Origin of the sequence: Paenibacillus taichungensis (genome assembly GCF_050994985.1) — a bacterium.
GTDB lineage: Bacteria > Bacillota > Bacilli > Paenibacillales > Paenibacillaceae > Paenibacillus > Paenibacillus taichungensis.
This window is the reverse complement of record NZ_CP194720.1, coordinates 1325909-1556594: the sequence shown is the minus strand read 5'-3', so window position 1 is coordinate 1556594 and position 230686 is coordinate 1325909. Positions and strand designations below refer to the sequence as shown.

Below are 230686 nucleotides of genomic sequence, written 5' to 3'. Positions count from 1 at the left end.
AAATTCTTGAGGTTCATTCGTAATTTTGCTGATTTCCGCTACTTTGACAGAGGTGCCTTCTCCCTTGTGCTGCAAAATCGGGTCCACCGCAAAACGGACCATGGGGAGTATTGCACCGGCGGCCATGTAGGCTGTAGCTCCACCAAGCGTGTACGTCAAAAACTGCCTGCGTGACATTTCCATGCGGCTTGGCAATTTCATCGAAGCTTCGTGCTGGTCATGCTCACTGCTCATACTGTCTCCAACCCCCTTTTTCAGCCAACTTTCTCAATCGTTTTCATTATCAGAAATTCCACGACTTACTAGAACATACATAATCATATAGTAGCCCTAGAACACCGTCAAGAATTTGTCACACATTTTTAAGGTTCATTTGTAAGCGTTATTAAAAAAATGTTGGTAAATTGTCACATTTGTCACAGGTAGGTCATCTTTTCCATAACTCACGGATTTTTTCCCCGACAAAACGCGAAATCCCTTCTTCTCCAACCTCTTGAATTAAAGTAGAACGACTTAATACCAAATCTGCAGAGGTAATTTGGGTATGTTCCAACTCGCCATCAGATGACATTATAACCACATATTTGAAACCGGAGGATTTGAGCTGTTCGGATAAGGTATTTAATGCCATTGACATATCTGGACACGCATAATGGAATGCAGGGTAAGTCATGATACGTCCTTTAAAAGGAATCTCCACCAGATCCAAAAAATCTCTAAGTCGCTCTAACGCCTCAGTTGCTTCAACCGGGGACTGCTTGCCCGTCAGGGCTGTATATGGAATAAGGCATGTATCCAGATAGAGTTGCAGTTCCGCCCAGCTGTCTTGAGTCATCTCACTGAATTTCAATTCCCTAATTCCCCTCTCTATCCATTTTATTCCCATATTATATATGAGCGTATATTATAAATCCAGAGATTCATACTTTTTCCGCATAAGAATGATGAAGAACACAAAAAAGAAATGCGTGTTTCACGCATTTCCTGTCGTATATATTATTTTACATGCTCATCAGTTTATGGCCTTTAGTTCATCCGTCAGATTCCGGAAAGCTACTTCGTCTCCGGTAGCCAATGCCTTATCGATTTCCATATACAGCTTCTCGCTGCGCTGTTTACGAAGCGCGTCGTCCCACACCATCTCAGCAGCCAGCCCCAACATGACTTCATACGTAACTTTCATTTTATCCAATAGGATGCACCTCCAAAACGGATTTAAGAGCTCCTATATTCCTTTCCTTTGGCAACATAACCTAGTGTAGTTCTGGACATCCGCTCAAGATCTGCGTCAGTCAACTCACGTATCACTTTGGCTGGTGTGCCCAAAGCAAGGGTATAGGGCGGTATTTTAGTATTTTCAGTTACAACAGAACCGGCCCCGATCAGCGTATATTCACCAATTTCGGCTCCATTGAGAAGGATAGCGCCCATACCAATCAGCGAACCTGTTCCGATACGACATCCATGGATAATCGCAGAATGCCCTACCGATACATCGTCGTCCAAAATCAAAGGTTGATCCGTGTTGACGTGCCCAACAGCATTATCCTGTATATTACAGCGCCGTCCAATCACAATGGGTGCCAGATCGGCGCGCAGCACAGCATTGAACCAGATCGTAGATTCTTCACCCATTGTCAGATCACCTATAAGTTTGGCGCCTTCAGCCATATAGACCGAAGGGTGTAACTGGGGTTGCATACCTTTGTATGGAATTATCATAAGTATCACTCCTTAATTTGGGAGTGATTTTAGCAACTTGTCCTTCACTTGTCAAACATAACGGGACTAATATCCCCGGACAGCGAGCGACAGGATGACGCAAGCCGTGAACCCCATGCTGTCATTTGTACTGTTCGCCCATCTGCATGTTCTCCAATGCGAAGCATGCCTAGGTGCAGCATCATTTTGAGTATCCTGTTGTCATAAATCGTCTCGGCAGTGTCATAATAGAACGGCTGAATGTAGGGACCAATCTGGCGGAACAAAGACTCTGCTGTGGACCAGCCAGCTGCACATTCCCCTGTCCAGTACACTATGGAGGACAGATTGGGAATAGCACCTTTATAAAGTCTTAACCAAAACCGAAATAGCTGTATCATCTCGGCTGTTTTCTCCGCACCCAGCTTGTCTTCACCAGAAGGTGACAATTTCAGCGTGCCCTGCTCCTCACGGACCAGACGATGATGAAAAGCATAGTCGTAGATGAACGCAAATCGGTCGGGGTAGTCTTTGAACGAACGACCATAACCGAATCTCCATCCTGCCTTACCCACCAGCGCCTCGCTCACATGCAAATGCTCCATGATCTGCTGTTGAGAACGACGATACATCATGCCTTCTGCGTTCAGTGCTATTTCATGCTGTTGGACAAATTGCAGAAACAGTTTCAGATCATCTGCGAGTAGATGGTATTCATCCCTGTAAACGGGCGGCTCGCTCGTCTGTGCAATGCCTGCTTTCAGGTGAGTGGATAACACATCACGAAATCTCATTTGCAAATCCTTAGGTACCTGATACAGGTATCTGGTCTGCTGAGTTGTGCCATTGAATAACCATCCACTCTTCGTGAAGCGTACGATAAGATCACGTGGACTGGCTCCAGCCTCGCTATCTTTTTTATCCATCGATTGACGAGCAATGGCGACAAGTTCCTCCATACCGAAGTATTGGCGGGTATCAAACAGCAAGTTGTTCAAAAACCGTAGATCTACCTGGTTTAGTTCCCTAACCTGCTGCTCAAAAAAAGGTCTGCTGCCCAATGTAGTGAGAATACTCTGGATGAGTTCATGTTTGGAATTGGGCTTACACTCGCACTGGTAATAGTCTGCTATTCGATTAAGCTGGCCGATATCGGCAAAAGTAAGCATATCCGCTAGATTCATGGGTCCATCGCCTCGCCCTTGACTACTTTTTGGCTGTTGATTCGGGGCCTGGAGTAGTTTGGTTTTGTAAACATCGTTGACGGAATTCCCATGATCTAAACCTCTTTTTTGCAAATCTTTTATGTTTTAACCATACTATGCCCGAAGTTGCCTGCTCAGAAGAAGAATGAGAGGTTCAAAATCATATAGAAATTGAACTAGAGAATATTTACACTTGCCACTCCAATGACAGAACAACCTTCTGATCGCTGTTATCCCCAATTTTTTTGGATTCCCTTTTTTCGAAGGGGAAAATCTGGGGATAAAGGCGAAGCGTATGCTTCCGACGCAGCTTTCTTTCAGAAAGCTTTTAACTCCGCTTCCTCAGGTTATTTCTGTCCTCTCCGTTCTTGTGTAAATGCTTATTTCAATCTCTATAGAATGCCAGTTACACATTGCTATAACGCAAAAAAAACAACCTGAGTTAATTACTCAGGTTGTTTTGCCAGATCTAATGAAAGGTGTCGTGTACAGTTATAAAGCAATGGACTCCAATCGTCACGTTCCTTCTCCAGGATCGTAAGCGATAGGTTTCCAATTCGTTCCGTATAGCGGTCTTTATACAAAGCTGATAGCAAACTGGCTAAAAAAGCGCCATGGGAGACAATCAGCACATTTTGGTCCTGATGAGCCTCCCATAAATCCTCCAGAAAGCCCAATGCACGTGTCTGAATATCAGCAATCTGTTCCTGTCCCAAATCAAGCGTCTCCCAGGAAGCGCCCCAGCGAGCCACACGCTCTTCGGATGTCAGACCTTCAATTTGACCAAAGGCACGCTCTTTCAAGCGTGCATCCGGCTCAAGCAAAGGAACATTCAATAGCCCGGAGATAATCTCTCCCGTCTCCTGAGCTCTGGACAGCCCGCTCGTAATGATATGGTCCCAGCGATACTCTTCGGTAAGCAAACGTCTACCCAGACGCTCAGCTTGCTCACGACCTTCCGCATTCAGAGGTATGTCTGTCTGTCCCTGAATACGCCCTGCTGCATTCCAGTCGGTTAGACCGTGACGAATAAGCCCAATGCGCATCTCATCCCTCATTTCTCTATACGGTGAACGAAAGCTTTACCTAAGCACGTGCACCTTGTTTGCGTTTGTTTGTTGAACGATGCATCCGCCCAAGAGAGAACAGAGCCATACCTATTGCAAGCAGCGACAACGCCATCCAGTACTGTGGATACGCTGGGCCCATGCTCACAACGAAGGGCTCAATAATACTCCCTCTATCTGCTCCCGTCATGTTGTACTTGTACAATCCGGAGGAAGAAGGCTCACTGCCCGCTACCCCTGTCTCCAAAATACCCGTAGAGACCACGCTGGTCTGCTCAGCTTCTGATACGTCCGGCTTAAACATCGCCATGTACAGAAAGCTGCATAAGAAAATTGCCAGGAACGCAGCAATCCACAAAGACATATGCTTGCGGATCACAGCAGAGAAACGATTAACCTTTGCCTCTTCCGGCAGTAGCCATGGAGACTCCGCATAGATCCGGTCCATAACATTACGGTTCACTTTCTCTGCTTGTTGTTCTGTCACTGGGACCGGTATGCTGTGCAGCAGAATTTGAGCTTCTTCCCAAACCTCAAATTGCTGCGAGCAATCTTCACAACCAGCGAGATGAGCATGAAATGCAATTCGCTGAGGATGAGCTTCCGGCAAGTCCCAGACCAGTGCAAACAGTTCCTGGGCTTCATTGCAATTCATCTGTTCTTCATCCCTTCATATGGCTCGTAGACCGGTTCGAAGAAATAAGGTTCCAATTGAGTTTTTACGCTTGACCTTGCTCTGAACAATAACGATTTTACAGAACTGACGCTCTGCCCAAGAATATTTGCAATCTCCTGGTAATCTAGTTGATCATACTCACGGAGTATAATGGCAGAACGCTGCTTCTCCGGTAAATTGTTAATTGCATCCCTAACCAGCATCACCCGCTCACTGCGCAATACAGCATGCTCTGGCGCATTCTCAGAAGGAGCAACAGGTACAATACCGCTCTCTTCAAGTGGAACACTCCCACTACGCTGTTTGCGAAGCTCACTCAGTACCGTATTTCTCGCAATGGTATATAACCAGGTTGAGAATGAGGCATCCACCTCTCGGAATGAGTGCAGACTGCGGAACGCCTTATAGAAAGTCTCAGAACAGAGATCTTCCGCAAGCAGCTCCATATTAGAACTTTTCAACATATGATATACGAAAGCCAGTATTTTACGCTGATAACGACTCATCAGCTCGGAATATAACTCCAGGTTACCTTCCTTGATCTCTCGAATCAACTGGGAATCCGTCATTTGAGTGCGACCCCTCCTCGCCCATCCATGTGCTTCTCCCCGTTCGACTCTATCCATGTATTACCGAACAGGCACAAAAAAGTTGCGGTTTTCACCGCATAAAACAGCGTTCAGCGCCAAAACAGGCCTTCCCGCCAAATTCCCCTATGTAATGGCAATTTCCCCAACGTTTCTACATTAACAGTATTTATTGTACAACGGTCTGCATCATCCTGGCAAATCCATGGCTTCCGTTGAAGCCCGACCAGTCATTATTATGCAGCCATTTTCTCGTCCATGACTTCAATTTGATCCCTTTTCTGAAGCCACTCATATATTGGACGAACGAAGGCCTCAAAAAGTTTGTGTGAATTAAGAAATAATTTTAAAATTTCAGCAGAATTTCGTCATAACATATTTTTAGCAATTGCACCATTAAACCTTATTTCCGATCATCAAGCAATAGACAAAATGCATTTCCAACTCACTTTATGCAAGGATTATATTTCCTTAATTTACGAATGTTATAATTAACTTAAACAATTTTACTCAAAGTGTTGACAAAATGAAAACGGATACATATAATAAAAGTACAGTATGGTTTCTCTCCACTCCTATCCAATAACTGTATTGCTCCACGTGAGCAATGGCCGCTTATGTAAGCGGTCTTTTTTTTGTCCTTTTTTAGAACATGTCCTGTAACAGCTGATTATCAACATAAAAAAGAGGGCTTTCGCCCCCTTCCTATAACCTAAACCCACACTTGATACCCCAGGGAATCCAGCAACGTTTTGGCACGTTCCATTTCTTCTTCCTGCCGGAACGACAAACGCATAATGCCCGGCACATCGACCCGGTTCTCAATAATCTCCATGTTGCTTAAGTTAATATCATTCGCCCCAAGCTCGGTGGCAATCTTGCCGATCATCCCCGGTGCATCCTGTACATCCGTATATAGATCAAACAACGACGAGATCATGCCTTTCCGTCGTTCTGGCAGCACACTGCGGAACTCGCGTGCCTGACGAAACGCCTCCTCAATGCCCTCACCATTTTGTTGCTCCAGCATTTCGGTGAAAGCCGTCATTTGGCCGTTCCAGTCCTTCAACAAGCCCAGCAGCACCTCACGGTTGCTCAGCAGAATATCTCTCCATACAATGGCATCACTGGAGGCAATCCGAGTAATATCACGGAAACCGCCTGCAGCCAGCATTTTATACAAAGGGTTCGACTCATTATATTCACGCACCTGGTTCACCAGCGCAACTGCAATAACATGTGGCAAATGACTGATCGCTCCAACTATGTCATCGTGCAGCAGCGGTTCTACACGAACAATCTGTGCACGTGTGTACGCAAGAAGATCAGATAATCTGTCATAAGCTTCCTCAGGTACTTGTTCTGAAGGGGTCAAGACATAGTATGCATTCTCAAATAATACAGACGAGGCTGCATCCACACCTGCACGCTCAGATCCAGCCATCGGATGGCCGCCAATAAAGTATGCATCACTCATGCGGACATGCTCAGCACAAGCTGCGATGGACGCCTTTGTGCTTCCTACGTCCGTAATGATACATCCCTTTTTCAAGGGAAGCTTGGCCAATTGTCCAAAATAGGATTCGAGCAGCCCAACAGGTACGCACAAAAAAATAAAGTCGGCATCCTGTACCGCTTCCTCCAGAGAGAGCGTAGCATCATCCACTACACCACTCGCTATGTACTTGTCTTTCAGTTCAGGCAGGTGGGCATAGCCCATCACCGTTACACCAGGCTTGCCTTTGAAGCAAAGCGCCAGTGAACCGCCGATGAGCCCTACACCGATCATTGCAATTTTTAGTTTCATGGGTCCTCACTCTTTTCATCGCCAGATTTAAGGGCGTGCTACCGCCTTCTCAGCCAGCGTGTTCTTCAGTGCCGTGACAAACGCACGGTTCTGTTCTGATGTTCCGACGGACACACGAATGTATGTTGGATATACATGGAATCCAGGACGAACGATAATGCCTTGTTTCAAAAGCGACTGGAACGCCGTTGCAGATGGCATGTCCAGATCAACCATGATGAAGTTACCCTGCGAAGGGAAAAACGGCAGTTCTAACTGTGTGAATTCATTTTGCAAATACGCTCGTTCTACTGCATTACGCTCCGCACATTCTTGGACAAAAGCCTGATCCTCAAGTGCAGCTTTCGCCGCAGCCTGACCGAATCGTGAAGTATTAAACGGTTCACGCACACGGTTGATCAGATCGATTACTTCTGGGCGTGCAATACCGTATCCAATACGCAATGAAGCTAATCCATAGATTTTGGAGAATGTCCGCAAAATAACCAGGTTAGGATAACGCTCAATCATAGGCACACTTTGTGGATACGCCTCATCCGTTACAAATTCATAGTAAGCTTCATCCAGCACAACCATCACATGAGAAGGTACACGATCCATAAATGCCGTCAATTCCTGCTCAGAGATAATTGTACCGGTTGGATTATTGGGGTTACACACCCAGACTGCTTTCGTCTTATCATTGATTTGCGCCAGCATGGAAGTCAGGTCATGAGTTCCATCTTTGAGCGGTACTTCAATGCTGATAGCACCTTCGATGTCAGCGTTACTTTTGTATACAGAGAACGTCTGGTCAGCCATGATGTTCTCGTCTCCCGGGAGGAAGAATGCACGAGTGATCAACGCAATGATCTCATCCGATCCACAACCAAAGATTAGATTATCCCGTTCCACTCCCAGATGCTTCGCCAGCACTTCAGTCAGTTCCGTGGAACTTCCATCCGGATATATGCTTACATTGACTAGCTCTCTAGTGATTGCTTCAAGCGCAGCAGGCGAACTTCCATATGGATTTTCGTTGGAGGCCAGCTTGATCACTTGCTCCAAACCCAGTTCACGTTTCACTTCTTCAATCGGTTTGCCCGGTTTATATACAGGCAGATTGACAATCTGGGACTTCGGTTTCAACCCGACCGCCTCCTGTTATTGAAATAGTTATGGACATGCCTCAGCCTGTGCTGAGCATGCCCTGGGGATGTAACATCATTGAATCCCTATCCTTTTAATTGTGCCACAAAGTTGCGAATTTGCAACAGCCCCGCCTGACGCGTATCCGGATTTCCAAGAAGAGGTATAGCTTCTTCCACCTGACGAACGATAGCACTACCAACAACAACACCATCACAGATGCGGGAGAAACGAGCTACCTGCTCGTGACTGGAAATGCCGAAGCCAACAGCGACCGGAAGATCTGTCAGGCTCTTTACAGTTTCAATAAAGCTTTCTACCCCATCGAAAAAGGAAGCTCTCTCTCCCGTGACACCCAGAGAAGAGACACAATAGATGAAACCACGTGCTCCCGTAACAATACGCTCGATTCTCGCGTTGGACGTAGGGGCTACGAGCGGAACCAAATGCACACCTGCAGCATCCGCACGGCGTCGCATGTCCTCCGCTTCCTCAATCGGAAGATCCGGGATGATCATGCCACTGATCTCATGTTTGATCAACTCGTCAAAAAATACATCCAGTCCCGTCTGTAACACCGGATTATAGTAGGTAAACAGTACAAAAGGTAGTTTCACACCCGCAGCACGTGCTCTTGCTGCTGTCTCCATACAAGTCCGAATTGTGATCTGACTTTTCAATGCACGCTCGGAAGCACGCTGGATTACCGGTCCATCTGCGAGCGGATCAGAATAGGGAACACCGAGTTCCAAAATGTCCGCTCCTGCCTGTTCCAGTTCCTTAATGATCTCCACCGTGGTGTCCACATCTGGATCTCCAACCGTAAGAAATGGAATAAGTGCTGTCCGGTTCTGTTCTTTCAATTGTTGGAAGGTCTGGTCCATCAGGTTCATGCCAAGTCCCCTCCTGTGTATTTCATAATGGATTCAACGTCTTTGTCACCACGACCGGAAAGACAGATCACAACGATATCATCAGCGCTGAGTTCAGGCGCAAGCTTGACGACCTGCGCAACAGCATGGGCTGACTCCAATGCCGGAATAATGCCTTCTGTTCGGCTCAGCAACTGCAAGGCATCTAATGCCTCCTGGTCCGTAATCGGAACATATTGGGCACGTTTAATATCTTTGAGATAGGAATGCTCAGGACCAACACCCGGATAATCAAGTCCCGCTGAAATAGAATGGGCTGGCTGAACCTGTCCATATTCATCTTGCAGCAGATAACTCATCGAACCCTGGAATACACCATGTGTCCCTTTGCTCATCGTAGCCGCATGGAACTCGGTGTCCACCCCTTTACCTGCGGCTTCAACTCCAACAAGCTTTACATCCTGATCGCCAATAAACGGATAGAACATACCGATTGCATTACTTCCGCCGCCAACAGCTGCAACAATCACATCCGGCAACCGTCCTTCAATCTCCTGAATCTGGCGCCGTGTCTCATCACCGATCACTCGCTGGAAGTTACGTACCATCATTGGGTACGGATGAGGACCGACTACGGATCCAAGCACGTAGAAGGTATCTTCCACATTACTAACCCAGTAGCGAAGCGCCTCATTCCCCGCATCTTTCAATGTACGCGTGCCAGATGTCACCGGAATGACTTCTGCTCCAAGCAGCTTCATCCGAAATACGTTCAATTGTTGTCGCTGCGTATCTTCTTCACCCATAAACACTTTACATTCTAGCCCCAGCAATGCAGCAACTGTTGCCGTGGCAACGCCATGCTGTCCTGCACCTGTTTCGGCAATGACTTTCTTTTTCCCCATCCGTTTAGCCAGCAATCCCTGTCCAATAGCGTTATTGATCTTATGCGCTCCTGTATGGTTCAGGTCTTCACGTTTCAGATAAATTTTGGGTCCGCCCAAGCGTCGGGACAATTGCTCTGCATGGTATAAAGGCGTTTCCCGTCCAGAATACTCGCTTAACAGATAATTCAGTTCCTTGTTGAATTCCTCATCTTCGGAGAAGTGGCTATACGCTTCCTCCAGTTCGATCAGAGCGTTCATTAGTGTCTCAGGTACAAAGCGGCCTCCGAAGGGACCGAAACGCCCGTGTTGATCCGGCAATTGATGTGTCATGCCTGCTTCACCCTTTCTACAAATGCTGTTATTTTCGCAATATCCTTCACACCTTCGGACTCTACGCCGCTGGATACATCGACGCCGTCCGGTGCATATGTCTGTATCAGTTGTTGCACATTATCCGGCTGTAAACCTCCTGCCACGAACAACGCGATTCCATGTTTTCTTGCCCACTCGGCGTAGAATGGAATTCGTTCCCAGGCAAAGGTTTTACCGGAACCCCCTCCATAGAGCGGGTCAAACGTATCGAGCAATATGGCGTCCACCACATTTTTATATGGATCAAGTGCCAGTAAGGCGGTATCGTCAGCTAATGAACCTGTTTCATCTTTTGGAAAAGAGAAAGCCTTGAACACTTCGATACCGAAGCGCTGTTTCACCTGTTCACAAAATTCCGGCGATTCCTGTCCGTGCAGCTGAATGACATCCAGGCGTGAAATCTGCATGATGCTTTCCAGCTCTTCGAGCGTGGGATTCACGAAAACACCCGCCAGCTTCGGCCGATCGAACATCGTCCAGTCCAAGAGAACCGTTCTTAGCTCCGCACCCTGTTCAGGTGTAATACGGCGACGGGATGGGGCAAAAACAACACCAACGTAATCCACAGGCAAGTTTATCATCGATTTTAGCACTTCAACGTCCTGAAGTCCACATATTTTTACAGCCGCTGCCGGCTGGTTTCGCAGATCCACGTCTCTGCTGCTTGTGCCGTCATGATTGAATGCATTCATGCTTTTGGTCCCATCAGTTCATATACCGCAGCCTCAACATTGTCTTTGCGCATCAGATGCTCCCCAACAAGGATACCATGCACACCTGCCTCAATAAGAGATTCCAATGGCTGAGGACCGTCAATTCCACTTTCACTGATTAATGTTACACCCTCCGGAATCAAATTCATCAAATCCAATGTGGTGTTCAGACTCGTTTCGAACGTTTTCAGATTGCGGTTGTTGATGCCCACAAGTGTTGCCTGAGGAATATCAAGTACTTGCTCCAGTTCAGCATGATCATGGACTTCAATTAATGCATCAAGACCCAGACTTTTGGCAAATGTCAGATATTGACGCATTTGTTCGGGTGTCAGAATGCTCGCAATCAGCAAAACGGCATCCGCGCCAAGCAGCCTTGCCTCGGCAATCTGTCGTTCATCTATAATAAAATCCTTGCGCAGTAACGGTATGTTCACAGCTTCATGAATGGCCTGCAAGTATTCGCTATTTCCCTGGAAATAAGAAACGTCGGTCAATACGGATATACAATCTGCTCCAGCCCGTTCGTATGCGGAAGCAATTTCTACTGGATGGAAATCAGGACGAATCAGTCCTTTGGATGGAGAAGCTTTCTTCACTTCGGCGATGAGACCCAGCTTACGGTTACGTCTCTCTGATAAAGCACGTTCGAATCCACGAGTATTGGGTAATGCCTCTATCTTTTTCAGCGCATCGTCCATCTGAAATGTTTGTGCGAGTACTTCAACTTCTTTATGTTTGGTTGCTACGATTCGATCAAGATACATGACTGTACGCCTCCGTTGTATGAATTAACTGTTCCAGCTTCCCGGCAGCCTTGCCCGAGTCTACAGCTTCTTTCGCCATCAACACACCTTCTGCAATGGTATTCGCTAGACCGGATACATAGATGCACGCCCCGGCATTCAACAGAACGACATCACGGTATGCGCTCCGTTCTCCCTGGAAGATCCTTTTAATAATTTCGGCGTTCTGAGCCGCATCTCCTCCAAGAACCGATTCCAGCGGATGTAACGATAATCCCATATCACGTGGATCAATGTCATACGTATGCACTGCACCATTACGCAGTTCGGATACTTGTGTAGGTGCAGAGATGCTGATTTCATCCAGTCCATCATGACTCGCTACGACCAAAGCTCTTTTCAGCCCTAGACGATTCAGCACTTCAGCGATCATCGGTGTCCGGCTGCGGTCGTATAAACCAAGCAATTGTCGATCCGCTCCCGCAGGATTGGTTAGAGGTCCGAGCATGTTAAAGATCGTACGCACACCCAGCTCTTTTCTTGGCGCAGCAGCATGTTTCATAGAAGGGTGGTACACCTGAGCAAAACAAAAACAGATTCCGATCTCATCGAGACATTGTCTAGCCTGCTCTCCGTCCAGATGAATATTCACGCCCAATGCTTCAAGTACATCCGCACTGCCCGCTTTACCTGAGGCAGAGCGATTACCATGCTTCGCCACCCGGACAGAAACTGCTGAAGCAATGATGGCCGATGCCGTTGAAATGTTGAACTTATGAATACCTGAACCACCTGTTCCACAGGTGTCCAGCAGTCCATTGCCGTCGGTTAGGATCCGTCCGCCCTGTCCACGCATGGCTTCGGCAAACCCCGTGATTTCATCCACCGTTTCCCCCTTCATCCGCAAGCCCATAAGCAAACCTCCGATTTGAGCCGGAGTGGCCTCACCTCTCATGATGGAGTACATTAAGTCGCGCGCTTCTGCCTGCTCCAGATGGCTTCCCTCCAAAATTTTGGCAAGGCCATTCTTCATCCCTTCCGCATGACTATCTTTAGTTACAAATCGCTCTGATTCTTCATTCATGACTGGGTTCATATTCATTTCCGGTCTCTCCTCTCTCAGTTTTGTGCAGCCGTGGCTGGGTTAACAAAATAATCGGCGTTGGCAAGTTTCAAGGTGTGATCCTTCTCTTTGGCAGGAAACATCGCTTCTGCTGTGCGAATCGCTTTCAGCAGCGCTTTGGCTTTATTTACTGTTTCTTCATATTCATTCTCAGGCACCGAATCCCATACGATTCCGGCTCCAGCCTGCACATAAGCTTTTCCTTTTTTGAAAATAATCGTTCGAATTGTAATACAGGAGTCCATGTTTCCTGAGAAACCAAGATAACCGATAGCACCTGCATAAGCACCCCGCGCTTCTTTTTCCAGTTCCGCGATAATCTCCATCGCACGCAGCTTCGGCGCACCGGATACCGTCCCCGCTGGCAAACATGAAAGAAATGCATCAAAGAAATCCTTGTCTTCTCTAAGCTCACCTGTAACGTTGGACACCATGTGCATGACGTGGGAATATCGTTCAATCTCCATGAACATGTCACATTTCACACTTCCGAAGTTAGACACACGTCCCAGATCATTACGCCCCAGATCGACAAGCATCAGATGTTCCGCACGTTCCTTCTCATCCTGCAACAGATCTGCCGCTAATGCACGATCTTCTGCTTCCGTAGCTCCTCTTGGACGAGTCCCAGCAATCGGCCGTGTCTCTACGCGGTTTCCATCCACTTTTACCAACGCTTCCGGTGAAGTCCCTACAATAATTTCATCGTCCATCTTCAGATAATACATGTAGGGTGATGGATTCAACGTCCGAAGCACGCGATATACATGCAGCGGAGAAACTTCGGTATCAATGTGGAAACGTTGGGATAATACCACTTGAAAAATATCTCCTGCCCGAATGTACTCTTTGGCTTGCTCTACATTTCCGATAAACTGTTCCTTCGTGAGATTGGATCGAATATCCCCCAGTTCCACGTCTCCTGGAATGGAACGCGGATTCAGGTTTTCCCCTGGTCCTTGCTGCTGCAAGCGTTCAGCCGCCTTTTCCAGCTTCTCAGAAGTTAAAGCATAAGCTTGACGGATATCATCATCCGTTGCACCGTCTTTCACATGTACATTGCCCACAAGCAGCATCTGCTGCTTCACATGGTCAAACACAATAATCTGGTCACAGAACATGAAGCGAATATCATCCATTTTCAAATCATCCAGCGCGTGGGCCGGAAGCTTCTCATAATATTGCAGCAGATCGTATCCAAAGAAACCGATGGCCCCGCCTGTAAATGGGGGCAGTTCATCATCTTTTGGACTACGATACTTACGCAGCAGTGCTTTGAGCTCTTCAATCGGCTTGCCTGGCAGTTCTCGAATCTGTCCCGCTTCTTCTACCACGATCCGCCCTTTTTTGGCCGAGATCATCAGGAACGGATCTGTACCGATGAAGGAATATCTCGCCCATTGAATTCCCCCCTCCACACTTTCCAGCAGAAATGCCCGGTCGTTGTCAGCATAACGGCGGAAAATCCGAATCGGGGTCTCCATGTCTGCCAGAATCCGTTTGACTACCGGAATCAGATTATATTCATTCGACATTTTCAGTACTTGATTAACGTTTGGCGTTATCATCAGATCACGTCCTTTCAGATTTATATAAGTTCAACTAAAGAGGTTTACACTGAGCACTCCGATGACAGAACACCCTTCCGATTGCTGTTATCCCCAGATTTTTTGATTCCCTTTCTAAAGAAAAATCCGGTGATAAAGGCGAACGCTCCGCTTCTTCAGGTTATTTCTGTCCTCTCCGTTTTTGTGTAAAAAGTTTAGTTGAACCTATAAGGGTAGAAGAAAAAGTAATATATACAACAAAAAAACCTCTACCATCAGGTAGAGGTTTGGTTATAAGCTGTTTCAACAGGTTGGTGCTTCATAAATAACAAGTCCCTATACATGCATCCTTACCGAATTATCACACAGGCTGTTGTATGGATGTAATATCAATCCATCAAATACAAGGAAATGTACCGGCATACACTAATTCTCACCCATAGCACTCAATCTTTCATGAAATGCAAGAGGATATCGGTCGTGTTATACCTAAACAAAACGATGTCGCTAGACACGTTTACATTCCTTCATCCTGTTTCTAATAATTCCGTAGCTCGACGTACCGCGAATCAGTTGACCGGCTTCTGTTGCTCCGGTTACCACCCGCTGGACTCTGCTATATACTCCACTCATCTCAGCTGCTCTCAGCTCAATCTCTACTCTACTCAACTGGTTCTCACTATACATCATTCCGAATGATTTGACAACCACTCTAATCTTACGAATTGGAAGGTGCCGCCAAATCAGGACGCAGAGACTGTGCACCGTTAAGATACACATGGTTGATTTCATTCTGACCTTTTGCAGTGTTAACATGTACCATAAAACGGATGCACTGTGGCAAGGCGCCTGCAACCGGAACTTCTAATGCACACATCAAAGGTACAAGCTCCCAGCCATCCAACTGGCGAATTGCCTTTGCTGGGAAAGCTGCATCCAGATCTCCAGTCATCGTAATCCAGACACTGCAAATATCTTCGGGTTGGATCTCGTTACGATCCACGATTTCCTGCAAAAGTACAGCCGTTTCTTTCAAAATATGTTCTTCGTTATTATGCGTGACCGTAGTAGCCCCGCGAATTCCCCGAGTAACCATCGCTTTTAATCTCCCTTCTTGAGCATTTCAATGACTTCGCGTACTGCCGTAACCGGTACATCCTTTACAATTCTGGCAGCGCCGATCCGGTCAGGAATAATGAAGACCATATGGCCCTCACGGAACTTTTTGTCGTGCATCATTGCATCCATTAATGCATCTGTATCCAAATGTTTTGGCATCGTCACCGGAAGGCGCAATGAACGCAACATGCGAACTGTGTCGTCATAGAGTCCTGCTGGAGCTCCCAACTTCTCGCCGAGCAATGCGGAGCCCGCCATACCAATCGAGATGGCTTCACCATGCAGAAATTCGCCGTAACCGGCAATCGCTTCAATAGCATGACCAATCGTATGACCCAGGTTTAACAATGCACGTTCTCCATTTTCACGTTCGTCACGTGACACAATCTCTGCTTTAATACCACAGCCTCGTTCCAAGCCATATCCCAGAGCCTCTGGATCAAGAGCAAGCAGCTCATCTGCATGTTCCTCACACCAGTATGCAAAAGCTTCATCCCGAATCAGTCCGTGCTTCAGCATCTCTGACAAACCAGCCGAGACATCGCGTGGCGGTATGGTTTGAAGAGTATCCACATCATAGAGTACCAGCTCTGGCTGATGAAATGCACCGATCATATTTTTAGCCAGCGGATGATTGACAGCTACCTTGCCGCCAACACTGCTGTCATGCGCAAGGATCGTCGTAGGCACCTGTACAAACTTGATTCCACGCATATATGTAGCAGCAACAAAACCAGCCAGATCCCCTACTACACCCCCGCCTAGAGCAACAATCGCCGAACTGCGATCCAGTTTGCCTTCGATGGCGACAGTCATCATATCCTGATATACCGAAAGGGATTTCGATGTTTCACCCGATGGAACAACTGCGGAGACGACTGTAAAACCAGCCGTACGCAGCGTTTGTTCCAGATTGGACAAGTACTTGGGTGCCACATGCTCATCAGTAATAATGAGTAAGTGGCTTTTTTTGGTTAAGCCATATTGCTCAAAATATTGAGGTGCTTGAGCCAACAGGCCGCTGCCAATTAGGATTGGATAAGAGCGTTCCTCCAACTGCACCGTCAGCTGGCGCATCTTAGTAATTCTCCAGTTGATTATTGTAGTTAGCAAAGTTAGCGCGAATTTCCTCCATGGAGTCTCCGCCAAATTTCTCAAGGAAAGCTTTTGCAATTTCCCAGGCTACCACATGCTCCATAACGACGCTAGCTGCGGGAACAGCACATGCATCAGAACGCTCAACCTGGGCTGTAAATGCTTCTTTTGTATCGATATCCACACTTTGAAGCGGTTTGTACAACGTAGGAATAGGTTTCATAACCCCACGTACCACAACTGGCATACCGTTAGTCATTCCGCCCTCGAATCCGCCCAAACGGTTGGTAGCTCGGTGATAACCACGCTCTTCACTATGCACGATTTCATCATGCACCTGAGAACCACGAATCGTTCCAGCTTCGAACCCAATACCAATTTCCACACCCTTGAATGCGTTAATGGACATTACACCCTGAGCAATCCGTGCATCCAGTTTACGGTCATACTGCACGTGACTACCAAGCCCTACAGGTACACCTTCAACGATACATTCCACGATTCCACCGATGGAGTCGCCTTCCTGCTTGATCTGATCAATGTAGGCTTCCATCTTTTTCTCGGTTTCAGCATCGGTTACACGTACGGAAGAAGCTTCTGTCACTTCGATCAGTTCATCGATCGGCAGATCTTGATAAGGAGCTTCAATTTCTCCGATACGCAACACACGTCCAGCTACTTTGATTCCGAATTCAGCAAGGAATTGACGTGCAATAGCACCACATGCTACACGCACCGTTGTTTCACGGGCACTGGAACGCTCCAGTACATTACGCAAATCTTTCAGGTTATATTTGAGCCCACCATTCAAATCAGCATGTCCCGGACGTGGACGATGAACGCGACGTTTCTCTTCGTCAATGCCTTCAATCGGCTCAATATTCATAATATTCTGCCAGTGTTTCCAGTCATTATTTTGAACAACCAATGCTACAGGAGCACCTGTTGTATATCCGTGACGGATACCACCAACGAAATTGGCCTGATCCTTCTCAATTTGCATGCGACGTCCACGGCCATATCCTTTCTGGCGGCGGTGAAGCTGAAAATTCAGTTCTTCAAAGTCAATATTCAGATTGCTTGGCAATCCTTCAATAATTGCGGTTAATTGGGGTCCGTGCGTCTCCCCTGCGGTTAAATAGCGTAAACTCATAATACGTTCCCCCTTTAAACTGTTAAACTTCACATTGCTAAAATCCCATAATTTCTTTGCTTATTATAGTATAGCTGACCGGCTTTGACAAGAAAACTGGTCGTTTCTTGTCCTAAACTGGATTGGACTCGAATGGTGATTGATTGAGATGTCGACGACTGTGAGAAGTATCCATTCATTCATTATGCAAATAACCGCCTGGACACATATACATGTGCACGCCAGACGGTTATGAAATAATTAAAATTATTTTTTGCGATAAAAGAATGTTTCCGCTGTCTCCAGACCATATTGTCCCGGGGAAAAAATCTGTTCCGTACTGCCCACGAACAAAATACCACCTGGACGCAAACTTGTTGCAAACTTGTGATACAACAGGTTTTTGGCTTCTTCGGTAAAATAGATCATGACATTACGGCATACAATCAGATCATATCCTTCGTCAAAACGATCCAGTAACAGATTTTGCTTCATGAACTTAACTGAACTTTTCAGTTGTTCATCAATACGGTACACCAAGCCATCCTGCTTGAAGTATCGATTGGCTGTTTCCTTCGGAACATCTTTAAGCGAGCGTTCCATATAACGCCCTTCCTTGGCTTTAGCGAGAGCACCTTCATCCAAGTCACTTGCCGTAATGGAGCTTCCCTTAAGAATGCCCATCGTGTCCAGAATCATCGCTAGCGTGTACGGTTCTTCGCCTGTAGAACAAGCGGCACTCCACACTTTAACGCCACGCTTCGGACCTAGTAACTCAGGCAGGATTTCATCCCGCAGTACTTCCCAGCGATTAGGGTTACGCCAAAATTCCGAGACGTTAATGGTCATGCGATCCAGAAACTCATAAAACAAGGACTTGTCCTTTTGCATGGCATCAAAAAAGATAGAAAACGTATGAAATCCGTTTTTGTTACGAAGTGTGGTCAGCCGTCTTTTCATCTGGCCTTCCTTGTATTGAGCAAGATCAATGCCTGTGCTCTCTTTGATTTTCCGAATAAATCCGGCGTAATCCGGGTCTAGTAGTTGTTCCTGCTCCAGCATCGTATCACCCTTCTGGCTAAAAAATTACAACCAGGCTGCGATGCTCTTGTCGTACGTTACCAGCTCATCCGGAGTAAAGAAGTTTGCTGCTTCACGAGTGGCGCTTTCCGGTGAATCCGCCCCATGAATCAGATTATGCGGTGTGTGGCTGGCGAAATCTCCGCGAATTGTACCCGGAGCAGCTTCCTTCACATTGGTTTTCCCGATTACGATGCGCGCAAGTGCCACGATGTCGTCACCTTCCCAGACCATAGCAAATACAGGTCCAGATGTGATAAAACGAACCAGATCATCGAAGAACGGTTTCCCCTCATGTTCAGCATAATGGCGTTTGGCCTGATCTTCAGACATCTGCACCAGCTTGCCTGCCACCAACTTAAATCCTTTGTCTTCCAGACGGCTAACGATACGCCCTATCAATCCACGCTGCACACCATCCGGCTTCACCATCAAAAATGTACGATCCATAGGCTCACTCCTCACTCACGGTTCAAAGTTATTTCATTATGTAAACGCAATCCCTTTGATTGTAACATACATGTCCAAATCCTCCCAATGAGGAATATCACATGAATGTTATTTTTGAGTAAGAGACAGCTACACGAGGAACTGCATTCATGAAAAGGTGCCCGTCCATAGCAGTCTAATGTTCAAACATATTAATGCGTACGTTTGACCACAAAATGAGCGATATCACGCAAGTTTTTGGTGGTCTTGATGTTAGGCAGTTGATCCAGAGCATCGAGCGCTTTCTTCATATATCGGTCAGCCAGGGCTTCTGCTTTAGCAATTCCTTGACTTTGGTGAATCATGCCAATTGCATCGGATGCACTCGCCCGTCCCTCCTCGTGCTGAACGCGGGTTATCTCCTCCAGCAATGGTTCACGCAAATTAGGTTCCTGCAATGCATAAAGTACAGGCAGCGTGATATTTCCCTGCTTCATATCACTCCCTGGAGGCTTGCCCAATTGCTTCTCGGTACCAACCAGATCAAGTACATCATCTTGTATCTGGAACGCCATACCCACGTTGTAACCATAGGTGTACAGCAACGAAGATACATGTTCCGGCGCACGAGTAGCAAGCGCCCCCAGCTGGCAGCTGACAGCAATAAGAAGCGCCGTTTTGCGACGAATTCGTAAGAGATAGTTACGTACACTTTGTCCCGTATTGAAAAAGTCCCGAATTTGCTCCATTTCACCAATTGACATCTGCACCATCGCTTTGGCCAGAATACGGTGTATCGCCGGATCGGATAGGCCCGCAGTCATCTCAAGCGCCTTGCCGTAAATGTAATCTCCGGTGTACATGGCAATCCGATTATCCCATTTGGACTTCACCGTTGGTTTACCTCTTCGTGTCGCGGCATTATCAATAACATCATCGTGAACCAGTGAAGCCGAATGAATTAGTTCCAACGGAACCGCTACCAGCTTCAGACGTTCAATATCGTATGTACCAAATTTCCCACCGAGTAACACAAATACCGGACGCAAACGCTTACCCCCTGCCTTGAGCAGGTGAAGTGACGTTTCACTTAGCAGCTTCTGTTCTCCCTGAACACTGCGATACAACTCTTTTTCAATGTAGTCCATGTCTTTTTTTAACAACCCGAAAATATCCAATAGTTTCATTCGTTCACCCGTGTCAGCGTATTGTCAGTCCATAAATCCATGCTTACCTTCCCCTCCAGCAAGTCGGGCCTGCAGGCATAACGAAAAACCAGGGCTTGCCTTTCCTGCTTGTGTTCTTCTGAGACGTACTACTCTTCTTCGAATGTCAAGGCCGACATCCGGGAATTAAACTCTGCGACTTGTTCTGAAACATAAGTACAGAAGTTGCCGGAGCATGGGTCAAGGCTGTGGTTCCATCCAAAGGTCACCATCAGCGCTCACCAATACCCCGGGATTGGGGGACAACAAATTGCCCCTGCAATTCGGTCAGCAGATTCTAAATTGCAGGGAGCTAAGAAGTTATCCCCGTTCATCCGGTTCTCCCCATCTGGTAAACAGTTGATGCGGGATGCGCAGACTATCAAGCACTTTACCCACCAGAAATAGAATCAACTCGTCCATCGTTTGGGGTTTGTAATAAAAAGCAGGCATGGCTGGTATCATTCGGACACCAAGCCGTGAGAGCTTCAGCATGTTTTCCAGATGGATTGCATGCAGTGGCGTCTCACGTGGCACCAAAATCAGCGTTCTTCCCTCTTTCATCATGACATCTGCAGCCCGGGACATTAGATTGTCCGACGAACCTTGTGCAATGGATGAAAGAGTACCCATGGAGCACGGCATTATAATCATGCCTTCTGCCAAGAAAGAACCACTTGCGATGGAGGCACCAATATCACTAACGGGATGATAGATCAGGGAACCCGCACGGCCGCCGAATTTTTCTTCCAGCACACGGTCCCGATTCGTAACATCCCAGTCCATTTCTTCTTTTAATACACGCCACCCGGCATTGGAGATCACCAGATGCACGGTGTATTCAAGATCAAGCAGCGTTTCAATTAATCTGATGCCATATATACTTCCACTGGCCCCGGTAATTCCGACAACTAGTCGTTTATTGTCCGGCTGCTGCATCTTTATTTCACCGCCAGATCAATTAAAGTAAATGTAAATACAACCAGACTTAGCACACTGTTCATTGTAAAGAATGCGGTTTGCACGCGGCTCATGTCATTTGGCGATACAATATAGTGTTCATAGAAGAGGATACCATAAGTAATCAGCATTCCGGCACCATACCACCAGCTCAGATCAGTCAACAATAACAAAGCAAGAAAACCGATTGCGGTAATCACGTGGAAGAACTTTGCGATCTGCAATGATTTGTTAAGACCAAAACGGGAAGGTATGGAATGAAGACCCTCGCCCTGATCAAAATCCAGATCCTGACATGCATAGATGATATCGAACCCTGCAGTCCAGAACACAATCGTAACGTACAGTACAATCGCTGTCCAATCCATCGTACCCGTTACCGCTACCCAGCCCCCCAGTGGAGCCAGACCAATGGTCATACCGAGCACTACGTGGCACAACCAGGTGAAACGTTTGGTGTATGAATACAATACCAGCATAAATACAGCTATCGGCAACAGCTGCATGGATAACACGTTAAGGTTGGATGAAGCCCAGAACAAGAGCACAAATGATACTATGATAAAAATAACGACCTCACCGTTTTTCAACAAACCGGCAGGAATTGCTCTCATTGCGGTACGTGGATTTTTCTTGTCTATGGCTTGGTCAATCATGCGGTTTAAGCCAAAAGCAGCACTTCTTGCACCAATCATAGCCAGTAATACCCACATTATCTGCATCCAGGTCGGGAATGTATCATTCACTACCATGGAACCGAGAATGGCCCCCATAAATGCAAAAGGTAACGCGAAAAGCGTATGTTCAATCTTAATCATTTCTAAAAAGATGCGAATTTTCCTAAACATGCTGATTCTCCTTGGTTCCAATATGCAATGCCGCAATACCTCCGGTCAGAGGATAGGCCTGCACTTGCTTTAATCCGGTTTCTGCAAAAATGTCGGCCAGTTCCTTCCTCCCTGGAAAAAGTGCCAGTGAGTCCGGCAGCCATTTATACTGCTCATAACGTTTGGCAAACAATTTGGCAATGTTCGGTAATAGTTGTTCGAAATAAAAATAATAAATAGCTTTAAATGGTTGCCATGTCGGCTTAGACAACTCCAGACAAACTACCATGCCTCCCGGTTTCACTACACGCTTCATCTCTGACAGAACCTGTCTGAGATCCGGTACATTGCGAAGTCCAAATCCAATGGTGACATAATCAAATGAATTGTCTTCAAAGGGAAGTGACATCGCATTGCCTTGAACCAGCGTGATCTGTTTCTGACGGTTTACAGCATCAACTTTGGTCTGTCCAACTTCCAGCATATTGCTGCTAAAATCAAGTCCATGCATGTGACCCGTTTCACTTGCTTGGGCCATGGCAAGTGTCCAGTCACACGTGCCGCAGCACAAATCGAGACCGGTATCGCCTTTGGACATATTCATTTTCTTCATGGTAAATTTACGCCAAGCTTTGTGCCTGCGGAAACTCAGAATATCATTCATGACGTCATATTTACCAGCTATACTCTGAAAAACAGAATGGACAAATTCTTCTTTAGGTTTGGTCTCTCCGCTCCCCATTCGTCTGTCTCCCCCTCAATCTTCCCTAACTGCCGCATGTGAAGGCTGCAAATACGTCAGGTAAGGCTCCAGGATTGCATTGATCTCATGCAGGCCCAGTTGATCTTCCTCGTCTTGCAGCAACAGTTGTATACGGTGTGTACACTCACGAAGCTTGTCCAGCAAAAACTCGCCGATCCGATACTTCAGCACCATACCGCTCCATGCTCTTGTATCCGGCTCGGGCTGACGCAGCATTTTTCGCTCATCGTCATTACCGTACTCGTAAATATGCCAGAAAGCATAACTGTGATAAAATCTCTGTTCGTCATTCATCCGACGCAGCTCTTCCATAATTGCCTCGCAGTAGCTGAATTCGGCCAACAGGTCGTTCCATAGCGATGCTTCGTTATCACGGATCATGCCTGTAAAAGAAAGAAACAGCTGCATCTTCAGCTGTACTGTTTCACGCAAGTATTCTTCAGCCGAAACGAGAAGCTTTTTCATCCGTTCATACAGCGTCATCTTGCGTGCATTCACTTCGGATACAGCACCACTAAGTTTACCGATCATTTCAATTTTACCTGCATGGGCAAGTAACTGATAGAAACGACTACTGAAATAATCTCCGGCAAGCACGTTCAGCTGGCGTGAACGCATCTCCAGTTCTCTACGCTCTCCGGATATCGTATCGATTCGATCATGCGTATCCATGGCCAACTGAACGAGCGAGGTTGCGAGAGCGTATAGCTCATCATGCACCTTTTCGTCTGTGCGGCCCACAAATACCTGCAGCAGACGAGCCCGGCTATCCGGAAATGATGGGATTTCCGTATGTTGTCGAATCATGTCGTAATCCGTATATTTCTTTGCTAGTTGGGGTACGCGATATGAATTCATTCTCAGCCTCCGAGCCTTTACATTGTTAAACCATTTCTGCACTACAATCTTATATATTATAGCATATGTTTATCGGGCACGCACTGAATCATGCTATTCTATTACCCCTGACTTGACATTTCGAATTGCTTCTTCCAAAGTTCGGTCTCCATCATGTGAAACCAGTCCTTTAATTCGTCCGAGAGGATCGGACTTTTCCAGTCTCGAAGCGTTTCGATTGCATACATTGGCCATTCCCCACGCCGAAAATCGGCAGCGAGCAACAAATGTCTTTTATGAAGCCATTCATCTTCTGCCATAACACGCAGCATCACCTGTTCCACGTTATCCAGACTTCGAAATCCTAAATCTGCCACAGCAGCCATATTACCATAGATTTCGGTGTAACTTGTGCTGGTTCCGGTAACCTTTAGATCAAGTGTCAAAATGGATTGTTTCCACTCCACCCTGGCAATGGGTGTCGATAATTTCATGGTGCTCAGCACGTCCACCAGATTGTCTTCTGTTAGCTGGACGGGATGCTGCGCCGCAGAAACGGGTTGTACGTTTTCACCGCCCAAGGTACGCATATGTAAGGTTTGTATGGCAACAAGCAGAAGGACCGCCGCAACCGTTGCCAGCAGTGAAGCAGTCACGATCATCCGCGGTTTCATAAATGCCTCCCTGCCCTTACCTATTAGTGTAGTCTGTCCGGTAAAGGCTCATACCTCATTGTACAATGAAAAAAAGCAGGCTATGCCTGCAATTTTCATTATTCCGACTGAATCTGTCCATGCTTCGTAATCAGCGTGGCTTTTCCACGGATTTTAATGGCGGAAGTATGATTGGTAAACTGGGCAAACATGACTTCTCCCTTATCCAGCTTCTCCGTATGGTGGAAGCGGGTATCCTGACCTCGGGTTAAGCCGATCACCTGAACACCGTTCTCCTCCGCCTTAATTACGATATAATCACTGCCGGTTGGATGATCCATCACGCACATCCCCTCTCCTTGTTCAATAGCGTTAATGATGATAAATATTGTTTCATTTGTCAACCAGCCCTTATGTGGATGGAGCGCAATAATCTTTTACTCCCAGGTCATACTACAAGTGATCCTGCCACAGAAAGGAGAGTTTATATGAAGTACATTCCCGCAGCACTAACAGACGAGCATATTCACCAGTTAAAAGAAACCGAACAGCATATGTCCGCAGCAGCTGGAGAAGAGCTTATTCTGATTGCCTATGCACAGCAACCGGATGATCCGGAATCGCAAGATGGCAGGAAGAAAAATAATTAAAGGACAAAAGAAAAGGCCGTGAACAAGTCACGGTCTTTTTGTCGACATATGGAATATGTAGAAATCTTATTTAATTCCGTCTTTGAGCGCTTTACCTGGTTTGAATGCAGGAATTTTGCTCGCAGGAATTTCGATTTCTTCACCTGTTTGCGGGTTGCGTCCTTTACGTGCAGAGCGCTCGCGAACTTCGAAGTTCCCAAAACCAACCAATTGTACTTTGTCTCCGCTTTGAAGAGCCTCAGAGATTGCTTCGAATACGGCATCAACCGCTTTCGTTACATCCTTTTTGGACAATTCAGTAGCTTCGGACACGTGTGTAATCAAGTCTGATTTGTTCATTTGTTTTTTCACCTCCTGAATCAATGTCCTGAATGTTATACTGTGTTTCCGTTTTATAGCGAAATATACGTTCATACACAAAAAATCTACGTACATCTTGAGCGTGATGAACAGAAATCTCGGCCTGCGGTCAACAGTCATTTCTGGCAGAATGTCGCCTGAAACAAAGGTTGTTTCAGACGCCGAACAAATTTTATACTAATACAGACAGCACACAATTTCAAGTGCGGTTGCGGTTTAACACGTAAAATGTAACCGCCAGGGCAAGCACGAGCACCCCACCTTTTACAATATCATGCGTGAAATATTGAACATTCATCATAGTCAAACCGTTCACCAGAACACCAATCAGAACCGAACCGATGAATGTTCCGATCACGTTTGGTTTACCTGCACCAAATACGGAGAATCCGACAAACACAGCAGCCACGGATTCCATTAACAACGGAGAACCTGCATCTATTTGCCCTGAACCTACTTTGGATGCATAGATAATACCGCCGATTGCAGCAAACACTCCAGCAGCTACATAAGCGAGTGTACGCACCTTTTTCACCTTGATACCGGATAGGCGTGCCGCTTCTTCATTGCCCCCCGTAACGTACATCTGGCGCCCATACTTCGTATAGGTCAAAAAGATATGCACACCGATAACCGCAATGAGCAGCAGGATGACCGAAATCGGCATTCCCAGCCATTTTCCCTGCCCAAGCTGCAGAAATGTGGGGTCCATCTCTCCGGCAGCCTTGCTTCCGTCAGGAAACTGCATATGGTTATAGATCGTGTATCCTTGAGCATACGTTTTATGAATTCCACCGATAATGTACATCGTGGCAAGTGTAGCGAGCAGATCCGGGATACGCAGTTTCACAATAAGCAAGGAATTAAGCCAACCAATCACAGCCCCAATAATTAGTGGGACGATAATGACAACTGCCAGCGGCTGCTGATACCAAATCATCAATGAAGCAGTAACGACAGTAGTTAACGAGACGGTAGCCCCCACCGAGAGGTCAAATCCATCAACAATGAGAGATAAGGTAACACCAATCGCCACAAATGTCACGATAGAGATTGAACCCAAAATATCGGTCAAGTTACTATATGTGAAGAAATAAGGCAATTTAATACCGAAAAATGCTATAACACCAATAATAACGATAATTGCGCCATAACGGAACGCAAAATCCAATGATTTATCTTTCATGCTCCCACCTCTTGTCCACCGCTTGCATAGTATAGCAGCTGTTCTTGGTTAGTCTCGCCCCGTTTGAATTCCTTTACGATAGTTCCTTCACACATGACTGCAATTCGATCACCAATGCCCAATCCTTCATCCAGTTCACACGTGAAATAGATAACAGCTTTACCCGCCAAAGCCAGTTCGTTAATGATGCGAAAGATGTCACTTTTGGCGCCGATATCCACACCTTTTGTCGGCTCATCAAAGATAAAGACGTCTGCGTCCGCATTCAGCCATTTGCCAATGGCCACCTTTTGCTGATTGCCACCGCTTAAATACTTCACTTCCTGCCGCACTGACGATGTTTTGATACCGAGCTGCTGCACCAAAGATTCCGCATTCTCACGTTCTCGCTTTCGACTTACAAAACCTAATCTACTAAGACGTGCAAGCAAAGGCAGGCTCAAATTCCGTTCTACGTTTTCCTCAATTAAAATCCCCTGTTTCCGCCGTTCCTCAGGCACGGAGACAATGCCCTGAGCCGCAGCATCAGCTGGTTGGGAAAGACGAAGTTCACGATTGTTAAGCCGAATCTCTCCACTCTCCAGCCGATCTGCACCAATCAACAAGCGGGAACATTCCGTTTTCCCCGCACCTACAAGCCCTACCACAGCAAGCACTTCGCCTCGACGAACAGACAGGTCCACGCCCTTGACCCGGACTCCACGCCGAAGTCCTCTTGCTTCCAGCAACACTTCACCTACCGGAGCTTCTGTTTTGGGAAACTCTTCCTCAAATGGTTTTCCGAGCATCTGCGTCACCAGATCATTGATCGTAAGCTCTTTTGCCGCACCCGTGAACACATGTTGTCCATCTCTCATCACGGTGACGCGGTCACAGTGACTTGTAACTTCAGGAAGACGGTGCGTAATAAAAATACATGCCACTCCGCGTTCTTTCAATAAATGAACGATTCGAAAAAAAGCATCCGTTTCTTCCTGGCTCAGCGGTGCAGTTGGTTCATCAAAAATAATGACCTTGGCATCCTGAATCAGGATACGTGCGAGCAGAATCATCTGCTTCTCCGCGAGTGTCAGGTCGGCTACTTTTTTGTGAACCGATATAGCCGCTCCTAATTGCTGCAAAGCTTCAGCCGCACGCTGTTGCAGTTTCCGCGGGCTTTTCCACCAACCTCCACTCGGCGACGCCAATTGATCCAGCATAATGTTCTCGGCAGCTGTCAATTGTGGAACTAGCGCAGCATCCACTTCCTGGTACACACAGTGAATTCCACTCGCTTTAGCATCTCCTGGTGAATTCAGATGAATTGTTTGCCCACTTAATTGAATGGTGCCCTGATCCAGTTGATAGGCACCAGATAGAATTTTCATCAATGTGCTCTTGCCGGCACCATTCGCACCAAGCAGCGCATGAATTTCCCCGCCTTTCACGGAGAACTCCACGTCTTTCAGTGCAGGAATACCTGCAAACTGCTTGTGGATATGTTTCATTTGAAGCAGAATCGGTGCAGTACTCATGACGCCAACCTCCAATCGCTCCCTACGGGAGTATCACTTTTCTCATGTAGTTTTTTCATCATGGTTGGAAAAAGCGCGCCTTGTGGCGCGCCTCAGTTACGCTGTTTTATTTAGCAGTAACTCCGTATTCCGACATCCAATCCTTGATTCCCTGTGTACTTCCTCCCCAGCCCTCAACATACTCGGACAGCTCTGAAGTGGAGATTTGTTTGTCTGGCAGCGCATCGCGCTGTACATAAACCGGGTTGAGAACCACTTGATCCTCTGTCTCATCCCCATTCAGCTTCTGGTACGCATAACGAACCTGAACACGTCCAATGTCTGTTGGATCAACCGCTGCGGAAGCTACCCAAGGATTTTTCGGATCCTGGATCATCTGCAAATCTTCATCACTCATGTCAATACCATATACCTTGATCTCATCACGTCCTGCTTGCTGAATGGCACGTGCTGCACCTTTAGCGAACTCATCCCAAGCAGTCCATACCGCCGTGATTTCACCTTTTGGATATTGTTTCAGAATCGCTTCCATTTTGGCTTGCGTATCCAGCGCTGGATTCTGTGCTGAACCAAACGTTGCAATCTCCTTAATGTCCGGGTTCTCTTTCAGGAACTTGCCATAAGCAATTTGACGACGTTCCATTGGTGCAAAACCGGCTACCCATACTTTTACGATATTGCCTTGTCCGTTAATATCTTTTTTCATTTGCTCCAGCGTAAGCTCAGCCATCTTCTGATCATCCTGGGACAACACTGTTGCTCCCGGAACGCTAATGTCTGCATCGAACACAACAACCGGAATGTTTTGTTCTACTGCCTTTTTCACGCCCGGCGTCAGCAAGGAATCCCCATGATCCGTTAGAATGGCATCGAATTTCTGGTTAATTGCGCTATCGAGCAACGATACCATTTTGGCTTTATCATTATCGGCGACAAACGTAGTCAGTTGTCCACCGAATTTTTCGATTTCTTCTTTAACCCCTTGCACATATTGCTGCGAGAACGTACCTGTGTTAAATTCCATAATCAGTGCAATTCGTTTTCCACTGAGTGGGCCTGTTACTGCTTCGGTTTGAGGCTTGTCCTCTGCTGCGCCGGAAGCTGTAGTTGAAGCAGGTTCTTTTTTAATTCCGCAAGCGGACAGCGCCAATGTAAATACAAGCAGCACACTCAACCATACCCATTTTGTGTTTTTCCCTCTCATCTCTTTCTCCCCCTGTTCACACTCTCTGTGATCTCGATCACAATAGTTGAATATTAATATAACGGCTAATCCCTAGTATGTAAATGGGTTTTAGTAATTTAAAGCTAAAACTCGCTAAGTTTTTATCCGGAACTAAAGTATATTATCCAGTTCATCCAGAATCATGTAAATTAAACAAGAAAAAGACCGCGAGGGGTACCCCTACGGCCTTTTGGACTTACAGAATTATAGCGATTAATCCACCGGAACCTTCGTTAATAATACGTCCCAGCGTCTCTTGCAATTTATATCGTGCGTTGTCTGGCATCATCGCAATTTTACCCTGAATGCCTTCTCTCACGATGGAATGCAGTGAACGACCGAACATATCTGAATCCCATACCTTGATCGGATCGTTCTCGAAGTCCTGCATCAAGTATCTCACCAGTTCCTCACTCTGTTTTTCCGTTCCGATAATCGGTGCAAACTCCGATTCCACATCGACCCGGATCATGTGAATGGATGGTGCGGTTGCTTTCAGGCGGACGCCGAATTTGGTACCCTGCCGGATGAGTTCTGGTTCATCCAATGCCATTTCGGCGAGGGATGGAGCCGCGATGCCGTAGCCAGTCGTTTTGACCATCTCCAGCGCCTCAGCGAAGCGATCATACTCCCTCTTCGCATGGGAGAATTCCTGCATCAATTGCAGCAGATGATCTTTACCTCGAATTTCAATACCAACAACTTCCACGAGGATCTGATCATATAGTTCATCCGGTGCATACAGATCGATTTCTGCCACACCTTGCCCCATGTTCATACCACTCAGACCGGCTCGGTCGATGAATTCGTATTCCATGAACTGAGCAACTACCCGATCCACGTCACGCAATCTGCGGATATCCTTAACCGTATCGCGAACGGAATTTTCATAGTTGCTGCGCAGCCAGTGATTTTCATTCAGCACCATCACCCAGCTCGGCAAATTCACATTCACTTCATGTACAGGGAACTCATACAGCACTTCGCGAAGTACACCTGTCACATCATCTTCAGTCATTGTAGCTGCACTGAGTGTCATAACCGGAATGTCATACTTGGCAGCAAGCTCACTTCGCAACTGCAGCGCTTCTTCACTGCGAGGGCGAGTGGAGTTGATCACCAGTACAAACGGTTTGCCTACTTCCTTCAGTTCGGCTATAACGCGTTCCTCTGATTCCACATAGGAACTCCGGGCAATCTCAGCGATTGTGCCATCTGTTGTGACCACCACACCCAATGTGGAATGCTCCTGAATGACTTTGCGTGTACCAATTTCGGCAGCTTCCTGGAAAGGAATCGGTTCTTCAAACCAAGGCGTGGAGATCATGCGTGGTCCATTCTCATCCTCGTATCCCTTGGCTCCTTCCACTGCGTAGCCTACACAATCCACAAGGCGCACATTGACATCAAGTCCCTCGGCGACCTTGATTTGAACCGCGTTATTCGGTACGAATTTTGGCTCCGTAGTCATGATTGTTTTGCCAGCTGCGCTCTGTGGCAGTTCATCCACTGCCCTCCCGCGGTCTGCCTCGTTTGTGATGTTTGGCAGTACAATCGTTTCCATGAAACGTTTGATAAATGTTGATTTACCTGTCCGGACTGCGCCGACAACCCCGAGATAGATATCCCCTCCGGTCCGCTCGGCAATGTCCTTAAAAATGTCCACTTTCTCCAATGAAATCCCCTCCCTAAATTACTCCGAAGGAAAAATGCTAAAGAGCATCCGCTTCGTTTTTTCAATCAGAAGACTGAAATCCCTGCAACGGTAGAGCCGCCTTTGTGAGTGCCCGGAAGTCGTCCGCCGCCGAACGTTGCATTCTGATGAAACCGGCGAAAGCGGCGTTAACTCGTACATGCAATTGGACTAGTATCATCTTATGTATCCGTATGCAGCATTATGACGCGTATTTTTTGTTTTTTTCTCAAGGTAGTTGCCTTAAGAGAATCGCCCCGCTCTCGGACTGCGCGTCTTTATTTCAATCTACTTTATGAGCGTGCCGAAGCTTTTATGCCGGTTCGTTGATTTCGTTTTCGTGGTACCGTTCAAGCCGTGCAGAAGGTATACTGTGAGGGTAAGGCATTTTTTAGCAGAGAAGAGCAGAGATAATGAGATGAGAAAGGTGAGATGAGCATGGCACAGATCAAAGTATATGGACTAGGTGAGCACCTGAACCCATTGAAAGCGCAGCTTTCACAAGTTATACACTCCGTTATGGTGGATGTTGTGGGATTACCGGAGAACAAGAAGTTTCAACGTTACTTTCCCATGGAAACGGATGATTTTCTTTTTCCCTCTGATCGTTCAGCAGCATATACCATTATTGAAATCAGCATGTTCGAAGGCCGCACAGATCAAGTCAAGAAAGAACTCATTCAGCAATTATTCACACGAATGAATGAACAGTTGAAGTTATCACCTAATGATGTGGAGATCACCATATTTGAAACACCGCGTATTCATTGGGGTATTCGGGGGTTACCCGGCGATGAACTTGACTTGAGTTATAAAGTGGAGGTCTGAACAACGTAATCTGAATATAGTTTATGGTCCTTATGATGTGAACTATAAACCAACATACAAGAAAGAGATATTCCGTGATGCGGAATATCTCTTTTTTTACCTTAAGGATAATCATTGATTGCATGCATTCGAATCGAATTAACGTTCATTATTACTTTTTTGCAACCGGGGTATTATTCTGCCAGGTATAGGCGACCGATTTTACAGGGACAAAGTAAGAATGCTCCAGCAAGAATTCACGCATATCTTCCACTTTTGTTGGAGCATTATCTGACTTCTCTACAGCCTGCATAATGTCAAAAGCATAATCCACATAGACATTGCCCTCGTCATCCATCATGAAAGGCAGTTCCTGACCCGAATATACACTATTCAGTGTAACCGCTGGGGCACCTGCCTGTGCGGCTTGTTCCATATCTACAGCGTATAGATTCGGATACAATTCTTCCCCACTTGGCAGTTGATTGTTATGTACGGACTTGTACTGGTTGACCATTCGCTGAACATCATTTACTTTCTGTACGGTTTGAAGATCCATGACTTTGACTGTCGGGTTCACTTCTTCATCCTGAATGAGAAAGTAAGCGCTCCCACCACTTTCAAACGCAGTGCCGGGTATTTCATCCAGATACCCCTGCTGTTTCAGCTTGGACAGATCTACTCTGAATTTTTCATATTTCGGTGTTTCTATATCTGCATTGACCATGGGCAAAATCCCCTGATCCTGTTGGAATGCTTCTACCGCAGTTTGAATACGGCTTACGCTTTCCCTATAAGCTATTTTGGGATCAGGATTACTCTGGGATTGATACATACACCCCGTTGCTGTAAAAGCAAACAATAGGAACAAGAGTAGACAGGACATCTTCTGCAAATGACGCCTCTGCCCTCTTGGTTTCGCGACCTTCGCCATATTCTCGTTCATCCGTATCCTCCTTGAAATCGTTCCACTCAGGTATTCTTAGAACCAATCGTCCTCTTCCTGCTGTTGACGCTCCAATTGTTTACGAATCGCTGCCTTCAGCGGGTCCTCCGGAACATGAACCATCACCGATCCCCGCACCTTTGCCTGACATGACAACCGAGTACCTGCATCCAGCAGCGAACCTAGCTTACGCTTCTCCGCATCTGTTGGTGGATGAAGCGCTGCAAGATGTTCCGAATCTACTTTCACCTTACACATGAGACAGGCTGCCTTTCCATCGCATCGCGTTGCAATTTTCACCCCTGCACGACGTGCAGCATTTAGCAGTGTTACACCCGGCTTTAGCCGAATCGTTTTATTTTGCGGTAAAAATGTAATATTGTAATCCATCATTCTTCCTCCCAACCTATTGAGGCCATTCGAAGCCAACAAGCTCTTCCACTTCTGCTCTGAATCGGCTTGTCCATATATTTTGCTTCCCCAATAAAGTCATTAGAGGTTGATGTGATTCGGGCATCTGCTGGATCTGTCTTGCAATGGGTTCATAACGATCAGCACGGCCTCTCATTAGATTGAACAACAGTTCATGAGCAAGCGGCATTAAACGCAATGTGTAAGAACCCACTTTGGCTTCAGGTGCATACTTGGCCAATATATGCTCAATTTCAATGCGGTACCAACTTTTACGTGACCACACTTCGAAACCACCAACCAGTTCCAACGCACAAGTCCCTACCTGATAATGACTGAGCAGCGAGGCATAAGGTCCAGTTTTATCTACGACAGGCTCGTCCAGCACCATTCCAGGCGCAGATTTATGAAGCAACTTCGCGGCGGTGATGTCAGCGTAAACATCAATATCTCTGGGAGCCTGCTGTAATTCCACCTGTTGGAGCAACAACCCACAGCTTCCCCCAAGCAGCCACGTATAAGGCTCTGCATCCCAAGCTTTCGCCGTTTCCAGCAAAGCCGCTTGTAATTCTGGATAGCGCTCTATCCGATCCTCCGTTTCATGCGACCTCATCGGCTCACCTTCCCTTCATCCGTTTTCGTTGTGTCAGTTCTTATGATGTGTTTATGCGGATGTTATCTCTCAGGCGAGAAAGATCAGGTCAGAGAAGCTATTCCGCCGAAGAAGCCAATCAGCATAATGAGAAAAGCAATTAAAGAAAGAATCCCCCGTACAATACCTTTCGTTTTGGATCGAGCAAACGTAATCAGGAATACAGATAGTCCCATAATAAGGATTGCGACCAATGAAAGCCACATCTTGTCCATCGCGTTCATAATCCAGAGTTCTCCCCTTCAGTCCGTTATTCATCACTGACACTGTGACAATTGCAACTATTATAACACGAAACATTGCTCAGCTTTCCAAAAAAAAAGACAAAAAGCAAGCCGGCAGATGCCGACTCGTCTTTTTGTCTTGCCTGATCGCCTGCACGCAGGCGCGATCTATTATTTTTTCATCATCATTTTCATTAATGATTCCATACTGTTTGGGTTTAATCCGCTTTTTTTGACGGCACTCACGATATCCTGAACTGTATCTTCAGATACTGGCACTTTTGCCATGGCGGATACTTGCTTGATCAGTTGGCGCAATTGAGCTTCATTCTGCATGGTGGACGGTTTTACTGTACTCGCCAATTTCTTGACGGCACCTTCCGTAATCGATTTCCCTGTTTTTTTGTTGATCGCTTTCAGCGCTTCCTTGGAAATGTTGTTAGCCATTCGTCTCCCCTCCTCCGGCAATACTCATGTGTATAATATGAGTGCACCGCAAAAAAGGTGAAGAAGCTTCTCATTTCGGGAAAGCTGCCTACGCTACCATCAGGAATGCCACTGCTCCCATGTTTCAAGCGTCATGACTTCCATTTCGGTCTTGGGATCACGTCCCATCAAAGCTTCAACCGCATCCCGCGGCTGTCTCTCTTGAAAAAGAACGTGATAAAGCTGATCTGCAATCGGCATTTGCACACCGTATTTCTGAGAAATAAAGTGGGCGGCCTGCGTGGTCCGAATACCCTCCACAACCATGCCCATGGAATTCAAAACATCGTCCAGCTTCTGTCCTTTGCCCAGCAAGGAGCCAGCTCTCCAATTACGGCTGTGCTGACTGGTCGCAGTCACGACCAAATCACCGATCCCTGCGAGTCCAGAGAACGTGAGCGGATTCGCTCCCATCTCCACACCGATGCGTGTGATTTCAGCAAGCCCGCGTGTTAACAACGCTGCTTTGGCATTGTCACCAAAGTTAAGCCCGTCTGACATACCAGCTCCCAGCGCGATAATATTTTTGAACGCTCCCGCCAGTTCTACACCGATCATATCTCGATTCGTGTATACACGGAAATAAGCATTCATAAATAAACCTTGAGCCGCCTCGGCAGAAGCTTTATCCAGTGATGCCACAACAACCGTCGTTGGGCAACGCTTAACCACTTCTTCCGCATGGCTTGGACCAGAAAGTACAACGACACGGCCTTCTTCACATTCGAGTTCTTCCGAAATGACCGTGGACATACGTTTCAGACTTTCTGTCTCAAAACCCTTGGTTGCATGAATGACTAACATTTCCGGTTTGTAATAGGCCTTAAGCTGATGTGCAACCGAACGCATCGCCGATGATGGAGCAACAATTAACACAGCAGAAGCCCCTTCAACTGCCGTCGCCATATCCGTGGTTGCCTGAATACGAGGTGACAGCTCTGCATCGGGAAGGAAGCGTTGGTTTGTATGTTTATTATTGATCTCTGCGGCCTGGTCTTCACCACGTGTCCACATGATCACATCCAGTGTATTGGCAGCCAATACACTGGCAAGTGCAGTACCCCAACTGCCAGCAACCAGAACAGCAACTTTTTTAGACAACGCGTTTTCCCCCTCCAGGGTTTTTCGATCCCAATTTATTTTCCTGTCCTTTGGCGAGCTTCGCAATATTGGTACGATGTCTCCAGAACGCAAACAGACAAATAATCAGACTTCCCCAGAAGATACTCATCGAATATCCGGGTAACACAAGGATGAAGAGCGGTGTCAAAGCTACAAAAATAAGGGAACCCAATGAAACATATCGTGTCAATACGATGGACAGGATCGCAAATACCCCGGCGCATAGCGCAGGAATAAGTGCAAGAGTCACGAGTACACCAATCGCTGTCGCAATTCCTTTTCCTCCACGGAAACGGAAGTACAGCGGCCAGTTATGTCCTGCAATGGCAGCTATACCACTAAGTGCAGGAATCCAATCGGAACCATTGCTGAACCAAACCCCAATCCAAACGGCCGCAATACCTTTGAGTACATCCAACAGCAGTACCAGAATTGCTGGTCCTTTACCCAATATCCGCAAAGTATTGGTAGCCCCTGCATTTCCGCTTCCGTGTTGACGGATATCGATCCCCCGTAGTGCTTTTGCAAGGAGGACACTAAAGCTGATTGAACCGAGCAGATAGCTCAGTACAATCGCTGCGATTTGTAAAATCACAAACTTCTCCCCTAACCTTCGTCGGACTTCCTCCGAGTAAATATGCGAATTGGCGTCCCTTCAAAATCAAACGCTGCACGAATTTTATTCTCCAGGTAACGTTCATAAGAAAAGTGCATCAATTCCGGATCGTTCACAAAAATAACCATGGTCGGAGGTTTAACTGCAACCTGAGTCACATAGTTGATTCTCATTCTGCGTCCTTTATCTGTTGGTGGCGGATTAATCGCCACTGCATCAGACACTACATCGTTAAGCAGATGCGTCTGAACACGCATCGAGTGTTGCTGGGCCACACGCTGCACCACAGGCAACAATTTTTGTAAGCGTTGTTTTGTCTTGGCTGACAAAAATACAACCGGAGCGTAAGTCATAAACAGGAAATGATCCCGAATTTTTTTCTCAAACTCATTCATTGTTTTATCAGACTTCTCTACAACGTCCCATTTGTTCACAACAAACATGGAGGCTTTGCCTGCTTCAAATGCATAACCTGCAATATGCTTGTCCTGCTCGATAATGCCTTCTTCACCATTAATTACAATCAGAACAACATCTGCACGCTCAATGGCACGCATCGCACGCATCACACTGTATTTCTCCGTGGTCTCATAGACTTTACCACGTTTACGCATACCTGCTGTATCAATCAGCACATAGCGCTGACCGTCTTTTTCAAACGGTGTATCGATCGCATCCCGCGTCGTACCAGCAACATCACTGACAATAACACGTTCTTCGCCCAAAATGGCATTCACCAATGAAGATTTACCCACGTTAGGACGTCCGATCAGAGCTACACGAATGACATCGTCATCGTAAGTCTCTTCCTCAAGTTCAGGCAATTTCTCAACGATGGCATCCAGCAAATCACCTACACCTGTACCATGACTTCCCGATACTCCGATTGGATCACCAAATCCAAATCCATAAAACTCATAAATGAGCTCACTGCGCCCGATATTATCCACTTTGTTAACGGCTACAACGATAGGCTTACCTGAGCGGTACAACATCTCTGCGACTTCTTCATCAGATTGCGTAATCCCTGCTTTTGCATCACACATGAATACAATAACATCCGCTTCTTCAATGGCGAGCTCTGCCTGCATCCGGATTGATTTTAAAATGACGTCCTCGCCGTCGATTTCGATACCACCTGTATCGATAATGCTAAATGGTTTACCGTTCCATTCGCCGATTCCGTAGATACGGTCACGGGTAATGCCCGGCTTGTCTTCCACAATGGCCAATCTGTCGCCGATGATCCGATTAAAAATGGTGGATTTGCCCACATTCGGTCGCCCGACAATTGCCACAACGGGTCTTGCCATACATTCCACTCCTCCTGTCCATACTTACGATAATCATCATAGCAAAAAACGCCTGTCTTGGCTAACGTTTCATGCCGTTATACTCGCAATAAAAACAATCGGCGAACCCGCTGGGGCTCGCCGATCTTGCTTTTATTGTTCAGCAAAATATGCAGTATATAACTAAGAACCATGCATGTATAACTTATTTGAATTTGCTGAGTTTGTCACCGAAGCGCTCGCCGAGCGTGATGCTCAGACCTTGATTGCTCAAGGAAACGTTCGGGTTGTTGATTTCTTCACGTGGAGCATTGTTTCTTGCAGGTCTTTCTGATTTTGGCGCTTGAGCAGGAGCTTCTTCAGTTTCCTTGATGCTCAGGCTTACACGTTGCTCAGAAGGATTCATGTCCAAGATTTTAACTTGAACTTCTTGTCCTTCTTTCAACACTTCGTGCGGAGTGCCAATATGTTTGTGTGAGATTTGCGAGATATGCACAAGTCCCTCAACACCAGGAGCGATTTCAACAAAAGCACCGAAGTCAACCAGACGTTTTACAACACCTGTTACGATTTCGCTAGAGTTGAATTTGTCGCCAGCTGTTTCCCAAGGACCTGGTTGAACAGCTTTCATGCTCAGGCTGATTTTACCTTTTTCAGGATCAACTTTCAGCACTTTTACGTTTACTTTATCGCCTTCGGACAGAACGTCCGATGGTTTGTCAACGTGTGTCCAAGCCAGCTCGGATACGTGAACCAATCCGTCTACTCCGCCAACATCAACGAAAGCACCGAATTGAGTCAAACGTTGTACCGTACCTTCGATAACTTGACCTTCTTGCAAACCAGCCATAACCGTAGCTTTGTTTGCTTCGAATTCTTGCTCAAGTACGTCTTTTTGGGAAAGGATCACTTTGTTATTCTCACGGTCGATCTCTTTCACTTTAACACGCAATGTGCGTCCTTTGTAATCGCTGAAATCTTCAACGAAATGGCGCTCTACCATGGAAGCCGGGATAAATCCGCGTACGCCCACGTCTGCTACCAGACCGCCTTTAACAACGTCAGCTACAACAACTTCGAATACGTCTTGGTCTTCAAAATGCTTTTGCAATTGATCCCAAGCGTTTTCGCTGTCGATTGCACGTTTGGACAGAACGAGTTTTTCTTTCTCGTCGTCGATGCTAAGTACTTTAGCTTCAACTTCTTGTCCAACTTCAACTGCATCAGACGCGCTGTCTACGTGTAGGGAAGACAGTTCACGAATTGGAATTACACCGTCATATTTATATCCAATGCTCACATAGGCTTGGTTATCTTCCAATTTGACGATGGTTCCTTTTACGGTATCTCCTTTTTTCAAGGAAACGAATTGATCCAACTCATCTTGGGTTGCTTCTTGATTTTTCATTTCTTCCGACATGTCAAATACCCTCCTCAATTCAAAAACCCCATTATATTCAAACCTGCCTGTAGCAGAGTTCAAAACACTTTCAGAACTAAATGCATAGCTTAGCTTCCCACAAAAAAATGGAAACATGCACTCAGTTGTTCGACGTCACCTTACTCACTTGCTCGGTACGCCCGTTTGCACCATTTCATTAATTTTGGACATAATCTTCTCAGTCGCTCTTTCCAGCGCATCGCCGGAAGGATCTTCCTTGAACTCGTCCAAATTCACCGGTGCTCCATAAACAACTTTCATCTTACGAAAAACCTTGTAGTTACCGATAATAGCAGTAGGAATAACAGTAGCACCACTTCGGAGAGCGAAGCTCGCTGCCCCTTTTTTGCCGATGCCTCCATCATTGTGTCGGCTTCCCGAAGGGAAAATGCCCAGCACTTCACCACCACGCAAAATGTTGAGTGAGGTCTTGATGGATTCCTTGCTGACGCCTCCACGTTTAACAGGGAAAGCGCCTACGGCTTTGATAATTCGGCCAAAGACCGGAATATCAAACAATTCGCTTTTGGCCATGAAGCGCACCTGACGACGAATCTTGATACCAACCGTTGGAGGATCAAAGTTACTGATATGATTGGAACATAAAAGTACGCCGCCTTCTTTCGGGATGTTCTCCCGTCCAACTGCCTCCAGGCGGAAAAGAATGGTGTAAATGATCCGCAGTAATGTGCTGCAAAATGTGTAAATCATAGACCGATCTCTCCTCTGACCATTGTGCAATAAGACACGATTTTGTCAACCACTTCATGGATGCTCATCTCGGTTGTATCGAGCACTGTAGCGTCCTCAGCACAACGAAGCGGGGAAATTTCCCGACTTTCATCCAGTTTGTCACGGGTGGCAATGTCTCGCTCAAGTTGCTGCAACGTCAGTCCTTCTGAGGGGTCCAGTTCTTTGAAGCGGCGAAGTGCACGCTCTTCCACACTGGCAGTCATGAAGATTTTCACTTCCGCGTCGGGCAGTACTGTCGTTCCGATATCGCGTCCATCCATGACGACGCCCTTGCGCAAAGCCATTTGCCGCTGTGTATCCACCAATTGCGTACGCAGCCCCTCGATTTGCGCATATCGGGACACGATTCCCGTCACTTCACGGGAGCGGATTTCCGAGGTTACATCTTCCCCATTACAGAACACTTTCTGTCCGTCGGGATCCGGTTGTAAATCAATGACCAGCTTTTGGGTTTCCTGAAGCACCTCTGGCACATCTTCCGGTGAAATACCTTTTCGAAGCATATGCAAGGTTACCGCACGGTACATCGCGCCAGTATCGACGTATATATACGCGAGCGCCTCTGCAACCAATCGGGCCACCGTGCTTTTCCCGGCACCGGCAGGTCCGTCAATTGCGACGTTCATTTTCCCGTTCTCTGATGTGTTCTGGCTTGCCAACGGGGCATTCCTCCTCAAACGATAAGCCTCAATAAAAAAACAGGCATTGCCTGCATCGTCAAAATTATACCACACTATACACATGGATGCAAAAACAGACAAATCCTTAATGCTATTGTTCGTGTACCGTTTGCATCTGAATTGGTGTTCCTTCCAGACGATCAATGGAGGTCATATTCTTTTTTATATTAGGCACAAGAAGTAATAATTGATAAAACACAAGCAGAATAAGAAGAGCTGTAATCAGCTTCAGAGCCCTTCTTTCCATTCGCTTGGATAAAACATAATATAGGCGCTCGTATCTGCGGGATGCATGGCGATTGTTCACAAGCAGAACCTCCGTTTTTCCATTACAGTGCCCAGCATTGTCCATTGCTATACCAGACAATTATCCTCTTTATTTCGATCGATAATCCAATTGCCGTTCAAAACAAAACTTGATGATCTTCTGCCTTTCCGAATCCGTAATCTGCACAAACTTTAACATGCATAGCTGTCTGCCTGTTTCCAGTGTTTTGATACGTACCACTTCAGCTTCAAAATTAGCATGTTCAATTGCTGCATTCCGATAAGGAATAAGCAACCAGCATTTCAGCTTCTGCCCTTCCGCAATAGCAAAATTGGGTTCTCCATAAATGGACAATCCCCCGCCGCCAATATCTTCAGTCAAGCCCACTGCACGGGTCAAATCTTCACCCTGGATGGCCATTTCAAGGTTTGCATGAACACGAAGAAAACTGCGACGCTGGATTTTGGTAATGTCGTCCGGCAACGGCTTGCGAATTCGTACTAGCCGTACTACATCTTCCTCAAATCCGGTCACATACGTGTTGAAATAATGACGAACCCCGTCTTCCGTAATATAAGAAATGGACAATTCTTCACCAAAAAACAACCGTTTCAACCGGCTGCTTCCCTGCTGCATCGGAACTTCGATCAGAAAACTATTGTCATCCACATCAGCTATACGTGATTTATATTCTTTGCTTTCCTCTTTTTCATCTGCAGAGGCAATCTGGATGTATAAAACTTCATTTATTTTGGGAAACAAGCTGTTCACCGCCACCTTAGCTTTTTATCTTCGTAATCGTATGTACAAGGACTATTATACCATGACCTTTCTCATAGTGGACAACAAAAAACAGACCACTGCGTGGCCTGTTCAGTTATCTATTTGCAATTTAACAGCCTACCGGTTTCTTGATGTTATGTGGTCTCATTCACCGGTTTGATTTCCTCAACGGCTTCTTCCATACCTGTATCAGCGTTGATGTAAATTTTATATTTTGCACCATTGATGCGTCCACCGAATTCGTAACACAGAACTTCTTTGCTGTAATCATTCTTAATGAGTGATTTGCGAGCATAGCTCTCCTTGAATTCCGGATTCAGTTTTTTGCGGGCCTGTTCAACCGTGAGTGTGGCTTTTGGAATCTCCCGCTTTTTCTGATGTTCATATACAAAATCACTTGCCTGGAAGCCTGTAACATCCCCATTATCAAGGCCAACCCTAACAGACATTTTTTCAGGATAAATCAGTGTATCGCCTTGTTTGCGAACATAGGTCAGATTACCGAGATTGCCAAACTCGTCATAATTGACTGCCTTCATATCTTTGTAACCCTTATTGGAAAGGAAATGATCTGCTTTGGCCATAGCTTCCTTACGTGTGACTTTCTTTGTTCCGATTGGACGAGTGTCACTGTAAGAGATGAGCAGACCGCCATTACGCGTGAAGTCCATACTCAATTTACTGTCTTTGGATTGATCAATCGTAGCTGTGTACGATTCCCAGTCTGTACCCTTACCATTCTCCTGTATTTGAATCTTGCCGTGTTCGGCATTGGAGAACTTTGCAGCTTTAGTTTGGATCTGCTCTTTGGTCATCGGTAAGCCATCCAGCTTTTTCACCGAACGTTTGGCATAAATGCTGGAGACTGAAGGACCCCAGTCAAGTTCAGGGTATTCCTGTACCTTTTTGTTGACTGTCCGGAATCCATCCACGATGGTGTTGTCCATCGTTTGCTCTTCGGTTGCCATAGCCGACTCGGCATCCATCCAGCGTAAACGGTCAGAAATGACTTTTTGCTGTACATCCTGCAGATTTTTAGTGATCTCGGATGAATTCGCATACAGCTTTTTCAAGTTGCCCATTTCTTTTTCACTTAAAGGTTCATTGGTCAGATCACGCATGGACGCCTGATAAGCAAAGTTAGAGATGCGGGAGAGAAACTCCTCCGTCTCACTGAATGGCAACATTGTAAGCGGCAATTGGTTAATCTCATTCTGCGCTTCACTGGTGAGTCGCCATACGTTCATCAGACCTTTACGATGCATCCCTTGGGACGTAGCATGAACTGCCAGTGTATTCCCAATCTCGGAGTGCAATTTGTCCATATGAAAAGATAAATCGTGAAAGGCACGCTGATATTGATTTTCTGCCTTGATCAGTATGGCATTTTTCTCCTGGTTCTCTTGGTAACCCCATACGAGAGCACCGATTAACAGAACTGCAAATATCGGAAACATAACTGAACTTAAACGTTTATACATCGGTAGAGTCTCCTTTCTTCTAAGCCACTACCTCTATTGTGGATCGAAGAAAGACCTCTTATGCATGCGATTTCCAGTCTGTCCAATGACGGGCTTATCACGCGTGGTCTCAAACGTTCTGTTTAATTCAATTGTACCCAGGTTGTGCCGCCATCTTCCTCAATTTCGAACTGATCGCGATTATCACACAAACACTGTTTAAAACCAGTCTCAATTCTTCCTCGTTCCTTCTTGCCTCGCAGCGTAAAACGTTCTCCACATTGCTTGCATCTGATTTTAATTTTGATTCTCATCACGCTTATCCCCGTTTCTATTTGTCTTTCCCCGGGAATTTTTATTTTATTGCAACAAAAAACACACCGGGGCATCAGGCGCAGGTTGCGCTCCATGTCCACCAGTGTGTCCGTATTTTTATAATTTAATCTCTTCCTCACGCTTCACAAAACGAAAAGGAGAACGATTGTTGGCCCTTGTAATCTTGCCCATCGCACCGTACCATAGACCCGCCATCAGTGGCGCAATGAACCATAACCAATGATTCACCATCGTATTCATAATGACATCGTAAAGCGCATGCCAGAAGAACGGTAAAACGAGTGAGAGCATAAGAAACCAACGTTTTTTCTTACCATCCGAGAACTTGGCCCGCCCCATGTAATACCCCATAATTACTGCAAACATGGCGTGACCCGATACAGGAAGCAATGCACGAATGAACATAGCTGAGACGGAAGCATTCCCCGCAAAGGCATACAACACATTCTCAACTGTAGCAAATCCGAGTGAAACAGCAACGGAGTATAGAATCCCATCATAAGGCTCGTCAAATTCGGTATGGTTATAAATAATATGGTATATCACAAACCATTTGACGAACTCTTCAACACCACCTGAAATCAGGATAGCTTCAACATAAGGATTATCTCCAAGCCAGATCATCATGCCACGCTGAATAATCATCACAGGCAATACCATCAGAATCCCCATGAGAAAGACTCGAAATACCATGTGAAGAGGTTCTGAGTCATAACGGTCTTTCAGATAAAAGTATGTTAACAAGGCGAGACCCGGAGCTACTGCTGCCGCTAAAACCGAAAACAAAAGCACCGAAATTCCCTCCTCTGACTAAAGACGCGATTACAACGAGAGCTTACTCCTGACGCTTGAAGTGGGTGCAAATAACCTCAACCGCTTGTTCAGGCATAACAACCTTTCCGTACTCTTCCATGACGGCAGGGGTAACGGAAGATCCTTCACCGAATTCAGCAAGCAAGGCAATCAATGCTGCATGTTTAGTGGAATCCAAGTCATCCGGTTCAAAATGCAAAAACCATTTGTCTTTATAAGAATAAAGTCTTCCAGCATCCGTTACGTGCTGATGCAACATATGTGCAGCCTCAATCAGCACTTCAAAATCTTTGAATGCATAGACGATGGAATCGCTCTGCTCAAGTGTAACTTCCATCTCATATACTTCTTCAGGCAAATCATCCTCATTACCTGAACCATATTGTTGCGGATCATATTTCCCCCGGGTGACAATGACAACCATCCCTTGAGCGGGAAGTGCGAATACTTCGACAGCAAGTGGACCTGTAGCATCAAATCCAAGTTCGGAATAGGCCTGGTCCATCATTTCAGTGAACAGTTCATGAACTTTAGGTATTTCCTGCCACATATCTTCTTTTTGTATTCCGCGCTCGCTCAGATCGTCAAAGGTCAGGAAAATCCGTATCTTATCGTGACTTAATCGTTCTATTTTCATACAGGATCTCCCCTTTATAAGCAAGTCTTATAACAGATTATGAAGCACAAAACAATATGTGCTGAAAATAAATCTATGTAGTTATGTTATCATTTTATACCTGCAAATGCACGAAGTAAAATCGACAAAAAAAGAATCATTCCACATCAAAACAGGACTGTGGATGATTCTAATGGGAGGTTTGTGTTTATAAACCCGGTACTGTTGTGTTTGTTTGAGTTAAAATTTGCTCAACTTCTTGTTTAACATCCGGATTGGTGCGAATAAAATCTTTTAGCATGCTCATGTTCTCTTCTTTTTCTTGCGGAGTTATCGGATTTGCACTTTTTTTATGCGTGCTTTTGTGGGCATCTCCGCTCTGTTCGTTTGGCTTGGAGCTGAAACCGTCCATGCCCGGGAATGTCATCTCCATCATTTTGTGTTTGGCCTGATTCATCATGTTGCGGGATGAACCGGAAGACAGCATTGACATTTTACCTTTGGACAGCCAAGAACTGGCTGCTACGCCAATTACAACACCCCAGAAAAAGGATGACGCCTTCATTACACCAACCTCCTTTTAATGTTAAAATCACAACTAGTGTTTGCGGGAGTGCCTCATCTCATTCCGCATAAATACAGGAAAGCGAGTTGAAAGCATGATTAGACACACCATCGCCTTAATTATGATCGCATGCATGCTGTTGTCAGCTTGTGGAACCAAAGTCGAAACAACACCTGAATCCACGAAGCCCAATGATGATTCGGTTACTTCAACGCAGGAGCAGCAGAATGAGCCAACTTCCACTGGCACAAGCGAAAAGCAAACCACGGATTCCCCGTCCTCAACGGACTCGGACTCGAATACGGATCAAGCATCACCAAGTAATGACGAAACATCTTTGACAGAAAAAGAAGGAACTGATAATGCTCCCGATTCACAAGTAGCCGAAGTTAATATTGAAAAAACGTATCACATGAACGCCAATTACTACATCAAACCCAACGATAAGACGAGCGAAAGCAAGGTTGTATTATTGACATTTGATGATGGGCCCAAAGAAGAAAAAATGATTAATGGATTAATCGACACATTGGATAAACATAATGCGAAAGCAATATTTTTTGTTAACGGATACCGAGTGAAAAGTCATCCCGAGTTGCTCGAGATCATTCATAAACGTGGGCAAATAATAGGAAATCATGCGTGGGATCATGAAGACCTGAAAAAAATGTCCACCACAGCAGCAGCCAAACAGGTAACCGATGTGCAAAAGATTGTGAAAGATACGATTGGCGTGGAACCTCAGTTTTTCCGCCCGCCGTTCGGTTCTGGAAATGATGCACTAAAGGCCACAGTCAAGAAAAACGGCATGTTATACATGACATGGTCCAATGGTTCACTGGATTGGGATAAGAGCACCAAAAACAAACCGGAGAAAGTTATCCAGAATGTACTGGATCAATTAAATCCCGGCAGTAATATATTGATGCATGAGTTGCCATGGACGGTTGAAGCGTTGGATGAGTTGTTAACCAAACTTGAACAGAAAGGCTACACTTTTGTCGACCCTCGCTCCATCGAACTCGAAGCCCGCTGAGCTTCGATTATTTGCCCAGCATTCGGCTTAATGTCATTAATTGATGAATCAAAACTCACACGAAGGAACTGAAAAGTTATAACAAACAGCCTTGGTCCTATCCGGATCAAGGCTGTTTGTTTGATAGCATTCGCAAAGTAATAATATGCATTTCTGCGGGACAACAAAGTCTGAACGGCAAATGATTGGTTCCGTATCCTTTGCTAACCAGCAATTTGCCTTCTTGCTCGGTGTCATTACCATCCTTTTTTAGAGAGAACCACCCACTAGATACGGAGCGGTATGCTTTGTTAAGAAAGACGGGGCCAAAGCCTGGAAATACTAATTGCCCACCGTGAGTGTGACCACTCAATATCAGATCAACAGGTCCATTCAAGTGAAGAGCCTCTAAGGGATCATGCACGATGGCAATCTTGCAATCTTTGGTGTCCAATTCTGCAAGCAGCGAATCGCCTCGCCGTGAACGATAATCAACTCCGACCAGGCAGAGTTTGCTTTTGCCTTTACGAAGGTAAGTGGTAGAATCCTGTAAGAGTTGAACACCCGTATCTCGGAATATACGTTCGAGATGCACAGTTCCTGCTCTTTTGTCATGGTTCCCATACACTGTAAAAACAGGGGCAATATAAGATAACAAGCTCATATTATGTCTGACGAGTGGCCATGAAATTCCTTTTTCCGCCACATCTCCCCCAATGATAACCCAGTCCACCTGATTGCGAAGATGTTCCAGATCATTCTTTTTCAGCTTGCGTTTATGGATATCAGATAAATACAGGATTTTGCTGCCATCAAAAGAAGAGGGCAAATTCGGAACTTCAACCTCTTCTGAAACGATGTGATGAAGATGCGCCTCACGCCACATATGAACCAGCAAAGCAATCCCGGCCAAAATAACGGCAACGAACCAGGCCAGTATTACCATGGCCATGGAAGGAAAGTATCCAATGAAGGCGCTCCTTTTATCCCCCACCAAACCAGACTGATTGTAAGCAAAACAAATATAAAAATGAGCGAATTAACAAATCGTTTACTGAGGCGCAAACGACGAGACGGATGAAGTTCAGTCCGCGTAGGAAGTGTGCCCGCTTCGGAAACGGATTCTTCTGATGGTTTTTCTGCTTTGTTGGCACGCGCTGGCGCCCGCCGGGGAAGTACTGGACTTTCCAGTGATGATGTATAAGACTTACGTTGTGATCTTGGTATGGAGACTGAGGTAATTGGTGTGAGTCCTCCCACCTCTGAGGCAGCAGCTGGTTCAACAACCAGATTAACTTGAGAAACTTCAGGACGCTCAGATGTCTCTGTCTTATCCGAGTGACGATGGCGCTGACTGCCGTATGTCTTCATTCTACTTAATTGCTGATTCATGATTCCCCCCGAAAACGTATCGCTAATCCAGACACCAAATCAATAATAAAATGACATAATATAGGCGCCCATAATGTGCCGGATTGCATATAAATCCAACCCAATCCATAGCTCGAAACAAATACCCAACCAGTCGGAATCCAGTGCCGCAAATAGCGTATATGGATGACCGCAAATAAAATACTTGTCCAGTAAGGACCTATCGCATGTTGAATGGCTCCACGAAATAATAATTCCTCACAAACAGCAACGATAGCTGCTATGCATACAATGTGCCAGATTGGACGCTTGCGAAACAACATCTCGTTAATTCCACCATCGTCCATGCTTTCTTGAGGAATAACATAAGAAAGAACCAAGTCCATAACAAGCATAATGCCAGCAAGACCAAGTCCCCACCATATAAACTGGTAACTGTCTGGCCACGCAAGCACATCAAAAAGATTTCTCTTCTGCAATAAAATCCATACAACCCCAATGATCAAAGTTAACCCTTGTGTAAAGTATAGATTGATCAGAAGCAAACGCTCGGTAAGCTGCTGTGGTTCAGCTTTCTGAATCTTGAACTTGGGAAACTTTAATTTTTTCATCGCCTATGTCTGTCCTCTTGACTTATATTTGATGGATAACAATTTCGTTGTCCAATCAGATAGTATACTAAATGATAGCCAAAAAACCAAATAGGTTCAAGGCCTGCCCCAAGTCCCGGTTTTTCAACAGAGTTTTATCCAATGAATTAGTTCATTAATGTGTTAAAATCCGATTCACTAAACAGCTTGTAGTCGAGCTATATCAATCGATTAATGAGATCAATTTTTATCATCTGTACGCCTTCTCCCCCACTGAAGAAAATTACATTAGCAAATCGAATTAAAACATTTAAGCCTATTGACATGCTCATGTCAGCCATGATACATTATGAAAAAATTAGTCACGTTAAACACGATGATGGAAAAAAGACGTTGCTTTGTCTTACAGAGAGCCGATGGATGGTGTAAATCGGTGGCAGGCAGATGATCTTGAGCGCTCCTGAGTTATTGCATTGAAATTGGAGTAGGTGCAATCGGTTTAGACCCGTTATCCTCTTCGGTCTTCATTGACCGCTAAGACTGTCGTTGCGAAACGGCGGTGAATTAGGGTGGTACCACGACAACTCTCGTCCCTTATTGCGCAAGCAGTATGTGGATTGAGAGTTTTTTGATTTATTTTAGAGTACAGACGTGGGAATCGCCCTATTTGCTACACCCTCCCCCTCTACTGCGACACCGCGTTGTTGGAAGGAAGAGTTTCAATGGTTTTAAGGAATGCCTCTTTCGTGAGGTGAGACCTTGACGATATAGATACACATACCTAAGGAGGAAGAAACCATGTACAAAGTGTTAGTGTCGGACCCCATTAGTGATCTGGGTATCCAGCAACTGGTGGATGCAAATGATGTTGTAGTTGAGAAGAAAACAGGTCTTAGCGAAGATGAGCTTGTTGCAATTATCGGCGATTATGATGCCCTTCTAGTTCGAAGTCAGACTCGTGTAACGGATCGTATTATGACGGCTGGTACAAACCTTAAAGTCATCGGACGTGCTGGCGTAGGTGTAGATAACATTGATTTGGAAGCTGCTACCCAACGCGGTATCATTGTTATTAACGCCCCTGACGGTAACACGATTACGACATGTGAGCATACATTTGCCATGATGATGGCACTGGCACGACATATTCCTCAGGCATATGCCAAAACCATTCAAGGTACTTGGGATCGTAAAACCTTCCTGGGTGTGGAGTTAAGAAATAAAACGCTGGGTGTGCTCGGTATGGGACGAATCGGTAGCGAAGTAGCTAAACGTGCAAAAGCATTCGGAATGGATATTCTGGCTTACGACCCGTTCCTCACTCAAGATCGCGCAGAGAAACTTCAGGTTAAGCTGGCTAGTGTAGATGACATCATTCGCAATGCCGACTTCATGACCGTTCACACACCATTAACACCTGAGACACGCCATATGATTTCCCGCCCTCAATTCGAAGTGATGAAAAAAGGGATGCGTATTATCAACTGTGCCCGTGGCGGAGTTGTTGATGAAATGGCACTTGTAGAAGCAATTGATGAAGGTATCGTTGCTGGTGCAGCATTCGACGTATTCGAGAGCGAACCACCAGCTGCTGACCATCCGTTCCTGAATCATCCTAGCATTATTGTGACGCCTCATCTTGGTGCATCGACAGTCGAAGCACAAGAAAATGTAGCGATCGACGTATCCGAGCAAGTCCTGCATATTCTGCGCAATGAACCGTTCAAAAACGCAGTTAACATGCCTGCTGTAGCTCCAACTGTAATGAACAAACTGCAGCCGTACTTTAAACTTGGTGAAACACTGGGCAGCTTTGCAGCTCAGATCACTCAAAATGCAGTTCAGGAAATCCGCATTGACTACGCTGGAGATCTGTCGGAAGTGGATACTTCGCCTTTGACTCGTTACATTGTAAAAGGTATTCTCGCAAGGCATTTAGGCGGAGAAGCCAATATTGTCAACTCCATGCATTTGGCTAAAGTGCGGGATCTCAATGTAGTGGTTAGCCAAACTTCGGCGACGAAAGGATTTACTAATCTGATTACCGTCACACTTGTGACGAATCAGGATGCTGAGGAGCGTCGTGTTGCGGGCACACTGCTTGCAGGTTATGGAGAGCGTATCGTGCGTCTGGACAAATTCCCAGTGGATATTGCTCCAGAAAGTCACCAAGTTCTGATTTCTCATAATGATAAACCGGGTATTATCGGACGTGTTGGAACTTTGCTTGGAGAGAACGAAGTTAACATCGCCTCCATGCAGGTCGGACGTAAAATCATCGGTGGGGCGGCAATCATGATTCTTACTGTTGATAAAGAAGTTCCAAAAGATGTACTTGTGCAACTTGCAGCTCTTCAGGAAATCAATACTGCCGTTGAAATCGTTCTGAATTAATTATTGTCGGACTATTCACTTATAAGATAAAAAAAGAGGCGAACCCTTATTGGGTTCGCCTCTTTTTTTAAACTCAAACTTCTTTTTTTAAAGCGTAATTCATGCATTAACTTAATTGAATAATGTTTAATGTAGCTCCTGGTGGAGAGAGGACAGCGGTACCAACAAGACCAAATAGTTGGAACTGTATTGTAGATCCGGCAGTTACCGTCACAATAAAGTCAGACTGTAACTGACTCAGGGAAAGCAATGGTGAAACTACACTCGCTGGAATTGCTGCCCCGTTAAGTAATATACGGGATTGAATAGCAAGTGCGGCTGTCAGATTTATTTTGTAAGAGATATAGTAACGCCCTGCATTGGCAAGAGTGAAAGTATCATTCGCTCCATTGATGGTTATACCAGTGCCTATATTTTGGTTGTTTGGTAATGGTATTAGTGTTCCACCCAAAATGACAACGATGGTTCCATTTGTGTTTTCACCAAAAGCTGAATTAGATGTTACAGAGGTTCCTGTGGCTCCGGTTGCACCCGTCGCTCCTGTACCCCCGGTGGCCCCAGTTGCTCCTGTGACGCTCACTCCAGTAGCACCTGTTATTCCAGTCGATCCAGTAGCACCCGTAACGCCTGTAGCTCCTGTGCTTCCAGTTACACTGGCTCCTGTGGCTCCGCTAGCCCCTGTTGCCCCAGTAACTCCGGTGACTCCAGAAGCGCCCGTGCCTCCGGTTACACTAGCCCCTGTTGCTCCGGTAACCCCAGTTGTTCCACTTGCTCCTGTTGTGCCAGTGACACCAATACCTGTTGCACCCGTTAAGCCTGTAACCCCGGTGGCCCCGGTTATTCCCGTCTCTCCGGTTGCTCCTGTCGATCCAGTGACACCGACTCCCGTGGCTCCGGTTACTCCTATAGCCCCAGTGGTTCCGGTTGTCCCTGTCTCTCCAGTGACTCCTGTTATTCCGGTTGCTCCTGTCGATCCAGTGACACCGACTCCTGTCTCTCCGGTTATTCCTGTAGCCCCAGTGGTTCCGGTTATCCCTGTCTCTCCTGTTGCACCAGTGATTCCGATTCCTGTTGCACCCGTTAAGCCTGTAACCCCGGTGGCCCCGGTTAATCCCGTTGCTCCGGTGACTCCCGTTACACTAACACCGGTAGCACCCGTTACCCCCGCAGCCCCTGTATTGCCGGTAACCCCAGTCGCTCCGGTTACTCCCGTATCTCCCGTGGCTCCAGTACTTCCCGTTACGCTGACACCTGTAGCTCCAGTTACTCCCGCAGCCCCTGTATCGCCGGTAACCCCAGTCGCCCCGGTTACACCTGTATCTCCCGTGGCTCCAGTACTTCCCGTTACACTAACACCGGTAGCACCCGTTACCCCCGCAGCCCCTGTATTGCCGGTAACCCCAGTCGCTCCGGTTACTCCCGTATCTCCCGTGGCTCCAGTACTTCCCGTTACGCTGACACCTGTAGCTCCAGTTACTCCCGCAGCCCCTGTATCGCCGGTAACTCCAGTCGCCCCGGTTACTCCCGTATCTCCCGTGGCTCCAGTACTTCCCGTTACGCTGACACCTGTAGCTCCAGTTACTCCCGCAGCCCCTGTATCGCCGGTAACTCCAGTCGCCCCGGTTACTCCCGTATCTCCCGTGGCTCCAGTACTTCCCGTTACGCTGACACCTGTAGCTCCAGTTACTCCCGCAGCCCCTGTATCGCCGGTAACTCCAGTCGCCCCGGTTACACCTGTATCTCCCGTGGCTCCAGTACCTCCCGTTACACTGACACCTGTAGCTCCAGTTACTCCCGCAGCCCCTGTATCGCCGGTAACTCCAGTCGCCCCGGTTACACCCGTATCTCCCGTGGCTCCAGTACTTCCCGTTACACTGACACCTGTGGCTCCAGTTACTCCCGCAGCCCCTGTATTGCCGGTAACCCCAGTCGCTCCGGTTACTCCCGTATCTCCCGTGACTCCAGTACTTCCCGTTACACTGACACCTGTAGCTCCAGTTACTCCCGCAGCCCCTGTATCGCCGGTAACTCCAGTCGCTCCGGTGACTCCTGTATCTCCTGTGGCTCCAGTACTTCCCGTTACACTGACACCTGTGGCTCCAGTTACTCCCGCAGCCCCTGTATCGCCGGTAACTCCAGTCGCCCCGGTTACACCTGTATCTCCCGTGGATCCAGTACTTCCCGTTACACCTACTCCAGTTGCACCTGTCGCACCAGTTGCCCCAGCACCAGCCAGCAACGTATAATCCGGGGACGTTCCTGGTGTTCCAGTTGGCGATGCCACATTTGCAATATATGTGCTGCCATCAAACGTTACAACTTGACCCGCTGGATACGTTGGTGCTACTGCTGGGTCGAATGGAACGACGCCTGTCAGACCTGCACCGGTGGCTCCCGTTACACCCGTATCTCCGGTTGCGCCCGATACACCGACGCCGGTTGCCCCTGTCGCACCCGTGGCTCCCGCACCAGCCAGCAACGTGTAATCCAGGGACGTTCCTGGGGTGCCTGTTGGCGATGCGACATTCGCAATATACGTGCTGCCATCAAACGTTACGACTTGACCCGCTGGATACGTTGGTGCAACTGCTGGGTCGAATGGGACTACGCCTGTCAGACCTGCACCGGTGGCTCCCGTTACACCCGTATCTCCGGTTGCGCCCGATACACCGACGCCGGTTGCCCCTGTCGCACCTGTGGCTCCCGCACCAGCCAGCAACGTGTAATCCGGGGACGTTCCTGGGGTGCCTGTTGGCGATGCGACATTCGCAATATACGTGCTGCCATCAAACGTTACGACTTGACCCGCTGGATACGTTGGTGCTACTGCTGGGTCGAATGGAACGACGCCTGTCAGACCTGCACCGGTGGCTCCCGTCACACCCGTATCTCCGGTTGCGCCCGGTACACCGACGCCGGTTGCCCCTGTCGCACCCGTGGCTCCCGCACCAGCCAGCAACGTGTAATCCGGGGACGTTCCTGGGGTGCCTGATGGCGATGCGACATTCGCAATATACGTGCTGCCATCAAACGTTACGACTTGACCCGCTGGATACGTTGGTGCTACTGCTGGATCAAACGGTACAATCCCGTTCAGACCTACTCCAGTCGCTCCTGTTACACCCGTGGGCCCCGTTGGTCCTGCGCCTGCAAGCAATGTATAATCCGGGGATGTTCCCGGCGTTCCCGTTGGCGATGCCACATTTGCAATATACGTGCTGCCGTTAAATGTTACGACCTGACCCGCTGGATACGTTGGTGCTACTGCTGGATCAAACGGAACTACTCCATTCAAGCCCACGCCTGTTGCTCCCGTTGCACCAGTAACACCCGCACCTGCAAGCAAAGTGTAGTCTGGTGATGTGCCCGGCGTCCCGGTTGGCGATGCAACATTGGCAATGTACGTACTGCCGTCAAACGTAACCACCTGTCCTGCCGGATACGTTGGCGCTACCGCCGGATCAAACGGTACAATCCCACTCAATCCTACTCCAGTCGCTCCAGTCGCTCCCGTTACACCCGTAGCCCCTGTTGGTCCTGCGCCTGCAATCAACGTATAATCCGGTGATGTTCCCGGCGTTCCCGTTGGCGATGCGACATTTGTAATATACGTACTGCCGTCGAAAGTTACAACTTGACCCGCTGGATACGTTGGTGCTACTGCTGGGTCAAACGGAACTGCTCCATTCAAGCCCACTCCTGTTGCTCCGGTTGCACCGGTGGCTCCTGCGCCAGCAAGCAATGTGTAGTCTGGTGATGTACCTGGAGTTCCAGTTGGTGAAGCTACATTAGTAATATAGGTACTACCGTCAAACGTCACTATTTGACCTGCTGGATACGTTGGTGCTACCGCCGGATCAAACGGTAATATTCCACTTAAACCTAAGCCAGTGGCTCCCGTTGCCCCTGTAGGTCCTGCTCCCGCCAAGAGTGTATAGTCCGGTGAAGTACCGGGAGTTCCTGTTGGCGATGCCACATTTGTAATGTAGGTGCTGCCCTCAAATGTTACGACCTGACCCGCTGGATACGTTGGTGCTACCGCTGGATCAAATGGAACAGAACCACCGAGTCCCACACCCGTTGCCCCGGTGGCTCCAGTAGCTCCGGCCGCTGCTAGCAAAGTATAATCCGGTGAACTACCCGGTGTTCCCGTTGGCGATGCCACATTAGTAATATAGGTACTACCGCCAAATGTTACAATTTGTCCTGCCGGATAACCTGGTGCTACCGCTGGATCAAATGGAACAGAGCCCGTTAAACCTGCCCCTGTTGCTCCAGTCATTCCTCCTGACAAAAACAACGTGTAGTCTGGAGAACTTCCAGGTATACCGGTAGGACCATTCACGTTAACTACATAAAGACTACCGTTATACGAAACTACTTGACCTTGCACATAGCCAGGTGCCTGAGCTGGGTCAAAAACGGATATATCATCCAGTCCAACTCCAGGCGCCCCCTGCGGACCTGGTACGCCTTGAGGCCCTAGAGGCCCTAGAGGACCTACCGGACCTACTGGTCCAACTGTTCCTCCTGACCCGGTCGGACCTGGCAGTCCAGGAACACCCGGAACCCCTGGAACTCCCGGAACTCCCGGGGGACCTGGAGGACCTGGAGTTCCTGATGTTCCAAATGAACTGGTAGCACGAGTCAATGATACGGATATGGAACGAATCAAACCAACCAATTTATCTTTTTCCGCAGGCGGAACTTCCAGAAGCAACGTTACACTTAATACATCATCGAGTATATTTTGCAAGTTTCCAGCTAGATTAATAACGGCTACAGGCACAACTTCAGAGCCTGCAATGGTTAGTTCCAGAACTGATTGTAACTCCGCTTTCACCCCAGCTCGAAAACCAGAGGTATTAACAAAGTTGAGCAAACTCCGTAAACTGTTTTGCAACGCGAGAATATTAGACGCTGTAGGCTGACTGACAGCTGCAGGAATAGTCACTGCTAGTGCTTTCAAAATGGACTCAAACTGCTCCACTTCACTCGATGTTATTGGAATAAACGGTGATCCCGCTCGAAACGATCTTCCTTCTAAGAAAGCTTTAATATTCACCCTTTTTCTTTCATCAGACATGCCTATTCTACTCCTCCTTTAACTTCTTCGCTTTTCAAGCTTATGTTTCATAAGAGGCAAAATTATCTTGGACACTTTTTTCGATGCAAAAAAAGTGAACATACTGTTCCACGTTGAACAAGATTAAACGGTACTGTTCAACAAAAAAAGCACCCTCAGCATGAGGGTGCTTCCGCACTTTTTGTATGAAATCGGGCTATTTCGATGAATCCACCGGAAATTGTAAAATAAACTCTGTACCTTCGCCAAGTACGCTATTAACGATAATGGTACCGTGATGCGCATCTACGATGTTTTTTACAATTGCGAGCCCCAGTCCTGTACCGACACTTTCACCCCGAACACGAGCCTTATCTGCTTTGTAGAATCGTTCAAAGATGAATGGCAGATCGGAAGACGGAATGCCTACACCTTCATCTTTTACAGTCACTTTAGCTACAGGTATCCGGACATCAGTTAACAGCTCTGCCGATATGACAACATTTTTGCCTGAGGGAGTATGCCGAAACGCATTATCCAGCAAATTGGTAAATACCTGTTCAAGTCGATCCTCATCCGCCTGATGAAGTTCAATGGAAGACTGTTTGCACTCAAACCTAAGATGGATATCCTGTTCTTTGGAACGTACCGAGAACTTTCTGTATACTCGTTCCAATAGTTCAACCAAATCCACTTCCTTCACGGCCATATCCGTATGACCCGCTTCCATTCGCGCAAGATCAAGCAGATCCTTAACCAACCTGCCCATACGCAAAGACTCATCATGAATCACTTGAATTAATTCTTCACTTTCTTCTGGGGAAGCCGCCATCCCATCCAAAAGAGCTTCACTGTACCCTTGCATCATGGATAGCGGAGTACGTATTTCGTGAGAGACGTTGGCGACAAAATCACGACGCATCTTCTCCAGTCGTACTTCCTCCGTCACGTCACGAAGCACAGCTACTGCGCCTCGAACGACACTATCCGCGTACAAAGGTGCCATCTGAACAGACCAGACTCCCTGCTGCACATGCACGTTAGAGTTCTGATCGCCGCCCTGCTCCATCACCTTTTTGAACAAAGGAACGAGTGGTTCCGGTACCTCTCGCGAAGAACTCACAGCATTCTCCGAATCCTGTCTCTCGCCCATCTGTGCCCAGTCCAAATCACACCAAGCCTGCATGATTTTCTCGCCGGGGGGGTTTGTCAAAATAACCTTTCCCTCACCATCGAATGTCACTACGGCATCGGTCATGCTTCGGAGCACGCTCGCCAGATGTTCTTTCTCATGGTTAAGGTTGCGAATGTTATCTTCCAGCTGTGCAGCCATATGATTAAATGTATTACCCAATTCTCCAATCTCATCGCTCGTTACAAGGGAGAGACGTGTACCGTAGTTTCCTTTTCGAATCGCATTGGCTGCTTGAATTAACTGCTGCATCGGCTGCGTAATTTTCGTAAAAAGAAACAGCGCAAAAAAGGTCGTCAAACTGAAACCGATAATACAAACATATGTGAACAAACGTTTGATATCTCTCGACTCAGACTCCGCAAAATTCGTATCAATATACGGCAGCAAAAAAAGACCCAATGCTATGAGTACACAGCCCACAAGGCAAATAATCGTAATCCATAACTTCCCGACCAGCGATCTCCAGAAACTAAAACTACTTCGGTACTTCCAGTTTATAACCCACACCCCACACCGTCGTAATCATCGCCGCTGACTCTGGCGAAACCTTGTTTAACTTCTCGCGAAGACGCTTCACATGCGTATCCACAGTACGAAGATCACCAAAGAATTCATAATTCCATACATCCTTCAGCAGCTCTTCTCTGGAGAAAACTTTATCTGGAGATGTCGCGAGATAATGCAACAGTTCATATTCTTTCGGTGTTAGACTGATCTCTTCCCCACCTGCGGTTACGCGGTGAGCATCATGTTCGATGACCAAATGAGGAAATACGATATTGTTGCTTGAGTTACTTTCCTTAGACAGATAAGCTGTCGCAGAAGAACGACGCAAAATCGCCTTCACCCGGTAAATCACTTCACGTGGACTGAACGGCTTAACGACATAATCATCTGCTCCAACTTCAAAGCCCTGAACGCGGTTAATTTCTTCGCCTTTTGCAGTAAGCATCAAAACAGGGGTTGATTTTACCTGACGCAAACGGGTACATACTTCAACGCCGTCCATGCCCGGTAACATCACATCAAGCAAAATCAGACCATAGTCACCTGCAGTTGCTTTTCGCAACGCAGTTTCCCCATCCTCTGCTTCATCGATTTCATAACCTTCTTTTTCGAGATACATTTTCAAAAGCCGTCGGATTCTTTCCTCGTCATCCACGACTAGTATACGGTTCTCATGTTCAGCCATTCCACTCCAGCCCCTTTGCAATAACTCCTCATCACTTCTATTATGTTCGATCTGGCGAACAATATTTGAATGCCCCATTGAACGTAGGGGCTTACGTATGTGTTTCATGGATTTCTCTCGGGAACTTTACGAAACTACCTCTCCTAGTCTGCCCCAGCGTATGAATGCAACCCGGCGATGATCAAATTCACACCAACGAGCGTAAACATAACGACCAAAAATCCAAGTACTGCAAGCCAGGCAGACTTGCGGCCCTGCCAGCCTCTGGACAAACGCAAATGCAGGTACACACTATAATATAACCATGTTATCAGTGCCCACACCTCTTTGGGGTCCCATCCCCAGAAACGGCTCCAGGCAATCTGAGCCCAGATCATAGCAAAAATTAATGCTCCCAATGTAAATATCGGGAATCCGATAGCAATTGCGCGGTAACTAATCTCATCAAGATCGTCGGCATCAATGCCATCCAGCATTGGTTGCAGAGCTTGTCCAAGCGGTCTTCTTACAATTAAACGAATAAGTCCATATAAGATCAGCCCTACAATCAAAGACCAGACTACCGTATTCAGTTTACGTCCAGCATTAACTCCGTTCATCCAGGAAGGTGTCTCAAGCAAAGGTTCCTTCATGCCAAGAAACGGTTTTATGCTCTCCACTTCGCTATTATAAGGTGCAAATATAGGAGGCATGCGATAAATCACTTTCTCTATTGTACTATTTTCCTGTACCTCTGTGTCAATGCTCGTGGTTTTCTGAACAAAAACCGCTTCATATCCGGATGCACGGAAAGCAAATACCGACCCGATAAACCCAACCACAACGACGATAGTGATTAATGTAAACTCAACCCATCCTCGCTGGCGTCTGGATGACTTATCCTTGCCACTGAAATCCACTGTGCGTAACAAGTACATGAATCCTGCGGCAAAGCCTACGGCGAAGAATGCCTCGCCAAGTGCAGCCAACGTTACGTGGATCTTGAGCCATATCGATTGCAAAGCAGGGATCAGCGGCTGTACTTCCTGAGGAAATACGGCTGCATATGCCATAATAATGATGGTTAGTGGCAATGCAAATAGTCCTAGCAACGATTTTCGATAAATTGCGTAAACTACAATAAATGCCACCATAATCATCATGGATAGAAAACTCATAAACTCATACATATTACTTACGGGTATATGGCCTGCTCCAGCCCATCGTGTACCAAAGAAGATGAGATGTGCAGCTAGTGCAACCGTTGATGCAATAAAGGCTCGCTTGCCCCATCGTTCTACATGAGCTTGCGGGTCACGATTACTCCATTTCTTGCCCATGACGGCAACGCCATATAACATAAATGCAGCACAATATAGAAAAAAAGATACGATAAATGCGTCGCTGCTGAAATCCAATAAACTCATGTTTGGTTCCCCCCGTTATCCAACGACTTCTCATCCACTTCCACATTCATATGTTTTAACACAGCTGCAACCTCGCGCCTAAATCCAAACCAGTTTTTGTTCGTGTGGCCGCCTAGGGTGAGTTGTCCATCATCAATCCGAATCCAAATACGTCGGTGGTGCCAGTAAAAGCCCATAACCAGACCCAACATAACGATTCCTGCCCCAATCCATACGAAAGGCATGGCCTTATCAATACGGATATTGAGGTAACTCACGGACTGAATGATGTCCACCTTATCCATGCTATCGACCTCTAGCTGCAAAGGAATTTCTCCTCCATTCAGCTGTTTGTTAATTGCGTCCTGTTGAAAACGCTGTTTATCGATCTGCTTCGCAAAATACAAGTACTGCATGCCCTCTGCAGGTAAATCGGGTCCCTTGATGTTAAATAGAAAGGCAGGCGCATTAGGTGAAGGGGACTTTGATTTGGGCTCTCCATTTTCATCCAGCCCAAAATCCATATATTTTTCTTTCACATTCAGACTATAGGGTCCAGCTTCAAACGTTCGCTGCGTATCCACCATAGCAATTTGGATTGCTCCGTACTTCTCACCCGTCTGGGCATTGACCAGATCAGGCGTTACCGAACGAATCGTTGGTGTCAAATCATAATCAAACTGATATGCTTTCAATCCGTGGTAATTCAGTGGATGGTTCACTCGAACATCATGTCGATCCACCTCGGTCAATTGAGGTTTTTTCGAAGGATCCGAGCAATCTGCCGTACATTCGTACAACACCACTTTGGTTTCAAACAGTTTTGGAACGGTTTTGTTCAAATTTTTGAACTGTTCTGGAACCTCATCTTCACTGTAAAACTCAACATTAAACTGTTCATTCTTCAAATACATGGAGGTATTCGGTATTTTCTTGATCTCACCTTCGGGAAAAGCAACATGCTCATCCAGATTCAGCCCGGGAAGCCCTCGGGCAAGTACTGCCAGTAGAAAGATAATCAAGCCGATGTGGATAACATAAGGTCCCCAGCGACTGAATCGCTGTTTCTCAGCCAGCAGTGCACTACCCTCGGTATGCACACGATAACCTTTCTTTTTAAGCGGCGTAACCGCTTTCTTAATCCAGTCTTCTGATGCCTCTTCTATGGAGCCTTGGTACACCAGTCGCTGGCGTGTAAGAAACTGCATGTGTTTGCGTATTTTCTGTTTATTCAGCGCTTTGTATAGTGGAAGTACCCGGTCTAGACTGCATATGACCAATGAAGCACCGATCAGCACCAGTAGCAAAATAAACCACCAGGATTCGTATGTATGGGACAGACCCAGCAGATAATAGATATGACCCAACTGACCGTATGTGTCCTTGTAATATACGGATGGATCAATATTCAGAAATGTACTTTCTTGTGGATAGATCGTGCCTAGCATGGAACCTACAAGTGTAAACACAATCATGTAAACAGCAATTTTGACCGATGAGAAAAAGTTCCATATGCGGTCAATAATTTTGGGATTCGTACGCTGCGAACGACGCGCCATGCCATCATAACGCATTTCCAATACTTCATCCGATTTGACCTCGGCCTCCAGCAGCGGCTTGCCGCATGCTTCACACAGCACAGTGCCCACCGGATTCTGGTGTCCGCACTCACACTTCGTATTTTGGAACACGACTAGACCTCCTGTCAGGGCTGTTTCGCCAGTTGTGAAATTTGAGCGTCAAGTGTGTTCAAATCAAGTTGACCGATATGAATGGTGGAGATTTTACCCGTGTCGGAGACAAAAAATGTCGTTGGCATCGGAGATATACCGAAATCCCGGATCGAGTTTTTGTCACGGTCGAGCATAATCGGAAACGTAACGCCCACCTGCCGAACAAAATTTTCCACGGTCATCTGGTCTTCCCCAACATTGATTCCAACAAATTGGACACCCTGGTCCTTCCATTTGTCTGCTTGCGCTTGTAGCGCAGGCATCTCTTTGACACAAGGCTCACACCAAGTCCCCCAGAAGTTGATCACCATGGCTTTGCCTTTGTATTCCTCAGACGTATGAACTTGTCCATCCAGGCCCAGCAATTCAAAAGAAGGAGCTTTATCTCCTTCTTTTGGCTTGCCATTCGAGCCGGATACCGATGTAGTAATCGCATATCCGCCCAACACCAGGATCAATAACAAAATGACGATTTGCACCGCTCTTCTTGATTTCCCCATGTGCTGCTCCCCTTTTAAGTCAGCTTTTTGCATAATTTGATTCTAAACGCTCCCGGGTACAAGAATTAGACGAATAACACCATTTCGATCTAACTCTTGCTGATTGAAAGTCGCTCCAGGGATTTATGCAAAAAGCTTGAGTGACTAGCATTCGCATATAACGGTCTTGGACACCTGTGAACATCCTATGAACAATTATAGCGAATTTCGTCACAAATCTGCGGCGCTTTTATGAAAATTATGTGTCCTCACATTACCTTTTTTTCATTTTTTTGGCGGGTTCTGATTTTGCGAGCGTAATCAGGTTGTTGACTTCTTCTTTGGTTAGATTACGTGTGAGTCCGCGTTTCAGGTTTTGAAGCAAAATACCACCAAACGAAATCCGTTTCAGACGTGTTACCGGATGGTTAATCGCTTCGAACATACGTCTAACCTGACGGTTACGCCCTTCGTAAATCGTAATAGAGATAACAGATTCATTTGCTGCGGTATCCACATCTTTGTACTCAATCTCTGCCGGAGCTGTCATACCGTCGTCCAGCATAATGCCTGTCTTTAATTTCTCCAGAGCCGAACCATGTGGAACACCTTTAACGGTTGCATGATACGTTTTGGGTACGTGATGCTTCGGATGCGTCAACAAATGCGCAAACTCGCCGTCATTGGTCAGAATGAGCAATCCTTCTGTGTCATAATCCAGACGACCCACTGGGTATACCCGTTCCTTGACACCTTTAAGATAGTCGGATACAATTTTCCGACCTTCAGGGTCTGAAGCACTTGTGATAACACCCTTCGGTTTGTTCAACATCATGTACACTTTCTTTTCACTGCGGATCGGTTTACCATTAACCGTAATCATATCCTCTTCGGGGTTCGCTTTCGTACCCAGTTCGGTTACGACCTCCCCGTTAACTTCTACTTTGCCGGACAGGATCAGTTCCTCGCTCTTGCGGCGGGATGCAATACCTGCCTGTGCGATAATTTTTTGTAATCTTTCCATGTTTGTCATGTCACCTCACACTAATGATACCCATCAAGGCCGGAAATCACAAGGATAATCCATCGATTTTGTTAACGCAGGGGTTGTAAACACCTTTAGAGCTGCATTTAGCTATGTATTTAGACCAAAAAAGCTCACCCTCTCACTGCCTGTATGCGACAGGAGCGTTAAGGTGAGCCGTTCACTTTTAATCGTATGTAACCACTGCAATAAGCATAAGGTTAATTGGCTACTTTACCTGCAACAACGACCTGTTTTTTCGCAGGGGTTGCACTTTCTTTAATAAAGGATTGCAACGTTTTGGAAGTAATATAATAAGTACGTCCTCCGTATACAAAGGTCATCATGCCAATAACCCGATTGTTCTGGTCCAGAACAGGCCCACCTGAATTGCCTTGTGCCACAGATTTTACGATACTGCCAATGCCCTTCTTGCCTGGAACGTCCGAATCTTGTGAATTAAATACTCGGCTCTTGGCAATTGTATTATAAGTTGAAGGGAAATCTTCGTCCAACAGCACAAGTTCCCCGGCAGAATTTTTAGGAAATCCGATGGTATAGACAATTTGATTATCTTTGGCATTTGCAAACGTCACCGGTTGTGCGTCGATTTCTTTGTCCAGCTTCAGCAATGCCATATCTGTCACCGGATCTGTTTTAATGATTTTGGCTTTAACCGGCTTGTCCAGATGACCTGGGCTTGCTACAGTAAGTGTGCCTTCGTCCCCATCAGACAGTTCAGCATAATCCTGAACGACATGATAGTTGGTTAGCACCTCATCCTTGGAGATCAGTATAGATGTGCCTACATCATAATATACTGAATCGGGTTCATCCTGCTTGACCAGACGTACGTTCACAACTGGAAAAGAATCCGCTGTAACGGCCAACTGAGCACGTAGTTGTTTATCGAAGTAACCCGTAAAATGAATCGTATTAACGGCTTGAGCCGCAGCCAACCCCGTCTGTCCTGCAAGCAACGCAATGGCAAGCATGCCTGACATTCCAAAGCGGAGCATTCGTTTCCAACTCTTTTGCATGATTCTCACTCTCCTCCGCTATCATTCTAGCATAATTCGTATATCGGAAGGAGAGGGCATATTTTTAACCAAATACAATCAAACAAATGACCAAGGCTGCAATGAAACCAACTACATCGGAAAACAACCCAACTTTGAGCGCATAGCGACCATTACGTATGCCTACCGCTCCAAAATAAACAGTCAATACATATAGGGTTGTATCCGTACTGCCTTGAATCGTGGAAGCCATGCGGCCAATCATCGAGTCGGGGCCATAGGTTTTAATTAGGTCAGTTGTAAAGGCAAGCGAGCCTGTCCCAGTCAAAGGACGCAAAATACCGAGTGGCAATACTTCTCCCGGAACCCCCATCCAGGACACAAGTGGTGCGAATAGGCTGATCACATAATCCAATGCACCAGAAGCACGGAATACACTGATCGCTACCATCATACCTACCAGATGGGGAATAATGCTAATTGCCGTAGAGAAGCCGTCTTTGGCCCCATCAACAAAGGATTCGTAGACCGGGACCTTTTTGGTAAACGCATATAATGGAACAAACGCGATGATAACCGGAATGGCCCAGACGGAAATCCAGTTGATGAAGGTTAACAACGTTGCTCATCCTTTCATACCGGGATTGTCACTTTTATGTACACGCGGCGGCCTGTGAAGTGCCCTGTTTCGGTACCAGCGATCGGCTACGATGGCTGCAAATGTCGCAATAATGGTTGCCATTAGCGTGGTGCCTACAATTTCCGTGGCATTCGCAGAATGATAATTAAGCCGAATGGCTATCAGGGTTGTTGGAATAATGGTGATACTCGCTGTATTCAGAGCCAGCAGCGTGCACATGGCAGGGGAAGCCGTTTGTTTATCCGGATTCAGCTCTTGCAGTTGCTGCATGGCTTTAATCCCCATTGGGGTTGCCGCATTGCCTAGGCCGAGTAGATTGGCACTCATGTTAGATAAAATATAGCCCATGGCTGGATGATTCCGCGGAACATCCGGGAACAAGAAGCCAACAACCGGACCCAGCAGCTTTGCGATTCGTCCCAAGAGCCCTGCATCCTCAGCCATTTTCATCATCCCCATCCAGAACACGAGCACACTGATCAGCCCAAAGCATACCGTGACTCCGGTTGCTGCTCCATCAAAAGCCGCCTGCGTAACGACTTCAATTTTGCCCTGTGCGGCTGCAAAAGCAAATCCGGTTACGATCATGAGAAGCCAGATTAAATTGATCAAAAGATAACCCTCCCCTCCTTATGGAGATAACAAATGACTTAATACTGCACGCCATGCGGAAGCCCAGGTAGAAATTTCATCGATCCCCCCCAGAGTTGCATCCTCTGTCTTTGGCTCTGGCGGAATATAACTTCCTTTGCGATACACAGGAATTGAACCCACAAGTTTCCCGTCAAGCTGCATATCAATTCGGCCGGCCAGTCCAAAAGTGGGATCAGTCGTTTTTGCATCTCCCTCTGTACTCTCTTGGACACGGTTTTCGAGTAAAATCAGCTTTTTCGTCAATGAAGATGTCTCACTCTTCGCCAGAGGATAGGTGAACCCGCGGCCTGTGACCACATCCGTGTTTTGTACAGGCTGTTCTTTTTTTGCAATTTCCACCAAAGGGAAGTTTTCAAAACCGAAATCCAGCATACGTGCATGGTCATTCCAGTCGTCACCATCGTTCAGGGTTACCGCAGCAAGTTGTTGTCCATTGCGAGTAGCAGAGCTGACCAGACAACGGAATGCTTTTTTGGTATATCCGGTCTTTACGCCATCGGCTCCTTCGTACAATCGCAGCATTTTATTTTTGTTTTGCCAGGAATACTCCCAGCTCTCATTCGGATTTGGGGCCGATTTGTTCTCCGTAGCTACAATTTGTTTGAATACCGGATTCTTGAGCGCATACGCGGTTAGGCGTGCCAGATCATTGGCGGTGGAGTAATGACCATCTGCGTCAAGTCCATGGGGATTCATAAAATGGGAATGGGTTAGACCAATTTGCTCTGCCTTTTTGTTCATTAAAAGAACGAAACCTTCTTCAGATCCACCGACATGTTCAGCAATCGCCGAGGCCGCATCGTTGCCCGATCGAAGCATCAGCCCATACAGCATGTTTTCCAGTGTCATTTCTTCACCCAGCTTGAGATAGATGGATGACCCTTCTTTGGCAAAAGCCGAAGAAGTTACCTTTACTTTGTCATCCAGTTTACCGTGTTCAATCGCAACAATTGCTGTCATGATTTTGGTCAAGCTGGCAATTCTGAGTTCCTTATCCCCGTCCTTGCTGTACAATATTCGGCCCGACGTCACATCAATGAGAGCAGCGCTTTGCGCATGATTTGAGGGGCCAGGTATGGTTCCCTGGGCTTCAGCAAGTCCAATTGAGGGAAACAGAAACAAGGGTACAAGCATGCATGCCATAAATTTCATTAATTTTCGCATCGATTCATTCCTCCGGGTCACTTGGAATCTTGTACTAGCTTATGACAGGACAACCCGAAGTATGTCCCAGTGTTAGCAAACAGCAAAAATCCCTCTCGCACATGCTGCGGAAGGGATCTCAACCGAATCATTAATTAGCTGTACGTAGAAGGATCAGGTGTGACAGGAATGCCAGACGCTGTCGGTTGTGTTGTATTACGATTGCGGAACATGTCCTGAATTCTATCCATCACATACGGTGTGGAATCAATCAATTTCTCAAACAGATGTGTTGAGTTATCAAGCGGAACGATGTGAACGCCTTGTTTGCCAACTACCAGGAAGGCGATTGGACGAATGGATACGCCGCCCCCGCTTCCGCCTCCAAATGGTGAGGCAACCGATGCGGAGCTGGCATGTTCAGTCGTACTACCGCTGCTTCCGCCACTTCCACCTTTGCTGCTTCCATCACTTACATGAAAATCACTGCCACCCGCAGCGAATCCGAATCCTACTTTACTGATCGGCAAAATCACAGTACCATCAGGTGTTTCGACCGCATCGCCCACGATTGTATTGACATCCACCATGGCCTTGATATTTTCCATTGCGGTTTCCATTAAGCCTTGAATTGGATGATCTGACATTTAAATTCCCTCCAGTTTCAATTTAAGCTAGGTTTGATCTAACCATATCATCCCCAAACTTGAAGGGACTTATGTAAGCCAGCCTTTTAACTAAACCTCAATACTTCAAACCGCTGACTCGGCAAAATATAACCCCGGCAAGTTGCAATTAAACTGTGGAAAATTTCAGCATAATCGATTACTTCTTTACTAACGAAATGATCTAGCCAAGGAGCATAATTTCGTTCCACCCGCCACCCGCAGTCACCTTCATGAAATCTATATAACACGGGGACAATACATACACTCATATTTGCGATTTACTGTTTTGTTTCTTCATCTTGCGTCTGCGTCGTTGCTCTTTTAAGAGTCTGAACCACATCCGCCATCCTCCCTCTACTTGAAGCACTCGGGTTAACAATGTAAGTCCTGCGATCATGACTGCTGTAATCCGGATCTTTAGTTTCCAATCCAGCTCGGTTTGGAACTCCATCTCGTCTTCCCACACCGGCACAACTTGTAACTGTGGCGTTTGTTCAAAACGAATTTGATAAGAGAGGTATCCAATGATGATCGACTTGATGCTCCACACCCAACCTATGAGAACAGCCGTATATGCTGCATCGCCAACGCCAATGCAAGTGGACCAGGACAAATGAGTCATATGTACACGAGTGAGCGTTTGCTTGATCCAGAGCTTTAATGCTTCCGTTGCCCTGAGCATGATTTTTACGTCCTTAGCCCATTTTTTGACTTTACGTTTGTTAACACGCTCGCTGCTCTGGGCTTCTCCCCTTGAATGATTCATTCGCTGCTCCGTTTTCACCAGAAAACCTTCCTTCATATTACGAAAGACAATACTAGGAATTTCATAGTTAATACGCACAATGCCATATAGCAGACGAACCGTAATCTTGGCATAATCATCGTGATTGTGTTTCCTAAATGTAAAATGCACATGAACATACGAGATGAGGACTGCGACAAGAAGCAGTGCGATCAACAAGCCGATTCCTCCAAGCCAAATCCACACAGGCCTTACCTCCAAGCCCTCAATTCTTTTCACGTCTAGTATGACACTCTATATAGGAAAAAATTCACGTCTGACCTGAAAATTCCATTTAATCTTTGAACGCTACCTTACACTCCATTCCACGTACCACGCCAAAAAAACCGGCAACCCGAAAGGGCACCGGTTTTGAATCGATCCAGACTGCAAAGTTATGAATTTAAAGGATCATCTTCGTTATTAATATCGTTTGAATTTGCATCATCTTCGAGATTTGTACTATCCAGGTCCAGGTCCACATGCTGCACATCCAATTTTTCAAAAAGCAGCTGTGTTTCTTCCTCCAGGTTCTCGGAATCTTCAAACAACCCTGGCTCCGGCAGATCTTTGAGCGAAGCCAAACCAAAGTAGTCCAGGAAGGACTTGGTAGTGCCATATAAAATTGGGCGTCCAATGGCCTCAGCCCGTCCCACTTCCTGAATGAGATCCTTGTTCACAAGTGTATGGATAGCACGTTCGGATTTTACGCCACGGATCTCCTCAATCTCTACCCGCGTGATAGGCTGACGGTACGCCACAATAGCGAGCGTCTCCAAAGCTGCCTGGGATAGAGACGTACGTGCAGGTGAATAAGCCAATTTCTCAAAATAAGCCGCATGTTCCGGTAATGTACCCAGTTGGACTACCCCTGCAATTTTAAGAATTTGTACGCCTCGTCCCTGCTTGGCAAATTCAGCGATCATTTCCTCAATCGCATCCGACACCAGTTCGGTTCGCTGATCCACGATTTCGGCGATTTGTTTGATGCTCAGACCTTCTTCTCCGGACAAAAACAGCAGGCCTTCAATAATCGATTTCAATTTCGGAAAATCCATGATTCTTTGTTTCCCCTCTCCACTCCATAACGATATCCTCAAACATCCGTTCCTGATAACAGACAATCTGCTTCATCTTCATCAGCTCCAGCACCGCCAAAAAAGTTACGACAATCTCATGCCTGTAAATTTGATTATCCAGCAGCTTGGAGAATAACAGTCTGCCTCCCGGTCCCATACTTTCCAAAGCCCCGATGACATCCCGAATACGATCCTTAACCGAGATTTCATCCCGCTGGATCCGAGTTACGGTTGTCCGCTTCTCCGCCTTGCGTAGCGCCTTCTGAAAGGCTGCAATCAGATCCGAGGTATGCAAACCCTCGACCGGATTCGATTGTGCTTCTACAGGCATATAAGGCCGCAAATCCTCGGGTTCTTTGGAGAAAATAAGGCTGCGTTCCCACTCCCGTTCGTGCAAGTGACGCGCAATCCCCTTGTATTTGCGATATTCAATCAGACGCGCAATCAGTTCTGCACGTGGATCATAATCTTCATCTTCCATATATGCATAATCCTCAAAGTCCTCGATTACCGGTGGTTTGGGCAGTAATAGTTTGCTCTTGATCGACAGAAGTGTTGCCGCCATTACCAGAAATTCACTCGTAATATCCAGCTCCAGCTCCTGCATCGAATGCAGATACGCCATATATTGATCGGTAATATCGCTGATGGGAATATCCTGGATATGAATCTCTGCCTTATCGATCAGATGAAGCAGCAGATCCAAAGGCCCTTCAAAAGTCTCCAGTTTGTATGTAACTACCGTCACTAGACGAATCCTCCCGCCAGAAAAATAAAAACCCCCGCTAAGCCGCCGAATCCGGTCTCCCGTTTTCGTCTGCGCAGAGCAGGGCACTATATTAAATAAGCACTATTTTAGCTGTTTCGTCAAGTTCGCCATTTCAATAGCTGCAGTAGCTGAATCCCAGCCTTTGTTTCCTGCCTTTGTTCCAGCGCGCTCAATGGCTTGTTCAATATTCTCTGTTGTAACCAGGCCGAAGATTGTAGGTACGCCTGTTTTCAGGTTAATTGCGGCTACACCCTTAGCCATCTCATTGCACACATAATCATAATGTGTTGTTGAACCACGGATAACCGTCCCCAACGTAATGACAGCGTCGTATTTGCCACTTTCAGCCATTTTTTGTGCAATCAACGGGATTTCAAAGGCTCCTGGAACCCACGCTACATCCACTTCATCATCTTGTACACCGTGACGTTTGAAAGCATCCAGTGCTCCGCTGAGCAATTTGCTTGTAATGAACTCGTTAAAACGTCCTACGACTACTCCATATTTTAATCCTTCTGATACCAAATGTCCTTCAAAAAAGTGTGGCATTCAAGTCATCTCCCTAATTGTATTATATCATGTACTCAGCTGATTTTTGGAAACTAGTTCACCCTGTTTAACCTCAGAAAAGCTACTCAGTTTTTTTCTTCATTCTGCTCGATATCGTCGAACTTTAGCATATGGCCGAGTTTCGCCTGCTTCGTGTGCAAGTAGACCGTATTATCCTCGTTTTCTTCCATCTGAATGGCAACTCGTTCCACCACTTCAAGTCCGTACCCTTCAAGCCCTTTAATTTTGCGTGGATTGTTGGTTAACAAGCGAATTTGACGAACACCAAGATCCTTAAGAATTTGGGCACCAATACCGTAATCTCGAAGATCGGCAGCAAACCCAAGCTTCAGATTGGCATCCACGGTGTCCAGACCTTCCTCTTGCAGTTTGTAGGCTTTGAGTTTGTTGATCAGTCCAATGCCTCGTCCTTCCTGTCTCATATAGAGCAGAACGCCATTGCCTTCGTCATGAATTTGTTTCAATGCTGCATCGAATTGTGGACCACAGTCGCATCGATGAGAATGGAATACATCCCCTGTGAGACATTCGGAGTGTACGCGAACCAATACAGGTTTCGATCCGTCAATTTCACCTTTAACTAAGGCGACGTGCTCCTTGTTGTCCACCGCATTGGTGTAGGCCACCGCCTGGAATTCACCAAAGTCTGTTGGCATACGTACAGCTACTTCACGTTTAACCAACTGTTCCTTTTCATTCCGGTACCGAATCATGTCCTGAATGCTGATCAGCTTCAGATCATGCTTGCGGGCTATCTCCTGCAGATCCGGAAGTCTGGCCATAGTGCCATCTTCCTTGATCACTTCACAGATTACACCTGCCGGATAGGAACCGCACATAATGGCGAGGTCTACAGCCGCTTCCGTATGTCCCGCGCGTCTTAGCACTCCGCCGTCTTTGGCGATGAGTGGGAACATATGGCCCGGCTTGCGGAAATCTCCGCTTTTCGCTTCGGGATTAATCAGCCCCTTGACTGTAATGGAGCGTTCATGAGCCGAGATGCCCGTTGTGGTATCTTTATGATCTACAGAGACGGTAAAAGCCGTCCCATGAAAGTCCGTATTTTGCTGGACCATAGGTTTCAGGTTGAGTTCATCGGCACGTTGCTGCGTAATGGGAACACACACCAGACCTCTGCCTTCGGTAATCATGAAATTGATTACTTCAGGTGTAGCCTTTTCCGCCAAAGCGATAAAGTCGCCTTCATTCTCCCGATCCTCATCATCCACCACAATAACCGGTTTACCCTGCATGAGATCGTAGATGGCTTCCTCAATAGAATTCAAAATGGATTTCTCTGACATAGGTCCCCCTCCAGTTTCTATTTCAATTTATATTTGTAGTTAATCAATTACGATTTGTTAAGCAAATCCGTGATTAGCGAGGAAATCCTCACTGATACTTCTCGGCTTACCCGCACCTGTCTCCTGATGTCCCTTACCATAGTGCAGTAGATGATCCACATATTTGCCCAAAATATCACATTCAATATTGATGGTATCACCCGTCTTTTTCACATTTAATACGGTCTCACCAATGGTGTGTGGAATAATGGATACAGTGAATGCACTCTGTGAAGTATGCACAACGGTCAGACTAATTCCGTCCAGGGTTACAGACCCTTTGGGTATCAGATATTTGAACAGCTGCGTATCATCAGGTTTGATCTCGAAAACAATTGCATTCTGGTCACGTGTAATGCTTCCAATGACCCCAGTGCCATCGACATGGCCCTGAACGATATGCCCGCCAAAACGACCACCTGACAGCATGGCTCGTTCCAGATTAACTTTGCTCCCTGATTGCAATTGACTAAGATTGGTATGTCGATATGTCTCGGGCATCACATCGGCAGTAAATCCGCCACCCTCCAGGGTTGTCGCAGTTAAGCATACCCCGTTCACAGCTACACTATCGCCAATCTTCAAGTCGTTCATGATGACGGAAGCTCCGATATTCAGGACCATCGCTTCGCCTTTCCGACCTATACGCCGGATCTGACCGACTTCTTCCACCAAACCGGTAAACATGCTACCGCCTCCTTTATTTATTTCGTTATCGTTAATTCATTTATTCAGGCCAAACCGGAATTCCGCCAATGCTAATATTATCTCCAACTTGTTCAATTTCCAGCTGATGCAATTGAATTGCCTGACTCATGCGCTCTACACCCTCGAAGCGGAAACTGCCTGGTGTTTCGTATCCTCCAACAATTTTCGGAGCAATGAACATGAGCAGTCGATCTACCAACCGTGCTTCCAGCATGGCACCATTCAGAGTGCCCCCGCCTTCAAGCAGAATCGAACCAATTTCACGCTCACCAAGCTTGCTGAGTGCACTCAACAGATCAACACGTGGTCCTGGACCACAACGTATAATCTCCACCCCATAGGCTTCCAGCCGCTCAGCCGCTTCAGGGCTCGCCTCATCCGTTGTAAGCACCCAAGTTGGTGCAAGGCCATCCTTGACCATTTTGGCTCCTACAGGCAGACGCAGCTTGGAATCGACCACAATTCGTACCGGGCTAATCCCTTCCACTTGCAAGCGAGTCGTGAGTTCGGGATTGTCTGCAATGACCGTTTCCACACCAACCATAATCCCTTGATGGCGATGACGAAGCGCGTGAACAATCTCGCGAGCTGACTCGTTAGAGATCCATTTGCTGTCACCGCTACGCGTAGCGATTTTGCCATCCAGAGTAGAGGCCGTCTTCAAAGTTACAAAGGGGAGACCTGTTGTAATGTATTTGATGAATTTCTCGTTCATCCGTCTTCCGCGCTCACGCAGCACTCCAACTTCAACTTCGATCCCTTGTTGACGCAGCATGCTGATCCCTCTGCCGGAGACTTGCGGATTCGGATCTTCGCAGCATACGACGACACGTTTCACTTTCTCATGAATGAGACGTTCACTGCATGGTGGAGTCTTGCCATAATGGCTACAGGGTTCAAGCGTAACGTATACTGTACTGCCTTCAGCATCACTGCCCGCCATGTTCAGCGCATGAACCTCTGCATGACCCGTTCCCCGTTTGAGATGACTTCCGAGGCCCACGATACGTCCTTCTTTTACAACGACACAACCGACTACCGGATTGATTCCGGTCTGTCCTTGTGCCCGTTCTGCCATATCCAGTGCCAGCGCCATATAAAATTCATCATTAATCATTTCCAAGTCCGTTCACCCCACGGTTAAAATCTTAAGTTATAGACCTCCCTTCCAACAGAGAGGCATGTTCCATATCCAATAAAAAATCCCCGTCGAACAAACCGTTCGATGGGGATGATGAGAGACATGTGTCACCAGCAGTACTATTGATACATCGCCAACAACACATCGCCCAAAACTTCATTTCAGGCAAGTGAAAGCAGACACATACCTTAATGAACTTCAATTACAGGTAAAGAGCTTCTATGTGTGGCATATGTATGAAGATTTCCGGAAGTAACCGGATTTCTCCCTGCACAGGAAATGAATTCGTCAAAAACTGTACAGCAACACTCCTGCGGAATGCGGCCCCTAAAGACTGCACCCTCTCCTTCTCCCATCCAGACTATACTGTCGGTTCTGGAATTACACCAGATCAGCCATCTGCCACAGGCAGACGGGTCACGGACTTTGCATCAATGCTGGATAGATATCCTCACATACTGCATCACCGCCGGTAGGGAATTGCACCCTGCCCTGAAGGATTCGTTGCGTTATTAATTGGATGTTAGCACTTTAACGTCAAAAAATCAATTGTTTTTTGTTCCTTTTTGTCACATACTAACTTTTAATAAGCTTAAGTGTAAACAAAAACCGCTTCGCTAATTGCGAAACGGTTTACATACAGTTATTGATTAAGCTTCTACTACTTCAACAGTTTCCATTTTGTCGCGACCTTCGAAAGCGTCTACGAACTCCATACCTTTGGTTACTTTACCAAATACAGTATGTTGTCCATCCAAATGTGGTTGCGGTTGGTAGCAGATGTAGAACTGACTTCCGCCTGTGTTACGGCCTGCATGTGCCATAGCCAATGTTCCACGCTCATGTTTGTTCGGGTTGATTTCACAGTTGATTGTGTAACCTGGGCCGCCTGCACCGGAACCGTTAGGGCATCCGCCTTGAGCTACAAAGCCCGGAATAACACGGTGGAATACAAGACCATTGTAGAAACCGGAGTTAGCCAGTTTTTCAAAGTTTGCTACTGTGTTTGGAGCTTCTTGATCGAACAAATCGATTACAACTTCTCCGCCGTTTGCCATTTTGATTTTCGCTTGTTTCGCCATATGTAAATGACTCCTTTCGTATTGACCATCGTTAATGGTGCCAGAACGCATGACCCTGGGCCAAGCTTTATAGCACTTTTCTTAGTGTACACCGAAAATGGATTGATCGCAAAATAATCAGCAAGATTTTTTCAAAATCCGGCCCTCAAGATGCAAAAGAAGACAAAAAAGAGTGTCCTTTTTTGTCTTCTTCATATAGAACTCCGCTATTTGAACTTAAATTAACGGGTAACTGGCTGTTTTGCAATACGCTCAGGTACCAGATCATTCTGGATAATGTCCTGATACGTCTCACGGCGTACGACAACATCCCCTTGACCGTCTTTGACAAATACAACTGCCGGACGACGAATCCGGTTATAGTTGCTTGCCATGGAGTAGTTGTAAGCGCCTGTGCAAGCTACTGCGAGCAGATCGCCGCTTTGCACTTTGGGCAGGTCCAAATCCCAGATCAGCATATCACCGCTCTCACAACATTTACCAGCAACAGATACCGTTTCCTGAGCTGCCTCATTTGCACGGTTTGCCAATACAGCTTCATATTTGGACTCATACAGAGCTGGACGTGGATTGTCTGTCATTCCACCATCCACAGCTACGTATTTACGAACCCCTGGAATATCTTTGCTTGTTCCAACCGTGTAGAGTGTTGTTCCGGCTTCACCTACGATGCTGCGGCCTGGTTCAACCCAGATCTCAGGCACGGCATAGCCGATTTGAGCAAAATGATTTTTTACCGCATCCGTGATCGCTTTCACGTATTGTGAAACTTCAAGCGGTGTATCTCCATCAATATAGCGGATACCGAAGCCACCACCCAGATTAACCACTTTGAATGCTACGTTAAGACGCTCATACACAGCTGCTGCAAACTCAGCAACGCGTTGAACTGCCATTTGGAAACCTTCAACTTCGAAAATTTGTGATCCGATGTGTGAATGCACACCGAGTAAAACTAAGTTCGACTGTTTGGAAGCCAATTCAATGGCTTCAAATGCGGTTCCGTTTCCGATATCGAATCCAAATTTGGAATCCGTTTGTCCTGTCGAAATATATTCATGCGTATGCGCTTCAACACCAGGCGTCACACGCAGCAAAATGTTAACTTTGCGATTTTTGTCTGCGGCTACAGCTTGCAGCAAGTGCAGTTCATTGAAGTTATCTACAACGAAGCAGCCAATTTCTGCATCAAGCGCCATTTCGATCTCTTCCAATGTTTTGTTGTTGCCGTGGAAATGAATACGCTCTGCCGGGAAACCGGCTTGTAGTGCCGTGAACAATTCACCATCGGATACTACATCTAAGGAAAGTCCTTCTTCCGCAGCAAGGGCACACATGGCCATTACGCAGAATGCTTTACTTGCATAAGCAACTTGGAAACCCAGGCCTGAAGCACGGAACGCTTCCATGTACTCTCTACAACGCTCACGAACTAATTGCTCGTCCACAACATACAGGGGAGTTCCAAATTGTTCTTTCATGACGGTAGTATCGACTCCGCCAATTTCCAGATGTCCCTGTGCATTTATTTTACTTGTACCATGTAAATACATATCTGCATTCCTCACTTTTTATATACTGGAACAGCTGTTATTCCAATGATTTTACACCAGTATATCAAATTAGTGAATGAGAAGAATGGATTTTTCGGCAGATCATTTGTGTTTTTTACTTTTTTGCAATTCCCCGTCCGGATCACTGTCCATTTTGGTATTGTCACGCGTTTTGTTGATCGAAGGACGTTTTTTATTCTCCAACAGTGGCAAACGGAATAAAAAGTTACCCAAAGCCTTTGCATTAAACGGTATGAATGGCCAGAGATACGAAGAGTTGTAGGAGCGATGCAAGGTGAGCGCCACAATAATGAACGTCGTCCCGACAACGAAGCCGGGAACCTTGAATATCGCCACAGCAACGAGCAAAAACAACCTGACCAACCGATTCGCCAAACCAAGCTCATAACTGGGTGTTGCAAACATACCAATGGCGGCAATCGCCATGTAAAGTACAACTTCATTCACAAAATAACCTGTTTTCACGGCGATATCTCCGACCAAAATGGCCGCAATCAAACCCATGGCCGAAGCGAGTGGCGTCGGGGTATGAACTGCTGCCATCCGCAATAAATCCACCCCGAATTCAATAAGCAGGAACTGCAGAATCAGCGGAAGCTGTGCATTCTCGTGAGGGCCGATGAACTCCATTCCTGCTGGCTTAATGGCAGGGTCAATAACCATCAGCAACCACAACGGCAACAGGAAAAGTGAAATCAGAATACCTCCAAATCGTACCCAGCGCAGATAGGTTCCCATAAAGGCGGTCTGTCTGTTCTCTTCCGCATGCTCACATAGGTCAAAAAAGGTCGTGGGCAGAATCATCACACTGGGTGAAGTATCTACAAATACAACCACCCGTCCGTCCATCAGATGGGAAGCTGTCACATCCGGTCGTTCCGAATACCGAACCAACGGATACGGGTGCCAACCCTTGTTAATAATCGCTTCTTCAAGCTGCTTATCGGCAGCAGGGATACCGTCGATATTTACTCGTTTGATTTTTTCACGAACGGAATCTACCTGAACCTTGTCCACGATATCATCAATATATACAACACAGACATCCGTTTGCGATCTGCGTCCGACCTGCATAATTTCAAACTTTAATCCAGGGTCCCGTATTCTTCGGCGTACTAACGCCACATTGGTCAGAAGTGTCTCTGTAAACCCGTCTCTAGAACCACGGACCACTCTCTCCAGCGAAGGTTCCTCTGGTGAGCGTACCGGATAGCTGCGGGTATCCATAACAATAACGGAACGATCCCCTTCGACGAACATGGCACTCATGCCTGTGAGGACCTTGTTAATGACAGCACTCATTTTCTCCACTCGCTCAACTTGAATATGAGGAATGTAGCATTCGAAATACGACTTCAGTGCATGTCCAGACACTTGCTCCGGTGTAAGATACGTTAATCTTTTTAACACTTCGAGCAAAATTTCATCCTTCGCAAATCCAGTCAGCAGCAGTAATCCAACGTGTTTGCCGCCCAAGACCATTTCCCTCATATTCACATCAAAGGACTCCCCAAGTCCCAACACTTGTTGAAGCGTATATCTGTTATCACTCATGCGAGGGGAAATATCGTCGTTTTCCTGCCAATATTCTACTGATTCCTCGATACTGTCAGACATTTCATTTTGCTTCTTTTTTTCGTAAGCCTTCTTTTCTTCTTCCTCCTGAATCTCATAAGGAGATTTATGCATCATCTCTTCGGATGTTGCTTCGCTGGAGTTATGCCCGTCGTTGTCTGATCTTACGTCCATTTCCCATCCTCCTTAGGCCAAACGTTTCAACGCTGGTATACAAAAAAGTCAAACAGGGAGCCTGTCATCTTCCCCAAAATCATGGCAAGCAGCAATCCAAATAGATACGATTTCATGCCCAGTCGTTTCGCCAGCACTGGCAGTACATTCAACACTTCTGTGAGTGCCGCAGCAAGCAGACCGATGAACACACCGCAAAACAGTCCGATGATCGGGCTCAGCAACACCGCTCCATGCACCTTCCAGTGCCAAAAATCCGCAACGGTACCGAGCAGCGAACCTCCGATCAAGGCCCCTTCATACCAATGGGTTTTGTCATAGGTTCGCGTAAGCTGAGCTAGTCTTGGGATCATATCAAGCACGAGAATAAGCGCAATCACACCACTTCCGACCGCGATCCCCCCCGCAATACCCAGCACAATGCTGATTGCTCCGTTAAGAACGCTCATCCGCATTCATCTCCCTGCGTTCCTCTTCATGCATACGTTCGGTTTCTTCAATCACCACATACTTGTCTACATTTTGCTGATATAGGAACATTTCCACCTCCAAAGGGGTAGGTTCTTCATTCCACTTTTTCTTGAATAAATGATTAAAGAACACGGCCATGCCAAATCCTATCCCGATTGAATACGCCACCTGAAACAGATACGGATGCTCATCCCGGCGGCCTGTAATCATCTCTACAATTCGAATCTGAACTTCCTGCATGTTTACGTCAGCATGAAAATTCATAATGGTCAACGCTGATCCAAAGAAAAGCAGCAGCCACACCAGGATAAACAGGGATTTGGAAGGTTTGCCACTTCCCGCAACTACCTCAACAAGCGTATGACCCGATCCGATCAATTCAACGGTGACATCTGGTATGGCCCGACGGATCTGAGGGATGATCTGCAATATATCAATGAGGATCAGATTGCCGTCCTCCGGTCCGGGGCGCAGCAATTCAAGTTCAAGCAGCCTTCCTTCCTTTTCTTCGGGAGAGGTGAGCAAGTGAGCTACATCTCCAAGCTTGACACTTCGGCCCCTTTGGATACGAATACGGCTGCGCAATCGAACATAGACCGTTGGAGTGGGTGTCAGGGACATCCGGAACACTCCTTTACTGCGTAATTTAGGTTAGTATTTGAAGAATGTGCAAATTTATTACATTCTGGTTGGAAAAAGGTTTTGTAGACACTGAGGGCGCTTCGGGATGGATCGGCCATCGGTCGCTGTTGCTCTCAGGTTAGTAAGAGAACTACACGCAGGCACTCCAGCTGCAGACCAACCTTCCGATCGCTGTTGTCTCCAAATTTTCTTGATTGATTTCTACTAGTGTAGAAATTCGGAGACAAAGGCGAACGCTTCGCTTCTTCAGGTCTAATCTGCCGCCTGCGTTGCTTGTGTGTATCCTTAGACGAACCCTCACGCTTCGCTCCTTTGTCCGATTCCATCCCTCCGCTGCATGGGTCCCTTTTTTCCAAAGGACTGAAATAAATATGCTGGAAGGCGGTAATAGGAGAAATAATAGCTGGTGAACTTGGACTTTATTTTTTCACAATCCTTTTGTTACTCAAACAAAAAAAGCCGCTAATATAGCGACTTACTGAGAAGAGAAGAGGGTATGGATTGACTGGTAAGAAACTTGGGGATTAGGTATCTTTGGGGAAATAACGCATGTACAAAAACAAAAGCCGTGATTATCAGAAGCGCGGATAACAATACCTTCATTTTTTTACTCCCTGTTCAATAACCCTCCTTATTCCTCAACTCCATTTCTCTTCTGAACTTCAACGGGGTGATTTGCATGATTTTGCGAAACTGATTAATAAAATAGCTTGTGCTATTAAATCCAACTTCATAAGCAATTTCGGTTATACTGCGTTCCTGGAGTTGCAACAGCTCCACGCTCTTTTGGATGCGATAATCGATTACATACTGCATAGGGGTTGTCTTCAGCATTTGCTTGAAATAACGGCAGGTTTCCGAGCGACTTAACTGACCCGCCCTCGCAATATCCTCCAATTTGATTGGTTCAGCGGAGTGCAGGTGAATCCATTCAACCATGTCCTTTATTCGTCTGCTTCTAATGATTTTGGATGGATCATATTCCAGCGCGTATCCGCTTGTAATCAGATGTTTCCATATCGTCAAAAGGCTTGAAGCCACATTCATTTCGTAAAATGGAGCCTGCTCATCCAGGTCCTTTTTAACATGCCGAATGGCGTTCAGGACTTGAGCTCCCCAGAGAACTTCCCTTTTGATATGAAGATAAGGTAAATTGGTTGCTGAGATATAAGGATGAACGTACTTCAAATATAACTCGGATGGTACAACAAATTGCGGAGAGACATTTAGACAAAGATAAATACAATTATCCTTCTCCCCCCGTTCCTCCGCCATGTGCATACAACCACTGTTGATAAACAGCCCGTCGCCTTGTGGCACAACGATCTTTTGATCATTTACATAAAAAAGAGCTTCGCCCTGGACAACCAAAACAAACTGCAATTCATCATGCCAGTGCAAAGGAATATGCCCGTGAACATTGCGTACAATTGTGGTTTCATAACACGCAACAGGCAGAGTAACTGTACGATGCTCCGTTAGTTCCCTCCCGTTTTGATCAATCCTGAATTCTACTTTAAGCATATTTTCTCATCTCAATATAATGATATTTATCTGTGCGATATTGATATTATTATAGCCTATTACGTTTTAATATAGCACTATTCTTATATTTAAGGTGAGGACGCTATTCATGAAAATATCTATTCAAAGATCCAGAAAATCAGGCCTCTTCTTCGTTCTTACAGGAGCGATATGCTGGGGCATTGGTGGAACGGTTTCACAAAAACTGTTTCAACAATACGGAATCGAAGTCAACTGGTTTGTAACGGTACGACTGCTGATTGCGGGTATACTGCTGCTGACGGTTCAATCCTTTACTACAAGGCGCTCGCAAATTTTCGATATGTGGAAGCAGAAAAAAACAGCCTTGCAGCTAATCACTTTCGGATTATTCGGGATGCTTGCTGTTCAATATACGTACATGGCGTCTATTCAACATGGCAACTCCGCGGTGGCGACACTACTTCAATATCTGTCACCAGTCATGATCATGGTCTATATGTTCTGGAGAAAACAGGCTACTCTGACCAGAAAGGATGTTATATCAGCGATTCTGGCTCTGAGCGGGTGTTTTCTTCTCCTGACTAATGGTTCTCTCTCCCAATTGTCTGTGCCTTTACCCGCAGTTTTGTGGGGGTTGTTATCCGGGGTTGCCGCTGCCTTCTATACCCTCTACGCCGTGAAGCTGATTGAAAAGTTTGATTCACTCGTCGTAGTCGGCTGGGCAATGATTATCGGAGGGGCTGCACTGAGTCTCATCCACCCACCATGGAAAATGGACTTTGCCAGCTTGCGTTTGGAAACCTACGGATATTTGGCCTTTACCATTATTTTAGGGACAATGATTGCATTCTGGTTCTATATCGAAAGTTTAAAAAGCCTGACAGCCAAAGAAACAAGTTTAATGGGAAGTGCGGAGCCTCTTGCTGCCGTTGGCACCACTGTTATTTGGTTACATGAGCCTTTTGGTTTATTTCAATGGCTGGGTACCGCATGTATCATTGGATTGATATTATTGTTGCAGTCGAATCGTCCCAAACCCATCCAGGCTAACGACAAATAACCTTCTTCGCATATTAATGCGCGATAGAAGGTTGTTAGTTGTCGTATATTGGTGTTTTAACACCAATATTGTTGCCTGCAATCCAAAATCACTGTGCAATCTGGTCGCGGATGGATTGAAGTATTTTTTTCTCCAGCCGCGACACCTGCACCTGGGATATACCCAGCCTACTGGCGACCTCGGACTGGGTCTGATCCCGGTAATACCGGAGGTATACAATCAGCCGTTCCCGTTCACTGAGACCGCCAATTGCTTCGTTTAGCGCCAGTTTGTCAAACCACCGTTCCTGAGACTCGTCGGCAATCTGGTCCATTAGTGTAATCGGATCGCCGTCATTCTCAAAAACCGTCTCATGTATAGAGGTAGGCGGTTTGTTCGCTTCCTGCGCAAAAACAACTTCCTCCGGGGTTACCCCCAGCTCTTCAGCCACTTCCTTGATCGTGGGCAGACGGTCCAGGTTTTTGGACAACTCATCCCTTTTCTTGCGGACTTTATTCGCCATCTCCTTCAGTGAACGACTGACCTTAAGGGTGCCGTCGTCCCGCAGGAAGCGCTGAATTTCTCCGATAATCATCGGGACAGCATAGGTGGAGAATTTTACATCATAACTGAGATCGAATTTATCCACCGATTTTAGCAGCCCGATACAACCAATCTGGAACAGATCTTCCGGCTCATATCCCCTGTTCATAAAACGTTGTACGACGGACCAGACGAGTCTGATGTTGCAGTTCACCAGCGTATCCCGTGCGACATGGTCACCCGACTGACTGAGCGCAATCAGCCGTTTGACCTCGGCATCGTCCAAATAGGTCTGTGAAGACTGTTTCACTTCAGCATCCATAAGACCACCAACCCCTAATTATACAATGCTTTCTTGGATTCAATCCTTTTCTTCATCTTGATGGAGGTGCCTCTGCCGGGCTCACTGCTGACTTCGAATTCATCCATGAAGTTTTCCATAATGGTGAAGCCCATGCCCGAGCGCTCAAGTTCGGGTTTGGACGTATACAACGGCTGTTTGGCCAGTTCAAGATCTTCGATGCCTTCACCGCGGTCTTCCACAATGATGGTGATCATGTCATCGCGAATCTCGGCTTGAATGGACACGACACCTTCCGGATTGTTGTTATAACCGTGGATGATGCTGTTCGTTACGGCTTCCGAAATGACTGTCTTCAGATCGCTAAGCTCGTCCATCGTAGGATCAAGCTGGGAGATGAAGGCAGCAACCGTCACCCGTGCGAACGATTCGTTCTCCGACTTGGCCGCGAATTGCAGATTCATGAAATTTGTCCCCGTTCCTTCATTCATGAGACGACCTCCAGACCCGAGAGAGCAGTTCCCTCATTTTCGTAAATCGGCATAATCTTGAACAAACCCGACATTTCCAGCAAACGATACACTGGCGGATTGACATCACAGACAACCATCTTGCCGCCTTTATTCTTAATGAGCTTGTATCTTCCCAAAATGACACCCAGACCCGAACTGTCCATAAATTGCAGATCTTTCAGGCTGAGTACCAGATGCTCGCATTGTCTGCGCTGGATGGCTTCATCCATCTGCATCCGTACCATGTCAGCTGTATGGTGATCCAGCTCCCCGGATAATCGCACAATCAGAATCCCGCGGTGATGTTCCATTTCCACATGCAAGTTCACGTTTGCTCACTCTCCTCCCTGTCTTGAACAAGGATTTCTACGTTCCCGAAGGCTTTTCCTGCCCCCCGACAAAACTAGAAGAAAACCCCTATTTAACTACAAAATATGTTCAAAGGATGTACGCAACCTGCATAAATCGCCGTTTAATCGAACAGATTGGAGGTTGTGCGTTTGAACAGCTTCCACCAGCCTGCCTTGTCCACATCCTGCGGAGCCTGAATGTCGAACTCCTTGATAACTTCATTGCCCTGGTAGACGACTAGTTTACCTACACTCTGACCTGCTCTGACCGGAGCTTTTACTTCTTTGGCCATCAGCAATTCATGACGGATCTCATCCGATTTTGCACCTTTACGCATCAGCACACTATAATTTTGTGTTGCATTCAGCGGCACTTCAGCAACTTCACCTTTTTCAATTTTCAGACTGCCCAGCAGGTCCCCTGACTTGTACAGAGGTTTCATCGTGTATTGCCCAAAAGCATAGTCAAACATCGAGGACACTTCGCTGTTGCGTGTTTTGGTATTGGGTTCGCCCAGCACCACGGAAACGACACGCAGACCATCCTTCATCGCTGTAGCCGAGAGACAAAACTTGGCTTCGGAAGTATATCCTGTTTTCAACCCATCCGCACCGGAGTAGAAACGAACTAACTTGTTCGTATTCACCAGCCAGAATGGCTTCTCGCTATCTTTACGAAGGTAGTCCTGATATGCACCAGTATATTTCGTAATTCCGGGATGCTTCAGCAGTTCACGGCTCATGACCGCAATGTCATGCGCGGAAGAATAATGATTATCTACCGGAAGGCCGTTACAGTTGGCAAAATGAGTATCCTTCATGCCGAGCTCCTTTGCCCGTTCATTCATTAGTTGTACAAAGGCTTCCTCTGAGCCAGCAATTTTCTCAGCCATTGCTACAGAAGCATCATTACCAGAGGCCATAGCAATCCCTTTTAACATATCGTCGACCGACATCTCTTCCCCAGGTTCCAGAAAAATCTGTGATCCACCCATGGATGCAGCATATTCACTCGTTCTCACTTTATCCGTCAGCTTCATCTTGCCAGAATCGACCGCTTCAATGGTGAGCAGCATGGTCATAATCTTCGTAATGCTCGCCGGAGGCAGCTGATCATGACTGTTTTTCTCAAAAATGACCGTGCCCGTATCTGCATCCATTAAAATGGCGGAGCGTGCCGACGGGGCCAAATCTGTTCCCCCCGCTGCTTTGGGAGTTTCTTCAGCCAGCGCGGTTGATGCCATCAGGGACAGCAGGATACAAAGGGTCATGAACGATGCCATTATTCGTTTCTTCACTAAGGTTACCTCCTCAAATGACTTGCTTACTGCATGTTCCATGCATGCATGTACTGCTAATCATTGTCGGCCCGATTGAAGTAAATTATTCCATGTAAAGAATGATTTCCCGAACTTTTTATGTAATCCATGTGAAACACCAAAAAACGAGCCTGAACTACTGGATGAGTGAACAGCCGTTAAGGAAATAAAAAAGGCAACCTGCCCCAATGAATCACATTAGGGTAGATCGCCTTTTCTTAATGGTCAGTTACATTTGTGGAATAACAGCCAGCACAAGGGCGAGGAACGATTCACGAACACGTTCTGTCGTCTCCATAACCTCATCATGCGACAACGGCTGGTCCAGAATGCCGGCAGCCATGTTGCTGATACAAGAAATACCGAGCACTTCCAGGCCGGCGTGGCGTGCTACGATAACCTCAGAAACGGTAGACATGCCGACAGCATCCGCACCCAACGTACGCAGCATCACGATCTCAGCTGGTGTCTCGTAGTTTGGACCAAGCATACCTGCGTATACCCCTTCACGTACATCAAAACCTTGTGACGCGGCTGTATCCTTCGCGAGCGCACGCAGACGGCGGCTGTAGGCTTCGGACAGATCTGGGAAACGCACACCCAGCGCGGAGTCATTCGGTCCGATTAATGGATTCTTGCCTGTGAGATTCAGATGATCCGAGATCAGCATAAGGTCACCAGCCTCATAAGAGGTATTCACTCCACCTGCAGCGTTCGTTACGAGCAAGGAAGTTACACCCAGTTCTTTCATAAAACGCACCGGGAAGGCAGTAAGTTCCGGGCCATATCCTTCGTACATGTGGAAACGACCTTTCATCATGACGACCGGACGGCCTTTGATGGTTCCCACCAGCAATTCGCCTTCATGTCCCTCTACTGTGGACACTGGAAAATGCGGAATATCCTGATAGGCGATGCTGACGCCATCTTCAATCAATTCTGCTAAAATGCCAAGTCCTGAACCTAAAATCAAACCGACTTCCGGTTTAATGGAACTTTTGCTTTGGATGTAAGATGCCGCTTCCAAAATCATCTGTTGGTTTAATGCTGTCATAAGATGTTCCCCCTTGAGTTGAAACGATCCGTCTGTATCCGCAAATGGCATCAATCAAAGCTACACGCTGAAATGATGCATTCGCTTATGTATAACGGCGTTTAAATGTGTTCAATTTATTTTATCCTAAATCAGACTATTGTTCCGCTTTTTTTTGCAGATTTATATCCAAGTAGAAACTATTTTGCCCGCGGATGATGAGATTCATAAATCTCTTTCATCGTTTTGCGGCCATGATGTCCATATTGTTGCCCAGGCTGCTCCACATGACCGAGCATGTCCTGCACCGCGCGGGTATCTGCCCCACTGGCAATCAGGTGAGCGGCAAAGGAATGACGCAGCGTATGTGGTGTAATTTCACCAGAGATTCCCGCATCCATCGCTGCTTTTTTGAGCAGCTTCCAGAAGCCCTGCCGGGTTAATCTTCTACCGGATACGTTGACAAAGAGAGCCTGCTCGTCCGTATCATTTTTAATTAGCAGGTTTCGGTACTCGTTCACATAAACACTTGCCCACTCTGCTGCAGGCGCACCTATTGGCAAAATTCGTTCTTTACCGGCACCTCCACAGCGGATAAAGCGCATGCCTGGCTGTACGTCCCGCACATCCAGTGCAATCAGTTCAGATACACGAATGCCTGTCGCATACAATAGCTCCAGCATGGCCCGGTCACGCACCCCTTGCGGTGAACGGGTATCGGGGGATGCGAGCAGCAATTCGATCTCTTGGATGGTTAACACCTGCGGTGGTGTCTTGTCTGCTTTTGGAGCCTCCACATCAAACGTAGGGTCCTGTAATATGTCACCACGCCGCATCAAAAAATGAAAATAGGAGCGCAGGGATACGACGCTGCGGGCAATGGTTGCATTCGCACGTCCTGCCTGTTTCTGCTGACCTACAAACAGGATAACATGCGTCCGGCGCACCTGCTCCGCTTCCCGGATACCGTATTCTTTATCCGCAAATTCGATGAACTTGTCCACGTCCCGAAGATACGATTCCAGCGTGCTGCTCGACATCCCTTTATCCTCTTCCAAGTATAAGGCATAGGCGTGTATCGTCTGCTTCATGCACAACGCTCCTCATCTGACAGGACTGCCACACGGGCAACCTGCTTCCGTATTTGCATCCCTGGCTGTCCAGCTACTCTCCGTACCAATAAAATAAACGGAGACGCTCTGCCATTGTAGGACGTCCTTCCCCGTTACTTGGCCAAACCGTTTCCTGAAATACTTTAACCGCATTTCCTGTTGGCATCTGATATTGGTCCACAGGTGAGATCCATCCGTTGAACAAATCCAGGACATGATAGAACAGATAAACTAATGCAGCAAAAAATACGATAAATCGAATAAAACGGAGTCCTCTCCGCAGCGATATAATCATGGGTTGTACCCCTTTCTGGTTCGAATCCGACTCGTCTAGAATCAGGGTATGTTACCGAACACAAGAATATGACATTCAGGGTAAACCTCACATCACACGCTGGACCAAAAAAGCTCTCCCGTCAAAACCGCCGGTGAGAGCTTGAAGATATGCTATGTTATTCTTCGTCTTTGGGCTTCTGGTCATTTTTAGCTTTGCAACGGTAACAAATCCCATGGAAATCCAATCGGTGATCTACTACCGAAAAGTTAAATTCCCGCTCCAGTCGCTCTTCAAGCGGTCCAAGCCAGTCTTCACGTATTTCATCCATACTTCCGCATTGAACACAGATTAAGTGATGATGGTGATGCTTGGATGTATCTCCGCGTAGATCATAACGCGCTACACCGTCGCCGAAGTTGATTTTCTCTACAACATGCAGCTCACTCAGCAGTTCGAGGGTACGGTACACGGTTGCGAGACCGATTTCGGGAGCCTTTTCTTTCACGAGCATGAATACGTCTTCTGCGCTCAGATGATCTTCTTCATTCTCAAGAAGTACTCTTAAGGTGGCTTCCCGCTGGGGCGTTAATTTATATCCTTGGGACTGTAGTTGCTGCTTAATTTTATCGATCCGTGCTTCCATTTTCTCCCTCCCCCTAGGAAATCACTGCACACTGCAACTTAACCCACTTCTTTCATTATAGGGGGAGTACATAATTAAAGTCAACATTTTACACTATCACGCGCAAAGCTAAGCTGGTAGTAGCATCGGTGTGACCCAGCGCATCATCGCAGGTGTAACCCATGTTTCAAATGACGCAACCCCTAGCAGCAGTGCTGCCATAACGAGAGTTAACACCATATATGAAGCAAAAGGCTTCTGACGACCTGGCGTCCGCTGCATCAGAACACGGTTCCGAATAATGTATAAGGAAAAGGTCATGGCCGACACACTGCAAATGAGCAGTACCGGAATCACGAATAAATTATGAGGCGCAACGGAAACCAGGGCAAACAACAGCCCTTTCCATGAATACTGTCCGACAAGGTAACCCACTGTAAAACCAATGAGCACTCCTTTCAGAAAATCCAGAACCAATATGCCCGGCAGGCCGATGACCGATAAACCCAGAATGAAGATCAGGCCAACCCACTTTAGATGAAGCATGGCAATGTCCCAATAGGTTCCGGTCTCAATCACCTGTCCGCTGTGCTGTACCGTCATGAAGAAGTTACCGAGGTATCCCTCCAAATCCTGGCGTTGTTCAAGGGATAGGGCATTAACCATCAGGGCGCCAAAAATGACACCCACCAGAAACAAGACAGCCACGAATACATATAAAGAGGTTTGGCCTTTGAATGTGAAGTAGGCAGAACGCATACAGGTACGAGTCCCCTTTCCGGTTATCATGCTGCAAGGATGTCGAGTGAAATCCTCATAGTCATTCTTATGAACCGGAATGCACACGTATGACTTCTTGTCCAGATTCCAATTTCTTCTTCATGACAAAATGCCATTCCCGTACCAATGATGCTAACTTCACTTTATGACCCTACCGCAAACTTCTCTACTCTGAACTTTCCTTGCTGGACACCTTTCCGTAAGTGCCCCCACCACCAGATGACAATTCCAGTTGACCATTCCGCGCAGCAACGATAAGACCTGCAAGAACTGGCCCAACGACCTCTGCAAGTTCATCCTCGCTTGTGCGATGTAATACGTTCATTTCCGTACCTAAGCGGTCCAGCAGCTGGCGCAGTTTGGCTTTTCCCAAACCCGGGATAAATTCCAAAGGTACCTGATAGTGATAAGCAGGTCGGTTTGCTGGAATATGCGGACTCTCCCGATCAGCGATTGCCATTATACGATCGAGTACACCCTGCACAAGCTTCAAACTGCCACAATATGGACAGCGTTCCGCCGACATCGCATGCTCGTCCATAATGCTTCCGCAGGATGCACAATAGGTACGATGGTATTTGCCGAGTCTTGGATTCAAACCGTAATTGGCTGTAATGTTTCTGCCTGCTTGTCCTTTAAGTGCCATACTAAATTCGTCAAAGGAAGGCTTCGCGAGATGCAACTCATTGTATTCTCGTCCAATCTTGCCCAGAGAATGAGCATCCGAGTTGGTCAGAAAGGGGACCTTATCCAGTTCCTCAATATAACTGGCCATGGATGAATCAGAGCTTAGCCCGAGCTCAACGGCATCAATCAGGCTAGTATCCAGCACATCAGCCATACGAGGGGCTGTGCTGCCATATATGCCTTTATGCGGGGTAAACGCATGGGCTGGCACAATAAGCCCACCACGCGCCTTTATCTCGACCTGCATCTCAAGCGCGGGTACATATACCCGCTGTGAACTCAGGTTTACATTTTTCATATAACGTTTCATCCAGTCCGTGAAGGACTTCATGGTTTTCAGATCACGGAAGTAAGCCAGCATATGGAACTCCCGCATCCCCGGCTCGCGTAGCTCTATTTCTGTACCCAGCAGGATGGTTGTGTCCTGATACGCAATGCCCCCTCCCTCAAGCTCGGACATCGTGCCGTTCTCAAGCAACTGTTCGATGTCCATCTGTACAACCGGAGAGTGACAATCAATGACACCGAGTAGATGAATTCCTTTGCGATCCGAGGCTTCTCTAGCAATGTTCTCGAAGGTCAGATCACGGCTGCCACTGATTTTAACAGCTTCTCCGCGCGAAGTTCGTCCAATGTGAATATGGAGGTCTGCATAACAAGGCTCCCACCCTGCAGACGCTACCTGTTGCTCATTCATCATTAAAACCGTCCTGTTGTTCTGTAAAGATCCCATGCATACACAGCCATCATCGTTTTGGCATCACTGATCCGATTCTGATCCATCAACTGATAAGCCTCTTCAATTGTAATCTCGGATACTTCAAGAAATTCATCTTCGTCTAAAGCCATATCCCCTGCTTCGAGCTCCTCCGCGATATACAAATGGATGATCTCATCCGCAAATCCTGGCGAAGTGTAAAATGAACGCAGATGCCGCAGTGATTTGGCTACATAACCGGTTTCTTCGCGCAATTCACGCGCTGCTGCCACTTCAGGTTCTTCTCCTGGGTCCAGTTTGCCTGCCGGAATCTCGACTTCGGTACGTCCCATGGCCTGACGATACTGATCAACGACGAGCATACGATCTCCATTCAGCGCGAGGACAGAAACTGCTCCAGGATGACGGATGATCTCACGGGTAGCAGTCTGACCGTTAGGCAGCTTGACTGTGTCGACTTGAAGGGAAATGACTTTGCCCTCAAAGATGGGCTTTGTCGATATGGTCTCTTCGTCAAGTTTTGGATTGGCAGGATGCTTATGATTGGTTGGGTTCATCTGTTCTTCAACTCCACTTCTTCGAATTTTGATTCTCTTTATACGTATAAACCTCTGTTTTTTGGCATATGGTGAGCTTATAGCGATTTCAAACAAATATAGCAAATCAGGGGGACAACCAATGAACAGTTATTTAACACCGCAATCCGTACACGTGGTCGGACAAGCCAGACAAGTCCAGCTCATACTCAGACAATGGGTGCGTGAGTGGGGTCCAGATGCCAAATTAATCGATATGCTCGCTGGACGTAAATGATACTGTTCTTGGTCTGCAATACCCATGAAATATAACATGGTTTTGCCAAAAAGTCCGAACTCGGTTTGTACCGGATTCGGACTTTTCAGTTGAAGCATGGGGGAGTTTCACCCTCAGTCTTTTTGGATTACTTTTTACTTGCAGCCGTTTCCTGAATAATAGCCACAACCACTTCAGATAGTTTCACAATATCCTCAGCGCGGATGCGTTCTTTCGTCGTATGGATGTCCTCATAGCCTACAGCCAGGTTGACCGTAGGTATGTTGAACCCATTGAAGATGTTGGCATCACTGCCACCACCGGATGCAAACGTGCTCGTCTCCAGCCCCAGGCTCCGAATGGCACGCTGTGCAAGCTGAACAACCTCGTGTTCATCATGGAAGCCAAATGCAGGATACAGGATCTCACTGCGGAATTCAGCAGTTGCACCATATTTGCGGCATGTCGTTTCCAAAGCTTCACGCATCTGGGCCACTTGAAGTTCTACCTTCTCCTGCACAATACTGCGGGCCTCAGCCTCAATCTGCACAAAATCGCAGACGACGTTCAGTGCTGATCCACCCTGGAATTTGCCGATGTTCGCCGTAGTCTCATCATCAATTCGTCCCAGCTTCATCGCTGCAATTGCTTTGGCCGCCACTTGAATGGCACTGATGCCGTCTTCTGGATTCACACCCGCATGTGCGGATTTCCCATAGATCTTCATCTGAATTTCCGCTCTGGCCGGAGCAGCCACACAGATTGTACCCACGGCTCCGTTGGAATCCAGGGCATAACCGAACTCGGCTTCAATATCCTTCGGATTCATTGCACGTGCACCAACCAGACCCGACTCTTCACCTACGGTAATCACAAATTGAATTTTTCCATGTGGAAGGTTGTTCTCTTGAATAGCTCGAATCGCTTCAAACAAAGCGGCAATCCCCGCCTTGTCATCTGCACCCAGAATTGTCGTGCCATCACTGCGAATCCAACCGTCTTCACCCAGCTCAGGTTTAATTCCTTGTCCAGGCGTTACGGTATCCATATGACATGTGAAAAAGATTGGTGCTGCTTCTTCAGTATTCTCGGCTTCCCAGGTAACCACGAGATTACCAGCGCCATGTCCAGTTTTCTCCATGGTGTCGTCCTCATATACACTGAGGCCCAGCTGAGTAAACTGTTCTTTTAACACTTTTGATATATTTTGTTCATGGGTTGTTTCACTATCAATCTGCACCAGTTCCATAAAATGATCAATAACACGTTGCTGTTTTATCATAGGACTTTCCTACCTTTCTTCGATACGGTACAATACAATTACTATGGTCTGTTTATTTATTTGTTGAAAGGAGTTCTCTCATCATGCAAAAAAAGAAATGGTTCCGCATCATTATCTATCTCATGCTGCTCGCCATGATTGGGTCCACCCTTTTCATAGCGCTCGAGCCTTTATTGTTCGGATAGAAACCTGAAGCCTTTTGACTGTCTGATTTACAGACGGGGAAGGGCTTCTTTTTCTGTAATCCAGGTAATCTCATACGGGAAAATCCGATTAAAATATGGAACGATATCGTGCGCAACCTGTTCTACAGTGTAAGTCTTGCCTGTAATATCCTCCAACGAGGTCACACCATACTGCTCAATCCCGCAAGGAACAATACCCTGAAAGCCTGCGTGCTGAATTCCCGAGGTGATATTAAAAGCAAATCCGTGACTCGTCACGAAGCCGCGCCGATGTTTACACCGATTGAACTTTACACCGATAGCGGCAATTTTTAAATCTCCGATCCATACACCTGTGTAAGACTCTTTACGTCCCGCTTCAATACCCTGATCAGCCAAATAATCAATAATCATCTGCTCCAGACAACGTAAATAGCCATGTAAATCCAAGGCTTCATCCCGCCCAAGAACAAGTAACGGGTAACCTACCAACTGGCCAGGGCCATGATAAGTAATATCACCGCCACGGTCAATTTGAAACAAGGAGATGCCTTGCTCCCGCAGTTCGTCTTCACTGAGAAGCAGGTGCTCCGGGTGATTCTGTGAACCGATCGTATACGTCGGCGGATGCTGGAGCAACAGCATCTGTTCCGCTCCTTCTCCCTCATCCAGTTGCTGCACAATCGCTTTCTGGCGGTTCCAAGCCTCTTCATAATCAAGCATCGGTATGTACATAACATCCAGCGGCTTGCTCATGATTCCCCCACACCCTTCTGTTTCAATGTTCATTGTATAATGATGAGCATTCTATTGAAGAAAACGGGAAAAGTGCACGGCCATTGGCACATACACTTTCCCATTATCCATCTATTCAGCGCTTGGCATCATTTGTAACTCATTGAAATGATGCACTTGCTCTCTCTTAATACACGTTCGATTCCATGGTGTATCCTTCAAGATTCTCTTTTACACGTTGCAGGAACCGTCCGCTAATGACTCCATCCAGAATACGATGGTCCAGGGAGAGACAAAGGTTCGCCATGGAACGGACAGCAATCATGTCATTAATGACCACAGGTTTCTTGACGATCGACTCAAAGGTAAGAATCGCTGCCTGCGGGTAGTTAATGATAGGTTGTGACAAAATGGACCCAAATGATCCGGTATTGTTAACCGTGAAGGTTCCGCCCTGCATATGGTCCAGCTTCAACGTGCCTTCACGAGTTTTGCGTGCCAGCTCATCAATTTCACGAGCTAGGCCAGCGATGTTGCGCTGATCAGCATGTTTAATTACAGGTGTAAGTACAGAGTCTTCTGTACCCACTGCCATCGACAGGTTGATATCCCGTTTGACAATAATTTTGTCAACAGCCCAGACGGAGTTCATGATTGGGTAGTCTTTAATGGCATTGACGACACCCTTCATCATGAAGGACAGATACGTCAGGTTAATACCTTCTTTGCGCTTGAACTCATCCTTGAGTTTGTTGCGCAGCATCACCAGATTCGTCACATCCACTTCAATCATCGTCCACGCATGAGGAATTTCCGATACGCTTTGACGCATATTACGAGCAATGGCATTACGAACTGGAGTAACGTCGATGAAGTATTCGGATCTTCCCTGTCCGCCACCCTCTACTTCGATTTGCGGAATTTTCGGACTTTCGGTCAGATGTATACCGGAATGTCTCACAGGAACGCCTGCGTCAGCTGCTGGAACTGTTTCTCCGGCAGATGCGCCCAAGTCTGCATTCCCCCGATTCAATCCGCTGAAAGGAGAACCTGAAGGTGCTGCTGAAGAGACCTGCTGTCCTGCTACAGTAGAAGACTGTGCAGACGTTGCGCCCGCGTTTCCACCCTGTGCAATGACAGCCAGTACATCCTTACGTGTAATCCGTCCACCTGCTCCAGTGCCCTGAATGCTCTGCAAGTTCAGACCATGTTCAGCTGCAAGGGATTGAACCGCAGGAGAATAGCGGTTACGCATCGGCTGATTGGGATCATGGCCTGTTGTACTCGCTGCACCAGCAGCAGGTACGTAGTTCGCACTTTGTTGTGCATGAACATGATCACCATTCTGTTGCTGCGAAGCTTGGGTTACTTGTTCAGCTGCTTCCGCATCAGAAGCAGCTACCTGCATGCGGCAGATGGCTTCGCCAACCGCAATGGTCGTACCTTCCTCGACCAACAAATCACCCATAATTCCATCAACGGTTGATGGAATCTCTGCATTGACTTTATCCGTAATTACTTCACAGATCGGTTCGTATTGTTCAACCCGGTCACCCGGTTTTTTCAACCATTTGGCAATGGTAGCCGAGACCAGCGATTCCGCCAGCTGCGGCATAATGACCTCGATCCATTTCATACTCATTGGTTATATCACTCCAAACTTTGCTTTTAAACTATCTCACTACACGACTTAATACTCGGCGAGTGTACGCATCGCTTCCTTGGCTTTATCCTTGCTCAGCATATAGAATTTCTCCAATGTTGGGCTAATCGGCATTGCCGGTACATCCGGTCCGCAGAGACGCTGAATCGGCGCATCCAGCTCGAACAGACATTCTTCACTGATGATAGCCGCAACTTCCGCTCCTACACCACCAGTTTTATTATCTTCATGCACAATCAGCACTTTGCCAGTCAGACGAGCGGATGCAATGATGGCTTCGCGATCCAGTGGCTGCAATGTGCGCAGATCCAGTACATGGGCAGTAATGCCTTCCTCACGCTCCAGCTCTTCGGCAGCCTGCATGACAAAATGAAGTGGCTGGCTATACCCGATAACTGTAATATCTGCTCCTTCGCGAAGCACGTTGGCTTTACCAATTGGAACGATGTAATCATCTTCCGGCACATCTTCCTTGATCAGCTTGTAGCATTTTTTATTTTCAAAAAAGAGCACCGGGTCCGGGTCGCGAATGGCTGCTTTGAGCAGTCCCTTCGCATCGTATGCCGAGTATGGAGCTATAATTTTCAGACCTGGTGTGCCAAAAAAGATCGATTCCGGACATTGGGAGTGATACAGCCCACCAAAAATACCGCCGCCAATTGGCGCACGAATAACAATCGGGCAACTCCAGTCATTGTTGGAGCGATAGCGAATTTTGGCCGCTTCACTAATAATCTGATTTGTTGCAGGCAGCATAAAATCCGAATATTGCATCTCGGCAATAGGTTTCATACCGTACATCGCAGCGCCAATAGCTACACCTGCAATCGCTGATTCGGACAAAGGTGTGTCCATGACACGCATTTCGCCGAACTGATCCTGCAACCCTTTGGTTGTAGTGAACACACCGCCTTTAACCCCGACATCTTCACCAAGGATAAAGACATTTTCATCCCGCTCCATCTCTTCTTTCATCGCGAGACGGATTGCATCAATATATTCCATAACCGCCATACTTACCGTCCCCCTTCTTCGCTGTCCGCATAAACGTGCGTCAGAGTGTCCTCAGGTTTCGGATATGGCGCGTTGTCTGCGTATTCAGTCGCTTCTTTCATTTCCAGCGCAAGCTGGGAAGCCAGATCCGCATCCCGGGCTTCGTCCCAGATGCCGCAATCGATCAGATAGTTCTTCATGCGAAGCACGCCGTCCTTCTTCCAATTCTCTTCAACCTCTTCCTTGGTCCGGTATGCCAGATCATTGTCGGAAGTGGAGTGTGGAGACAACCGATACATCATCGCTTCAATAAGTGTAGGTCCTTCACCAGCGATTGCGCGGCGACGAGCTTCTTTGACTGCACCATATACTTCCAGCGCATCGTTTCCGTCTACACGCAGTCCCGGGAACCCGTAACCTAGTGCACGATCCGATATTTTCCCACTCAGCTGCTTGTGAATTGGCACCGAGATGGCATACTGATTGTTCTCACACATAATGATCACAGGAAGTTTATGAACACCTGCGAAATTGGCACCTTCGTGGAAATCTCCTTGGTTGCTTGACCCTTCACCAAAAGTTACAAAAGAAACGAACTCTTCCTTCTTCATTTTGGCAGCCAATGCAAACCCTACAGCGTGCGGAACCTGTGTCGTAACTGGACTGGAGCCCGTTACAATCCGCAGCTTTTTGTGACCGAAGTGACCCGGCATTTGCCGTCCGCCACTATTCGGATCTTCCGCCTTCGCAAAAGCAGACAGCATCAGCTCACGTGGAGTCATGCCGACCGCCAGTACAAAGCCATAATCGCGGTAGTACGGTAAATAATAATCGTGATCCCGGTCCAGACCAAATGCAGCGCCTACTTGCGCAGCTTCCTGTCCTACACCGGATACGTGAAAGTTAATTTTGCCGGCCCGCTGTAAGAGCAAGCAACGCTCGTCAAACTTGCGTGCGAGCAGCATGTATTTGTACATATCCAATACTTCACCATCGCTAAGTCCCAGCTGTTCATGCCGATGGACCGCGTCTGCAGTACCTTTTGAACTCATATGAGGTACCTCCTTTTAATCAGAGCCTATGCCCGTCTTACTACCCGATCTTATAACCTGGTACTAAGACTTGGCTTAACCTTATTATAATCCCATTTACCCAAAAAAGGAAAGGACCTTTCTCATAAGCCTGTCCGGCTTACATTCCAATCGATTTTCCGTCTACTGCCAACATGGCTTCACCCATGATTTCCGATAAAGTAGGGTGAGGATGGATCGTCTGTCCCACTTCCCAAGGTGTGGCATCCAGCATTTGAGCCAAAGAGGCTTCAGCGATCAGTTCCGTCACATGGGTACCGATCATATGTACTCCCAATATATCATTCGTCTTAGCATCCGCGATTACCTTCACGAATCCATCCCGACTTCCATGAACCAAAGATTTTCCAATCGCCTGGAACGGGAACTTGCCTGTCTTCACTTCATAACCACGCTCTTTTGCCTCGCGCTCCGTGAATCCGATACTCGCTGCTTCCGGACGAGTATAGACACAGCGCGGGATTCGATGTGATTCGACGGCATGTACCGTTTCACCCGCCAGATGATTCACTGCCAAAATGCCTTCATGACTCGCTGCATGTGCTAGCTGTAATCCGCCGATGACATCGCCGATTGCATAAATGTGTCCCTCACCCGTTTGAAGATGTTGATTCACGGCAATAAATCCGCGTTCGAGTTTAATATCCGTATTTTCGAGTCCGATATTTTCGACATTGGCCTGGCGACCAACCGACACCAGCATCTTGTCCGCTTTCAGGGTCTCTTGCTTCTCGTCCCCCAGCTTGACATCAATCTGAATACCGTCTTTCTGTATGCTATATGTCTCTGTCAGAACGCTAGCGCCTGTTAGGAAGCGAACACCGCGTTTCCCAAGCAATCTCTGCATTTCCTTGGCTACATCTTCATCCTCTGCTGGCAATACATGAGCAGCAGCTTCAACAACTGTAATTTCGACGCCAAAATCATTCAGCATGGAGGCCCATTCGAGGCCAATTACGCCACCACCAACAATGATCAGAGATGCTGGTAATTCATCCATTCGCAAAGCCTCATCACTGCTCATGATGTATCGGCCGTCTGGCTCAAGACCTGGCAGTACCCGTGGGCGAGACCCGGTAGCAATAATGAGGTTGGTTGGCACAACCGTATCCATCTCGCCATCTTCAAACTCGACAGCCACAGCACCGCTCTGAGGGGAGAAAATGGAAGGTCCGATTACGCGCCCTTTGGCGTGTACGACCTGAATTTTATTTTTTTTCATTAAATACTGCACACCTTGATGAAGCTGCTCCACAATTGCATCCTTGCGCGCCTGAACCTTCGGAAATACAAGTGTTGCTCCAGCAGTTTCAATCCCATACATTTCGCTCTCTTGTATCTCAGCGTACACTTCCGCACTTCGCAGCAACGCCTTGCTCGGAATACAGCCACGATGCAGACAGGTGCCCCCTAGCTTATCCTTCTCGATAATAACAACCTGTTTTCCTAACTGTGCGGCACGGATGGCAGCAACGTACCCTCCCGTTCCTCCTCCAAGAATGGCAACATCACATGTAATTGGCATCTTTAATGTTCTCCTCTATCCATATAATTTCAATACAATTTCAATATATTTGTAAGATGATGATTCAAATGATTCTCTTTCTCATAGACGTTATCTGTATTCCATTGTACTCCCCTTGAGCAGTCAACTCAAAATTTGACCCTGAAACGCATGGACAGCTTCTGAAAACCAAGCTATGATGGAATCAGGTATGACCTGTAAGCGCAACCTTTATTTTACGTCAACCTCAGGCAGAAGGAGTTTAATGGTGATGAATACTAGACTGATCTTTGCACGATTTGTGGCGATTATTGTTCTGGTCATTCCCGGGTTAATGGCAATGAAGGGTTTTCTAATGATGAAGGACGCCCTTTTCCTGTATTATGCCGAGCATGGGAACGAGCAGATCTCACCAGGTTTTCAATGGCTCTCCTTTGGTGGAGGACTTGTCCTGTTCGCCGCAGGCATGAGTTTTCTGGGAGGCTGGATTCTGTTCCGTGACCGCAAGCGTAATTATGTAGGACCCCGTTTTCGTTCAAAAAACACACCATCAGCCGACAAAGCAGAGACGCCCGGTACGACTTCCTGAGTCCGGGCTTTTTGTCATTTTTTCTGGCTCCGCAACATTTCAACATCCCAACCTTACATCTGCCTTTATATGCGTTACTTGATCAGGTATAATGCTTATTTATTCAAACAGGTATTTTGCATAAATTCAGTGTTAGTATCTTGAATATGCACAATGCCCACTCTTCCATAGACAGGATGGATCAACATGGTCTCGTTTATCATTACGCTAAAAAGATTGCTTAAAGGCATTTTCCATGCCTTCAAGGACCAGAAGTTCCTGGCTCTGTTTGTATTAACTGCGGCGACACTTCTCTCGGGCACGTTATTCTATACTCGTGTTGAAGGTCTGCACTGGATTGATGCCCTCTACTTCTGCGCAGTAACTCTAACAACGGTGGGACATCCGGATTTTGTACCATCGACCGGATTCGGCAAGGCATTTACGGTCATCTATATGTTTGCAGGTATCGGCCTCACCTTCGCCATGATTGCCAGAATTACAGCAGGTATTCTATTTCCCCGCAAATTGCAGACAGAAGAGAACCCGGAGTAATCTCCGGGTTATTCGTATAATGCATCCCGCAGCTTGGTAGACATGCGCGACTCTTTGGAAGAGGACTTCAGAATCGTTCTGCGCAACGTCAGATTACTGGCTTGCAGCCGCTCCGCTTCAGCGAACAAGTCTGCAAACAACGCCTGCGTAGCTTCGTCAAGGACTGACTGCCCTTTCAAACGTTCATATCGCTCTTGTAATTCGGATAATGCTTCACTCATCGTTAACACCTCTTTTCAATCGCTCCTGGCTTATGCACTACTCTGCCGTAACCAACAGCTTAACAATCCATATAGTAACACAAAGCTGCTTAGATTAGTTCTGGCTCTTACTAAAGATTTTGTGGTACTCTGTAATGGTCGCTTTTTTTTGTTGAATCCCGTATGTGAGAGGAGTAGCAGAACTGTGCAAACAGGACGAATTACCGTAATTACAGGACCTATGTTTAGTGAAAAATCCGGTGAACTCATTCGCCGTTGTCAGAAATTAATTCAATTTGGCCGTAAAAAGGTCGTTGCTTACAAACCTGCCGAAGATGATCGGTTTGCCCAAGACGAGATCGTTAGCCGTATCGGCTATCGTCTGCCTGCCCATTCCATTCCCCGGCAATTGACCCCGGAATCCGTAGAAATGATCCTGACTCAGACCAAAGATGCTGATGTTGTTGCATTTGATGAAGTGCAATTTTTCAGCAGTGCCATCATGGAACTGGTCTCCGAGCTAGCCTACTGTGGCAAACATGTCATTGTGGATGGACTGAATATGGATTACCGTGGCAAGGAATTCGGATATGTAGGCGGTTTGCTCGCCATGGCTGATGACATTGAGAAACTGTCGGCATTCTGTGCCGTATGCGGAAGCCCGGATGCGGCTTTCACCCAGCGTATCGTTAATGGAGAGCCTGTAACGCTTGGACCAGTCGTCATGATTGGCGATTCAGAAGCTTATGAGCCGCGCTGTCGCTGCTGCTTCATTCCTCCTCACAAAGTTGAATGCTGAGCTGACTTAGTTATTCAATAATCAATCTATAGGTTCTGATCGGCGGTATCTGCTGCTACAGGTTTCCTGAGATTTCAAAAAAAGCCCCTGTGGGCTTTTTTTATTATAACTCCTTTTAACCAGCATGCCCTTAATATACTTCTCCATATCTCGGTCACGCGCTCTTTCTGCGCACACAAAAAAGCACCGCCTCACAGCGATGCTTTCCATTCGTCATCTCCCGCTAGTCCCGGGAAACAAAATATTTGTTGGTCATGTAGTAAGCGTCGCCACGCGACGTTTCTACCATTCCTTTTTTGGCATCCAAAAATACAATCTCTTTGCACTTGGTGCAATACCATTTGGTGCGCTTATATGGAGATTCCGTAACATATGCCGTGCCACATTTACAATCAATCTTCATTAATAACTCGGTTGATTTATATGCGCTGGACAAGCGTTCCATGTTATCCTGCTGCTGTGTAGGCATAATTGTCTGCTGATAATCCGATAAATGATTCTGAACTTTAAAATCTGCTACCAATCCTGCATTCAATCCAAAAAACTCCTTGCCGATTTCGGTCACGAAGCGCTTCTCATTTCTGTAGCAATCCAGCCACTCAATAATCTGCTTATTTGACAGTGGAACCGTACCCTTGATACCGCTGTTTAAGGTGTAGGTCATGATGTATAAAGTATCGTCTTGTCTACCTGAGTACATTAGAATCCTCCTTCGAATACATTTGCTAATGTACTACAAAAACGCTCATAAATCAAAGCAATGTTATTTCCTGAGCGTATCTCTTCCTTATTAAATGGGTAACATTCCTCGATGTTCCGCCACTGATTTACAAGAACTGCATACACCTGCAACATTTCCCTGGGAAGTCGCATAATGCACGATGGACTTCACTTTTTTACTACAGATGGAACAATATTGCCTCCTTTCCTTCCTGGGAGTGTAATCGGATAGGTTTACTACGTTTGAGTTTGATTTGAACCTGCGTACAAAGTTCAGCCATTTCATCTCTTTCTCTCTCTTCCTTGTTTGCCTTCTAAGGGGTAAATTGCTTATGCTTGGGCAAAAATTGATCCTGCATTGGTTATGTATACGACTCCAAGTTGTGCATGCCTATCTCATAATCTATTCGACGTTTTGAGCCTTTTTCCTGTTTTTGATCTCTACACATACAAAAAAAACCGACAGAACCTGCCTCAAACCTCTTGTAGGAGAAAGGAACTTCCGTCGGTTAACTTGCCTTATTTATAAAACGTTCCAAGAACCTCCAGCTCAGGTGAGCGCTCAATTCGAAACGGATAGATATATCCCTGATTCAACTTCACAAACTTTCGACTCCACAGATCAAGTCCAGTTGTAAATTGGTACGCCTGATAAATAAACTTGGAACAATAGTTTCGTTCAATGCTGCGCAGATTTGTCTGCAATCGGTAAAATTTCACCTGCTTGTAATGATCCTGTACCCACTGCGCTGCCTTCACACCAGCCTGATTGAAACGGGAACGAAACACAATGAAACGATCTCCCTCATAAAAGCGGGTGATGTACCAATCCAAGGAATCGGCAAACACAGGACCATAAGGGTGTACGTGATACACTTTACCGTCGAGTCCAATAATCCCCATATGCCCAGCGTAATAAGTTGATTCTGAACTTGGCGTATATAAAATATCTCCCGGCTCCAGCTTCATCTGGCCTAAAGCGGTAATGGGCAAATCCTGATGCAGTCTTCTGGCCGCTGAACGTGCGCGCCGGCCCTCCACCAATAGTCGATGCATTTTTCCAGCAACAGCGAGATAGACTTCCGACCATTTGATCCGTTTCTCAGGGCCTTTGAACCACCGATGAATAAATGTGGATATACGTTGAGATTCTTTTTTCATATTGTGCACTCCACTCTAATCTGTTTGACGTTTCTTGATGTTTCTCCTCACTTCTAAGGCTCATTATAGACAGTTGATGATGCATGTTCAATTCCGGTGCCTGTTCTATGTTGTGCAATTCGAGGAGGTTCATACCGAAAATGGAAACAAAAAAAGCAATTCCGGCATTAGCCAGAACTACTTCGTTTGATTTGAACAATTGGAGTTGAATTATATGAAGAGATTCTATTCTTCCACAACACCAAGTGCTTTATTTTTCTCCTTGAAACGGCTGTTATGGGAAGACACATAGGCAACTTTATCCGCCTCAGGATCCATATACAGTTTTGCACTGTTTACCGCGAGGGCAGCATCCGTAAATGTACCAGCAATCAGATACAGTTTACTTCCGTAATCTACAAAGTCTCCTGCAGCGAAGACGCCTGGAATATTTGTTTGCAGCTTCTCTGTTGTAGTGACATGCCATTCACCAAGATCAAGTCCCCAATCCCGGATCGGGCCAAAATCACTCTTCATGCCGTGGTTAACGATAATCGCATCCACATCAAGGACTTCACTCTCACCTGTCTCAACATGGGATATCGTCACCTGTTCGATGATCTCCCCACTTTGACTATGTAGGGTATCAACGGCGTATGGTGTACGAATATCTACTGAGGATTCTCTCATCCGCAGTACATTGCGCTCCAATCCACCAAAACGGTCACGACGATGCACTACCGTCACTTGTTCTGCCAGTGCTTCAAGCTCATTGGCCCAATCCACAGCGGAGTCACCCCCACCAGAGATCATTACCCGTTTGCCACGGAAAGGCTCCAGCTCCTGTACTGTATAGTGAAGATTGGTAACCTCATAACGGTCAGCGCCTTCAAGCTCCAGCTTCGCCATTTTATATATACCATACCCGATCGCCAATATGACGGTACGTGTCCAGTGTTGTTCTCCTGTACTCGATGTCAGCAGTATCGTGCCATCAGGCTGACGCTCGAATCCTTCAATTTGCTGTTCAAACACAATCGTTGGCTCAAATGTTCTCGCCTGTTCTTCCAGCTGTTCAATCAAATTTTCACACAGAATTGGAGTGACGCCGCCAACGTCCCAGATCATTTTCTCTGGATAAAAGAGCATGCGACCACCCAATCTATCCCGCGCCTCAATCAACTTGGTCTTCATATCACGCATCCCGCTGTAAAATGCAGAATACATGCCGGCAGGTCCCCCGCCGATAATTGTTACATCATATAATTCCAAATGCTGATCCATGTAGTTACCTCCATCAGTTCGGTCCAAAGCACTCGACTATTTGATATCGATTCTCATTATCACTCTTTTCCTAGTCTAATGGGAAACTTATCAAATTACAATGGCTAAAATTCAAACATTTCTTATACAAAACTACTATCGGTTATTTATTTGTTGATTACTTAACTTTGGAAGCTGCCAATAGATGCTCGACAACGAAATCGATTTGCTTGTTGATGGAATAGATATCCGAGTAATAGAAGAAATCAAAGTCAATTTCGATTAGACGGCCTTCTTTGATAGCGGGTATGCTATTCCAGATTGGGTTATCGTTAAGGTTATCTGCGCCTTCATATACTGAACGAAATACGTAGTCTCCCATATATTCAGGAAGAACTTCCATGGACAAGGTCGAACCTGCCGCGTCGGAAACGACGTCAATTTTTTTCTGGACCGCTTCAGGTGCTTTCATTTCCAAGTACTCGTATATAGCCTGAGATCCTCGGCCGTACTGCTTACTTTCTACAATGACCATCTCTTTCAGTCCACCCTCGACGATGGAGGCCGTTTTGTCCAGTATGCCTGCATCAGCAAGTGTTTTCTTGCTCTCTTCAACTTTACTGTTAAGATTGTCGATTAAAACGTCTGCTTCCTGTTCTTTGCCGAAAATGCTAGCGATACTCTGAAGTCTTTCTTCCGTTGTCATTTTCTCATATGGGACATACACCGTTGGTGCAATATCTTTTAATAGCGTGTAAGTCTCTTCTGAGGGAACAATGATCAAATCCGGGTCCAGATCAATGACAGCCTCAGGGTTTGGTTCAAACCAGGTGCCTAGTGAATTTACACCTTCAAGCTCATTCTTATATGCAGCCCCATCAAAAACGTCAGACGTCGCAATAGGCTTAATTCCTAGCGCTACAACATCTCCTTGAAGATAAAGTACAACCACCCGTTTAGGATTTGCCGGAACAACAACATCACCTTTAACCGTGGAGATCGTGCGTGTTCCATTTTCATTGTTCGTATGATTACCTGATTCTGATGAAGAAGATGTGGCTGTGCTCGTAGATGAGTTCGTATTCGTTCCTTCCCCCGTAGCTGTTGTTGATGCAGTGCCAGCGGAGCATGCCGATAAAATCATTGTGATGCTTAAAAGTGCAACCAAAATCATGCTGGAGCTTGCTTTTCTTCTTTTCATTGATGTAGACCCTCCGTCTATATATTGATAATGATTCTCATAATCAATATATCCTCGCGTCCATCTCCAGCCAATGGACGATTCGGAGAATTGTAATGGATGATCCTCTGCCAGGGTCTGGTCTCTTATTTTCCGCTGATAGAGTGTGGGAGATAGGCCCACATGTTTTTTGAAAATGCGGCTGAAATAATACACATCCGTGTATCCCACTTCTGCCGCGATTTCGCGCAGGGTTGCATCGGATCGCACAAGCAGATTCTTGGCCTTGGTCAGTCTCGTTTGAATGAGATAATCAATCGGGCTGTGTCCTGTCTTTCGTTTAAACTGCATAGATAAATGACGGGAGCTGTAGTTGAATTGTTCAGCCAAAAAATCCAAAGTCACCTGTTCCCTATAATGTTGCTGAATGTAGCGAAGTGTTTGCTCAATAGGGTCTGGAAGCACTGTCCTGACCTCTTGCTCTGCCAATTGAAACAACAGTTCATGAATGAATTGGTAGAACAAACTTTTCACTTGCAGCAAGTCCAATCTGCTCGCCTGATTCCATGCTTTCTCCAGTTCACCAAAATAGCGTAATATAGCAAGAGGATTGCTCGGCGTAAACCCATATTGCAAAGAGAACGGAGCAACCTGAACCTGAGGAGGTTGTGATAACCTCCATGTTTTACAATGAGTTGGGAACGCAAGGAATGCCCTGTAGAACAGCAAATAATATTCAAACTTTTCGCTCACCCGAATATCCAGTGATGACCCTTTACCACTATGCAGAATACAGAATCGTTGTGCTTCGTGTGTTTTCCCATCCAATTTAAGTTGAGCTGCACCTCGAATGCTGTATATAAAAGCGTTTGCCGGAAGCAAATAGGATTCCTGTATCTCCCCTGCCTCCATGACGATCCGGCGTATATCCAGAATTTTAACAGCCGCGTGATTCCAGCTATGCATCTGTTCGTTTAATTGCATCGATTACTCTCCAATCCCAGTCTCACCAGGAATAAAGACCTTGTACAAGATCATTATTCTGCAAACCATCCTTAACCGAAGCGTTATAGTGGTTCACTATTATCCCTCATTATAGATGATAATAATTTTCATTATCAACTGTATTTTGACCAGGATTCAATTTCACCAACCAATGATCCGAAAGATTTACTTTTGATTCGCTGTCTTCGTGAACCAAGCTGCCAATTCCTCGGTCTGATCCAACGTTGCAATAGGGTCAAAGTACCATGAACGATCCGGACTCCAGATAAACACACGATCATTCTTTACGGCATCAAGTGAACTCCATACTGGCTTAGTTTTCAATTCCTCTACAGTCAGGTTCTCTGCCGTAAGAATAATGTAATCACCGGCAAATTCGGGTATGGATTCGGACGAAACTTCAACAAGCTGATCTTTCATTAATATCTCCTTTTTGTCTGCTGGAGGATTCAATCCGAGAGCACTGTACACAGCCTGACCTCCACGCCCAAAATTATCACCAAAGGCTAATGGTGCTTTATCGTAAAATTGCATAACTGATACTTCTGCATCTGCTTCGATTGCTTCACTGACACGCTTCTTGGCGTCCGCAATTCGTCCGTCGTAATCGGCCAACCATGACTCAGCCTCTTTTTCTTTGTTCAATGCTTTACCGAAATAAGCGATCTCTTCATGGGTATTTTTCAACTCACCATAAGGAACAACAAGCGTAGGCGCAATTTTACTAAAAGAATCAAACAAATCAGGATCACCTGTGACAATCAGATCTGGTTGAAGTTCCAACACCTTTTCAAGAGAAATGGTTTCGTATTCACCAATATTTTCTACACCCTCAAGAGATTTGGTAAAATAGGGGTTTTTCAAGTTCATTTCCGGTGTACCGACTGGCTTGATTCCCAAAGCAATCAGACTTCCCAAATATAAATCAACTACAATTCGCTTAGGTTCAGCCGGGACCGTGATATCTCCTTTAACCGTCGAGATGACCCGAGGCTCGGAATTGTTCGATTGGCTATCTGCCGTTACTGTGCTGGTGGCATTCGAAGCCCCTTTGCTTCCGGCATTTTCTCCCCCAGAATTACTAGTTGCCCCTGTCGAGCAGGCACTCAACAGTAAAGTGAGACTTAATAAAATACTAAGCAGCATTCCCGTTCTTGTCTGTCTGTTCATGTACAATGACCCTCCGTGTTTATATTGATAATGATTATCATCATCGTTATAAACATACCTTCCAGCTCTTCCACTGGAAATGTCATTTCGAGCCAAGGTCGATGTCAGATCAGGCCACTTTAGAGGTCCAGATGTTTTCTCCTTGAACTGAAGTGGTGAAAGGCCTGTATGTTTTTTGAACATACGTCCCAGATAATATCCGTCCGGATAACCGATACCTGCTGCAATCTCATCTAATGTAGCGTCGGTGTGCAGCAGCATCTCCTTGGCCTTGAACAAACGGAACTGAATCAAATAGTCGATTGGGCTATAACCCGTGGCCTGCTTGAACTTGCGGGACAGACTTCTGGGACTGCTGCCAACCTTCTCAGCCAAAACATGCAACGTCAATGGCTCCGCATAAGAGGATTCCACAATTTCAATGACTTTACTGACCTGATCCGTAACGGAATAGCGAGTTGCAGCATGAGGAATTTGTGCTGATACCTTCTCTACAAAAGGGTAAAACAGGCTCTTTGCCTGAAAATGATGTATGGGGTTCTTTTGATTCCATAAAGTGTGTATCTGTTTTACTTGCTCATACAGCACAACTGGTGACTTGGGGGCAAAACCATAGGTTAGCTGAAATGGATTCATGCGCTCCATCATGTTGCCCAAATCGGTTCTTCCTCCACTTGGCAGACTTACTTTGTACATAAGGTAAAACAGATTTAGTCCGGATTGTCCAGCTTCAATATGCAGTACGCTTCCCTTTCCACCATGAAGAACATAAAAACGACTCACTTCATGCTTCTGGTCGTTTATGGTTACATAGGCTTTACCCTGGATGGTGAATACAAACGTGCTCGCAGGAAATTTATATGTTAGCTCCTCAGTTGGCCCTAACTCCATATAACGTATATCCGCAATACTCACAGCAGCATAGTTCCAGAGTATGTAATAATTATTCCACATTTCATTAACCCAACTCCGTCTAAATAGATTGACTAAACAGTCCTTCACTTATTGATAACCATTATCAATTATTATTAGCAAGTAAGCAACAAAGAAGTGAAAGTGAACTTATTAGCAAGCGTATCTTCATTTGCTTCTTGTAACATCCGATATATGTAAGTAGATCCACGATATAACGAAGAAGGGGAAGAGACCATGAATTCAATTTCACCTGCCTCCAAAAGCAGCTTCACCTCAGGGAGCCAAGTCTCCAGTAGAGATAAGGAAATTCAGGGACTTATGAAACAAAAAATTAGGCTTAATGAAGAATTGCAATCCGTCAAATCTAATGATCAGTTGGACTCCAAAATTAAGGCGGAACGAGTTAAATCTATAACGAGTTTCATCCAACAGGTCGATAATCAAATCGCTCAAATCAAAAGCGAGGAGATTCAAGAAAAAAATAAATTGAAGCAGTCTGAGCAACCTAAAAAACAGGAGCCGCAACCGTCTGAGCTCTCTGGCGAAAATCAGGCTCCGGCAATGGGTCATCTAATCAAACATAGCCAGACTTATGATCAGTTAGGCAAACTGGTAGGTTTGCGTGATCGCATGCACGGGTCCATTCAAACACTAGAAGGGGAAACCCGCTTCGACCGGATCGTTCTCGATAATGACGCTGGAAACGATATGGGCAAGTCGATGATGCTGGAGAACGCTGAACAAACTGTTTTTCAAATGAAGCGTGAGATGGTTCAAGAGATTGATTCTCAAATCCGAAAGGTTGATCAGTCCATCGGGGAAAAATTAAAAGAAATCAACCAACCGGTACCATCAGAAGCTATCCATTCTACTCCACAATCTCCTGCAAATGAAGATAAGGAAGTAAATAAAGAAAATAAGGCTGAAAACAAATCGAAGATTTCCAACGGTACGCAGAATGATAAAGAACCAGGAAAAATTCAAGAGACGCAATCAAATGCATCCCCTGCCCCATCCTATACATTGCTGGACATTCGGGTTTAATAGCTTACATAATAAATAACTATTCTCCAATAACAAAACCGTTATTTACAGGTCTCTTCTACCTGTAAATAACGGTTTTTTCCGTATCTAATGTGTTTCCTGACATTACTGGTTATACGACCTCCTCATTTGCACAAATAATGCTGCCATTCACCGATTTACATACTTTTTTAACCCGCGTCGCCTCACTCACAATTTGATCAATGTTTTCATACTGTTGTCTGTGGTTCGTGACCACAGCGATCGACACCGAAACAAGCGGTATAGGTCGGTTCAGTCCAGAACGCCCTTCGCCCAAAACATATTGATTATCCAAGTCCTCCTGATTGTAAAATGTACCTTTGATCTGCTCAAAACCTGTGATCACTTCTTCACAAACGTGTCTAAATCCATGATGATTTAATATCACAATAAAATCGTCTCCACCGATATGGCCAAGAAAAGCCTCTGGAAAAACAAAAAGTTTCCGGAGCAGGTTAGCAGTAGCTTGAATGAGCTGATCCCCCATTTTGAACCCATAGCTATCATTGTAGGATTTAAAGTGATCCAAATCTATGTATAGAACACTAAAATAATCAAGCTGAAGTAACTGATATAATCGTTCATCTATAATTCGGTTACCTGGAAGACCTGTCAAGGGATTCATGAAAATAGCCATTTCGGCACGAACATCAGCCACAGCGAGCAGCAGACGTCGGATACTAACTGCTCCATACAAAACGCCTTCAGCTGTTATAAGCACTAGATCGTATAACTCTTCTTCAGATCGATTCATAGCCAGAACACTTACATCCGTAATCTGTTCACCGTAATCGACGACCAGTGCCCGGGCGTTCATAACCAGTTCCACATGGCGTCCCATATACAAATTATAGCCGTACTGTGTACCAATCTGCTGGAAGAAACGAGCACGCATCATTAATGACACACCTTGTTCTCCCATAACAGCTACACCTTCCAGATTGGGATTGGATTTAAAAAGATGGTAGACGATATCACATTTTGTTTCGGGCGCTACTATAGGAATCGTATCGGCTATCTCACCTATTTGCGTAAATATAACATTCGCCTCCTTTGTACATAGCCATACCATCTACTTTTAAATCTTTAATTATCCCCTATGGAAAAGATAATGGAGATGGCCTTAATACTGTGTCAGGCCTTCCAAGTGCGTAACCCTGACCGTATTCGATACCTTCATGTCGCAAAAATTGAACTTCCTCGTAACGCTCGATGCCTTCAGCGATGATACTGGTCCCCGAGTCGACAGCAAATTGTTTAAGAATTCTTACAATGTGCTGCTGATCCGAATGTGTGTCCACTCGACTAATCAGTGCTCTGTCCAATTTAATAAAATCTGGTTTTAGACTTACAATCGCCTTCAGACTGCTATATCCGGAACCCGCATCATCAATGGCAATCCGAAAGCCCTGTGATCGATAATTCGAAAGAATGCGTTCGAATTCTACATAGTCCTGGACTGCCTGTTTTTCGGTTAACTCGAAGACCACTTGCTCAGGGGAAAGACCATAACTGTTCAATAGACTGATTGTTTCTCCACTGCGGTATGTGGTATCGGCTAAAACCTGAGGATGTATATTCAAAAAAACGACGGTATTGTCGGGATAACGCTCTGTAGTTAAAGAGGCTCTGAATCTTTCAATCGAAATCTCACGACAGAAGCGTTCAAACGTGAACACCTGATCCGTATGACCAATGAATTGATAAAAAGATTCTGCATTTGGAAAAAGATTAGAGATGGGAGGACGGTTTAATATCTCGTATCCAAGGCAGCTCCCATTCTGCAAATTCAAGATTGGCTGAAAATATGTAGTAAGCATTCTATTACGCATAATTTTTTGCAGTCCGGTAAATTGCCTGTAACTAAGCATGGATTGTTGAAATGATTTATTTACATATTTCAAAGAATTGTATAGTTCATTTATGTATTTACTGAAAAAAGCCGTTCTCCTCATATAATTCATCCTTTATACCTATAATGTGTATCTTGTCAGTGGTCACATCGTACCACTTTCTTGCTGAGAAAGCGTTAACTGCAAGTAAAAGTTTGTAAAAAATTTCATCATTCCAAATATATATCTGAATTAAAATAACTTTTATTTGTCACCCCTTAATGATACAATTTGTATCAAAAAAGAATGGAAGGATTTGATCGTTTGAAAAAAGAACTGGTCCCAGAAGTTATATGGCTTAGGTGCATTGCTTGCCTTGCTATTGTTGCCATCCATTGCATCAATTTGACTTTCACAAATTATGAAGGATCTCTTGCTAGTCAGACAGTCACCTTATTAGAAGTCATAAAACTTGGACTTTTGTTTGGTACACCAGCTTTTGTTTTTATCTCAGAATTTCTCTTAGCAAAATCTTACTCTACTTATATACCTGATAAATTCTTGTGGAAGCGTGTCCGCTACATCTTGATTCCCTACTTTACGATGGCTGTAGTCTATGCTTTCTATAGTTTGATTAGATCAGATAAGCTAACACCATATGCTTTAGTAGTTAAAATTCTTAGAAACATTGTTGTAGCAGATTATATTGCGTACTTCATTATTGTTATATTTCAATTTTATATCTTGCACATAATCTTCACTAAACACTTCCAATCCCTATCACCCAAGCTTTTCATCCCTCTATGTCTAGCGATTAATTTACTCTATCTTGGTTTTTTCAACTTTGTCCCGCCTCTTCAAATTATTCCTGGAGCTGAGTACATATGGACGCGTCTATATTGGGTAGCTTTCCCAGGTTGGTTATTCTATTTTTCAGTAGCATATCAATGCGGCAAAAATTATTCTGCTTTTAAAGAATTTCTTAATCTAAATATAAAATGGATTATATTAATCCCTATATTAACTTTCCTTGCTATAGCATTTTTAAAATTTACAATGATACTTCCCGAAACCAATTCAAAAAGAATAGACATCTTGTTTTATGCGTTAAGTATGATCTTTGTTATTTTTTATTTTGCTTCAAAAACTAAACGAATTCCATGGGTCATTGATCAAATAAGCAGATACTCATTTGGTATCTACCTGTTACACTTGATGTTTGTGCAAACCATCAGCAAATTGTTTTATGAACTACATCCTTTTATCAACCTCCCCTTAACTTTTATAGTAAGTATTAGTTTATCCATCATTTTCACGTACCTACTTCACAAGTTAAAAATCGGTAATTATTTCGTGGGTAAGATCGGAATCAGTTTTACAAGAACAAACAAAGAAAGTAAACAAAATGATTCTTGGGTTGAAACAGAAATAAAGGTGTAAAGAAGACGTAATAAGGTTAGATTAGTTTCCATTCGGATATACAAATACTGGGATCACAGGGTAAAGAGTATACAAAGAAATCGTGACTCCTATGATCCAATTGATTATCACAGGGCTTTGTCGTACGGCAGCCACTCAGCTCCAAGTTTAATGATACCCAATAAATCAATTTACAAATATTGATAAGACAAAACACGCATGCCTCTGAGAAGACATGCGTGTTTTTTTATTTGCTCAATTCTGACCCATAGTTGCATTGATTCCCATAACAGCTAGAAGAACTATAGGTTTCGAAAAATTATTCTATTGCGTCAGGAAGCCTTCACTTCTACTCCTGATCCTTTCAGGACACCTTATGCTCAATTCTCAGCTTGTCAGCAACCATAGCGATAAATTCCGAATTCGTCGGTTTCGACTTGCTGATATTGATTGTATAGCCAAACAGATGGCTGATGCTGTCGATGTTCCCACGTGTCCAAGCAACTTCAATGGCATGACGGATGGCACGTTCGACGCGAGACGGCGTTGTTTTGAACTTTTCGGCAATCGCTGGGTACAGGGTTTTCGTGATAGCACCCAAAATTTCGATATTGTTATACACCATAGTGATGGCTTCGCGTAGATACTGATATCCTTTAATATGCGCAGGAACGCCGATTTCATGTATGATGGACGTAATGCTTGCATCCAAATTTTTGTGTTTACCCATCGGCACCACGTTGGACTTGTTCATAAACATCGATGAACCGCCACTACCACCTGTGGAGATCGTAGTTTGCGTGCCAACCAGTTGACGTACACGATTCGCGAGTACTTCCATGTCAAAGGGTTTCAGGATGTAATAAGAAGCTCCGAGTTGCACGGCACGCTGCGTGATATTCTCTTGTCCGAAAGCCGTAAGCATAATGACTTTGGGCTGTGGAGACAAATTCAGGTTGCGCAGACGCTCCAGTACACCCAGTCCATCCAGGTGAGGCATAATAATATCCAGAATGAGTACATCCGGTACATCGCGAGTCTGCTCCAGCAACTGCAGCACTTCTTCTCCATTGTAAGCAATTCCGGTTACTTCCATATCTTCCTGTTCGGATATATATTCGGCAAGCAAATTCGTAAACTCACGATTATCATCGGCCAGCAATACCTCAATTTTTTGCAAAACGGTATCCTCCTTTAATTTAAACATCGTTTCGTACATTTCCTTACAGGTTAAATTTTCGACATAGGAGAGGAAATTCCTTCTGTCGAAAATTATTTTTCTTTATTTTTTTTTCTCATTGCTATATAATAAATAATTTATTTCATTATCCGATATTATATGTTTGCATTCGACAAAAAAACCTTAAGGAGGTTAACCCGCCTTAAGGTTTTTTGCATGTTCCTTTTTCATCATGACTCCTGCATCTTGTAACATCCACTCAATAAAGCAGCCATAACCTGATTTCGGATCATTGACGAACACATGCGTCACAGCACCAATCAGTTTTCCGTTTTGAACAATGGGGCTGCCACTCATGCCTTGTACAATGCCCCCGGTCTTATCCAGCAGCTTCGGATCTGTGATACGAAGCACCAGACCTTTGGTCGCCGGTTCGGATTGGTCTGCTACGTGAACAATATCAATTGAGAAACGCTCAACCTGCTGACCTTCAACAACTGTGAGAATTTCTGCCGGACCTTCTTTTACTTCATGAGAGAAAGCAACAGGAATCCCTTTTGAATACAAACTATGTTCAGGATTTCCGGACATTTTACCAAAGATACCAAAAGCCGTATTACGTTCAATATTGCCCAAAATTTTGCTTTCTTTCAGGAAATGAGCTCGTTTTTCACCCGGATCACCGGATTCACTCTTAGAGATTGACGTTACATTGGACTGAACAATCTGACCACTACCGACAACGATGGAGGTCTGCGTGTTCATATCCGTAATGACATGTCCCAGAGCGCCATATACGCCTTGATCCGGAGCGTAGAAGGTTAATGTTCCTACACCTGCGGCGGAGTCACGAATGTACAAACCAAGCCTCCAGGCTTGGTCTTCAGCGTCATAAGCAGGTGTCAAACGGGTTTTAACCGTTTCTTTACCGCGTTTTAAAACGACATCAATTCCTTTTTTGCTCTTGCCTGCAAGCTCAACCGCTTCAGCTACACCCGATACACCATCAAGGCGTTTACCGTCCATATGGGTAATCAGATCTCCAAGCTTAATGCCTGCTGATTCTCCAGGGGATACACGTTCATCTTGTCCAGAACGAACCAGATGGTGCCCTACAACGAGAATGCCTGCGGATTTTACTTTGACGCCAATGGTTTGTCCCCCGGGTACTACACGCAAATCCGGAATCACGTTTACGTTAACCGTTTTTACCGGAATTTTGCCCCACAACTTCAACGTTAATTTGGCACGTCCCGTTTGTTGGGGATGAAGATGCAAAGGTTGTTGCTTCGTTACGTGAACCGCAGTTTCCTTTCCATCAAAACCGACGATGTCAGGACGATCCACGACAGCGCTTGAAGCAGCCGGTACAGCGAGATGAACGTCTGCCTGCCTGCCTGCAAATACCTGGAGTTCATCAGGCAATGAAGCATAACTTTGCACAGGCTGAATGGCCTGGCTAATCACACATAGAAAGAAGGCAAATAAAAGACCTAGCAATTTCTTCCTGAGGGGGGAATTCAATGGCTGTCACACTCCCTTTGCTTCTTTCGCTTGACGAAAGGTGGTCGCCAATTGCGTACCTATAAGATAACCTCGCCCCCAGGCTTTTATTACTGTCAATCATTACGCCAGCCGCTCGTTTCACCCTTTTTTGGCTTCCGCCAAATTCAGCATTTCCTGTGCATGATGCAGCGTTTTTTCTGTAATTTCCACACCGCCCAGCATACGTGCCAATTCCTTCACTCTGCCTTCGTCTGACAGCGATTCCACTTGTGTCATCGTGCGTCCGTCGTACACATGCTTTTCGATGAGATACTGATGATCGGCCATACAAGCGACCTGTGGCAAGTGAGTAATAGAGAAAACTTGGCAAGTAGAAGACAGACGGTATAATTTTTCCGCAATGGATTGTGCTGCTCTTCCGCTCACACCTGTATCCACCTCATCAAAGATTAAAACTGGAATCCGGTCATGGCGTGCGAAAATACTCTTCATCGCGAGCATCATTCGGGACAACTCACCACCGGAAGCAATCTTGCCGAGCGGACGTAAAGGCTCACCTGGATTCGGAGAAATCAAGAATTCCGCATTATCTGCACCTTGACGCGTGAGACGAATACGACGCCCATTCCACTCAATCCCTTTTGCATCTTCAAAAGGCGTAATCTGAACTCGTAACGTCGTTCTCTCCATCTGCAGATCCTTCAGCTCACTCTCCACCTGCGCTGCAAGTTCCTCGGCACATTGTTTACGAACACGGCTAAGTTCCTCGGCAGACTCCATGACTAATTTGAGCAATTTGTCACGTTCATTACGCAGCTTCTCCAGACGTTCATCCTTGTTCTCCAGCTGATCGGTTTCATGGCTAATCTGTTCATAATAATTCAAAATAAGTTCCACACTGTCGCCGTATTTCCGTCTGAGGCCAGAAATCAGATTCAGTCGCTGTTCCACTTCTTCCAATCTACCCGGGTTAAATTCAATTTTCTCCCGATAATCACGCAACTGAAACGTCGCGTCTTCCAACTGATAAAATGCAGACTGCAGCTGTTCAACTATAGGCTGTAGCCCTTTGCTGTCATATCCCGATATATCTTCAATCCGTGACAATGCAATACTTACAGCTTCTAACCCACGTTGACCGCTAAGCAGATCATATGCGCCAGCAACACTGTCCATCATTTTCTCACTATGGGATAGTTTGACCCGTTCTTCTCCGAGTAATTCATCCTCGCCCTGTGTTAGAGAAGCAGCTGCAATCTCTTCAAGTTGAAACCGGTACATGTCCAGCAATTGATACGCACGTTGACTTGACTCCTGAAGTGCACGTAGTTCTTTTTCCGCAGTAATAAACTTACTGTAGCGTTCCTGATATTCCGTTTTGACTGGACCGATGATTGCTGCCCCGTATGTATCCAGAAGCCCCAGATGGCTTTCTGCGCGCAACAAACTTTGATGTTCATGCTGTCCGTGAATATTAATTAATTTTTCTCCGACTTCACGGAGCATCGTCAAATTGACCAATTGGCCATTAATACGAGATGTACTTTTACCTTGAGTATTCAGTTCACGGCGAATCACTAGATGCTCCTCCGGCTCACAATGGATGCCAAGCTTCTCCAGCGTTTCCCATACCGGATGGCTTGGCTCCATTTCAAACAGAGCCTCCATCTCGGCCTTCTCACATCCATAGCGGATCAGATCGGCAGAGCTTCGTCCACCAGCAATCAGACCCAAGGCATCAATAATGATTGACTTACCCGCTCCCGTTTCACCAGACAAGACATGGAATCCCGGGTGGAAAACAACATCAACTTCTTCTACTACAGCCAGATTACGAATCGATAATGTAACTAACATCTGCAAAAACACCTCCGGATGACTCACTCAGAAATTATGTTTTTGAACCATTATATTCTAAGAAATATAACCCATAATCCGCTCGATTACGGTCACGCTGTTACTTTCCGTCCGGCAGATGATGAGTATGGTATCATCTCCACAGATGGTTCCCATCACTTCCGTCCACTCAATATTATCGAGCAAGGCAGCAATAGAATTAGCTGTGCCAGGCAAACATTTCATCACGACCAGATTGTTTGTATGATCGATGTGTAAGAAGTTGTCCACGAGGGCACGTTTCAGTTTCTGAATCGGATTATATCGTTGGTCTGTAGGCAGTGAATATTTATATCGTCCATCATCCATGGGGATCTTGATTAATAGAAGCTCCTTAATATCCCGTGATACAGTGGCTTGAGTCACCTGAAATCCGGATTTACGCAATGCTTCAACCAGATCATCCTGGGTTTCAATTTCGTTTTGACTAATGATTTCACGTATCTTAATGTGTCGTTGTCCTTTCATACATGCCTCCAGTTAAAATAGTTCAATGTATTACATAAAACGGCTAATTCTTATTTCCTTAAAGTTTGTCATCCTGCAATTCGTCATTCGTTATATAAACAACTCTCAGGTTTCATAAATACCCTTAGTCCAGATCATCTCCATCGTACACGTCTTCCTGATAATCCATGAGCCTGATTACCTTGACATTCGATTCCTCCATGTCCACATACAGCAACCCTTCACAACCGGGATATAACAATAAATAATACAGGAAGCGATCTCGCAGGGAGGGTCCAGTAAGTTCAAGAGGTTGCCTGCGACGGGACGTCTTCACCAGATATCTCTCATCATCCCGCTCTGCTACATAATCAATGAAAAGCCTGCTGTAATAAACGGATTCATCCGCTTCAAAGGCTAAAGGGATTTTCATTTTACCTCCGATGACTTCATATCCTTCCGCTTCAAGCAGATCCACTGCCGGTGAATCCTGAATTTCTAAATTCAGTTGCATACCCGACAAGCTTACTGGAATCGGACGATTAACCCAATTCCGAAAGCCAAAGAACAGCCATAAAATCAAGCAGACAGCAAGTACACCAATAACAATTGTGTCATATTGCCCATCCATCATCGCTCACCTCGAAGACATATTCGAGATTCGACAACCGATTTCCTTTTAGAATGTCACCTTTCCAGCGAAAAGAAACTCATCTTATGATGAGTTTCCTGTAAATGTATGGGCAGCTTCCTTTGCAACTTGATCTGCAAGTGCATCAAGTGAAACTTGAACGTTCTCTTGTTGTGTTGCCTCTGGTTCTTCCAGACGCCAGTGAGCGAGAAATTCAATATTTCCTTCTCCGCCTGTGATCGGCGAGAATGTTAAACCTTTTAGCTTTAATCCAAGCTCATTGGCGAAACGAAGCATCGTCTGCAAAACGTCCTTGTGAACCTTAGTATCACGAACGACGCCGGACTTGCCGACTTTCTCACGGCCTGCTTCGAACTGAGGTTTAATTAACGCCACAATGTCTGCCGGTTGCTTTAGAAGTGCCAGCAGCGGCGGCAAAATAATTCTAAGCGAAATAAAGGATACATCGATACTGGCAAAATTCGGCACAGGTCCATGTAGATCTTCGGGAGTCACATAACGGAAATTGGTTCTTTCCATTACAGTAACCCGTTCATCGTTACGGAGTGACCAATCCAGCTGGTTATAACCTACATCAATGGCATATACATGAGAGGCACCATGTTGTAAGGCACAATCGGTAAATCCACCTGTGGATGAACCGATATCGAGCATCACAAGTCCATTCATATCGAGATCGAAGTGACGGATCGCTTTTTCAAGCTTTAATCCGCCTCTACCGACATAGGGATGTACTGAACCCTTTACTTTAAGTTCGGCTTCCCGTGGAATCTTCATGCCCGCTTTTTCAATCCGCTCATTGTTTGCATATACCAGTCCAGCCATGATTGCAGCTTTTGCCTTCTCACGACTTTCGTAATATCCTTGCTCAACCAGCAGAACATCAATTCGTTCTTTCGGGAGTGACATGTCTTTCTCCTATCATGTAGTAATCCTGATTAATCAATAATGTGCTCCAGTTCCTCTGATTGTTCCATTCTATGAAGGGAACCGAGTTCTGGACATACCATATGAAGATTGGGCTGCCATGCTACGCAGCTCTGAGCTCACATTCTCAACCGTGAGTCCCACTTCAGCTCTTTGATCCTCAATACTGCCATGTTCAATGAATCGATCCGGAATGCCCATCAGTTGCACATGAACATCGTGTAGCCCTTGTTCTGCATAAAACTCCAGAACTGCACTGCCCATACTGCCTGCTTGTGATGCTTCTTCAAGCACAATTAACTTCGTGCCTCGAACTGCCAGATCACGCAGCATCTGCTCATCAAGCGGCTTAAGGAAGCGGGCGTTAATTACGCCAACCGTAATGCCTTCTCTTTTAACCGTCTCTGCAGCTTCTTCAGCAAGCTGTACCATTGATCCTGAAGCGACGATAGCATAACCTTCAGATGGACGAAGCTGTTCCCATGTACCGATTGGAATCGGAATGAGTTCATCATCAAGAGGCACGCCTACAACATTGTTTCGTGGATAACGATAAGCAATTGGACCTTCATTATATTCAAGCGCCGTCTTCATCATATGGCGCAGTTCATTCTCATCCTTAGGCATCATCAGAACGATATTCGGAATATGACGCATAAACGCCACATCGTACACACCTTGATGCGTTTCACCATCTGGACCGACAAATCCGGCACGGTCAATGGCGAACATGACATTGGCGTTATGACGACAAATATCATGTACAATCTGATCATACGCACGTTGCATAAACGTCGAATAGACGGCAAAAACAGGTTTTAAGCCTTCCATTGCCAGTGCTGCACACATGGTTGCTGCATGCTGTTCGGCAATACCCACGTCAATCATGCGATCAGGAAATTCCTTACTGAAAGGAATGAGACCTGAACCTGTTGGCATGGCTGGTGTTACCGCTACAATTCGTTTATCCTGCTTGGCAAGATCAATCAACGTTTTACCAAACACTTCTGTGTACATCGGTTTTCCTACAGCTTTAAGCACTTGACCTGATTCAATTTTGTACGGAGAAATTCCGTGCCATTTGTGTGAATCCGCCTCAGCTGGCTGATAGCCTTTACCTTTGGTTGTCAGCACATGAACCATTACAGGTCCATCCACGTTATCCGCCTGTTTGAACGTTTCAATCAATTTCGGAATGTCGTGTCCATCAATGGGGCCTAAATAGGTAAAGCCCAACTCTTCGAACAAAACTCCTGGAACCATCATGTATTTGACACTATCTTTAATCCAGCTCGCCGATTTGGCCAAACGATCCCCGATGGCAGGAATTTTCTTGAGCATTCCTTCCACGTCATCCTTGGCTTTCAAATAATGGCGATCGGAACGAATTTTGCTCAAGTATTTATGCATAGCCCCGACATTCGGAGCAATGGACATTTCATTATCATTGAGGATAACCATCAGCTTTTTCTGCTCATGACCGATGTGATTGAGAGCTTCAAAGGCCATACCACCTGTAAGCGCTCCATCCCCGATCATCGCGATCACCTGATTGTCTTCACCCTTGAGATCACGGGCAAGCGCCATACCCATCGCAGCAGATAATGATGTACTGCTGTGGCCCGCTTCCCATACATCATGTTCACTCTCGTTACGTTTAACAAATCCGCATAGGCCATTATGCTGACGCAGTGTATCGAAGCGATCCATTCGCCCCGTTAGCACCTTGTGTACGTATGCCTGATGCCCTACATCAAAGATCATTTTGTCTACTGGACTGTTATAACAGTAATGCAGGGCTACCGTGAGCTCAACCACTCCTAAGTTGGGTGCGAGATGGCCCCCTGTAACGGACAGCTTCTCAATCAGAAACTGCCGGATCTCTGCCGACAAAAGAACGAGATCATCCTGAGACATCGACTTTAGATCACTGGGTTGTTTAATTTGTGGAAGCAGCACGAGAATCTCCCCGCTTTCCTAGATTGTTTGATTTGGTGTAATCCATATATACACAGTTTATTAAATGACATTAAAACATTATAACATAAAAGAACAAGAATCATAATTTACGGCAGTATACTCCAGATAACGAGCATTTTCGCCAGCAAGGTTCGTATGATCTTCCTCAATATGTATTTCTATCTCCAGTTGGAACAGACCCTCTTCATGAAACCCAGAAAAAGCACATTAAATTGATTACACGATTCTGGGTGATTTGAAACAGTGACGCTCAACCAAAACTAATGATCTCGACTCATCAGATAATCTGCGATCTCCATCAGTCTGGAAGGGTCTGGTAACTCCGCTCTGCCGAGTGCATCTTTCGCAGATTGCGTCAGGGACTTCACCTCTTGAAGAGAGGCATCCATACCAATAAAATAAGGGTAAGTAACCTTTTGCTGATTCACATCACTTTGCGTTTTCTTGCCCATTTTCTGCTCGTCACCCGTCAAATCCAGAATATCATCCTGAATCTGGAAAGCTAGCCCCAGGTCTCTACCAAATACACGCAGCGCCTCCAACTGTCCTTCTGTCGCACCACCAATACGAGCGCCAGCAATGAGGGAAAACACAATTAAATCTCCAGTCTTGTGCAGATGAATGTATTGCAATTGGGCAAGATCTGTCATGCCCTGCTCGCCTTCCATATCAGCCACTTGTCCGCCAACCATACCTCTTGCTCCAGCCAGTTCGGACAACTCCTCCACAATGGACAACAATGCATCTGCAGACACACCGCTGCGACGACCAGACTGAACGATACTATAAAAAGCATGCGTTAACAGTGCATCGCCAGCCAATATTGCTGTCGCTTCACCAAATACTTTGTGGTTCGTTAATTTTCCCCTGCGATAGTCGTCATTATCCATGGCAGGCAAGTCATCGTGGATCAACGAATACGTATGAACCATCTCCACGGCGCAGGCTACCGGCAATGCAGCTGTACGCTGTGCACCGAAGGCTTCCGCCGCAGCAACGACCAGAAGTGGACGAAGGCGTTTGCCCCCGGCCATAAGTGAATACTGCATCGCGTCAACCAGTGACTGAGGTACATCCCAGTGCACAGGAAGAGTCTGCTTCAACTCTCCCGTCACTTCAGCTGTAACTTCCTCAAGATACGTTTCAAACGAAGGACGATTACTCATTGACTTCACCGCTTTCGTCGACGGCAGCGCCGAACGGTTTTTTGCGAAGTTCCCCATCCTCTTCTACGATCATCTCGATCTTACGTTCCACTTGTTCCAGCTTCAAACCACAAAGTTGGGAAAGTTTCATTCCGCGCTGAAACAAATCGATGGCCTGTTCCAGTGGAACATCACCATGCTCAAGCTGACCTACGATGTCTTCCAATGCCGCCATTGCCTCTTCAAAATTCAATTCCGGTTCATTCGCCATGGGTATTGTCGTCCTCCTTCATTCCCCAAACCTGACAGTCCAGCTGTCCGTCTGTTAATTTAATCTTTATCGAATCTCCAGGTTGTACATCCTTCATCGATTTGATCAATCGTTGTTCCTGTTCGTCATAGACAAGGCTGTATCCACGTGACATTACTTTGAGCGGGCTAAGCGCATCCAGATGACGTACAGATGATTTCCACTGCTGCTGCTTCGCTCTCGTAATAGATCGGATTGCAATCTCCAGCTGACGCCGAGCTGATGCATTCTCACGTCTTGCTGCGTTCACCTGTTCACGAGGATTGAACCGTTGTAGCGCTGCACGCAAACGCTCCTGTTTCTCAGTTGTCCATTTCATACGTGTATCTACAGTTCGCAGAAGACGCTGCTGCAGCATATCCAGTCGCTCCGTATGCTGCATTAAGGTACGTCTAGGATGCACAAGCACAGGCGATCGTTGCAATCTGGCCAGTCGCTCCCGATTATGAACAGCACGCTGACGTAAACTGTGCTGCAGCTGACGCTGACGCTGAGCGATCTGATCAAGCAACTCAGCTCGATTGGGTACTGCCAGTTCAGCAGCAGCCGTAGGCGTTGCCGCACGCAAATCAGCAGCAAAATCGGCAATTGTAAAATCCGTTTCATGCCCAACGGCTGATATCACTGGAATGGCCGAACCCACAATCGCTCTTGCCACGATCTCCTCATTGAAAGCCCACAGCTCTTCCAGTGATCCGCCGCCTCGTCCGACAATCAGCACATCGGCTTCACCCATTCGGTTCAGGTTGTTGATAGCCTTCACAATGGAAGGAGCTGCACCTTTACCTTGAACGAGTACAGGATACAGAATCACTTGGGCAGAAGGATATCTGCGTTGCAATGTAATCATGATATCCCTTACCGCTGCACCTGTAGGTGAGGTTACCACACCAATCGTCTGTGGAAAACGGGGAATCTGTCTTTTCCGTGATGTAGAGAACAGTCCCTCGTCCTCCAGCTTTTTTTTCAGCTGCTCATAGGCCAAGTACAGACTTCCAATACCGTCCGGTTGCATGTGTGTAGCGTAGAATTGATATTGTCCATCCCGCTCATACACCGAGACATTACCACGAGCAATAACCCTTGCACCCTCCTTCGGTACAAAGGGCAATCGTTGATTATGGGAAGCAAACATAATGGACTTAATTCGGCTGTCCTTGTCCTTCAATGTAAAATACATATGACCGCTGGAGTGATGTGTAAAATTGGAGATCTCTCCGCGCAGCCATACATCCGACAGTACCTGATCTGATTCCAGTTTCATCCGGATGTATCGGTTCAGATCTTTGATGGAGTAGATCTTTTGATCTGCCACAGATTTAACCTACGCCAATCCGTGAGCGCGTTTGGCAGCGATCAGTGTATTTTGCATCAACATGGTAATCGTCATTGGACCAACGCCACCAGGAACGGGTGTAATTGGACCAGATACTGTCTTCACGCTTTCGAAATCCACATCCCCTGCCAGTTTGCCGTTATCTAGACGGTTCATCCCAACATCAATTACAACGGCACCCGGTTTGACGAAATCGGCATCCACAAAGTTTGCACGTCCGATAGCAACCACAAGAATGTCTGCCTGACGCGTGATCTCTTTCATGTTCGCTGTACGGGAATGACACATCGTTACCGTTGCGTTCTCACGTTGTAGCAGCAAGGATACCGGTTTACCGACAATATTGCTGCGTCCGATAACTACGGCATGTTTGCCTGACATTTCAAGACCGGTACGCTTGATCAGCTCAATTACGCCCGCAGGGGTACATGGCAATAAACTATCGTCTCCAATGACGAGGTTCCCCACATTAACTGGATGGAATCCGTCCACATCCTTATCCACGGCGATTGCATCAATTACCGCTTTCTCTTCGATATGTTTCGGCAATGGGAGCTGAACCAAAATACCGTTAATGGATTCCTGTTTGTTCAGCTTGTCCACCAGCGCGAGCAAATCCTCTTGGGACGTGCTTGCATCCAAACGATGAACTTCGGAATAGAAACCGAGGTCATGACATGCTTTTTCTTTGTTACGCACATATACTTGGGATGCCGGATCTTCACCGACGAGCACAACAGCCAGACCAGGTACTACCCCCTGTTCGCTAAGCTGTTTCACTTCTGTTGTCATGCTTGCGCGCATTTCTTGGGATACTTCTTTTCCGTTAATAATAGATGCTGTCACTGTACTCTCTCTCCCTTATGTGAACATATTTTTAGAGGTTGTTCAAAAAGTCCGCTTTTGATTACGAAGGATGCCTATCGGCATCATCAGCATCGAATATGAAATTCAGCCGAAATGTCCGTTGCTCACGTAGTTTTCCCTACGCTCCGCTACTCCATTTCTAGCTTCATCCCATCTTCTCGGTACTGAAAATCGGTCTTTTTGAACACGCACTGTAGTTAATTGTAACTTAAGACAGTTTTGCTTTGATGGTGCTGACTTCCTGAATCATGCGCCCAAGTACGCCGTTAACGAACTTACCGGATTCATCTGTACCAAAATATTTGGACAATTCAATCGCTTCATTGACGGATACTTTTGCCGGAATATCATCACGGAACACCATTTCATACGTGGAAAGCCGTAAAATCTGGCGGTCTACACGTGACAGACGGCTAATCTGCCAGCCTTTCAAATAATCGACCAATAATCCGTCAATCGCTTCTTTATTGTTCCATGCGCCCTGTACCATTTCGGTCACGTAGGTACGCATTACATCTGCATCATGAATAACCACTTCGGTTTCATTGTCTTCAGCGGCTTCATTAATCAGCATATTCACGGCTTCAGCTGCGCCCACTTCATTCATTTCCATCTGATACAGACTTTGTACTGCAATTTCCCTTGCCAAACGTCTTTTCATGTCCTGCCTCCTGCAGCGCTCCCTGTGGAGCGTCATCATGCTTATTTTAAAATATAAAATCTTTGATGGAATCAGAGATCTTATTATATTGTTATCCCTTTTCACAAAAAAACCTGCAATCGTTTCCTCCAAAAAACGGGCAACCTAAACTACAGCTCTATTTTCGGAAGAAACATATTGCAGGGTTCAGGTGGCTCACTTAAAGGGACGCCAGCGATCGCCAAGCCATTGCCCCCATTCCCTCCAGGGAATGAACGAACCCAGCTTCGAGTCGCTTCGTCTGCCTAACGTATAACCGATGAACACCAAGAGTGCAAAGAACAACATATCCCAAAAACCGATCCATACATAAAGAAATCCAAAAAAGATGCCGCCGACAATTCCGGTAATTCGGCCTCTGTGACTATCCCAAATCTCTCTCCACAGCATCAGTGAAACTCACCTCATTCCACTCGACTCTTGTAGTTAGGCGACTGGGTAACGTTAGCAATATACACGGTGACAAAAGAAACCGGGATACCCGTAATCTCCTGTACATGATCATGTATTGCCTTCTGCAGATCGGCAGACAGCGTCGGGATTGGCGTCTCGCCATCCACTACTGCACGGATCATAATCTCCAGTCCGGACTCAACCACACGAATACGAGCTTTGACATCACGAACTCCCCGGAAACGGGAAGTTGCTTTGAGACAGAGATTTTCGATCGTTTCCATCGAAATCTGCACATCACCATACTCAGTACGCTGATCTACAGATGGCAATGAAGCACGATCACGCCGAACCGAGATGTAGAAAAATCGCAAACTCAGGATAAACAAAATCGCTGCTGCAACTACCGCCGCAATAATGACGTTTTGTTCCTGCTGGTAATTCAATTCGTAAGGCAGCACACCACTGATAAGAAGTATGACTGCTGCCGATATTGCTCCAACGCTTATGCTGTATATAAACAACAGAAGCCGATCCAGTATTTTAGCCACGAACTGCACAGCCTCCCTTGCTCACTAACATGGCTTAACCTGCCCTTTGGCAAAAAGATGATCCTCCGGTGCAAGCTTCCGCTTTTTATGAAGACCTGTCCAAGACGGGATAACCCCCGGCAGTGATGCCGGGGGAATCTGTCTTCTTTTATTTTACGCGCTGACTGTTCAGGTCGATTTCTTCCACTTTCTCGGTGCTCTTGAACTGAACATCATGAATGTGCACATTAACTTCATTCACATTCAATCCTGTCATGTTCTCGATGGAGCGTTTCACGTTCTGTTGAATTTCGGTAGCCACCTGTGGCAGACGGTAACCATATTCAATAATTACGGAAACATCCACTGCAGCTTCACGCTGACCTACTTCAACCTTAACGCCTTTGGAAAGGTTTTTGCGACCAAGCAATTCAGCAAATCCACCAGCGAATCCGCCGCTCATGCCTGCAACACCTTTGACTTCAACTGTAGCCAGTCCAGCGATCACTTCAATAACTTCAGGTGCGATCTGGATTTCACCGATATCCGTTCGTTCAAATTCTGTCGGCAGTGTACTCATAACTGTTCAACACACCTTTCGCGAAATAAGTTTGCGGCCATCCGTCAGGGCGCTGGTACTCAGGCCAATCTGGCCTTCAGAACCCTTCCGGTCCGGCTTTACCGGAACTCCTGCAACCTTCATCCGCGTATGTGCGGCGGCTTATCCTCTGCAGGAGACATGCGCTCTTATTATTACATACTATATCATTTGGGCTACATTATGACAAACAAGCCCAATATACCTTTTAAATCTCATTTTCCTCAAGAAATTTGATATCAAAGTCACCCCGAACAAACGTTGGGTGATCCAGCAATTTCTGATGAAAAGGAATCGTTGTGGAGATGCCTTCAATCGCGAACTCAGCCAATGCACGCTTCATCTTCGCGATGGCCTCTTCCCGGTTTGCTCCCCATACGATCAATTTAGCGATCATGGAGTCGTAATAAGGAGAGATCGTGTATCCCGGATAAGCTGCACTATCTACACGTACACCCGGTCCTCCTGGTGCAAGGTAGAAACCAATTTTGCCTGGTGACGGCATAAAGTTGCGGTCCGGATCTTCTGCGTTAATACGGCACTCAATGGACCAGCCATTGATCACAACATCTTCCTGACGGAAAGAAAGTGGATTGCCTTCAGCTACCGAGATCATTTCGCGGATCAGATCCACTCCTGTAACCATCTCTGTTACAGGATGTTCGACCTGAATACGTGTATTCATTTCCATGAAATAGAATTCACCGTTAGGGCTGAGCAAGAACTCAAGTGTACCTGCTCCCGAGTAATCCACGGCAAGCGCTGCCCGTACTGCGGCTTCTCCCATCAGTGTACGCACATCTTCGGAGATGATTGGACAAGGTGCTTCTTCCACCAGCTTTTGACGTCGACGCTGAACAGAACAATCACGCTCACCCAGATGCACTGCATTTCCATGTTTGTCTGCAATGATCTGAATCTCCACGTGCTTCATGCCTGTCAGGAATTTCTCCAGATATACTCCGGCATTACCGAAAGCTTTCTGTGCTTCCTGCTGGGCAGCTGTTATTTGCTTGATCAGTGTTTCTTCATCTTCAGCAATACGAATCCCTTTACCTCCACCACCAGCGGTAGCTTTGATAATGACAGGATATCCAATATCTCTAGCAATCATAATGGCTTCATTCATATTTTCAACCAAACCGTCGGACCCCGGAATGACAGGTACACCTGCATCCTTCATCGTCTGTTTGGCAACAGCCTTATCCCCCATTTTAGTAATGGCTTCCGGAGATGGGCCGATGAACGTAATATTGCAGGAACCACAGATTTCTGCAAAATCAGCGTTCTCTGCCAGGAATCCGTAGCCTGGGTGGATCGCATCACATTCCGTCAGTGTAGCTACACTCATCAGGTTTGTGAAGTTTAAGTAACTGTCTTTCGAAAGTGTAGGCCCGATACAATACGCTTCATCTGCAAGACGAACATGCAGGGAGTCTTTATCCGCTTCCGAATAGACTGCTACCGTCGAAATGCCGATTTCACGACAGGCACGAATAATACGTACCGCAATTTCGCCACGGTTCGCAATCAGTATTTTTTGAAATTTCATTTCGTTATTGTCCTCCTTCGAAGCTCATGCAGTTGACGTTATGCGGCTGTAACCGTTATTCCGGTTTTACCAGGAACAGGGGTTGTCCATACTCAACCAGCTGTCCGTTCTCAACCAGCACTTCAACGATTTCTCCCTTGATGTCTGCATCAAGCTCGTTCATCAGCTTCATCGCCTCAATGATACATACCGTTGTTTTCTCAACAACTTTATCACCAGCGCTTACAAAAGGACCTGCTTCCGGCGAGGAAGCTCTGTAAAAAGTACCCACCATCGGAGATACAATTTTATGTAAATGACTTGTAGTATCGACTTGCGGAGCAGCCTCAGCTACAACTGCAGCCGGTTGCACCTGTGGTGCAGCAATCATTTGCGGTTGAATAGCAGCTGCCTGAACATACTCGGTTTTACCCGGTTTGCGAATCGACAACCGTGATCCTTCATTTTCAATTTCCAACTCTTGAACGGAACTTTCATCTACCAGTTTGATCAGCTCTTTGATCTCACTCAATTTAAACATTTCCATTATTCACTCCTTCGGCATCATGCCAGTCTCACTAGGACGGTCATATGGCTTTATGTATTATATCATAATCATTAAAAATGGAAAGAGCCCGAGATCTAATCCAGCTCTCGGGGCTACTTTTCCATATTTTAGATTACTGTTCTGTCACGTATTGCACGCTGATTTTATTTTGGGATACAGCCAGTTCTTTCATAACCAGATCCACAATGGAAACCGCTTGTTTTACATCCAGTTTGTCACTGAGAACAACGACTTTATACTTATCGGCATCCTCTTGAACGATGGCATTGGCAAACTGCTGCGACAGGGTTTCTTCAATACCATTGATTTTGGCTTCTTTTTCTTCCAGCGTACGAAGCTGCTCTGTTGCTTTGGCATTTTCTTCTGGTGTTTTGCTCAGATCACCCGCAACGGTCATAAGTTCTTCATACTTTCGATTGTTGCTCTCCTCACGCTGCCACTGGTAGTTCTGGAACTGGCTACTCGCAGACGCCGCCGTATTCTGTTCTTCCATCTCCTTGAGAACGTCCTCATCGGTTTTCGTTGCACTGCTGTCTGTTCCGGTACTTGCATCAGGAGTGGTTGCAGCGCCTTTGTCGGTCCCTTTCTCGCTGTCTTTGCCTGCTTCACCTTGTTTCTCTCCGGATTCCGCAGCCGGTGATTTCTCGGTGTCTCCAGCTTCTTTACCATCTACAACCGCAGGATTATCCACAGATTCAGTTGCCGTTTGATCTCCTTCAGTCCCTGTAACTTCGCCGCCATTCACCACTTCATTCACAACCAGACCTTCTGTCGGATCAAGGATTCCAGCCGTTTCCTTCGCTTCTCCCTGTTTCATACCATCTACCTGCGTGCTCTCAGCTACAGGTGTATTAACCGGACCGGAATCTTCAGTGAACAGGTAATAGGCGGACAAAATGACCATCAGACTCAGCATGGATACGAGCCATACCGTTTGACGTTTATTATTCATTAGAACTTCCTCCTCGAATTGGCTTCATTCTTATGACATCAAATCTTGTGTTTCATGGTTTCGGACTAATCCTGCTTACGCGGAACAACCGAAATCCGGTAGGCCGCAACATTCAGTCCTTTTTCCACAGCATCTGTAATCAGGTCCTTCACAACCTTATTCTCTGCACCTCTGGCAACGACAAGCACGCCCCGGATCTGCGGTTTGAGCTTTTTCGTGACAATCGGTGTCTGATCCCCTGATATTTCATACGTAATAATCTCGCCATCCCGGGTATATTGCGTCATATGTCGCTTGCCCCCGCTTGCATCCGTTTCTTCGGTGAGCTGCTGCGAATCCTTCACATTACGCTGTACAACAAGCTCCTCTGTAGAATCAACGGTAACCATCACATCAACAGTTCCCACACCTACGATATTTTCCAGCACACCCTTGATCTTGTCCTCAAATGCGACCTCTATCGCCTGAAATGGATTCTGATCCGTCGGATCCGTCTGTATGGATGCCATGGATGTAGCCGGATCAGGAGGCTCACGACCGATATTTTCAGAATCAATCTTTTTGACATTGACGAAAGAGTTGAACAGCATAATTCCGACTCCGATCAAACCAAGGATAATCAGCCAGCGAAAGGTTTGACTGCGCCGTTGCCCACCTTCTCCTCCGCCGAACCAGCTTTCCATCTTTTTGAGCCATTGCCTCATCGGATACCCTCCTTCTTACAGCGTCGAAGCGCTTTTCTTTTCTTTCACCTGTACTTTGTTTGCATCAATATCCCACTTCTCTGTCAACAACGTAATAATTTGTACTGCTCGTTCAGATCGGGAGGATGTCTGTCCTTGCTGAGTGTTTGTCTCTGCCTGCTCACCCGACACAGGTGTGGAGTCTGCTACCTGTCCATTTTGGGGTTCGCCAGAGTTACCGTTACCCATGTTACTTTCACTTTTGCTAACGCTGTTCACCTCGATCTGTACATCAGGCACCTCAATCTGACCAATCTCGATTGGCTCCTGAACTGGAGGAGATTCAGTGGTTTGGGATTCAGGGTCAGAGTCGAATATCGGTTTTGTCGTTGCCGTTGCTTCCTGTTGAGCTGTATTGGAGTTGACTTTCCCAGCTGCTGTCTCCCCTGACATCTCCACCAAAACATACTGGATCACCGGAAGTTCCACCGAAGAGGCCAAATCCGTCTCCAGCTTGCTTGTATCCATGGCGAGCTTTACCTCAACAGACTGCACTCGCTCCCCGGTTGTTTCTTCAATTTGCCCTTTCATTACGTTAGCCAGCTCTTTGGCTGTCCATTGCAGCGATTGTTCCTGTTCATTGGATTGCAGCCGCCTGCCCTGAGCCAAAATCTGTTCAAGTGTTGCATTTCCATCAGATGGCGAATCCATGGCGGTCATCGCTCGCTTAAGCTCGCCAACCGGATCACTTTTCAAAAGCTTCGTTATGGGCGATAACAGGGTCAGCAAGATAAGAAGGCTCAGCACAAGCTTGACATAGCGTTCCATGGATCGGTTGGGCAACAGCATATCCACGAAAGTCGCCAACAGAACGATCATGATCAATTCCCGGAGCCAGCTGCTCAGCCACCCCATCCTTCCAGCCCCTTTCTATCGAGCATGCCTCATCTCATCATGACGGTCAGATTGCCTGCGGTTAGCAGGATCGTGATTGCCAGAAAAAACATCAGTCCGACTGCTGCCAGTGCCGCAAATACGTAAAGCATGCTTTTGCCTATCGCCTGCAGACATCCTACAATTGGCGTATCCCCCAGCGGTTGCATGATCGCGCCAGTTATGTTGTAGATCAGGGCTAACGTCAGAATTTTAAGTGCAGGAAACGCACATAGAAACAAGATGATGATGACACCCGTTAGTCCGATTGCATTTTTCACCAGCAGTGACGCTGTGATAACCGTGTCCGTTGCATCCGCAAACGTTCTACCGACAATGGGGACAAAGTTGCCTGCGATGTACTTCGCCGCTTTCAGACTGACACCATCTGCCACGGAGCCCGATGCTCCCTGCACCGAAATTACGCCCAGGAACATCGTAAGCAGTATACCCAGCAGAGCCACACTAATGTTCCGTAAGAGATCTGCCAGCTGTGTAAGCTTGTACTTGTCGGACAAAGAACTGACGAGATGTAATACGGCTGAGAAAAAGAGTAGCGGGAACACCAGCAGGTGGATCAATGTACCGACCAGATGAATCATGAAAATGATCAGCGGATGGGTAACAGAAACGGTAATGACATTCCCCATTGAAGCCAGCAGCGTAAACAACAGGGGCACCATGGCCATCATAAAGTTGATCATGCTGGCTATGGCATCCTTGGCGTATCCAATCGCCACACTGAAGCTATTGATGGCGATGATAATAATGACCATGTAACAGATGGAGTAAGCGATTTTGCTAATGTTATTTTTCTCGAAAGCAGTCTGCAATGTCTCCAGAATCATGCTCAGCACACTTAGCATCACAATCGTGACTAGGAGTTTGCCGTTATATAGAATCTCATGCAGCATGAAGGTTCCAATTGCTATAAACACCGACTTCAGGCTGAACCCTTCATTGCCGGGCATTAACATATCCATAAAGGAAGGTGTTTTTCCTTCCGGGAAAAAACCACCGTATTGTTGCATGAGTTGGTCCCAATATTTTTCTACCTGATCCTTGGGAAGCTGGTCAGCCTGCTGCTGCATCCACTCTCCCGAGGGAGAACCTGCGAATACCTGTCCCATGATCGCAAACAGAAAACACAGCGTCAGCACGAAGGTAAGGCGCCACTGCGGCTTATGATGCATCATTTTCATATGAAGTCCGCACGCCTCCCTCTACACCGGCATCAGCTTCATGACGGTTTCGATAATAATGCTGATGATCGGTATCGCGAGTACAAGGATCAGCACCTTGCCAGCAAGTTCAATTTTGGAAGCAATGCTCTCCTGGCCTGCATCCCTGACAATCTGTGCTCCGAATTCAGCAATGTACGCTATGCCTATAATTTTCAGTACAGTTTTCAGATAAATGCTCTCCATGCCTGAATTTTCGGCAAGCCGTTTCAACACCTCGATTACCGCGCCAATCTTGCCAATCAGCAGCATGAAGATCACGATGCCGGTTGCAGCCGCAATCAGAAAAGCGAACATCGGCTTCTGTTCTTTGATAACTAGAATGAGCACCGTTGCGATGAGCGCCAGACCTACAACTTGGATAATTTCCACAGGTCACCACCATCCCGGCTTCATGACCGTTTTCATTGAAAAAGAAATATCGATTTGATCTCTTGCAGCAGGCTGTCCAGCATACGGACCACCATGAACAATACAACGACAAATCCGATCACGGTCACCCAGTGAGCCATATCTTCCTTTCCCATTTGTTTCAGCACCGTATGAATCATCGCAATGATGATTCCGATGCCCGCAATTTGAAAGATTGCGTTCACTTCTAAATTCATGACCTTGGCACCTCACTATCCCGGCTATTTCAGAAGATCAGAATGACGATTAACGCTCCGACAAGCATCCCGAGACTGCGGCACATTCGTTCATATTTCATTTGATCGGCTTGGGCACGGGATTCCTCATGCATAAGTTGCTGAATGGCTAACGAGATGTGCTTGGTCTGATCCTGACGATCGCTGGTGCCAAGGCTGAAGCTCAATTGCAGCATGACTTCCCGCTCGTCCGCCTTCATGGCTGATCTTCCCCACGCCTCTGCTATACCAGACTGAAGACTCTCACGAGCAGTGTGTCCATGAGGTGGTTCCATCTGTTTGGCTGCGTGGAGAAACAGCGTCCGAACAGGCTCTTTTGTCTGGGCTCCCATTTTCCCCATGGCATCAGGTAACGGGGTCAGCCCGTAGTTAATCTCTGTCATCAACCGCTGGAGAGCGGCGATTAATTCTCGCAGTTGTCTTGGCCTCAAGGCATACTGCCTTGCCTTATAGAATCCGGCGAGGGTACTGGCCAGCAGAATGATGACAGCACCGAGCATGTTAACCAAAGGCCTCACCTCCCACTTCCGCCTGCTGGAGACCACGCATTTTGCCATCGGCCAATCGAAAGGTCATGCCCCGGCTCGTCCGTTGCAGCTGTACATAGCGTTGGAACATCTGCTCGACGATCAGGGTTCTCAGTGCAGGTCTGGAAGAAAGCTCGGCCAGATCACGACCATGCGCAGTAGCGATGACAGATACGCCTGCATGGAGTGCTTCCATGACCGCCTCCGCATCTTCCGGTCGGCCTATCTCGTCCACGATTAGGACATCGGGAGACATGGAGCGAAGCATCATCATCATGCCCTCAGCCTTTGGACATCCGTCCATGACATCGGTGCGAGGTCCTACGTCAAATCCGGGTACGCCCTTATAACTTCCAGCGATTTCGGACCGCTCATCAACGATGCCAACCTTTAGACGTGGACGTATGCCCTGAACAAGTTCATTGACACCCGTAAGTTTAGTACCACTGCTAATCTGTCTTGCCAAATCCCGCAGTAATGTGGTCTTGCCTTGCTGCGGAGGTGAAAGAATTAAGGTGTGCATGACCTGTCCACTTTTCATGTCCAGCAGATACGGCAGAATCCGATCAGCGACTCCGTGAATCTCTCGGGCCACCCTGACATTAAATCCATTGATGTCGCGCAAGTATTCGACCCGGCCTCCACTTAACACCGTCCGGCCAGCCAGTCCGATTCTGTGCCCGCCAGGAATGGTGATGAACCCTTTACGCAGCTCCTCTTCCAATGTATAAAGCGAATGATTGCTGATCAGATCCAGCAGCCTGTGTGTTACCTCTTTTAAGGGAATATAGGCTTCATCAGGCTTCGAAGTCGGACTGCCCTGGGGTGTGAGGAAGTGATAGGTGTCTCCTGCATTGATTTCCAGTGGTCTTCCTTCACGGATACGTACTTCCTCCACTTTATCTAATAAAGCGGGCGGCATTCTTCCCAGAATGGTTCGAATCGGTTCCGGAAAGAGATCCTTCCAGTTCACCATCATGAATAGGCCCCTCCAACCTTGAATTCGGTTTTATTGCGTTCCTGGTGCTTGTTCATATCTCAAGTTTATGTGTGTACATTGAATTTATGACGCTGAAATCTATCATTTTCTTCAAAATAGGGAGGAGAGTTAAAAATCATAGATCAGCCTACTGTTCCAGTTCTAGGCACCTGTCTAGATCCAAGTGCATATAGTGCTTGCAGACAGGTGATAAACATTCCGGGATAAAAAAGGACAGAACCAACTATCCCCAAATATAGAAAGGAGTTGTGGGGAGTGCGAGTCGATGTAGTAGGCAATGTGAATGAAGTTCGAAAAATGGATATTGCAGGACGATGTGTGGTCGTTATCGATGTGTTGCGAACAACCAGTACTATTGTTACGGCACTGGCATACGATGCAGCCGACATCATTGCTGTAGAAACAGTTCCTCAAGCGAAACAATTGAACTTGAAAGATGCCATTCGTGGCGGGGAGCGTTTTGATAAAAAAATTACAGGATTCGAGGTGGGCAATTCCCCCTATGAATATATGACTCCGAATATTGCGGGTAAAACCATTATTCTGACTACAACAGATGGTACGCGTGCCCTGATCAAGGCCTCCAAGGCTAGACATGTGTTTGCAGGCTCATTTCTCAATGTGAATGCGGTGGCGGCTGTTCTGTGCGAGCTGCGTAGGGATATCTTATTGTTATGCGCCGGGGATCAGGATGAGTTCGCGCTGGAAGATGGTTTATGTGCAGGCAGCATTATCGAGGAGTTGTACCGACAATCTCCTTTTCCCATTATGCTGAACGATTTGGGGCTGGCTCTTCATCAGGCTGCTACTCATGCCGAGGACAAATTACCCGATCTGATTAGAGTATCCGCTGGTGGCCGAAGGTTGGAGAGGTTAGGGAGGGTGCATGACGTAACGTATTGTACCCAATTGAACTTGCTGGACTGCGTTCCAGAGATGGGTGAAGGGAACCGAATGCAACCATTCAGAGGAACGCGTAAGGAACCGCTGTTTAAGTTACTGTGAACAATCTAAAAAGGTGTACTGCGATCCCGAATGGGAATACACAGTACACCTTTGGTGTTTCTTTGCCATTTTCTCTTTTTATCTACGAACTTGCGGTCCGCCAATTACGGCTTGCTCAGCTGTATCCAAATCATACGCTGTATGCAGCGCCTTGATTACGTCATGCAGCTTCTCTCCATCAATTACACAAGATACCTTGATTTCGGAAGTGCTGACCATCTTAATGCTAACGCCTTCGCCCGAGATGACTTTGAACATCTTCGCAGCAACGCCAGGATGGCTAACCATGCCTGCACCAACGATCGAGACTTTAACCAGGTTTTCTTCAGAAGTAACTTCACGGTAAGGCAGGCGGCTATGAAGAGCTTCAATGACACGCAGTGCGTTCTCCCGGTCAGATAGCGCAACAGAGAACGAGAAGTCTGCTTTACCGTCCATCACACCGCTCTGAACGATAATGTCGACATCCAGCTGTTCTGATGCAAGGGCACCAAATACTTCAGCAAGAACTCCGGGTACGTCTGGTACACCCAGAATACTGATGCGAGCCACATTTTTGTCGTAGGCAATTCCACTAACTACCACACCTTGTTCCATTGTTGCTTCCTCCTTCACAACCGTTCCTTCATTATGGTTAAAGCTGGATCTTACAATCAAAGGTACACCGGAATGCTTCGCGTATTCAACTGCACGCGGATGCAATACCGCTGCTCCCAGGTTGGCCAGTTCCAGCATCTCGTCGTACGAAATTTCCTTAAGCTTGCGTGCAACCTTCACGATACGCGGATCGGTGGAATAGATACCGTCTACATCCGTGTAAATCTCACAAGCGTCAGCCTTGATGGCTGCTGCCAAAGCTACTGCTGTTGTATCCGATCCGCCGCGGCCTAGCGTCGTAATCTCGCCGTCTTCCGTCATTCCCTGGAAGCCTGCAACGATTACAATGTTGCCTTCTGCCAACGCCTGGTTCACCCGTTCCGGATGAATATCGTTAATCCGTGCTTTGCCGTGTACCGACTCTGTTCGGAATCCCGCTTGCCAGCCTGTAAATGAAATGGCTTTGCGTCCCAGCGCCTGAATCGCCATAGATAACAATGAAATCGAGATCTGTTCTCCCGTAGTCAAAAGCATATCCATCTCACGTGCAGGCAGTTCACTGTTCAGCTGTTTCGCCTGATCAATCAAATCATCCGTGGTATCCCCCATGGCCGAAACCACGACTACACACTGATGTCCTTCATCCGCTTTTTCTACAACACGTCCGGCTACACGCTTCATGCGCTCTGTATCTCCGACCGAGCTGCCCCCAAATTTCATGACGTACAATGACAACGCAAATCCACTCCCTACCTTGTGCAGTATGCATAATTGATGTCCATCGTCATTATTCTCTCCGAAAAATGACTTTAACCCAGTATATTACGAAAGCGTCTGATAGGCTAATCTTTTTTCGAAAAAACCCTTTGCCAGAGAAACGGCAAAGGGTTGAATTAACGCTTTATTTAGCTTACACCATGTGAACGTTACGCGCGGGAAGAGTATTTACCTTCACGAGTATCGATCAGCAGGACATCGCCTTCATTGATGAACAATGGCACTTGTACATTCAAGCCTGTTTCAACTTTAGCGTTTTTAGTAGCGCCCTGTGCTGTGTTACCTTTAACGCTTGGCTCTGTCTCGATAACTTTCAACTCTACACTTGTAGGCAAGTCAATTCCGAGGATTTCACCTTGGTAGCTAACGATTTTTACGTTCATGTTTTCTTTGAGGAAGTTCAATTCCCACTCCAGTTGGTCACTTGTGAGTGTGAATTGATCATATGTTTCGTTGTCCATGAACGTGTGCTCTGTACCACTTGCATACAAGTAGGATACGCCACGGTTTTCGATGATGGCACGACCAATGGTTTCACCTGCACGGAATGTTTTCTCAACGGTGTTACCATTGCGCAAGTTTTTCAGTTTGGAACGTACGAAGGCAGCGCCTTTACCTGGTTTAACATGTTGGAAATCAAGTACGGTATAGATGTCGTTGTCTACTTGTACGGTCAAGCCTGTTTTAAAATCGTTTACTGAAATCACAAAAAATCCCTCCTGATATGGTTGAAAAGTAGGTGATATAAGACGATGGGTTAATTTAAGTTTGAACAAGTCAAACCGTCATATTACACAGACCACTACGATGGCAGAACAACCTTCCGATCGCTGTTATCCCCAGATTTCTTTTAATCCCTATCCTAATAGGGAGAAATCCGGGGATAAAGGCGAGCGCTTCGCTTCTACAGGTTTTTTCTGCCCTCTCCGTTATTGTGTAATTCCATGTTTACTTCATTCAAAAGCATAAATTAAAAATCGTCTTATATCACCGTTGGCTGTAATTTAGCCAATAACGGTGAACTTCTTGTCCGAATTCGTCAAAATGTGAATACCTGTCTCGGTAATCACCACGTCATCCTCGATACGCACGCCGCCAAGGCCGTCAATGTAGATACCCGGTTCAACGGTTACCACCATGCCCGGTTTCAATACATCGTCGCTAAGCTTGGACAAACGAGGAGCCTCATGGACTTCCATACCCAGACCGTGGCCCGTGCTGTGTCCGAATTGCTCTCCGTATCCGTGCCCTGCAATGATATCACGTGCCAATGCATCTGCTTCCCGTCCGGTCATGCCCGGTTTCAGGTTCGCCAGCGTATGTAACTGGGCTTCCAGTACGATATCGTAAATTTTACGCAGTTCAGGTACAGGTGTGCCCGTTGCGATGGTACGTGTCAGATCTGAACAGTATCCATCCAATAGCGCACCAAAGTCAAATGTAATTAACTCATTTTGTCCGATGACTTTGCCACTTGCTACACCGTGAGGCATAGCAGAACGTTCACCCGAAGCCACAATGGTGTCGAATGAAGAGGAGGTTGCTCCATGTTTGCGCATGAAAAACTCCATCTCCAAATCCACTTCACGTTCAGTCATACCCGGTTTTGCGAATTGCAAAACGTGACTGAATGTTGCATCTGCCAGATCCGCAGCTCTTTGCATTACAGCGATCTCATCTTCGTCCTTGAACATGCGAAGTTGCTCCACTATACCGGATACAGCTTTCAATTCAATGGACTGAAGCGCTTGGGCATAAGCAGTATGCGTGCCATAAGTGACATGATCCTGCTCAAAGCCAACCTGTTTGATATTCGCAGATGTAAGCAATTCGCGTACGGATTCCAACGGTTTTGGTCCATGTTCCACAACGGTAAATCCTTTGGCTTGTTGCGGCGCCTGTGTCATGTAACGGAAATCGGTAAGCAGATAAGCTTCCTGTTCCGTAATCAGTACATATCCTGCTGAACCTGTAAAACCCGTCATATAACGACGGTTAATCGGATTTGTAATCAGCATAGCCGTGAGTTCATGTTCATGCATGGCCTCACGCAACTTATTTACTCGTTTGTTTTCCATCGGTAACCCTTCTTTCTCTCACATTCCCGGGTCCCCGGCTCAGGTTTGTTTGTCCAGATGACGCACGAGAGCCAGCAGCCCCAGTTCATAGCTTACTTCGCCAAATCCGGCAATTTGCCCGATTGTTTCTGCAGCAATTACTGAATGATGTCTGAATGCTTCGCGTGCATGAATGTTGGATAGATGTACTTCTACTGTAGGAACTTTTACGGCATTGATGGCATCACGCACAGCATAGCTGTAATGGGTCAGCGCTCCGGCATTTAGCATGATTCCGTCTGCATCGCCCATCGCTGCATGAATTCGATCAATGATGTCCCCTTCGTGATTGGATTGATAAAAAGCGATGGAGACGCCCAGCTCCTCCGCCTGTCTGCGAATTTTGTCCTCAATATCCTTCAGACTAAGCGTTCCATAGATGCCGGGTTCACGTACTCCGAGCATGTTCAGGTTCGGGCCATTGATTACAACAATCCGTTTCATAGCTGCTCCACCCTTTCTGCAAATAACCATCTGCTATTTTAACACAGCCATTGCCGGATTGAGAAGCTTTTTTGCGGCTATGCTCCCGCTTGCTCTGGCTCACGTTTTCGTTCATCCGTGAACTCCATGGCTACGGTGTAGCCAATAAACAGTCCCCATAACAAAAAGAAACAAAATTCTGTAATGATTGAATCCCAGGTTAACCGGTTTAAAGGCTTCACCATATCCAGTTTGGGACCTACCAGAACAAAGATAATGAGCCACCAAAAAATTCCGTAACCCATGCCTGGAAGCGGCCCTTTCCATTTTTTCAAAGTGAACGTGTAAATCAGGGAGGTGAGAACGGAAAAGACAATAAAAAACAGCCACCCAGTCAAATGCCCTGCTGCAGTATAGATAAAATTGTGCTTGAAAAACGGTTCAGCCAAAAATCCCAGTGGCACAGTCGTAAAATGAAGCAGATAGAATAACCAATGCAAACCTCCCCAGATAAAACCTGCGAAAAAACCTAGCTCCACTGCAAAAGGGAAGGGCTTGGTGAAATAATGTGCCTGCCCTTGACGCTGGGTAGGACGTCTACCCCGGTCCTTTTGCTCTCCTTTGTCAGCACGCTGATTTTCCTTATGGGATGTTTGTTCGCTCGTGTGCTCTGTCATCGATATTCTCCTTCACGTTCAGTTTGCAAAAATGTGAATAAATCTCCATTTTCGTCCTAACTCTACCGGGTAGTATGTACAAATCAGGACAAAGTTAACAACATCGACCCTGTATCGACTCGTAAACTAGAAATTGCTCTCAAAATTCGATACAATAGGGTTATAAAACTGCCTTCGACCATGAAGGCCTAGAACAGAATAGGAAGGTGAATAATTTGCCTCAACAATCCAAGCCTGTCAGCTACGGGGGGCAAGCTGTCATTGAGGGCGTAATGTTTGGCGGTAAACATGTCAACGTTACAGCTGTGCGAAGAAAAGACGGCGAAATTACGTATCTGGAAGTTCCCAAGCAAGACAAGTCCTGGGTCATGAAATTGCGGCGGATTCCACTACTGCGCGGGATTGTCAGCATTATAGATTCGAGCGTCAAAGGAAGCAAACATCTCAATTATTCTGCTGACGCATATGCTGATGATGAACTGGAACCTGAAGAAAAAGCAAAGCAAAAAGAAAAAGAAGGCTCAGGTTGGAGCCTTAGCATGATTATCGGCGTTACTGCAGTAGCTATCCTTTCGTTCCTCTTTGGTAAAATTGTGCTTACATTGTTGCCGGTTGTCATTGAAAATTTTCTATTTAAAAATGCATTCGACAATCAGTTTTTGCATAATTTACTGGAAGGCGGAATTAAGCTGATTCTGTTGCTTGCCTATCTGTGGCTGATTTCTCAGACACCAATGATTAAACGTCTGTTCCAATACCATGGTGCTGAACATAAAGTCATTAGTGCTCATGAAGCCGGAGAAGAGCTTACACCAGAGAATGTGCAGAAGTATAGCCGTCTGCATTATCGTTGCGGAAGCAGTTTTATTATGTTAACTGTCATTATCGGCATATTTTTGTACTCGCTCTTCACATACGATAACCTTTGGGAACGTATGGGACAGCGGTTGCTGTTGTTGCCAGTAGTACTCGGTATTTCATTCGAATTGTTGAAGATGACCAACTCGGTTCGTGACATCCCTGTACTTCGTTATCTCGGATATCCAGGGCTGTGGCTGCAATTGCTGACAACCAAAGAGCCAACGAATGAACAGGTAGAAGTATCCATCGCTTCGTTTAACCGTATGCGTGAATTGGATGCCAAACTCGCAAACGTTTCGGCCACGTCGGAAGTTCCTGTTGCAACACTTGATCCTGTGAAAGGGTGAATGATATGAAGAAGCAGGCAATCATATTTTGGACGTTCATCGCACTCGCTGCTATTGGAATCTTGGCTAGGCTGGGAAGTGGAGGTATATCCCAAATTATCATCCCCCTCGTCGTGTTCGGAGTTGTGTTCCTGCTCTATAAATATCCGCCCCGCCGTTGGGCACGCAAGACATCATCACCAAAGATTAAACCCTCGGCTAAAACCATGGCTAAAGTTAACGCACAGTCTGGTGCCCGAAAAAGTAGCGGTGCTTCCAAAAAACGCAAGGATTATCCTTTCCAAGTCATTCAGGGACAAAAGGGTAAAAGTGATGAAGACGTTCCCAAGTATCATTAAAACGCTAATACAGACGAAACACACAGAAAAGCAATTCTCCAAACATGCGGAGAATTGCTTTTTCATTTTTATACAGGAGTCAGCGGTGGTATGTCCGTCTGTTTCTTTCTAAGCTCTCGTCTCTGTTTGTCCAGCTGTTCACCATATATCTTGGTATTCCACCCACTGAAAAATTCAGTACCAGCGGTAACACCAGATTGATATAAAGCTGTACTGTCTTGTACAGAAAGGTGAAATTCAGTCGGTTTAATTCCAAGGGTAGGAATTTTTACAGTACGGAATCGATTAACCTGTTCGATATATCGCTCATCATGAGCAGTAAGCATCGTTTCAACCAATGCCTGAAGCATACTTAGAGGCCCTCTGATTCTGGCTGGCTCTCCTTCGGTTTTGCCAACCATCTTAAAACCGACTACAGGGATGATGTCTCCTCCACGTTCTGTACGCTCTCCATCAAACAGCCAGAGCGGAAAATTGCTCAGTAATGCGCCATCCACGATGTAAACAAACTGGTCCGCAAAACGTAAACCTTTGGATAGAATCGGGGATCTGCGAATGGCAACCGGGTCGAAGAAATAGGGAATACTGCAGCTCATGCGTACGGCCTTGGCTACTTCCAGTTTCGAAGGATCAATCCCGAATCGTTTGATATCGTCTGGAAGCACCAAAATGGTGCCATTGGAAATGTCGGATGCAATGATTAGCAATTTACCTGGAGGCAGATCAGCAAACGTCCTAACCCCCTTTTTTTTCAGCATATCCCGAATCCAGCATTCCAGCGCTTCCCCAGAATATAGTCCTTTCTTCAAAAACAGCCTTGCGGCGGGCCCGATCCACTTCGTATCAAAAATGGGAGAACGTCGCAGCAACGAAGCAAACGGTGTATTCTCGATAATGCCTTTCATCTCTTCCGCCGAATAGCCAGCCGCCAACAAAGCAGCTACGATGGAACCCGATGACGTGCCCGCTACGCGATTGAACTCAACACCGTGATCCTCTGCACCCTTTACGGCGCCAGCAAGTGAAATTCCCTTTACGCCGCCACCTTCAAATACTCCGTTAATCAACACAATAAAACCCCCGTTCTCCAGGCAGTCCATGCTACTACTGCCACTGTATGAGAACAGGGGTTGGTCATATTACGTTAAATTGTTTTACAGTCCATAATAGGCTTTTAATTTGGCGATTAAGCCGAGCGGGTTTTTCGTCAGGTACTGTGAGCTGAAGAAAATATCCCCTTTCACCGTATCATATTTCTCATTATATATAAGCTGATCAATGATTTCTTGGGATGTCTGCCACCCGATTTCTGGTGTACCAAGCTTATAAGGAGAGTGACCAATATACAATTTCACATCGGTATTTGCCACTTCATTGGCCCACCAGTCAACCACCTTGTCATATCTGGCAGCACTTAGTGTCATGCTCCAGTACACTTGGGGTGCAACATAGTCAATCCACTCCTGCTTGATCCAAGTCCGCACATCCGCATTCATGCTGTCATAAGCGGTTACTCCGGCTTTTGTATCAGAACCTGTCATATCAACCGATTTGTTACGCCATACACCAAATGGGCTAATGCCGTATTCAACGCCAGCTTTCACCTTGTGAATGCTCTCTCCGAGCTGCTTGACGAATTGATTGATATTGTCCCGGCGCCATTCTGCGCGGTCACTCGTATTCAATGTGTTGTATGCTTTGAAAGCCGCATCATCATTAAACGTTACATTGGAAGGATAGAAATAATCATCCAAATGTACGCCATCAACATCATACTGGTTAACCACTTCCATGATGGAATCAATAATATGCTGTCTCGCTTCCGGTATGCCTGGATTAATATACAGCTTGCCTGATGCGTTAACAATCCAGTCCGGGTGAAGTTTGGATACATGATTGGCAGCAAGCCCAGTTGTCGTTGCCGAGTTGGTAGCCCGGAACGGGTTGAACCAAGCATGGAACTCAAGGCCACGTTTATGAGCTTCCTCGATCATAAATGCAAGTGGATCATACCCAGGATCTTTCCCCTGTGTGCCTGTCAGTACACTATTCCACGGTACAAGACCTGATGGATAGATCGCATCCCCATTGGCTCGCACTTGAACAAATACGGCATTGATCCCCATATCCTTCAACGTATCAAGCTGCTGAATGAACTCCAACTTTTGTTTTTCTACATTTCCTTTGGCACTAGATGAAGGCCAGTCTCCGTTTACAGTCGAGATCCAGGCTCCTCGCATCTCATCTGTGTTTGGCGTAGTTCCCGTGCCTCCAGGCTCTGCTGGTGTCACTGGAATAGGATTGGGAGCATTGCCTGTGGCCAGATTAATCGTCTGCTCAGACTGGTTCCAGGTGACCTGAATTCCCAAGTTCTCACTGACGAATCGAATCGGTACCATAACGCGGCCTTGCTTCAGTTCTACCGATGCATCAAGATCAACCACAGCACTATCCACCGTTGCCTGCTGGCGTCCACTCGTCATCGTAATGACTGAATCGGATTTCTTGATCGTAACTGTGCGGGTAGCCTGTGACCAAAGCACAGATGCACCCAGTCCTTCACTAATAACACGCAAGGGAACCATCGTTACATTTACTTTGGGCAAAATGTAAGGTGAAACATCAGACTCCAAACGCTGTCCATCCAAATAAATAACAATTTCCTTTTGACTAGCTGCCTGCGCCGTCAGTCCTGACGTTTGTAAACCCAGAACAAAAATGAGCAGCAGGATTAATCCTTTACGAAGCTTCATCAGTGCAATCCTCCAAAATAATTATAAATTCGCGGCAAATTCTGCTAGTTTAATAGACGCTCCTAATGATTGTTAAGTTGCGAATAATCGCCAAATTTTGGTCAGAAAAATGCAAAAGGACGCTCCCTACCGTTTTAGCGGCAGGTGCATCCTCTGATTTTGAATGGATATTCATTGTAATTTTTCAGTTAAGTCTGGCTTAAAAACTTAAGATTCTGTATTGCTCATGACATCCTGAATACTTTTGAGATCACGCAGTCGAGTCTCATCCTGGCGGAAATATTCAACCAAAGATTCGATGCAGGTAATGGAATCCCAGCTCAAATGGTGTTCTATCCCTTCAACATCCTGGTAAATATTTTCTTCTTGAACACCAATCGTCGTCAAAAATTGTTCAAGCAGATGATGGCGCTCCATCAACCGTTTGCCCATCTTTTTACCTTTTGGCGTAAGCACCAGCCCGCGGTACTTCTCATAGATCAGGTACTCGTCTTTGTCCAGCTTTTGGATCATCTTCGTCACCGATGAAGGATGTACTTCCAAACCTTCAGCTATATCAGACACACGAGCATAGCCCTTTTCATCAATTAATTTGTATATACGCTCCAAATAATCTTCCATACTGGGCGTTGGCATCTGCTTCCCTCTCTTCTCTCTGACCTGCAATATTCTTGCCTGGTCACTATCTTATAATGATACATGTTATCAATACGCATTGGCAAGTCCTGCACAATTCATTCACTATTTACAGTCCATAAAACACTTCTCGGGGCTTGAATTCCTTCACCGTCACGCAAGTATTGGCAAGGGTGACTTATCTCTAAACGAGGCAAACTAAGCAGGTTCCGTATTGAAAGGAGTGATTTCGTGAGTATAAGTGTAGCGCAGCCACCCGTTCGCAAAGCAAAAGGCACTAAACCCTTTATTCCCGATTTGGTGTATTTTGAACCCGGTGCGCTGGAATATGAGAAAGGTAAACGAATTATGGATTGGGTTACCTCTAGAGATATCCCATATCAGATGACGACATCCCATAATCGAATTACCAATCTCCCTGGTGAAACGGAACAGGAAAAATACCGAATGGCCAAGCGCACTCTTGTCGTCGGCGTGCGTAAAACACTCAAGTTTGACCAATCGAAGCCTTCGGCGGAATATGCCATTCCCATCTCCACAGGTTGTATGGGCCACTGTCATTATTGTTATCTTCAAACGACACTTGGGGCCAAACCCTATGTCCGTGTCTATGTAAACACCGAAGAAATCATTGAGGCTGCCAAGGGATACATTGAGGAACGTGCACCTGAACTTACCCGTTTTGAAGCAGCCTGTACATCTGATCCCGTAGGTCTGGAGCATATTACAGGAAATCTCGGTGACCTAATTCGTTTTATGGCAGATGAGGAACACGGGCGACTTCGCTTTGTAACCAAATATCATCATGTTGATCCTTTATTAAACATCAAGCATAACGGACACACTCGAATCCGTTTCAGTGTGAATTCGGATTATGTGATCAAAAATTTTGAGCCAGCCACCTCACGATTTGAAGAGCGAATTGAAGCCGCAGGCAAAATTGCTCATGCCGGATATCCGCTCGGATTCATTATTGCCCCAATTATGTGGTACGACGGCTGGGAAGAAGGATATAGCGAGCTTTTACAAAAACTTGCCGATACACTTCCCGAAGAAGCAACCAAGGATCTAACTTTTGAGATGATCCAACACCGTTTTACCAAAACGGCAAAAGCCACCATTGAGAAGCGATACCCCAAAACCAAGCTGGAGATGGATATCGAAAAGCGGAAAATGAAATGGGGCCGCTGGGGCCAGTACAAATATGTGTATAAAGATGATCAGCAGGATGCCCTGCGTGAGTTTATTACTGAACGCATTTTTGAACATTTCCCACTGGCCAACATTGATTACTTCACTTAAGCGTAGAGCTGACACCTAATATTAAAGAGCCATTGATTAAAAAAGCAGGTTACATGAGCCCAGAATCATTCTGGTTTCCATGTAGCCTGCTTTGTTCTTATTTAAAATAACCCTTGAGTAAAATAAAAATCGTCGTTACTCTGTGCTAGATAATCATCCAGTCTGGTGTAATTTGCTGTAGCCAAATCGTAATTTTCGTCATCTGATCCGTAAACAACAACACTCCGAGGAACAACATTAATGCGCCTCCAGCTTTCATCATGATATTGGAATAACGCAAGATCCAGCGTGTAGAACCGATGAAAAAGGCCAAAATGAAGAACGGTAACGCAAATCCAGCCGTGTAACCCGTAATTAAAGCCAACCAGGTTGTTGGTTCGCTCGCAGCCATCGCGATGATAGCAGTCAATATCGGCCCAATACAAGGCGACCATCCTGCCGAGAAACCAATGCCAAAAATAAATGAGCCTAAGTACCCCGCTGGTTTCCATTTCATATCCATTTTGCGCTCTTTCATTAGAAACTGAGGTTTGAACAAACCAAGCAAAAATAAACCCATTAACATGATTAAGATCGCGGATAATTGACGAATGAGATCTCGGTTATCATTGAAAAATTGGCCAAACAATCCGGCTCCCAGTCCGAGCGAATAAAACACAGCTGAGAAGCCCAAAATAAACGCCAGCGTATGAGTCAATGTCTTGAAGCGAACTTCACGCTGATTGCGCTCATCCTTCAACCGTTGTACCGTCATCCCCGTAATGTAGGAAAGATACGATGGATACAGCGGTAGACAGCATGGCGATATAAACGAAGCTAATCCTGCTACAAAAGCCAGCCACACATTAACATCAGGCATGAAGCGGATATCTCCCTTCCCTGGGGGCTCACTTGCTCTCGTTCAGACTCAGGCTCGGAACCCTTTTTTTCCAATCATCGTTAGAATCAGCATCATGATAAGCAAAAGTACAATTGTTGCTCCTGGTGCAAGGTTCCAGATCCCGGCCACAACCAGCCCAATGACCACGGCAATTTCGCCAATGACTACAGACAATATAATCGCCGATTTGAAACTTCGTGCCATCAGCAAGCTTACAGCTACCGGAATGGTCAGCAGTGCGGATACCAGCAATGCACCCACAATTTTGATCGCCGTACTAATGACAAGGGCTGTCATCACGGTAATCAGCATGTTAAGCAATTTCACAGGCAATCCGGTTACCGCTGCGGCATCCTCTTCAAAGCTGAGCAGGAAAAACTCCTTATGTAACAGTGCTACAACGATGACCACGATCAACGTAACCACACCGACCAGCTTCAAATCTGTGGAGTCTAGTGTATAAATACTGCCGAACAGATAACTCATAACATCTGTATTATAACCTTTGCCCAGCGTGAAGAACAATGAAGCCAGCGCTACCCCACCGGACATGATAATCGCGATCGATAACTCGGCATAACTTTTGTACGCCTTGCGCAGTTTCTCGATCGCAAAGGATGCGAGCACGGCGAAAATAAGCCCCACCGCAATCGGATACACTTCAATCAGGAATCCGAGTGCAACCCCGGCTATAGTCACATGAGACAGGGTATCCCCGATCATGGATAAACGCCGCAGCACCAGAAACAATCCGATCAACGGTGCGGTGATGCCGATTAACAATCCCCCCGCAAGCGCCCGCTGAAAAAAATCACTCATTAAAATTTCCAAAACACACACGACTCCTTCGGCCTTGCTCTAATCTGGTTGCGTACTCGCGTCTAACGTACCTGGGTGGTGGTATGCTGCAAATTAGTCTCGGCGCAGTCTTCCACCTCATGGGAATGACGGACATGGAAATGTATCTTTCCGTTTGTCACCGCTGCTTTGGAACCGAGATAACTCTCCATCCGGTCCATATCATGTGATACCATCAGGAATGTCATCCGGTGGTGTTCATGCATATGGGTAATCAATTCGAAAAAACTGGCCTGGGATTCAGCGTCGATACCCACCGTCGGTTCATCCAAAATCAAGAGGTCAGGGTGATTAATAAGCGCCCGTGCCAAAAACACACGCTGTTGCTGTCCGCCTGACAGTTGTCCAATCCGTTTGTTCGCCAAATCCTCAATCCGCATCACCTGCATAGCATCTGTGCACTGCTGCTGACATTTACGCGACATTCGGCGAAACATATTCTTATTGTTGTACAAGCCAGACATCACAACTTCCCTTACCGTCGCAGGAAACAATGGGTTAAACGCATTTTTTTGCGGAACATAACCAATCCGTTCCCAATCCTTAAAACGGCGGATCGACTGTCCGAATAGCTTGATATCTCCCTCGGCTGGAGGCAAAAGTCCAACCAACATCCGCAGCAATGTCGTTTTGCCCGCCCCGTTTGAACCGATAATTCCGACGAAATCCCTTTCCTGGACCATAAAATCGAGATTTTCAATTACTCGCTGGTCACCGTAGGAAAATGATAGTTTCTCGATCTCTATGATTGGATCATGGCACAATGGCATGATTTGCTGCATGGCAAAGCCGCCCTTCATTATATATAAGGATTGCAATCGAATCCTTCAGTCTATCTTATTTTAATGCGATCAGCAGATTTTGCAAATTTTTCTCCATCAGAGTGAAATAATCATCCCCGTTGGTAGCCTGTTCTTTGGTTAAACCTTCTACCGGATTCAGGACCATGGTCTCTACACCCGCTTCATTGGCAAGAGTTTTCGCCAGTTTGTCAGATACCAACTCTTCGAAGAAAATGTATTTAATCCCTTCATCCTTCACCAACTTGGCCAACTTCACAATATCTTGTCCTGTAGGCTCCGCATCGGGAGAAAGTCCCATAATGGCATGCTGGGTCAACCCATAGTCACGTGCAAGGTACCCGAAGGCTTGGTGTGATACGACAATTTCCTTGTTGGGTACTTTAGACAATTCATCCGTAAAGTGCTGATCCAGTGTTTCCAGCTTGGTCCGCAGCTCTTCGTAACGTTGTTCATATCCTTCTTTATGTGCAGGGTCTACTTCAACCAGGCTGTTTTTGATATTTTCAGCCATTACCATTGCCGATTTTGGACTTACCCACGTATGAGGGTCCACATGATGGTCTGCGATATCCTCTGCGTTAGCTTCATCAGCATGTTCGTCGCTATGTTCATCCACCTGTTCTTCACCATGACCGTGTCCATCATCACCTTCAGCAGTCAATAGAGTAACCCCTTCACTTACTGCAACTGACTTCACCTTGGTATCGCTATTCAGTGACTTCAGGAAGTTGGGGACCCATCCTTCCAGACCTGCACCATTGTATAGAAACAACTCGGCTTTGGATGTATTCACAATATCTTGGCTCTTCGGCGTCCAGTCATGTGGTTCAACACCTGTGGGCAGCAAATTAATGACATTTGCATCTTCCCCGCCAATAGTGGAAGTAAACGCATAGACAGGATAGAAGCTCGTGATCACATTCACTTTGCCTTCCACCAGCTTGGCACTATCCGAATTATTCTGACCGCATGCCGACAATATGAGCAAACTAAGAACAAGCAGACCGCTGAGCAACAATTTCATATGCATTCTTCTACCTGTCACTTGAGTCCGGTTTAACTGGTCTAGATTTCTTCCATTATAAAGTTTCACTAGTATTCACTCCGCATCTCTTAATCGTAAACATTACTGAAAGAATTATAGGTAACCTGCTCGAACTTGTCAAGCCGCTTTGTCCTATCCATTCTTTCCTTGAGCACGGAGTTCATAACAGTATATGCTTGTTTTCTTCCTATCAGATCCGATTTCATCCCAAAATAAAAAGTGACCCGATTCTCATCGAGCCACCTCCTATTACAACTATATAAATCAAAACCTTGTTTTACCCTCAAAGTATTATTTTACTTGTGCACCATTAGGCATATTATCCGGTACCGTTGCCAGAGTAAGCTGGTCGCCATGAGATGCGGCCAGGATCATGCCCTGGGACAGTTCACCGCGCAATTTCACAGGCTTGAGGTTCGTCACACAGATGACTTTGCGTCCAACCATATCTTCAGGTGAATAAAACTTCGCGATTCCCGATACAACCTGACGTTGCTCATAGCCAAGATCCAGCTGCAACTTCAGCAATTTATCGGCTTTCTTGACCGGTTCACAAGCAATTACTTGAGCGACACGCAGTTCCACTTTGGCGAAATCGTCAATACTGATCTCTTCTTTACCTTCTGGTGCTGTGACGGGTTGAGCGGCTTCAGAAGAGCCTCCAGCATCAGCTTGAGCTGCCTCAGGCTGCGCTTCAGCTTTTTTGCCTCCAGTCATCGCTTCAGCAATATAAGCAATCTCCTGCTCAGAGTCCAGACGTGGGAAGATCGGGTCACCCTTCTGCAATGCGTTGCCAGCTGGAATAACACCCCATTGCTTCGCTGTATCCCAAGCCGTCAGTTCACCTTCCTGAATGCCAAGTTGTTCCCAAATTTTGCGCGGAGCACGTGTCAGGAACGGCTGCAAGAGGATAGAAGCAATCCGCAAGCTTTCAATCAGATGCGACATTACCGATGCCAGTTCATTGCGTTTTGCTTCATCACGAGCCAGAGCCCAAGGCTGAGTCTCGTCAATGTATTTGTTACTGCGGCTAACAAACTGACTGATCGCTGTCAACGCTACGGAAAATTGCAAGTTTTCCATAGCCTGCTCCACTTTCTCCACAGCAGCAAGACCCGCTTCTTCAAGAGATGCATCAAATTCGGTCACACCAGAAGTAAACTCAGGCGCTTTACCTTCGAAATATTTGTCCACCATGGCTACCGTACGGTTCAACAGGTTTCCAAGGTCATTGGCCAGATCGGAGTTCACACGTTCTACAAAGCTTTCTGGAGTAAATGTACCATCTGAACCAAATGGAACTTCACGCAGCAGGTAATAACGCAGTGCATCCAGACCATAACGGTCAATCAGAGTTACCGGATCAACGACATTGCCTTTTGATTTTGACATTTTGCCGTCTTTCATCAACAGCCAACCGTGAGCGAATACTTTCTTCGGTAAAGGTAGGTCCAATGCCATCAGCATAATCGGCCAGTAAATCGTATGGAAACGAACAATTTCTTTCCCTACCAGATGCACGTCCGCAGGCCAGAATTTGTTGTAAAGCGATTCGTCGGATGAACCATAGCCCAGAGCTGTAATGTAGTTGGACAACGCATCAATCCATACGTATACAACGTGTTTCGGATCGCCTTTAACTTTGACACCCCATTCGAAAGTTGTCCGGGATACGGCCAAATCTTCCAAACCTGGCTTGATGAAGTTGTTGATCATTTCATTTTTGCGGGACTCCGGCTGAATAAAACCCGGATTCTCTTCATAATATCTCAGCAAACGATCCGCATACTTGCTCATCCGGAAGAAGTAGGATTCTTCTTTTACCAGCTCAACCGGATGTCCGCTATCCGGACTTTTGGCCGAGATAATTTCGCCTTTGTCATTCTTCTCCACATCAACCAGTTGGGTTTCCGTGTAATACGTCTCATCCGGGATACTGTACCAACCTTCGTACTCACCCTTGTAGATATCCCCTTGTTTCAGCAAACGGTCAAAGATATCCTGTACCACTGTTTTGTGGCGCTCCTCCGTCGTACGAATGAAGTCGTCATTGGAAATATCCAGTTTGTTCCACAGTTCCTTGATGCCAACCACGATGTCGTCTACAAAAGCCTGCGGTGACTGTCCTTTCTCCTGTGCCTTGCGTTCAATCTTCTGTCCGTGTTCATCGGTTCCTGTTAAATAACGAACTTCATAGCCACGCAGACGTTTGTAACGAACCATAGCGTCACCCGCTACAGTCGTGTAGGCGTGCCCGATATGCAGTTTGTCACTCGGATAATAAATCGGTGTTGTCAGATAAAATGTTTTTTGATCAGCCATAGATGAATTCTCCTCCTTCATATAGTCGTGCTTTTTCATTGCATTTGCCTAAAAAAGAACACAAAAAACTCCCGTCCCTGTATGGGACGAGAGTTGCTCTCACGTGTTACCACCCAAATTCCCCGTGCTTTTCACAAACCACAGGCTCTGCCGGTCCTTCGACCGCCCATTAACGCTGGATCACGCCTCGGCCTTACGACAGCCGTTCTAATCAACGTCTGCACACTCGAAAGAGGTTCCTCCGGGACCATATTCCATCCTCCTCCCAGACCGGTTCTCAGCTCATCCGGCTCTCTGCACTGGGGGTGTGTCTGTACTTATCCCTTCACTGGAAATCATATAGAACTACTGAAAACCAAACTTTTGGATCAGATATACATACCAAAAATATACTGAAATACTGCCTCCTTTGTCAAGTGGACAGCAATCTTGATTCGACTCAAACCGGTAAAATCGACCATTGGCTTGTTAATCCGATACCATCACAGTCTTTTCAGCCTTGGGCGGCACCAGATCCACTCCGCCTGGATGAAATGGATGGCATTTCGCAATACGCTTTGCCGCAAGCAGTGATCCTTTGAACGCACCGTGCACCTCAATCGCCTCCATCGCGTAAGCCGAACAAGTAGGATAGAAACGACATGTCGGCGGCTTCAAAGGAGAGATATAGCTGCGATACACCCGAATGGGAGCCTGAACCAGTCTGCGGGATAACTTCATCGTCAGTGCTTCCCGTGAGTGTGCTGATGACCAGATGACACTTTGGCTGGCACATGTTCAGCACAGTCCTTACAGTACCCGAAAACTTCAAATTTATGATCGACAACCTGGAATTGCTCAGGCGCATCTGCAAGCTGCATTGGGCAAAAAACGATTGGATATGTCTTTTGGCATTTCAAACAAATCATATGGTGGTGATGGTGATCCTCGCTGCAATGTGCTCTGAACTTCACCCCATCTTCAAAGATGACCTGCTCCAGCACACCCAATTCTTGCATGACACGCAAATTCCGGTACACCGTGTCAAAACTCAGTCCGCTGTAAGTCTTACCCATATATTCATAGACGTCCTTGGGTGTCAAATACCCAGGGGATTCGGCAAATAACCGGGCCAGTGTCTTCCGCTGATCCGTAATGCGGAGCCCCTGCGAGGACATGGTAGTAATAATCTGTTCTGTCGACAGCATGATCTAAAGCACCTCCTGTCATTTGAGCATTCTGCATAACCCCCAAAGAGCAACTTCATTTCTAGCAATACTTAGATCGAAATGGTTTTATTCGTCTAGGTATTGTACCCGTTAGCCTGTGGAATCAAATTATGCAAATGCTGATACTTATGCTTGATTTATATACTACTAATAATGCCTTAAATGAAGTTCATAGTCAACGAAAGCGCTTGGATACCGCTAATTACAAGCGTGACTAAAAAAGAGCTGCCCCCGGTCATTTGCATGACTTGGGGACAACTCCTTCTTCTGACGGTTCAGATGATCAATCCTTCGGGCGACTTTGGGGGTGACAGGATAATACCTTATAACTTCACACCAAACCGTCCGTCCTAGGTAACAGGTGAAACAATTACTTCTCTGTCGGAAGCGGTGTGAACAGCAGGTTAACCGGCAAATTGCTTCCTGGTGCAGCCGAGAACACAATCGTTACAGCTTCGCCGTACGAACCTGTGCGATAGAGTACACTTTGTTCATTTGGTGCACTTAACGATTTGCTGCCATTCGAAATCTGCACAACCTGACCATTAACAAGTGCTACACCCGAGTATCTACCACCACGAGGGTTGAATGAGATCAGCGTGCGCGGAGCCACATTGTTCAGTGTAATTTTGTAAAGTACGCCGAAGTTACCCGCGTTAGAAGCTTCCGTATAGGCCATAGGGTCTGTGCCGACCAGATTCGGGTCACTTGCATTATCCCCAAGTGGCAGACGAGCGGGCTTCGAACCTACTTCTTGGTCATACGTGATGACACGTGTTGCATTCGGGTACGTACCACGGTTGTGCACACCGTCACGATCCAGAACAGGCAGTGTGGACCATACAGCCATCGGATCTTTATTTTCTTCGATCATGATAATGTTGTAATCCAGCCTGTAGTCGCTGAAAACATCAGAATACAGTGAAATTACTTGCCCTTGCTTCATAGGAAGAGCATTGAGTTCAGTAAGAATCAATTTGCTCTCTCCTGGCTGCAACACAACATTCAATTTTCCAGTGCCATCTTGCATGGACTGGAACCAACGCTCAATCGATAACCTTCCGGCTACTGTTGCAAATGGCGAAGGACCCGCGAAGCCCACATTTTGCTGCTCTAATGTTGCTGCGTACATATTATTATTCGTAGCAACAACGTACATTTTTACGTTTTTACCGGTGTTATTTACATGGTGAATCATGAAACGGGTCTGACCGATTGAAGACTCTTTGTACACAATCCCTTCCGAATTAACGGTTTCCGGACTGTTACTACGAATCAGAACACTTTGCTCATCGTAATAAGTGTACGGAACTTTCTCCATGGCAGGAACTTCACTGCCGTTGAAGCTGAACTTATCACCTACCGGCGTGAACAACTGATTAAAATCAGAGATAGTATACAGAGTTTCATTTGTGATATTGACATTCTTGGTATAGCTGTTACTAGCACCATGTTTGTCCGTAACGGTAATTGTTACTGTTTTTGGACCCGGAACAAAGAATGCCAGAGCATTGTTTTCCCATTCAGTTTTTACAATAGCATTTTCATCATCAGTGCTCTGATCAATGTACGTGATCTTTTCACCCATTTTGTATTCTTCCTTGTCTGTCGTAAACATCGCTACAGGGGGAAGATTCGGTTTCTGAACTTGAATCGTAACAGAGTATGGATCACTCCATTGTCCGCTCGAATCCTGGACAGCATACGTTACCGTATATGTACCTGGTTGGTCAAACGAATCCTGACGGCCAGTCCAGCGCTCGTCTACGATGTCAAATCCCTTTGGAGAGCTGGATTTGGTGTTGTATGTCACCGTGTCTCCTACAAAGATCTCTTTTTGTACTGTGAAGCTGGCTACAGGTTTGGTATTCAGGTTCAGTACAACAGTCTTGGCAGACTGATTAACTTTATAAGTAATATTAAGTGCCTGAGTAATCGATGTCAGTGGCACCATGAACGTATTTTTTTGTTGATAGGCAGGGCCTTTCATCGTTCTGGATTCACCGTTAACAGTGTAAATGCTACTATTTGTTTTGAAGCGAAGCTCATCTTCGCCACTAATAATAATGGTTTCTTTGGTTGTATTGTCATATTTCACTTCATAACCAACCCGATCAACCAGTGCGCGGATCGCTACATAAGATACTCCATTTTTAACAGCCATCGGCTGTCCGGCAAGATATGTTTTGCCGTCTTGCACCATTTTGTTGCTGTTCATATAAAGTGTCAGATCTCCGCCTTTACTTCCGGCTACAGATTGACCGCTTGTAGATGGTTGCTCAACCTCAACTGGAGCTGTCGGAACTGTTGTTTCCTCTTCCGCATCCTCTCCATCAGCAGGGTCTGTAACAGGGTCAATCGGAGTAACATCTGTACCGGTAGGTTCATTCGTCACCGGGTTTGTTCCTTCGACTTCATTGTTATCAGGCTGTTTTGTATCTGACCCAGACTTTACATCCGATTCCGAGATTGTTTGTTCTTTCTTCACAACCTCCACGGATTTTACATTGGCTGTATTTGTTGTTGTTGTATCACTTTGATCGGCTGCTAGTGCATTCGCTGGAATCGCTGCAAACGCTTGGAATACAGCTAAAGCGGTAAGTATGGATAATTTCTTCTTCAAATTCATTCTTTGTCTTTGGCTCCTTCTGCTCCCATTTTATAAATATCCCCCTCAAAAAGTCATACTATTAGACGCTTAGTACCGGGAAAAGTTGCTAAAAATATTTGATAAGAATTGTAAACATTTAATAGAGCGAAAACACTATGAAAATAGTTATCTATCACACCTTCGACTTGGAGTGAAATCTGTATTAAAACCCGCCGCATTTTCCAATAAAAAAATCCCTCAAGACATGGTTGAATAAGCACCATGCCACAGAGAGATTTAGAGATATAGAGTTTTCGAATTTGCTAACGCAAACTGACGGGCAAGCGTCCTGTTGGCTGCAATTCACCTGTTAAAACGAGGGACAATGCGCGAACCACTGCAGGAGTGTTCTCGTACGTACATACATAACTTCCCGGCGTCGGAATCTCCAATAGATCGTATGGATTACGCAGAGCGACTACAATCAGGGAATGCTTCTCACTAAGTTTTTGAACCAAATGATGTTGCCCTTTCGGAAGATGGCCTGCGGAAGTGTAAGTACATACGATGATTTGATCTTCCTCCGACACATTCTTGAGTATCTCGTCCGCTTCATCATAAGAAGGCTGTGTCGTTATTTTGTGCTCCCGAACTCCGGCTCTCAGCTGCGATAACGCCACGCCAAGCGAATCTGTATGAGACCATGGTTCATCCACTTCTGTGCGTTGCACAACCTCCGGCCAGATGACATACACATTCTTTTCAGGGTTTAAGGGAAGCAATCCATCATTCTGAACTACAGTAATACTATTGGAGGCAATCTCATCCAACCTGGATTCGAAGGAGGCCAGCGACCTTGATGATTCATCTTTCTCTTTTGTTGAGAACGTGATCCCATCCTCATCAGACCCATCCGATACAGCATCATCCTCTTCCATGGAGACAAACGTATGCTCCCACTGACCACAACGCGCTGCCTTCCATGAAATAATACGTTCCAATGCCTGGTTAATGGTAGCTTCTTCAATTCGCCCAGTGCGAACGGCTTCGACAACGGCTTCCACAGCAGAGACTTGATCTTGCAGTGTGTGACTGACCAGAATTAGATCAGCACCTGCCTCCACGGCACGAATGGCTGCTTCGGCCACACCATATGGCTTTGATATCGCATGCATTTCCAGACAGTCTGTAATAATAATGCCGTCAAAGCCCATTTCTTCGCGTAACAGCCCCGTCAACACTTTACGGGACAATGTAGCTGGAATCGGCTCCGGTTCAATCGCCGGGAAGACGACGTGAGCAGTCATGATGGCATCCACTCCGGCCTCAATAGCGCGATGGAACGGCAGAAGTTCCACCTCATTCAGCCTGTTACGTTCATGAGGTACAGTGACCATACCGAGATGTGAATCCACCGCTGTATCTCCATGTCCAGGGAAATGTTTGGCTGTTGCAGCAACGCCTTGGGATTGATATCCTTTGATGGCTGCTGCACCGTGAGAAGCTACGCTCTCCGCATTCTCGCCATAGGAGCGCACCCCGATGACCGGATTAAGAACGTTATTATTTACATCCAACACTGGAGCGAGGTTCATATCGATACCGATGCTTTTTAACTCTTGACCTAGAATCTGTGCGCATTCAAGGGTATAGACCGGATTCCCCGTCGCTCCAAGCGCCATGTTTCCAGGTACCTGGGTCACTCCCTCTTTGTCAATCCGGGCCACCATCCCACCCTCTTGATCCACGGAGATCATCAGAGGTAAATCTCCGGCTTCAGCTGCGATCGCTTGCAAGTCGGCAGACAGTCGTTTTAACTGGTCTACGCTTTCCACATTCCGCCTGAAATAAATGACGCCTCCAACATGATAATCACGGATCAGTTGATTGATCTGTTCATCAGCATGCTGTCCATGGAATCCACACATAAACATCTGTCCTACCCGCTGTTCCAACGAAAGCTGATCGATCGAATTCATACGCATGCTTTCCTCCCCATTATGAACCTGCTCTTTGGTTTGACCTGAATTCTGATGGTTTCATGTGAAAATGTTTATGGAACACCTTGGAGAAATATCGCCGTTCCTTATACCCCGTCGCTTCTCCAATGGCTGTAATACTCCATTCCGTTGTACTCAATAATAAGGCCGCACTCTCCATTCGCTTATGGGTCATATATTCAACAAAGGTTACACCCATCTGATTTTTGAACAGCTGGCAAAAGTAGCCCGGACTGATGCCCAGCCAATCAGCTACCTCATCAATGCCCAGATCACATTCCAATCTGGCGTTCATATACTCGCACGCAGAACTGATCAGCTCAGACACAGAGGGGCGAGGTACACTTTTCTTATCATGACAAACATAAGCAAGTGCCTCCGCCAGTTCGATTAATTCCTTGATGGAGGTTGCTGAATGCAATGCGCTCCAGAAGTGCATTTCGTCCTGTTCAGCCATGACATGTACTTCGCGCAATTCACGAAGCATATGTACCAGCAGAAAACGCAGACTATTTTCGGCTACGCCATCCAGCGTACTTTTATGCTCGCTCATCTGATGTTTGAGCCTCACTAGCAGTTCTATCAATCCTTGTTTATTTCCCTGTTTGATCCAGCGGGTGATCAAGTCCAAATCCTCTTTTGTAATCCACATTGTTGTCCTGCTGGAAGGTTCTTTGGATGACATGATAGAGTGCTCAGCAGATTCTTGTTCCTGCGCATCGCTGCGCTGATTAGAATCATTCATGATTAGTAATCGCTGACAGTGCCGGTATCGCTCAGCCATCTGATCATTCAGTTTCACAGGCATAACATCCTGAATGACCCTTGTCTTCATGCCTGAACCTATCTCAAATGTCGTATCTAGTTCCAACTGGACCTGTTGAGCCAGTGCATCTGCTCGCAGTCTCCATTCATCTGACGCCTCCACCAACATGCACCATTCTCCCTTACGGGCCGAAATCAGCAGAGTTCCTTCATAAATCCGGTCTGTAATCTCCCTAAGTTTGGAACGGACCATTCCATGCCAGCTTTGGTGCCGAGCCCCAGACCATCCGATCGAATGTTTAAAATAACCTGACACATCGATAAGTAGCAGGATATATCGTAACGAAGATGCCTGTGGTTCGGAGGAAGAAGGAGGGGAAGAATATAATGAATCTTCCTCTTTTCGCATCAGGTCAATGATATGTTTGTGCCTTACCCATACTTCCATCTCCGATTTGCGGTGGCGTTCAGCCTCCACTTCCAACCGTTTCTTCTGAATCTGACTAGCAAGCTCACGCAATTTCTGTTCCAGATCCAGGTAATCGATTGGTTTGCATATGTATTCATGGACATTGTAACGAATGGCCGTACGAGCATACTCAAACTGCTGATATCCTGTCAGCAAAATAATCTCGCAAGTTTCACCTTGTTCCCGCAATATTTGAATTAGTTCCAGACCATCCATAGAGGGCATGCGAATATCACATAACATGATGTCAGGGTGACATTCAGCAACTTTATCCAGTGCTTCGGACCCGCTTCTGGCCGTACCTACAATTTCAATGCCCATGTCTTCCCATGGCAAGATAAAACTCAAATTCTCCAAAATCGGCAGCTCATCGTCAACCAACAACGCGGTTAGATTCATTCATCTTCCCCCTGCTCATATTGTGGAATAATACATTGAATGATAGTGCCATGTCCCGGAGAGGAACATATAAACACCCCGTATCCGGCCCCATATTGAATCCTTATCCGATCTGCAACACTTCTTAAACCCAGCCCTCGACGCTCTGCCATTGAAGACAGCTGCTTCGTTCCCTCAGCCATGATGTATTCAGGCGGGTCTTCTGCCATGTATTCGAATCGAGCCAACATTTCCTGGGGAATACCGATACCATTATCCTCAACTCGAAGCACCAAGTTATTCCTTTCCACAAATGCACTGATCCGAAGTACACCCTGATATTCGATTCCCTCGAACCCATGCTGAATACTATTTTCCACAAGAGGTTGGAGGGTTAGCTTGAGTATAGATGAGGTGTACAGATGAGATGGAATGTCAATCTCGTACCGGAACAAATCACTAAACCTGTAATGCTGGATCTCAAGATAACTCTGCAAGTGCCTTAACTCCTCACTAAGCGAGATCTCCTCCTGATCCTGAATACTGATCCGCAGCATATTGCCAAGACGTGTCACCATTTCACTTACTTTACGCCCTTCTCCCCTCATGGCTAGTCCGTTAATGGATTCCAGCGTGTTAAATAGAAAATGAGGTTTGATCTGGGCTTGAAGCACGCGTAGTTCTGCCTTGGCCTTCTGTTCCTGCTCTGCACGCACACGTCGGAACAGACCGCCGATGCGATCCAGCAATTCGTTGAACCCTTGGGCAAGCAGCTGCATCTCGTCAAAGCCACTTCCTTCGACCCGGGCATTAAAGTCCCCGTCATCTACACGCCTCATGAATCGTACGAGTACCGCAATATTGCCGGTAATCCGGTTCATGAAGAACACATTGAAAACCATCGCAGCAAGCAGGCACAGCAGAATGATAATAATCGACCAGCCAGCAAACACATTCGTCTCTGCCGATAATGCTTCCCATGAAGTGACACTGACCAGACTCCAGTTATAGTTTTTCAGATGATATTGTGAAATGATGCTTTCACTGCCATCGAACACTGCTCTGGTGCTGCTGAACCCTGGTCCGTAAATTCCAGAACGCACACCCAGATTCTCCATCTTCTCTCCGCTGTAGCGTCCGGAAGGATCGTATACGATCAGACCCTCTTCATTGATGAGCAGGAATGAAGTATCCTGTGCAGGATCACTTATCTGCAGATGGCGGAAGATGCGGTCCATCTCCCCTTTTTTAATCTGAACGACAAGGACCCCAATATTCTGAAAATAACTGAGTTCCTTGACCAACCGAATCTGAGTAAAGACAGGCTCTACGCCCGTCAGTTCAGGATATTCCAGAGGGGCCAGCCATTTGGGCACGCCGTTGAGTTCCTGGATTTCTTTGAATATTGGATGAACCTTAAATTGTTGGAAAGGAAGCGCTTGAAAATTTTCTTTCGTAAATATAGAAACGATCTGGTTATCTTGAGACGAACGCGGACGCAAATCATACAAGAAGGCATAACTAATAAACGGGTAGTTGTATAAAAGGGAACGGAAATTACGCTGGCTGGCATTCAGCGACAATTGATTACCGATTCCAAGGTCCTGTTTGCTAGGATCTTTGGCGTTCAAAGCCATCTGGAATACCGATGTGGCAATGCCGTTGTCCGTGACATTGTTGATCTGCTGAAAAACATTCTCGATATTATAGCTGATCGCCTGGAGTGCATATTCAGACTGCTGATTGTATTTTTTCTCAATCGTATGTGATGTGACCAAGAACATGCCGATTCCAAGCGTGCACATCGGTACAATGATGAGCAACAGAAATGCCATGGCCAGCTTCATCCGCAAGTTCATTTCCCGTTCTCCCTATATAACGCATCGTTAATTAACCTTTAACACTACCTGCCGTTACGCCTTCAATGATTTTCTCCTGCAATATGGCGTAGATTACAACAACCGGTACAACACTGTATACAATGCCTGCTGACATCTGGGCATAATTCATTTGATACTGATCACGAAACTGGACCATGCCGACAGGCAATGTACGCAGTTTATCGGTGGATAAGAAATAGTTGGCGAGTAAAAATTCGTTCCAGTTGCCGAGGAAATTCACGATAAACACCGTAACAATGGCTGGAACTGTAAGGGGTATCACTATTCTAGCAAAGATACCCGGAGCCCTCAACCCATCCATAACCGCGGCTTCCTCAATTTCTCCAGGGAGTGACCGCATAAAAGCAGCCAAAATAATAATTGTGAACGGAATTGCATTCGCAACATAAGGAATGATCAGCGCCAAATGAGTATCCAAAATGCCGAGCTTGCGGACAAGCAAATAAATCGGCAGCATGAGCGCATTATTTGGAATCAGCATGCCCGCCAGAATGAGACTGTACAATAACATGCTCCATTTGCGGTGTCTCATCCGCGTTATAGCAAAAGCAAACATAGCACCAAGCACAATGGTTCCGACTGAGGACAAGACCGAAATGTACATGCTGTTCCAGAAATACGTTCCAATCTTGGCATTTACCCAAGCCTCAACGTAGTTATTAAACACCCAAGTGGAAGGCAGACCGAACGGATTCAGTGCAATTTCGTTGTTATCCTGCTTAAATGAAGAAAAGATTACGAATAAAAAGGGAAACAGAATCGCAAGTAGATACAACATCAACAAAACATGAGGTATACTGCCTTTTATGTTTTTTACCATCAATATTCCACCCTTTCGTTGCGTCTCGCCACCAGCAACTGATATACCGCGGTGAGCACAAGCGTCAGAGCAAAGATCAGAACCGCAATCGTATTGCCATAACCGTATTTGAAATTGGTAATTGCATATTTGATCATATACGTAGCAAGCACTTCGGTAGAGCCTGCAGGTCCACCTTTGGTCATAACCAGAACAATATCTGCTGCCTTCATCGCCCCGGCAATGGATAACATGATGACGACGGAAATGATAGGTCTGATAAGTGGCAATGTAATTTTGAAAGCTCTTTGTACGGCTGTTGCTCCATCAATGGCTGCCGCTTCATCCAGATCCTTTGGAATAGCCAGAATGGCCGCCAAGACCATGACAATATAAAATCCTGTCCACTGCCAAGCATTGGTTACGAGAATGGATATCATTGCGAACCGATTATCGGATAGCCAATAGACTGGCGAAATACCCACGGTTTCAAGTAACTGATTCAACAGGCCGATGTTAGGCTCGTATATGAATCCCCACAGAATACCGATGACGGCCGTTGACATAATGGACGGCAAAAAGACGGCTGTTTTGTATAATCCCTTCAATCTCTTCACGTTTGCAATGAGCAGGGAAAACAGCACAATGAGAGGCACCTGGATCAAAACCGAAAATGCGATAAAGAAACCGTTATTGCGCGTAGAAATCCAAAAACGTTCATCTGTCAATGCTTTTGCATAGTTGGACAGTCCCACAAAACGCGGCTCTGCGGATACACCGTTCCAACTGGTCAGACTGTAATAGAGCGAACTGCCGATAGGATACAGGAAAAACATGATAAACAAGATCAGTGCCGGCAACACAAACAACGTATAGATCAGCGGGCTGCGGAGTGAAGTATTCATGATCTACCTCCTTCAGTGACTTCAACTTCTTATGCTCGTATATAGAGCAGATTCCTCAGCAGTATAATTCTCTAGATAGGACCAAGGGTTTTACCCCGGCAGTGTTCCAACCGGGGTAAACCAGCATGGTGTTAGCAGGTACTCTTCTTCGCTTAAAGATCGATTATTCTACTGAAGCATTAGCCTCTTCCTGAACCTTCTGCAATTCTTCAGCCATTTTCTCTGGTGTCGTCTGTCCACCAACCAGCTTCTGAATTTGCAAGTTACTGATCTCTGTCGTTACATCGGCTTGAACGAGTGCATCGAAAGCCGGGAATGAAGTCTGCGATGCATTCAGAACAGCTACGATTTCTTTCATCAAATCGTCAGTGATGCTGTCTGTCAGCACTTTTTCATCCAATTTCATTGCTGGTAACACACCGTCTTCTACGAGTCCACGAACTTGCATATCTTCGTTGTAGAAGTTTTTGATAAAGGCTTTAACAGCCGCAAGCTTCTGAGGATCATCCGCAACCGCTGCGGAGAAGCCGTATCCGTTATTGACGTCACGCATCAGGGCTGTTTGATCTCCTGCACCGTTCTCTACTGGAGGCATATTGAAGAAACCAACCTTGCCAATGAGTGACTCACCGCTCTGTCCTTCCTTGAATACAGACGATTTCCATGTACCGTCGTACATCAGAATCGCTTCACCACTCGTAAATTGAGTTGTATATTCTGCATACTCAAAGCCAAGCTCGCCTTTTTTGAAGTAACCTTTATCCACCCATTCCTTATGCTTCGCGAATCCTGCGACAACGCCTGGATCAGTCCACTTGGCTTCGCCTGTAGCAAACTTCGCCGTAATATCAGGTCCAGCGTAACGGGACCACAGATGGTTTGTTAACATGAGTGGAACCCAGCCTGCTTTGGAAGCAGAAGCAAGTGGCACTTTGCCATCAGCCTTGATCTCAGCGAGCATATTATCCAGCTCAGCCATTGTTGAAGGCGCTTTCCAACCTTTTTGCGTAAAGTACTCTTTATTGTAGAAGAATCCTTCACCCGATCCGCCAATAGGCAGTCCGTACACTTTGCCTTCATAGGTAAATGGCTCAAGTGATGAGAATTGGTCCTGAATGCCCAGTTCTTGCAAGATCGGCGTGAGATCTAACAACATGCCTTCCTTGGCATATACTTTGGAGTCCGGACTACCGAACAATTCGAAGATATCCGGCGGATTGCCTGCTGCCATCTCACCACGAAGCTTCTCCTTACGGTTTACATCGGATTCAACTCCGTCCAGTGTAAAGGTCAGGTTAGGTACTTCGCTCTCCACTTTGGCCACAACGTCCTGCAGAATGGCCAGCCTTTTTTGTTTGTCGGCACCCACCTGAGTGTGACGGAGAAGCATCTCAACCGGTTCCTTGCTTGGCTCCGCAGGCGTATTGCCTGCTCCCTGTTGTGGCTCGTTAGTTGAGCTCGAACAACCTGCCAATGTCCATGATGCGATAAGCAATAATGAAAGCAGTAATGTCATTCCTTTTTTCATTCGTATGACCCCCCTCAAGATATTGAGCATTTGGCTTTACACTCTGATTATAAAAAGTTGTAGCTTACATCGTAAGGATGACAATTCATCAATAGAGGGATAAAATCCTTCACTGGACAAATAATCTTGCATTTACAATTGATAACAGTAAAAAAACAGCCCCTGCGAAACATGTTCGCAAAGACTGCTTGGTTGGTAGATCTATATATAAATATTTACTTATTGGAACAAGCCACGCCAGCTGTTTCCGTACGACCTTGTTCAATCAAACGATACGCTCGTTCTACTTCCTCATCACTCGGAGAAGGAACACCGTCAAGCGGATAGGCTTTCCCCAGCGCCTGCCATTTGTAAATACCCATCTGATGATAAGGCAGGATTTCGAACTTCTCGACTCCATTTAGCGTTCCAATAAACCGCCCCAGATTAAGCAAGTCTTCTTCCTCATTGTGAATCCCTGGCACATACACGTGGCGAATCCACATTTTTCGTCCATTGTCCGATAACCATTGTGCGGTGCGCAATGTTCTCTCGTTGGATTTACCTGTCAGCTTGATATGTTTCTCATCATTAATGTGCTTCAGATCCAACAAAACCAGGTCCGTGTTATCTAACAAATCATGAATCCGATCCGGTTCATTGAAACCGTTGCTGTCCAGCGTAGTATGCAATCCCCAGCGGCGTTTCGCTTCTTTGAAAACTTCGGCTACAAAATGAGCCTGTAATGTTGGCTCCCCGCCGGATACCGTAAGTCCTCCGCCGGAACTGCGATAGTAGGACAGGTATGGCTCGATTTCAGCCAGTACCTCCTCCACACTCATTTCCCTGCCACCATCCAGTGCCCATGTATCCGGATTGTGACAATACTGGCATTTGAGCAGACATCCCTGCATAAAAAGCACGAAGCGGATGCCTGGGCCGTCAACCGTCCCGAAAGTTTCGAGTGAATGAATATGTCCATTAACCATGCTGCCTCTTCCTTTCTGTATCGCATCCGCTGTGCGTTTAATATGGAGGTTCTACTCCTATCTCCTATGAACTGTTAAGTTAAGCCCGTGTTACATCGAACCGTGGAAGGTCCGGTTAATGACATCGAGTTGTTGCTCACGTGTCAGTTTGATGAAGTTAACCGCGTAACCGGATACCCGTACAGTCAACTGCGGATAGTTTTCCGGGTGATCCATCGCGTCAATCAACTGCTGGCGATCAAATACGTTCACGTTCAGATGGTGTGCCCCTTGACCAAAATAACCGTCCATCATGGCAACCAGATTGGATTTACGTGTGTCTGACTCTTTTCCGAGTGCTTTAGGCACGATGGAGAATGTGTTAGAGATCCCGTCAAGGCTGTGTTCGTACGGCAGTTTGGCTACTGAGCCAAGGGATGCCAGTGCACCTTTTTTATCCCGACCATGCATTGGGTTCGCCCCTGGAGCAAACGGTTCGCCTGCTTTACGGCCATCAGGTGTTGTACCTGTTTTTTTGCCATACACTACGTTCGATGTGATCGTCAGTACAGACTGTGTTGGGATCGCATTACGATACGCTTTGTGTTTGCGAATCATGCCCATGAAGCTTTCCACCAGTTCAACTGCAATGCTATCGACACTGTCTTCATTGTTACCGTAACAAGGGAAGTCGCCTTCAATTTCAAAATCAATTGCGATGCCTTGTTCGTTGCGGATCGGTTTGACTTTCGCATACTTGATGGCACTCAGAGAGTCTGCTGCAACCGAGAGACCAGCAATACCACAAGCCATCGTACGTACAATGTCACGGTCATGTAGGGCCATTTCAATACGCTCATAGCTGTATTTGTCATGCATGTAGTGAATGACGTTGAGTGAGTTCATATACAGTTTGGCGAGCCATTCCATCATCGGTTTGAAACGTTTCATAACTTCATTGTACTCCAGCACTTCGCTTGTGATCGCCGGATATTCAGGTCCAACTTGTGCTCCCGATTTCTCATCACGACCGCCGTTGATTGCATACAGCAATGCTTTTGCCAGGTTCGCACGAGCGCCGAAGAACTGCATTTGTTTCCCGATTTTCATCGCAGATACGCAGCAAGCAATACCATAATCGTCTCCGTAGATCGGACGCATCAGATCATCATTTTCATACTGGATGGAGCTCGTTTCGATGGATACTTTCGTACAGTATTGTTTGAAAGCCTCCGGAAGCTTTGTGGACCAAAGTACAGTCAGGTTCGGCTCAGGTGCAGGGCCAAGGTTGTTCAGGGTGTGCAGGAAACGGAAGCTGTTTTTCGTAACACGGGTTTCTCCATTTACGGACATGCCACCGATGGATTCAGTTACCCATGTTGGGTCTCCACTGAACAATTCATTATAATCTGGCGTACGCAGGAATTTGACGATCCGCAGTTTCATAACAAAATGGTCAACCAGTTCTTGAGCCTGTTCTTCAGTTAGCAAGCCTTCTTGCAAATCACGTTCAATGTAAATATCAAGGAACGAAGAAACACGTCCGAGCGACATTGCCGCACCATTTTGCTCTTTGATCGCAGCCAGGTAACCGAAGTAGAGCCATTGGAACGCTTCTTTTGCGGTTGTGGCTGGCAACGAAATATCGAAACCATGCATTTCACCCAGTTGTTTCAATTCTTGCAATGCACGAATCTGCTCAGACAGTTCTTCACGCAGGCGAATGACATCTTCATCAATCACATCGACTTCAAGCGCATTCAGCTCACCTTTTTTATTTCGAATCAGGAAGTCCACGCCATACAGAGCTACCCGGCGATAGTCACCGATGATCCGGCCACGGCCGTAAGCATCAGGCAGACCGGTAATAATCCCTGCTTTACGTGCTGCACGCATTTCGGATGTATAAGCATCAAATACGCCCTGATTATGTGTTTTGCGGATGTTCGTAAATATATCAATGACGCCTTGAGGCATTTCAAAACCATAAGCTTCACAAGCATCAATCATCATGCGAATTCCACCGAATGGCTGAATGGAACGTTTGAATGGAGCATCCGTTTGAACACCAACAATCTGCTCTTTGGATTTATCCAGATAACCGGGTTGGTGAGAAACAATCGTTGCTGGCGTGTTTACGTCAACATCGAGTACCCCGCCATTATCGCGCTCTTTTTTGGTCAGATCGGATACGATATCCCATAACTCTTTTGTATTCTGAGTTGCACCTGCAAGAAATGCTTCGTCGCCATAGTAAGGTGATAAGTTGCGTACTAGAAAATCATTCACATCTACGGATTTCGTCCATGTTCCTTTGGTAAAGTTTCTCCAACCTGTTTGTTGTTTGACATCTTTTTCGATCACCGACATAGTAATCCCTCCACAAATTTGGATTTCCGGACACATGACAGGATGCTTCACTCGTCTCATCTGTGCCCAGAGCCGCGATTAATGTGATATTTTTCACATGTAAGCCGGAACATGTTCTCTCTACTTGGGAACCGGAACCGCGGATGAATGTTTTTCTTACATTTTCAGTATACGACTTCGTTCTTTCATCATCTGTGATTTTTATCACAAAGTTTGTGACCATCCTCACTCCACCTGTGCTGTGTCATGGTGAACCCTGCAAATTCACACTTAGCCACTGCGCGGACAGAACAACTTCCGATCGCTGTTACCCCCGAATTTTATTGATTCTATTTTTTAAGGGTAAAATACGGGGATAAAGGCGAGCGCTTCGCTTCTTCAGTTCTTTCTTCCCTCTTCGTTATGGTGTGAATACCTGGTTCAAAAAGTAACATCACGGATTCCGTGTAACCTCTTTTAAAAAAGACAACTGCAAGGATTACGTTATACCTTTTTTTACAGGAAAGACGGCAATCGGGGCTCCCCTTACGGGGAACCCTGACTATATGCCTGAATCATACTGCTGCTTTAGTTGTTATTCAAACTTGCCGTAGAAAGCGTTGCGGTACACATCTGCCAGTTCAGTCACCAGCGGCAGTTTTGGATTGGCTGTTGTACATTGGTCCTCGAATGCGCGGTCTGCCAGATAATCGACATGTGCCTCAAAGTCTTTGGCATCGAATCCGATTTCTTGGAACGACTCTTCAATACCCAATGTTTTATTCAGTTTGCGAATGGCATTGATGAGGCTGGTCACCCCTTCTTCTGTTGTACGTGCAGGCAATCCCAGAATGCGGGCAATTTCGGCATAACGCTCATCTGCCACAAAGTGCGAATATTTCGGGAACGATGCAAACTTCGTCGGTTTTTTCGCATTGTAGCGAATGACGTGCGGCATCAGGATCGCATTGGTACGTCCATGTGCAGTGTGGTACTGACCGCCCCATTTGTGCGCCAAGCTGTGGTTAATGCCCAGGAATGCGTTGGCAAAAGCCATACCGGCAATCGTCGAAGCGTTATGCATTTTCTCACGAGCCAATTTGTCACCTTGCAGCGCCGATTGCTCGAGGTATTGGAATACCAGTTGAATCGCTTTGATCGCGAGTCCATCCGTGTAATCATTCGCCATAACGGAGACATACGCTTCGATCGCATGCGTCAGTACGTCCATACCTGTGTCTGCGACAGCCGTTTTAGGCAGAGTATATACAAACTCAGGATCCACGATCGCCACGTCTGGTGTCAACTCGTAATCTGCCAGCGGATATTTGGTATTTCCTTGATTTTTATCTGTAATAACCGCGAACGATGTTACTTCCGAACCTGTGCCCGAAGTTGTCGGAATCGCTACGAATTTCGCTTTCACGCCGAGACGTGGATATTTGTAGATCCGTTTGCGGATATCCATGAATTTTTGCTTCAAGTCGTTAAAGTCTGTGTCAGGATATTCATAGAACAGCCACATCGCTTTGGCAGCATCCATCGGTGATCCCCCACCGAGTGCGATAATGCAGTCTGGCTGGAAGCGGCGCATCATTTCTGTACCGCGATCTACCGTTGTTGTCGATGGATCGGGTTCGACATCAGAGAACACTTCAATAGCTACTGGCATTTGACGTTGACGCAGATAGTGCTCTACTTTTTCCACATAACCGAGTTTGACCATCATCGCATCGGTAATAATGGCTACGCGTGTGATGTCCGGCATTTTGGCAAGATACTGTGTTGCACCTTTTTCGAAGTAGACTTTGTTCGGCACTTTGAACCACTGCATATTCACGGTACGGCGAGCCACCCTTTTCACGTTGATTAAGTTCACAGCGGTTACGTTGGAAGAAGTCGAGTTACGTCCATACGATCCGCAGCCCAACGTCAGTGACGGCATGTTGGTGTTGTAGATGTCACCGATGGCACCGTGTGTAGATGGCGAATTCACGATAATCCGTCCGGTTTGCAGACGCTCTGCGAATTTGCCAATGACTTCTTCGTTCGTCGAATGAATAACAGAGGAGTGACCCATGCCGCCAAAAGCAACCACTTCTGCTGCACGCTCAATCCCTTCAGCTGCCGTTTTCACTTTGTAACAAGCCAGTACCGGGCTTAGTTTTTCAGCCGACAACGGGAATTTTGTACCTACCCCTTCAATCTCGGCTACGAGAATTTTGGTGTTAGCAGGGACCTCGATACCGCACATTTGCGCAATGCTGACTGCAGATTGACCAACTATCGCCGGGTTCACCGCACATTTCTCAGCATTAATCGCACCTGCGGTCAGTTTCGCAGCCTCATCCTTGTTGACGAAGTAACAGCCGTTCGCGATCATTTTCTTTTTCACCTGATCAAAGATCGGTTCTTCGATGATGACTGCTTGCTCGGAAGCACAGATCATGCCGTTATCAAACGATTTGGACAAAATCAGATCCGTTACCGCTTGATTGATATCTGCGCTTTTCTCAATAAAGCAAGGTACGTTCCCTGGCCCTACGCCCAGTGCCGGTTTACCACAGCTGTATGCCGCCCGTACCATGCCTGACCCGCCTGTTGCCAGAATGAGCGCCACATCGTTATGATTCATCAGCGCGTTTGTACGATCCATTGAAGGATCATCTATCCACTGGATACAATCCGCTGGAGCACCATGCTTCACTGCAGCATCTCGCAAAATTTTGGCAGCTTCCCGGCTACAGTTCTGTGCAGATGGGTGGAAACCGAAGATGATCGGGTTACGCGTTTTGATGGAAATCAGTGCTTTGAACATTGTGGTGGATGTCGGATTCGTTACCGGGGTAATCCCCATGATAATGCCGACAGGCTCCGCAATTTTCTGGAAACTTTCGTACTCATTATCTTCAATAACCCCTACTGTTTTGTCATATTTGATGCTATGATATACATACTCTGTTGCAAATATATTTTTGGTGATTTTATCCTCATACACACCCCGGCCTGTTTCTTCCACGGCCATCTTGGCGAGCATCATATGTTTGTCGAGACCTGCCAGCGCCATCGCTTGCACGATGCGGTCAATCTGTTTCTGATCCATGGACATGAATGCTGCATGTGCTTTATTCGCTTTGTCAATTAACGTTTGAATATACTGACCTGCTGTCGGTTCTTTTACTGGGGCGACTTCGTTCTTTACAGCCATCTCCCTCATCCTCCTAAAGGTTCGTATTGGTTTGTCTCTCTTCTTTACATTCACATCGTATCATGGGGAAAGAGTTAATTATGTGATTTTTTTCACAAAGTATAACAAATTTAATTTAAGTTTTTTAGTGTCCCTCACTTAGCCATTTACACTTCCTATTTAAACTATAGGGCTGTCAGATTCATCCTCCCCTTCAGAAAGTGAATTTAATCACAATGTTTGAAATTTCGCCATTTTTGCCCCCTTTCCACGCCCCTCAAACGGCAAGATAAGGTATATACTGAACTTAAAAATTGAACCACCGCAATTTGTACCGTCCTTCCCGGCCGAGAGATGACCCTGATCAGGACGGCAACGGTTTGCGGCGAACCACGGGGGCCAGTCCAAGCTGCAGAAGGCCGTCCGATGGACACAAAGGGGAGATAGACTTATGAGAGAACAACTGAGTGTACTGGAAAAACGCGGAAATACCAACTGTTTCTCGGAAGCGAATTTCAACCATCTGCTCGTAACGATGAAGGACAGAACCTATCCGGAAGGAACCCATCTGTATTGGGAAGGAGATGTCTCTGACAAACTTTATTATATGAAACGGGGCCGTGCTCAGATCACCAAATCCACGGATGAAGGCAAGGAACTGATTATGTACATGTATCAATCCGGTGATATGATTGGGCAGGCTGATCCGTTCTTCGGATCGAAACACAGCTTTTCGGCGGAAGTGCTGGAGGATAGTGAGATCGGTGTACTGGAGCATAAAGACCTGGAGATGCTGATCTGCCAACACTGTGACTTTGCGATCGACTTTATGAAATGGATGGGTATCCATCACCGGTTAACCCAAACCAAATTCCGTGATCTGATGTTATATGGGAAACCAGGTGCACTCTGCTCCACGCTAATTCGATTGTCCAATTCCTACGGCGAACCCCATGGAGAGCATGTCATGATTCATAAAAAAATAACGCACACGGATCTGTCCAATATGATTGGAGCGACCCGTGAAAGTGTCAACCGTATGTTAAGCGATCTGCGTAAAAAAGACGCCATTGAATACGACAACGGCATGATTGTCATCAAGGATCTGCACATGCTCCAGGGCATCTGTCACTGTGAATTGTGTCCTAACGAGATTTGCCGAATTTGATTTGACGCTTTCCCCATCTTGTAAACATTTGATACGCAAATGAAAAAAGCCCATCTTCTATAACGAAGATTGGGCTTTTGTTATACTTAAGATACAGTAGTCAACTCAAGCTTTACTGCATCACGTGGATTCAATTTCATGTCCAAACCGTTTTCCATCAGTTCCTTATCATTCACCATGATCATCCAGCGTTGGTTCATCCGGGGAATTACATTTTCAACGGAAACGACGAACTTGTTGTTTTCCGACATTCTTACAATCCCACTGGACTTCAATACATCACGCACAGTACATTCCTGAACATACACCCCGGCATATTGACGATTGAGATTTGGCATAATATTTCCACCGCTCACCTTGAGTAATGTTGTTTGGTAAACAACATCGTCTCCCCCACTGTCAGCGGCTTTTACATATATGATCACTTCATCTTTGACATGAAGTTCCATGTCCCAATTTTCCGGGTCAATATCCTTGCCATTCAGTTTGACTGCCCAGCTAAGTGAGGAGTCCAGAGAAACTTCCCCCACGGATTGGATCCGCTTTCCATCTGCTGTAAAATCGACAAGTCCACTGTTCAACAGTGCTTTCTTGAGCGTCAGACCTTCACTAAAATCTCTCTTAATGGACTTCGTTGCGTCAGGCAAAAAAGTGCTGCCATCCACTGCCACAGTGATCGTATTCTGCGATTCGGTCTCTTTAACGATTGGCTGTTCGGAAGGCTGTGTCTCGCTACAACCGGCTAATATAACCAGAATAAGCAGACATATACCTATGTAACCGGGGATTCTCTTCTTCATGTAGGTAACACCACCCTGCGTAAAATCATTCACCCTGTTGTCCATAACCTCTATTATGGCACAAAATTCATGCAAAAAAAGTGTCAATGCCGTTACTTTTCATCCAGTAGCGTCCATAACTGGTTTGTACAGCACAAAGAGCCTGCAAGCAGGCCCTTTGGCTCCTAATTATCTTTAAGGTCTATTGAATAACATGGTTACTGGACACAAGCCTGCATGTAGGTACGGCCCCCGTCTCCATCCTTCAGATACGGATTGAGCCCAAAGAACTGTTCCTCCGACACATAAACACCTGTCAGCAAACGCCCTTCAAGTAATCCACCGTCCACCTGTACACAGAACGAAGGTGCATCCACATATTCCTGATAGAACGGAATCTGACCATATGAATGGTGTACCTTGGATACCTTGCCCTGCTCATGCAGCGGCCGTTCGGAGAAATAGGTAGGTACAATATAACGGGCAATCACATCCAGCTCCTGTACAGTGTAGAAGGTGTCATCACCCAGCCAAGGCGCGAACAGGCGGATCTTCTCATATTGTGACCATACAATCGCCTGAATCAGCATCTCCGCTTGAACAAAACGACCTTCGCCCACATCCAGATACACACGTTCTTCATGAAAGTTGGCTTCAGTCTGTGCTCCGATGGAATCGGGTTGTCTCAGTTCACATCCGATACATTTCCAGCCTCTTGCTGTCTGAATCCATTTTTGCAGTACCGCCGGAGCCGTTACCTGACCATTGCTATTCGTGGAATGAGTCTTCTCTCCTGCAACATCATCCTTAACCGACGCGGAATATGAAGTTCGTTTAAATAGCTCCGCAGCTTTTTTGTAGATTAGATGTACCTGGATGGATGCGCTCTCAAGTTCTGCAATATCTTGCTTGCCGTAGCGTACTTCACGGGATAAGCTTTCTTCTCTCATGACAAGTGGCCTCCTCGCTCCGGCCGCCTGCGGCCATTTTATTTACAATTATACTACAACTCGCGACAACATGTGCAGGACCGTGAAGACAAAAACTCCTGATTTCCACTGGAAACCAAGAGCCTTTATCCCAACAGTTCACTTAGTTTGAGCCGGGGAAGCTGTTACTACTCAACCCACTGCTCTGCCCAGTCTTGAATTTGATTCATAACAGGCTGTAGCGCCTTGCCTTTCTCTGTCAGTTCATATTCAATACGAACTGGCGTCTCCGGATAGACATGACGGATCAGAATTCCTTCGCTTTCCAGATCTTTCATCCGTTCTGACAACATCTTATCACTCATGGATGGTATCAGGTTGGAGATATCCTTGAATCGCTTCGAACCACTCATCAACGTTTGAATAATCAGACCGTTCCAGCGCTTACCCAGAAAAGAAAACGCCGTCTCAAAGCGCGGACACATCCGCAAATCTTGGCCTTCCACATTAATCACCTCTTTAGAGATCACTCAACTTACGTTTAGTTAGTATATTTCATAATAACATATTTAAGTCTCAAAGAAAACGTCTGCCGCTAAAAAGTTAAAATTTTAGAGCATAACTCAACTTCGATGATACAACTCAGTATACATCACATGGGACAACGGAACCATGGGAAAATATCGTCTAACTCCCATGTAGCTATCTTACCCAAAAAGAACCCCGCTGCCACAGTCATACTTGACTTGGAGAAGGGTTCTCTGGTTTATCGTTTATTTTATGCGTTCATACAGCCAATTTGCAGCTTAAACCAGCACGTTACCAAGTGATCTCACAGGCTCGCTGAAGCCAAATTCAGGCTTAACGTTGCGCGTAGGATATGCCCACTTCACTCCATTGCTGATCACTTTTAAAATTTCCGGATTATAGAAGGTCGGATAAGTTTCATGACCTGGACGGAAATAGAAGATTTTACCTGAACCGCGGAGGAACGTACATCCGCTCCGGAATACCTCTCCGCCTTGGAAGTTGCTTACAAACACCAGCTCATCCGGTACTGGAATATCGAAGAATTCCCCGTACATTTCTTCTTTTTCCAGAATTATCTTGCTGTTGATGCCCTCGGCAATCGGATGGGATGGATTCACACACCAGATAATCTCCTGCTCATTGGCTTCACGCCATTTCAGATCACAACTTGTGCCCATCAGCGCTTTGAATGGCTTGGAGAAGTGACCGGAGTGCAGCACAATCAACCCCATACCATCCAGGACCCGCTGTGCAACCTTCTGAGTTATCTCGTCGCTCACACGATCATGCGCCATATGTCCCCACCATATAAGCACATCTGTAGAATTCAGCACCTCATCAGTTAATCCATGCTCAGGCTGATCCAGTGTTGCAGTGCGAATGGCAAAGCCTTCGCCTCCCAGTCCGTTTGCCAAAGCCATATGCAAACCGTCTGGGTAGACTTCCCTTACTTCATCGTGAATTTTCTCATGGACAAATTCATTCCAAATGGTGACGTTAATCATATTCAATTTCCCCCTAGTGTAACTCTAAACCCACCACATATCTCCCAGCGGCTCTTCAATCAATACTTGTTGGAGATTTTGCACAGCTTTAGAGAATCCTTCTTCTACCGACATCAGACCATCTTCGTGTTCAATACTTACGACATAATCATATCCAACCAGACGCAGAGCGCTAATAATATCAGCCCAAGTCTTGTTATCGTGACCATAACCGACCGAGCGGAATTGCCAAGCACGATCAAGCATGTTTGTATAATCCTGCATATCTGTTACACCATATTTGTTCACGTTAATTGGATCAATAGTTGTATCTTTCGCATGGAAGTGATGAATCGCGCCTTCACGTCCCAGAATGTGGATTGCTTGCACCGGATCAATACCTTGCCACCACATGTGGCTTGGGTCCAAGTTAGCGCCAATCACTTCGCCTGCTGCTTCACGCAGTCTCAGCAAGGTAGCTGGTGTATGCACCGAGAACCCACCGTGCAGCTCCAGTCCCACTTTCACATTGTGATCTGCAGCGAACTTGCCCCACTCTGTCCAGTAAGGGATAACTTTGTTGTCCCATTGCCATTTAAGAACTTCCTGGAAGTCATTCGGCCATGGTGCAACTGGCCAGTTCGGATATTTGGCATCCTCATGGTCTCCTGGACAACCGGAGAATGTGTTTACAACAGGCACTTCCAGTTTCTCAGCCAGTTCTACCGTCTTAACGAAATCATCGTGGAATCCTTTTGCAATATCCTTTTGTGGATGAAGCGGGTTACCGTGACAGCTCAATGCGCTGATAGTCAGGCCACGGGATTCTACTGCATTTTTGAAGTTTTTCAATGCTGTCGGATTGCTCAGAAGCTCATCGGGTTTACAATGTGCATTACCTGGATGTCCACCTGTTCCGATTTCTACTGCTTTCAAGCCCTTGGATGCAACATAGTCGAGTGCATCCTCCAATTTACGTCCTCCGAATAGTACCAAAAATACGCCGAGTTTCAAGTGCGATTCCTCCCTAGATTAAATATCATATTATTTGCTGGTTTTATGAACCATGAACTGCATAAATATACCGTTCAGATCACATGATTGTATCATTATTGTGGAAAATCAAGAGCTTTTCTATCCTGAAATTAAACGTAAGAATACTGGTTATTTCATTGGAAATGATATCTGGTCGGTTTAGTCGAAATAAACCGCTTTGCCTGTCTGAGCAGACTCGTAGATCGCTTCAAGGATCTGAGTAACCACGATGGCTTGTTCAGGTTTTACAACTGGATCTTTGTCTTCAATGATCGCTTCAAGCCACATTCTAGCTTCACGATCCGCTTCATTTTCTGCACTACCAGAATAAAAAGCAACTCCACCTGCATCCAGATCTACCTTAGTTTCAAACAGACGGCTGCGTTTCTCGCCATTGATACGCAGACCATCCTTCATATCCGCGCCACCTTCTGTTCCGCAAAGCAGTGATTTGGCTTCGCCGAACTCAGCAACATTCAGTGCCCAGCTGGACTCGATAATAATTGTAGCCCCATTCTCCATCGTCACAAAGCCGAATGCAGAATCCTCTACCTTGAATTGTTCCGGGTCCCACGGACCAAAAGCATTGGCCGCATTCTCACGTTGACCCAGCTTGTGGAACGTTGAGCCCATTACACTCTTCGGTTTGTAATTATCCATCAACCAAAGAGTCAGGTCCAGCGCATGTGTACCGATATCAATCAACGGTCCTCCGCCCTGCTTTTCCTCATCAAGAAACACACCCCAGGTAGGTACAGCACGGCGGCGAAGTGCAATTGCCTTACCGAAATAAATATCGCCCAGCTCGCCTTCTTCACACATTTGTTTCAGGTATTGGCTATCATTGCGGAATCGGTTCTGATACGCAATGGACAACTTTTTGCCTGTACGTTGTGCGGCTTCCAGCATAGCCTGCGCTTGTGCAGACGTCTTCGCCATTGGCTTTTCACACATTACATGTTTGCCCGCCTCAAGAGAAGCGACCGTGATCACGGAGTGGGAGTCGTTTGGTGTACACACGTGTACCACATCAATGCTTTCATCCTTCAGCATCTCGTTATAATCCGTATATACTTTGGCTCCCTCAGCACCGAATTCGGCTGCCGCCTCCTCCGCACGTTCTTTCACAATGTCGCAGAAAGCGACCATACGGCCCTGAGATTGTTTGGACAGGCTGGGCATATGTTTACCTTTGGCGATTCCGCCACAACCTACGATGGCGATATTAAGTACTTTAGACATGAACAAGTCCTCCATTAGCGGCATATTTTCTAATCCAGTTCATACTGCTCTCGATGCTTTGCAGTGGAGGATTCTGACATACATCCTGCTCCACAACAAGCCACTCGGCTCCCGCCTGATCTGACGCTGTAGCTACAGCACCCAAATCTACCTCACCTTTGCCGAATTCCACAGTCAGGACTTGACCTTCTGAACGGCGCATGTCTTTCCAGTGGACCAGTGGCAGACGTCCCGCATACTTCGCGATGACTTCCGTTGGCGGGTATCCTGCGGCGTGAGCCCAACACGAATCCAACTCCACTTGCAGATGGGAAGCGGTTACGGTATCATACATCGCGTATAACGCCGGCTGCCCCTCAACCTGCTCTGTAAATTCAAAATCATGATTGTGATACATTAACACCATATCCTGCGCTGCACATTTCTCACCAATATCATTCAGGGAAGCAAATACGTTATCCCACTGCCTTTGTTCTTCCGACAGATAAGGGACAATCAGGTTTTTGTTTCCGATGGCTTTGTGATAAGCGATCGCGCCATCAAGATCCTCAAGCAGACTATTGTACTGAACATGGGTACCCACAATCTCCAGACCGAATTCATCCAGAATGGCCCTTACTTCTTCCGGGCTGTGCCCGTAAAAGTTATGGAACTCTACGCCTTGATATCCAAGCTCTGCAACCTTAGCGAGTGTACCTTTGAAATCGCGTTCCAGTTCATCACGTACCGTATATAGCTGTAATCCAACCTTCAACATTTACCGGTTCACCTCATCCGAGATCAATTAGTGTGACTGTACAGCCTCTGACTGATTTTCATCTGTATTGTTCTTTGCTCCTGCTTGATAAGTGCTCTCCATTTGGATGTGTTTGCCCTCAAGCGAGGAGCGCTGGAACGCATGCATAGCTTCAAGCACATGGTAGGCGAGCTTACCGCTGGCCTTGTGTTCGCGTCCGGCTCGAATGGATTCAACCATTTCGGTAACGCCGATTCCGCGCTCGTTCTGTCTGCTTTCAAAAGCAGGTGTCACAGTCTCCCATGTGTCCTGACCGAATCTGCGCAGCTTCACTTCCCCGTTAAAAAAGTTGGGATCCGGTATGCTCATCGTACCTTCGGTACCGTAGATTTCAATCCGTGGCAAATCCGAAGCACCCCGGATATCGAAGCTGGTGATCATGGTTGCAATGGCACCTTCCTCAAAATCAATCGTTCCTGCCAAGTGTGTTGGCGTCTGTACCTCAAGAGGTGTACCTTCCTTCGGCCCGGAACCAATAACGCGATCTGTGATCTGTACACCTGCTGAGGAACTGATTCTGCGAATCGGTCCAAGAAGGGTGATCAGCGCGGTCAAATAGTAAGGCCCCATATCGAACATCGGTCCGCCACCAGCGACATAAAAGAACTCCGGATTCGGATGCCAAGCTTCCGGCCCTCCACCCATGAAGAATGAAGTTGCCGCAATCGGTTTACCGATCAGTCCTTCTTCAATAGCCTTGCGGGCAGTCTGAATGCCTGATCCAAGGAATGTATCCGGTGCTGAACCAACGTACAATCCTTTTTCCTCAGCCAGTTCAATTACTTTGCGACCATCCTCAAGAGAAATTGCCAACGGTTTCTCGGCATACACATGTTTGCCTGCTTCAAGCACAGCCAGATCAGTCATGGCATGACTGCCAGGAACCGTGAGGTTTAGCACAAGCTCAATTTCGTTATCTTGCAGCAACTCATCTACATTGTAAACGTTTGCGATATTGAATTCATCAGCTCGTTCTTGTGCCCGTTCACGGATCAAATCCGCAACAGCCACCACTTCAATGAGAGGATTATCTTTAAAATTCTCAAGATAAATGGCGCTAATGTTACCGCAACCAATAATGCCCGCTTTCATTTTCTCCACAGTGATGTTCATCTCCTTATGAATGGTGAGAACCTGTAAATTTGCATATTTGTAATTGAAGGTTTTACGCTTAAGTGTTGCACTTGAATTTAATACTATGGTATTCCGTTTCGGCTTCAATTAAAATGAATAATATGATCGAAACATGAACTATCTGGTCATAATTTTCAAATTGCAAGGAGTATGCCAATGCCGACTGATTATTCCTGCCAGGTTCTTACAGCAGGCTTCTCGTTTCATCGCAAACCTTATATAGGCTTGCACCCTGAGGGAGTAAAGAATTACTTGTTGAGGCTCCAGACGGACGGACGTTGTCGAGCCCGTGTAGACGGCGAGATGTCGCTTGTTGATGCGGGTGATCTGCTTCTGTTTAGTCCAGATGAGCCGTATGAACTGAGAATAGACAAAGAGCAAAATCCGATGGGCGAACGACTTGTGGAGAGTGGTGATTACCATATTTTCTTCAATGGGGACTGGGTGGATGAGTGGTGGAAACATCACAAGAGGCCGAACCGGATCAAGGTGCAGCTAACCGAAAGCCTGCTTACCCTGTTTCGTCAGCTCGTACTGGAGCAGCGCCGTATTTCCAATCCTTACCCTGAAATCGCCAGTTATTATATGCGAATTCTTTGTCTTGAAGTGGATCGTATGCTCTCGGAGCATCCGACGATTACTAATACCAACTATGTGGCATATGAGATTAAAAGTTACATCGAGGAAAACGCTTCTTCTCTATTCAAGCTTGAAGATATAGCTACCCATATTGGAATCAGTGTATCAAGGGGAGTTCATCTCTTCAAAGAAGCGTTTGGTAAAAGTATTATGCAATATACACTGGATGTACGACTGAACATGGCCAGGGAACGGATCATTTTTAGTCCAATGACACTCGAACATGTAGCCGAATCTTCCGGCTTTAACAATTATACGTATTTCCACCGGGTATTCCGCTCCCGGTTCGGCATGTCGCCCAAAGAATTCCGCGTCATTCACCGGGAACAGATGTAATCGCTTCATTAATACGTATACGTATTATTCGTAACCGAAACTTATTTGCGCTTGGCAATCGCCTCGGATACAACCATAGCCAGATCTTCATTGCCAAACATGGATAACACGCCCAATACAGTGTCGTCCGGAATGTCACCGGCTTCCTCCTTGGATACAACTAGCTTCAGCACCTGCTGCAAACGCTCGTTGCTCAGTTGTTCCGGGTAGGCTTGCTGGTACATCTCTTCCGGATCCAGTCCATGATTGACACACCACTGGGCAAATACCAGAATCATCATTTCCTCTTCCTGTTTATACGTCTCAATTACAGCTTCCTCAATCTGTTTGTTGCGTTCTTTTTCATATTCATCCATGGTATTATACTTCCTCCAATATCGTTTAATGAATCATTGGTGCGGAAGGCTTCATTCACACTCCCGCACGACCTTCTTCAAGATTAACCGCGAATAAGCTGTTCGGCCAGGTCATGACTGTCCATGACATGACTTGCACTGATGGCACAGTCATCCGGGGTTTCAAGATTTGCCAAGAATTGATCAATTGCTCCTGTGAATCCTCTTCGGGTCAAAATACTTTCCCAGCTGCCAAAGGTTTCCTTGCGTTCCTGTGCACCACGTTCCTCATACTTCGCTATTTCCATGTTCAGCACTTCTACCGATCTTCCCCCGCCATACAGCTCAATCTTCTCCAGATCCGCTCCTGCTTGGCGTACCATATCGAATCTGCCCAATGCCGTTCTGCCCAGCTTGGCAGAACCAGCCGCATGCAACAGTCGGTCCAGATCATTTTTACGTATCCACTGATGGAGCAGCTGCACATTGTGATCCGAATACCATAACATCAGGTCAAGGATATGAATGAGATCATCATAGATGGTTTCTGCAGCGGGACGATCCTGAATTCCTGTCCGATGTTTAGTAACTGTCAGCGATTCAAAACCCTGTCCAGCCTGCATCCATTCCTTCGCATTTTGATACAACGGTGCAAATCTCCGGTTAAAACCTACCGCCAAAAGAAGACCCTGTGCTTCAGCAAATGCGGTCATTTCTTCCGACTCCCGTAACGTATAGGACAGCGGTTTGTCCACGTATACTGCCAGCCCGCGCTCCAAACATTGCATAACGATGTCAAAATGAGCTTCTGTCGCTGTATGTACAAACACCGCATCCAGATCCCAGGACAACAATTCTTTTATGTCCGTTGTTCCATTGTTCAATCTATAGGTATGCTGTATTTCCTTCACCGGCTCGGGAGAACGGTTCATAATCCCCGTAATTTCCACGTTAGCGTGGGCAGTCAACAGCGGCAAATATACTTTACGTGCAATATCCCCGAGTCCGATGATCGCAGCACGGGTTCGCTTGGTTGTTTCCATTATGATCATTCCACCTTCAGATGAGTTCTATATTTCTACGTCCTATAGTGTAACCCTTCAGACAGCAACATGCCAGTGATTGCAGCTAGAACCGGCACGAATTGTCCATCCTTTGGTTGAACGTGGTAAACTTTAGAGAGATAGCAATACGGATTGGGATACGGTAAGACCTTCCTGGTCTGAAAGGAGCGTTTGGGATTTTGCGAAAATGGTTATGGCTCCTCTTATATGTTTTAGTTGCCGGAGTCACGTTTATTTACAGATATGAACTACTGGCCTGGACCGATCTGCATCAGTCCATACCACTTTTACTCGCCATGGCGACGTTGTTTGCTCTTGTACCCGTAATTCCGTACAAAATCGTCATTATTGCCTTTGGCTACAGTTACGGCACTGCAACAGCAGCCTGGATATGCTGGCTTGGAACCACATTTGCTGCACTGCTGGTATACACCGGAGCAAGAACGATATTCCGAAATCAGGCCAGAACCTATCTCGAACGCATTCGGGGTTTAAATCGATTTACAACGTGGATGGAGGCTCATCCCTTCATGGGTATCATGTCTATGCGACTGTTGCCCATCGTGCCGCAAATGGCGGTTAATATCTATGCGGGCATTACCTACACCCCATTCTGGGTGTTCATGGTTGCGACAGCGATTGGCAAATTGCCTGCGATTTTTGTTTTTGCCTATGCGGGTGCACAAGCAGAATCATCAATCTGGGTGAGCCTGTTAATCCTTGCCGGTTATCTCGTGTTCATGACGATAATATTACTTTGGTTTCGCTTACGCTCTCGTAAAAAAGTCTAAGTCGGAACAGTCAGAAACATTTCAGACTCATCCTCTTTACGATCCTGCTTGGTTGGCTTGCCAATTCGGGATATAATAGAAGAGTAAGCCAAAATATCATTCTTCATCAGAAATGGAGTGACTATAGCATGGAACAACATACTAGTGAAAAAGCAACTTTTGCAGGCGGATGCTTCTGGTGTATGGTATCCCCCTTCGAGGAACTACCCGGTATTCATAAGATTGTATCGGGATATACAGGAGGACATACGGAGAACCCAACATATGAGGAGGTCTGCTCGGAAACGACAGGTCACGTAGAGGCCGTTCAAATTACATTCGACCCGGCCATCTTCCCATATGAGAAACTCGTTGAATTGTTCTGGCAACAGATCGATCCAACAGATACGGGTGGACAATTCCATGACCGTGGATCATCTTATCAGACAGCCATCTTCTATCATAGTGAAGAACAACGCCAGATCGCAGAGGCTTCCAAAGCAGCTTTGGCACAAAGCGGACGTTTTGACAAACCAATCTTCACACCGATTTTGCCAGCGAAAACGTTCTATGAAGCAGAGGAGCATCACCAAGGTTACCATCACAAAAACCCAGCGCATTACAAACGGTACCGTAAAGGTTCTGGACGTGAAGACTTTATCGAACGCAACTGGTCCGGCAAAGTGGATAAAGACGGCCTGAAGGAGCGTCTGACGCCGCTGCAATATGAAGTTACCCAAAACAACGCAACCGAACCAGCGTTCCATAACGAGTTCTGGGATCACCACGGTGACGGAATTTACGTGGACATCGTATCCGGTGAGCCACTGTTCAGTTCCACCGACAAATACGATTCAGGCTGCGGCTGGCCAAGCTTCACCCGTCCACTACGTGACTACAATGTGAAGGAAAAAACGGATCTCAGCCACTTCATGATTCGTACCGAAGTGAGAAGTCGTGAAGGGGATTCCCATCTGGGTCACCTGTTCAATGACGGCCCTGCCGAAGCTGGTGGAATGCGTTATTGCATCAATTCCGCAGCCCTTCGTTTTGTACCCAAAGAAGATCTTGAAAAAGAAGGATATGCCGAATACGCCGTACTTTTTAATTAAGTAATGGTTCATTGAAGTACGTATTTACGTATTTAAGAAGCGCTAGTGAATCGATCGCATCTTAAGAGGACAATTCACTTGGTATGCTAATTTTAACGAATTTCAGTCACGTTATTCCGATGAAACTGCGGAACAGCCTGAGGCAGCACATGTAAAGCGATGAAATAATGTCTCTACGACTCGTTAAACCGCAGACTTGAGGGAACTGGAGCTATTAACTTGTGCTCCGTTCGTTAGACATTAAGTAAGACTAAAAAAGGGACTTCCCGTCATCTTCATGACGCATGGGAAGTCCCCTTTTTATTTCTCTTTTTTTGTATATAGATTGGAATTAGCTTACATCATACTCACAATCCAGCCGATCCAGTAGGCAAATGGAATCAATAACAACTGAGCCAACAATGTGCCAAATAAACGGGATACAAGCATACAGCCATAGATCTGATTCATTCGATCCAGCCGGATTTCACCGCGCAGAGATTTGTCACTGAGCAACGAAATGCGAGGATCAATCAGAATGGTTAACAGAATGGTTGCTACTCCATTAATGAGTCCTGTGGATTGCGAAGCAGCTACAGCCTGCCCCGGATAAAGATACGCAGCGTACAGACTGGACAGAACTCCAGTCGTATAGATCGCTGTCACCGCTATGTTCAACGTCATTAGACGTCTGGGCATTCCATTGTGTACCAATAGCTTTGCCATTTTCCATGATGGCGGGGTAATGTAATACATCGCATTTTTGAACTTGCTGCGCTTCAGCAGACCTCGAATCATGGATGGAATCGATCCTGCCGCCTCAAAATGAACGACCATTCGGGAAGCGAGCTTAACCATCGTTGGAAAACTTAGAATAGCCAAGGCTGTCCCTACCGTAGCCGCACCCATTAGCCAGTGCAGCTGTGCTGCAAAGTGTGGGTTACCTCCATTCGTCGCAGTATCCACGAGATTACCTACCATCGGCCCTTGGGCCATATTGGAGGTACGCGACACCAGCAGCAAAATTCCGGACAGGGACAAGGCCAGCGCGATTCTGCGAGTACGTAATCCCCCAAGGCGCAGCGCATAGGACAGACTGTCAGCGGCATGAATAAGCATCGTAAACAACATAGGAATGGCTAGGCTCAAACTAAACATATGTAAATCTCCTTATCTTTTTCTAATGAGCTTCTATTGTAATTTCAAGTATGGAAGCATTATACTCCTCATCCACATAAAAGTATAGAAAAGGGCAGAGAAGCTAAACAGTAGAATGCACCAAAACTACAGCGTGTGCTTCAAGGTTCTCCACAATAATCGTTTATTCATCCGGGTACAGGGTAATATACAAATAACTTATATTGTACAGGAGGGAATCAATATGCCGTGGAACAAACAGGATTATCCCGTTTCCATGAAAAATCTGGAGCCTCGTGTCAGACATAAGGCCATTGAAATTGCCAATGCACTGCTGGATGACGGTTATGAGGAAGGACGCTCCATTGCGATCGCTACTGCCAAAGCGGAAGAATGGGATGAGAACCATCCCACATCGAAGCATTCGAAGCAGGGTACGAAACAACCTTCATCAGACAGCAAATCAGAGCATGGAAAATCTTCATCTCCACGCCGTCATTCCGAACCTGTCTCTTCTTCCAAAAGCCATGATAATATTCATGTGGTTCCTACCGACTCTGGCTGGGCCATCAAGGAAGAAGGTCAATCCAAATCTCTGGCTACGTTCCGAACCAAACCCGAAGCTGTGGATGCTGCCAAAGAAAAGAGTGAAAAACAGAACATTCGGGCTATTATCCATAATGAAGATGGACAAATCTCCTCTTCCATTAAGCCTTAAGTGAATCTGTTCTAAAATAGGATATATCGTGAATGTATTAAGTTAATTTTTTTACTGAAGGCAAGCAAAAAAGCCCTTTCGCCGCTAATGGAATGATTCCCATCAAGCATGCAAAAGGGCTTTGTGTGTGGTATGAGGCAAGCCCACCTTATTCAAACAAATTTCATTTCGAATAGGGCGGTCGTTACGTTTAATGCGAAACCCCTCTAGCCACCGGAACTCGTTGTGAAGCACCGCTGACTACTTTGGCTGCAGTCGACACGGGCAGTTTCACAGCTGAGGTCGTAACCGTCCGGCGAGCCGGGAAACTGACCATGTACGTAATCACTTTACTGGCAATCCATACGGCCAGAATGGTATATAAAGTTTCTTTTACCGGTAGAAAGAAAAGCGACAATCCGAGTACAAACGCATCGCTGACAAAGAAAACCGTTCCCAGCTTCCAGCCTTTCCAACGGCTAATGAGCACCGCCAGAATGTCATCTCCACCTGTCGCTCCTCCGAATCGTAGCACCATGCCAGCTCCCACGCCCGTGATAACACCGGACAGGACTGCCGGAATCCACAGATTACCATGAAACGGAATGACCAGGGTAGAGTACCGCTCAAACCCGTCATAGAACAATGAGAATGCGGCCACACCCAGCAGCGCCTGAATCATGAACTTCCAGCCCTTGAGGAACCAGGCCAGAATCATGACTGGAATATCCAGCAGTAGCATGCCGATTGCAGGTGATAAGCCTGTCGCGTACTTTCCAAGCAGGGCCAGACCGACAAATCCGCCCTCCGATAAATGATTCTGAAAATTAATGTGATAATAGGCAAATGCCAAAATAAATGTTCCGAGCAGCATAATGGCGAACTTTCCCGCCTCTGTCTTAACTTGTTGTAAGGTTAACGATGTTCTCTTCATTCAGGTTCCCTCGCAGTTTGTAAAGGTTGGTTTGCACCGACCGTACCCTGCAAAAGGCAAGCCTGGAAGAAATCATCGTATTTGTCCTTCGAATATTATTCATTCCAATCCCCTCTTTCGCAGAGTCAGCCGTTTTTTTCTTTACGGTGGTGTACTCTACAAGGGGCGCTAAGTGTAAGAGAGATCGTAACGTTTCCAGATCGTCCTTGGGGAGATTATCCTTCGGGAACTCATGGTATCCTGATCCTTTCTGTCTGTTGGTGGTTAGCTGTGCCAATTAAACTGATGAATATTACACCTTGCATAAGACCATATAAACTTTACACTTAACCACTTCGATTGCAGTACCCTCTTTCGATCGCTGTTATCCCCGGATTTTTTGATTCCCTTTTCCAAAGGAGAAAATCCGGGGATAAAGGCGAGCGCTTCGCTTCTCCAGACGGGTTCTGCACTCTACGTTCTCGTGCAAAAATTTAGTTCACCTTATTTAGAAATGTGTAATGTTCAATTCAGTTTAAACATCAAAGCTAACTTGCTTGTTCTTCTATTATATAACACCGATGTGATTGGGTCGAAACAGCAGACCCTTCAAATATGCGCAAAAAGCACACTCTGGCCTGCTTGTGCCGTCAAACAGCCACACCAGGACAAGCTTCTCTAACTAATGGTGCTACCTGCTCCTTCATTCTATGACTGAAGCTTCCAAATATAACTATCCAGTCACCTAACTGTGACAATTTGGGTCCATTTTTTATTTTTCCGCGGATTTTAAAGGAATCATTTCCCTCTTGCACATACACTATAGCAAATGTAATCGGCTTATCTTGGTCCAGCTAAACGTTTTCAGACTTACTCTGCTTTTTATGGTATAATATAACAATTGATTCCCACTACCCGTTTAAGCGAGGCGGATTAATGAAAACGTTAAAGCCAAGAGTCTTTATTGGCTGCTCGCTGGAAGCGAAGCCGATTGCAGCCGCAGTACACGAAAACTTGCGTTTCTCGGCCGAAGTTACCCCTTGGTACTCCGGAGTTTTTAATCCAAGCAGTTATACCATGGACGATTTGGAAACAGAAGTGCGTACGACTGACTTTGCCATTTTTATTTTTCATCCCGATGATATATCGAAAATTCGCGGGAAGTACTATGCCTCTGTCCGTGATAATACAATGCTGGAAATGGGTTTGTTTATGGGTCGGCTAGGACGAAAGCGTATTTTTTTCATTCTCCCTGAAGATATTACGGACATCAAAGACGCTTCCAAGATCGAAGGTTTACGCATGCCTACAGACCTCCTGGGATTAAATCCACTGGTTTATGAAATTCGTTCAGACGGGAAATGGGCGCCAGCCGTCTCGGTGGCCTGTTCCAAAATCGCAGACAGCATCGAAGAACAGGGACGATGGAGCGATCCCGAAGTGGAAAAAATCATCGAGAAACATAAAAGGTCTGAGGGCGAAGCCCGATTACAGTTGCTCAAGCTGCTGCGATTCTTCAGGGAGTTACTGCGTACCCGCAAAGCAGATTCGGTTATGTTGGAGCGAATGAGCGATGCACTTCGAAGTGCATTTGTATCTCTTCCTCCATTTGCCGTGCGTGGGACTGCCATATACCGTACAGATGACAGTGGTCATATTGAACAATTATGTGGTAATGTTGGGGAACCGGGGAGAAAATATAACTTGTCCGCCAACGACGACAAACAGCCTGATGATCCGAAGCGAATTCTGGTTATTGATTCTTACCGGGAGAACAAAATCAAGATCAATCTCTACGACGACTACCTTGAGAAAGAGTATCTGCTATGCTATCCTGTAGCCAAGAGGTATGTAATCACAGTCCATATTATTGGACATATTGAAGCGGATGAGGCGATATTTCAGCAGATGGATTTGGAGAATCGTCATCTGTTCAACGCCATCAACGATTTGTTAGGAGGCGAACCGGAATGAAACCGGAAACGAAAAAAATAAGCAAGCGCTGGGGCAGCGAGAAAAAGGTACGCCTCAGTTCTGCGCCCGAATCATCACGACCGGTTCCGGAACCCAAGGAAGAAGATCGTTTCCACAAACCGGCCGTACCGCTGACTACGATTGGCCCTTCACTGAAGGGTAAGGAAAGACCTTACAAAGTGATTCTGGAAAAAGAGGCTCTTTATGAGAAGCCTCAGTATCTGGCTTAACCGCTTTATGCTCATATACAACTCTGCCGTCTGGTTCGGCAGATCATCTGGCCCCGCCTCCCAAGGCAGGGGCTTTTTTGTTGCAACACTTTGACAACTCTTACTAACCTTCGCTAGTACCAACCAAAAGCTCTTCATCTCTTTCTCTGATGCATTAAGTCGTTTTCTTTATGCCTTTAGGTTTCCTGCAAAACCCAAATATTATACCTTATTTTGGAGAAGGCCTGTCCCTATTTCACCGCCTACAACCTCAGCATAAACCGAATATGGGCTACTTCCAATATTTCTCGGTTGTATTGTGTATCAGCATTGCATATATTGATTATAATATAAGAACATACGTTCTGTAAATAAGAACATGTCCGAATTCAAGGTTAAGGAAGTGAAAGTATGTCATCATCCCCTTCCGCCCCATCCCCTGCGGATGAAGACCACCGATTGATTAAAAGCATGGTTGTACGCACTCTGCTGCTGGATGTGCTTGAACGGGATATTCGCACACTGGATACGTTGCAGCTCAAAATGCCAGAGGTGTACATTCTGTCTCTAACCCGCATTCAAAATGATGTACTTAAGGAAATGCTGACGCTTCGCAAACAGATGAGAACTCGTGGCGTCAAGGTTCTGGAGGAGAAACGGCAAGTTGATGGAATCGAAACCCAGTATCTGTGCAGAGGATATTTACAGCGGTTCTATATGCTGTGGACGTTCGCACGGAATGAAGTCAAAAAAGAGCTTAGTCGGCATCTGGATATGGACTTGACCCAGCCGTTATAGCTGATTCATCTGCTTAATGTACCCGTCATCGTTTGAATTCACAACTCTTAGTCCACTTAGTTCGCTTACTCCTCAGAATCCTCACCCTTCTGCCTAATCGAAACAGGTTGACCCCAGGAGGCTGCGTTCATTAAGATGGAATAGACATGTCTGTACATTCCGTTCAGACTTGCAATGAAAATGGATTCCTATAAGCAACAAGCCTGCCTGCCATTAACGGCGGACAGACTTGTTCATTGGAATTGCTTTCAACGTCTTATCAATCAAGGAGTTGTACTTCATGGACTTGAATTCGCATTTAATTAAAAATCAAAAACCCGCACATACAGGCATTGCCGCAGATGTTACCGAACTGATCGGCCAGACACCTGCCGTCAGACTGAACCGACTTACAGGCAGCGATTCCGCTGACGTATACGTTAAGCTGGAATATTTCAACCCCAGCGGCAGCGTCAAAGACCGTGCCGCCTATAACCTGATCGTTCAGGCTGAACGGGCAGGAGTGCTGCTTCCCGGCGCAACCATTATCGAACCGACCAGCGGCAATACCGGCATCGGTCTTGCGATGAATGCTGCTGCCAAGGGATATAAGGCCATTCTGATCATGCCGGACAACATGTCCAAGGAACGCATCAACATCCTGAAAGCCTATGGTGCAGATGTCGTACTTACCCCTGCTGCGGAACGGATGCCTGGTGCGATTCGCAAGGCCAAAGAGCTTCAGGCCGACATTCCAGGAAGTTTCATTCCCCAGCAATTTGAGAACCAGGCGAACCCGGACATCCACCGGATCACCACGGCTCCCGAAATTATGCAGCAGATGGAAGGCAAGCTGGACGCCTTCATTGCCACAGCGGGAACTGGCGGTACAATTACCGGAACGGGAGAAGAACTGCGCAAGCAGCTGCCGAACATTCGTATCTATGCGGTAGAGCCGAAAGGTTCACCTGTGCTGTCCGGTGGCGAGCCCGGACCCCACAAGCTCGTCGGTACAAGTCCGGGATTCATTCCGGACATTCTGAATACCGACGTGTGGGATGCCATTATCCAGGTGTCCGATGAGGATGCACTGGATACGATGCGGCAGCTTGCTGCCCGGGAAGGGCTGCTGCTCGGCCCTTCCTCTGGCGCTTCGGTGTGGGCCTCCCTTCGCATCGCAAAGGAACTGGGGCCGGGTCACCGAGTGCTCTGCATTGCGCCCGATACCGGGGAACGGTATTTAAGCATGGGTATTTTTTAACAAAGAAAAACTCTTACACAAGTTAAAGGCCCTCCAAAATGAGCGCTTGATCACAGCTGCACGTTGAATCCGCAGCGTACAAGTACTTATTCTTGAAAGGGAGCCAGTTAAGTTAAATATTCTAAATATGAATGTGAACTAGTGTGTCAGGGTTGTCCATTCTACACCTTCGGGAAGCAGAGCCGCAATGCGGTCTTTGGCTTCCTTTTTGCTGTACAACGATTCATCGAGAATCGCGGCGGTACCTGAATCACTGCTGGTCCGAATCAAACGTCCCAGACCTTGCTTCACGCGCAGCAACATGTATGGAAGATCGATCTCTTCATAAGGTGCAGCTGACGCTGTACGTTTTGCATTAAATACAGGGTCCTGTGGTGGATACGGGAGCGACCAGATCATGACATTGGATAATGACGGTCCTGGAACGTCCAGACCTTCCCACAGATTGACGGAGCATAGCACACTTTCCTCATCCTCCTGGAAAGCGGCAATCAGGTCACTAATCTCCCGATCTCCCTCATACATAAAACGTAACCCTTGAGCCTCAGGGACATGAACGATGTCCTGCTTGAATGCACGCAGCTCTTCCATCGTACGGAACAGAATCAGGGCACGACCCCCACTCTCCTGAAGCAGTGTCACGGCGTCACGCAACCGATTTTCGTTTTCCGGGTGACCAGGAACGGTTTCATCGGTAATCTTCATCTGCATTTTGTCCGCGTAGTCATATGGGGAAGCCACGGAGAACGATACAAAATCATCAATACCCAGACTGTCTGCCACATAACGGAATGAACTGTCCACAGATAATGTTGCGGATGAGAAGACAATCGGAATGCCTGTATTGAACACACGCTCGTTCAGAATTTCCTTCACGGTACGCGGCATGATCGATAAGGTTATCTCGTCTTCGCTCTCTTCAGCCCAGCAGATGTATCCATCTTCCTTACGGAACAACGCAAGTGCAGACTGAATCATGTCCAGATGTTCTTCCACTACACGCATCTGATAGCCATCCAGCGAGAACAATCCGCTCTCAAATACCAATTCTTCGCCGATCGCATCCAATACGCTGGTCAGACGTTCAATCTCACGCAGCAGCGGCGGTTCTACCCGCACTTCTTTCCGTTCCGATCCGGGAATGGCTACCGTATACGTATCCAGCAGCGCGAACAGTCGTTCACTGCTCTCAATCGCTTCATCCACACGCTCCGCGAGGGATTCACGAATCTCCCCTTCAAGGAGACGGGTAACCAGTTCCTCGAAGATGCGGTGTTTCAATTTGTAGCTCAGTGCGTTCAGGGCCGCTTCTTCCAGCAAATGTCCTTCATCAAATACAACCGAGCTGTGATCTGGCAGCAGTGGCAATTGTCCCTCGCGTTTGCGCGCTTCATAGGTCCACACATGCTCCATGTAGTAATCATGGGAACAGATGATGATGTCCTTGGAACGACGATAGTGGTCACGCGACAGCGTCAAGCCACAGCGTTGACGTTTGGGACAAACGAAGCAATCTTGGAACGGGTCCCAGTTAATTTTGTTCCACTGGCGATCATTCAGATGTGGATACTGTTTGCGATCACCATATGGATGAAATGCCTGAAGCGTACCCGGCGTATTCACAAAATCCGGAAGGCTCTCATGCACTTCTTCAATGACAGGCGCATCCTCATCCGCAAATCTCATCGCACTTAATTTGTTCAGACAGACGTATTGGTCAGGTGACTTGCCCAGACGTGCGTCTACTTCCAAGTCCAGATGTGCAGCCAGCTTTGCAATATCTCCGCCCGGCTTCACGAGCTGTTCAATCAAGGACTCATCTGCACAGGCAATCACCGCCGGTTTCCCCGTATAACGTGCATAACAGACCGCATAGAGCAGATAGACTAATGTCTTTCCTGTTCCCACACCAGCCTCAGCCATAATGGTCTTTTTATCTCCATAGGCCCGTTCAAGCTGGTACGCCATAAAAATCTGTTCATCCCGTACCTCGAAGCCGGACTCAGGCAAGATATCGTAAAAAACATCGGCAACCCATTCCCCTAAACGGGATACAAAGGGCTCTGCCGGATCATATGCAAAAGGATAACGTTGTGTAGACAATCCTAAGTCAGCCTCCATTCTTCTATAAGTGGTGCATTTTTATCTAAAAACCGTCCATAGGGCAAAAGTTAATTATCCCACGCCATGAGGTGGGTGACAAGCTTTTTTTGCGAAATTTTATGTATAGAACCGGACCACAGGGAAAATATATACAGAAATCCAACTTAAGGAAAGGTGGTCTCTATGGATAACCATTCTTCACAACCTGATCATTCCTCAGACAAGGCACCCGAGACATTAACGGATCGGCAAGGCCATCCCATCACGGACAATCAGAATGTTCGAACCGTCGGCAGTCGAGGACCGACTACGCTGGAGAACTATCATTTTCTCGAAAAGATCACCCATTTTGACCGTGAACGCACCCCGGAAAGGGTTGTCCATGCCCGCGGAGCTGGCGCTCATGGTGTATTTCAGGCGTATGGAACGGCCGGGGATGAACCGGTATCGAAGTATACTCGCGCACGTCTGTTTCAGGAAAAAGGCAAAGAAACGCCCGTATTCGTTCGCTTCTCTACGGTTATTCACGGTGGACATTCACCGGAGACACTTCGGGACCCGCGCGGATTTGCTGTGAAATTCTATACCGAGGACGGCAACTGGGATCTGGTGGGCAACAATCTGAAAATCTTTTTCATTCGCGACCCGCTCAAATTCCCGGATATGGTGCATGCCTTCAAGCCAGACCCGTTGACAAATGCACAGGATATGGAACGGTTCTTCGATTTTGTTTCGCTTAGTCCAGAAGCAACCCATATGATTACGTTTCTCTTCTCCCCTTGGGGAATTCCGGCCAACTATCGACAAATGCAGGGGTCAGGCGTCAATACATACAAATGGGTGAATCAGGAAGGCACAGGCGTGCTCATTAAATATCATTGGGAACCGCTCAATCAAGGCATACGCAACCTGCTCCAGAAGGACGCCAGCGATATTCAGGGGCAGAACTTTAACCATGCTACACTGGACCTGTATCACGCCATTGAACAAGGGGACTACCCGGAATGGGAGTTGTGCGTTCAGGTTATGGAGGATGGCGAGCATCCCGAATTGGATTTTGATCCGCTGGACCCGACCAAGCTGTGGCCGCCAGAGCAGTTTCCGTTTTTACCCGTTGGGAAAATGACCCTAAACCGCAATCCCGAAGACTACTTCAATGAAGTGGAACAAGCAGCGTTTGGCACAGGAGTGCTGGTGGATGGACTGGATTTCTCAGATGACAAACTGCTGCAAGGCCGCACCTTCTCCTACTCGGATACCCAGCGTCACCGAGTGGGGGCCAACTATCTGCAACTGCCCGTCAATGCACCGAAAAAGCGGGTAGCCACCAATCAGAGCGGCGGGCAGATGCAATATCAGGTGGATCGTGCACCGGGTCAGAATCCGCATATCAACTATGAACCTTCCTCGTTGGGCGGCTTAAAGGAAGCAACCCCACGAGGCAAGGAACATGAACCACTGGTGGAAGGCCGACTTGTTCGTGAAAAAATTGAGCGTACCAATGACTTCGGACAAGCCGGGGATACCTACCGTTCGTTTGAAGATTGGGAGCGAGACGAGCTGATCAGCAATCTGGTAGATGCTTTAGCCACATGCAAACCGGATATCCGCGAGCGCATGATCTCCCATTTCACACAAGCGGATGCTGATTATGGGCGCCGGGTAGCGGAAGGATTATCGTCCGTCTCAACGGATGACAGTGCTACGGTTCAGCCCAAGCATGAGCCCACAGTGGAACAGGCTGCCAAGCGCAGTCATGAAGCAGATCCATATTAAGGACTGGCTGGTTTAGTTAAGACATTTTTAAAGGCAACGGACATGTTATATAGGAAACATATGGGCTCGTTCATTAACCCTCGGTAGCAAAGACTGCTTGCGCAGCTTCCTATCGGGGGGATTTGGCGTTCCAACCTGAGCAGCCCGTGAGCTGATCACGCGAGGCTCTTCTATTTTAAATATTTTTAAAGTTGATTTCGGATGATTGGAGGTATGGATCATGCCGCTTGCCGGGAAAAGGGGCTCTTTCTACGTTCATTTCAGATGATCCCCTGTTAAATGTGGGACATGAACTGATCACAGGATTATGTGCTAGTCATATGAATTTCCATTTCCGACCAGTTATACGGGGCTTATCAGCAGGTTGAGTCCATCTGATCAAATGATTATTGATGATAACGTTTATAACATTTACCATGAACCTGTGTCCTTTAGGACTTCATTTCCCAATTACTAAGGAGGTTTGCTTAATGAAATTATTCCCTATTACTTCTGCTCATTCCTCATCTCAACGTTCGCTGAAATCGAAAATGACTAACATCTGCCTAAGTGCCGCGTTCCCTCTACTATTGCTCGGCGGTGGATCGGCTGGTGCGGCGGAATTGATCGAGAGTGGAATGCAAAATCCCTCTGATTCTGTAGCTGCCTCCAGCACTACACTCGCTGCAGGTGATCTATATGTCGCTCCTGGCGGCTCGGCCAGCAATCCCGGAACCCTTGCGAGTCCTACATCACTGGCTAACGCATTGACCCAGATCGCCCCGGGTAAAACGATCTATTTGCGCGGCGGAACCTACAGCTTCTCGCAGACCATTACCATTGAACGAGGCAACAGCGGCACATCCGGACAACGTAAAAATCTGGTGGCGTATGGATCGGAAAAGCCTGTCTTTGATTTCTCGGCCCAAACCTTCGCCTCCACCAATCGCGGGCTGCAAATGTTCGGAGACTACTGGCTCGTCAAAGGACTTGAGGTGAAGGGTGCGGGCGACAACGGCATCTTTATCGGGGGCAGCTACAATCGCCTGGAACAGATCGAAGCTCATCATAACCGGGATACTGGCATCCAGCTCGGACGTTATGCTTCGACTGCTTCAAACAGCGAATGGCCTGCCTATAACGAGATTATTCGCTCCTATTCCCATGATAACTATGACCCGGATGACGGCGAGGATGCGGACGGTTTTGCTGCCAAATTGACGGTTGGCCCGGGCAACCTGTTCGACGGTTGTATCGCTGCCTATAATGTAGACGATGGCTGGGATCTCTATAGCAAAACAGATACAGGCGCCATTGGCGTTGTCACGATCCGTAACAGCATCTCCCACCATAACGGGCAGACTTCGGATGGCACATCCACCTCCAACAGTGACGGTAACGGCTTCAAGCTGGGCGGCGAGAAAATCGCGGTGAATCACATCGTGGAGAACAGCATTGCTTTTCAAAATAAAAAACACGGCTTCACCTATAACAGCAATCCTGGTTCCATTCAGATGAAAAACAATACATCCTGGAACAACGGGCAAAGCAACTTTGCCTTTGATGTAGGCACACACATCTTCACCAACAACCTGTCCTTCGAAGGCGGCGCCAGCGACAAAACCAGCGGAACCGACGTCAGCAGCACCAATGTCTGGTGGAAGAACAAAAAAAGCGAGAACGCCAAAGGCCTGCTCGCCAGCGCAGCCGACTTTGTCTCCCTCGTGCCTTCGGTAACACGTAGCGTTGATGGAACGCCTGTCCTGGGCAATTTCCTGAAGCTTGCTGGGGGCAGTGATCTGATTGGGTCAGGTACGCCAGCGGGTACGAATATTGGGGCGCGGTAGGTTGTAGATAATAAGATAAAAAGAATAATTTAAATGCAAAGTCCCCTCCCCCATACCAGCCGATTGCTGTTGATGGAGAAGGGGATTTTTGAATTACTTTGTATTGTCTACTGGCTTATAAGGTAGATAGATAAATACTTACGTTTTGGCTAAAACCTCAATGATCAGTCTGCCGCCTGTGCGAAAACCTTGCTCAAACGCTGCTTCCACATACATGGACGTGGATTGTCCGATCAAGTCTATCAGTTGCTCCAAAGCATCATATTCGTTATCGGTAAGCTTTGTTTTGTAGCCCTGCATCAGGTCCGATATCTGGCGATTGATCTCTTGATAATCGGCATGCTCAGGATAAATCGACTCGTCCAACCGCAGGTTTCCGTGAAACAAATCCTCGATCAGGTTTGACATGTTATCCTTCATGGTAAGGTCACCTCAGGAAGATTGTAACTCAAGGGATGAGGTGAGATGGGAATTTAGCGGGAAATCCGCTAAATTCTTTTTTCACAAAATGTGGAGTTAGAAGTAAAAGTTGCCGATAAAATATTATTACTACCCTGATCTTTAGTGGAAAGATGTTAAATAACGACTATGAGTTAAATGCTATTTGTAATATTAATTTTTTATATAAGCCTCGCGGTGCAATTTACATAACTAATTATTTTTTCACAATAGAAATTAAAGTTCTTGTTCTTTTCTCCCCATGTAAAATTTTCAATAAATTGTAAAGATTATAATAATCCCAATTTTGCAAACTCTTACGTAACATAAAAAAGTTCAACAAAAAAATATTATTCAATACAGATATAAATAAATCAAAGAATCTATCATTGTCTATGATTGTTTCTTCATGTAAATTTGAAAAATATTCAACACTCATTACGGGTAAGGATCTAGAACCTGAATGAACTATGCCGCTTAATATCGACCATTTGTCCAAATACACATGTAATGAACCGGGTTTCCTCACTCAGAAACGGCAAAATGTTTTTGCTATACTCTTTGGAAGCCAGATTCAGAATACAGTTGCTTTCCGCTTGAAGCTGATCTGCCAACTTACTGCCCCAGAATTTATAGAGTGACTTGGAACCTGGGCCTTGCAGCTTGCCCTGCATCTCCAACCGATAAGGGGTAATCCCATCCAAAGGCCGCAACATGTCATAAAAACCGGATAATATGCGTAAATGCTGAAGATAGGCCAGTTCCTCATGTTGAAAAACACCCGGAGGCATAGATTGCTGGTGTCAGATTTGCTTTTATTATATTCATATTCTGAATCCGTTCCACGCTCTATTCGACGATTGAATCGTTACAATTCCACAACGCTTTGAGTTCGTCATAGCATATCTTTTGAAGCAAACTTAATAGCTGTTCTAACTCGTTAGTAAAATGTGGCATCTGCGCGATAGCCATAAGTTCGGTATCGATCTTCATCTTTTTAGCTGGTGATATGATCATTCTCATCGTGCTAATCCATCCTTAATCTACCGTTGTTTTTGTCGTTATCCATTTTATAGGATTGGACGGCACCTCCAATGTTAAAGCGCACACCCCCGTTGAGGTTCCTTTAAAAAAACTTAAAAACGAACAAACCAGCCCGCTAATGGACTGGCTTATTCATTACATTTTGTAAATTTAAGTTAAAAATTATTTGTACTTTAAATAAGAATCAAGGGTTAGTTGTACCCATTGTATAACCTTTGAAACGTGTGAGTACCTGAATTTAATCAATTCGCATTCTTCTATCGACTATAGACCAACTGTGTTTTTATGCTGATTCCTCTTTCAAAAAAGAAATTTAGGTAGTTGTTAAATTAACAATTGAATTGTATCTTCCCTCCGTCATAAAGACGCCAGTAATTCGTTCATTAATAAACCTAATTACATCTAGTGAGTCATAATCTTCGTAACATATATCTTCCTTATAAATAAGTTTAACATTAGCCAATCCACTCTGAATTAATAGTTTTCCTTTATCCATTTCTCCATTTTGTAAATAGTAATTCCCTAAATCAACCCAATTCATTACAAGATAATCACATGTTTTAATTGATTCATCAACAAGAGTAACAAACTTATTTTTGTTTGTAGATTCGTAATGCCATGCCATCAAATACAATATAATGGCTTTCGTTTGTGTATCACTGGAGTTTTTCTTTAATTGCATTAATTTTTCAAGTTGGAAATCATTCATTCCACCCATAAACCATTCACTGAAAAAACTTGAAAGTATTGTGAAATATGAAACATTATCATTGTACTCCATTGCCGAATCTAACAATGATATAGCTCTTTGATAATCTCCAAAAGGAGGTAATGTTTGCAATAAGACTACTCTTGCCCATGCATCTACGTCCTGAGGAAACTTATTTAAATAGTCAAGAATTAACTTCTCTGCTTCTTCCATGGACTCTTCAGTCGACTGATTCACTAACCCATTGACAATATTCTGAATGGACAAATCATTCATCAAAATCCTCATTTCTAATTAATTTGGTTACCAAGAATACGAGTAGTCTTGCCCATAAAGGCATCTACATTAATTATGGTGCCGTTCTTGTCAGCAAAAAACCTAATTGTTACATCGTGACCGTTGATTTTTGTAAACATCTGGTTCGAACCTATTTTAATTTTACTAGGATTAACTTGCCCTATCTTACTAGTTACACTGTTAAAAATAGACAATCTATCTTTCCCGAGTTTCATGATCCCTTTTTTAATGTGATCCTGAGAAAACACATGGGATTCATACCGTTTAAATAAATCTGATTTGAAACTAATTTTAGCCGTTGGACTGAGAGCTCCGCCTTGACCTTTCCCTTTCTTGGATCCGGTAGCTTTACCACCAGCAAATCCCATTGCAAGTGCTGCAATATATTCTGCTTCTTTTCCTTTAATCAACGCACTTACTAACTGTTCAGTCGCCCAACTAATATTACCTGCAGACTTAGTATAAGGGCTTCTACCCAATGCCATATCATACAAGTAATTATACCGATTCTTATCTAAAAAAGAGTTAAAGCCGTAGCGATCTCGAATTGTATTCTTATACAGATTATAATTTGAAGTATTTATTTTATAACCTTTCGCTTTAGCATCCTTCAGCATATGTCTGAGTTCTTGAGCATAGTAAGGCTCTGCCATATTGCCGCTAGGATCCACATACTTTAACGGGTTATTACTGACATACGAATACAGGTTCAAACTCAACGGATCGTTCAGTTCCCCCTCATACGTATCCTCGCCAATAAATCGTGCCATGCCTGGATCGTACCAACGAGCTCGTAGATACTGAAGCCCTGTTGTTTCATCCCAATATTCACCAGCATAGCGCAGAACATTTGGAACCGTTTCTTCCGTTGTGAGTGGTCCACCCCATATGTCATAAGTGTACTCGTTCAATACTTGACCAGCATCATCCACAAGTCCGACTACATCGCCATGCCCATTGAACTGGTAGTATTCCAATTTTCCAGTTTGCTTCTCCTGACGTGCCCATAGTTGACCATACAGGTCATAGATATAAGCATAGGTTAGTTCAGTTTTCCCGGACGTCACTTGGGCTTCCGCCATGAGTTTGGCTTCTTCATCGTAGTAATAACGAGTCGTTTTGTCACCTTCGGTGCGTTCGTACAGCAAACCATCCCCGTTATAGCTATAGGTTACTGTTTTGCCTTCCCCGGCTGCTTTAACCAACCGGTTCTGACTGTCATAGGTATATTCTGCATCTTTCAGTCCGTATACCTTACCACTGCCGGTACTGTACCGGTTGCCATTCGAATCATACGTGTAGGTTTCCTGTAGCGAACCCGATTCCGTTTGGATGCGACTAAGTTCATCATACGTAAACCGATCGCTTGTCCCATTCTGAGTACGGGACGTGATGTTTTTGTTTCCATCGTATTCATAGTCGAATTGATGAATGGATGTCGTTCCTTGGGAAACGGTGACTCCTGACAGATCATAGCCATCAAACTGATAGCTTGTGCTAAGGCCTTTCCCAAACGATACTTTTTCCAGCAAACTGTTTGACGTATAACTAAAGGTGATTCGATCCACAGGCGTTTGGGCCGATGCTGCGAGTGCTGAAGCGCCACCCGTTCCCGAGGTGATATCCATGGAAGTGACCCGGTTCATCGTGTCCAGTTCACCGTGTATCCGTAAGGATTGTTCGTTTACATCAGTAAGGGTATATCCCAACCGCTGCTGAGTATTGTTTTCATATTCAAGCTTGGTTCCATCCGGGAAGGCGAGCCCACTGAGCACACCGTCCGTATCACGGTATGAATAGGTTGTTTTGCCGTGATCATCTGCCATCGACGTTCTACGACCCATCTCGTCGTACGTATACGATACAGAGGTATCCGGTCCTTTGAACCCTGTAAGCATGTTGTCGCTGTTATACGTATACTCGGTGATTTTCCCGAGCCGATCCTGCTTTTTGATCAGATTGCTCTTTTTATCATAATAAAAGGTAGTCGCAGAACCATCCAACGTCGGTGGAGTCTGCTTGATGATCCGGCCCAGTTCATCATATTGTTTGGTCACCGTTTGCCCGTTAGCAAATACAACTTGGGTCACCTGGCCCTGATAGCTGTAAAAATATCGGCTGGTTTCTTGTTTGGGCGTGGTTGCCGTTGCAATTTGTCCGAGCGCATCGTACGTATATGTTGTGCGCTCCCCATTACCATCAATAGAAGCAGTTACGTTTCCGCTGAGGTCATATTCACTTTGCTGCAAAGGTACAAATGCGCCGTCTCGATATTCCTCTACTGCTGTTGTGCGTCCCAGCAAGTCTTTCTTTTCACGAGTTTTATACCCTGAAGCATCCTGAACCGTTATGGTTTGACCAGCAGGATCAATCGTTGTTGTATCCGAAGTTCCATCGGGATATTGGGTCTCTGTCGTTTGCCCAAACGCGTTGACCACATACCTCGTCACATTCCCCTCAGCATCTTCCGAAGCCGTCACGTTTCCTTCGCCATCATAGGCATATTTATATGTTGCGTCCGCCGTTTGCTCTTCCACGAGTAAACCTAATGGATTGTATCGCTCGAAAGTCACAATGCCGTCTGGCGATGTGCTTGTAATGATGTTATTTGTATCATCGTATGCGGTCGTCGATTGTGTACCATCGGCATGCTTAATTTGAATTAGACGCCCTGCCTTGTCGTATTGAATTGTTTCCTGCTCTCCGGAAGCATTCGTCGTTGTCTCCAGTTCACCGGAAGGCGTATAGCTATACGACACCACAAGAGATTCTTCTTTACCAATGGCATCATGTACAACCGTCGATGTCGATTCCAACAAATGCCCTGCATTAGATTGGTAGCTGAATGTAGCAGTGCTATCTTTAGCCAGCATACCGCCTTTGTCAGTTGAACTGCTGATACGTCCTTTATCATCAATTTTCACTTCCGAATCCGTGAGCAATTGTCCGCCATATCCATTTTTGGTGGAGGTCTGCAACATATGGCCTTGATTATTGTATGTTATTTCAGTGTACCTTTCCAACGTACTGTTTACCTTGGTGGTGAATCGTACAGGTTTGATCCAGTTATACGGCGCTTTTCCAGTTTCGTACGCATAGGTAGTTTCCTGTCCTGTGCTTTGTTTTTCGGACGTCACCATTCCATTGGCATCGTAGGTCATGGTCGTGGTTAGCTTCTCGCCTGCACGCCCCCCCTCACTAACCCACTCCGTCATTTGAGTCGGAAGGTTTCGCTTCGTCTGGTTATCGTACTGCAACTCCGTGGAATAAATCACGTCATCTCCAGTTAACGTGTGCTTATCTGCGTGAACCAAATCTGGATGCGCTGCAGCGCTAAACGTTTTGGAGAACGTCCAAGTATCTACAGTGTTCTCTGCTTTCACTTTCGTGGTCCATGTTGCAGATTGACCGTAAGTGTCCAGATCTTCTCCAGAGTACTCAAAGTTAACCTTATCCAGAACGCCTTCGCCTTCCGTTGTACTAAAATGGCTCTTACGCTCTCTGACTTTAAAGACGAAATAGGAAGAAGCTTCGCCCATCTGCTTCAGCGCCGGAATATATGCATAATCCGTTATAGCCGATGAAGGACTTGTAATACGCGATAGCAACGCTGTATGCATCACACCTTGAGCATTTTGGTTGCTTTGCAACTCAGGTAAAAAGTTGAATTTGGATTCCGGATAATAATACGTATACGTCGTTGTCCGATCAAGAGCATCTGTGTATTCTCGCAAAATGCGAATGCCTTCGTCCTCGCGTTGCGTGTATGTTGCTTTCCGATCCGTTCCGGCAAGCTGTACAGTAACCTTCAGGTTGTCATAAGCAAATGTCAGCGCCTGACCTTCACTGTTTTCAATTCGTGCAATAGCTTGGTTTCCGTTCAATGTTGTATAGTGAAAATCCACGGTATTGCGGTAGCCATCTGTAATTTGCAACAGCTCTCCGGCTTCATTAAAAAGATAATCGTAGCCGTTACGGATGGATAGACGATAACTGCTAGATACGCCATTAACAGTCACGGTTGCATCTCGCTTAACGGTTAAGTCATTCCATACGTAACCTTCCAGTTCCAGATTCGCGTTTAAGCGGTAATTGCCCACTCCTGGAATCAGAATATACTGATGATCGCCACGCTTTTCCATGAAAGGAATGTCCCAACGCCATCCTTGCCCCAATCCAGCAGAGAGTTCTTCCTTGCGTGGCGTAACCATATTGGAATACGTCTGTGTCGTTTCGTCATATTCAACGCCCAGCTGTCCACTCGCTCTAGCGCTGTCATAGACGCGTGTCAGATCAAACGGAATGAGACCAGGTAGAGAAAGGTCAGTACTCTGAATCATCATTTCCCCTGTAGCAGTTGAGATGGATTCTGCTCCATAAGACGTCATATAAAGCGATGCGTCATCTCGGATATCTACATGGTTAAGTCCAGTTTCGTCCACGGTTGTTCCTGTACCTGGAGCATCCTCATTAAGAGCATTAATCGAGAAGTTATTTTGCTGTGATGATCCGGAAGGGCGTAGCCCCTCCATTTGAATCGGTTCGCTTATTTCTTGTGTTTCTAGCCATTTTTCAGCAGCCTCGCCGCCTGTGCGATCTGTCTGTAAAGCTTTATACAACTGGTACAACGAGTAACCTTGATCTAGCTTCTGTTCGATCCAGTCTTCTTTGACCCCAAATTGCTCTTTTAAACTATGGATTGTAATGTAGGTGGCAGAAGGAATTGAATCCTTCCCTTCTGCCGCCGCTGCTGCTTGTCCTCCATATCCAAAAGAACCGAATCCACTAAGAACCAATATGGCACATAACCAAATAATCGTTAATTTCTTAAACACTCCATCACCTCAACCTAGATTTAGACAATCATTAATTAAATGGGAAAATCTTTTTCGTTCGTTTCGTTAAATTACCGTTGCGATCATACTCAAACACAATTTGATCTCCCGTAAATAGAACGACTTTAAGCAATTGATTGCCATAGCCATATTCATAGCTGTTGTCATTGCGAATGTTCATCCATGCTGCTTTTATGACTCCCTGAATCGGTTTTCCATCCTTTTCACTTAGCTTGAGATAATAATTCTGTCCACCTTGAAGCTCCCATTCAAGAACGGTATATTGCTCACCATATACCTGTTCTTGCTCTATTGAAGAAGCTACCGGAATGCTAAGTTCCTTATCTGAATACAATTCGATCCGAGGGTCGATGGAAAAATCACCTGATTCCTTTATGGCAATCCGATACTTGTCAGAACTATAGGGGTTAAAACGGTAGTACACATTCCCTTGCTGAACTGTGGGAAGCGCCGTCTCTGTGTTTTCATACAAAGTCAGAAACTCCACTTCCGCTTCCTTGACCGTAAAGTTACGGTAAGGACCTACAAATCTCAGCGATTGAGATGACACATTATGCACCTGAAAGTCAAACTTTCCAGGTATGTTTTGTGATCCTGTCTCATTTTCCCCTTCTCTGACAACCCCTTGATTCTGATCTCGAATAACGTAATCATAGGTTAATCCTTCTGCATGAGATGTAACGAGCGGTGCTGAATACGTTGATATGTTGGAGAATAACATCGTCGTATTTGGGGCCAAACTCCGTTTGATGAGCGCAGGCTCTTGACTGGGATTAGCTGTCACAGGAACGTCATATTGAATCGTTACCGGCTCCGAGGATACTACGGTTAAGACAAGCGTTCCACCCGCTGGAACTTCCCATGTTTCAAGACCTGAACCTTCTGTTAGATACCGATATTTATTTGTTCCTTCGTAGACCACAAAATCCACAATGGAATTGGTTGCTCTAATCCGATTCAACTGAGCCGTTTTCGAACCCAGATTCGTAAATACTGCGCTCTCACCTTGGTTAACGGTAATTTCTGTTTCTGGTGAAGGGACTTGATCATCTTGTCCACGGAAAACGCGGTAAATCCCACCATACGTTATGGGTTGATCTGAGATGTTGGTAACAACAACTTTTTTACCACCCAAGACATACGCCTCGATCGCTGTTGCTGTTCTACTGCTTGACACTGTTCCATCTACGTTGTAAATCGTGTAATCGTACACCCGCCCCGCGCTGCTGGAAGCATCATTTCGGACCCTTTTCGAATCTGAGCTTATGTTGGTAAAGGCATAGCTCTCGCCTTTGTTCAACGTTACGCGCAGATAAGCTGGTTCCTGGCTATCCACTACAGAGAAATCATCCGTGTATTCAAATGTTACAGGTGTACTTCCCCCTACGGTAACGACGGCTTCACCACCAGAAGGAATGGTAGCGAGACTTACATTGCTATTGAATTTGTCGCTATGTGCTCTGCCGTCTGCCTTATACACCACAATATCAAACAGTGCACCTAATTTTTTGGCGTTACTCCGTATTGGGTTGCTGAGTGAGCCTCCATTATGGAATTTTACCGATTGACCCGGTGATACCGTAATCTTAGTTAGTGCTTCATTTGGTCGATCCTCTACATCAAAAATGGTGTAAATCGCACCTATGGTTACAGGTTGAGCAGATACGCCTGTAATTACTGCTTTATTTCCATAGTAAACAACTGGTTCAACCGCTGTTGCTTTTCTTGTACTCCGTTCTGTGCCATCCGGATAATATGTCACGTAATCGAATACTCGTCCTTGGCTAGTTGAAGCATCACTGTCGAGGTATTCCCGATCGCTGCCATTATTCCAGAATGTCACGCTCTCGCCTTGATTCAGTGTTACCCGATGGTACGCAGGTTCCATGCTTTCTTCAACCGAGAAATCATCCGTGTAACTAAACTCAATCGGGACTTTCCCTGCTACGGTCACAACTGCGTAACCCTGTGATCGAATCATTGGATTGGTTGTTTTGTTGAAGCCATCCGAATGAACAACGTCTTCTGCTGTATAGAGGACATAGTCAAGAATGGCTCCGTTGCTACTGCTCGCATTGTTTTTAACCGGATTAGCTAACGAACCATTGTTCCGAAAAATAACAGATTCACCGGGATTTACGGTAATACGAGTAATGGCATCTCCACCCGCTTTTTGGACATCAAAAGTCCTATAGGGCACACCGTACGTCACTGGTGTTGCTGTAACCAAGGTCACAACAGCGGTTCTGCCCGATGCTACCCCAGGCTTGGTGGACGTATTCGTCCCCGTGGAATGTTCTGTACCATCCGGAAGATAAACGACATAGTCATGCTTATCTTTGGTGGAACCATTACTTTGGAGTGCATCTGATTTAGCGCTGATATTGGTGAACTGGTAACTCTCGCCTTGGCTCAGAGTCACTCGGGTATACGCAGGTTCATCACTCCATTCACCCGTATAGACTTCGTAAGGGAGTCCAATGGTGACAGGCTGTGTTCCGGCCCCCGTAAAAATGATCTCGTTTCCTCCCCCTAAGTATGGCTTGCCGGTTGATTCAAAGTTCGAACCAGCAAGGCTTCCATCTTCCTTGTACGTGGCATAGTCATACTTCCGGTCTTGGGCTGTGGAGGTATCCGCACTCACAGCCCTCGTTTGTGTTCCTTCATTGACGAACCGATAGCTCTCACCTTTGGACAAGGTCGCTCTATGTAAGGCTGGATTCGCAGATACACTATAGGCAAATTCAGCAGGTATGGTTACTGTAAATGCATTAATTCCACTTGAGGTTACGACAGTGGTGTACCCTGCTCCTACGGATAAACTGCTCGTCGAATTCATGTTATCCGATGAAATACTTCCATCTGCTTTATAAACAGCATAATCATATGAACTGTTTCTCGATGTCGCAGCATCTGTGCTCAAGGAGCGAGCGCGGGTTCCATTATTAGTGAAACTATAGGAATCACCAGGATACATAATTATGACTTCTTCCCCCACCAGTGCCATGGGTTGGGTAGAAAACATATCCTCCTCATATGTATCCTCCGTTACTGTCGGTGCATCTTCTATATCTTCAACATCCTCGTCTACACCTTCCGGTTCTTCATGGACGTCTCGATCAATACCACCCAGATATTCGTCGTCTGTTAAAGCTGATTCCTCCATAGAAACATCGACATTCTCATTGCTACTTTCAGTCGTAATTATGGCATCTGATTGATTAGAAAGCGCAAAACCGCTAGTCGGATACATGGTTCCAATCAACAACAAAGCCATCAGAAAAACAATAAATCCTTTTCTTAAACTCATGGAATTTATATTCCTCCTTTATGTTTTTTCTCCATTCCCTTCCTAAACAGATGTATAAATGGAGTCTAATAAATCATTATCGTCATTTCCCTTATTTTAGGATATAGTTAATTAGTCCCTACTTTAAGGGACTTTTTTCCTTTTCCATTTCAGATAACAATTAATATAACCTGTAATTATCTTGATCCGAAACAGAATTAAAGATTAAATGCAGTTCAAATGCTATTTCAATTGAATTAATCGTTTTTCCTAATTGGGCTATAACTTAGATTTATTACCTGAAAAATAAAAAAAGCCGCCATTTGGCGACTTCTGAGTAAATAAATAGTTATCATTCTGATATGTGATCAGCGGACAACAGGCTACTCTCCCTCTGAATATATAAATACATAATTACTCCCATCCGACTTCTCTTCTGAAAAAACAAAGTCTAACCGATCAAAGTTTCTAATATCCTTCACATCTGTAATCTTACGCTCTGCCATATATCGTACCATCTCACCTCTGGCCATTTTAGCCCGGGTTGCCTTTTCAACAAGCTTCCCATCAACCATTTGTCCGAACATACAAGTGATCAACCGGGTTTCCTCCTTCAGGAAAGGTGTAATGTTTTTGCTATACTCTTTGGAAGCCAAATTCAGGATACAGTCGCTTTCCGATTGAAGCTGATCTGCCAATTTGCTGCCCCAGAATTGATAGAGTGACTTGAAACCTGGACCTTGCAGCTTTCCCTGCATCTCCAACCGATAAGGGGTAACCCCATCCAAAGGCCGTAACATGCCATAAAAACCGGATAATATGCGTAAATGCTCCTGAAGATACGCCAGTTCCTCATTTTGAAAAACACCTGGCGCCATATACTGATACTGAATACCCTCATAGGCATAGATGGCTGGGGTAAGATTTTCTTTTATATTCATATTCCGAATCCGCTCCACGTTCTGTTCGGCGATTGCATCGTTACACTTCCACATTGCTTTGAGTTCGTCATAGGTTAACTTTTGAAGCAAACTGAGTAGCTGTTCTGACTCTTTTATAAACTGCGGCATCTGCGCAATAGCCATAAGATCGGTATCGATCTTCATCTTTTTAGCTGGTGATATAATAATTCTCATCGTGCTGATCCATCCTTAATCTACCGTTGTTTTTGTCGTTATTCATTGTACAGGATTGGACAGGTGAATCCAATGTCTAGGCTTAACTAAATCCCTCATGTTTCCTTTGAAAAGACTCAAAAATGAACAAGTCAGCCCACGATTGGACTGGCTTGTTCATTAGAATTCAACAGATTAAATTGTTGAAAAAGTAAGGCGTGCATTTCAAACTGCTATTAGGGAGATACGCTCCCCGCGCCGCTATTTTGCTCTACTTTAGTAGTAGGTAATTGAATCATTGGCGTATTTGACCCACTTACATATGGAAGGGCTCCATCCCATTTCTTGATGGTTTCATATTCAACGAGTTGACTCGATAATGATTGTTGGAGCTCTTTATTGGCTTTAGCTTGACCCTCTGCTTCAATCAATAGTTTGTCTGCATTACCTTGCGCTTCCACGCGCTTACGTTCTGCTTCTTTCTTGGCGATCTCAAGTTCAGTCGTTTTACGTTCCAGTTCTTGAGAGGCTTCAACACGCTTATCGATTGCTTCCTGAGTCTTAGCATCAGGTTGAGGAACACCTACGGTAACGTTAGATACAATAAAGCCTAACTCTTTAACGTCATCAGAAAAACGTTGTTGGACATCCACTCCTGCTTCGGATGACTTCTCACCATAAACATCAATGACTGTAAACTTGGAAATACCTTTACGAGCTGCGTCACGGAAACGTGTTTTGAGATATGTATCCTCAATTTCTTGAATGCTAATTGGCCCAAATGTATTGAAAATAGAAGATACTTTACTTGGTTCTACTTGGTAGTTGTAAGCAAAATCAATTGTGATGTTTTTCCCGTCAGAAGTGGCAATCTGAATATCTCTGTATTCAACCGTTTGAATTCGGATCGGATATTTCGTTACTTTATCAAACGCTCCAACGAGTTTCCATCCTTGACTCAGTGTACTATCTTTTACGCCTCCATTGGGTGAATAAACGACCCCAACATATCCATTAGGAATTCGTGTTAAAAAGAAAGTCACCAGTAACACTCCCACAATAATAACCAAGGCAACCGTGATCGCCCCTACCCTAAAAGTCTTTGAATTTTTCATCATCATTCTCCTCTTGTTTGAATTTATTATATTTCTTCAGAATTCTACTTCCTATTTTATTGAATAGCGGGATCATTAATGCCCATAGAATAAATGCTAGGATAAAGATTAAAATGATTCCCCCAATAAATGGCATATTCGTCCTCCCCTCTATGGATGTAACCGAGTACAAATTTATAAATAGCAACTAATTATATCCTCCTTTATATATACTTTGTAAAATCGTATTCGGTTTCAAGGATATTCCGACACCATTCCAATATTCTTCACCGCTGTCAATTGAAAAAGAGGGACATAATAATACGGAAGCTTTCCCCAATCCCCTCGCCTGCACAATCAAAATATAAAAGAAACCCCGGTAGCACGTCTGCATTCAGCAGCGTACAGCCGAGGTTCATCATTATCATTTCAAATAATACATTATTTATCTCTACTTAAACTCACCTTGTAAAATCATGCTGCCCAATCGTCAGCAACGTTGGTCTGCTCTTACTCCACAACGAAGTGGCAATTTTCGGATTATAATAATAGAGCGCTCCGTGTGTCGGGTCGGTGCCATTTAAGGCTTTACGAGCTGCCTGATAGGAAGTCTGGGTTGGTTTTGTATTAAACTGACCATCGTCTATGGCCGTGAACTGCCCTTTTTGGAAAATTACTTTCGGAATTGATGACGGGAATGCATTTGAATGCACTCGGTTCAAGACAACCGCGCCAACAGCAACCTGTCCTTCAAAGGATTCTCCGCGTGCTTCCCCATGGATCAGCTTTGCGAGCTGGCGTAGCGTATTACCTTGGGCTGCAGCCTTCTTGTTCAGTCTTTTCAGTGTTGCTGGACCTGCAATTCCATCCGCACTCAACCCTTGAGCCTGCTGAAACTTACGGACAGCCCCTTTGGTAATAGAACCGTAATATCCGGTCAGTCCAGCTTTAAAATACCCCAGTTCGCTTAGTTGCTCCTGCAATTGAAGAACATGTTCACCGCGAACGCCTTGTTCCAGCTTCTGCGCCCCGGCAGACGGAGCTGCCATCGTAAGTCCAAGAACCATCGCGAAGGCACCGAGAAGCACACTGACTCGTCCTGCTCTTTTGCCAGCCTTTCTCCCCCTGCGATGGGTGACTTTTCGGCTGACGTTAATAGGTTCCATGTGGTCAGTGCTTGTGTGCAAATCATGTAGATCAAGCCTCTCATCCCCGCTATCTAATCTAAACTCTTCATCAAGGCTGTAGATATAGCTCGTCATCTTCATCTGGTTCATTTCTTTCATCTCTCTAACTGGAGTAAGATCAATCACATCATATCTCCCGTTTATCTCACTCATCCTATCGTTGCCATTATAGCTGTACATCACATTCATCCCGGCATTCTCTATCACACGTATCCGTTCACACACGCTATTCTGTCTACTCATCATTTGCTTTTCATTCATTTTATTCTTCTCATTCATCATATTCTTTTCAATCATTTCATACGTTTGATCCATTTCATTAATGTTCTTCATGATTAGATTAACCTCCACTTTTCTGAATCCAGATCCCACTTCTTCCCCCTGAATCCTCACGGCCCTACATCCCGAGTGTCATTATAGGATATAGAAAAAGTGACGTCTATCGGACCGATGGCGCAGGCGAAAATCCACTCCACACACAGCAAAAAGAGGCATGAGCCCATGGTCACGCCATGGTCATGCCTCTTCTTGTATCAACCTTCTGCCGCTTGTCCAGCCCATTATAGGCGTAGGCAGGCAGACCCGCACAAAAGTTGCGTTGTATTTATTGACATTTATTCTGCAAGTTCCAGACCCTTGGTTTCCCGGCCCAGGAACAGCACAGCCGCTGCCCCAATAAGGATGGTCACGAAGAAAATCGTGAAAATCAGGCTGATTGCAACCTCACGCTGAACCAGCATACCAACCATTAATGGAGCAAGCACGCCCCCAATCCGGCCTACCGATGTGGCAAGACCCACACCTGTTGAACGAACGGAAGTGGGGTACAATTCCGGACTATACGCGTATAGACCGCCCCAAGCTCCCAGATTGAAAAAGGAAAGACAGATACCTGCGGTCAGAATCGTCGCTTCCGTTGTTGCCAGTCCAAAAGCAATCGCACTTACTGCTGTCAATGTAAGATAAACGACAAGTACAAATTTGCGGCCAAACCGCTCAATGAAGTACGCCGCTGTGAAGTAACCTGGCAGCTGTGCGATCGTCATAATCAGCACGTACTGGAAGCTTTTGACCAGCGTAAAGCCTTTTGCCATAACAACCGACGGCAACCAGAGGAACATACCATAATAAGAGAAAATGACGGTAAACCACAAGATCCAGAGCATCAACGTTGTACGGCGATGAGGTGCTGACCATACCGTCGCAACCTTTTCGCGGAACGTGATTTTCTTAATCTTGGTATTGTTCTTGTAACGAGGCGGGTCCTGAATGGCACGGCGCAGATACAGCGCATAGAACGCTGGAACGGCACCAATGGCAAAAGCAATTCTCCAGCCATATTCCGGGATAACAAAGTTGGCAATGAGTGCCGATACAATCCAGCCACCTGCCCAGAAACTCTCCAGCAGTACAACTGCACGTCCACGTTCTGCCGTAGGCATCGACTCCGATACCAACGTAGATGCTACGGGCAGCTCCCCGCCAAGGCCAATACCTGCAATCAGACGCAGTACACACAATACGGCGAATCCGGTCGCCAATGCTGACAGGCCACTAGCAATCGTAAATACCAGCAGGGTCCACATCAAAATTGCCTTTCGGCCGAAACGGTCCGCAAGTGCCCCCGCAAGCAATGCACCTAGCGCCATACCGATGGAGTTGATACTCGTAAGCACCCCGACTTGTCCGGGACTGAGACTCCATTCCTTGGCGAGTGCAGCCACGATGAAGGAAATCATGCCGACTTCCATTGCATCAAACAGCCAGCTCATGCCGGCACTGAACAGCAGCTTGCGCTGCTTGGGATTCCGCAATACTTCCAGTTTGCTCATGTCTTATAGCTCCCTTGATCTCTATGTAGTCATTCTGACACTAAACCATTATTATGCAGAATGATCCAGAAATCAATGTAAAATACGCATATCCGTTGATCTTCTTCCCATACCTTACCCCTTGAGTGAACCCGCTGTCAGTCCTGCTACAAAATAACGCTGAAGCAGAATGAACAGCACGATCATCGGAATGGCTGTTACCAGCACACCAGTGAGCATCATCGGATAGTTCGTCACGTATTCCCCGCGGAACTGCATGAGTGCGAGTGGTAACGTTAGCTTGGACTTACTGCTGAGCATTAGCATCGGAATGAGCAAGTCATTCCAGACCATCACGAGCAGGAACGTGGCTGTAGCTGCCAGAGAAGGTGCAGCGAGTGGTAGCGCAATTCGTGTATAGAGCCTCCACTCGCTTGCTCCATCCATACTGCCCGCTTCCAGTATTTCCGCATTCAGCATACGCATAAAACCCGTCAGCATAAATACGGAGACCGGCATTAACATCGCGGCTGATACTACAATGAGTCCTGTCAGACTGTCCGACCACCCAAGCGTACGCGTCAGAGAATAGATCGGCAGCATGCTCACTTGGGAAGGAACGATTAGACCTGCAACAAACAAAGCAAACACAATTTTGCCCACGCTGCCACCCCAGCGGACAATGGCATACGCAATCATGCTGCTGAGCAATAACTCAATCGCAACCGTGCCCAGCGTCACGACCAGACTGTTCCCGAAATACTGCCACATCGGCTGATTGCGAAACATGCCAGTGAGATTATCCCACGTAAACGGGTCCGGCCAGCTAAATGGACTGATGAAGAAGTTGCTGCTGGTTTTGAACGATGACACAAATACAAAGTACAGCGGCACAAGAATTAACAGGGCGTACACCAATAGGATCAGTCGATTGAACCATTTTAAAACCATAGGAACCCCCTCCCTTCTTCTTTAAGTCTTTTAGGTCTGCTCAGGCATCGTTCTCATTCAAGTTTTCTGCCCTAAAGTCATTTCAACGTAATGAAATCCGGAACTCGTTCAATAATTCGTTTAACAATTAGAATACTCACGACTCACCTATTCACGAACATATCAATCCGTCCAATCGTTAATAGCTTACCCGGTCGGCACGCAGCGCCTTGAACTGCAATAACGTCAGCAAAGCGAGCAGAACCAGGAAGATCATCGAACCCGCAGAAGCGAGGCCAAATGAATAGCTGCCAAAGGCGGTGTGATAGATATATGTCGTCAAAATTTCAGTAGCGTAGTTCGGTCCTCCGTCTGTCATGGTGAAAATGAGATCAAAAGCCTTGAAGGATTGAATCGTGGTATAGGCCACTACAATCGTTGCCGAAGGTGCAAGCAGCGGCCAGGTCACGGTACGAAATACCTGCCATTTGCTGCCGCCATCCATACGTGCTGCTTCATACAGCTCCGCGGGAATGCCTTGCAGACCTGCGATAAACACGATCATCATCTGCCCGGCGTGTGCCCAGACCTGTACAGCGGCAATCGAGTAGATGGCGATCTTCGGATCACCAATCCAGTTGTGGGCGATGCTCCCCATACCTGCCTCGTTCAAACCATAGTTAATGAGTCCGATGGAAGGATCGTACATAAATGCCCAGATCAAACCCACCGATACGGAGGACAGAATTGCCGGCAGAAAATAGAGCGCCCGGAGCGCGATGCGTGTCTTGGTGTTACGTACCAAAAGCAGCGCCAGAACAAGTGAAATAAAGGTTTGCGCAATGACAACCGTTAACATGAACTCGACGTTGTTGCCAAAGGCTTTGCGAAATACGATGCTGCTGAGACTGTCCTTGTAATTATCCAGCCCTACAAATGCATACGACGGGGATACCCCGTCCCAATCCGTAAAGGAGTAGAACAGCCCCGTCAATGTAGGAAATACGAACAGTGCAACGTACAGCAGCAACCCGGGTAACAAAAACAGGGATAGCTGAATACGGTTCTTCATTGTTTATTTCCCGATATGCTGATCAATGATCGCCTGTGCCTGCTGCGCTGCTTCTTCAGGAGAAGTGCCGCTCAGTACAGCCTGAATGGAGTTGGTTACTGCTTTCTGATTATCTCCGTTCAGGATAGTGAACCGTGGCTGGAACACGGTCTTTTTGCTCGCCCAATCTCCAGCAACCTGGAGCTCAGGTGTATCGTACTTCACATCATTCACTGTTACATTCTGTCCCGTCTGGTTCGCATATTCGCCAGCCACTTCCGGATTGCTCAGGAATTCGATGAACTTCTTCGCTTCTTCGGGGTGTTTGGACTTGCTGTTCACCGCAAGCATAAATGTCGTGGTATGAACGCCTTCATACTTCGCCTGATCGGCACTCACCGTAATCGGTGCAAGCAGCTTCTGCTCCAGATTCGGGTTCTGCTGTTTGTTCTGAGCCAGCTGATAAGATCCGCTTGCCAGCATGGCTGCTTTCTCCTGGATAAAGAGTGCTCCCGCTGCCGGGTCTTTCGTTCCCAGTGCGTCCTGCTGGAAGTATCCTTTGTCGTTCAGTTCTTTGATCTGGGTTAATGTTTTCACCCAAAACTCATCCGTCAGTTTGGCCTCTCCGGCTTCCACTTTGGTAAAAATGTCGTCACTTGGTGCATTGTTCATCACCATCGTATTCATGAATTGGCCCGGACCAATATCCGCTCCAGCAAATGCAATCGGAATAATGCCGTTGTCTTTCAGCGTCTGGCAGAGTGCCAAGAAGCCTTCCCAATCCGTCGGTGGTGTCAGTCCATATTTTTCAAACAGCTTCACATTATAGATTGGATCGTTGTATACGAGTTGATAGGGAATTGCATATTGCTTGCCATCGTGCTGGCCTGCTTCAATCAGCTTTGAATTGTAGGCCGACAGAAACGATGACCCGGTCAGATCGGTGAACAATCCGGCTTTGGTGAAGGCTTCGAACTGTGCACCAGGGAAGGAAGCAAATACATCTCCAACTGAACCGTCACTGATTTTGGATTGTACAGTGGATTGATATTGATCTGAAGGAAGAGTCTGCATTTCCACATGGATGTTCGGATTTTCCTTTTCAAACGCATCAATCGTCTTGTTCAATGCTTCCACATCCTCTCCACGCCAGTGCATGAAGCTGATCGTTACTTTGCCCGAACCGGAGGAATCGTTCCCTCCTGATGCCGCGTTATCCTCGGCGCCGCAGGCAGACAGCAGGATGGACATCACCAGCATACTGACAAGGGGAAGGATATATTTTTGTTTTTTTCTCATGAAAAAAGACCTCCTGAAGGATGTTATATAAGTTAAACAATGATTTTACACTGAACCACTACGCGGTCAGAATCATCTTCCAATCGCTGTTATCCCCAGATTTTTTTAAAATCACTTAATTAAAGGTGGAAATCCGGGGATAGCGTATGCTTCCGATGTAGCTTTCTTTCAGAAAGCTTTCAGGCGAACGCTACGCTTCTCCAGATTTTTTCTGTCCTCTTCGTTACCGTGTAAAAAAAGTTTCACTTATTTAGTTGGTAGTAACTGAATGCTTCTTCTGTCTTGTTTTCCACTTCTCACGAATGATGGGCATAACCGTGCGGCCGAAAATTTCGGCTTCTTCCAAATGCGGGTACCCAGATAATATAAATGTGGTCACGCCCAGATCTCCATATTCCATCAATCGTTCTGCGACCTGTTCCGCTGTACCGACAATGAGGATCGCTCCGCCTGAACGAACAACGGATAACCCTGTCCACAGGTTTGGCCCTACAACGAACTGCTGTTTCTCGGACAGCTCCCGCAGCTCATTCTGTCTGCGTTGGTTGGTTGCATCCGTCTCTGCGAAGGCTGCTTTGGCTTTTTCGATGGCCTCTGGTGGGACTTTGCTAATAATCTCCCAAGCCGCCGCCCATGCTTCTTCTTCCGTATCCCGGATGAGTACTTGTGCCCGCATGCCGTAACGCAACTGGCGATCTTGTCCGGTTTCCTCTTTGATCTGTTCGCGAATGACTTCAATTTCTTCGATCTGCTCCTGAATCCAGTCATGAGGCTCTCCCCACATGAGGAATGTATCTGCGTGTTCAACAGCGACCCGTTTGGCAATCGGTGAACTTCCACCCAGGTAGAACGGCGGATACGGCTTTTGCACCGTTTCAGGCATGCCTACCGGACCTTTGAAATTGTAATACTTACCATTAAACTCCGATTTGTCTTCGGATGCTTCCTGATTCGACTGAGCACCACTTCCAGCAAACTCGGTCAGATTGAGCCCGGCCGATTGTGTCCATGAACGCTTCATCACTTCCATGTACTCGCTCGCCCGTTCATAACGTTCATCATGGGCATGAGCCAGTGGATCTCCCAGTTCCTCCAAATCCCGAACCGAGCTGCCTGTCACCACATTGATCATGGCACGACCGCCAGACAGTTGATCCAGTGCCGCTCCCATTCGTGCCGCCAATACAGGGGTGACCAGACCTGGGCGAATGGCCACAAGCGGACGCAGTGTTTTCGTGTGACTCATGACAGCCGAACCCACAACCCACGCATCCAGACAGGCTCCACCTGTCGGAATCAATACAAATTCAAAACCTGCCGTCTCCGCTGTCTGCGCCACTTGAACCAAATAATCCAGGCTCGGTTCCCGCTCCGGGGCAACCCCTACATATTTTCCGTCTCCTGCTGTAGGCAAAAACCAACCAAACTTCATCTCTTCCTGTTCGCTCACGCAAGTCAATCCCTTCTATAAATAAAGTCTCATGTTAAAAATAAGATCGGTGTTGTGCACATTGGTCGTTCCGGTTACGAATCGTTCTTTCGATCACTGTTATCTCCAGATTTTTTTGATTCCCTTTTCAAAGGGGAAAATCCGGAGATAAAGGTGAACGCGTTGCTTCTTCAGAATCGATTTCGTCCCCTTCACTACGTTCGCACTCGTTAAACCTTATTTTTAAAGTACGCCTAATTTCTAATCATTTTATAAGTACGTACACTCCCAAATGCCGATTAATTAACTTGGTTTAATAGGTATGGACATCATAACAATTGATTTGTCTGTGATCAATGTCATTTCGCGGTAATTTTATTTTGTCATTTTGTGGTGAATTCACAGGAATAGGTCTTCTCGATCTTGAATATTTACAAAACCCACCTGTATAATAGGTTATAAGAGAAACTTTCAGGGATTACAAACTATACTTATATTAAAGAGGTGTTCCTGATGATCGAGAGCATGAAGGAGGACCACCACGAGTTTTTGGATATTATTTTTTTTACTCCGTCTGAATTCGAGAAAGCCGGGGGAGCATGGCCGATTCGAATCGGTCGTAATATAGCCAAGAGCAACTATCATATCGGCCCTCGAACGACCCCTTTTCATTATTTGATTTTTGTTCTGGAGGGCGAGGGAACTTTCATACAGAACGGTCATCGTTATTCCCTGCGTGCCCGTGATGCATTCTGCCTGTATCCACAGGTTACCCATGAGTACTGGTCTGACCCAAAGGAATCTTTGCACAAAATTTTCATTGCCTTTGATGGAAAACATGCGGCTGAACTTTTGGCACGAATCGGGCTTACTCCAGACGCGCCGCATCGTTCAGGTGTACTCACGCCGGAGACGGCAAGTGGCATGCGTGCTTTTATGGAAGAGGTTCGCAAACCTCAGGGAGGCGCAAGCGACCTGGGACGACTTACCCGTTTTCTCGGATTGTTTGACCGGATTGCCAAATCCCCTGCTACCCGAGTGCTTCAACCAGACTCTGCCACACCCTGGCTGCAAAAGGGCAAGGAGTACATGGATATTCACTTTGCCGGCGGCATTACCGTGGAAGGTGTATCTTCTCACGCTGGCGTGGATCGGACCCATTTTGCCAAACAATTCCGTAAAGCCTACGGCCTGTCTCCTGTCCAGTATATTCAACGTCTCAAAATGAATCAGGCCAAACGGCTGCTTGTTCAGACCCCGTTAACGTTAACTGAAGTAGCGCATTCGGTGGGTTACCCTGATCTGTTTTCTTTCTCCAAAGCGTTCAAAAAGCAGGTGGGTCTGCCACCCAACAGATATCGAACCGCCGAGAACAATAAAAGCTGATTTGTCGCCAGCCGCATGCTAACGAATAGCAAAAAAGGCAAGCCTCCTTGATCGGAGACTTGCCTTTTCCTCATTACATATTACAGTGCTCTTTCTTAAACTGCATATACCTAATATATACACCCGCTACTTCTTCTCCTCGCTCTTTCGAGCCAGCGGAATTCCGTTTTCCTTTGCATACCATGCCTCATAATGATGCACTGCGACACCTGCAAAGGAGGAATGAGAAGCGCCGAGATCAAACACTTTCTTCATTTCTTCGTCCATATTAGTGATGGATTTGCTGAAAAAGGTTAGATGATCACCCTCATGCGTATCGGCCAGCTCGGCTCCAACCCATACCTTCTTGCCAAGCTCATCCGCTTCTTCCAGCTCTTCCTTGGACAGATCATACATCTGCTGACCACTATCCCGATAAGCCATAATAGCTACCGCATCAAAGTGATCAATCACCCAGCGGCTGAATGTACCTCCGCCTTCTGCCGACTCGCGTGCATCCAGCCAGAAAGGGATCGCGGCGCTCATGTATAGTCCGGCATCCTTACCAGCTTTGGTCCAGGCCTTCATGTTGTCGCTCCACTCCGCAATAACGCTATTCTGCTCGTTCTCCCAGCGTTTTAGCTGATAAGGCTCAACATCCAGCTGAATTCCCTCAAAGCGTTCATTTTTGGCCGAAGCTGCATTATATGCCCGTACTTTTTCAATAAACGCAAGTCCCTCTTCCCGCTTCTCCGTATAGGCCCAGTCTGCATGACCGTTAAGGGCATGCACTTTGATCTCAGCCTGCCTCGCAGCCGCGATGAATTTGCGGTATGTCGCATCGGGTACCTCATCCTGAATTTGCAGGAAAATGGTATCCACACCCTGCGCTTTGGAGAAGGAGATAATCTCAGGCGTCTGCTCTGCAATAATGGAAGCGTCCCACAGCCAGGTCGCCTTATGTTCCTCATGTGAAAACCATTTGAGTAGCCAGGGCAGAAGAAGCAGGCAGAACAGCAGGGCCAAGATGGCCCATTTTGCCTTCACCGTCAGTTTGCCCCACTTGTTCGTTATATTCCTCAGACGAGCAACGCTTCACTTGGCTCAAGCACAGGGTGCTGTACCGAATGACCAATCTTGTAAATGTGCGGATGTGAATACGTTTTGAACGCATTACGTGTATCCAGAATTGGCACACCCATCTCGGCAATATCAAAGTAAGGCAAATCGCTGTGGTTGGTGATCAGCACGATGCAATCGTACTTCTTGAACTGCTCCAGATTGAACGCTTCGCTATAAACCGTCTCGCCATGTTTGTCCCGGAACGATTCAGCATGTGGATCATAATAGCTGACATTGGCTCCACCTTCCTTGAACTGTTCATAGATTTCCAGTCCTGGAGATTCACGCAAATCGGCAATATTTGGCTTATACGACATACCAAGCAACAGAATGTTGGATTTACGTACCGATTTTGCGTACTCATTCAGAATGGTTGATGTTTTGTTCAGTACATAATATGGCATATTGTCATTGGTGGATTGCGCCAGCTCAATGAACTTGCTGTAGAAACGGAATCCTTTAGCCTTCCAGGACAGGTACATCGGATCAAGCGGGATGCAGTGACCGCCGATGCCAGGGCCCGGATAGAAAGGCATGAATCCAAACGGCTTCGTCGCAGCTGCGTCGATAACTTCCCAGATATCGATGCCCATACGGTCACACATCATGGCCATTTCATTAACAAAGGCAATGTTGACGCTGCGGAACGTATTTTCCAGCAGTTTGGACATTTCTGCCACTTTTGGTGAAGATACAGGTACAACCGTTTCAACGTATTTACTGTACAACGCTGTTCCCAGCTTGAGGCAAGCTTCAGTTGTGCCCCCGATTACTTTTGGTGTATTAAAAGTAGTGAATCGTCCGTTGGACGGGTCCACACGTTCAGGCGAGAAGCACAAGAAGTAGTCTTTACCTGCTTCGTGTCCGATTTTGTCCAGCTCATCCTGGATCAGTTCTTCCGTTGTACCCGGATAAGTAGTGCTCTCCAGTGTAATTAGCATGCCTGGTTTCATGTGCAGTTTAATCTGATCCACCACTGTCTCGATATAAGACGTATCTGGGTCCTGATTTTCACTAAGTGGTGTAGGTACACAGATGCTCAACGCGTCGATCACGCGCAGCATGCTGTAATCCGTTGTAGGCTGGAAGCGGCCGCTTTGCATCACTTTTTTCAATTCATCGGACGAAATATCGTGAATATAGGAATCTCCCTGATAGATGCTCTCCACTTTGGATGCATCCAGATCAATCCCGATTACCGTGAAACCCTGATTGACCATTTCCACCGCAAGTGGTAATCCTACGTAACCGAGCCCGACCACGCCGAGCACCGCTTCTTTATTTTCGATCGCATTCAGTAATGTGTGGAATTGTTGATTCTCCATGATATTCCCTCCGGGCAGTGTATTTGTTTGGTTGATTGACGAATCCATTTGATAGATGTTTGTCTGTAGATGTACTTGTTTGTCTAATAAAGATTAATGAAGGATAGCTGTTTCTCTTCGCTTTGCTATGTGGTTGCGTTTAATGCAGGCAACGCCTGATTCGGGCATCCAGTTCCACAGGTGAGAACGGTTTGGTCATATAATCATCGACTCCGCTGCGGAAGCATTGACTGATCGTTTGTTCCACACGCTGTTCCGTCAATACGACGATTTTGGGCGGCTGAGCCACATCCAGGTTCTGGATATGTTGAATGAACGGCAGGCCATCAATGCCATATAGGTTCAATTCGGTCAGTACCAGGTCAGGTGTGATTTTCTCAATCAATTCCAGTGCAGCCAGTCCATCCACCGCTTCATAGGTTTCGTACCCCTGCATCTTCAGACGCAATTGCAGAAACTCGCGTACCGTCGGATCGTTATCCACAATCAAAATTCGTTCCGGCTCGTCTGCCGTCTTGTCCAGCGTGTAGATATGAATCTCCGACGGGTCTACCAGCTTGGCGGACTCAGCCATATGTTGAATGGTTGCCTTTGAAGGACGTTCACCTGCCGGGAAACTTGCCAGCGTGATTTGTGGATCGGCACCAGGTACCGTCTCCTGCAATTCATGCTTGATGCGAAGCCCTTCATAATGAACCTCATCCAGTGTCAACCCTGGCAGCAGGACAGCAATCGCCTGTGTGGCTCCATCCTTCCAAACCTGAAATGCAGACTCACTGGTCTGTTCCAGATGTGTCCTGACCTGCTGCTCCGGCTGAGACTGCCCTGCACAATGGATGAACATTAAGCCGCATGTTTCGGCACCCGTTTCTTTCAATCCCTGTTCTACACTGCGGTACACATTAACGGCAGCCTCACGCTGCAATGTCGCCGTATTTGGCATGTTCTTTTCCACCCTTCTCCCTCGGTTATCTATATTGTTTCTGCTGTATTACTTTGATTACGCTGTGCTTAAGCCACCTCGCTTGTTTTTTCTTCCTCGGACCAGCTCTGGCGTGTCATGGTACCCCATGAGTTGTTGTTTTGCATGAACTGGATATGCCCCTGCAATCTCCACAGCACGCCGAGCTGATGATAGCCGACGAATTTTAGAGCGGAGTAGAACAGCATTTTGACCAGATCCGATAGCTTGTTATACCGCTTGAATGCAATTTCCTCGAGCACAAGGGCTCCCACACTGAGCAGATAACCACTCACAATGTTAAGCGATCCAAAGAGCACAAGTATCGGCCACTGGGTCATATCCATCAGTACATATCCCGTGAGAGCGAGAAGTCCGGTAATGCGGAAATACGGATTCAGCGCTTCAAAAAGGATGTTGTACGGCATGGTCAGCATGCCCATGACTTTATATTTCGGGTTGAACATCATGCCGCGATTCTCGATCATGTTCTTCAGATTTCCACGTCCCCAGCGCTTGCGCTGACTGGACAAGATCCGGTAGGAATCCGGTGCCTGTGTCCAGCACACAGCTTCAGGGCAGAAAGCTACGCGGTATTTCAATTTGTTCTCCAGCATATAACGATGAAGCTTGATGATAATGTTCATGTCTTCACCCGGATAACCGTCCCGGTATCCCCCAACCGCGATAACCGCATCTTTGCGGAACATGCCGAAGGCACCAGAAACGATAATCAGACCATTCATGTGACTCCAGCCGATCCGTCCGCCGAGAAAAGCTTTGAGATACTCGATAGACTGGAACATCGGCCAAATCTTGCGAGGCAGTGAAACGTCCTGCACTGCCCCATTCTCGATTTTGCAGCCGTTAGCTATCCGTACATCCCCGCCAATAGCAACCGTCTCTTCCGGATTCTCCATATACATGCGAGCCATACGAATCAAGGCATCCTTCTCCAGCAAAGAGTCAGCATCGATGGAAGAAATCAACGGATAATGAGACAGATTGATTCCGGCATTGAGGGAATCAGCCTTACCGCCATTTTCCTTGTCAATGACATACAGGTCGGGGAATTCCGGATTGTGGTAGATCCCGCGAATTTTCTGACAGGAAATCTTGCCCCGAATCTTCGTGTTGGGTACCGGCTTTAGACGATATTCTTCCAGCAACACCTTTAAGGTGGTATCACTCGAACCATCATTCACCACGATGACTTCATATGTTGGATAATTCAGCGTCATCAGACAGTTCACATTTTCAATAATCGTCAGTTCCTCGTTATATGCGGGAACCAGCAAGGAAACCGATGGTACCAGCTCCGAGCCTGACAACGTATTGTATTTGGAATAATGCGATCGCCTGAAGATCGTCCAAATGTTACGGAATGATAAGGCCAGAATGGAAAAGTAAAGCGTATTTACGGCAACGACATAATAGATTGCGACCATGCCGTAGATTAATAGTAGATCTCTAAGCAGTGTAATCCCCTCCTACCGCAGCCACACCTGTACGTTTCTTGCTTGTTATCCGGTTCCCACGTACGGGACCGAAGTACCGATCATACAGCAACCTTTTTTTGTTATGTGCAATCATCTGGTCAACGGCTTTGTGGTCTGTTCCTGAGTGCTGCATCGTACTCTCAATCTGCTGCATTGCAATTTCCCGTTCAGCACCTGTGCCCTCCACAGCGGCCTGACACAAGGCTTCAAATCCCGGTTCACCCAGCTTGCCCAGGCTCTCCGCACTGTTATAACGTACTCCCCAATCTTCATCACGCAGCGCTTTGCGCAGCAGTGGAATGCTGCCTGCCGCATGTTTCGAACCGAGCGCCTGCACCACTTCGGCCCGTACCTCCGGGTCCGAATCCTGCATGAGCCTCAGAATGGTCTCGTCCTGAAGTGCCGGACTTGCACTAAGATACAGCTTCACTGCTTCTGCCCGTACATCCTGATGTTCTGCGCCAACGAGTCTGTCGAGTGCAGGCATCACTTCCGGCACAGCTTGTCCCCACATCGCAACCAATCCCACTTTGACAAAGTCAGGATTGCGATCTTCCAGTAGTTCAATCAGAATTCTGCTTGTATCCAGACTGGTTTCGAGCAAAATATCTGCTGCCAGATGATGAATCGATTTTCCTTTGGTCAACAGCAGCGCGAGCATGTCTTTCAGTTCACCCTGACGGGTAGTACATCTTGCGATGGAACGGCCAATCATAATGGCCATCGGGCCAGGCTTTTCATCCTTAAGCAATTCCATCAAGCCTGGAACGGCCTCTGGACAACGCATACCGCCCAAGCGATAAGCCGCATCAATCTGGCGTCCGTAACGAATACGACTCAGTTCCTTCAGATCATGCTCAACAAATCCGGCTTCACGGCAGAGTACAATCAATTTGTTGCGATACTCGCCCTTGAACTGATCAATCCATTCAATAAGTTTGCTCTGGATGACCCGACGCTCAAGTGGGGCCAGCTTCCCAGGTGGCAATCTCAAGGGACTGTCCTCTGTCAACGCCGTCTGCAGATACGTAAAGTAGTCACGCTGCTTTAATTTATAAAACTCAATCTTGCGCCGTTTGCCGTTGTGGGACATTTTCATGGCAAACAGCAGGATTACACCCACAGCGACGAGCGCCGTACAGATGTATAGAAATAGATAAGCCAAAGCCAAATTCGGAAACATGTGAAAAGGTCCTCCTTTATACTCATTTATTCGGTCTGAAAACTTGGAATTTGTTCATACCGTTTCTTCATTTCCTCGTAGCTCAGTTTCAGTCGCTCACTGTACTGTACCTGCTCCCAGGGCTGCCAGCTGTATATAGGCAATGTCTTCACATCCAGTGTCTTCTGTTCACCACCAGGCCAAGAAATATTTCCAGTAGAACGATCCATTAGCCACGGAATCAGGGTCACACCTTTGACTGCGACGGTTTCGAATTCCCGCCCACCTTTCAGCGCTCCATACTTGATCGCTTGCAGTGAACTTGGGTCACCGAATCCAAGCAGCATCCATGGAATACGTATCTCGACCTGATTACCGTTATACTGCCAGGCGGTTAACGAATCGGTATCGGATTGATCTGGAGCTGTTGTTCCCCGTTTCAATGTGCCAACCTTCTCATTCATGAACGGTTGGGCGGACCGGGTATCCGGTGGGGTCATCCGTAAGCTGACCGCCAGGTTCCATGGATGGAATGGATCTGCTGCATTCTCTTGCTCCTCGGGCAGCATCCCATAACCGTCCTTGCCGTAGAGGCGCTGGTTAAAATCATAGTCCTTGGCGATCTCCACTTGTGATTCATCATCCTGCCCCAATGTAATCACTGTTTCGAGTCCATCACTCAGCGTTCGATCCGGAAGTCTCGTACCCGGCTGATTCCCACCATCCAGCGTATCCGTTCCGATGCGCAGCAAGGTCTGGTCTGGATCAAAAGGTTGATCGAGCGTCATGCCAATGTACAGGTAGGCTTCATCATGGGTCATTTTCATTTCCTTGATGCCGTCTACCTTACCTTGCCAGACGGTGACCTCTTCCTTCTTCAGCGCATTCCAGTCATCCAGCCTCCCGTCGATGGTCAGCTGTTCCTGCTTACCGGGGTCCATAGCGAGCAGACCGAACATCTTCTCATTCGTCAGCACGTTCAGCCAGTAGGCACGCCGATCAGCGGGAATTTCGAGCGGCATCGTGTTCCAGGTTTTTTTGAACCACTCATCCTGCCACATGAACAAAATCGCTCCCGCATACCCTTCATCATAAATATCTTGAGTCAGCGATGCGTCGATCTCGCCCTGCTCGGCCTCGTTATGTCCGCCCTGATCCCGACCTCCCATACCCAGATGGGAGATCCCAAGTGAAGACGGTACACCGTACTCTGTAATCATTACAGGCATATCGGAAAACTCGGCTTTGAGCTTGCGCAGATAACTTTTGTACGTGTTGTACTCGCCGTTCTCATCCTTGATCGTCTGGAGTGTCTGGTCCGTATGGAACAAGTCCGGGTAATACGGGTACACATGGTATGCTGCAAAATATCCGCCCTGCCACTCTTCCGGTTGAATATGTCGCGCATCCACACTCACCAAATCCTCTTCAAACAGCGGCTCGCCCGGATGATCCAGCACATCGGTGGTAACCCAATTGGTGAAGGTCATCGGATGCTCCCATCCGTATTTCTTCTCCAACACGGCGGTATAATCCAGCAGCTCTGCCAGCCAATTCTCGAACGGTGATGCATCCTGCGTCCCGGAAAAATGAGCGCCTTTGTACTGCGGCACATCGGGGTGACTCTCATTCGTGTTGTTCACCATCGAAGGGTCCCACTCGGTCCCCACATGCCAAGCCATTAGATATTTCCCGGCATTCGTCTTGTATTTGCCGCTTGACTCTCCCGGTTTATCGGGAATGTCCGCATCCCCATATACAGCCGATACCGCCTTTTCAATCTCCTGCTTGAACGTCTGCTCAATATGGTCAGCATAGGCATCCTGCTTCTCGATCAACTCTTCTTCCGGCGACCATATGCCCTGTATAAAATATAACGGTTGCTCCCGGCCACGGTTATACTCAACCAATGCGTTGTAAAAAATCGGCTCATGTACCGTGTACACCCGGATGACATTGGCCCCCAGATCCTCAATCTGCTGGAACCACTTTAAGTAATCCTCTTTGGTCAACGGAAACTCGCCTGGGTAATGTCCTGGTGATGTTGCGCCCAGGTTCACACCTTTCACGAACATCTCCCGCCATGCACCATCGGGTCCATATTCCATGAACCGGTCTCCATCGGTCTTGAATTTCATCTCCGTGCCATTATCCGCTGTGTACGTAACGAGCTGGGGTTGCATATAGTGCCAGCCGGCAAATATTCCGCCTGTCACTACGGCCGCTCCTGCAAACATCGTTAGCAACCAGCGTCTTCGTCTTCGTCTGCTCATGGCTCTTAATTGCTCACCTCTCTAGTATGCATCCTGCTTCATCTGCGGATCTTAAATGACATGAAGGTCTACGGGAATTCCGCATCGGATGTCCGCTTTGGGTAGAGATGTCAGCGGTGTAGTTCTCACTATAGCTCTAAGTGTCTGCATTTGTAACTAGGCTGATGGAAGCAAACGTGAACTGCAACATTCTGCCCATAATTCGTAAAATGCGCCATCAACTAGCATTCAGGAGCCCTTCTTGCTCTTATGTTCCATGGGCACGAATATATGTCACTTTAACCGTCCTTTGAAGTTCTTCCAGCCTTGCACATCTCTACCCGTTATTGTTATATGCAACGCGGATTGCGATATCTGTTTCCGCTTGAACGCTTACCCCATTAAACGCTAATGATATTTTAAAGTTGCGGACATTTTTACAGTATTAACCATAAAGATTACAAAATTGATACTATAGTCCGATAACGTATCCTCGAAAACCCGCGCCCTATCAAGGTTTTCTGAAAAGTGCAGAAAATGAAAAAAGGACATCAGTCCCCCCCTATAGGACTGTGCCCATTTATATTACTTTTACATAAAGCCCAATGAACACCCGGTCATCACCCGGAAGTCACGGATCTCTTACATGAAATGTAAAAAAATACATCTTATTTCCTAAATTTTGACTCTATTAGGTCCATCCAATATTTGTGTCCAAATTGCAAAATAATTCCGGTTGCCGCATCTGGCATTGTCGGATATGCTTATAAAACAGGAACACTTGTTCCATACTGTAAATAAACTGTAAAATAACGTTGGCTGAATGAACCCCATCGCTGTACAGAAGCAGCCGAATCATGAATAAAAGGAGAGAAGTACTATGCCCCGCAAAGACGGACGTGTCATTATGCTGGCCGATTGCCAGTCATTTTATGCCAGTGTGGAGAAGTCTGCACATCCTGAATACAGAGACCGTCCGCTTGTTGTTGCGGGAGATCCTGCACGCCGTTCAGGCATTATTCTGGCAGCCTGCCCACTTGCCAAGTCCTATGGAATTACTACAGCAGAACGGCTGGGTGAGGCTCTTGCCAAATGCCCCGATGTTGTCGTCATTCGTCCCCGGATGGCCGAATATATTCGTGTTTCCCTACACATTACCCGTATTCTTCAGTCCTATACCGATCTGGTTGAACCGTATAGCATTGACGAACAGTTTCTCGATGTCACCGGAAGTTTAGATCTGTTCGGCAGTCCTGAAACGATTGCCCGCAGCATCCAGGACAGGGTCATGGATGAGACTGGCGTCTATATCCGCGTCGGCATCAGCGACACCAAGGTTGTCAGCAAGATGGCCTGTGATCTGTATGCCAAAAAAGTCCCAGGAGGCATCTATACACTGCCCCGCAAGGACATGCAGACAACGTTGTGGAATAAACCTGTTCGAGACATGTTTATGGTCGGTTCCCGGATGGGGCAGCATCTCTATAAGATGGGGATTCATACGATCGGTGATCTGGCGCAGACTCCATTGTCCCGGCTTAGAGAACGTTGGGGTGTAAATGGTGAGGTATTGTGGCGTATTGCCCGCGGAATCGATGATTCTCCAGTAAAACCCGGGACATATGCTCACCAGCAGCAGGGCATTGGACATCAGATGACATTGCCTCGGGACTATGAATCGTGGGCAGACATCAAGGTGGTGCTGCTCGAACTGGCAGAGCTGGTCAGCCGGCGTTCCCGGGACAAATCGCTCATGGGTAATGTCGTCTCTGTAGGATGCCGGGGGCAGGATTACGATCGTCCAACCGGCTTCTCCCGCCAGATGAAGGTCAATGAACCAACCAATATCACGGATGAAGTGTACGATGCGGCAGCAGCTCTGTTTCTGCGCCATTGGGACGGATTACCCATTCGCCGCATCAGCGTGTCATTGACTGGGCTCATGCCTGATTCCGAAGTACAGCTGTCCTGGTTCGATGACCGCGAACGCAAAAGAGAACTGGAACGTGCCACGGATGACATCAAGCGCAAGTTCGGAGAAACCGCGATCATGCGGGCCTCCTCGCTCTGCTCGTCCGCGCAGGCACAGGACCGTTCTCATAAAATTGGAGGTCACTATAAATGAGTAAAAAATTACAGCAAAACGGGATTTTTGAGTCATCGCGCATGATGCTTCCCGAACATCGGGAAGCCTACATCATTCATCAGGAGCAACTTGCTCCCCGTACCCGTCCATCCCTGGATGCCCAGGCAGCGGAAGAAATGTCCCGTTTACTTAGTAACTCCATGCTGCTTGGGGATGCAGTCACCATCACCCTGTTCCATGAACATGATGATATCCGTTTTACCGGACAGGTGCTCCGATTGGACTCCCCTGCTCGTACCCTTAAGCTGCTGATGGAGAGCGGAACCCGGGACATTCAGATGAATCTTATTACGGATGTGGTACTCGCGAATGAATGATGCGGTTTGGGGTTGCGGGTATACCGGAATAGATGCAGCATGGCCATTGCTATGCAGGACCCTTTTCCTACACATTCTGAACCAAGACTGAAGCAGCCGATAAGCCCATTCCTATTAGACCATGTCGTTCCAAAGAAGCAAAAGGACGGATTGGTGTTTCATCGGCTACTTGGAAGGGTATAGAGATGACTTAATTAGAAGAAACTCCAGTCAAATTCCTTGGAAAGACGCTCAAGCAGATGCACACCTGCAATACTGTTTCCTTTCCGATTCAGAGCCGGACCTACAAGACCGATGCCAAACTGGCCTGGAACCAGAGTCAGAATCCCACCCGACACTCCACTCTTGGCAGGCAACCCGACCTGAATCGCGAATTCGCCTGATGCATTATACATACCGCAGGTAGTCATGAATGTCTTGGCGATCTGTACATAACGACGAGGAATAAGCTCAATCCCGGTGATGGGATCTGTCCCATCATAAGCAAGCACCAGTGCCATACGGGCTAGGTCCGCACAAGTCACCTCGATGGAGCAATGGCGGAAATAGACGGCAAGCACATCTTCGACGTCATCCTTGAGCACACCATTGTGCTTCAGAAAATAACCAAGCGAGCGGTTCAGATGGCCTGTCTCCGATTCGGACTGGTATACCGACTCGTTATAGTCCAGCCGATCATTATTAGCCAGCTTGCGAAAAAATTCCAAAATGCGCCGTGACTTCTCCTCTTTACAATCCCCAGCAATCAGGGACGATACCGTAATCGCGCCCGCATTGATCAATGGATTAAACGGAATGCCCGGTTCGACCAGTTCGAGCTTGATCATGGAATCATAATCATCCCCGGTAGGTTCTTTTCCTACATTAAAGAAGACCGCTTCCTCCCCATGATCCATCAGGGCCAGAATGAGTGTAAATACCTTGGAGATACTTTGCATCGTGAACGGGACACCACAGTCTCCGGCTGATACATGATTGCCTTCGGCGTTCATGATATGTATACCCAGTTCATCCTGTGAAGCCTTGAACAACTCGGGAATATAAGAAGCGACTTTCCCCTGTCCAGTGTGCAGACGGCTGGTCTCCAGCCATTCCGGCAGCAACTGGTTCAGACGTTCCATTGCAGCATTGCTCATCTCCATCTCCTCCAAATCTCTGTATGAGCATTTCACACGCATCTGAATGACAGTTTCCCATCGAAGTGATGCAAAATGCCCGGTATAGTATGTATTACCCGCAAGCCTGATCCCTTACCGCTTCACCTGAAGATTCAGCTCCAGAATCTCGCCGGGTAACCCATGATAATCCCCAACCCATGTGGATACAAAGTTCTGTCTGAGCAATATTCGACGTGATGCCGCATTGGACGGATCGATAACCGCATAGATTACACCAATTCCCGCC

220 protein-coding genes, 1 riboswitch and 1 other annotated feature (2 of these 222 cut by a window edge) are annotated in these 230686 nt (G+C 46.3%); of the genes, 30 read left to right on the top strand and 190 right to left on the bottom strand.

Features of this window, described 5'->3' with window-relative positions:
* From ACR1R9_RS07220 to mtrB, 29 genes are all read right to left on the bottom strand, one after another.
* Window positions 1–234, bottom strand: the beginning of a protein-coding gene (locus tag ACR1R9_RS07220) for a ubiquinol-cytochrome c reductase iron-sulfur subunit (protein ID WP_076288950.1). The gene continues 309 nt to the left of window position 1, outside the view; 234 of the gene's 543 nt are visible here — the first part of the coding sequence; the start codon lies at window positions 232–234; its stop codon lies beyond the left edge, outside the window.
* Window positions 235–427: 193 nt separating this feature from the next.
* Window positions 428–850, bottom strand: coding sequence for a DUF2487 family protein (locus tag ACR1R9_RS07215; protein ID WP_076288949.1), 423 nt, complete (start codon window positions 848–850; stop codon window positions 428–430).
* 162 nt (window positions 851–1012) lie between these two features.
* Window positions 1013–1192 (bottom strand): IDEAL domain-containing protein, encoded by a 180-nt coding sequence (locus ACR1R9_RS07210; protein WP_024630643.1) that lies wholly within the window; start codon window positions 1190–1192, stop codon window positions 1013–1015.
* Window positions 1193–1215: 23 nt separating this feature from the next.
* A complete protein-coding gene (locus tag ACR1R9_RS07205; protein WP_063566783.1) occupies window positions 1216–1722 on the bottom strand; it encodes a gamma carbonic anhydrase family protein in 507 nt (168 codons plus the stop codon).
* A gap of 44 nt (window positions 1723–1766) precedes the next feature.
* Entirely contained in the window at window positions 1767–2885 is a 1119-nt protein-coding gene (locus ACR1R9_RS07200; protein WP_099858393.1) for a hypothetical protein, read from the bottom strand.
* Between the two features lie 467 nt (window positions 2886–3352).
* Window positions 3353–3952 (bottom strand): histidine phosphatase family protein, encoded by a 600-nt coding sequence (locus tag ACR1R9_RS07195; protein WP_076288947.1) that lies wholly within the window; start codon window positions 3950–3952, stop codon window positions 3353–3355.
* A 40-nt stretch (window positions 3953–3992) separates the two neighbouring features.
* A complete protein-coding gene (locus ACR1R9_RS07190; RefSeq protein WP_076288946.1) occupies window positions 3993–4628 on the bottom strand; it encodes an anti-sigma factor family protein in 636 nt (211 codons plus the stop codon).
* Entirely contained in the window at window positions 4625–5218 is a 594-nt protein-coding gene (locus ACR1R9_RS07185) for an RNA polymerase sigma factor (protein ID WP_053780698.1), read from the bottom strand. Before ACR1R9_RS07185 ends, ACR1R9_RS07190 begins: the two co-directional genes overlap by 4 nt.
* A gap of 730 nt (window positions 5219–5948) precedes the next feature.
* On the bottom strand, window positions 5949–7043 hold the full coding sequence (locus ACR1R9_RS07180) for a prephenate dehydrogenase (protein WP_175382473.1): 1095 nt from the start codon (window positions 7041–7043) through the stop codon (window positions 5949–5951).
* A gap of 27 nt (window positions 7044–7070) precedes the next feature.
* On the bottom strand, window positions 7071–8171 hold the full coding sequence (gene hisC, locus ACR1R9_RS07175) for a histidinol-phosphate transaminase (protein WP_099858395.1): 1101 nt from the start codon (window positions 8169–8171) through the stop codon (window positions 7071–7073).
* An 86-nt stretch (window positions 8172–8257) separates the two neighbouring features.
* The gene (gene trpA, locus ACR1R9_RS07170; RefSeq protein WP_090900565.1) at window positions 8258–9064 is read right to left on the bottom strand and encodes a tryptophan synthase subunit alpha; all 807 of its coding nucleotides are present in this window, start codon (window positions 9062–9064) and stop codon (window positions 8258–8260) included.
* Window positions 9061–10260, bottom strand: coding sequence for a tryptophan synthase subunit beta (gene trpB, locus ACR1R9_RS07165; RefSeq protein WP_111620721.1), 1200 nt, complete (start codon window positions 10258–10260; stop codon window positions 9061–9063). Before trpB ends, trpA begins: the two co-directional genes overlap by 4 nt.
* Window positions 10257–10994 (bottom strand): phosphoribosylanthranilate isomerase, encoded by a 738-nt coding sequence (locus ACR1R9_RS07160; protein ID WP_076288941.1) that lies wholly within the window; start codon window positions 10992–10994, stop codon window positions 10257–10259. Before ACR1R9_RS07160 ends, trpB begins: the two co-directional genes overlap by 4 nt.
* Window positions 10991–11782, bottom strand: coding sequence for an indole-3-glycerol phosphate synthase TrpC (gene trpC, locus ACR1R9_RS07155; protein WP_433921444.1), 792 nt, complete (start codon window positions 11780–11782; stop codon window positions 10991–10993). Before trpC ends, ACR1R9_RS07160 begins: the two co-directional genes overlap by 4 nt.
* On the bottom strand, window positions 11772–12794 hold the full coding sequence (gene trpD / locus ACR1R9_RS07150; protein ID WP_433923751.1) for an anthranilate phosphoribosyltransferase: 1023 nt from the start codon (window positions 12792–12794) through the stop codon (window positions 11772–11774). The genes trpC and trpD overlap by 11 nt, the downstream gene beginning before the upstream one ends.
* Window positions 12795–12880: 86 nt before the next feature.
* The gene (gene trpE / locus ACR1R9_RS07145) at window positions 12881–14452 is read right to left on the bottom strand and encodes an anthranilate synthase component I (RefSeq protein WP_433921445.1); all 1572 of its coding nucleotides are present in this window, start codon (window positions 14450–14452) and stop codon (window positions 12881–12883) included.
* 486 nt (window positions 14453–14938) lie between these two features.
* Complete coding sequence (locus ACR1R9_RS07140) at window positions 14939–15121, bottom strand: hypothetical protein (RefSeq protein WP_143806502.1); 183 nt, start codon at window positions 15119–15121, stop codon at window positions 14939–14941.
* Between the two features lie 28 nt (window positions 15122–15149).
* Window positions 15150–15527 (bottom strand): chorismate mutase, encoded by a 378-nt coding sequence (gene aroH, locus ACR1R9_RS07135; RefSeq protein WP_063566773.1) that lies wholly within the window; start codon window positions 15525–15527, stop codon window positions 15150–15152.
* Between the two features lie 5 nt (window positions 15528–15532).
* A complete protein-coding gene (gene aroB / locus ACR1R9_RS07130) occupies window positions 15533–16627 on the bottom strand; it encodes a 3-dehydroquinate synthase (RefSeq protein ID WP_433921446.1) in 1095 nt (364 codons plus the stop codon).
* Window position 16628: 1 nt separating this feature from the next.
* Window positions 16629–17798, bottom strand: coding sequence for a chorismate synthase (gene aroC, locus ACR1R9_RS07125; protein WP_433921447.1), 1170 nt, complete (start codon window positions 17796–17798; stop codon window positions 16629–16631).
* A 246-nt stretch (window positions 17799–18044) separates the two neighbouring features.
* Window positions 18045–18839 (bottom strand): CheR family methyltransferase, encoded by a 795-nt coding sequence (locus ACR1R9_RS07120; RefSeq protein ID WP_076288938.1) that lies wholly within the window; start codon window positions 18837–18839, stop codon window positions 18045–18047.
* A gap of 24 nt (window positions 18840–18863) precedes the next feature.
* Complete coding sequence (gene ndk / locus ACR1R9_RS07115; protein ID WP_063566769.1) at window positions 18864–19307, bottom strand: nucleoside-diphosphate kinase; 444 nt, start codon at window positions 19305–19307, stop codon at window positions 18864–18866.
* Window positions 19308–19498: 191 nt separating this feature from the next.
* On the bottom strand, window positions 19499–20473 hold the full coding sequence (locus ACR1R9_RS07110) for a polyprenyl synthetase family protein (RefSeq protein WP_433921448.1): 975 nt from the start codon (window positions 20471–20473) through the stop codon (window positions 19499–19501).
* Between the two features lie 339 nt (window positions 20474–20812).
* Window positions 20813–21430 (bottom strand): UbiX family flavin prenyltransferase, encoded by a 618-nt coding sequence (locus ACR1R9_RS07105; RefSeq protein WP_063566767.1) that lies wholly within the window; start codon window positions 21428–21430, stop codon window positions 20813–20815.
* 2 nt (window positions 21431–21432) lie between these two features.
* On the bottom strand, window positions 21433–22299 hold the full coding sequence (locus ACR1R9_RS07100) for a UbiA-like polyprenyltransferase (protein ID WP_063566766.1): 867 nt from the start codon (window positions 22297–22299) through the stop codon (window positions 21433–21435).
* A complete protein-coding gene (locus tag ACR1R9_RS07095; RefSeq protein ID WP_076288936.1) occupies window positions 22292–23020 on the bottom strand; it encodes a demethylmenaquinone methyltransferase in 729 nt (242 codons plus the stop codon). Before ACR1R9_RS07095 ends, ACR1R9_RS07100 begins: the two co-directional genes overlap by 8 nt.
* Window positions 23021–23035: 15 nt before the next feature.
* Complete coding sequence (locus tag ACR1R9_RS07090) at window positions 23036–23899, bottom strand: heptaprenyl diphosphate synthase component 1 (protein ID WP_175382479.1); 864 nt, start codon at window positions 23897–23899, stop codon at window positions 23036–23038.
* Window positions 23900–24000: 101 nt separating this feature from the next.
* Entirely contained in the window at window positions 24001–24552 is a 552-nt protein-coding gene (locus ACR1R9_RS07085; RefSeq protein WP_433921449.1) for a hypothetical protein, read from the bottom strand.
* Window positions 24553–24650: 98 nt separating this feature from the next.
* Complete coding sequence (mtrB, locus tag ACR1R9_RS07080) at window positions 24651–24872, bottom strand: trp RNA-binding attenuation protein MtrB (RefSeq protein ID WP_024630669.1); 222 nt, start codon at window positions 24870–24872, stop codon at window positions 24651–24653.
* Between the two features lie 147 nt (window positions 24873–25019).
* On the opposite strand from mtrB, the gene ACR1R9_RS07075 reads away from it, so the two are divergent.
* On the top strand, window positions 25020–25181 hold the full coding sequence (locus ACR1R9_RS07075) for a hypothetical protein (RefSeq protein ID WP_175382481.1): 162 nt from the start codon (window positions 25020–25022) through the stop codon (window positions 25179–25181).
* A 66-nt stretch (window positions 25182–25247) separates the two neighbouring features.
* Here ACR1R9_RS07075 and ACR1R9_RS07070 read toward each other — a convergent pair whose 3' ends face one another.
* The 5 genes from ACR1R9_RS07070 to spoIVA all read right to left on the bottom strand — a co-directional run bounded on the left by ACR1R9_RS07070 (window position 25248) and on the right by spoIVA (window position 31141).
* Complete coding sequence (locus ACR1R9_RS07070; protein WP_024630670.1) at window positions 25248–25520, bottom strand: HU family DNA-binding protein; 273 nt, start codon at window positions 25518–25520, stop codon at window positions 25248–25250.
* Between the two features lie 220 nt (window positions 25521–25740).
* The gene (locus tag ACR1R9_RS07065; RefSeq protein WP_063566763.1) at window positions 25741–26727 is read right to left on the bottom strand and encodes an ABC transporter permease; all 987 of its coding nucleotides are present in this window, start codon (window positions 26725–26727) and stop codon (window positions 25741–25743) included.
* Entirely contained in the window at window positions 26724–28241 is a 1518-nt protein-coding gene (locus ACR1R9_RS07060) for a sugar ABC transporter ATP-binding protein (RefSeq protein WP_310853540.1), read from the bottom strand. Before ACR1R9_RS07060 ends, ACR1R9_RS07065 begins: the two co-directional genes overlap by 4 nt.
* A 106-nt stretch (window positions 28242–28347) precedes the next feature.
* On the bottom strand, window positions 28348–29445 hold the full coding sequence (locus ACR1R9_RS07055; protein WP_076288932.1) for a sugar ABC transporter substrate-binding protein: 1098 nt from the start codon (window positions 29443–29445) through the stop codon (window positions 28348–28350).
* A gap of 217 nt (window positions 29446–29662) precedes the next feature.
* Window positions 29663–31141, bottom strand: a complete 1479-nt coding sequence (gene spoIVA, locus ACR1R9_RS07050) for a stage IV sporulation protein A (RefSeq protein WP_076288931.1) — start codon at window positions 31139–31141, stop codon at window positions 29663–29665.
* Between the two features lie 456 nt (window positions 31142–31597).
* On the opposite strand from spoIVA, the gene ACR1R9_RS07045 reads away from it, so the two are divergent.
* A complete protein-coding gene (locus tag ACR1R9_RS07045) occupies window positions 31598–31987 on the top strand; it encodes a tautomerase family protein (protein ID WP_433921450.1) in 390 nt (129 codons plus the stop codon).
* Window positions 31988–32138: 151 nt separating this feature from the next.
* Here ACR1R9_RS07045 and ACR1R9_RS07040 read toward each other — a convergent pair whose 3' ends face one another.
* The 18 genes from ACR1R9_RS07040 to ACR1R9_RS06955 form a co-directional block, all read right to left on the bottom strand.
* On the bottom strand, window positions 32139–32912 hold the full coding sequence (locus tag ACR1R9_RS07040) for a hypothetical protein (protein WP_076288930.1): 774 nt from the start codon (window positions 32910–32912) through the stop codon (window positions 32139–32141).
* A 36-nt stretch (window positions 32913–32948) separates the two neighbouring features.
* Window positions 32949–33302, bottom strand: a complete 354-nt coding sequence (locus tag ACR1R9_RS07035; protein ID WP_076288929.1) for a 2Fe-2S iron-sulfur cluster-binding protein — start codon at window positions 33300–33302, stop codon at window positions 32949–32951.
* A 16-nt stretch (window positions 33303–33318) separates the two neighbouring features.
* Window positions 33319–33936 (bottom strand): hypothetical protein, encoded by a 618-nt coding sequence (locus ACR1R9_RS07030; RefSeq protein ID WP_076288928.1) that lies wholly within the window; start codon window positions 33934–33936, stop codon window positions 33319–33321.
* A gap of 83 nt (window positions 33937–34019) precedes the next feature.
* Entirely contained in the window at window positions 34020–34199 is a 180-nt protein-coding gene (locus ACR1R9_RS07025) for a DUF2768 family protein (protein ID WP_053780676.1), read from the bottom strand.
* A gap of 171 nt (window positions 34200–34370) precedes the next feature.
* A complete protein-coding gene (locus ACR1R9_RS07020) occupies window positions 34371–34646 on the bottom strand; it encodes a stage VI sporulation protein F (protein WP_024630680.1) in 276 nt (91 codons plus the stop codon).
* A gap of 99 nt (window positions 34647–34745) precedes the next feature.
* On the bottom strand, window positions 34746–35786 hold the full coding sequence (locus tag ACR1R9_RS07015) for an NAD(P)H-dependent glycerol-3-phosphate dehydrogenase (RefSeq protein ID WP_433921453.1): 1041 nt from the start codon (window positions 35784–35786) through the stop codon (window positions 34746–34748).
* Window positions 35779–36402 carry a glycerol-3-phosphate 1-O-acyltransferase PlsY gene (plsY, locus tag ACR1R9_RS07010; protein ID WP_076288925.1) on the bottom strand — a complete coding sequence of 208 codons (624 nt, stop codon included), beginning with the start codon at window positions 36400–36402 and terminating at the stop codon, window positions 35779–35781. The genes ACR1R9_RS07015 and plsY overlap by 8 nt, the downstream gene beginning before the upstream one ends.
* An 11-nt stretch (window positions 36403–36413) precedes the next feature.
* Entirely contained in the window at window positions 36414–37736 is a 1323-nt protein-coding gene (der, locus tag ACR1R9_RS07005) for a ribosome biogenesis GTPase Der (RefSeq protein ID WP_024630683.1), read from the bottom strand.
* Between the two features lie 184 nt (window positions 37737–37920).
* A complete protein-coding gene (rpsA, locus tag ACR1R9_RS07000; protein WP_433921454.1) occupies window positions 37921–39135 on the bottom strand; it encodes a 30S ribosomal protein S1 in 1215 nt (404 codons plus the stop codon).
* Window positions 39136–39279: 144 nt separating this feature from the next.
* Window positions 39280–39867: a lysophospholipid acyltransferase family protein gene (locus tag ACR1R9_RS06995; RefSeq protein ID WP_063566752.1), complete on the bottom strand. Its 588-nt coding sequence runs from the start codon at window positions 39865–39867 to the stop codon at window positions 39280–39282.
* On the bottom strand, window positions 39864–40568 hold the full coding sequence (gene cmk, locus ACR1R9_RS06990) for a (d)CMP kinase (RefSeq protein WP_063566751.1): 705 nt from the start codon (window positions 40566–40568) through the stop codon (window positions 39864–39866). Before cmk ends, ACR1R9_RS06995 begins: the two co-directional genes overlap by 4 nt.
* 112 nt (window positions 40569–40680) lie before the next feature.
* Window positions 40681–40896, bottom strand: coding sequence for a hypothetical protein (locus tag ACR1R9_RS06985; protein ID WP_433921455.1), 216 nt, complete (start codon window positions 40894–40896; stop codon window positions 40681–40683).
* A 69-nt stretch (window positions 40897–40965) separates the two neighbouring features.
* Window positions 40966–41619: a flagellar brake protein gene (locus tag ACR1R9_RS06980; RefSeq protein WP_076288922.1), complete on the bottom strand. Its 654-nt coding sequence runs from the start codon at window positions 41617–41619 to the stop codon at window positions 40966–40968.
* A gap of 155 nt (window positions 41620–41774) precedes the next feature.
* Window positions 41775–43121, bottom strand: a complete 1347-nt coding sequence (gene ypeB / locus ACR1R9_RS06975; RefSeq protein WP_076288921.1) for a germination protein YpeB — start codon at window positions 43119–43121, stop codon at window positions 41775–41777.
* A gap of 122 nt (window positions 43122–43243) precedes the next feature.
* The gene (locus tag ACR1R9_RS06970; RefSeq protein WP_433948971.1) at window positions 43244–43510 is read right to left on the bottom strand and encodes a hypothetical protein; all 267 of its coding nucleotides are present in this window, start codon (window positions 43508–43510) and stop codon (window positions 43244–43246) included.
* Between the two features lie 22 nt (window positions 43511–43532).
* Window positions 43533–44228, bottom strand: coding sequence for a glutamic-type intramembrane protease PrsW (gene prsW / locus ACR1R9_RS06965; RefSeq protein WP_076288920.1), 696 nt, complete (start codon window positions 44226–44228; stop codon window positions 43533–43535).
* A 43-nt stretch (window positions 44229–44271) separates the two neighbouring features.
* Window positions 44272–44886 (bottom strand): genetic competence negative regulator, encoded by a 615-nt coding sequence (locus ACR1R9_RS06960; RefSeq protein WP_091000230.1) that lies wholly within the window; start codon window positions 44884–44886, stop codon window positions 44272–44274.
* Window positions 44887–45073: 187 nt separating this feature from the next.
* Complete coding sequence (locus ACR1R9_RS06955; protein WP_175382486.1) at window positions 45074–45430, bottom strand: hypothetical protein; 357 nt, start codon at window positions 45428–45430, stop codon at window positions 45074–45076.
* Window positions 45431–45551: 121 nt separating this feature from the next.
* On the opposite strand from ACR1R9_RS06955, the gene ACR1R9_RS06950 reads away from it, so the two are divergent.
* Window positions 45552–46466 carry a polysaccharide deacetylase family protein gene (locus tag ACR1R9_RS06950; RefSeq protein WP_433921456.1) on the top strand — a complete coding sequence of 305 codons (915 nt, stop codon included), beginning with the start codon at window positions 45552–45554 and terminating at the stop codon, window positions 46464–46466.
* A 106-nt stretch (window positions 46467–46572) separates the two neighbouring features.
* Here ACR1R9_RS06950 and ACR1R9_RS06945 read toward each other — a convergent pair whose 3' ends face one another.
* Genes ACR1R9_RS06945 through ACR1R9_RS06935 form a run of 3 tightly spaced genes read right to left on the bottom strand, consistent with a single transcriptional unit; the run spans window position 46573 to window position 48427 of the window.
* Window positions 46573–47397, bottom strand: coding sequence for a metallophosphoesterase (locus tag ACR1R9_RS06945; RefSeq protein ID WP_326065758.1), 825 nt, complete (start codon window positions 47395–47397; stop codon window positions 46573–46575).
* Window positions 47385–47837 carry a hypothetical protein gene (locus ACR1R9_RS06940; RefSeq protein ID WP_076288916.1) on the bottom strand — a complete coding sequence of 151 codons (453 nt, stop codon included), beginning with the start codon at window positions 47835–47837 and terminating at the stop codon, window positions 47385–47387. The genes ACR1R9_RS06945 and ACR1R9_RS06940 overlap by 13 nt, the downstream gene beginning before the upstream one ends.
* Complete coding sequence (locus tag ACR1R9_RS06935; protein ID WP_433921457.1) at window positions 47834–48427, bottom strand: lysostaphin resistance A-like protein; 594 nt, start codon at window positions 48425–48427, stop codon at window positions 47834–47836. Before ACR1R9_RS06935 ends, ACR1R9_RS06940 begins: the two co-directional genes overlap by 4 nt.
* 346 nt (window positions 48428–48773) lie before the next feature.
* Window positions 48774–49004, top strand: a binding site (T-box leader).
* Between the two features lie 200 nt (window positions 49005–49204).
* Between ACR1R9_RS06935 and serA the strand changes: the two genes are divergently transcribed.
* Window positions 49205–50800, top strand: coding sequence for a phosphoglycerate dehydrogenase (gene serA, locus ACR1R9_RS06930; protein WP_099858410.1), 1596 nt, complete (start codon window positions 49205–49207; stop codon window positions 50798–50800).
* A gap of 106 nt (window positions 50801–50906) precedes the next feature.
* Here the strand turns inward: serA and ACR1R9_RS06925 are convergent, their stop codons facing one another.
* From ACR1R9_RS06925 to ACR1R9_RS06805, 25 genes are all read right to left on the bottom strand, one after another.
* Window positions 50907–55886 (bottom strand): BclA C-terminal domain-containing protein, encoded by a 4980-nt coding sequence (locus ACR1R9_RS06925; protein WP_433921458.1) that lies wholly within the window; start codon window positions 55884–55886, stop codon window positions 50907–50909.
* A 196-nt stretch (window positions 55887–56082) separates the two neighbouring features.
* Window positions 56083–57480, bottom strand: a complete 1398-nt coding sequence (locus tag ACR1R9_RS06920; protein WP_433921459.1) for an ATP-binding protein — start codon at window positions 57478–57480, stop codon at window positions 56083–56085.
* Window positions 57481–57535: 55 nt separating this feature from the next.
* Window positions 57536–58252, bottom strand: coding sequence for a response regulator transcription factor (locus ACR1R9_RS06915; protein WP_017687664.1), 717 nt, complete (start codon window positions 58250–58252; stop codon window positions 57536–57538).
* 143 nt (window positions 58253–58395) lie between these two features.
* Window positions 58396–59658 carry a cytochrome c biogenesis protein CcsA gene (ccsA, locus tag ACR1R9_RS06910; protein WP_076291923.1) on the bottom strand — a complete coding sequence of 421 codons (1263 nt, stop codon included), beginning with the start codon at window positions 59656–59658 and terminating at the stop codon, window positions 58396–58398.
* A complete protein-coding gene (gene resB / locus ACR1R9_RS06905) occupies window positions 59655–61328 on the bottom strand; it encodes a cytochrome c biogenesis protein ResB (RefSeq protein WP_433921460.1) in 1674 nt (557 codons plus the stop codon). The genes ccsA and resB overlap by 4 nt, the downstream gene beginning before the upstream one ends.
* Window positions 61329–61342: 14 nt before the next feature.
* Window positions 61343–61870 (bottom strand): redoxin domain-containing protein, encoded by a 528-nt coding sequence (locus ACR1R9_RS06900; protein WP_076291921.1) that lies wholly within the window; start codon window positions 61868–61870, stop codon window positions 61343–61345.
* Between the two features lie 253 nt (window positions 61871–62123).
* Window positions 62124–62873, bottom strand: a complete 750-nt coding sequence (locus ACR1R9_RS06895) for a pseudouridine synthase (RefSeq protein WP_063568319.1) — start codon at window positions 62871–62873, stop codon at window positions 62124–62126.
* A 221-nt stretch (window positions 62874–63094) separates the two neighbouring features.
* Window positions 63095–63913: a S1 family peptidase gene (locus ACR1R9_RS06890; RefSeq protein ID WP_064636817.1), complete on the bottom strand. Its 819-nt coding sequence runs from the start codon at window positions 63911–63913 to the stop codon at window positions 63095–63097.
* A 64-nt stretch (window positions 63914–63977) separates the two neighbouring features.
* Entirely contained in the window at window positions 63978–64511 is a 534-nt protein-coding gene (locus tag ACR1R9_RS06885; RefSeq protein WP_062324415.1) for a spore maturation protein, read from the bottom strand.
* Window positions 64512–64517: 6 nt separating this feature from the next.
* Complete coding sequence (locus tag ACR1R9_RS06880) at window positions 64518–65144, bottom strand: nucleoside recognition domain-containing protein (protein ID WP_063568316.1); 627 nt, start codon at window positions 65142–65144, stop codon at window positions 64518–64520.
* Window positions 65145–65162: 18 nt separating this feature from the next.
* Window positions 65163–66350 (bottom strand): D-alanyl-D-alanine carboxypeptidase family protein, encoded by a 1188-nt coding sequence (locus tag ACR1R9_RS06875; RefSeq protein ID WP_099858155.1) that lies wholly within the window; start codon window positions 66348–66350, stop codon window positions 65163–65165.
* A gap of 134 nt (window positions 66351–66484) precedes the next feature.
* Complete coding sequence (ytfJ, locus tag ACR1R9_RS06870; protein ID WP_076291919.1) at window positions 66485–66976, bottom strand: GerW family sporulation protein; 492 nt, start codon at window positions 66974–66976, stop codon at window positions 66485–66487.
* A gap of 286 nt (window positions 66977–67262) precedes the next feature.
* Entirely contained in the window at window positions 67263–67988 is a 726-nt protein-coding gene (locus ACR1R9_RS06865; protein WP_433921463.1) for a DUF2953 domain-containing protein, read from the bottom strand.
* A 188-nt stretch (window positions 67989–68176) separates the two neighbouring features.
* Window positions 68177–68839: an SMC-Scp complex subunit ScpB gene (scpB, locus tag ACR1R9_RS06860; protein WP_433921464.1), complete on the bottom strand. Its 663-nt coding sequence runs from the start codon at window positions 68837–68839 to the stop codon at window positions 68177–68179.
* On the bottom strand, window positions 68808–69608 hold the full coding sequence (locus ACR1R9_RS06855) for a segregation and condensation protein A (protein WP_024630942.1): 801 nt from the start codon (window positions 69606–69608) through the stop codon (window positions 68808–68810). The genes scpB and ACR1R9_RS06855 overlap by 32 nt, the downstream gene beginning before the upstream one ends.
* Before the next feature lie 102 nt (window positions 69609–69710).
* Complete coding sequence (ribH, locus tag ACR1R9_RS06850; RefSeq protein WP_063565743.1) at window positions 69711–70178, bottom strand: 6,7-dimethyl-8-ribityllumazine synthase; 468 nt, start codon at window positions 70176–70178, stop codon at window positions 69711–69713.
* A gap of 86 nt (window positions 70179–70264) precedes the next feature.
* On the bottom strand, window positions 70265–71503 hold the full coding sequence (locus tag ACR1R9_RS06845) for a bifunctional 3,4-dihydroxy-2-butanone-4-phosphate synthase/GTP cyclohydrolase II (RefSeq protein ID WP_076291916.1): 1239 nt from the start codon (window positions 71501–71503) through the stop codon (window positions 70265–70267).
* A 57-nt stretch (window positions 71504–71560) separates the two neighbouring features.
* Entirely contained in the window at window positions 71561–72229 is a 669-nt protein-coding gene (gene ribE, locus ACR1R9_RS06840; protein ID WP_433921465.1) for a riboflavin synthase, read from the bottom strand.
* A gap of 40 nt (window positions 72230–72269) precedes the next feature.
* Entirely contained in the window at window positions 72270–73373 is a 1104-nt protein-coding gene (gene ribD / locus ACR1R9_RS06835) for a bifunctional diaminohydroxyphosphoribosylaminopyrimidine deaminase/5-amino-6-(5-phosphoribosylamino)uracil reductase RibD (RefSeq protein ID WP_076291914.1), read from the bottom strand.
* Window positions 73374–73731: 358 nt separating this feature from the next.
* A riboswitch (FMN riboswitch) is annotated at window positions 73732–73895 on the bottom strand.
* 146 nt (window positions 73896–74041) lie between these two features.
* Window positions 74042–74473: a peptidylprolyl isomerase gene (locus tag ACR1R9_RS06830; RefSeq protein ID WP_024630947.1), complete on the bottom strand. Its 432-nt coding sequence runs from the start codon at window positions 74471–74473 to the stop codon at window positions 74042–74044.
* A 221-nt stretch (window positions 74474–74694) separates the two neighbouring features.
* Window positions 74695–76026 (bottom strand): diaminopimelate decarboxylase, encoded by a 1332-nt coding sequence (lysA, locus tag ACR1R9_RS06825; RefSeq protein WP_076291913.1) that lies wholly within the window; start codon window positions 76024–76026, stop codon window positions 74695–74697.
* Between the two features lie 102 nt (window positions 76027–76128).
* On the bottom strand, window positions 76129–77739 hold the full coding sequence (locus ACR1R9_RS06820) for a spore germination protein (protein ID WP_099858268.1): 1611 nt from the start codon (window positions 77737–77739) through the stop codon (window positions 76129–76131).
* A gap of 83 nt (window positions 77740–77822) precedes the next feature.
* Entirely contained in the window at window positions 77823–78251 is a 429-nt protein-coding gene (locus ACR1R9_RS06815) for a stage V sporulation protein AB (RefSeq protein ID WP_076291911.1), read from the bottom strand.
* The gene (locus ACR1R9_RS06810; RefSeq protein ID WP_175383052.1) at window positions 78232–78888 is read right to left on the bottom strand and encodes a stage V sporulation protein AA; all 657 of its coding nucleotides are present in this window, start codon (window positions 78886–78888) and stop codon (window positions 78232–78234) included. The genes ACR1R9_RS06815 and ACR1R9_RS06810 overlap by 20 nt, the downstream gene beginning before the upstream one ends.
* 639 nt (window positions 78889–79527) lie before the next feature.
* Window positions 79528–80433, bottom strand: coding sequence for an AraC family transcriptional regulator (locus ACR1R9_RS06805; RefSeq protein WP_433921466.1), 906 nt, complete (start codon window positions 80431–80433; stop codon window positions 79528–79530).
* A gap of 109 nt (window positions 80434–80542) precedes the next feature.
* Between ACR1R9_RS06805 and ACR1R9_RS06800 the strand changes: the two genes are divergently transcribed.
* A complete protein-coding gene (locus tag ACR1R9_RS06800; RefSeq protein WP_433921467.1) occupies window positions 80543–81475 on the top strand; it encodes a DMT family transporter in 933 nt (310 codons plus the stop codon).
* 88 nt (window positions 81476–81563) lie between these two features.
* Here ACR1R9_RS06800 and sigF read toward each other — a convergent pair whose 3' ends face one another.
* The 11 genes from sigF to ACR1R9_RS06745 all read right to left on the bottom strand — a co-directional run bounded on the left by sigF (window position 81564) and on the right by ACR1R9_RS06745 (window position 90265).
* Entirely contained in the window at window positions 81564–82319 is a 756-nt protein-coding gene (gene sigF / locus ACR1R9_RS06795) for an RNA polymerase sporulation sigma factor SigF (RefSeq protein WP_076291907.1), read from the bottom strand.
* Window positions 82320–82333: 14 nt separating this feature from the next.
* On the bottom strand, window positions 82334–82789 hold the full coding sequence (spoIIAB, locus tag ACR1R9_RS06790) for an anti-sigma F factor (RefSeq protein WP_062324397.1): 456 nt from the start codon (window positions 82787–82789) through the stop codon (window positions 82334–82336).
* A complete protein-coding gene (gene spoIIAA, locus ACR1R9_RS06785) occupies window positions 82786–83139 on the bottom strand; it encodes an anti-sigma F factor antagonist (RefSeq protein WP_036663380.1) in 354 nt (117 codons plus the stop codon). The genes spoIIAB and spoIIAA overlap by 4 nt, the downstream gene beginning before the upstream one ends.
* A gap of 143 nt (window positions 83140–83282) precedes the next feature.
* On the bottom strand, window positions 83283–84458 hold the full coding sequence (locus ACR1R9_RS06780) for a D-alanyl-D-alanine carboxypeptidase family protein (protein ID WP_433921468.1): 1176 nt from the start codon (window positions 84456–84458) through the stop codon (window positions 83283–83285).
* Between the two features lie 250 nt (window positions 84459–84708).
* Window positions 84709–85533, bottom strand: coding sequence for a purine-nucleoside phosphorylase (locus ACR1R9_RS06775; RefSeq protein ID WP_433921469.1), 825 nt, complete (start codon window positions 85531–85533; stop codon window positions 84709–84711).
* Window positions 85534–85712: 179 nt separating this feature from the next.
* On the bottom strand, window positions 85713–86603 hold the full coding sequence (locus tag ACR1R9_RS06770) for a tyrosine recombinase (protein WP_076291904.1): 891 nt from the start codon (window positions 86601–86603) through the stop codon (window positions 85713–85715).
* Window positions 86604–86676: 73 nt separating this feature from the next.
* Window positions 86677–86919, bottom strand: coding sequence for a DUF4227 family protein (locus ACR1R9_RS06765; protein ID WP_024630960.1), 243 nt, complete (start codon window positions 86917–86919; stop codon window positions 86677–86679).
* Between the two features lie 157 nt (window positions 86920–87076).
* Window positions 87077–87544 (bottom strand): Fur family transcriptional regulator, encoded by a 468-nt coding sequence (locus ACR1R9_RS06760; RefSeq protein WP_063565729.1) that lies wholly within the window; start codon window positions 87542–87544, stop codon window positions 87077–87079.
* A gap of 108 nt (window positions 87545–87652) precedes the next feature.
* A complete protein-coding gene (spoIIM, locus tag ACR1R9_RS06755) occupies window positions 87653–88282 on the bottom strand; it encodes a stage II sporulation protein M (protein WP_076291903.1) in 630 nt (209 codons plus the stop codon).
* A gap of 187 nt (window positions 88283–88469) precedes the next feature.
* Complete coding sequence (locus ACR1R9_RS06750) at window positions 88470–89690, bottom strand: endonuclease Q family protein (RefSeq protein WP_433921470.1); 1221 nt, start codon at window positions 89688–89690, stop codon at window positions 88470–88472.
* Window positions 89690–90265 carry an NUDIX hydrolase gene (locus ACR1R9_RS06745; RefSeq protein WP_433921471.1) on the bottom strand — a complete coding sequence of 192 codons (576 nt, stop codon included), beginning with the start codon at window positions 90263–90265 and terminating at the stop codon, window positions 89690–89692. The genes ACR1R9_RS06750 and ACR1R9_RS06745 overlap by 1 nt, the downstream gene beginning before the upstream one ends.
* A 121-nt stretch (window positions 90266–90386) precedes the next feature.
* On the opposite strand from ACR1R9_RS06745, the gene ACR1R9_RS06740 reads away from it, so the two are divergent.
* Window positions 90387–90521: a Z-ring formation inhibitor MciZ gene (locus tag ACR1R9_RS06740; RefSeq protein WP_143764840.1), complete on the top strand. Its 135-nt coding sequence runs from the start codon at window positions 90387–90389 to the stop codon at window positions 90519–90521.
* Window positions 90522–90648: 127 nt separating this feature from the next.
* Here the strand turns inward: ACR1R9_RS06740 and ACR1R9_RS06735 are convergent, their stop codons facing one another.
* Window positions 90649–91782, bottom strand: a complete 1134-nt coding sequence (locus ACR1R9_RS06735; RefSeq protein ID WP_076291900.1) for a tripeptidase T — start codon at window positions 91780–91782, stop codon at window positions 90649–90651.
* A gap of 83 nt (window positions 91783–91865) precedes the next feature.
* Between ACR1R9_RS06735 and prli42 the strand changes: the two genes are divergently transcribed.
* A complete protein-coding gene (gene prli42, locus ACR1R9_RS06730; RefSeq protein ID WP_090810668.1) occupies window positions 91866–91967 on the top strand; it encodes a stressosome-associated protein Prli42 in 102 nt (33 codons plus the stop codon).
* 27 nt (window positions 91968–91994) lie between these two features.
* On the opposite strand, the gene lipB is transcribed toward prli42, so the two are convergent.
* The 5 genes from lipB to lpdA all read right to left on the bottom strand — a co-directional run bounded on the left by lipB (window position 91995) and on the right by lpdA (window position 97953).
* Complete coding sequence (gene lipB, locus ACR1R9_RS06725) at window positions 91995–92702, bottom strand: lipoyl(octanoyl) transferase LipB (protein WP_433923752.1); 708 nt, start codon at window positions 92700–92702, stop codon at window positions 91995–91997.
* 166 nt (window positions 92703–92868) lie between these two features.
* Complete coding sequence (locus ACR1R9_RS06720; RefSeq protein ID WP_076291898.1) at window positions 92869–94323, bottom strand: dihydrolipoamide acetyltransferase family protein; 1455 nt, start codon at window positions 94321–94323, stop codon at window positions 92869–92871.
* Window positions 94324–94371: 48 nt separating this feature from the next.
* Window positions 94372–95358 carry an alpha-ketoacid dehydrogenase subunit beta gene (locus ACR1R9_RS06715; protein WP_024630968.1) on the bottom strand — a complete coding sequence of 329 codons (987 nt, stop codon included), beginning with the start codon at window positions 95356–95358 and terminating at the stop codon, window positions 94372–94374.
* 2 nt (window positions 95359–95360) lie between these two features.
* Window positions 95361–96389, bottom strand: a complete 1029-nt coding sequence (locus ACR1R9_RS06710) for a thiamine pyrophosphate-dependent dehydrogenase E1 component subunit alpha (protein ID WP_099858198.1) — start codon at window positions 96387–96389, stop codon at window positions 95361–95363.
* Between the two features lie 139 nt (window positions 96390–96528).
* Window positions 96529–97953 carry a dihydrolipoyl dehydrogenase gene (gene lpdA / locus ACR1R9_RS06705; RefSeq protein WP_109998534.1) on the bottom strand — a complete coding sequence of 475 codons (1425 nt, stop codon included), beginning with the start codon at window positions 97951–97953 and terminating at the stop codon, window positions 96529–96531.
* Window positions 97954–98197: 244 nt separating this feature from the next.
* Here lpdA and ACR1R9_RS06700 point away from each other — a divergent pair, with 244 nt between their 5' ends.
* Window positions 98198–98521 (top strand): DUF2627 domain-containing protein, encoded by a 324-nt coding sequence (locus tag ACR1R9_RS06700; RefSeq protein WP_076291896.1) that lies wholly within the window; start codon window positions 98198–98200, stop codon window positions 98519–98521.
* A gap of 186 nt (window positions 98522–98707) precedes the next feature.
* Complete coding sequence (locus ACR1R9_RS06695) at window positions 98708–99055, top strand: potassium channel family protein (RefSeq protein WP_024630972.1); 348 nt, start codon at window positions 98708–98710, stop codon at window positions 99053–99055.
* Window positions 99056–99063: 8 nt separating this feature from the next.
* On the opposite strand, the gene ACR1R9_RS06690 is transcribed toward ACR1R9_RS06695, so the two are convergent.
* Window positions 99064–99276, bottom strand: a complete 213-nt coding sequence (locus ACR1R9_RS06690) for a hypothetical protein (protein ID WP_076291895.1) — start codon at window positions 99274–99276, stop codon at window positions 99064–99066.
* 184 nt (window positions 99277–99460) lie between these two features.
* Between ACR1R9_RS06690 and ACR1R9_RS06685 the strand changes: the two genes are divergently transcribed.
* Window positions 99461–100054 (top strand): thymidine kinase, encoded by a 594-nt coding sequence (locus ACR1R9_RS06685; protein ID WP_024630974.1) that lies wholly within the window; start codon window positions 99461–99463, stop codon window positions 100052–100054.
* A 223-nt stretch (window positions 100055–100277) separates the two neighbouring features.
* On the opposite strand, the gene ACR1R9_RS06680 is transcribed toward ACR1R9_RS06685, so the two are convergent.
* The 5 genes from ACR1R9_RS06680 to ACR1R9_RS06660 form a co-directional block, all read right to left on the bottom strand.
* Window positions 100278–100754, bottom strand: coding sequence for a hypothetical protein (locus ACR1R9_RS06680; protein WP_024630975.1), 477 nt, complete (start codon window positions 100752–100754; stop codon window positions 100278–100280).
* Between the two features lie 539 nt (window positions 100755–101293).
* Entirely contained in the window at window positions 101294–101935 is a 642-nt protein-coding gene (locus ACR1R9_RS06675) for a hypothetical protein (RefSeq protein ID WP_433921472.1), read from the bottom strand.
* Window positions 101936–102160: 225 nt separating this feature from the next.
* Window positions 102161–103198, bottom strand: coding sequence for an NAD(P)/FAD-dependent oxidoreductase (locus ACR1R9_RS06670; protein ID WP_433948799.1), 1038 nt, complete (start codon window positions 103196–103198; stop codon window positions 102161–102163).
* Between the two features lie 157 nt (window positions 103199–103355).
* Window positions 103356–105341, bottom strand: a complete 1986-nt coding sequence (locus tag ACR1R9_RS06665; RefSeq protein ID WP_433921473.1) for an AraC family transcriptional regulator — start codon at window positions 105339–105341, stop codon at window positions 103356–103358.
* 186 nt (window positions 105342–105527) lie between these two features.
* Window positions 105528–107486, bottom strand: a complete 1959-nt coding sequence (locus ACR1R9_RS06660) for an ABC transporter substrate-binding protein (RefSeq protein ID WP_433921474.1) — start codon at window positions 107484–107486, stop codon at window positions 105528–105530.
* 195 nt (window positions 107487–107681) lie between these two features.
* On the opposite strand from ACR1R9_RS06660, the gene ACR1R9_RS06655 reads away from it, so the two are divergent.
* Window positions 107682–108491, top strand: a complete 810-nt coding sequence (locus ACR1R9_RS06655; RefSeq protein WP_433921475.1) for a hypothetical protein — start codon at window positions 107682–107684, stop codon at window positions 108489–108491.
* A 112-nt stretch (window positions 108492–108603) separates the two neighbouring features.
* Here the strand turns inward: ACR1R9_RS06655 and ACR1R9_RS06650 are convergent, their stop codons facing one another.
* Complete coding sequence (locus ACR1R9_RS06650) at window positions 108604–109434, bottom strand: GGDEF domain-containing protein (protein WP_433921476.1); 831 nt, start codon at window positions 109432–109434, stop codon at window positions 108604–108606.
* Window positions 109435–109609: 175 nt separating this feature from the next.
* On the bottom strand, window positions 109610–110467 hold the full coding sequence (locus ACR1R9_RS06645) for an EAL domain-containing protein (protein WP_433956424.1): 858 nt from the start codon (window positions 110465–110467) through the stop codon (window positions 109610–109612).
* 201 nt (window positions 110468–110668) lie between these two features.
* On the opposite strand from ACR1R9_RS06645, the gene ACR1R9_RS06640 reads away from it, so the two are divergent.
* Window positions 110669–111784, top strand: coding sequence for an acyltransferase family protein (locus ACR1R9_RS06640; protein WP_433921478.1), 1116 nt, complete (start codon window positions 110669–110671; stop codon window positions 111782–111784).
* Window positions 111785–112127: 343 nt separating this feature from the next.
* On the opposite strand, the gene spo0A is transcribed toward ACR1R9_RS06640, so the two are convergent.
* The 25 genes from spo0A to spoIIIAA form a co-directional block, all read right to left on the bottom strand.
* Window positions 112128–112943 (bottom strand): sporulation transcription factor Spo0A, encoded by an 816-nt coding sequence (spo0A, locus tag ACR1R9_RS06635; RefSeq protein WP_310853649.1) that lies wholly within the window; start codon window positions 112941–112943, stop codon window positions 112128–112130.
* Window positions 112944–113135: 192 nt separating this feature from the next.
* Window positions 113136–114467, bottom strand: coding sequence for a SpoIVB peptidase (gene spoIVB, locus ACR1R9_RS06630; RefSeq protein ID WP_433921479.1), 1332 nt, complete (start codon window positions 114465–114467; stop codon window positions 113136–113138).
* 120 nt (window positions 114468–114587) lie between these two features.
* Window positions 114588–116306: a DNA repair protein RecN gene (recN, locus tag ACR1R9_RS06625; protein WP_076291886.1), complete on the bottom strand. Its 1719-nt coding sequence runs from the start codon at window positions 116304–116306 to the stop codon at window positions 114588–114590.
* 57 nt (window positions 116307–116363) lie between these two features.
* A complete protein-coding gene (ahrC, locus tag ACR1R9_RS06620) occupies window positions 116364–116813 on the bottom strand; it encodes a transcriptional regulator AhrC/ArgR (protein WP_063565708.1) in 450 nt (149 codons plus the stop codon).
* A 124-nt stretch (window positions 116814–116937) separates the two neighbouring features.
* A complete protein-coding gene (locus tag ACR1R9_RS06615; RefSeq protein ID WP_433921480.1) occupies window positions 116938–117426 on the bottom strand; it encodes a hypothetical protein in 489 nt (162 codons plus the stop codon).
* 81 nt (window positions 117427–117507) lie between these two features.
* A complete protein-coding gene (locus ACR1R9_RS06610; protein WP_433921481.1) occupies window positions 117508–118353 on the bottom strand; it encodes a TlyA family RNA methyltransferase in 846 nt (281 codons plus the stop codon).
* Window positions 118354–118422: 69 nt separating this feature from the next.
* Window positions 118423–120330, bottom strand: coding sequence for a 1-deoxy-D-xylulose-5-phosphate synthase (gene dxs / locus ACR1R9_RS06605; RefSeq protein WP_076291883.1), 1908 nt, complete (start codon window positions 120328–120330; stop codon window positions 118423–118425).
* A gap of 281 nt (window positions 120331–120611) precedes the next feature.
* The gene (locus tag ACR1R9_RS06600) at window positions 120612–121517 is read right to left on the bottom strand and encodes a polyprenyl synthetase family protein (RefSeq protein ID WP_076291882.1); all 906 of its coding nucleotides are present in this window, start codon (window positions 121515–121517) and stop codon (window positions 120612–120614) included.
* Window positions 121510–121767, bottom strand: coding sequence for an exodeoxyribonuclease VII small subunit (gene xseB / locus ACR1R9_RS06595; RefSeq protein WP_063565703.1), 258 nt, complete (start codon window positions 121765–121767; stop codon window positions 121510–121512). The genes ACR1R9_RS06600 and xseB overlap by 8 nt, the downstream gene beginning before the upstream one ends.
* On the bottom strand, window positions 121757–123121 hold the full coding sequence (gene xseA / locus ACR1R9_RS06590; RefSeq protein WP_076291881.1) for an exodeoxyribonuclease VII large subunit: 1365 nt from the start codon (window positions 123119–123121) through the stop codon (window positions 121757–121759). Before xseA ends, xseB begins: the two co-directional genes overlap by 11 nt.
* A gap of 9 nt (window positions 123122–123130) precedes the next feature.
* On the bottom strand, window positions 123131–123988 hold the full coding sequence (gene folD / locus ACR1R9_RS06585; protein ID WP_076291880.1) for a bifunctional methylenetetrahydrofolate dehydrogenase/methenyltetrahydrofolate cyclohydrolase FolD: 858 nt from the start codon (window positions 123986–123988) through the stop codon (window positions 123131–123133).
* A 229-nt stretch (window positions 123989–124217) separates the two neighbouring features.
* Window positions 124218–124670 (bottom strand): transcription antitermination factor NusB, encoded by a 453-nt coding sequence (nusB, locus tag ACR1R9_RS06580; RefSeq protein ID WP_063565701.1) that lies wholly within the window; start codon window positions 124668–124670, stop codon window positions 124218–124220.
* Window positions 124671–124865: 195 nt separating this feature from the next.
* Window positions 124866–125099 carry a DUF2273 domain-containing protein gene (locus ACR1R9_RS06575; RefSeq protein ID WP_053784412.1) on the bottom strand — a complete coding sequence of 78 codons (234 nt, stop codon included), beginning with the start codon at window positions 125097–125099 and terminating at the stop codon, window positions 124866–124868.
* Window positions 125100–125113: 14 nt separating this feature from the next.
* Entirely contained in the window at window positions 125114–125653 is a 540-nt protein-coding gene (gene amaP / locus ACR1R9_RS06570) for an alkaline shock response membrane anchor protein AmaP (protein WP_433921482.1), read from the bottom strand.
* Between the two features lie 148 nt (window positions 125654–125801).
* On the bottom strand, window positions 125802–126212 hold the full coding sequence (locus ACR1R9_RS06565) for an Asp23/Gls24 family envelope stress response protein (RefSeq protein WP_024630996.1): 411 nt from the start codon (window positions 126210–126212) through the stop codon (window positions 125802–125804).
* A gap of 226 nt (window positions 126213–126438) precedes the next feature.
* On the bottom strand, window positions 126439–127782 hold the full coding sequence (gene accC / locus ACR1R9_RS06560) for an acetyl-CoA carboxylase biotin carboxylase subunit (RefSeq protein ID WP_099858204.1): 1344 nt from the start codon (window positions 127780–127782) through the stop codon (window positions 126439–126441).
* Window positions 127783–127837: 55 nt separating this feature from the next.
* Complete coding sequence (gene accB / locus ACR1R9_RS06555) at window positions 127838–128302, bottom strand: acetyl-CoA carboxylase biotin carboxyl carrier protein (protein WP_063565765.1); 465 nt, start codon at window positions 128300–128302, stop codon at window positions 127838–127840.
* Window positions 128303–128441: 139 nt separating this feature from the next.
* Entirely contained in the window at window positions 128442–129281 is an 840-nt protein-coding gene (locus ACR1R9_RS06550; RefSeq protein ID WP_433921483.1) for a SpoIIIAH-like family protein, read from the bottom strand.
* Window positions 129282–129346: 65 nt separating this feature from the next.
* The gene (gene spoIIIAG, locus ACR1R9_RS06545) at window positions 129347–129985 is read right to left on the bottom strand and encodes a stage III sporulation protein AG (protein ID WP_076291876.1); all 639 of its coding nucleotides are present in this window, start codon (window positions 129983–129985) and stop codon (window positions 129347–129349) included.
* 15 nt (window positions 129986–130000) lie between these two features.
* Window positions 130001–130879 (bottom strand): stage III sporulation protein AF, encoded by an 879-nt coding sequence (spoIIIAF, locus tag ACR1R9_RS06540; protein WP_099858206.1) that lies wholly within the window; start codon window positions 130877–130879, stop codon window positions 130001–130003.
* A gap of 29 nt (window positions 130880–130908) precedes the next feature.
* Window positions 130909–132099 carry a stage III sporulation protein AE gene (gene spoIIIAE / locus ACR1R9_RS06535; protein ID WP_076291874.1) on the bottom strand — a complete coding sequence of 397 codons (1191 nt, stop codon included), beginning with the start codon at window positions 132097–132099 and terminating at the stop codon, window positions 130909–130911.
* Between the two features lie 21 nt (window positions 132100–132120).
* Window positions 132121–132510, bottom strand: coding sequence for a stage III sporulation protein AD (spoIIIAD, locus tag ACR1R9_RS06530; protein ID WP_017687586.1), 390 nt, complete (start codon window positions 132508–132510; stop codon window positions 132121–132123).
* Between the two features lie 32 nt (window positions 132511–132542).
* Window positions 132543–132746: a stage III sporulation protein AC gene (gene spoIIIAC / locus ACR1R9_RS06525; protein WP_017687585.1), complete on the bottom strand. Its 204-nt coding sequence runs from the start codon at window positions 132744–132746 to the stop codon at window positions 132543–132545.
* Window positions 132747–132775: 29 nt separating this feature from the next.
* Window positions 132776–133294, bottom strand: coding sequence for a stage III sporulation protein SpoIIIAB (spoIIIAB, locus tag ACR1R9_RS06520; RefSeq protein ID WP_076291873.1), 519 nt, complete (start codon window positions 133292–133294; stop codon window positions 132776–132778).
* Complete coding sequence (gene spoIIIAA, locus ACR1R9_RS06515) at window positions 133287–134291, bottom strand: stage III sporulation protein AA (protein WP_076291872.1); 1005 nt, start codon at window positions 134289–134291, stop codon at window positions 133287–133289. Before spoIIIAA ends, spoIIIAB begins: the two co-directional genes overlap by 8 nt.
* Window positions 134292–134567: 276 nt before the next feature.
* On the opposite strand from spoIIIAA, the gene ACR1R9_RS06510 reads away from it, so the two are divergent.
* On the top strand, window positions 134568–135317 hold the full coding sequence (locus ACR1R9_RS06510; RefSeq protein ID WP_433921484.1) for a 2-phosphosulfolactate phosphatase: 750 nt from the start codon (window positions 134568–134570) through the stop codon (window positions 135315–135317).
* A 78-nt stretch (window positions 135318–135395) separates the two neighbouring features.
* Here ACR1R9_RS06510 and ACR1R9_RS06505 read toward each other — a convergent pair whose 3' ends face one another.
* From ACR1R9_RS06505 to ACR1R9_RS06485, 5 genes are all read right to left on the bottom strand, one after another.
* Window positions 135396–136649 carry an aspartate kinase gene (locus ACR1R9_RS06505; protein ID WP_099858207.1) on the bottom strand — a complete coding sequence of 418 codons (1254 nt, stop codon included), beginning with the start codon at window positions 136647–136649 and terminating at the stop codon, window positions 135396–135398.
* Window positions 136650–136840: 191 nt separating this feature from the next.
* Window positions 136841–137398, bottom strand: a complete 558-nt coding sequence (gene efp / locus ACR1R9_RS06500) for an elongation factor P (RefSeq protein WP_024631007.1) — start codon at window positions 137396–137398, stop codon at window positions 136841–136843.
* 297 nt (window positions 137399–137695) lie between these two features.
* Window positions 137696–138769, bottom strand: a complete 1074-nt coding sequence (locus tag ACR1R9_RS06495) for a M24 family metallopeptidase (protein WP_433921485.1) — start codon at window positions 138767–138769, stop codon at window positions 137696–137698.
* A gap of 39 nt (window positions 138770–138808) precedes the next feature.
* Entirely contained in the window at window positions 138809–139252 is a 444-nt protein-coding gene (gene aroQ / locus ACR1R9_RS06490) for a type II 3-dehydroquinate dehydratase (RefSeq protein ID WP_076291868.1), read from the bottom strand.
* Window positions 139253–139329: 77 nt separating this feature from the next.
* Complete coding sequence (locus ACR1R9_RS06485) at window positions 139330–139908, bottom strand: YqhR family membrane protein (RefSeq protein WP_076291867.1); 579 nt, start codon at window positions 139906–139908, stop codon at window positions 139330–139332.
* A gap of 215 nt (window positions 139909–140123) precedes the next feature.
* Here ACR1R9_RS06485 and ACR1R9_RS06480 point away from each other — a divergent pair, with 215 nt between their 5' ends.
* Entirely contained in the window at window positions 140124–141116 is a 993-nt protein-coding gene (locus tag ACR1R9_RS06480; protein WP_063565687.1) for a DUF1385 domain-containing protein, read from the top strand.
* 5 nt (window positions 141117–141121) lie between these two features.
* Window positions 141122–141454: a hypothetical protein gene (locus tag ACR1R9_RS06475; protein ID WP_076291866.1), complete on the top strand. Its 333-nt coding sequence runs from the start codon at window positions 141122–141124 to the stop codon at window positions 141452–141454.
* Between the two features lie 68 nt (window positions 141455–141522).
* Here ACR1R9_RS06475 and ACR1R9_RS06470 read toward each other — a convergent pair whose 3' ends face one another.
* The 3 genes from ACR1R9_RS06470 to mntR form a co-directional block, all read right to left on the bottom strand.
* Window positions 141523–142524 carry a patatin-like phospholipase family protein gene (locus ACR1R9_RS06470; RefSeq protein ID WP_076291865.1) on the bottom strand — a complete coding sequence of 334 codons (1002 nt, stop codon included), beginning with the start codon at window positions 142522–142524 and terminating at the stop codon, window positions 141523–141525.
* Window positions 142525–142608: 84 nt separating this feature from the next.
* A complete protein-coding gene (locus tag ACR1R9_RS06465; RefSeq protein WP_099858210.1) occupies window positions 142609–144207 on the bottom strand; it encodes a family 10 glycosylhydrolase in 1599 nt (532 codons plus the stop codon).
* 207 nt (window positions 144208–144414) lie between these two features.
* Complete coding sequence (mntR, locus tag ACR1R9_RS06460; RefSeq protein ID WP_076291863.1) at window positions 144415–144843, bottom strand: transcriptional regulator MntR; 429 nt, start codon at window positions 144841–144843, stop codon at window positions 144415–144417.
* A 231-nt stretch (window positions 144844–145074) separates the two neighbouring features.
* Here mntR and splB point away from each other — a divergent pair, with 231 nt between their 5' ends.
* Window positions 145075–146145 (top strand): spore photoproduct lyase, encoded by a 1071-nt coding sequence (gene splB / locus ACR1R9_RS06455; RefSeq protein WP_433921486.1) that lies wholly within the window; start codon window positions 145075–145077, stop codon window positions 146143–146145.
* Between the two features lie 145 nt (window positions 146146–146290).
* Here splB and ACR1R9_RS06450 read toward each other — a convergent pair whose 3' ends face one another.
* The 17 genes from ACR1R9_RS06450 to adhE form a co-directional block, all read right to left on the bottom strand.
* A complete protein-coding gene (locus tag ACR1R9_RS06450; protein ID WP_024631017.1) occupies window positions 146291–147004 on the bottom strand; it encodes a cytochrome c biogenesis CcdA family protein in 714 nt (237 codons plus the stop codon).
* Between the two features lie 48 nt (window positions 147005–147052).
* Window positions 147053–147856, bottom strand: a complete 804-nt coding sequence (locus tag ACR1R9_RS06445) for a metal ABC transporter permease (RefSeq protein ID WP_024631018.1) — start codon at window positions 147854–147856, stop codon at window positions 147053–147055.
* Window positions 147857–147906: 50 nt separating this feature from the next.
* Window positions 147907–148665 carry a metal ABC transporter ATP-binding protein gene (locus ACR1R9_RS06440; RefSeq protein WP_076291860.1) on the bottom strand — a complete coding sequence of 253 codons (759 nt, stop codon included), beginning with the start codon at window positions 148663–148665 and terminating at the stop codon, window positions 147907–147909.
* Between the two features lie 55 nt (window positions 148666–148720).
* Window positions 148721–149710, bottom strand: coding sequence for a metal ABC transporter solute-binding protein, Zn/Mn family (locus ACR1R9_RS06435; protein WP_256716936.1), 990 nt, complete (start codon window positions 149708–149710; stop codon window positions 148721–148723).
* A 312-nt stretch (window positions 149711–150022) separates the two neighbouring features.
* Window positions 150023–152092: a methionine--tRNA ligase gene (gene metG, locus ACR1R9_RS06430; RefSeq protein WP_281364908.1), complete on the bottom strand. Its 2070-nt coding sequence runs from the start codon at window positions 152090–152092 to the stop codon at window positions 150023–150025.
* Window positions 152093–152521: 429 nt separating this feature from the next.
* Window positions 152522–152773: a membrane protein insertion efficiency factor YidD gene (yidD, locus tag ACR1R9_RS06425; protein WP_076291858.1), complete on the bottom strand. Its 252-nt coding sequence runs from the start codon at window positions 152771–152773 to the stop codon at window positions 152522–152524.
* A gap of 2 nt (window positions 152774–152775) precedes the next feature.
* Window positions 152776–153240 (bottom strand): Fur family transcriptional regulator, encoded by a 465-nt coding sequence (locus ACR1R9_RS06420; protein ID WP_063565677.1) that lies wholly within the window; start codon window positions 153238–153240, stop codon window positions 152776–152778.
* Window positions 153241–153631: 391 nt separating this feature from the next.
* Complete coding sequence (locus tag ACR1R9_RS06415) at window positions 153632–155890, bottom strand: stalk domain-containing protein (RefSeq protein WP_433921487.1); 2259 nt, start codon at window positions 155888–155890, stop codon at window positions 153632–153634.
* Between the two features lie 284 nt (window positions 155891–156174).
* Window positions 156175–157836 carry a beta-N-acetylhexosaminidase gene (gene nagZ, locus ACR1R9_RS06410; RefSeq protein ID WP_326065797.1) on the bottom strand — a complete coding sequence of 554 codons (1662 nt, stop codon included), beginning with the start codon at window positions 157834–157836 and terminating at the stop codon, window positions 156175–156177.
* A 13-nt stretch (window positions 157837–157849) separates the two neighbouring features.
* A complete protein-coding gene (locus tag ACR1R9_RS06405; RefSeq protein ID WP_433921488.1) occupies window positions 157850–159484 on the bottom strand; it encodes a response regulator transcription factor in 1635 nt (544 codons plus the stop codon).
* The gene (locus tag ACR1R9_RS06400; RefSeq protein WP_076291854.1) at window positions 159481–161322 is read right to left on the bottom strand and encodes a cache domain-containing sensor histidine kinase; all 1842 of its coding nucleotides are present in this window, start codon (window positions 161320–161322) and stop codon (window positions 159481–159483) included. The genes ACR1R9_RS06405 and ACR1R9_RS06400 overlap by 4 nt, the downstream gene beginning before the upstream one ends.
* Window positions 161323–161353: 31 nt before the next feature.
* A complete protein-coding gene (locus tag ACR1R9_RS06395; protein ID WP_063565672.1) occupies window positions 161354–162184 on the bottom strand; it encodes a carbohydrate ABC transporter permease in 831 nt (276 codons plus the stop codon).
* A complete protein-coding gene (locus ACR1R9_RS06390; protein ID WP_076291853.1) occupies window positions 162184–163068 on the bottom strand; it encodes a carbohydrate ABC transporter permease in 885 nt (294 codons plus the stop codon). The genes ACR1R9_RS06395 and ACR1R9_RS06390 overlap by 1 nt, the downstream gene beginning before the upstream one ends.
* Window positions 163069–163231: 163 nt before the next feature.
* Complete coding sequence (locus ACR1R9_RS06385) at window positions 163232–164596, bottom strand: extracellular solute-binding protein (RefSeq protein WP_099858215.1); 1365 nt, start codon at window positions 164594–164596, stop codon at window positions 163232–163234.
* 215 nt (window positions 164597–164811) lie between these two features.
* Window positions 164812–165564, bottom strand: coding sequence for a pyruvate formate-lyase-activating protein (pflA, locus tag ACR1R9_RS06380; RefSeq protein WP_076291851.1), 753 nt, complete (start codon window positions 165562–165564; stop codon window positions 164812–164814).
* 90 nt (window positions 165565–165654) lie between these two features.
* Window positions 165655–167913 carry a formate C-acetyltransferase gene (gene pflB / locus ACR1R9_RS06375; RefSeq protein ID WP_076291850.1) on the bottom strand — a complete coding sequence of 753 codons (2259 nt, stop codon included), beginning with the start codon at window positions 167911–167913 and terminating at the stop codon, window positions 165655–165657.
* Between the two features lie 574 nt (window positions 167914–168487).
* A complete protein-coding gene (gene adhE / locus ACR1R9_RS06370) occupies window positions 168488–171100 on the bottom strand; it encodes a bifunctional acetaldehyde-CoA/alcohol dehydrogenase (protein WP_433921489.1) in 2613 nt (870 codons plus the stop codon).
* A 430-nt stretch (window positions 171101–171530) separates the two neighbouring features.
* Between adhE and ACR1R9_RS06365 the strand changes: the two genes are divergently transcribed.
* Complete coding sequence (locus tag ACR1R9_RS06365; RefSeq protein WP_076291848.1) at window positions 171531–172247, top strand: Crp/Fnr family transcriptional regulator; 717 nt, start codon at window positions 171531–171533, stop codon at window positions 172245–172247.
* A gap of 86 nt (window positions 172248–172333) precedes the next feature.
* On the opposite strand, the gene ACR1R9_RS06360 is transcribed toward ACR1R9_RS06365, so the two are convergent.
* From ACR1R9_RS06360 to ACR1R9_RS06325, 8 genes are all read right to left on the bottom strand, one after another.
* The gene (locus tag ACR1R9_RS06360) at window positions 172334–173047 is read right to left on the bottom strand and encodes a hypothetical protein (RefSeq protein WP_063565665.1); all 714 of its coding nucleotides are present in this window, start codon (window positions 173045–173047) and stop codon (window positions 172334–172336) included.
* Window positions 173048–173244: 197 nt separating this feature from the next.
* The gene (locus ACR1R9_RS06355; RefSeq protein ID WP_433921490.1) at window positions 173245–173976 is read right to left on the bottom strand and encodes a hypothetical protein; all 732 of its coding nucleotides are present in this window, start codon (window positions 173974–173976) and stop codon (window positions 173245–173247) included.
* Between the two features lie 167 nt (window positions 173977–174143).
* Entirely contained in the window at window positions 174144–174440 is a 297-nt protein-coding gene (locus tag ACR1R9_RS06350; protein WP_148661829.1) for a winged helix-turn-helix transcriptional regulator, read from the bottom strand.
* Window positions 174441–174761: 321 nt separating this feature from the next.
* On the bottom strand, window positions 174762–175490 hold the full coding sequence (locus ACR1R9_RS06345) for a ThuA domain-containing protein (protein ID WP_099858217.1): 729 nt from the start codon (window positions 175488–175490) through the stop codon (window positions 174762–174764).
* A 24-nt stretch (window positions 175491–175514) separates the two neighbouring features.
* Complete coding sequence (locus ACR1R9_RS06340) at window positions 175515–176483, bottom strand: sugar phosphate isomerase/epimerase family protein (protein ID WP_024631039.1); 969 nt, start codon at window positions 176481–176483, stop codon at window positions 175515–175517.
* Between the two features lie 180 nt (window positions 176484–176663).
* Window positions 176664–177746 (bottom strand): Gfo/Idh/MocA family protein, encoded by a 1083-nt coding sequence (locus tag ACR1R9_RS06335; RefSeq protein ID WP_076291845.1) that lies wholly within the window; start codon window positions 177744–177746, stop codon window positions 176664–176666.
* Window positions 177739–178503 (bottom strand): sugar phosphate isomerase/epimerase family protein, encoded by a 765-nt coding sequence (locus ACR1R9_RS06330; protein WP_433921491.1) that lies wholly within the window; start codon window positions 178501–178503, stop codon window positions 177739–177741. Before ACR1R9_RS06330 ends, ACR1R9_RS06335 begins: the two co-directional genes overlap by 8 nt.
* A 27-nt stretch (window positions 178504–178530) precedes the next feature.
* A complete protein-coding gene (locus tag ACR1R9_RS06325; protein ID WP_433921492.1) occupies window positions 178531–179643 on the bottom strand; it encodes a Gfo/Idh/MocA family protein in 1113 nt (370 codons plus the stop codon).
* Window positions 179644–179832: 189 nt separating this feature from the next.
* Between ACR1R9_RS06325 and ACR1R9_RS06320 the strand changes: the two genes are divergently transcribed.
* Complete coding sequence (locus tag ACR1R9_RS06320) at window positions 179833–180651, top strand: AraC family transcriptional regulator (protein WP_099858219.1); 819 nt, start codon at window positions 179833–179835, stop codon at window positions 180649–180651.
* Between the two features lie 41 nt (window positions 180652–180692).
* Here ACR1R9_RS06320 and ACR1R9_RS06315 read toward each other — a convergent pair whose 3' ends face one another.
* Together ACR1R9_RS06315 and ACR1R9_RS06310 are read right to left on the bottom strand one after the other, a co-directional pair.
* Window positions 180693–181007, bottom strand: coding sequence for a hypothetical protein (locus tag ACR1R9_RS06315; RefSeq protein ID WP_099858220.1), 315 nt, complete (start codon window positions 181005–181007; stop codon window positions 180693–180695).
* A gap of 83 nt (window positions 181008–181090) precedes the next feature.
* Window positions 181091–182029 (bottom strand): Gfo/Idh/MocA family protein, encoded by a 939-nt coding sequence (locus ACR1R9_RS06310; RefSeq protein WP_433921493.1) that lies wholly within the window; start codon window positions 182027–182029, stop codon window positions 181091–181093.
* Between the two features lie 200 nt (window positions 182030–182229).
* Between ACR1R9_RS06310 and ACR1R9_RS06305 the strand changes: the two genes are divergently transcribed.
* Together ACR1R9_RS06305 and msrA are read left to right on the top strand one after the other, a co-directional pair.
* Window positions 182230–182841, top strand: a complete 612-nt coding sequence (locus ACR1R9_RS06305) for a TVP38/TMEM64 family protein (protein ID WP_076291839.1) — start codon at window positions 182230–182232, stop codon at window positions 182839–182841.
* A 128-nt stretch (window positions 182842–182969) separates the two neighbouring features.
* Window positions 182970–183932 (top strand): peptide-methionine (S)-S-oxide reductase MsrA, encoded by a 963-nt coding sequence (gene msrA, locus ACR1R9_RS06300; RefSeq protein WP_163755087.1) that lies wholly within the window; start codon window positions 182970–182972, stop codon window positions 183930–183932.
* A gap of 336 nt (window positions 183933–184268) precedes the next feature.
* Here the strand turns inward: msrA and ACR1R9_RS06295 are convergent, their stop codons facing one another.
* Window positions 184269–185069 (bottom strand): lipid II flippase Amj family protein, encoded by an 801-nt coding sequence (locus tag ACR1R9_RS06295; RefSeq protein ID WP_433921494.1) that lies wholly within the window; start codon window positions 185067–185069, stop codon window positions 184269–184271.
* A 223-nt stretch (window positions 185070–185292) separates the two neighbouring features.
* Here ACR1R9_RS06295 and ACR1R9_RS06290 point away from each other — a divergent pair, with 223 nt between their 5' ends.
* Window positions 185293–185766 (top strand): DUF2188 domain-containing protein, encoded by a 474-nt coding sequence (locus ACR1R9_RS06290; RefSeq protein ID WP_433921495.1) that lies wholly within the window; start codon window positions 185293–185295, stop codon window positions 185764–185766.
* A gap of 190 nt (window positions 185767–185956) precedes the next feature.
* Here ACR1R9_RS06290 and ACR1R9_RS06285 read toward each other — a convergent pair whose 3' ends face one another.
* Window positions 185957–186679 carry a YitT family protein gene (locus ACR1R9_RS06285; RefSeq protein WP_076291835.1) on the bottom strand — a complete coding sequence of 241 codons (723 nt, stop codon included), beginning with the start codon at window positions 186677–186679 and terminating at the stop codon, window positions 185957–185959.
* Window positions 186680–187594: 915 nt separating this feature from the next.
* On the opposite strand from ACR1R9_RS06285, the gene ACR1R9_RS06280 reads away from it, so the two are divergent.
* The 4 genes from ACR1R9_RS06280 to cysK all read left to right on the top strand — a co-directional run bounded on the left by ACR1R9_RS06280 (window position 187595) and on the right by cysK (window position 190879).
* A complete protein-coding gene (locus tag ACR1R9_RS06280; protein WP_163755096.1) occupies window positions 187595–188632 on the top strand; it encodes a nucleotide-binding protein in 1038 nt (345 codons plus the stop codon).
* Window positions 188629–188862, top strand: a complete 234-nt coding sequence (locus ACR1R9_RS06275; protein ID WP_064636670.1) for a hypothetical protein — start codon at window positions 188629–188631, stop codon at window positions 188860–188862. Before ACR1R9_RS06280 ends, ACR1R9_RS06275 begins: the two co-directional genes overlap by 4 nt.
* 390 nt (window positions 188863–189252) lie before the next feature.
* Window positions 189253–189639: a hypothetical protein gene (locus ACR1R9_RS06270; RefSeq protein ID WP_064636668.1), complete on the top strand. Its 387-nt coding sequence runs from the start codon at window positions 189253–189255 to the stop codon at window positions 189637–189639.
* Between the two features lie 280 nt (window positions 189640–189919).
* Window positions 189920–190879 (top strand): cysteine synthase A, encoded by a 960-nt coding sequence (gene cysK, locus ACR1R9_RS06265; RefSeq protein WP_218966747.1) that lies wholly within the window; start codon window positions 189920–189922, stop codon window positions 190877–190879.
* A gap of 138 nt (window positions 190880–191017) precedes the next feature.
* Here the strand turns inward: cysK and ACR1R9_RS06260 are convergent, their stop codons facing one another.
* The gene (locus ACR1R9_RS06260) at window positions 191018–193000 is read right to left on the bottom strand and encodes an ATP-dependent DNA helicase (RefSeq protein ID WP_326101897.1); all 1983 of its coding nucleotides are present in this window, start codon (window positions 192998–193000) and stop codon (window positions 191018–191020) included.
* 165 nt (window positions 193001–193165) lie between these two features.
* Here ACR1R9_RS06260 and ACR1R9_RS06255 point away from each other — a divergent pair, with 165 nt between their 5' ends.
* On the top strand, window positions 193166–194758 hold the full coding sequence (locus ACR1R9_RS06255; RefSeq protein WP_433921496.1) for a catalase: 1593 nt from the start codon (window positions 193166–193168) through the stop codon (window positions 194756–194758).
* Window positions 194759–195375: 617 nt separating this feature from the next.
* Entirely contained in the window at window positions 195376–196584 is a 1209-nt protein-coding gene (locus ACR1R9_RS06250) for a right-handed parallel beta-helix repeat-containing protein (RefSeq protein WP_433923753.1), read from the top strand.
* A 138-nt stretch (window positions 196585–196722) separates the two neighbouring features.
* Here the strand turns inward: ACR1R9_RS06250 and ACR1R9_RS06245 are convergent, their stop codons facing one another.
* The 14 genes from ACR1R9_RS06245 to ACR1R9_RS06180 form a co-directional block, all read right to left on the bottom strand.
* Entirely contained in the window at window positions 196723–197004 is a 282-nt protein-coding gene (locus ACR1R9_RS06245; protein WP_433921497.1) for a DUF6809 family protein, read from the bottom strand.
* Window positions 197005–197474: 470 nt separating this feature from the next.
* A complete protein-coding gene (locus ACR1R9_RS06240) occupies window positions 197475–197813 on the bottom strand; it encodes a YaaA family protein (RefSeq protein ID WP_433921498.1) in 339 nt (112 codons plus the stop codon).
* Between the two features lie 58 nt (window positions 197814–197871).
* The gene (locus tag ACR1R9_RS06235) at window positions 197872–197994 is read right to left on the bottom strand and encodes a hypothetical protein (RefSeq protein ID WP_433956454.1); all 123 of its coding nucleotides are present in this window, start codon (window positions 197992–197994) and stop codon (window positions 197872–197874) included.
* Window positions 197995–198379: 385 nt separating this feature from the next.
* Window positions 198380–199051 carry a tetratricopeptide repeat protein gene (locus tag ACR1R9_RS06230; protein WP_433921500.1) on the bottom strand — a complete coding sequence of 224 codons (672 nt, stop codon included), beginning with the start codon at window positions 199049–199051 and terminating at the stop codon, window positions 198380–198382.
* Window positions 199052–199065: 14 nt separating this feature from the next.
* Window positions 199066–203907: an RHS repeat-associated core domain-containing protein gene (locus ACR1R9_RS06225; RefSeq protein WP_433921501.1), complete on the bottom strand. Its 4842-nt coding sequence runs from the start codon at window positions 203905–203907 to the stop codon at window positions 199066–199068.
* A gap of 31 nt (window positions 203908–203938) precedes the next feature.
* On the bottom strand, window positions 203939–207238 hold the full coding sequence (locus tag ACR1R9_RS06220; RefSeq protein WP_433921502.1) for a hypothetical protein: 3300 nt from the start codon (window positions 207236–207238) through the stop codon (window positions 203939–203941).
* 362 nt (window positions 207239–207600) lie between these two features.
* Window positions 207601–208353: a peroxide stress protein YaaA gene (gene yaaA, locus ACR1R9_RS06215; protein ID WP_433921503.1), complete on the bottom strand. Its 753-nt coding sequence runs from the start codon at window positions 208351–208353 to the stop codon at window positions 207601–207603.
* A gap of 215 nt (window positions 208354–208568) precedes the next feature.
* Window positions 208569–209447, bottom strand: a complete 879-nt coding sequence (locus tag ACR1R9_RS06210; RefSeq protein WP_099858232.1) for a prohibitin family protein — start codon at window positions 209445–209447, stop codon at window positions 208569–208571.
* A gap of 440 nt (window positions 209448–209887) precedes the next feature.
* Window positions 209888–210946 (bottom strand): cell wall hydrolase, encoded by a 1059-nt coding sequence (locus tag ACR1R9_RS06205; protein WP_433921504.1) that lies wholly within the window; start codon window positions 210944–210946, stop codon window positions 209888–209890.
* Between the two features lie 281 nt (window positions 210947–211227).
* Window positions 211228–212445, bottom strand: a complete 1218-nt coding sequence (locus tag ACR1R9_RS06200) for an MFS transporter (protein WP_076288250.1) — start codon at window positions 212443–212445, stop codon at window positions 211228–211230.
* A 114-nt stretch (window positions 212446–212559) separates the two neighbouring features.
* Complete coding sequence (locus tag ACR1R9_RS06195) at window positions 212560–213375, bottom strand: carbohydrate ABC transporter permease (RefSeq protein WP_063565626.1); 816 nt, start codon at window positions 213373–213375, stop codon at window positions 212560–212562.
* 178 nt (window positions 213376–213553) lie between these two features.
* Window positions 213554–214426: a carbohydrate ABC transporter permease gene (locus ACR1R9_RS06190; RefSeq protein WP_175480658.1), complete on the bottom strand. Its 873-nt coding sequence runs from the start codon at window positions 214424–214426 to the stop codon at window positions 213554–213556.
* Between the two features lie 3 nt (window positions 214427–214429).
* Window positions 214430–215704: an ABC transporter substrate-binding protein gene (locus tag ACR1R9_RS06185; RefSeq protein ID WP_099858234.1), complete on the bottom strand. Its 1275-nt coding sequence runs from the start codon at window positions 215702–215704 to the stop codon at window positions 214430–214432.
* A 250-nt stretch (window positions 215705–215954) separates the two neighbouring features.
* A complete protein-coding gene (locus tag ACR1R9_RS06180; protein WP_076288312.1) occupies window positions 215955–217136 on the bottom strand; it encodes an LLM class flavin-dependent oxidoreductase in 1182 nt (393 codons plus the stop codon).
* A 510-nt stretch (window positions 217137–217646) separates the two neighbouring features.
* On the opposite strand from ACR1R9_RS06180, the gene ACR1R9_RS06175 reads away from it, so the two are divergent.
* Window positions 217647–218519 carry a helix-turn-helix transcriptional regulator gene (locus ACR1R9_RS06175; protein ID WP_063565624.1) on the top strand — a complete coding sequence of 291 codons (873 nt, stop codon included), beginning with the start codon at window positions 217647–217649 and terminating at the stop codon, window positions 218517–218519.
* Between the two features lie 126 nt (window positions 218520–218645).
* Here ACR1R9_RS06175 and ACR1R9_RS06170 read toward each other — a convergent pair whose 3' ends face one another.
* The 6 genes from ACR1R9_RS06170 to ACR1R9_RS06145 all read right to left on the bottom strand — a co-directional run bounded on the left by ACR1R9_RS06170 (window position 218646) and on the right by ACR1R9_RS06145 (window position 226840).
* Window positions 218646–219545 (bottom strand): hypothetical protein, encoded by a 900-nt coding sequence (locus ACR1R9_RS06170; protein ID WP_310853677.1) that lies wholly within the window; start codon window positions 219543–219545, stop codon window positions 218646–218648.
* 32 nt (window positions 219546–219577) lie between these two features.
* Window positions 219578–220945, bottom strand: a complete 1368-nt coding sequence (locus ACR1R9_RS06165) for a nucleotide sugar dehydrogenase (protein ID WP_099858236.1) — start codon at window positions 220943–220945, stop codon at window positions 219578–219580.
* Window positions 220946–221084: 139 nt separating this feature from the next.
* A complete protein-coding gene (locus ACR1R9_RS06160; protein ID WP_076288246.1) occupies window positions 221085–221888 on the bottom strand; it encodes a response regulator in 804 nt (267 codons plus the stop codon).
* A 68-nt stretch (window positions 221889–221956) separates the two neighbouring features.
* Window positions 221957–223354, bottom strand: coding sequence for a glycosyltransferase family 2 protein (locus ACR1R9_RS06155; protein WP_433921505.1), 1398 nt, complete (start codon window positions 223352–223354; stop codon window positions 221957–221959).
* 22 nt (window positions 223355–223376) lie between these two features.
* A complete protein-coding gene (locus tag ACR1R9_RS06150) occupies window positions 223377–224588 on the bottom strand; it encodes a HEAT repeat domain-containing protein (protein ID WP_076288245.1) in 1212 nt (403 codons plus the stop codon).
* Between the two features lie 26 nt (window positions 224589–224614).
* Complete coding sequence (locus tag ACR1R9_RS06145) at window positions 224615–226840, bottom strand: hypothetical protein (protein ID WP_099858238.1); 2226 nt, start codon at window positions 226838–226840, stop codon at window positions 224615–224617.
* 859 nt (window positions 226841–227699) lie between these two features.
* Here ACR1R9_RS06145 and ACR1R9_RS06140 point away from each other — a divergent pair.
* Together ACR1R9_RS06140 and ACR1R9_RS06135 are read left to right on the top strand one after the other, a co-directional pair.
* On the top strand, window positions 227700–228944 hold the full coding sequence (locus ACR1R9_RS06140) for a DNA polymerase IV (RefSeq protein ID WP_433921508.1): 1245 nt from the start codon (window positions 227700–227702) through the stop codon (window positions 228942–228944).
* Complete coding sequence (locus tag ACR1R9_RS06135; RefSeq protein WP_076288242.1) at window positions 228941–229282, top strand: YolD-like family protein; 342 nt, start codon at window positions 228941–228943, stop codon at window positions 229280–229282. Before ACR1R9_RS06140 ends, ACR1R9_RS06135 begins: the two co-directional genes overlap by 4 nt.
* A 194-nt stretch (window positions 229283–229476) precedes the next feature.
* Here the strand turns inward: ACR1R9_RS06135 and glsA are convergent, their stop codons facing one another.
* Window positions 229477–230418 carry a glutaminase A gene (gene glsA / locus ACR1R9_RS06130; protein ID WP_076288241.1) on the bottom strand — a complete coding sequence of 314 codons (942 nt, stop codon included), beginning with the start codon at window positions 230416–230418 and terminating at the stop codon, window positions 229477–229479.
* Between the two features lie 114 nt (window positions 230419–230532).
* Window positions 230533–230686: the end of a GNAT family N-acetyltransferase gene (locus tag ACR1R9_RS06125; protein ID WP_433921509.1), read on the bottom strand. Its footprint extends 329 nt past the window's final position; the window shows 154 of its 483 coding nt (coding positions 330–483); the start codon falls outside the window, past its right edge — the gene reads right to left on this strand; its stop codon occupies window positions 230533–230535.

Coding starts and splice junctions, on each gene's coding strand:
- ACR1R9_RS06710 (WP_099858198.1), bottom strand. CDS start 96,389: ATGAGTTCAAAAGGTACTGCAGACGCGGTCCATCGGCATGAACAGCTG.
- ACR1R9_RS06970 (WP_433948971.1), bottom strand. CDS start 43,510: ATGGAGCGCAACCTGCGCCTGATGCCCCGGTGTGTTTTTTGTTGCAAT.
- serA (WP_099858410.1), top strand. CDS start 49,205: ATGTACAAAGTGTTAGTGTCGGACCCCATTAGTGATCTGGGTATCCAG.
- ACR1R9_RS06395 (WP_063565672.1), bottom strand. CDS start 162,184: ATGGTAAAAAACATAAAAGGCAGTATACCTCATGTTTTGTTGATGTTG.
- ACR1R9_RS06135 (WP_076288242.1), top strand. CDS start 228,941: ATGAGTAAAAAATTACAGCAAAACGGGATTTTTGAGTCATCGCGCATG.
- ACR1R9_RS06205 (WP_433921504.1), bottom strand. CDS start 210,946: ATGAAGAACATTAATGAAATGGATCAAACGTATGAAATGATTGAAAAG.
- ACR1R9_RS07180 (WP_175382473.1), bottom strand. CDS start 7,043: ATGAAACTAAAAATTGCAATGATCGGTGTAGGGCTCATCGGCGGTTCA.
- spoIIAB (WP_062324397.1), bottom strand. CDS start 82,789: ATGAATGAAGGAACGGGGACAAATTTCATGAATCTGCAATTCGCGGCC.
- ACR1R9_RS06180 (WP_076288312.1), bottom strand. CDS start 217,136: ATGAAGTTTGGTTGGTTTTTGCCTACAGCAGGAGACGGAAAATATGTA.
- ACR1R9_RS06935 (WP_433921457.1), bottom strand. CDS start 48,427: ATGAAAAAATTAAAGTTTCCCAAGTTCAAGATTCAGAAAGCTGAACCA.
- ACR1R9_RS07025 (WP_053780676.1), bottom strand. CDS start 34,199: ATGAACGCGATGGACAAGATGTGGCTTTCATTGGTCGCAATCCTTATT.
- ACR1R9_RS06650 (WP_433921476.1), bottom strand. CDS start 109,434: ATGGGAGAACAAGGTGTGTCATTAATGATGCGTGCTCGTTTCTTCCAG.
- aroB (WP_433921446.1), bottom strand. CDS start 16,627: ATGCGCCAGCTGACGGTGCAGTTGGAGGAACGCTCTTATCCAATCCTA.
- spoIIIAG (WP_076291876.1), bottom strand. CDS start 129,985: ATGAGGCAATGGCTCAAAAAGATGGAAAGCTGGTTCGGCGGAGGAGAA.
- sigF (WP_076291907.1), bottom strand. CDS start 82,319: ATGGATGCTGAAGTGAAACAGTCTTCACAGACCTATTTGGACGATGCC.
- ACR1R9_RS06890 (WP_064636817.1), bottom strand. CDS start 63,913: ATGCAAAAGAGTTGGAAACGAATGCTCCGCTTTGGAATGTCAGGCATG.
- ACR1R9_RS06350 (WP_148661829.1), bottom strand. CDS start 174,440: ATGTGTCCGCGCTTTGAGACGGCGTTTTCTTTTCTGGGTAAGCGCTGG.
- metG (WP_281364908.1), bottom strand. CDS start 152,092: ATGAAAAAGCACGACTATATGAAGGAGGAGAATTCATCTATGGCTGAT.
- ACR1R9_RS07065 (WP_063566763.1), bottom strand. CDS start 26,727: ATGAAAGATAAATCATTGGATTTTGCGTTCCGTTATGGCGCAATTATC.
- ACR1R9_RS07095 (WP_076288936.1), bottom strand. CDS start 23,020: ATGGGGAGCGGAGAGACCAAACCTAAAGAAGAATTTGTCCATTCTGTT.
- ACR1R9_RS06830 (WP_024630947.1), bottom strand. CDS start 74,473: ATGGCGAAACAAGCGAAAATCAAAATGGCAAACGGCGGAGAAGTTGTA.
- ACR1R9_RS06700 (WP_076291896.1), top strand. CDS start 98,198: ATGGTGATGAATACTAGACTGATCTTTGCACGATTTGTGGCGATTATT.
- ACR1R9_RS06190 (WP_175480658.1), bottom strand. CDS start 214,426: ATGAAGAACCGTATTCAGCTATCCCTGTTTTTGTTACCCGGGTTGCTG.
- ACR1R9_RS07085 (WP_433921449.1), bottom strand. CDS start 24,552: ATGAAACCGCGGATGATCGTGACTGCTTCACTGCTGGCAACGGTTGCG.
- ACR1R9_RS06405 (WP_433921488.1), bottom strand. CDS start 159,484: ATGAATCTAACCGCGTTGTTGGTTGACGATGAGCTGCCGATTTTGGAG.
- ACR1R9_RS07190 (WP_076288946.1), bottom strand. CDS start 4,628: ATGAATTGCAATGAAGCCCAGGAACTGTTTGCACTGGTCTGGGACTTG.
- ytfJ (WP_076291919.1), bottom strand. CDS start 66,976: ATGTCAGATCATCCAATTCAAGGCTTAATGGAAACCGCAATGGAAAAT.
- ACR1R9_RS06210 (WP_099858232.1), bottom strand. CDS start 209,447: ATGAAAAATTCAAAGACTTTTAGGGTAGGGGCGATCACGGTTGCCTTG.
- lpdA (WP_109998534.1), bottom strand. CDS start 97,953: ATGCCAATTACATGTGATGTTGCCATTCTTGGAGGAGGAACGGGAGGG.
- ACR1R9_RS07020 (WP_024630680.1), bottom strand. CDS start 34,646: ATGGCTAACAACATTTCCAAGGAAGCGCTGAAAGCGATCAACAAAAAA.
- ACR1R9_RS07185 (WP_053780698.1), bottom strand. CDS start 5,218: ATGACGGATTCCCAGTTGATTCGAGAGATCAAGGAAGGTAACCTGGAG.
- ribH (WP_063565743.1), bottom strand. CDS start 70,178: ATGCCACACTTTTTTGAAGGACATTTGGTATCAGAAGGATTAAAATAT.
- ribE (WP_433921465.1), bottom strand. CDS start 72,229: ATGTTTACCGGTTTGGTGGAAGAAGTCGGTCAGATCCGGCGTATAGGT.
- ACR1R9_RS06385 (WP_099858215.1), bottom strand. CDS start 164,596: ATGAAAAAAGGAATGACATTACTGCTTTCATTATTGCTTATCGCATCA.
- ACR1R9_RS06365 (WP_076291848.1), top strand. CDS start 171,531: ATGAGAGAACAACTGAGTGTACTGGAAAAACGCGGAAATACCAACTGT.
- ACR1R9_RS06565 (WP_024630996.1), bottom strand. CDS start 126,212: ATGAGTACACTGCCGACAGAATTTGAACGAACGGATATCGGTGAAATC.
- ACR1R9_RS06665 (WP_433921473.1), bottom strand. CDS start 105,341: ATGCAATTAAACGAACAGATGCATAGCTGGAATCACGCGGCTGTTAAA.
- ACR1R9_RS06615 (WP_433921480.1), bottom strand. CDS start 117,426: ATGATGGATGGGCAATATGACACAATTGTTATTGGTGTACTTGCTGTC.
- ACR1R9_RS06575 (WP_053784412.1), bottom strand. CDS start 125,099: ATGCTGTGGAGAGAGATTTGGGATAGTCACAGAGGCCGAATTACCGGA.
- ACR1R9_RS06485 (WP_076291867.1), bottom strand. CDS start 139,908: ATGACAGAGCACACGAGCGAACAAACATCCCATAAGGAAAATCAGCGT.
- ahrC (WP_063565708.1), bottom strand. CDS start 116,813: ATGAAAGGACAACGACACATTAAGATACGTGAAATCATTAGTCAAAAC.
- ACR1R9_RS06645 (WP_433956424.1), bottom strand. CDS start 110,467: ATGAGGAGAACGGCTTTTTTCAGTAAATACATAAATGAACTATACAAT.
- mntR (WP_076291863.1), bottom strand. CDS start 144,843: ATGCCAACGCCCAGTATGGAAGATTATTTGGAGCGTATATACAAATTA.
- ACR1R9_RS06745 (WP_433921471.1), bottom strand. CDS start 90,265: ATGAACCCAACCAATCATAAGCATCCTGCCAATCCAAAACTTGACGAA.
- ACR1R9_RS06260 (WP_326101897.1), bottom strand. CDS start 193,000: ATGGAGGCTGACTTAGGATTGTCTACACAACGTTATCCTTTTGCATAT.
- ACR1R9_RS06735 (WP_076291900.1), bottom strand. CDS start 91,782: ATGATAAAACAGCAACGTGTTATTGATCATTTTATGGAACTGGTGCAG.
- accC (WP_099858204.1), bottom strand. CDS start 127,782: ATGAAATTTCAAAAAATACTGATTGCGAACCGTGGCGAAATTGCGGTA.
- ACR1R9_RS06715 (WP_024630968.1), bottom strand. CDS start 95,358: ATGGCGGTTATGGAATATATTGATGCAATCCGTCTCGCGATGAAAGAA.
- ccsA (WP_076291923.1), bottom strand. CDS start 59,658: ATGAGTTTATTGGATTTCAGCAGCGACGCATTTATCGTATCTTTTTTT.
- ACR1R9_RS07205 (WP_063566783.1), bottom strand. CDS start 1,722: ATGATAATTCCATACAAAGGTATGCAACCCCAGTTACACCCTTCGGTC.
- ACR1R9_RS06295 (WP_433921494.1), bottom strand. CDS start 185,069: ATGTTTAGTTTGAGCCTAGCCATTCCTATGTTGTTTACGATGCTTATT.
- ACR1R9_RS07105 (WP_063566767.1), bottom strand. CDS start 21,430: ATGCAGCAGCCGGACAATAAACGACTAGTTGTCGGAATTACCGGGGCC.
- prli42 (WP_090810668.1), top strand. CDS start 91,866: ATGCAAAAAAAGAAATGGTTCCGCATCATTATCTATCTCATGCTGCTC.
- ACR1R9_RS06550 (WP_433921483.1), bottom strand. CDS start 129,281: ATGAATAATAAACGTCAAACGGTATGGCTCGTATCCATGCTGAGTCTG.
- cysK (WP_218966747.1), top strand. CDS start 189,920: ATGGACTTGAATTCGCATTTAATTAAAAATCAAAAACCCGCACATACA.
- rpsA (WP_433921454.1), bottom strand. CDS start 39,135: ATGTCGGAAGAAATGAAAAATCAAGAAGCAACCCAAGATGAGTTGGAT.
- ACR1R9_RS07040 (WP_076288930.1), bottom strand. CDS start 32,912: ATGAACGAGAATATGGCGAAGGTCGCGAAACCAAGAGGGCAGAGGCGT.
- ACR1R9_RS06655 (WP_433921475.1), top strand. CDS start 107,682: ATGAATTCAATTTCACCTGCCTCCAAAAGCAGCTTCACCTCAGGGAGC.
- ACR1R9_RS06315 (WP_099858220.1), bottom strand. CDS start 181,007: ATGGATGAATATGAAAAAGAACGCAACAAACAGATTGAGGAAGCTGTA.
- ACR1R9_RS06440 (WP_076291860.1), bottom strand. CDS start 148,665: ATGCAGCAAATCATGCCATTGTGCCATGATCCAATCATAGAGATCGAG.
- ACR1R9_RS06155 (WP_433921505.1), bottom strand. CDS start 223,354: ATGGTCGCAATCTATTATGTCGTTGCCGTAAATACGCTTTACTTTTCC.
- ACR1R9_RS06940 (WP_076288916.1), bottom strand. CDS start 47,837: ATGAATCAGCAATTAAGTAGAATGAAGACATACGGCAGTCAGCGCCAT.
- ACR1R9_RS06810 (WP_175383052.1), bottom strand. CDS start 78,888: ATGTCCCTGACACCCACTCCAACGGTCTATGTTCGATTGCGCAGCCGT.
- ACR1R9_RS06160 (WP_076288246.1), bottom strand. CDS start 221,888: ATGCCAAATACGGCGACATTGCAGCGTGAGGCTGCCGTTAATGTGTAC.
- ACR1R9_RS06760 (WP_063565729.1), bottom strand. CDS start 87,544: ATGGAAGCACGGATCGATAAAATTAAGCAGCAACTACAGTCCCAAGGA.
- yaaA (WP_433921503.1), bottom strand. CDS start 208,353: ATGAGAATTATTATATCACCAGCTAAAAAGATGAAGATCGATACCGAT.
- ACR1R9_RS06290 (WP_433921495.1), top strand. CDS start 185,293: ATGCCGTGGAACAAACAGGATTATCCCGTTTCCATGAAAAATCTGGAG.
- trpA (WP_090900565.1), bottom strand. CDS start 9,064: ATGAACCTGATGGACCAGACCTTCCAACAATTGAAAGAACAGAACCGG.
- ACR1R9_RS06995 (WP_063566752.1), bottom strand. CDS start 39,867: ATGATTTACACATTTTGCAGCACATTACTGCGGATCATTTACACCATT.
- ACR1R9_RS06250 (WP_433923753.1), top strand. CDS start 195,376: ATGCAAAATCCCTCTGATTCTGTAGCTGCCTCCAGCACTACACTCGCT.
- ACR1R9_RS06670 (WP_433948799.1), bottom strand. CDS start 103,198: ATGGATCAGCATTTGGAATTATATGATGTAACAATTATCGGCGGGGGA.
- ACR1R9_RS06150 (WP_076288245.1), bottom strand. CDS start 224,588: ATGTTTCCGAATTTGGCTTTGGCTTATCTATTTCTATACATCTGTACG.
- aroC (WP_433921447.1), bottom strand. CDS start 17,798: ATGAGTTTACGCTATTTAACCGCAGGGGAGACGCACGGACCCCAATTA.
- ACR1R9_RS06245 (WP_433921497.1), bottom strand. CDS start 197,004: ATGAAGGATAACATGTCAAACCTGATCGAGGATTTGTTTCACGGAAAC.
- ACR1R9_RS06845 (WP_076291916.1), bottom strand. CDS start 71,503: ATGTCAGAGAAATCCATTTTGAATTCTATTGAGGAAGCCATCTACGAT.
- ACR1R9_RS06165 (WP_099858236.1), bottom strand. CDS start 220,945: ATGGAGAATCAACAATTCCACACATTACTGAATGCGATCGAAAATAAA.
- ACR1R9_RS06820 (WP_099858268.1), bottom strand. CDS start 77,739: ATGATGCATAAATCTCCTTATGAGATTCAGGAGGAAGAAGAAAAGAAG.
- ACR1R9_RS06720 (WP_076291898.1), bottom strand. CDS start 94,323: ATGAGTATGAAATGGATCGAGGTCATTATGCCGCAGCTGGCGGAATCG.
- ACR1R9_RS06330 (WP_433921491.1), bottom strand. CDS start 178,503: ATGTTGAAGGTTGGATTACAGCTATATACGGTACGTGATGAACTGGAA.
- ACR1R9_RS07200 (WP_099858393.1), bottom strand. CDS start 2,885: ATGAATCTAGCGGATATGCTTACTTTTGCCGATATCGGCCAGCTTAAT.
- recN (WP_076291886.1), bottom strand. CDS start 116,306: ATGTTAGTTACATTATCGATTCGTAATCTGGCTGTAGTAGAAGAAGTT.
- ACR1R9_RS07195 (WP_076288947.1), bottom strand. CDS start 3,952: ATGCGCATTGGGCTTATTCGTCACGGTCTAACCGACTGGAATGCAGCA.
- ACR1R9_RS06465 (WP_099858210.1), bottom strand. CDS start 144,207: ATGAAGCTTCGTAAAGGATTAATCCTGCTGCTCATTTTTGTTCTGGGT.
- mtrB (WP_024630669.1), bottom strand. CDS start 24,872: ATGGATCATCCAACCGGCAGTGATTATATCGTAATTAAGGCGGAGGAG.
- ypeB (WP_076288921.1), bottom strand. CDS start 43,121: ATGTATAAACGTTTAAGTTCAGTTATGTTTCCGATATTTGCAGTTCTG.
- ACR1R9_RS06240 (WP_433921498.1), bottom strand. CDS start 197,813: ATGCCTCCGGGTGTTTTTCAACATGAGGAACTGGCCTATCTTCAGCAT.
- accB (WP_063565765.1), bottom strand. CDS start 128,302: ATGTTTAAATTGAGTGAGATCAAAGAGCTGATCAAACTGGTAGATGAA.
- yidD (WP_076291858.1), bottom strand. CDS start 152,773: ATGAAGTTATCCCGCAGACTGGTTCAGGCTCCCATTCGGGTGTATCGC.
- ACR1R9_RS07030 (WP_076288928.1), bottom strand. CDS start 33,936: ATGAGGTCGCATGAAACGGAGGATCGGATAGAGCGCTATCCAGAATTA.
- ACR1R9_RS06435 (WP_256716936.1), bottom strand. CDS start 149,710: ATGAAATTGTTGCTCAGCGGTCTGCTTGTTCTTAGTTTGCTCATATTG.
- ACR1R9_RS06200 (WP_076288250.1), bottom strand. CDS start 212,445: ATGAGCAAACTGGAAGTATTGCGGAATCCCAAGCAGCGCAAGCTGCTG.
- ACR1R9_RS06140 (WP_433921508.1), top strand. CDS start 227,700: ATGCCCCGCAAAGACGGACGTGTCATTATGCTGGCCGATTGCCAGTCA.
- ACR1R9_RS06255 (WP_433921496.1), top strand. CDS start 193,166: ATGGATAACCATTCTTCACAACCTGATCATTCCTCAGACAAGGCACCC.
- ACR1R9_RS06610 (WP_433921481.1), bottom strand. CDS start 118,353: ATGTCACTCCCGAAAGAACGAATTGATGTTCTGCTGGTTGAGCAAGGA.
- ACR1R9_RS06765 (WP_024630960.1), bottom strand. CDS start 86,919: ATGATTATATCGCTGCGGAGAGGACTCCGTTTTATTCGATTTATCGTA.
- ACR1R9_RS06815 (WP_076291911.1), bottom strand. CDS start 78,251: ATGCGGATGAGCGTTCTTAACGGAGCAATCAGCATTGTGCTGGGTATT.
- ACR1R9_RS06185 (WP_099858234.1), bottom strand. CDS start 215,704: ATGAGAAAAAAACAAAAATATATCCTTCCCCTTGTCAGTATGCTGGTG.
- ACR1R9_RS06335 (WP_076291845.1), bottom strand. CDS start 177,746: ATGTCTAAAGTACTTAATATCGCCATCGTAGGTTGTGGCGGAATCGCC.
- adhE (WP_433921489.1), bottom strand. CDS start 171,100: ATGGCTGTAAAGAACGAAGTCGCCCCAGTAAAAGAACCGACAGCAGGT.
- ACR1R9_RS06680 (WP_024630975.1), bottom strand. CDS start 100,754: ATGTACTCAGGTAGACAAGACGATACTTTATACATCATGACCTACACC.
- der (WP_024630683.1), bottom strand. CDS start 37,736: ATGGCAAGACCCGTTGTGGCAATTGTCGGGCGACCGAATGTGGGCAAA.
- ACR1R9_RS07070 (WP_024630670.1), bottom strand. CDS start 25,520: ATGAACAAATCAGACTTGATTACACACGTGTCCGAAGCTACTGAATTG.
- ACR1R9_RS06915 (WP_017687664.1), bottom strand. CDS start 58,252: ATGGCTGAACATGAGAACCGTATACTAGTCGTGGATGACGAGGAAAGA.
- ACR1R9_RS06450 (WP_024631017.1), bottom strand. CDS start 147,004: ATGCCTGATGTTAATGTGTGGCTGGCTTTTGTAGCAGGATTAGCTTCG.
- ACR1R9_RS06360 (WP_063565665.1), bottom strand. CDS start 173,047: ATGAAGAAGAGAATCCCCGGTTACATAGGTATATGTCTGCTTATTCTG.
- ACR1R9_RS06770 (WP_076291904.1), bottom strand. CDS start 86,603: ATGAAGCAGACGATACACGCCTATGCCTTATACTTGGAAGAGGATAAA.
- ACR1R9_RS06945 (WP_326065758.1), bottom strand. CDS start 47,397: ATGGCCATGGTAATACTGGCCTGGTTCGTTGCCGTTATTTTGGCCGGG.
- ACR1R9_RS06345 (WP_099858217.1), bottom strand. CDS start 175,490: ATGATTAACGTCACCATTTGGAATGAATTTGTCCATGAGAAAATTCAC.
- ACR1R9_RS07120 (WP_076288938.1), bottom strand. CDS start 18,839: ATGCTGGAGCAGGAACAACTACTAGACCCGGATTACGCCGGATTTATT.
- ACR1R9_RS06175 (WP_063565624.1), top strand. CDS start 217,647: ATGATCGAGAGCATGAAGGAGGACCACCACGAGTTTTTGGATATTATT.
- xseB (WP_063565703.1), bottom strand. CDS start 121,767: ATGGCGAATGAACCGGAATTGAATTTTGAAGAGGCAATGGCGGCATTG.
- ACR1R9_RS06695 (WP_024630972.1), top strand. CDS start 98,708: ATGGTCTCGTTTATCATTACGCTAAAAAGATTGCTTAAAGGCATTTTC.
- msrA (WP_163755087.1), top strand. CDS start 182,970: ATGGAACAACATACTAGTGAAAAAGCAACTTTTGCAGGCGGATGCTTC.
- ACR1R9_RS06280 (WP_163755096.1), top strand. CDS start 187,595: ATGAAAACGTTAAAGCCAAGAGTCTTTATTGGCTGCTCGCTGGAAGCG.
- ACR1R9_RS07100 (WP_063566766.1), bottom strand. CDS start 22,299: ATGTTTAGGAAAATTCGCATCTTTTTAGAAATGATTAAGATTGAACAT.
- ACR1R9_RS07045 (WP_433921450.1), top strand. CDS start 31,598: ATGGCACAGATCAAAGTATATGGACTAGGTGAGCACCTGAACCCATTG.
- ACR1R9_RS07110 (WP_433921448.1), bottom strand. CDS start 20,473: ATGAAACTATTGGATATTTTCGGGTTGTTAAAAAAAGACATGGACTAC.
- ACR1R9_RS06805 (WP_433921466.1), bottom strand. CDS start 80,433: ATGCTTAAAGTAGAATTCAGGATTGATCAAAACGGGAGGGAACTAACG.
- trpC (WP_433921444.1), bottom strand. CDS start 11,782: ATGTATCTTGATCGAATCGTAGCAACCAAACATAAAGAAGTTGAAGTA.
- lipB (WP_433923752.1), bottom strand. CDS start 92,702: ATGAGCAAGCCGCTGGATGTTATGTACATACCGATGCTTGATTATGAA.
- spoIIIAF (WP_099858206.1), bottom strand. CDS start 130,879: ATGGGGTGGCTGAGCAGCTGGCTCCGGGAATTGATCATGATCGTTCTG.
- ACR1R9_RS06420 (WP_063565677.1), bottom strand. CDS start 153,240: ATGCTGTCGACAGAACAGATTATTACTACCATGTCCTCGCAGGGGCTC.
- trpD (WP_433923751.1), bottom strand. CDS start 12,794: ATGAAGAATGGCCTTGCCAAAATTTTGGAGGGAAGCCATCTGGAGCAG.
- ACR1R9_RS07075 (WP_175382481.1), top strand. CDS start 25,020: ATGAAGTACATTCCCGCAGCACTAACAGACGAGCATATTCACCAGTTA.
- ACR1R9_RS06355 (WP_433921490.1), bottom strand. CDS start 173,976: ATGAGAGAAGAAAGCTTATCCCGTGAAGTACGCTACGGCAAGCAAGAT.
- ACR1R9_RS06285 (WP_076291835.1), bottom strand. CDS start 186,679: ATGAAGAGAACATCGTTAACCTTACAACAAGTTAAGACAGAGGCGGGA.
- ACR1R9_RS06675 (WP_433921472.1), bottom strand. CDS start 101,935: ATGAAAAAAGAATCTCAACGTATATCCACATTTATTCATCGGTGGTTC.
- pflB (WP_076291850.1), bottom strand. CDS start 167,913: ATGTCGGTGATCGAAAAAGATGTCAAACAACAAACAGGTTGGAGAAAC.
- ACR1R9_RS06475 (WP_076291866.1), top strand. CDS start 141,122: ATGAAGAAGCAGGCAATCATATTTTGGACGTTCATCGCACTCGCTGCT.
- ACR1R9_RS06415 (WP_433921487.1), bottom strand. CDS start 155,890: ATGAATTTGAAGAAGAAATTATCCATACTTACCGCTTTAGCTGTATTC.
- ACR1R9_RS06390 (WP_076291853.1), bottom strand. CDS start 163,068: ATGAATACTTCACTCCGCAGCCCGCTGATCTATACGTTGTTTGTGTTG.
- trpE (WP_433921445.1), bottom strand. CDS start 14,452: ATGATAACGCCAAACGTTAATCAAGTACTGAAAATGTCGAATGAATAT.
- spoIIIAC (WP_017687585.1), bottom strand. CDS start 132,746: ATGAATTTAGAAGTGAACGCAATCTTTCAAATTGCGGGCATCGGAATC.
- ACR1R9_RS06320 (WP_099858219.1), top strand. CDS start 179,833: ATGCCGACTGATTATTCCTGCCAGGTTCTTACAGCAGGCTTCTCGTTT.
- ACR1R9_RS07035 (WP_076288929.1), bottom strand. CDS start 33,302: ATGGATTACAATATTACATTTTTACCGCAAAATAAAACGATTCGGCTA.
- ACR1R9_RS06925 (WP_433921458.1), bottom strand. CDS start 55,886: ATGTCTGATGAAAGAAAAAGGGTGAATATTAAAGCTTTCTTAGAAGGA.
- ACR1R9_RS07055 (WP_076288932.1), bottom strand. CDS start 29,445: ATGAGAGGGAAAAACACAAAATGGGTATGGTTGAGTGTGCTGCTTGTA.
- lysA (WP_076291913.1), bottom strand. CDS start 76,026: ATGTATTTACATGGTACAAGTAAAATAAATGCACAGGGACATCTGGAA.
- ACR1R9_RS06660 (WP_433921474.1), bottom strand. CDS start 107,486: ATGTGGAATAATTATTACATACTCTGGAACTATGCTGCTGTGAGTATT.
- ACR1R9_RS06600 (WP_076291882.1), bottom strand. CDS start 121,517: ATGAGTAATCGTCCTTCGTTTGAAACGTATCTTGAGGAAGTTACAGCT.
- ACR1R9_RS06875 (WP_099858155.1), bottom strand. CDS start 66,350: ATGCGAAAATTAATGAAATTTATGGCATGCATGCTTGTACCCTTGTTT.
- ACR1R9_RS06955 (WP_175382486.1), bottom strand. CDS start 45,430: ATGAAGGCGTCATCCTTTTTCTGGGGTGTTGTAATTGGCGTAGCAGCC.
- scpB (WP_433921464.1), bottom strand. CDS start 68,839: ATGGATTTTCCGAAATTGAAATCGATTATTGAAGGCCTGCTGTTTTTG.
- ACR1R9_RS06895 (WP_063568319.1), bottom strand. CDS start 62,873: ATGGAAAGATTACAAAAAATTATCGCACAGGCAGGTATTGCATCCCGC.
- ACR1R9_RS06800 (WP_433921467.1), top strand. CDS start 80,543: ATGAAAATATCTATTCAAAGATCCAGAAAATCAGGCCTCTTCTTCGTT.
- spoIIIAE (WP_076291874.1), bottom strand. CDS start 132,099: ATGAAAATGATGCATCATAAGCCGCAGTGGCGCCTTACCTTCGTGCTG.
- ACR1R9_RS06310 (WP_433921493.1), bottom strand. CDS start 182,029: ATGGAAACAACCAAGCGAACCCGTGCTGCGATCATCGGACTCGGGGAT.
- ACR1R9_RS07090 (WP_175382479.1), bottom strand. CDS start 23,899: ATGAATTCATATCGCGTACCCCAACTAGCAAAGAAATATACGGATTAC.
- ACR1R9_RS07160 (WP_076288941.1), bottom strand. CDS start 10,994: ATGAATGCATTCAATCATGACGGCACAAGCAGCAGAGACGTGGATCTG.
- spoIIIAA (WP_076291872.1), bottom strand. CDS start 134,291: ATGATGGTGAACTGGAAGGATCTCTTTCCGGAACCGATTCGAACCATT.
- trpB (WP_111620721.1), bottom strand. CDS start 10,260: ATGACACATCAATTGCCGGATCAACACGGGCGTTTCGGTCCCTTCGGA.
- ACR1R9_RS06740 (WP_143764840.1), top strand. CDS start 90,387: ATGAACAGTTATTTAACACCGCAATCCGTACACGTGGTCGGACAAGCC.
- ACR1R9_RS06400 (WP_076291854.1), bottom strand. CDS start 161,322: ATGAACTTGCGGATGAAGCTGGCCATGGCATTTCTGTTGCTCATCATT.
- ACR1R9_RS06775 (WP_433921469.1), bottom strand. CDS start 85,533: ATGACAGCATTAAACCAACAGATGATTTTGGAAGCGGCATCTTACATC.
- nusB (WP_063565701.1), bottom strand. CDS start 124,670: ATGAAAAGACGTTTGGCAAGGGAAATTGCAGTACAAAGTCTGTATCAG.
- ACR1R9_RS07060 (WP_310853540.1), bottom strand. CDS start 28,241: ATGAGTACTGCACCGATTCTGCTTCAAATGAAACATATCCACAAGCAG.
- ACR1R9_RS06145 (WP_099858238.1), bottom strand. CDS start 226,840: ATGAGCAGACGAAGACGAAGACGCTGGTTGCTAACGATGTTTGCAGGA.
- aroH (WP_063566773.1), bottom strand. CDS start 15,527: ATGGTTACTCGGGGAATTCGCGGGGCTACTACGGTCACGCATAATAAC.
- ACR1R9_RS06220 (WP_433921502.1), bottom strand. CDS start 207,238: ATGAGTTTAAGAAAAGGATTTATTGTTTTTCTGATGGCTTTGTTGTTG.
- ACR1R9_RS06235 (WP_433956454.1), bottom strand. CDS start 197,994: ATGGCTATCGCGCAGATGCCACATTTTACTAACGAGTTAGAACAGCTA.
- ACR1R9_RS06275 (WP_064636670.1), top strand. CDS start 188,629: ATGAAACCGGAAACGAAAAAAATAAGCAAGCGCTGGGGCAGCGAGAAA.
- pflA (WP_076291851.1), bottom strand. CDS start 165,564: ATGGTTAATGGACATATTCATTCACTCGAAACTTTCGGGACGGTTGAC.
- ACR1R9_RS07140 (WP_143806502.1), bottom strand. CDS start 15,121: ATGATGTATAGTGAGAACCAGTTGAGTAGAGTAGAGATTGAGCTGAGA.
- ACR1R9_RS06690 (WP_076291895.1), bottom strand. CDS start 99,276: ATGAGTGAAGCATTATCCGAATTACAAGAGCGATATGAACGTTTGAAA.
- ACR1R9_RS06900 (WP_076291921.1), bottom strand. CDS start 61,870: ATGGGGAAATCAAGAAGAGCGGTGCAAATCGTCATTTTGTTATTGATC.
- ACR1R9_RS06270 (WP_064636668.1), top strand. CDS start 189,253: ATGTCATCATCCCCTTCCGCCCCATCCCCTGCGGATGAAGACCACCGA.
- aroQ (WP_076291868.1), bottom strand. CDS start 139,252: ATGAAACGGATTGTTGTAATCAATGGCCCGAACCTGAACATGCTCGGA.
- ACR1R9_RS06495 (WP_433921485.1), bottom strand. CDS start 138,769: ATGGAAAACAAACGAGTAAATAAGTTGCGTGAGGCCATGCATGAACAT.
- spoIIM (WP_076291903.1), bottom strand. CDS start 88,282: ATGCGTTCTGCCTACTTCACATTCAAAGGCCAAACCTCTTTATATGTA.
- ndk (WP_063566769.1), bottom strand. CDS start 19,307: ATGGATCGTACATTTTTGATGGTGAAGCCGGATGGTGTGCAGCGTGGA.
- ACR1R9_RS06195 (WP_063565626.1), bottom strand. CDS start 213,375: ATGGTTTTAAAATGGTTCAATCGACTGATCCTATTGGTGTACGCCCTG.
- ACR1R9_RS06960 (WP_091000230.1), bottom strand. CDS start 44,886: ATGAAAATAGAACGATTAAGTCACGATAAGATACGGATTTTCCTGACC.
- nagZ (WP_326065797.1), bottom strand. CDS start 157,836: ATGCGTATGAATTCGATCGATCAGCTTTCGTTGGAACAGCGGGTAGGA.
- ACR1R9_RS06230 (WP_433921500.1), bottom strand. CDS start 199,051: ATGAATGATTTGTCCATTCAGAATATTGTCAATGGGTTAGTGAATCAG.
- ACR1R9_RS06750 (WP_433921470.1), bottom strand. CDS start 89,690: ATGATGAATGAGCAACAGGTAGCGTCTGCAGGGTGGGAGCCTTGTTAT.
- ACR1R9_RS06950 (WP_433921456.1), top strand. CDS start 45,552: ATGATCGCATGCATGCTGTTGTCAGCTTGTGGAACCAAAGTCGAAACA.
- glsA (WP_076288241.1), bottom strand. CDS start 230,418: ATGAGCAATGCTGCAATGGAACGTCTGAACCAGTTGCTGCCGGAATGG.